The sequence below is a fragment of the Pseudomonas sp. GW821-FHT07B01 genome, assembly GCF_059419065.1.
Genome location: NZ_JBWKRA010000001.1, coordinates 112,930 through 342,532 on the forward strand (window position 1 = coordinate 112,930; position 229,603 = coordinate 342,532).

206 protein-coding genes and 1 riboswitch (2 of these 207 running past the window's edge) are annotated in these 229,603 nt (G+C 61.3%); of the genes, 82 read left to right on the plus strand and 124 right to left on the minus strand.

What is annotated here, in order from left to right:
- Nucleotides 1-384: the 5' portion of an MFS transporter gene (locus tag AC07S6_RS00570; RefSeq protein ID WP_495111491.1), read on the minus strand. 780 nt of this gene lie to the left of the window's left edge; 384 of the gene's 1,164 nt are visible here — the first part of the coding sequence; it begins with the start codon at nt 382-384; the stop codon falls past the left edge of the window.
- 76 nt (nt 385-460) lie between these two features.
- A complete protein-coding gene (gene aroC / locus AC07S6_RS00575) occupies nt 461-1,552 on the minus strand; it encodes a chorismate synthase (RefSeq protein WP_014719276.1) in 1,092 nt (363 codons plus the stop codon).
- A 143-nt stretch (nt 1,553-1,695) separates the two neighbouring features.
- Here aroC and AC07S6_RS00580 point away from each other — a divergent pair, with 143 nt between their 5' ends.
- Together AC07S6_RS00580 and AC07S6_RS00585 are read left to right on the plus strand one after the other, a co-directional pair.
- Nucleotides 1,696-2,658, plus strand: coding sequence for an alpha/beta hydrolase (locus AC07S6_RS00580; protein ID WP_019818577.1), 963 nt, complete (start codon nt 1,696-1,698; stop codon nt 2,656-2,658).
- Between the two features lie 99 nt (nt 2,659-2,757).
- Nucleotides 2,758-3,561, plus strand: coding sequence for a hypothetical protein (locus AC07S6_RS00585; protein ID WP_495111492.1), 804 nt, complete (start codon nt 2,758-2,760; stop codon nt 3,559-3,561).
- Between the two features lie 128 nt (nt 3,562-3,689).
- On the opposite strand, the gene prmB is transcribed toward AC07S6_RS00585, so the two are convergent.
- On the minus strand, nt 3,690-4,598 hold the full coding sequence (prmB, locus tag AC07S6_RS00590; protein ID WP_495111493.1) for a 50S ribosomal protein L3 N(5)-glutamine methyltransferase: 909 nt from the start codon (nt 4,596-4,598) through the stop codon (nt 3,690-3,692).
- A 239-nt stretch (nt 4,599-4,837) separates the two neighbouring features.
- Between prmB and AC07S6_RS00595 the strand changes: the two genes are divergently transcribed.
- From AC07S6_RS00595 to AC07S6_RS00615, 5 genes are all read left to right on the plus strand, one after another.
- Nucleotides 4,838-5,428: a cysteine hydrolase family protein gene (locus AC07S6_RS00595; protein WP_014719280.1), complete on the plus strand. Its 591-nt coding sequence runs from the start codon at nt 4,838-4,840 to the stop codon at nt 5,426-5,428.
- Nucleotides 5,429-5,564: 136 nt separating this feature from the next.
- A complete protein-coding gene (locus AC07S6_RS00600) occupies nt 5,565-5,885 on the plus strand; it encodes a hypothetical protein (RefSeq protein ID WP_014719281.1) in 321 nt (106 codons plus the stop codon).
- A 75-nt stretch (nt 5,886-5,960) separates the two neighbouring features.
- Nucleotides 5,961-6,518, plus strand: a complete 558-nt coding sequence (locus tag AC07S6_RS00605) for a Smr/MutS family protein (protein WP_003192796.1) — start codon at nt 5,961-5,963, stop codon at nt 6,516-6,518.
- 78 nt (nt 6,519-6,596) lie between these two features.
- Nucleotides 6,597-7,142, plus strand: coding sequence for a GTP cyclohydrolase I FolE (folE, locus tag AC07S6_RS00610; RefSeq protein WP_014719282.1), 546 nt, complete (start codon nt 6,597-6,599; stop codon nt 7,140-7,142).
- A 101-nt stretch (nt 7,143-7,243) separates the two neighbouring features.
- Complete coding sequence (locus AC07S6_RS00615) at nt 7,244-7,615, plus strand: glutathione S-transferase N-terminal domain-containing protein (RefSeq protein ID WP_495111494.1); 372 nt, start codon at nt 7,244-7,246, stop codon at nt 7,613-7,615.
- Nucleotides 7,616-7,730: 115 nt separating this feature from the next.
- On the opposite strand, the gene AC07S6_RS00620 is transcribed toward AC07S6_RS00615, so the two are convergent.
- The 3 genes from AC07S6_RS00620 to AC07S6_RS00630 are packed head-to-tail and all read right to left on the minus strand — an operon-like array spanning nt 7,731 to nt 10,667.
- The gene (locus AC07S6_RS00620) at nt 7,731-8,051 is read right to left on the minus strand and encodes an AtuA-related protein (RefSeq protein ID WP_495111495.1); all 321 of its coding nucleotides are present in this window, start codon (nt 8,049-8,051) and stop codon (nt 7,731-7,733) included.
- Nucleotides 8,048-9,373, minus strand: a complete 1,326-nt coding sequence (locus tag AC07S6_RS00625; protein WP_495111496.1) for an acyclic terpene utilization AtuA family protein — start codon at nt 9,371-9,373, stop codon at nt 8,048-8,050. The genes AC07S6_RS00620 and AC07S6_RS00625 overlap by 4 nt, the downstream gene beginning before the upstream one ends.
- A 1-nt stretch (nt 9,374) precedes the next feature.
- Nucleotides 9,375-10,667, minus strand: a complete 1,293-nt coding sequence (locus tag AC07S6_RS00630; RefSeq protein ID WP_495111497.1) for a CitMHS family transporter — start codon at nt 10,665-10,667, stop codon at nt 9,375-9,377.
- A 111-nt stretch (nt 10,668-10,778) separates the two neighbouring features.
- Between AC07S6_RS00630 and AC07S6_RS00635 the strand changes: the two genes are divergently transcribed.
- On the plus strand, nt 10,779-11,675 hold the full coding sequence (locus AC07S6_RS00635; RefSeq protein ID WP_014719286.1) for a LysR family transcriptional regulator: 897 nt from the start codon (nt 10,779-10,781) through the stop codon (nt 11,673-11,675).
- Between the two features lie 102 nt (nt 11,676-11,777).
- Here the strand turns inward: AC07S6_RS00635 and AC07S6_RS00640 are convergent, their stop codons facing one another.
- Nucleotides 11,778-12,380, minus strand: coding sequence for a glutathione S-transferase family protein (locus tag AC07S6_RS00640; protein ID WP_014719287.1), 603 nt, complete (start codon nt 12,378-12,380; stop codon nt 11,778-11,780).
- 292 nt (nt 12,381-12,672) lie between these two features.
- On the opposite strand from AC07S6_RS00640, the gene AC07S6_RS00645 reads away from it, so the two are divergent.
- Nucleotides 12,673-14,019, plus strand: a complete 1,347-nt coding sequence (locus tag AC07S6_RS00645; protein ID WP_495111498.1) for an NCS2 family permease — start codon at nt 12,673-12,675, stop codon at nt 14,017-14,019.
- A gap of 66 nt (nt 14,020-14,085) precedes the next feature.
- A complete protein-coding gene (locus tag AC07S6_RS00650; RefSeq protein ID WP_014719289.1) occupies nt 14,086-14,724 on the plus strand; it encodes a LysE family translocator in 639 nt (212 codons plus the stop codon).
- Here the strand turns inward: AC07S6_RS00650 and AC07S6_RS00655 are convergent.
- Nucleotides 14,708-19,993 carry a dermonecrotic toxin domain-containing protein gene (locus tag AC07S6_RS00655; protein ID WP_495111499.1) on the minus strand — a complete coding sequence of 1,762 codons (5,286 nt, stop codon included), beginning with the start codon at nt 19,991-19,993 and terminating at the stop codon, nt 14,708-14,710. The genes AC07S6_RS00650 and AC07S6_RS00655 overlap by 17 nt on opposite strands.
- 148 nt (nt 19,994-20,141) lie before the next feature.
- Nucleotides 20,142-20,495 (minus strand): hydroxyisourate hydrolase, encoded by a 354-nt coding sequence (gene uraH, locus AC07S6_RS00660; RefSeq protein ID WP_034126134.1) that lies wholly within the window; start codon nt 20,493-20,495, stop codon nt 20,142-20,144.
- A 148-nt stretch (nt 20,496-20,643) separates the two neighbouring features.
- On the opposite strand from uraH, the gene AC07S6_RS00665 reads away from it, so the two are divergent.
- From AC07S6_RS00665 to AC07S6_RS00705, 9 genes are all read left to right on the plus strand, one after another.
- A complete protein-coding gene (locus tag AC07S6_RS00665; RefSeq protein WP_495111500.1) occupies nt 20,644-20,940 on the plus strand; it encodes a hypothetical protein in 297 nt (98 codons plus the stop codon).
- Nucleotides 20,937-21,863 (plus strand): allantoinase PuuE, encoded by a 927-nt coding sequence (gene puuE, locus AC07S6_RS00670; RefSeq protein ID WP_495111501.1) that lies wholly within the window; start codon nt 20,937-20,939, stop codon nt 21,861-21,863. The genes AC07S6_RS00665 and puuE overlap by 4 nt, the downstream gene beginning before the upstream one ends.
- Complete coding sequence (gene uraD, locus AC07S6_RS00675) at nt 21,860-22,375, plus strand: 2-oxo-4-hydroxy-4-carboxy-5-ureidoimidazoline decarboxylase (protein WP_495111502.1); 516 nt, start codon at nt 21,860-21,862, stop codon at nt 22,373-22,375. Before puuE ends, uraD begins: the two co-directional genes overlap by 4 nt.
- A gap of 41 nt (nt 22,376-22,416) precedes the next feature.
- Complete coding sequence (gene alc / locus AC07S6_RS00680) at nt 22,417-23,412, plus strand: allantoicase (protein ID WP_017137848.1); 996 nt, start codon at nt 22,417-22,419, stop codon at nt 23,410-23,412.
- A 135-nt stretch (nt 23,413-23,547) separates the two neighbouring features.
- Nucleotides 23,548-24,051 carry an ureidoglycolate lyase gene (locus AC07S6_RS00685; protein WP_014719295.1) on the plus strand — a complete coding sequence of 168 codons (504 nt, stop codon included), beginning with the start codon at nt 23,548-23,550 and terminating at the stop codon, nt 24,049-24,051.
- A gap of 51 nt (nt 24,052-24,102) precedes the next feature.
- Nucleotides 24,103-25,386: a urate hydroxylase PuuD gene (locus tag AC07S6_RS00690; protein ID WP_003192825.1), complete on the plus strand. Its 1,284-nt coding sequence runs from the start codon at nt 24,103-24,105 to the stop codon at nt 25,384-25,386.
- Between the two features lie 195 nt (nt 25,387-25,581).
- Nucleotides 25,582-26,925 (plus strand): nucleobase:cation symporter-2 family protein, encoded by a 1,344-nt coding sequence (locus tag AC07S6_RS00695; protein WP_032896003.1) that lies wholly within the window; start codon nt 25,582-25,584, stop codon nt 26,923-26,925.
- A gap of 44 nt (nt 26,926-26,969) precedes the next feature.
- On the plus strand, nt 26,970-27,338 hold the full coding sequence (locus AC07S6_RS00700; RefSeq protein WP_125919870.1) for a hypothetical protein: 369 nt from the start codon (nt 26,970-26,972) through the stop codon (nt 27,336-27,338).
- Nucleotides 27,339-27,361: 23 nt separating this feature from the next.
- Entirely contained in the window at nt 27,362-28,147 is a 786-nt protein-coding gene (locus AC07S6_RS00705; protein WP_003192827.1) for an outer membrane protein OmpK, read from the plus strand.
- A gap of 108 nt (nt 28,148-28,255) precedes the next feature.
- Here the strand turns inward: AC07S6_RS00705 and AC07S6_RS00710 are convergent, their stop codons facing one another.
- Together AC07S6_RS00710 and AC07S6_RS00715 are read right to left on the minus strand one after the other, a co-directional pair.
- Complete coding sequence (locus AC07S6_RS00710) at nt 28,256-29,404, minus strand: patatin-like phospholipase family protein (protein WP_197884174.1); 1,149 nt, start codon at nt 29,402-29,404, stop codon at nt 28,256-28,258.
- A 31-nt stretch (nt 29,405-29,435) separates the two neighbouring features.
- Nucleotides 29,436-30,371 carry a lipid A biosynthesis lauroyl acyltransferase gene (locus tag AC07S6_RS00715; protein ID WP_495111503.1) on the minus strand — a complete coding sequence of 312 codons (936 nt, stop codon included), beginning with the start codon at nt 30,369-30,371 and terminating at the stop codon, nt 29,436-29,438.
- A 119-nt stretch (nt 30,372-30,490) separates the two neighbouring features.
- Here AC07S6_RS00715 and minC point away from each other — a divergent pair, with 119 nt between their 5' ends.
- The 8 genes from minC (at nt 30,491) to AC07S6_RS00755 (ending at nt 38,852) form a co-directional block, all read left to right on the plus strand.
- Nucleotides 30,491-31,228: a septum site-determining protein MinC gene (minC, locus tag AC07S6_RS00720; RefSeq protein WP_003192832.1), complete on the plus strand. Its 738-nt coding sequence runs from the start codon at nt 30,491-30,493 to the stop codon at nt 31,226-31,228.
- A 199-nt stretch (nt 31,229-31,427) separates the two neighbouring features.
- On the plus strand, nt 31,428-32,240 hold the full coding sequence (gene minD / locus AC07S6_RS00725) for a septum site-determining protein MinD (protein WP_003192835.1): 813 nt from the start codon (nt 31,428-31,430) through the stop codon (nt 32,238-32,240).
- Between the two features lie 3 nt (nt 32,241-32,243).
- Nucleotides 32,244-32,498 (plus strand): cell division topological specificity factor MinE, encoded by a 255-nt coding sequence (gene minE / locus AC07S6_RS00730; RefSeq protein ID WP_003175252.1) that lies wholly within the window; start codon nt 32,244-32,246, stop codon nt 32,496-32,498.
- Between the two features lie 264 nt (nt 32,499-32,762).
- Nucleotides 32,763-33,398 (plus strand): RluA family pseudouridine synthase, encoded by a 636-nt coding sequence (locus AC07S6_RS00735; RefSeq protein WP_003192838.1) that lies wholly within the window; start codon nt 32,763-32,765, stop codon nt 33,396-33,398.
- A 195-nt stretch (nt 33,399-33,593) separates the two neighbouring features.
- The gene (locus tag AC07S6_RS00740; protein ID WP_057976990.1) at nt 33,594-34,883 is read left to right on the plus strand and encodes a M18 family aminopeptidase; all 1,290 of its coding nucleotides are present in this window, start codon (nt 33,594-33,596) and stop codon (nt 34,881-34,883) included.
- Between the two features lie 200 nt (nt 34,884-35,083).
- The gene (locus AC07S6_RS00745) at nt 35,084-35,251 is read left to right on the plus strand and encodes a hypothetical protein (protein ID WP_014719301.1); all 168 of its coding nucleotides are present in this window, start codon (nt 35,084-35,086) and stop codon (nt 35,249-35,251) included.
- A 72-nt stretch (nt 35,252-35,323) separates the two neighbouring features.
- The gene (locus AC07S6_RS00750; protein WP_495111504.1) at nt 35,324-37,489 is read left to right on the plus strand and encodes a mechanosensitive ion channel family protein; all 2,166 of its coding nucleotides are present in this window, start codon (nt 35,324-35,326) and stop codon (nt 37,487-37,489) included.
- 16 nt (nt 37,490-37,505) lie between these two features.
- Nucleotides 37,506-38,852 (plus strand): amidohydrolase, encoded by a 1,347-nt coding sequence (locus AC07S6_RS00755; protein ID WP_105227541.1) that lies wholly within the window; start codon nt 37,506-37,508, stop codon nt 38,850-38,852.
- A 111-nt stretch (nt 38,853-38,963) separates the two neighbouring features.
- Here the strand turns inward: AC07S6_RS00755 and AC07S6_RS00760 are convergent, their stop codons facing one another.
- The 5 genes from AC07S6_RS00760 to AC07S6_RS00780 form a co-directional block, all read right to left on the minus strand.
- The gene (locus tag AC07S6_RS00760; protein ID WP_003192847.1) at nt 38,964-39,188 is read right to left on the minus strand and encodes an MbtH family protein; all 225 of its coding nucleotides are present in this window, start codon (nt 39,186-39,188) and stop codon (nt 38,964-38,966) included.
- A gap of 82 nt (nt 39,189-39,270) precedes the next feature.
- Nucleotides 39,271-40,671, minus strand: coding sequence for an aspartate aminotransferase family protein (locus tag AC07S6_RS00765; RefSeq protein ID WP_495111505.1), 1,401 nt, complete (start codon nt 40,669-40,671; stop codon nt 39,271-39,273).
- A gap of 260 nt (nt 40,672-40,931) precedes the next feature.
- On the minus strand, nt 40,932-41,705 hold the full coding sequence (locus tag AC07S6_RS00770; RefSeq protein ID WP_495111506.1) for an N-acetylmuramoyl-L-alanine amidase: 774 nt from the start codon (nt 41,703-41,705) through the stop codon (nt 40,932-40,934).
- A 123-nt stretch (nt 41,706-41,828) separates the two neighbouring features.
- Nucleotides 41,829-43,151 carry an ATP-binding protein gene (locus AC07S6_RS00775; protein ID WP_495111507.1) on the minus strand — a complete coding sequence of 441 codons (1,323 nt, stop codon included), beginning with the start codon at nt 43,149-43,151 and terminating at the stop codon, nt 41,829-41,831.
- Nucleotides 43,148-43,828 carry a response regulator gene (locus AC07S6_RS00780; RefSeq protein WP_014719307.1) on the minus strand — a complete coding sequence of 227 codons (681 nt, stop codon included), beginning with the start codon at nt 43,826-43,828 and terminating at the stop codon, nt 43,148-43,150. Before AC07S6_RS00780 ends, AC07S6_RS00775 begins: the two co-directional genes overlap by 4 nt.
- Before the next feature lie 175 nt (nt 43,829-44,003).
- On the opposite strand from AC07S6_RS00780, the gene dsbD reads away from it, so the two are divergent.
- The 3 genes from dsbD to dsbG are packed head-to-tail and all read left to right on the plus strand — an operon-like array spanning nt 44,004 to nt 47,313.
- The gene (dsbD, locus tag AC07S6_RS00785; RefSeq protein ID WP_034126123.1) at nt 44,004-45,731 is read left to right on the plus strand and encodes a protein-disulfide reductase DsbD; all 1,728 of its coding nucleotides are present in this window, start codon (nt 44,004-44,006) and stop codon (nt 45,729-45,731) included.
- The gene (locus AC07S6_RS00790; protein ID WP_038451026.1) at nt 45,731-46,576 is read left to right on the plus strand and encodes a TlpA disulfide reductase family protein; all 846 of its coding nucleotides are present in this window, start codon (nt 45,731-45,733) and stop codon (nt 46,574-46,576) included. The genes dsbD and AC07S6_RS00790 overlap by 1 nt, the downstream gene beginning before the upstream one ends.
- Nucleotides 46,552-47,313, plus strand: a complete 762-nt coding sequence (dsbG, locus tag AC07S6_RS00795) for a thiol:disulfide interchange protein DsbG (protein WP_020302229.1) — start codon at nt 46,552-46,554, stop codon at nt 47,311-47,313. Before AC07S6_RS00790 ends, dsbG begins: the two co-directional genes overlap by 25 nt.
- Before the next feature lie 764 nt (nt 47,314-48,077).
- On the opposite strand, the gene AC07S6_RS00800 is transcribed toward dsbG, so the two are convergent.
- Nucleotides 48,078-60,974: a non-ribosomal peptide synthetase gene (locus tag AC07S6_RS00800; RefSeq protein ID WP_495111508.1), complete on the minus strand. Its 12,897-nt coding sequence runs from the start codon at nt 60,972-60,974 to the stop codon at nt 48,078-48,080.
- Between the two features lie 51 nt (nt 60,975-61,025).
- Nucleotides 61,026-61,778, minus strand: coding sequence for a thioesterase II family protein (locus tag AC07S6_RS00805; RefSeq protein ID WP_020302031.1), 753 nt, complete (start codon nt 61,776-61,778; stop codon nt 61,026-61,028).
- A 301-nt stretch (nt 61,779-62,079) separates the two neighbouring features.
- Between AC07S6_RS00805 and AC07S6_RS00810 the strand changes: the two genes are divergently transcribed.
- The gene (locus AC07S6_RS00810; RefSeq protein ID WP_032904207.1) at nt 62,080-62,631 is read left to right on the plus strand and encodes an RNA polymerase factor sigma-70; all 552 of its coding nucleotides are present in this window, start codon (nt 62,080-62,082) and stop codon (nt 62,629-62,631) included.
- A gap of 541 nt (nt 62,632-63,172) precedes the next feature.
- Here the strand turns inward: AC07S6_RS00810 and AC07S6_RS00815 are convergent.
- Entirely contained in the window at nt 63,173-63,961 is a 789-nt protein-coding gene (locus AC07S6_RS00815; protein ID WP_054920425.1) for a substrate-binding periplasmic protein, read from the minus strand.
- Nucleotides 63,962-64,053: 92 nt separating this feature from the next.
- A complete protein-coding gene (locus AC07S6_RS00820; protein WP_034126813.1) occupies nt 64,054-64,677 on the minus strand; it encodes a TetR/AcrR family transcriptional regulator in 624 nt (207 codons plus the stop codon).
- A gap of 153 nt (nt 64,678-64,830) precedes the next feature.
- On the opposite strand from AC07S6_RS00820, the gene AC07S6_RS00825 reads away from it, so the two are divergent.
- From AC07S6_RS00825 to ppnP, 8 genes are all read left to right on the plus strand, one after another.
- A complete protein-coding gene (locus AC07S6_RS00825; RefSeq protein ID WP_495111509.1) occupies nt 64,831-66,609 on the plus strand; it encodes an acyclic terpene utilization AtuA family protein in 1,779 nt (592 codons plus the stop codon).
- Between the two features lie 12 nt (nt 66,610-66,621).
- Nucleotides 66,622-67,494, plus strand: coding sequence for an SDR family oxidoreductase (locus AC07S6_RS00830; RefSeq protein WP_073454665.1), 873 nt, complete (start codon nt 66,622-66,624; stop codon nt 67,492-67,494).
- Between the two features lie 4 nt (nt 67,495-67,498).
- Complete coding sequence (atuC, locus tag AC07S6_RS00835; RefSeq protein ID WP_495111510.1) at nt 67,499-69,112, plus strand: geranyl-CoA carboxylase subunit beta; 1,614 nt, start codon at nt 67,499-67,501, stop codon at nt 69,110-69,112.
- Between the two features lie 93 nt (nt 69,113-69,205).
- Entirely contained in the window at nt 69,206-70,363 is a 1,158-nt protein-coding gene (atuD, locus tag AC07S6_RS00840; RefSeq protein WP_034126809.1) for a citronellyl-CoA dehydrogenase, read from the plus strand.
- On the plus strand, nt 70,360-71,121 hold the full coding sequence (locus tag AC07S6_RS00845) for an enoyl-CoA hydratase/isomerase family protein (RefSeq protein WP_495111511.1): 762 nt from the start codon (nt 70,360-70,362) through the stop codon (nt 71,119-71,121). Before atuD ends, AC07S6_RS00845 begins: the two co-directional genes overlap by 4 nt.
- A 109-nt stretch (nt 71,122-71,230) precedes the next feature.
- A complete protein-coding gene (locus tag AC07S6_RS00850; protein ID WP_495111512.1) occupies nt 71,231-73,114 on the plus strand; it encodes an acetyl/propionyl/methylcrotonyl-CoA carboxylase subunit alpha in 1,884 nt (627 codons plus the stop codon).
- Nucleotides 73,115-73,188: 74 nt separating this feature from the next.
- Nucleotides 73,189-73,731: a 3'-5' exonuclease gene (locus tag AC07S6_RS00855; protein WP_019818536.1), complete on the plus strand. Its 543-nt coding sequence runs from the start codon at nt 73,189-73,191 to the stop codon at nt 73,729-73,731.
- Nucleotides 73,732-73,953: 222 nt separating this feature from the next.
- Nucleotides 73,954-74,238 carry a pyrimidine/purine nucleoside phosphorylase gene (ppnP, locus tag AC07S6_RS00860; protein ID WP_003226701.1) on the plus strand — a complete coding sequence of 95 codons (285 nt, stop codon included), beginning with the start codon at nt 73,954-73,956 and terminating at the stop codon, nt 74,236-74,238.
- Between the two features lie 47 nt (nt 74,239-74,285).
- Here ppnP and AC07S6_RS00865 read toward each other — a convergent pair whose 3' ends face one another.
- Nucleotides 74,286-75,092, minus strand: coding sequence for an MOSC domain-containing protein (locus AC07S6_RS00865; RefSeq protein ID WP_495111513.1), 807 nt, complete (start codon nt 75,090-75,092; stop codon nt 74,286-74,288).
- A gap of 38 nt (nt 75,093-75,130) precedes the next feature.
- Nucleotides 75,131-76,066 carry a chemotaxis protein CheV gene (locus AC07S6_RS00870; protein ID WP_034126805.1) on the minus strand — a complete coding sequence of 312 codons (936 nt, stop codon included), beginning with the start codon at nt 76,064-76,066 and terminating at the stop codon, nt 75,131-75,133.
- 547 nt (nt 76,067-76,613) lie between these two features.
- Between AC07S6_RS00870 and AC07S6_RS00875 the strand changes: the two genes are divergently transcribed.
- The 3 genes from AC07S6_RS00875 (at nt 76,614) to AC07S6_RS00885 (ending at nt 78,965) form a co-directional block, all read left to right on the plus strand.
- Nucleotides 76,614-77,057 (plus strand): hypothetical protein, encoded by a 444-nt coding sequence (locus AC07S6_RS00875; RefSeq protein WP_217536079.1) that lies wholly within the window; start codon nt 76,614-76,616, stop codon nt 77,055-77,057.
- 358 nt (nt 77,058-77,415) lie between these two features.
- On the plus strand, nt 77,416-78,309 hold the full coding sequence (locus AC07S6_RS00880; protein ID WP_495111597.1) for a sensor histidine kinase: 894 nt from the start codon (nt 77,416-77,418) through the stop codon (nt 78,307-78,309).
- Entirely contained in the window at nt 78,306-78,965 is a 660-nt protein-coding gene (locus tag AC07S6_RS00885; protein WP_054920408.1) for a response regulator transcription factor, read from the plus strand. Before AC07S6_RS00880 ends, AC07S6_RS00885 begins: the two co-directional genes overlap by 4 nt.
- Here the strand turns inward: AC07S6_RS00885 and yegS are convergent.
- The 51 genes from yegS to AC07S6_RS01140 form a co-directional block, all read right to left on the minus strand.
- Nucleotides 78,924-79,844, minus strand: a complete 921-nt coding sequence (gene yegS, locus AC07S6_RS00890) for a lipid kinase YegS (protein WP_495111514.1) — start codon at nt 79,842-79,844, stop codon at nt 78,924-78,926. The genes AC07S6_RS00885 and yegS overlap by 42 nt on opposite strands.
- Nucleotides 79,845-80,068: 224 nt before the next feature.
- A complete protein-coding gene (locus tag AC07S6_RS00895; RefSeq protein WP_014719330.1) occupies nt 80,069-80,461 on the minus strand; it encodes a DUF2802 domain-containing protein in 393 nt (130 codons plus the stop codon).
- Nucleotides 80,462-80,944 (minus strand): chemotaxis protein CheW, encoded by a 483-nt coding sequence (locus AC07S6_RS00900; protein ID WP_003192896.1) that lies wholly within the window; start codon nt 80,942-80,944, stop codon nt 80,462-80,464.
- Between the two features lie 79 nt (nt 80,945-81,023).
- Nucleotides 81,024-81,815: a CheW domain-containing protein gene (locus tag AC07S6_RS00905; RefSeq protein WP_032902451.1), complete on the minus strand. Its 792-nt coding sequence runs from the start codon at nt 81,813-81,815 to the stop codon at nt 81,024-81,026.
- Entirely contained in the window at nt 81,815-82,603 is a 789-nt protein-coding gene (locus AC07S6_RS00910) for a ParA family protein (protein ID WP_014719332.1), read from the minus strand. The genes AC07S6_RS00905 and AC07S6_RS00910 overlap by 1 nt, the downstream gene beginning before the upstream one ends.
- Nucleotides 82,604-82,654: 51 nt before the next feature.
- Nucleotides 82,655-83,542, minus strand: a complete 888-nt coding sequence (gene motD / locus AC07S6_RS00915; protein ID WP_014719333.1) for a flagellar motor protein MotD — start codon at nt 83,540-83,542, stop codon at nt 82,655-82,657.
- Between the two features lie 205 nt (nt 83,543-83,747).
- Nucleotides 83,748-84,488 (minus strand): flagellar motor protein, encoded by a 741-nt coding sequence (locus AC07S6_RS00920; RefSeq protein ID WP_003192902.1) that lies wholly within the window; start codon nt 84,486-84,488, stop codon nt 83,748-83,750.
- Nucleotides 84,488-85,618, minus strand: a complete 1,131-nt coding sequence (locus tag AC07S6_RS00925) for a protein-glutamate methylesterase/protein-glutamine glutaminase (RefSeq protein ID WP_495111515.1) — start codon at nt 85,616-85,618, stop codon at nt 84,488-84,490. Before AC07S6_RS00925 ends, AC07S6_RS00920 begins: the two co-directional genes overlap by 1 nt.
- Nucleotides 85,619-85,666: 48 nt before the next feature.
- Nucleotides 85,667-87,877: a chemotaxis protein CheA gene (locus AC07S6_RS00930; protein ID WP_060772682.1), complete on the minus strand. Its 2,211-nt coding sequence runs from the start codon at nt 87,875-87,877 to the stop codon at nt 85,667-85,669.
- 11 nt (nt 87,878-87,888) lie between these two features.
- Nucleotides 87,889-88,677 (minus strand): protein phosphatase CheZ, encoded by a 789-nt coding sequence (locus AC07S6_RS00935; protein WP_003192906.1) that lies wholly within the window; start codon nt 88,675-88,677, stop codon nt 87,889-87,891.
- Between the two features lie 18 nt (nt 88,678-88,695).
- The gene (locus tag AC07S6_RS00940; RefSeq protein ID WP_003192908.1) at nt 88,696-89,070 is read right to left on the minus strand and encodes a chemotaxis response regulator CheY; all 375 of its coding nucleotides are present in this window, start codon (nt 89,068-89,070) and stop codon (nt 88,696-88,698) included.
- A gap of 167 nt (nt 89,071-89,237) precedes the next feature.
- Nucleotides 89,238-89,978 carry an RNA polymerase sigma factor FliA gene (gene fliA, locus AC07S6_RS00945; RefSeq protein WP_003192909.1) on the minus strand — a complete coding sequence of 247 codons (741 nt, stop codon included), beginning with the start codon at nt 89,976-89,978 and terminating at the stop codon, nt 89,238-89,240.
- On the minus strand, nt 89,975-90,808 hold the full coding sequence (fleN, locus tag AC07S6_RS00950; RefSeq protein ID WP_003192912.1) for a flagellar synthesis regulator FleN: 834 nt from the start codon (nt 90,806-90,808) through the stop codon (nt 89,975-89,977). Before fleN ends, fliA begins: the two co-directional genes overlap by 4 nt.
- Nucleotides 90,809-90,913: 105 nt before the next feature.
- Entirely contained in the window at nt 90,914-92,230 is a 1,317-nt protein-coding gene (gene flhF, locus AC07S6_RS00955) for a flagellar biosynthesis GTPase FlhF (RefSeq protein ID WP_003192914.1), read from the minus strand.
- Between the two features lie 11 nt (nt 92,231-92,241).
- Nucleotides 92,242-94,356: a flagellar biosynthesis protein FlhA gene (gene flhA, locus AC07S6_RS00960; RefSeq protein WP_034126796.1), complete on the minus strand. Its 2,115-nt coding sequence runs from the start codon at nt 94,354-94,356 to the stop codon at nt 92,242-92,244.
- A 460-nt stretch (nt 94,357-94,816) separates the two neighbouring features.
- Nucleotides 94,817-95,020 carry a transcription antiterminator/RNA stability regulator CspE gene (gene cspE / locus AC07S6_RS00965; protein WP_060764477.1) on the minus strand — a complete coding sequence of 68 codons (204 nt, stop codon included), beginning with the start codon at nt 95,018-95,020 and terminating at the stop codon, nt 94,817-94,819.
- Nucleotides 95,021-95,802: 782 nt separating this feature from the next.
- The gene (flhB, locus tag AC07S6_RS00970) at nt 95,803-96,939 is read right to left on the minus strand and encodes a flagellar biosynthesis protein FlhB (RefSeq protein ID WP_054920172.1); all 1,137 of its coding nucleotides are present in this window, start codon (nt 96,937-96,939) and stop codon (nt 95,803-95,805) included.
- 3 nt (nt 96,940-96,942) lie between these two features.
- Entirely contained in the window at nt 96,943-97,728 is a 786-nt protein-coding gene (gene fliR, locus AC07S6_RS00975) for a flagellar biosynthetic protein FliR (protein WP_034126792.1), read from the minus strand.
- A 4-nt stretch (nt 97,729-97,732) separates the two neighbouring features.
- Entirely contained in the window at nt 97,733-98,002 is a 270-nt protein-coding gene (fliQ, locus tag AC07S6_RS00980) for a flagellar biosynthesis protein FliQ (RefSeq protein ID WP_003192936.1), read from the minus strand.
- Between the two features lie 4 nt (nt 98,003-98,006).
- Nucleotides 98,007-98,750: a flagellar type III secretion system pore protein FliP gene (gene fliP, locus AC07S6_RS00985; protein ID WP_003192937.1), complete on the minus strand. Its 744-nt coding sequence runs from the start codon at nt 98,748-98,750 to the stop codon at nt 98,007-98,009.
- Nucleotides 98,750-99,184 carry a flagellar biosynthetic protein FliO gene (gene fliO / locus AC07S6_RS00990; RefSeq protein WP_495111516.1) on the minus strand — a complete coding sequence of 145 codons (435 nt, stop codon included), beginning with the start codon at nt 99,182-99,184 and terminating at the stop codon, nt 98,750-98,752. The genes fliP and fliO overlap by 1 nt, the downstream gene beginning before the upstream one ends.
- A gap of 1 nt (nt 99,185) precedes the next feature.
- Nucleotides 99,186-99,653, minus strand: coding sequence for a flagellar motor switch protein FliN (fliN, locus tag AC07S6_RS00995; RefSeq protein ID WP_003192941.1), 468 nt, complete (start codon nt 99,651-99,653; stop codon nt 99,186-99,188).
- 43 nt (nt 99,654-99,696) lie between these two features.
- Nucleotides 99,697-100,665 carry a flagellar motor switch protein FliM gene (fliM, locus tag AC07S6_RS01000; protein WP_014719344.1) on the minus strand — a complete coding sequence of 323 codons (969 nt, stop codon included), beginning with the start codon at nt 100,663-100,665 and terminating at the stop codon, nt 99,697-99,699.
- Between the two features lie 9 nt (nt 100,666-100,674).
- Nucleotides 100,675-101,175 (minus strand): flagellar basal body-associated protein FliL, encoded by a 501-nt coding sequence (fliL, locus tag AC07S6_RS01005; RefSeq protein ID WP_019818373.1) that lies wholly within the window; start codon nt 101,173-101,175, stop codon nt 100,675-100,677.
- A 262-nt stretch (nt 101,176-101,437) separates the two neighbouring features.
- Nucleotides 101,438-102,742: a flagellar hook-length control protein FliK gene (locus tag AC07S6_RS01010; protein WP_495111517.1), complete on the minus strand. Its 1,305-nt coding sequence runs from the start codon at nt 102,740-102,742 to the stop codon at nt 101,438-101,440.
- A gap of 84 nt (nt 102,743-102,826) precedes the next feature.
- On the minus strand, nt 102,827-103,174 hold the full coding sequence (locus AC07S6_RS01015; protein WP_014719347.1) for an Hpt domain-containing protein: 348 nt from the start codon (nt 103,172-103,174) through the stop codon (nt 102,827-102,829).
- Nucleotides 103,175-103,204: 30 nt separating this feature from the next.
- Nucleotides 103,205-104,923 (minus strand): SpoIIE family protein phosphatase, encoded by a 1,719-nt coding sequence (locus AC07S6_RS01020; protein WP_495111518.1) that lies wholly within the window; start codon nt 104,921-104,923, stop codon nt 103,205-103,207.
- Nucleotides 104,920-105,225, minus strand: coding sequence for an STAS domain-containing protein (locus AC07S6_RS01025; RefSeq protein ID WP_072447517.1), 306 nt, complete (start codon nt 105,223-105,225; stop codon nt 104,920-104,922). Before AC07S6_RS01025 ends, AC07S6_RS01020 begins: the two co-directional genes overlap by 4 nt.
- 183 nt (nt 105,226-105,408) lie before the next feature.
- On the minus strand, nt 105,409-105,858 hold the full coding sequence (gene fliJ / locus AC07S6_RS01030; RefSeq protein WP_003192954.1) for a flagellar export protein FliJ: 450 nt from the start codon (nt 105,856-105,858) through the stop codon (nt 105,409-105,411).
- A gap of 3 nt (nt 105,859-105,861) precedes the next feature.
- Nucleotides 105,862-107,220: a flagellar protein export ATPase FliI gene (gene fliI, locus AC07S6_RS01035; protein WP_003192955.1), complete on the minus strand. Its 1,359-nt coding sequence runs from the start codon at nt 107,218-107,220 to the stop codon at nt 105,862-105,864.
- Nucleotides 107,210-107,974, minus strand: coding sequence for a flagellar assembly protein FliH (gene fliH / locus AC07S6_RS01040; protein ID WP_495111519.1), 765 nt, complete (start codon nt 107,972-107,974; stop codon nt 107,210-107,212). The genes fliI and fliH overlap by 11 nt, the downstream gene beginning before the upstream one ends.
- A 10-nt stretch (nt 107,975-107,984) precedes the next feature.
- A complete protein-coding gene (gene fliG / locus AC07S6_RS01045; protein WP_003192957.1) occupies nt 107,985-109,001 on the minus strand; it encodes a flagellar motor switch protein FliG in 1,017 nt (338 codons plus the stop codon).
- Nucleotides 108,994-110,769 carry a flagellar basal-body MS-ring/collar protein FliF gene (gene fliF, locus AC07S6_RS01050; RefSeq protein WP_014719351.1) on the minus strand — a complete coding sequence of 592 codons (1,776 nt, stop codon included), beginning with the start codon at nt 110,767-110,769 and terminating at the stop codon, nt 108,994-108,996. The genes fliG and fliF overlap by 8 nt, the downstream gene beginning before the upstream one ends.
- 16 nt (nt 110,770-110,785) lie before the next feature.
- Nucleotides 110,786-111,115 carry a flagellar hook-basal body complex protein FliE gene (gene fliE, locus AC07S6_RS01055; RefSeq protein WP_003192959.1) on the minus strand — a complete coding sequence of 110 codons (330 nt, stop codon included), beginning with the start codon at nt 111,113-111,115 and terminating at the stop codon, nt 110,786-110,788.
- A gap of 131 nt (nt 111,116-111,246) precedes the next feature.
- The gene (locus AC07S6_RS01060; RefSeq protein ID WP_495111520.1) at nt 111,247-112,623 is read right to left on the minus strand and encodes a sigma-54-dependent transcriptional regulator; all 1,377 of its coding nucleotides are present in this window, start codon (nt 112,621-112,623) and stop codon (nt 111,247-111,249) included.
- A 7-nt stretch (nt 112,624-112,630) separates the two neighbouring features.
- Nucleotides 112,631-113,842 (minus strand): sensor histidine kinase, encoded by a 1,212-nt coding sequence (locus AC07S6_RS01065; RefSeq protein WP_495111521.1) that lies wholly within the window; start codon nt 113,840-113,842, stop codon nt 112,631-112,633.
- 110 nt (nt 113,843-113,952) lie between these two features.
- Entirely contained in the window at nt 113,953-115,425 is a 1,473-nt protein-coding gene (locus tag AC07S6_RS01070) for a sigma-54 dependent transcriptional regulator (RefSeq protein WP_034126784.1), read from the minus strand.
- Between the two features lie 169 nt (nt 115,426-115,594).
- Nucleotides 115,595-115,891 carry a flagellar protein FliT gene (fliT, locus tag AC07S6_RS01075; protein WP_034126783.1) on the minus strand — a complete coding sequence of 99 codons (297 nt, stop codon included), beginning with the start codon at nt 115,889-115,891 and terminating at the stop codon, nt 115,595-115,597.
- A 25-nt stretch (nt 115,892-115,916) separates the two neighbouring features.
- On the minus strand, nt 115,917-116,321 hold the full coding sequence (gene fliS / locus AC07S6_RS01080) for a flagellar export chaperone FliS (protein ID WP_054898643.1): 405 nt from the start codon (nt 116,319-116,321) through the stop codon (nt 115,917-115,919).
- Nucleotides 116,322-116,460: 139 nt separating this feature from the next.
- Nucleotides 116,461-117,852, minus strand: a complete 1,392-nt coding sequence (fliD, locus tag AC07S6_RS01085) for a flagellar filament capping protein FliD (protein WP_054920181.1) — start codon at nt 117,850-117,852, stop codon at nt 116,461-116,463.
- 80 nt (nt 117,853-117,932) lie between these two features.
- Nucleotides 117,933-118,283 carry a flagellar protein FlaG gene (locus AC07S6_RS01090; RefSeq protein WP_054920183.1) on the minus strand — a complete coding sequence of 117 codons (351 nt, stop codon included), beginning with the start codon at nt 118,281-118,283 and terminating at the stop codon, nt 117,933-117,935.
- A 74-nt stretch (nt 118,284-118,357) separates the two neighbouring features.
- Complete coding sequence (locus AC07S6_RS01095; RefSeq protein ID WP_054920185.1) at nt 118,358-119,782, minus strand: flagellin N-terminal helical domain-containing protein; 1,425 nt, start codon at nt 119,780-119,782, stop codon at nt 118,358-118,360.
- A 262-nt stretch (nt 119,783-120,044) separates the two neighbouring features.
- Complete coding sequence (locus AC07S6_RS01100; protein WP_003192977.1) at nt 120,045-120,974, minus strand: ketoacyl-ACP synthase III; 930 nt, start codon at nt 120,972-120,974, stop codon at nt 120,045-120,047.
- 276 nt (nt 120,975-121,250) lie between these two features.
- Nucleotides 121,251-122,855 (minus strand): flagellar hook-associated protein 3, encoded by a 1,605-nt coding sequence (locus AC07S6_RS01105; RefSeq protein ID WP_057976938.1) that lies wholly within the window; start codon nt 122,853-122,855, stop codon nt 121,251-121,253.
- Between the two features lie 14 nt (nt 122,856-122,869).
- Nucleotides 122,870-124,915: a flagellar hook-associated protein FlgK gene (gene flgK / locus AC07S6_RS01110; RefSeq protein ID WP_034126776.1), complete on the minus strand. Its 2,046-nt coding sequence runs from the start codon at nt 124,913-124,915 to the stop codon at nt 122,870-122,872.
- A 10-nt stretch (nt 124,916-124,925) separates the two neighbouring features.
- Entirely contained in the window at nt 124,926-126,185 is a 1,260-nt protein-coding gene (gene flgJ, locus AC07S6_RS01115) for a flagellar assembly peptidoglycan hydrolase FlgJ (protein WP_038451059.1), read from the minus strand.
- A gap of 4 nt (nt 126,186-126,189) precedes the next feature.
- On the minus strand, nt 126,190-127,299 hold the full coding sequence (locus AC07S6_RS01120; RefSeq protein ID WP_161793221.1) for a flagellar basal body P-ring protein FlgI: 1,110 nt from the start codon (nt 127,297-127,299) through the stop codon (nt 126,190-126,192).
- 6 nt (nt 127,300-127,305) lie between these two features.
- Complete coding sequence (gene flgH / locus AC07S6_RS01125; RefSeq protein ID WP_197880654.1) at nt 127,306-128,001, minus strand: flagellar basal body L-ring protein FlgH; 696 nt, start codon at nt 127,999-128,001, stop codon at nt 127,306-127,308.
- A gap of 53 nt (nt 128,002-128,054) precedes the next feature.
- Complete coding sequence (gene flgG / locus AC07S6_RS01130; protein WP_003192986.1) at nt 128,055-128,840, minus strand: flagellar basal-body rod protein FlgG; 786 nt, start codon at nt 128,838-128,840, stop codon at nt 128,055-128,057.
- A gap of 62 nt (nt 128,841-128,902) precedes the next feature.
- Nucleotides 128,903-129,643, minus strand: coding sequence for a flagellar basal body rod protein FlgF (locus AC07S6_RS01135; RefSeq protein WP_003192988.1), 741 nt, complete (start codon nt 129,641-129,643; stop codon nt 128,903-128,905).
- Nucleotides 129,644-129,879: 236 nt separating this feature from the next.
- The gene (locus AC07S6_RS01140) at nt 129,880-131,442 is read right to left on the minus strand and encodes a sigma-54-dependent transcriptional regulator (RefSeq protein ID WP_089041942.1); all 1,563 of its coding nucleotides are present in this window, start codon (nt 131,440-131,442) and stop codon (nt 129,880-129,882) included.
- 257 nt (nt 131,443-131,699) lie between these two features.
- Here AC07S6_RS01140 and phhA point away from each other — a divergent pair, with 257 nt between their 5' ends.
- From phhA to AC07S6_RS01155, 3 genes are all read left to right on the plus strand, one after another.
- Complete coding sequence (phhA, locus tag AC07S6_RS01145) at nt 131,700-132,491, plus strand: phenylalanine 4-monooxygenase (RefSeq protein ID WP_014719366.1); 792 nt, start codon at nt 131,700-131,702, stop codon at nt 132,489-132,491.
- Between the two features lie 98 nt (nt 132,492-132,589).
- Complete coding sequence (locus AC07S6_RS01150) at nt 132,590-132,946, plus strand: 4a-hydroxytetrahydrobiopterin dehydratase (protein ID WP_003192995.1); 357 nt, start codon at nt 132,590-132,592, stop codon at nt 132,944-132,946.
- The gene (locus AC07S6_RS01155; protein ID WP_197880652.1) at nt 132,946-134,139 is read left to right on the plus strand and encodes an amino acid aminotransferase; all 1,194 of its coding nucleotides are present in this window, start codon (nt 132,946-132,948) and stop codon (nt 134,137-134,139) included. Before AC07S6_RS01150 ends, AC07S6_RS01155 begins: the two co-directional genes overlap by 1 nt.
- A gap of 506 nt (nt 134,140-134,645) precedes the next feature.
- On the opposite strand, the gene AC07S6_RS01160 is transcribed toward AC07S6_RS01155, so the two are convergent.
- Complete coding sequence (locus AC07S6_RS01160) at nt 134,646-135,455, minus strand: UDP-2,3-diacylglucosamine diphosphatase (RefSeq protein ID WP_014719368.1); 810 nt, start codon at nt 135,453-135,455, stop codon at nt 134,646-134,648.
- Between the two features lie 137 nt (nt 135,456-135,592).
- Between AC07S6_RS01160 and AC07S6_RS01165 the strand changes: the two genes are divergently transcribed.
- Together AC07S6_RS01165 and AC07S6_RS01170 are read left to right on the plus strand one after the other, a co-directional pair.
- Nucleotides 135,593-136,342 (plus strand): AraC family transcriptional regulator, encoded by a 750-nt coding sequence (locus tag AC07S6_RS01165; protein WP_103452155.1) that lies wholly within the window; start codon nt 135,593-135,595, stop codon nt 136,340-136,342.
- 100 nt (nt 136,343-136,442) lie between these two features.
- Complete coding sequence (locus AC07S6_RS01170) at nt 136,443-137,324, plus strand: DMT family transporter (protein WP_495111522.1); 882 nt, start codon at nt 136,443-136,445, stop codon at nt 137,322-137,324.
- A 2-nt stretch (nt 137,325-137,326) separates the two neighbouring features.
- Here AC07S6_RS01170 and AC07S6_RS01175 read toward each other — a convergent pair whose 3' ends face one another.
- Nucleotides 137,327-137,614: an Rdx family protein gene (locus AC07S6_RS01175; RefSeq protein ID WP_014719371.1), complete on the minus strand. Its 288-nt coding sequence runs from the start codon at nt 137,612-137,614 to the stop codon at nt 137,327-137,329.
- A gap of 83 nt (nt 137,615-137,697) precedes the next feature.
- On the opposite strand from AC07S6_RS01175, the gene AC07S6_RS01180 reads away from it, so the two are divergent.
- A complete protein-coding gene (locus tag AC07S6_RS01180; protein WP_034126768.1) occupies nt 137,698-139,887 on the plus strand; it encodes a patatin-like phospholipase family protein in 2,190 nt (729 codons plus the stop codon).
- Between the two features lie 120 nt (nt 139,888-140,007).
- On the opposite strand, the gene AC07S6_RS01185 is transcribed toward AC07S6_RS01180, so the two are convergent.
- Together AC07S6_RS01185 and recQ are read right to left on the minus strand one after the other, a co-directional pair.
- Nucleotides 140,008-140,442: a MarR family transcriptional regulator gene (locus AC07S6_RS01185; RefSeq protein WP_003193007.1), complete on the minus strand. Its 435-nt coding sequence runs from the start codon at nt 140,440-140,442 to the stop codon at nt 140,008-140,010.
- Between the two features lie 121 nt (nt 140,443-140,563).
- Nucleotides 140,564-142,693 carry a DNA helicase RecQ gene (gene recQ, locus AC07S6_RS01190; RefSeq protein WP_014719373.1) on the minus strand — a complete coding sequence of 710 codons (2,130 nt, stop codon included), beginning with the start codon at nt 142,691-142,693 and terminating at the stop codon, nt 140,564-140,566.
- A 276-nt stretch (nt 142,694-142,969) separates the two neighbouring features.
- Here recQ and AC07S6_RS01195 point away from each other — a divergent pair, with 276 nt between their 5' ends.
- From AC07S6_RS01195 to AC07S6_RS01205, 3 genes are all read left to right on the plus strand, one after another.
- Complete coding sequence (locus tag AC07S6_RS01195; protein WP_034128344.1) at nt 142,970-143,557, plus strand: UPF0149 family protein; 588 nt, start codon at nt 142,970-142,972, stop codon at nt 143,555-143,557.
- A gap of 20 nt (nt 143,558-143,577) precedes the next feature.
- Entirely contained in the window at nt 143,578-143,961 is a 384-nt protein-coding gene (locus AC07S6_RS01200) for a YbaN family protein (RefSeq protein ID WP_019818414.1), read from the plus strand.
- A 119-nt stretch (nt 143,962-144,080) separates the two neighbouring features.
- A complete protein-coding gene (locus AC07S6_RS01205; protein ID WP_495111523.1) occupies nt 144,081-147,551 on the plus strand; it encodes a hybrid sensor histidine kinase/response regulator in 3,471 nt (1,156 codons plus the stop codon).
- 48 nt (nt 147,552-147,599) lie between these two features.
- Here AC07S6_RS01205 and AC07S6_RS01210 read toward each other — a convergent pair whose 3' ends face one another.
- Entirely contained in the window at nt 147,600-148,964 is a 1,365-nt protein-coding gene (locus AC07S6_RS01210; RefSeq protein WP_170949807.1) for a DNA recombination protein RmuC, read from the minus strand.
- A 175-nt stretch (nt 148,965-149,139) separates the two neighbouring features.
- Nucleotides 149,140-149,463 (minus strand): SEL1-like repeat protein, encoded by a 324-nt coding sequence (locus AC07S6_RS01215; protein WP_014719377.1) that lies wholly within the window; start codon nt 149,461-149,463, stop codon nt 149,140-149,142.
- A gap of 457 nt (nt 149,464-149,920) precedes the next feature.
- Here AC07S6_RS01215 and AC07S6_RS01220 point away from each other — a divergent pair, with 457 nt between their 5' ends.
- The 4 genes from AC07S6_RS01220 (at nt 149,921) to AC07S6_RS01235 (ending at nt 153,078) form a co-directional block, all read left to right on the plus strand.
- Complete coding sequence (locus AC07S6_RS01220) at nt 149,921-150,226, plus strand: hypothetical protein (RefSeq protein ID WP_490614235.1); 306 nt, start codon at nt 149,921-149,923, stop codon at nt 150,224-150,226.
- A 443-nt stretch (nt 150,227-150,669) separates the two neighbouring features.
- On the plus strand, nt 150,670-150,894 hold the full coding sequence (locus tag AC07S6_RS01225; RefSeq protein ID WP_034128340.1) for a hypothetical protein: 225 nt from the start codon (nt 150,670-150,672) through the stop codon (nt 150,892-150,894).
- A 278-nt stretch (nt 150,895-151,172) separates the two neighbouring features.
- Nucleotides 151,173-151,655, plus strand: coding sequence for a hypothetical protein (locus tag AC07S6_RS01230; RefSeq protein ID WP_054899027.1), 483 nt, complete (start codon nt 151,173-151,175; stop codon nt 151,653-151,655).
- Nucleotides 151,656-151,800: 145 nt separating this feature from the next.
- A complete protein-coding gene (locus tag AC07S6_RS01235; protein ID WP_003193026.1) occupies nt 151,801-153,078 on the plus strand; it encodes an OmpP1/FadL family transporter in 1,278 nt (425 codons plus the stop codon).
- A gap of 64 nt (nt 153,079-153,142) precedes the next feature.
- Here the strand turns inward: AC07S6_RS01235 and AC07S6_RS01240 are convergent, their stop codons facing one another.
- The 13 genes from AC07S6_RS01240 to cobO form a co-directional block, all read right to left on the minus strand.
- The gene (locus AC07S6_RS01240) at nt 153,143-153,694 is read right to left on the minus strand and encodes a glutathione peroxidase (RefSeq protein WP_495111524.1); all 552 of its coding nucleotides are present in this window, start codon (nt 153,692-153,694) and stop codon (nt 153,143-153,145) included.
- A gap of 150 nt (nt 153,695-153,844) precedes the next feature.
- A complete protein-coding gene (locus AC07S6_RS01245) occupies nt 153,845-155,053 on the minus strand; it encodes an MFS transporter (protein WP_495111525.1) in 1,209 nt (402 codons plus the stop codon).
- A gap of 54 nt (nt 155,054-155,107) precedes the next feature.
- Nucleotides 155,108-155,512 (minus strand): MarR family winged helix-turn-helix transcriptional regulator, encoded by a 405-nt coding sequence (locus tag AC07S6_RS01250; RefSeq protein ID WP_003193031.1) that lies wholly within the window; start codon nt 155,510-155,512, stop codon nt 155,108-155,110.
- Nucleotides 155,513-155,554: 42 nt separating this feature from the next.
- A complete protein-coding gene (locus AC07S6_RS01255) occupies nt 155,555-156,283 on the minus strand; it encodes an adenosylcobinamide-GDP ribazoletransferase (RefSeq protein ID WP_495111526.1) in 729 nt (242 codons plus the stop codon).
- A gap of 2 nt (nt 156,284-156,285) precedes the next feature.
- Complete coding sequence (gene cobC / locus AC07S6_RS01260) at nt 156,286-156,861, minus strand: alpha-ribazole phosphatase family protein (RefSeq protein WP_495111527.1); 576 nt, start codon at nt 156,859-156,861, stop codon at nt 156,286-156,288.
- On the minus strand, nt 156,858-157,913 hold the full coding sequence (gene cobT / locus AC07S6_RS01265; protein WP_032903129.1) for a nicotinate-nucleotide--dimethylbenzimidazole phosphoribosyltransferase: 1,056 nt from the start codon (nt 157,911-157,913) through the stop codon (nt 156,858-156,860). The genes cobC and cobT overlap by 4 nt, the downstream gene beginning before the upstream one ends.
- Complete coding sequence (gene cobU, locus AC07S6_RS01270) at nt 157,910-158,431, minus strand: bifunctional adenosylcobinamide kinase/adenosylcobinamide-phosphate guanylyltransferase (protein WP_034128332.1); 522 nt, start codon at nt 158,429-158,431, stop codon at nt 157,910-157,912. The genes cobT and cobU overlap by 4 nt, the downstream gene beginning before the upstream one ends.
- Nucleotides 158,432-158,879: 448 nt before the next feature.
- Nucleotides 158,880-160,331, minus strand: a complete 1,452-nt coding sequence (locus tag AC07S6_RS01275; RefSeq protein ID WP_495111528.1) for a cobyric acid synthase CobQ — start codon at nt 160,329-160,331, stop codon at nt 158,880-158,882.
- Complete coding sequence (gene cobD / locus AC07S6_RS01280) at nt 160,328-161,317, minus strand: threonine-phosphate decarboxylase CobD (RefSeq protein WP_032903127.1); 990 nt, start codon at nt 161,315-161,317, stop codon at nt 160,328-160,330. The genes AC07S6_RS01275 and cobD overlap by 4 nt, the downstream gene beginning before the upstream one ends.
- A complete protein-coding gene (cbiB, locus tag AC07S6_RS01285; RefSeq protein WP_054899034.1) occupies nt 161,310-162,218 on the minus strand; it encodes an adenosylcobinamide-phosphate synthase CbiB in 909 nt (302 codons plus the stop codon). Before cbiB ends, cobD begins: the two co-directional genes overlap by 8 nt.
- Entirely contained in the window at nt 162,215-162,865 is a 651-nt protein-coding gene (gene bluB, locus AC07S6_RS01290) for a 5,6-dimethylbenzimidazole synthase (RefSeq protein ID WP_054899035.1), read from the minus strand. Before bluB ends, cbiB begins: the two co-directional genes overlap by 4 nt.
- Nucleotides 162,862-164,244 (minus strand): cobyrinic acid a,c-diamide synthase CobB, encoded by a 1,383-nt coding sequence (locus AC07S6_RS01295; RefSeq protein WP_495111529.1) that lies wholly within the window; start codon nt 164,242-164,244, stop codon nt 162,862-162,864. Before AC07S6_RS01295 ends, bluB begins: the two co-directional genes overlap by 4 nt.
- Nucleotides 164,241-164,852 carry a cob(I)yrinic acid a,c-diamide adenosyltransferase gene (gene cobO, locus AC07S6_RS01300; protein WP_005790169.1) on the minus strand — a complete coding sequence of 204 codons (612 nt, stop codon included), beginning with the start codon at nt 164,850-164,852 and terminating at the stop codon, nt 164,241-164,243. Before cobO ends, AC07S6_RS01295 begins: the two co-directional genes overlap by 4 nt.
- 79 nt (nt 164,853-164,931) lie before the next feature.
- A riboswitch (cobalamin riboswitch) is annotated at nt 164,932-165,178 on the minus strand.
- Between the two features lie 99 nt (nt 165,179-165,277).
- Here cobO and AC07S6_RS01305 point away from each other — a divergent pair.
- The gene (locus AC07S6_RS01305) at nt 165,278-166,591 is read left to right on the plus strand and encodes a PQQ-dependent sugar dehydrogenase (RefSeq protein ID WP_495111530.1); all 1,314 of its coding nucleotides are present in this window, start codon (nt 165,278-165,280) and stop codon (nt 166,589-166,591) included.
- 123 nt (nt 166,592-166,714) lie between these two features.
- Here AC07S6_RS01305 and AC07S6_RS01310 read toward each other — a convergent pair whose 3' ends face one another.
- The 5 genes from AC07S6_RS01310 to AC07S6_RS01330 form a co-directional block, all read right to left on the minus strand.
- On the minus strand, nt 166,715-167,254 hold the full coding sequence (locus AC07S6_RS01310) for a C40 family peptidase (protein WP_003193049.1): 540 nt from the start codon (nt 167,252-167,254) through the stop codon (nt 166,715-166,717).
- A 144-nt stretch (nt 167,255-167,398) separates the two neighbouring features.
- Nucleotides 167,399-168,028 carry a C40 family peptidase gene (locus AC07S6_RS01315; RefSeq protein ID WP_003193051.1) on the minus strand — a complete coding sequence of 210 codons (630 nt, stop codon included), beginning with the start codon at nt 168,026-168,028 and terminating at the stop codon, nt 167,399-167,401.
- Nucleotides 168,029-168,237: 209 nt separating this feature from the next.
- Complete coding sequence (gene hda, locus AC07S6_RS01320) at nt 168,238-168,942, minus strand: DnaA regulatory inactivator Hda (protein WP_014719395.1); 705 nt, start codon at nt 168,940-168,942, stop codon at nt 168,238-168,240.
- A 205-nt stretch (nt 168,943-169,147) separates the two neighbouring features.
- The gene (locus AC07S6_RS01325) at nt 169,148-170,221 is read right to left on the minus strand and encodes an AI-2E family transporter (protein WP_014719396.1); all 1,074 of its coding nucleotides are present in this window, start codon (nt 170,219-170,221) and stop codon (nt 169,148-169,150) included.
- A gap of 55 nt (nt 170,222-170,276) precedes the next feature.
- Nucleotides 170,277-171,317, minus strand: coding sequence for a DUF2066 domain-containing protein (locus AC07S6_RS01330; RefSeq protein WP_495111531.1), 1,041 nt, complete (start codon nt 171,315-171,317; stop codon nt 170,277-170,279).
- Nucleotides 171,318-171,658: 341 nt separating this feature from the next.
- On the opposite strand from AC07S6_RS01330, the gene purM reads away from it, so the two are divergent.
- The 7 genes from purM to AC07S6_RS01365 all read left to right on the plus strand — a co-directional run bounded on the left by purM (nt 171,659) and on the right by AC07S6_RS01365 (nt 180,002).
- The gene (gene purM / locus AC07S6_RS01335) at nt 171,659-172,717 is read left to right on the plus strand and encodes a phosphoribosylformylglycinamidine cyclo-ligase (RefSeq protein WP_014719398.1); all 1,059 of its coding nucleotides are present in this window, start codon (nt 171,659-171,661) and stop codon (nt 172,715-172,717) included.
- Nucleotides 172,717-173,367 carry a phosphoribosylglycinamide formyltransferase gene (gene purN, locus AC07S6_RS01340; protein ID WP_003193061.1) on the plus strand — a complete coding sequence of 217 codons (651 nt, stop codon included), beginning with the start codon at nt 172,717-172,719 and terminating at the stop codon, nt 173,365-173,367. The genes purM and purN overlap by 1 nt, the downstream gene beginning before the upstream one ends.
- Before the next feature lie 8 nt (nt 173,368-173,375).
- Complete coding sequence (locus tag AC07S6_RS01345; RefSeq protein ID WP_014719399.1) at nt 173,376-174,089, plus strand: DUF3108 domain-containing protein; 714 nt, start codon at nt 173,376-173,378, stop codon at nt 174,087-174,089.
- A gap of 277 nt (nt 174,090-174,366) precedes the next feature.
- Entirely contained in the window at nt 174,367-174,555 is a 189-nt protein-coding gene (locus AC07S6_RS01350; protein WP_003193064.1) for a hypothetical protein, read from the plus strand.
- Nucleotides 174,556-174,743: 188 nt separating this feature from the next.
- Nucleotides 174,744-176,669, plus strand: a complete 1,926-nt coding sequence (locus AC07S6_RS01355; RefSeq protein WP_495111532.1) for an IucA/IucC family protein — start codon at nt 174,744-174,746, stop codon at nt 176,667-176,669.
- Nucleotides 176,659-177,885 carry an MFS transporter gene (locus tag AC07S6_RS01360; protein WP_495111533.1) on the plus strand — a complete coding sequence of 409 codons (1,227 nt, stop codon included), beginning with the start codon at nt 176,659-176,661 and terminating at the stop codon, nt 177,883-177,885. Before AC07S6_RS01355 ends, AC07S6_RS01360 begins: the two co-directional genes overlap by 11 nt.
- Nucleotides 177,882-180,002 carry a TonB-dependent receptor gene (locus AC07S6_RS01365; protein WP_495111534.1) on the plus strand — a complete coding sequence of 707 codons (2,121 nt, stop codon included), beginning with the start codon at nt 177,882-177,884 and terminating at the stop codon, nt 180,000-180,002. Before AC07S6_RS01360 ends, AC07S6_RS01365 begins: the two co-directional genes overlap by 4 nt.
- Nucleotides 180,003-180,062: 60 nt before the next feature.
- Here AC07S6_RS01365 and AC07S6_RS01370 read toward each other — a convergent pair whose 3' ends face one another.
- The 7 genes from AC07S6_RS01370 to AC07S6_RS01400 form a co-directional block, all read right to left on the minus strand.
- Nucleotides 180,063-180,608 (minus strand): DUF2058 domain-containing protein, encoded by a 546-nt coding sequence (locus AC07S6_RS01370; RefSeq protein ID WP_014719402.1) that lies wholly within the window; start codon nt 180,606-180,608, stop codon nt 180,063-180,065.
- A gap of 25 nt (nt 180,609-180,633) precedes the next feature.
- Nucleotides 180,634-181,467: a nucleoside triphosphate pyrophosphohydrolase gene (gene mazG, locus AC07S6_RS01375; protein ID WP_003193074.1), complete on the minus strand. Its 834-nt coding sequence runs from the start codon at nt 181,465-181,467 to the stop codon at nt 180,634-180,636.
- A 154-nt stretch (nt 181,468-181,621) separates the two neighbouring features.
- Complete coding sequence (gene relA / locus AC07S6_RS01380) at nt 181,622-183,865, minus strand: GTP diphosphokinase (RefSeq protein WP_005790193.1); 2,244 nt, start codon at nt 183,863-183,865, stop codon at nt 181,622-181,624.
- A gap of 120 nt (nt 183,866-183,985) precedes the next feature.
- Complete coding sequence (gene rlmD / locus AC07S6_RS01385) at nt 183,986-185,338, minus strand: 23S rRNA (uracil(1939)-C(5))-methyltransferase RlmD (protein ID WP_495111535.1); 1,353 nt, start codon at nt 185,336-185,338, stop codon at nt 183,986-183,988.
- Nucleotides 185,338-186,240, minus strand: a complete 903-nt coding sequence (gene cysM / locus AC07S6_RS01390; RefSeq protein WP_003193080.1) for a cysteine synthase CysM — start codon at nt 186,238-186,240, stop codon at nt 185,338-185,340. The genes rlmD and cysM overlap by 1 nt, the downstream gene beginning before the upstream one ends.
- Before the next feature lie 105 nt (nt 186,241-186,345).
- Nucleotides 186,346-186,945: a tRNA-uridine aminocarboxypropyltransferase gene (locus AC07S6_RS01395; protein ID WP_089041938.1), complete on the minus strand. Its 600-nt coding sequence runs from the start codon at nt 186,943-186,945 to the stop codon at nt 186,346-186,348.
- Between the two features lie 7 nt (nt 186,946-186,952).
- Nucleotides 186,953-187,846 (minus strand): LysR family transcriptional regulator, encoded by an 894-nt coding sequence (locus tag AC07S6_RS01400; protein WP_034128316.1) that lies wholly within the window; start codon nt 187,844-187,846, stop codon nt 186,953-186,955.
- A gap of 182 nt (nt 187,847-188,028) precedes the next feature.
- Here AC07S6_RS01400 and speB point away from each other — a divergent pair, with 182 nt between their 5' ends.
- Complete coding sequence (gene speB, locus AC07S6_RS01405) at nt 188,029-188,979, plus strand: agmatinase (RefSeq protein WP_014719407.1); 951 nt, start codon at nt 188,029-188,031, stop codon at nt 188,977-188,979.
- 162 nt (nt 188,980-189,141) lie between these two features.
- On the plus strand, nt 189,142-190,524 hold the full coding sequence (locus AC07S6_RS01410) for a sodium:solute symporter family protein (protein ID WP_495111536.1): 1,383 nt from the start codon (nt 189,142-189,144) through the stop codon (nt 190,522-190,524).
- A gap of 177 nt (nt 190,525-190,701) precedes the next feature.
- Here the strand turns inward: AC07S6_RS01410 and AC07S6_RS01415 are convergent, their stop codons facing one another.
- Together AC07S6_RS01415 and ptrR are read right to left on the minus strand one after the other, a co-directional pair.
- On the minus strand, nt 190,702-190,824 hold the full coding sequence (locus AC07S6_RS01415; RefSeq protein WP_003193089.1) for a PA1414 family protein: 123 nt from the start codon (nt 190,822-190,824) through the stop codon (nt 190,702-190,704).
- A 142-nt stretch (nt 190,825-190,966) separates the two neighbouring features.
- A complete protein-coding gene (ptrR, locus tag AC07S6_RS01420; protein WP_495111537.1) occupies nt 190,967-191,860 on the minus strand; it encodes a putrescine utilization regulator PtrR in 894 nt (297 codons plus the stop codon).
- A 104-nt stretch (nt 191,861-191,964) separates the two neighbouring features.
- Here ptrR and AC07S6_RS01425 point away from each other — a divergent pair, with 104 nt between their 5' ends.
- Complete coding sequence (locus AC07S6_RS01425) at nt 191,965-193,143, plus strand: MFS transporter (protein WP_495111538.1); 1,179 nt, start codon at nt 191,965-191,967, stop codon at nt 193,141-193,143.
- Here the strand turns inward: AC07S6_RS01425 and AC07S6_RS01430 are convergent.
- Nucleotides 193,087-193,485, minus strand: coding sequence for a DUF2177 family protein (locus AC07S6_RS01430; RefSeq protein ID WP_080757723.1), 399 nt, complete (start codon nt 193,483-193,485; stop codon nt 193,087-193,089). The two genes, AC07S6_RS01425 and AC07S6_RS01430, sit on opposite strands and share 57 nt — an antisense overlap.
- A 159-nt stretch (nt 193,486-193,644) precedes the next feature.
- Entirely contained in the window at nt 193,645-194,481 is an 837-nt protein-coding gene (locus tag AC07S6_RS01435) for a CvfB family protein (protein ID WP_054897831.1), read from the minus strand.
- 323 nt (nt 194,482-194,804) lie between these two features.
- Here AC07S6_RS01435 and AC07S6_RS01440 point away from each other — a divergent pair, with 323 nt between their 5' ends.
- The 3 genes from AC07S6_RS01440 to AC07S6_RS01450 all read left to right on the plus strand — a co-directional run bounded on the left by AC07S6_RS01440 (nt 194,805) and on the right by AC07S6_RS01450 (nt 196,852).
- Nucleotides 194,805-194,984: a PFL_1563 family small protein gene (locus AC07S6_RS01440; protein ID WP_003193095.1), complete on the plus strand. Its 180-nt coding sequence runs from the start codon at nt 194,805-194,807 to the stop codon at nt 194,982-194,984.
- A gap of 212 nt (nt 194,985-195,196) precedes the next feature.
- Nucleotides 195,197-195,919, plus strand: coding sequence for a TorF family putative porin (locus tag AC07S6_RS01445; RefSeq protein ID WP_057976196.1), 723 nt, complete (start codon nt 195,197-195,199; stop codon nt 195,917-195,919).
- 66 nt (nt 195,920-195,985) lie between these two features.
- Nucleotides 195,986-196,852, plus strand: coding sequence for a DUF6279 family lipoprotein (locus tag AC07S6_RS01450; RefSeq protein ID WP_495111539.1), 867 nt, complete (start codon nt 195,986-195,988; stop codon nt 196,850-196,852).
- A gap of 13 nt (nt 196,853-196,865) precedes the next feature.
- Here the strand turns inward: AC07S6_RS01450 and AC07S6_RS01455 are convergent, their stop codons facing one another.
- The 3 genes from AC07S6_RS01455 to AC07S6_RS01465 all read right to left on the minus strand — a co-directional run bounded on the left by AC07S6_RS01455 (nt 196,866) and on the right by AC07S6_RS01465 (nt 199,934).
- A complete protein-coding gene (locus tag AC07S6_RS01455) occupies nt 196,866-197,693 on the minus strand; it encodes a copper resistance protein B (protein ID WP_495111540.1) in 828 nt (275 codons plus the stop codon).
- A 10-nt stretch (nt 197,694-197,703) separates the two neighbouring features.
- Nucleotides 197,704-199,419 carry a copper resistance system multicopper oxidase gene (locus AC07S6_RS01460; protein ID WP_495111541.1) on the minus strand — a complete coding sequence of 572 codons (1,716 nt, stop codon included), beginning with the start codon at nt 199,417-199,419 and terminating at the stop codon, nt 197,704-197,706.
- A gap of 125 nt (nt 199,420-199,544) precedes the next feature.
- Entirely contained in the window at nt 199,545-199,934 is a 390-nt protein-coding gene (locus AC07S6_RS01465) for a transcriptional regulator (RefSeq protein ID WP_495111542.1), read from the minus strand.
- 153 nt (nt 199,935-200,087) lie between these two features.
- Here AC07S6_RS01465 and AC07S6_RS01470 point away from each other — a divergent pair, with 153 nt between their 5' ends.
- The gene (locus AC07S6_RS01470) at nt 200,088-200,357 is read left to right on the plus strand and encodes a hypothetical protein (protein ID WP_034128302.1); all 270 of its coding nucleotides are present in this window, start codon (nt 200,088-200,090) and stop codon (nt 200,355-200,357) included.
- A gap of 106 nt (nt 200,358-200,463) precedes the next feature.
- Here AC07S6_RS01470 and AC07S6_RS01475 read toward each other — a convergent pair whose 3' ends face one another.
- The gene (locus AC07S6_RS01475) at nt 200,464-201,810 is read right to left on the minus strand and encodes a DEAD/DEAH box helicase (RefSeq protein ID WP_003193110.1); all 1,347 of its coding nucleotides are present in this window, start codon (nt 201,808-201,810) and stop codon (nt 200,464-200,466) included.
- A gap of 191 nt (nt 201,811-202,001) precedes the next feature.
- Here AC07S6_RS01475 and AC07S6_RS01480 point away from each other — a divergent pair, with 191 nt between their 5' ends.
- A complete protein-coding gene (locus tag AC07S6_RS01480; RefSeq protein ID WP_014719419.1) occupies nt 202,002-203,294 on the plus strand; it encodes a mechanosensitive ion channel family protein in 1,293 nt (430 codons plus the stop codon).
- A gap of 15 nt (nt 203,295-203,309) precedes the next feature.
- On the opposite strand, the gene AC07S6_RS01485 is transcribed toward AC07S6_RS01480, so the two are convergent.
- Complete coding sequence (locus tag AC07S6_RS01485; RefSeq protein WP_034128300.1) at nt 203,310-203,876, minus strand: TetR/AcrR family transcriptional regulator; 567 nt, start codon at nt 203,874-203,876, stop codon at nt 203,310-203,312.
- Nucleotides 203,877-204,001: 125 nt separating this feature from the next.
- Here AC07S6_RS01485 and AC07S6_RS01490 point away from each other — a divergent pair, with 125 nt between their 5' ends.
- Complete coding sequence (locus AC07S6_RS01490) at nt 204,002-204,790, plus strand: SDR family NAD(P)-dependent oxidoreductase (protein ID WP_054897836.1); 789 nt, start codon at nt 204,002-204,004, stop codon at nt 204,788-204,790.
- A 62-nt stretch (nt 204,791-204,852) separates the two neighbouring features.
- Entirely contained in the window at nt 204,853-205,881 is a 1,029-nt protein-coding gene (locus tag AC07S6_RS01495) for an NADP-dependent oxidoreductase (protein WP_495111543.1), read from the plus strand.
- Here AC07S6_RS01495 and AC07S6_RS01500 read toward each other — a convergent pair.
- The 3 genes from AC07S6_RS01500 to AC07S6_RS01510 all read right to left on the minus strand — a co-directional run bounded on the left by AC07S6_RS01500 (nt 205,838) and on the right by AC07S6_RS01510 (nt 207,975).
- Complete coding sequence (locus AC07S6_RS01500; RefSeq protein WP_034128297.1) at nt 205,838-206,707, minus strand: carboxylate/amino acid/amine transporter; 870 nt, start codon at nt 206,705-206,707, stop codon at nt 205,838-205,840. The genes AC07S6_RS01495 and AC07S6_RS01500 overlap by 44 nt on opposite strands.
- Nucleotides 206,708-206,909: 202 nt before the next feature.
- Nucleotides 206,910-207,509 (minus strand): FMN-dependent NADH-azoreductase, encoded by a 600-nt coding sequence (locus AC07S6_RS01505; protein WP_072433673.1) that lies wholly within the window; start codon nt 207,507-207,509, stop codon nt 206,910-206,912.
- A gap of 151 nt (nt 207,510-207,660) precedes the next feature.
- Nucleotides 207,661-207,975, minus strand: coding sequence for a 3-phosphoglycerate kinase (locus tag AC07S6_RS01510; protein WP_495111544.1), 315 nt, complete (start codon nt 207,973-207,975; stop codon nt 207,661-207,663).
- A gap of 49 nt (nt 207,976-208,024) precedes the next feature.
- On the opposite strand from AC07S6_RS01510, the gene AC07S6_RS01515 reads away from it, so the two are divergent.
- From AC07S6_RS01515 to aqpZ, 5 genes are all read left to right on the plus strand, one after another.
- Complete coding sequence (locus AC07S6_RS01515) at nt 208,025-208,948, plus strand: PA3225 family LysR-type transcriptional regulator (RefSeq protein WP_014719426.1); 924 nt, start codon at nt 208,025-208,027, stop codon at nt 208,946-208,948.
- 14 nt (nt 208,949-208,962) lie between these two features.
- Nucleotides 208,963-209,766, plus strand: a complete 804-nt coding sequence (locus AC07S6_RS01520; protein ID WP_495111545.1) for an alpha/beta fold hydrolase — start codon at nt 208,963-208,965, stop codon at nt 209,764-209,766.
- 3 nt (nt 209,767-209,769) lie between these two features.
- Nucleotides 209,770-210,333 carry a peptidylprolyl isomerase gene (locus AC07S6_RS01525; protein WP_495111546.1) on the plus strand — a complete coding sequence of 188 codons (564 nt, stop codon included), beginning with the start codon at nt 209,770-209,772 and terminating at the stop codon, nt 210,331-210,333.
- A gap of 82 nt (nt 210,334-210,415) precedes the next feature.
- Nucleotides 210,416-212,248, plus strand: coding sequence for an ABC transporter ATP-binding protein (locus AC07S6_RS01530; protein WP_054897840.1), 1,833 nt, complete (start codon nt 210,416-210,418; stop codon nt 212,246-212,248).
- 175 nt (nt 212,249-212,423) lie between these two features.
- The gene (gene aqpZ, locus AC07S6_RS01535; RefSeq protein ID WP_019820470.1) at nt 212,424-213,125 is read left to right on the plus strand and encodes an aquaporin Z; all 702 of its coding nucleotides are present in this window, start codon (nt 212,424-212,426) and stop codon (nt 213,123-213,125) included.
- Nucleotides 213,126-213,245: 120 nt separating this feature from the next.
- Here the strand turns inward: aqpZ and AC07S6_RS01540 are convergent, their stop codons facing one another.
- A complete protein-coding gene (locus tag AC07S6_RS01540; RefSeq protein ID WP_197883415.1) occupies nt 213,246-214,379 on the minus strand; it encodes a GNAT family N-acetyltransferase in 1,134 nt (377 codons plus the stop codon).
- Nucleotides 214,380-214,664: 285 nt separating this feature from the next.
- On the opposite strand from AC07S6_RS01540, the gene AC07S6_RS01545 reads away from it, so the two are divergent.
- Nucleotides 214,665-215,987: a putative porin gene (locus AC07S6_RS01545; RefSeq protein WP_003193136.1), complete on the plus strand. Its 1,323-nt coding sequence runs from the start codon at nt 214,665-214,667 to the stop codon at nt 215,985-215,987.
- Between the two features lie 131 nt (nt 215,988-216,118).
- On the opposite strand, the gene AC07S6_RS01550 is transcribed toward AC07S6_RS01545, so the two are convergent.
- The 5 genes from AC07S6_RS01550 to aceK all read right to left on the minus strand — a co-directional run bounded on the left by AC07S6_RS01550 (nt 216,119) and on the right by aceK (nt 224,294).
- Complete coding sequence (locus AC07S6_RS01550) at nt 216,119-216,352, minus strand: anti-sigma factor family protein (RefSeq protein WP_060764446.1); 234 nt, start codon at nt 216,350-216,352, stop codon at nt 216,119-216,121.
- Nucleotides 216,346-216,960, minus strand: coding sequence for an RNA polymerase sigma factor (locus AC07S6_RS01555; RefSeq protein WP_034128412.1), 615 nt, complete (start codon nt 216,958-216,960; stop codon nt 216,346-216,348). The genes AC07S6_RS01550 and AC07S6_RS01555 overlap by 7 nt, the downstream gene beginning before the upstream one ends.
- Before the next feature lie 145 nt (nt 216,961-217,105).
- Complete coding sequence (locus AC07S6_RS01560) at nt 217,106-218,227, minus strand: beta-ketoacyl-ACP synthase III (protein ID WP_034128411.1); 1,122 nt, start codon at nt 218,225-218,227, stop codon at nt 217,106-217,108.
- Between the two features lie 240 nt (nt 218,228-218,467).
- Complete coding sequence (gene hrpA / locus AC07S6_RS01565) at nt 218,468-222,379, minus strand: ATP-dependent RNA helicase HrpA (protein WP_495111547.1); 3,912 nt, start codon at nt 222,377-222,379, stop codon at nt 218,468-218,470.
- A 205-nt stretch (nt 222,380-222,584) separates the two neighbouring features.
- The gene (gene aceK, locus AC07S6_RS01570) at nt 222,585-224,294 is read right to left on the minus strand and encodes a bifunctional isocitrate dehydrogenase kinase/phosphatase (RefSeq protein WP_197883819.1); all 1,710 of its coding nucleotides are present in this window, start codon (nt 224,292-224,294) and stop codon (nt 222,585-222,587) included.
- A gap of 161 nt (nt 224,295-224,455) precedes the next feature.
- On the opposite strand from aceK, the gene AC07S6_RS01575 reads away from it, so the two are divergent.
- Nucleotides 224,456-225,340, plus strand: coding sequence for a DMT family transporter (locus AC07S6_RS01575; protein WP_495111548.1), 885 nt, complete (start codon nt 224,456-224,458; stop codon nt 225,338-225,340).
- 130 nt (nt 225,341-225,470) lie between these two features.
- On the opposite strand, the gene AC07S6_RS01580 is transcribed toward AC07S6_RS01575, so the two are convergent.
- Nucleotides 225,471-226,331 (minus strand): DMT family transporter, encoded by an 861-nt coding sequence (locus AC07S6_RS01580; protein ID WP_495111549.1) that lies wholly within the window; start codon nt 226,329-226,331, stop codon nt 225,471-225,473.
- A 419-nt stretch (nt 226,332-226,750) separates the two neighbouring features.
- On the opposite strand from AC07S6_RS01580, the gene AC07S6_RS01585 reads away from it, so the two are divergent.
- Together AC07S6_RS01585 and AC07S6_RS01590 are read left to right on the plus strand one after the other, a co-directional pair.
- Nucleotides 226,751-227,542, plus strand: a complete 792-nt coding sequence (locus AC07S6_RS01585) for a CPBP family intramembrane glutamic endopeptidase (protein WP_019820478.1) — start codon at nt 226,751-226,753, stop codon at nt 227,540-227,542.
- 216 nt (nt 227,543-227,758) lie between these two features.
- Complete coding sequence (locus AC07S6_RS01590) at nt 227,759-229,324, plus strand: methyl-accepting chemotaxis protein (RefSeq protein WP_014719440.1); 1,566 nt, start codon at nt 227,759-227,761, stop codon at nt 229,322-229,324.
- A 108-nt stretch (nt 229,325-229,432) separates the two neighbouring features.
- Here AC07S6_RS01590 and AC07S6_RS01595 read toward each other — a convergent pair whose 3' ends face one another.
- A protein-coding gene (locus AC07S6_RS01595; RefSeq protein ID WP_495111550.1) for an alpha/beta family hydrolase crosses the window boundary here: on the minus strand, nt 229,433-229,603 show its final stretch. 522 nt of this gene lie beyond the right edge of the window; only the last 171 of its 693 coding nucleotides appear in the window; its start codon lies off the right edge, out of view; it ends in the stop codon at nt 229,433-229,435.

Consider the following 229,603-nt stretch of genomic DNA (forward strand, 5'->3'; position numbering starts at 1 on the left):
CGAGGTTTGCTTGTGCAGGTGCGCCAGGGTGATGACCTCAAACTGCGGCAGCACCGCGTGCCAGAAGAACGCGTGCAGGGCCATGACCAGCGCCAGCCAGGCGTAGGTCTTGCTGACAAAAATCAGGCAGAAGCTGGCCAGGGTGCACACCGCGCCGAATCGCACAATGGCCAGGCGCCGGCCGGTGTAGTCGCCGATCCAGCCCCACAGGTTGGGGGCCACGCAGCGCATCAGCATGGGAATGGCCACCAGTTCGCCGATGCGCGCGCTGGAGAAACCGAGGTGATCGAAGTACAGCGCCAGGAACGGCGCTGTCGCCCCGAGCAGGGCGAAGTAGAACAGGTAGAAGCTGGAGAGGCGCCAGTATGGGAGCACGGGGGTCATTTTATTGGGGCTGCTTCGCAGCCCAGCGCGAGCAAGCTCGCTCGCCACAACAAGCTCGCTCGCTTGCCGGCGGCGATCACAGTTGGCCCAGTACCGGGGTACTCACGCGCACATCGGCATTCTGCCCGCGGTTGCGCAGCAGGTGGTCCATCAGCACGATGGCCATCATGGCTTCGGCAATCGGTGTGGCGCGGATGCCGACGCACGGGTCGTGGCGGCCCTTGGTGATCACGTCCACCGGGTTGCCGTGCACATCGATCGAACGGCCAGGCGTGGTAATGCTCGACGTGGCCTTGAGCGCCAGGTGCGCCACGATCGGCTGGCCGGAAGAAATACCGCCGAGGATGCCGCCCGCGTTGTTGCTGAGGAAACCTTCAGGGGTCATCTCATCGCGATGCTCGGTACCGCGCTGGGATACGCAGGCGAAGCCGGCGCCGATTTCCACGCCTTTCACCGCGTTGATGCTCATCAGCGCATGGGCCAGTTCGGCGTCGAGGCGATCAAAGATCGGCTCGCCCAGGCCCGGCTTCACGCCTTCGGCCACCACGGTGATCTTCGCGCCGACCGAGTCCTGGTCACGGCGCAACTGGTCCATGTAGGCTTCCAGTTCCGGCACCTTGTCCGGGTCGGGGCAGAAGAAGGCGTTGTCTTCGACGCTGTCCCAGGTCTTGAACGGGATTTCAATCGGCCCCAACTGGCTCATGTAGCCACGGATGACGATGCCCTGGGTGGCCAGGTATTTCTTGGCGATGGCGCCGGCGGCCACGCGCATGGCGGTTTCACGCGCCGAGCTGCGGCCACCGCCACGGTAGTCGCGCTCGCCGTATTTGTGGTGGTAGGTGTAGTCGGCATGGGCCGGGCGGAACAGGTCCTTGATCGCCGAGTAGTCCTTGGACTTCTGGTCGGTGTTGCGAATCAACAGGCCAATGGCGCAGCCGGTGGTGCGGCCCTCGAACACCCCGGAAAGGATTTCGACTTCGTCCGGCTCCTGGCGCTGGGTGGTGTGGCGGCTGGTGCCGGGCTTGCGGCGGTCGAGATCACGCTGCAGGTCGTCCAGGCTCAGCTCCAGGCCTGGCGGGCAGCCGTCGACAATGGCGACCAACGCCGGGCCATGGCTTTCGCCCGCGGTGGTGACAGTGAACAGCTTGCCGAAGGTATTGCCGGACATGCAGGGCGCTCCGTGAAATCAGTTGAATCAAGTCAACCGTAATAACTTAAGGCGGCCAGTATACGCAGGCTAACCGACTAGTTCATCCTCGAAACCTTACCGGTAGACGTTGGTCCAACCGGCACCTCTCCAATGATGGCGCTATGATGCTGCGAGTTCTGCTGTTCACCCTCACCCTGTTCACCGCCGTGGCCCAGGCCGCCTCCCCTGTCGTCTTGCAACGCCCGATCAGCCTGGACACCGGCAGCGGCCAACTCTTTGGCTCCCTGCTGTTGCCGCAATCGGATAAACCGGTGCCGGTGGTGCTGATCATCGCCGGCTCCGGCCCCACCGACCGTAACGGCAACAGCGCCGACGGCGCGCGCAATGACAGCCTCAAGCGCCTGGCCTGGGTACTGGCCCGGCATAACATCGCCAGCGTGCGCTACGACAAGCGCGGCGTGGCCGCAAGCCTGGCGGCCACGCCGGATGAACGCAACCTGACCCTGGAGGCGTATGTGGCCGACGCCGTGGCCTGGGGCAAGTTGCTCAAGGCCGACAAGCGCATGGGCCCGCTGATTGTGCTGGGCCACAGTGAGGGCGCGCTGGTCGCCGCCCTCGCCGCGCCGCAACTTGAACCGGCCGGGGTCATTTCCTTGTCTGGCAGCGCCCGCCCGGTGGACCAGGTGATCCGTCAGCAACTGGCCGATCACTTGCCCCCTGCCCTGTTGCTGCGCAGTAATGAAATACTCGATCACCTCAAGGCCGGCCAGGTGGACGCCGACGTGCCGCGCCCATTGGAGGGTATTTTCCGACCCAGCGTGCAGCCGTATCTGATCAGCCTGTTCCGCGCCGATCCGTCGGCCGCCTTTGCGCGCCTGGACATGCCGGCGCTGATTATCCAAGGCACCAACGATATCCAGGTTGGCGTAGGTGATGCCCGGCAACTGAAGCAGGCCAAGCCCGACGCGCAGTTGACGGTGATCGAAGGCATGAACCACGTGATGCGCATCGTGCCCAATAACGTGAAGCAGCAACTGGCCTCCTACAACGACCCGAAACTGCCGCTGGCTGCGGAGCTGGGCCAACGTATCGTCAGCTTTATCGAAGGACTTCAACCCCGTTAAGCGGCAATTGGCCTCCAGTCCTGGGAAAAACGGCCGATAAGTCCAGAGTCGACAGTAAAAAGACTGTCGGCTCGCAGGGCTTGGACAGGATCGCGCCGCATGACAACCACCGAAACAACACCCGAATCGACCGCCGAGACCCCGGCCGCAACCGACGCTGGCGCCGCAGCGGCCCTGCCGTGGGCCGACGTTCACGCCGAACATTTCAAGATGCTGCGCCTGGCCCCGCTGGCCACCGACCGCGCGACCGGCGCACGGCCGTTGCGCTTTGTGCAGTTCGGCTATGCCGAGCGCCATGATAAACACCACAGCCTGTTGCGCATGGTCATCCAGTTACCGGGCCAGCGAGTACGGCGCGAGCAGAACCACCTGGATATCTGGGTCGATCACGATAAACACCGCGTGCACTTCGGGCCCGGCAACAGCCTGGAAATCGAGCCGGCCAACCGCGGTATCGGGCGCTTCCTGGTGGCCCAAGGCGCCGCTTGGGCGAAGAAGAAGTGGTCCCACTACCGCGTCGACGGCGTGGACCTGGCCAACAAGGACGCCCTCAACGAAGCCACGCGCCTGCGCCGCGATCACTTCCTGCGTATCCAGGGTTTCGATGTGGCCTACGCCGATGTGCAGCACCTCAAGGGCAATGTGCAGCCCGGCAAGGTCAGCGACGTGCTGGACAGCTGGAACACCGAGAAAGTGCAGTTCGTGGAGATCCTGGAAGCCGCGCAAATGCTGCAACAGGCCGAGCAGAACCTGGCGGAGCAGGAAGTGAAGCTGCGCAAGGAAGAGGAGAAAGTCACCAAGTTCAAGCGTGAAGACAGCGGGCTGCGCTTTACCATCACTTGTCTGGTGGCGTTTACGGTGTTTCAGGCGGGGTTGTTGATCTGGATTGCCACACACCGCTGATAGATTGAAATGCAATCAAAATGTGGGAGCTGGCTTGCCTGCGATAGCGATGTATCAGTAGCACAAGTGCAAGCTGACCCACCCCTATCGCAGGCAAGCCAGCTCCCACATTGACCGAGTTTCTGCAGTTATATCCGGGCAGCGAAAACGGCCTGGTGTTGGCGGCACTGCTCAGCCGTCAACATAAACACCCCATGCCCACCGCGCTTGAAGTCCAGCCAGGCGAAATCCACTTCCGGGTACAGCGCCTCGACATGCACCTGGCTGTTGCCCACTTCGACAATCAGCAGGCCCTTCTCGGTGAGGTGGTCCGCCGCTTCAGCCAGCATCCGGCGTACCAGGTTCAGGCCGTCGTCGCCGCAGGCCAGGCCCAGTTCCGGTTCGTGCTGGTATTCATCGGGCATGTCGGCGAAATCTTCGGCATCCACGTAGGGCGGGTTCGACACGATGAGGTCGAAACGCTGGCCGGGTAGCCCGTCAAAACCATCGCCCTGCACGGTGTAGACCCGTTCGTCGACGCCATGGCGCTCGATATTCTGGTTCGCCACTTCCAGGGCTTCGAAGGACAAGTCTCCCAGCACCACTTCGGCCTCGGGGAACTCATAGGCGCAGGCGATGCCGATGCAGCCGGAGCCGGTGCACAGGTCAAGGATGCGTGCCGGCGGCTGGGCCAGCCAGGGTTCGAAGCGGTCTTCAATCAGCTCGCCTATGGGTGAACGCGGGATCAATACGCGCTCATCGACGATAAACGGCATGCCGCAAAACCAGGCCTCCTTCAACAGGTAGGCCGTTGGCACTCGCTCATGGATACGGCGATGCAGCAAGCGCTGCACGTGGGAGATTTCCTCTTCTTCCAGGTTGCAATCCAAATAGCTGTCGGCGATTTCCCACGGCAGGTGCAAGGCGCCCAGCACCAACTGCCGGGCTTCGTCCCAGGCATTGTCGGTGCCATGGCCAAAAAACAGGTCTTCCCCATGGAAACGGCTGACAGCCCAACGGATATGGTCGCGCAAGGTGCGCAGGCGGGAAGTGATCACGGGGGCAAGCTCCTGGAAAAAACGACTGGCGATTCTAACAGCCTTCACCTGTACCGACGATGTACGAAAACCTGGCGCCGTACGTCGGATTTCATCCAATCTGCCCGCATTGTGTTAAACAGGCCTGCCTCTTGACATGGCTGCACGCCAGCAACGGCGTACCTTACGATAGTAGCGATTCACAGAAGCGCTCAGCCAGTGGACAATGTCGCAAAAGCCCCACTCACAGGAGCCCCAGAATGTCCGTTCCAAAGACGATGTTTCAACTCAGCGGTCGCGGTTACGCAGCAGCCAACCTCAATCATGCGACCCTGGTGATCATCGACGCCCAGAAAGAATACCTCAGCGGCCCGCTCGCCCTTTCGGGCATGGACGCGGCGGTAGAGAACATCAAGCAGCTTGTGACCGCAGCGCGCAGCGCCGGGCGCCCGATTGTGCATGTGCGCCACCTGGGCACCGTGGGCGGCCTGTTTGACCCCCAGGGCGAGCGCGGCGAATTCATTCCGGGCCTTGAGCCTGAGGGTGACGAAACCATCATCGGCAAACTGCTGCCCAGCGCCTTCCATGGCACCGGCCTGGAAAAGCACCTGCAAGACCTCGGCTCCCTGGACCTGATCGTCTGCGGTTTCATGAGCCACTCCAGCGTCAGCACCACCGTGCGCGCGGCCAAGAACCTGGGCTTTCGCTGCACCCTGGTGGAAGACGCCTGCGCCACCCGCGACCTGCCCTACAAGGGCGGTATCCTGAGCGCCGAGCATGTGCAGCAAACCGAAATGGCCATCATGGCAGACAACTTCGCCACCCTGGCGCTGGCCAAAGACTTGATCTGATCCTGCTGGCGGTGAGCGGCGTGTTTATTGCTCCGCTCATCCGCAAAGCCCTTTCATTTGGCGCATTTACCTCTCCCCCCGGAACAACCTGTGTATCTTCCGGTCGAAGGGCCGATACCCTGGAGGAAAGGTCGGAATGAAGATATCCGATGGTTTTGATGCTCGTCGCTTGCGCCCCAAGGGCCCGAGCAATTGGCGTCTGCGCCTGGTAGCGTGCATGGCCGCGTTGCTGGCGATAGTAGGCTTGTTGTTGGCGGGCGCTGGTGGCGCCGGCCTGTTTGGGCATTCGCCCGCCCTGGGCGAACTGAATGCCAGCCCGGGCGGCTCGGCACTTCTGCTGGGGATCGGCTTGCTGGTGCTGTGGTTGGGCGTGTGGCTATGGCGTCGCAGCCGTCGGAAAATGCGCCAGCCGCTGTCGTTGAATATCGCCTCTCACCTGATGAAAAAGCACGACTGATGGCGCTTGGATAGCGTTTCCTGCGCCCTGGCCGCCGCGATTTAGGTAAACTGCCCGCCCTTCGCGGAGGCTGACATGCAAGACGACGATTTTTCCCTGTTCAAAAACGAGCTGCGCGGCGTCAAGCCGATCAAGCACGACCGCGCCGACACCGGCAAACCCAAGACTGACCGGGCGCAGATCGCCAAGCTGCGCCAGGCCGCGACCGTGCGCACCGATGCCACCACCGTGGATGGCCTGTCGGACCAGTTCGTGATCGACGTCGGCCCCGAAGATGAACTGATGTGGGCCCGCGACGGCGTGCAGGAAAGCCAGATGCGCAAGCTCAAGGCTGGCCAGATCCCGTTCGAAGGCAGCCTCGACCTGCACGGCATGACCGTGGAAAAAGCCCGGGAAACCCTCTGGGCCTTCCTGGCCGAAGCGACCAAATTCGAAATCCGCTGCGTGCGCGTCACCCACGGCAAGGCAGTGCGGTTGGACGGCAAGCGGCCGATGATCAAAAGCCACGTCAATACCTGGCTGCGCCAGCATGCCCAGGTGCTCGGCTTTACCTCCTGCCAGGCTCGTCACGGCGGTGCCGGCGCGGTGTATGTGATGCTCAAGCGCACCATGATGGAAGGGCGCGACGAGTAACAAGTGCCATCGTCAGGCTTGCAGCGATGTGTCCGCCACCGTAACCTTGCGCTTTGCGAAAATCCCACAGGTAGTTTCATGTCCCTGGAACAGAATTACACCGCGATCCTCGGCCAACTCGGCGAGGACGTGTCCCGCGAGGGCCTGCTCGACACGCCAAAGCGTGCCGCCAAGGCAATGCAGTACCTCTGCCGCGGTTATGAACAGACACTCGAAGAAGTCACCAACGGTGCCTTGTTCAGCTCTGACAACAGCGAAATGGTGCTGGTCAAGGACATCGAGCTGTACTCGTTGTGCGAGCATCACCTGCTGCCGTTTATCGGCAAAGCCCACGTGGCCTATATCCCGAGCGGCAAAGTGCTGGGCCTGTCGAAGGTCGCGCGTATTGTCGACATGTATGCGCGCCGCCTGCAGATCCAGGAAAACCTCAGCCGCCAGATCGCCGACGCCGTGTTGGAAGTCACAGGCGCCCTGGGCGTGGCCGTGGTGATCGAGGCCAAGCACATGTGCATGATGATGCGCGGTGTCGAGAAACAGAATTCGTCGATGATCACCTCGGTGATGCTGGGTGAGTTCCGCGAGAACGCGGCCACCCGCAGCGAATTTCTCAGCCTGATCAAGTAACCGGCCAGGCAGGAAAAAACCGGCGTTCATCGCCGGTTTTTTTTCGCCTGCAGAAATCAGGTAAGCTGCGCCCCCTCAGTCATGGGCAAGAGGTTTCAGCCATGTTCGTCAAAGCACTTCGAGTGGGCCTCGGCCACGTCATCATCGCGGGCGACTTTCTTACCCGCCCACGCAAAAAGCAACGCCCTGCCGAACAACAGGCCAAGGTCAATGCTATAGCCAAGGACCTGACCCTGTATCAGTTCCACGCCTGCCCGTTCTGCGTGAAGACCCGTCGCACCCTGCACCGCCTGAATGTGCCGGTGGCGCTCAAGGACGCGAAGAACAACGAGCAGGACCGCCAGACCCTGCTGGAGCAAGGCGGCAAGATCAAAGTGCCGTGCCTGCGCATCGAAGAGAACGGCCAGACCACCTGGATGTATGACTCCAAGGTCATCATTGACTACCTGGACAAGCGCTTCGCTGCGATCTGAAGCCCACGGCGGTCAATGTGGGGCTTGCCTGCGATGCGGGCACCGCGGTGCAGCAGATGTACCGAGGTGATGCAATCGCAGGCAAGCCAGCTCCCACATTTGCTCTGCTGTGTTCTTAATTCGGTGTTGTCAGGTCGAGATTCAACAGTGTCGAACCCAGGCACTTGCCGTGGGCGTCCAGGGCCAGCGAGCGGGTTACGCCGCCGCGCAGGATTCCCGGCAGGACGAAGTTCAGCGCCTGCACGTTCGGCAACTCATGACGCTGAACCGGTGCCGCATCGGGATCGCGTAAATCGGCAAAGAACTCGGCCACGCGCTCAGCCGTCAGCTGTTCACACAGCAACGGATAATCCTCGGCGCGATAGGCAATGATCGAGATGTTCGACGTGTCGCCCTTATCCCCGGTGCGGGAATGGGCCAGCCTGTGCAGTTTCATTCTTCAATCCTCGGTTTGACCGCTTCACGGGGCAACAGCAACGACGCCACCGCCACCACCTGACGCACGCTCTTGCTCGCCCCACCGCCGCCGGCCGGGCCGTTGGTGTAGAGGGTCTCCACTTCATTGCCGATCCGCACGGCGTCGCCGCGCTCGTCACACCGGGCAGCGACCCGAAGGCGCACTTCCCAAGGCTCGACGCTGCTGCGAGGGCCGTGCAATGAATCCATGCCGATCAACTCGGCACGCAGGTCCTGCATCTTTACGCCGATCAACGCAAGACGCTTGAGTACCACGTCCCGCGCCAACTGGGCCCGTGCGACAGCACCGGGGCCGCCGTAGGACATCTGCCCTTCACCGATCCAACCGTCCAGATAACCGACGCTGACCTTCAGCTGTTCAGGCCGGGCACGCCCGCTGGCTCCTTGGGCACGCACCCGGTCCACGCCCTCCTCGACAAACCCCACCAGGGAAAAGTCGGCCGTCACATCCGGGGTCAAGTAGGCTGCCGGGTCGTGAACTTCATAAATCAGTTGTTCGGCGCAGGTCGCGCGGCTGACCCGCCCACCCGAGCCTGCCACCTTGGTGATCACTGCATTGCCGTCGGCGTCGACCTCGGCCAGGGGAAAGCCCAGGCGTGCCAGATCCTCCACATCCTTGAAGCCTGGATCGGCGAAATAGCCGCCACTGACCTGCCCCGCGCACTCCAGCAAATGCCCCACCAACGTGCCCCGGCCCAGTCGCGGCCAATCATCGAAGGCCCAGCCGAACTCGAACATCTGCGGCGCCAGGAACAGCGAAGGGTCGGCCACGCGTCCGGTGATCACCACATCGGCGTCGGCGTGCAACGCGTTAAGAATGCCCTCCACACCCAAGTAGGCATTCGCGGAAATCAACCGCTCACCCAATGCGCCTACGGTCTGGCCGTTATCCAGCAACTGCTCGGCAGACAAGGTATGCAGCACGTCATCCCCGACCACCGCCACGACCTTGAGGCCCAGGCCCAGCTCGCCGGCAATGCGCCGCACTTCCCCGGCCGCCGCCAACGGGTTTGCCGCCCCCATGTTAGTGATCACGCGCAGGCGACGATGCCCCGCCCCCTGCCCTACAAAGGGCAAGACACGGCGCATGCGCTCAGCGAGCAGCGGGTCATAACCGCCCTGCGGGTCGCTGATGCGCGCCTGTTGCGCCAGGGCGATGGTGCGTTCGGCCAGGCATTCGAAGACCAGGTAATCCAGGTCGCCGTGTTCGGCCAGTTCCACCGCAGGTTCTATACGGTCGCCGGAGTAGCCGGCGCCGGAGCCGATGCGCAAGGTGTTCATCTCAAATCACTCCCAGGAGCAACGCCGTCAGGGTCATCAACACCGAGGCGGCAAACAGGAAAGGAATGGTGAAGCGCTGGTGATCGGCCAATTCGATCTTGCACAGCCCCACCAACAGGAAGGTCGCAGGCGTCAGCGGGCTGACCGGAAAACCGGTGGTGTGCACGCCCAGCAGCGAAGCCTGAGCGACTTGCAGCGGATCGACGCCCAGGGCCTTGCCGACTTCGGCGATCACCGGCATCACACCGAAATAGTAGGAATCGGGGTCAAACAACATGCTCAGGGGCATGGACAAAAAGCCCACGACGGCCGGGATCAACTTGCCGTGGCCCGCCGGGATCTGCGCCACCGCCACTTCGGCGATGGCCTTGAGCATGCCGGTGCCTTGCATGATGCCGGTAAATACCCCGGCGGCGAGCAGGATACTGGCCATGGTCAGGGCGGTTTTCGCATGGGCGTCGATGCGCGCACGCTGGGCGTCCACGTTGGGATAGTTGATGCACAACGCAACCACGGTGCCGAGCATGAACATCACCACCGGGTCGACCCAGCCGGCGATCATCACCACCATCACCAGCACGGTCAGCATCAGGTTGACCCAGAACAACCGTGGACGACGCAGCGTGATGTCGTCATCGCTGAGCACTCGTTGCGGCACCGACTCCACGCTGGAACCGGCGCCCAGGCCCAGGCGTTTTTCTTCGCGATGGCCCAGCCACCAGGCGCAGGCGAAGACAAAGATCAGCCCGACGATCTGCACCGGGATCAATGGTTGGAACAGGTCGGCCACCGGCACATGCAAGGCCGCCGACGAACGCAGCACCGGGCCGGTCCAGGGCAGGAAGTTGACCCCGGCGGCCATCGCACATACGCAGGCGAGGATGCGTTTATCAATGCCGAGGCGCGTATACAGCGGCAGCATCGCCGGCACCGTCACCAGAAAGGTCACCGCGCCAGAGCCGTCCAGGTGTACCAGCAACGCCAGGGTCGCAGTACCCACCACAATTCGTGTAGGACGCGTCCCGACCGTGCGCAGGATGCGATCAATGATGGGATCGAGCATGCCCGCGTCAGTCATGATCCCGAAAAACAGGATCGCGAACACAAACATGCCGACCACAGGGGCGACGTTCTTGATACCGGTAATGATGAAGGCGCTGGTTTGCAGGCCGAAGCCGCCGATCAGCGCAGCGATGATCGGCAAGGCGATCAAAGCCACCAGTGGCGAGAGGCGCCTGCTCATGACGGCAGCGAGCAGGCACAGGATGGTGATGACACCCAGGGTTGCGAGCATGGGTTACTCCAGGGCGGCCTGGTTGGCCGGTTATTGTTTTCCCTGGAGTATTGGAAGCGGGTTAGTCTTTGTAAATTGGAATATTCGGCCTAGCTCGTTCGGAAAAACAAAATGAAGAACTCGATCCAGCACATCCAGGCGTTCCTCGCGGTGGCCCGCACTGGCAGTTTCACCAAAGCGGCCAACGAGTTACACCTTTCGCCGTCGGCCCTCACCGTGCAGGTGCAACAACTGGAAGACTGGCTCGGCGTCGCCCTGCTCGACCGCAGCCCGCGCCACGTGAGCATTACCGCTGCGGGCCAGGAGGCGCGCGGGCCCATGGAAAAACTGCTGCTGGACCTGGACAACATCGTCACCGGCTCCCGCGACCTCGCCGCCTTGCGCCGCGGCGTGGTGACCATTGCCGCCCTGCCCTCAGTCTGCGCAGGCGCTCTGCCCCCGGCCTTGCGCCTGTTTCGCCAACGCTTCGCCGGCATCGAAGTGCGCCTGCATGACCTGGTGGCCCAGCGCATTCATGCAAAGGTTCGCAACGGCGAAGTGGATTTCGGCATCGGCGTGCGCGCTCGCCTGAGCCACGGGCTGGACTTCGTGCCGGTGCTCAATGATCGGCTGTGCGCATTTGTACCATCGGGCCATGCGCTCGCCCGCCATCGCCAACTGACTCTGGAACAATTGGCGGACCAGCCGATCATCCTGACCGGCCGCGACAGCAGTGTGCGCGAGCAAGTGGACACGCTGTTCGATGAGACACGACTGACGCTGAACGCCGGCATGGAGGCCAACTACATGTCGACCGTATTGGCCTTGGTGCGCCAGGGCCTGGGCATCAGTGTGTTGCCGGAGTCAGCGGCCGATAGCCTGGAAGGTTTGAAGCGGATCAGCATCGATCATCCCGGAGTGAATCGAGAGATCGGGTTGATCAGCCGTAGCGGGATGGGCTTGAGCCCGGCGGCGCAGCGCTGCTTTGAACTGCTCAACAAAGCACTGCCTGACACGCCGCCGCGCTGAATGTGGGAGCAAGCTTGCCTGCGATGCAGACACCTCGGTTCAGCCGGGGCACCAGGGTGACGCTATCGCAGGCAAGCCAGCTCCCACATTGGACCGAGGGAGTCAGTCGAGCATCGCCACGTACTTGGGATGACTGGCCACGCGCTGCAACCACGCCTGCACCGCCGGATACGGCGCCAGATCAAAGCCGCCTTCATGGGCCACATGGGTGTAGGCATACAACGCAATATCGGCAATGGAAAACTGCTCGCCCACTAAATAAGGCGTGGCTTGAAGCTGACGCTCCATCACTCTCAAGGCCTTGTAACCGCCTTTGTGGGTGGTCTTGTATTCTTCCAGCCGATCCTCGGGCATGTTCAGGTAGAACTGAATGAACCGCGCCACCGCAATGTAGGGCTCGTGGCTGTATTGCTCGAAGAATTGCCACTGCAGGACTTGCGTGCGCAGGCGCGGTTCGGTCGGCAGGAATTCGCTGCCATCGGCGAGGAAGTTGAGAATCGCGTTGGACTCCCACAGGCAGGTGCCATCTTCGAGCTCCAATACCGGGACCTTGCCATTGGGGTTCTTGGCCAGGAACTCAGGGGTCTGGGTATCGCCCTTGAGGATATCGATATCGATCCATTCATACGGGATGCCCAACAGATTGAGCATCAATTTGACCTTGTAGCAATTGCCCGACTTGTAATCGCCATAAACCTTGTACATGGGGCTCCCCTTTTTCGCCGCGCTGACCGAATGCTTGCGCCCACAAGGTGCGGGTATCGAAGGCTTGTTTCAAGGCGTCGTGCAGAATAAATCCCTTGGCCTGGGCCTTTCATCCCTTTTCGCCGAGATAATCGAAAACATTATTTGCTTTATTTGTATACAAAAGCATAATTCGCTTCGTGCGAGTTCCTGACCTTTTGGTCAACAAAACCCGCCAGTACCTCAAAGCGCTGTTGCCCACTCATGTGACCGGCGCTGGAAATAACAATAAAACGATTGAGGAGTACTCGCTGTGGATAGCCGCAAAACCGAAGCCCCTACGTTGGACCTGGCCACGCCGCAAGGCGGCTGGCTGGAACGCCTGTTCAAACTGCGCTTGCATGGCACCACAGTGAAGACCGAGCTGGTCGCCGGCCTCACCACCTTTATCACCATGGCCTACATCATTTTCGTCAACCCCAACATCATGGCCGATGCCGGTATCGATCACGGCGCGGCTTTCGTCGCCACCTGCATCGCCGCCGCGCTGGGCTGCCTGTTGATGGGCCTGTATGCCAACTGGCCAGTGGGCCTGGCGCCGGGCATGGGATTGAACGCGTTTTTCACCTACACCGTGGTCGGCACCATGGGTTACACCTGGGAAACCGCCCTCGGCGCGGTGTTTATTTCCGGCGTGCTGTTCATGATCCTGACGCTGTCGCGTATCCGCGAATGGCTGCTCAACAGTATTCCGGTCAGCCTGCGCCATGCCATGGGCGCCGGCGTGGGTTTGTTCCTGGGGGTGATCGGCCTGAAAACCGCCGGCATCATCGTCGACAGCCCGGCCACGCTGATCAAGCTCGGCTCCCTGCATGAGCCCGCGCCGTTGCTGGCGGCGGTGTGCTTCCTGCTGATCGCCATCCTCAGTTATCACCGCGTATTCGGCGCAATTCTCATCAGCATCATCGCCGTGACCCTGGCCGGCTGGGGCCTGGGCCTGGTGCACTACAACGGCATTCTCGCCGCCCCACCGAGCCTGGCACCGACCTGGATGGCCATGGACGTGATGGGTGTGTTCAATGTGAGCATGATCAGCGTGGTATTTGCCTTTCTTTTTGTACACATGTTCGACACTGCCGGTACACTGATGGGCGTTGCGCAACGCGCAGGACTTGTGAATGCCGATGGCAAGATCGACAACTTGTCTCGCGCATTGAAGGCTGACAGTGCGTCCAGCGTGTTCGGCGCCATGGTCGGTGTACCGCCGGTGACCAGCTATGTAGAAAGTGCCGCCGGTGTGGCTGCTGGCGGCCGTACGGGTTTGACCGCGGTGACCGTGGGCGTATTGTTCGTGGCGGCGATGTTTTTTGCGCCGCTGGCCGGCATGATTCCCGCCTACGCCACCGCGGGCGCGTTGATTTACGTTGCGATGCTGATGATGGCGAGCATGGCCCATATCAACTGGGATGAAGCCACCGACAGCATTCCGGCGATCGTCACCGCGATCATGATGCCGTTGACGTTTTCGGTCGCCGACGGAATCGCCCTGGGTTTTATCACTTACGTGGCGTTGAAAGCCGGCACCGGCAAGTACCGCGAGATTTCCATCAGCCTTTGGGTGCTGTGCGCGATCTTTATCGCCAAGTTCATCTTTCTGTAGTTCGGGAAGGGCTGAAAAACCGCCTCACCTTCGGGTGAGGCTTTTGCATGAAAGGGAGGAATGTAAATGACCTTGGAAACCTGGCTGCTGTTCAGCGGCGCTGCGCTGGTGGTGATCCTGATCCCCGGCCCGCTCTCATTGCTGATGATCAGCAACAGCCTTAACTATGGCCTGCGCCGCTCGTACCCGGCGTTTCTCGGTGGTGTGTTTGCCTCGATCTGCCTGTTGAGCGCCTCGGCCCTGGGCCTGGGCGCACTGTTACTGGCGTCCGAACAACTGTTCAGCGCGCTCAAAATTGTCGGCGCACTCTACCTGTTCTACCTGGCGTGGCAGAGCTGGCAGCAATCGCGCCTGCCCAATGCAGGCGCTGAAGTTCCGCACGCTGCGCCAGTACCACGCTTTCGTGCATTGTTTGGCCGGGCTTTTGTACTGGGCGCCAGCAACCCCAAGGACATCCTGTTTTTCGCTGCCTTCCTGCCGCAATTTCTCAGCAGCCAGCAACCGTTCCTGCCGCAGTTGCTGGTCATGATCGTCACCTGGACGCTGCTCGATCTGCTGTGCAAGTTGGCTTACGGCTTGGGCGCCCACGGCGCTGCGCGCTATTTGCGCAGCGGCTCGGGCCAGAGCTGGTTCAATCGGATCAGTGCCGCACTGTTTGGTGGCGCCGCAGCAGCGGCACTCGTCAACGCTAGGGGGCCAATTTGACGAAGTAGACGCTGGGGTTCAGATTGCCCTTCGTCGCCCATTGGATACCCGCCACGATCCGCACCAAGCGCTGTTCTTGCAGCGCGCTGTCGACCGCTTTCAATAGAAGAGAGTCGGGGTGTAATTTAATTGCGAACCGAATCCACTTGTCCGTCAGCTTGGTTCTCAATGTCATTCGCCCCGTCTCAAGCCATTGATAGGCGACATAGTAAATTTTGTTCGAATGGCGATGCGTCACAACTGATTCGTGGCTGAACTCTCCAGCGGTTGTCCCCTGCCGCCGCACAGACAAATCCTGGACGGCGAAGCCCTGCTGTTCCAGCACGGCTCTGACGGCAGAGCGCTCTGCCTCGAGCCGCTGCGTCCTGACCGGTGTGACGCCAAATTGAAGGCGCGGATCCAACGGGTGAGGCGGCGTGAAGTCAACACGCGTGAAGCCTGGCGCCTTGCCATCGTAACCGACGTACACCATCTCTTTGCGCCGCTCATTGGGCCGCAACATCTGCAGCAAATCATCCGTCTGGCCAACACGCCCATTTACCGCAAGCAACCACTTGTCGAGCGTTGCGCGAATATTCAGTAAATGACTGGCCGTTGCCAGTTGTGGCGGCCCCGACAACTCAATCAGCCTGGCGACTGCCAGCGCTTGGCTTGTATTTGTCAAGGCGGGAAAAGCACTGCCCACATAGCGCTCCAGTGGCCTGTCGAACAGCGGCGCATGCAGCTGCCACTCGCCCGCCGAAGTGCGTGATACCGGAATGGGCTGATCGTTGATTGCCGTACTTGTCCAGCGCTCAATATCAGTGCGAGCCAATGAAACCTGCTGCGTATCCCTGGTAATAAACGCAATGTCGGTCAATGGCGCCTGATCCCCCGTGTCCAGTAGCCTGTAATATCCGATTCCCGATCCAGCGCTCGGTGTGTCATACCTCGCGCCGATATAGATGGCATTGTAGAAGGCTCCTTGAGGAGTCGATTGCACACGTAAAACGCCAGGTATCGTTGAGTCCGACAGCTCAATGGCCTGGGCTCGAATACGCCAATCGAACCAGTGGGTGGCGGCCGTTGAGGACTGGACAATGGTGCTTTGTGTAGCAGAACGCACAGTCGGTGGGAACCAATCCCGTAGCGCCTCTACTTCTACGCGCCAGGGGTTGAGCACCCCCGAGCTGGGCCCCGGTTGAGGGTCGCCCGAGCCCAACAAGCGTTCACCGGGCTGATCGATGTGCAAGATCAACTCGTCTTGGCCCGGCTGCCGGGTATTTTTGAGTCGAAATACCTGTTCGTTTTCGCGCTGGTAAATCGGGTAATGGTGCGTATCGTCTGCCAGAAACAGCTCACCCTTTTTGACATGGATCCCCTTTTTGCCCGGGCCTTTCAGCGCCACGGCGTCGTCAGCAATCGCCTTGATTTTGAACCGGTCGAACACCTTGAGCTGAGTTACAACGGGCACCTTCACGCGCGCAAGGCTACCGCGCACGGTCATGCGCATGCGGTGTATGCGTGCCAGTAAAGCCCTCGGCGCAGGACGCGTCACCTTGGCCACAGCACTGCCGCGCCCCTTGGGCCCCGGTATAAAGTTTGTCAGCAGGTCAGCCGCCATAAACGCACTCATAAAACCCACGTCAACGGCATCATGAGGGTCCCCATAGCGATGAAAGCGCCGCGCCACAAGCAGCAACTCGTAGGCATCATTGAACATCCCGAATAACGGAGAGAAAAAAGCGATCAACCGGCGCCTGCGTGTCTCGCCCTGCTCGCCCAGGCGACGGGTGCGATACTCATCCAGCGCTTTGCCGGAATGGCTGGCTGCCTGGGTCTGACGTTTCAACTCCAGCACCGGGGCGTCGTAAAGCAATGCCTGGGCATCACTGTGGGACGTGGGGACAATTGCCAGCCAAGCCTCAGGTTCACTGGCAATCTGCTCAAGGATTACCTGCTCAACCTCATCCGGCAGCACCGTCGGCTCCAAGTGCTTGATACCGAAGGAGCGAACAAACTCAACCGCTTGCCATATCCCTTTGACCATGGCAAACGCAGGTATAGCGTCCAGGCAACTGACGGCAGCACCGAGCCTATCGACCCTGACCGGGTGATGGGTAATTGCCTGAAATGCCCAGCCGGGTGCGATCTGCCTCGCCAGCATCTGGGTGTTTTCAGGCCGTGCGCCAAGGCGGTTCAATGCATCCTGGGCTTGTTGCAAACTGCAGTACTCGGTGAGAACCAACGCGGGCGAAGCATTCGGCCAATAGATCACGCAATGCCCCGACCGCAGGTTTCGCACGATCACCAGGCCCGCGATATAGCGGTCATGCTGCATCGTGTGGCCCACTAAATGAAGCACATGCAGTTGCAGCTCATGTTGGTTTTTCAACAAGTCTTGCGGCGTTCGTGCCGCCATCGCCGTGGTGAAGATACTTTGCGCGGTTGCCGTCAAGCCTTGTTGCGTGGCCAACAACAGATGTTGCTCAGTGCCGGCAAGCAACGTCCGGTTCAGTAACTCGGGAATGCGCCCTTTGCTGAGCGTGTGGAGGGTATCGCCAGGCGGGTAAAAAACCTGGTTGATCAACGCGTCGTACTGACCGCCGACATCCAGCGAGGAAATCGTACGGATCAAGTAAGCGGCATTCAGTTGATTTTTCCATTCAGGTTGCAAATAGCGGGCGCGATTGAATCGCCACTGCGTCCAGGGCGCCAGTGGGTCCAGGTTATGCTGCGCCAGTTGTAGCAGGCTGTAGGTGGTGCGCTTCAGGGTCGGGGTAAGTTTTATGGCGCGGTCGCCAATGGCACAACCGCTTGTCCATCCACAATAACTGCCTTGAACATCATCGGGCATATCAATGAAGGGCTGGTCGATATCAAACTGCGCAGGTATGCCGTCCAACCGCAAGCGATCAATCAGGGCACGGCGTGCGAAGGTTTCCAGACCGGGCAACTGGTCTTCAAGCCTTGTCTTGAATGCAAAAGTACTGCTCAGGTAAAAGCGCTGCGATCGCCTGAACTTCTTACGCTGGTAACGGGATGCGTGCTCCAGCCAAGCTGGCAGTTTCTTCGCTTGCAGTGCGGTTTTGCGCAACAACTCGACATTGGCCTGGGCGCGGCTCTGGGCGTCACTGACAGGTGCCTTGAGCTGCTCTTGCAGTTCTGCCAGCAGCAGGGCGCGGCTTATCTGCGCATCTTTCACGCCGTTGAATATGCGCGTGATGTCTTCTGTGCTGTTGTGCAGGCGCTGATAGCACCCAAGCAATGTCTTGATCGCAGCCAGTGCGGGCTTGCCATTAATCGGTACGTAGCGCACAGCCAGCGTTCCACGCGCCGCGTGTGAGCGCAAGTCGTTACGCTTGTCGTGCTCGACATAGTCCCACAGCGCGCTGCGGTCCCAACTCTCAAGGCTCGCTTTGATACTTCGGGTCAGGGCGTCCAGTCCGGAAAACCCCTGCACCCCACCTTCCGCTCCGAAACCGCACAGGACTACCGCATGCTGGCGCCGCGGCACCCGTACCGCCGCCGCCGTAGTCACCACCCACATGTTATGGAGCGGATAGAAGGCATCCGGGTCATTGCCAATCGCAATTGACAGCACTCGGGTTTGACTGTCAGGACGTTTTGACGGCAAAGGCTGATCGAGCACTTCGATGATCAGGTCCCGATGCGCGGTGCTTATCAACTTGAGTCGATGCTGCAATTGCACCTCACAGCGTAGCGCCTCAGTCTGGGCGTCAAGAAACAACGTGCCGCGCCTGAGCGTATCCTTTCCACCAGGGCGCTCAGCCCAAAATGCCACCTCGAACAGCCGTTGCTGGGCATCCTGCACCCACCTGTCCATCGTTTGGGCATGGGCGTTGAGCTGGGATACCAGCGATACAAATGCCTGGTATGCGGGCGTATCGTTACTCAAATCATCGGGATCGAGCAACGCAACCAGCCCTTTTTCGTAGCGTTTGATCCGGTGTTCTACGGTGTATTCGGCCAAGCCTGGCGCAGTGCTGCCAAAGATTATTTCGGCGTGTCGTCGTTGCTGGTCCCATTTGAGCAACTGCTCTCGAAGCGGGCCAAGTCGGGCCCCGCCGATCAATTGCTGCCGGTTACGCTCTACTCGTGCGAGAACAACTGCTGACTCCAGAGGCTGTGACGTTCCGGCGGGAAACACATGGGCGTGGTTGCTTTTTACCGTACACGCCAATTCATTGGCCCATTGCCCTTCCAACAACGCCTGCGCGCTCGACGCCAGCGCATCCTCCATAAGCTCCACGCCTCGAGAGACAGTGGATACCGAGGAGAACGTTGCAGGTGGATGCAACACAGAGCGACGACTTAATGGCAAACATTGCCAGAGCTCGTGTAGACGAGACCTGCCCAGCGCCTGCACGCCGCACGCCAGGGCGACGAAAGACGGGTACTCGTAAAAATTGCGAGCCACACCCGGTAAATAGACAACATGAGGCACATCATCGGGATCGCCCTCACGATAGAAATGCAACGCGCCCGCGATAGCCACCGCAGGGTTACCCGGCCACATCAACGGGCCTACTCGCACATCGGCCCACTGTCCGCCCGCACGCAGGCGTGCTTCAGCGGTTGGTGCATCGATCACGGCCTGAACCATGGCCAATCCAGCCCGTGATAGCTCGTTCAGTTGCCTGGCAATAAAGGCCCGGTCAGCAAAAAGCGCCTGGTGCAGCTCGATCCAACGCTCCCGGCGTGTGAGCCAGGAGCCGTACTCCAGCGCGTCCCAATATTGATTGGCTGCGCGACCCAACCGCTCAAACAACCCCAACGCGATAACCCGCCGCAGCGCTTCCAGCGGTGTATAGGGCAACCGACGGTCAGGCGCGCCCTTGACGCTGAGGAGGGTGTATTGATTGATATTGAAAGGCACCGAAGGGCGGACCAGCAGCAACAACGCACGATCAGTCAAGGTGTCGACTTTCTGCGGTAAACGCGGTGGCATGGGTTCGGTGAAGAGCAGACTGTCCGGGTCAATCTCGAACGCCTTCTGCAACTGGGCGCGGATCACCTTCAAGATCCTGGGTGAGCGCCCTATCAGGCGTGTGAGCGCCCGTGTCGACTCGCGGCATCTCGCGTCGGCCAGCCCGATCTGATTGATCAGGCGGCTGGGATGGGGATAGGCGTTGATCCGTTCTCGCAACGGAGTGCGTAGGGCCTGTAAATCGGCATCGACGAAAAAGGGCGGCGCGTCCTCCTCAAGGGTGTCGTCAGGATCACTGGTGGGCGCTGTAACGCCGAGCTGATCAGGGGGCAAGGTCATGGTGTTTTCTTCTCTATGCACTGAGGAAAAACCAGCCTAGGGCCCATCAATGAGCAAGAGGGGCTAGATAGTTGAGCGAAAAAAAGCCCGCAGTGTGCGCGGGCGAAACCAACGAAGAGCATTTGGGGGTATGAAGCGAGGTGACGACTCAGCTACCGCGATAGGTGGAATAGCTGTAAGGCGAAATCAACAGGGGTACATGGTAATGCTCTTGCTCGGCGCTGATGCCAAAGCGTAGCACCACCACATCCAGGAAAGCCGGTTCCGGCAGTTGCACGCCACGGGCGCGGTAGTAATCGCCCGCGTTGAATTGCAGCTGGTAGACACCGCTGCGGTAATCGTCGCCTTGCAACAGCGGCGCATCGCAGCGGCCGTCGCTGTTGGTGGTGGCGGTAGCGACCAGCTCAAGCTGCGCACCTTCGACGCGGTACAGCTCAACCTTGATTGCGCTGCCGGGGCAACCGTGCGCGGCGTCCAAAACGTGTGTGGTCAAACGTCCCATGGCTTTTATGCGCCTCCCGAAGTCAGTCATAGAGAAAACCGCACTCTTTCAGGGCAGTGAAAAAGCCGGCGATGACTGATTAAGACACTTTTTATAAAAATTGTACACAATAAATTCCACAGCCTTCCAATCCCCTGTAGGAGCGAGCTTGCTCGCGAAAAACGTCAACGATGACGCGGGCTTCCAGGATGAAAAGTGGCGCCCTCAGGTTATTCGCGAGCAAGCTCGCTCCTACAGTGGGCTTTTTGATCTTAACCTGACCATTCAGGCAAGTTTCTTGCAGAGACCCGTAGAGAGCCCGTTCAGAAAAAATGCAGAAATGCAGGCTTACAAAGTTCGCGATAAGTTGTATACAATCACTCATCGCTGTGACGCCACTCAGTCATTCCACTGCCCGGACGCCACACACACCTGCTACCACGAACAAGAAGGAAGACTGCAGTGAGCGCTGACTACCCACGCGACCTGATCGGTTACGGCAGTAACCCTCCTCACCCCCACTGGCCGGGCAAGGCACGCATTGCGCTGTCGTTCGTACTCAACTACGAAGAAGGCGGCGAGCGCAATATCCTGCATGGCGACAAAGAGTCCGAAGCCTTCCTTTCGGAAATGGTCTCGGCCCAACCGCTGCAAGGCGAGCGCAACATGAGCATGGAGTCGCTGTATGAGTACGGCAGCCGTGCCGGTGTGTGGCGCATCCTCAAGTTGTTCAAAGAGTTCGACATCCCGCTGACCATCTTCGCCGTGGCCATGGCCGCCCAGCGGCATCCGGACGTGATCCGCGCCATGGTCGCCGCCGGCCACGAGATTTGCAGCCACGGCTACCGCTGGATCGACTACCAGTACATGGACGAGGCTCAGGAGCGCGAGCACATGCTCGAAGCCATTCGCATCCTCACCGAACTCACCGGTGAACGCCCACTGGGCTGGTACACCGGCCGCACCGGCCCCAACACCCGTCGCCTGGTGATGGAGGAAGGTGGCTTTCTGTACGACTGCGACACCTACGACGACGACCTGCCCTACTGGGAACCCAACACCCCCAACGGCAAGCCGCACCTGGTGATCCCCTATACCCTGGACACCAACGACATGCGCTTCACCCAGGTGCAGGGCTTCAACAAGGGCGACGACTTTTTCGAATACCTCAAGGACGCCTTCGACGTGCTGTATGCCGAAGGTGCCGAAGCGCCAAAGATGCTGTCCATCGGCCTGCATTGCCGCCTGATCGGCCGCCCGGCACGCCTGGCCTCGCTCAAGCGCTTCATTGAATACGCCAAAGGCCATGACCAGGTGTGGTTCACCCGCCGCGTGGACATCGCCCGTCACTGGCACCAAACCCACCCTTTCCCGGGAGCGGCGAAATGACTGCGTTCCAGACCCTGCAACCTTCGACCTTGAGCCGCGACGCCTTCGTCCAGGCCTTTGCCGATATCTACGAACACTCGCCATGGGTGGCCGAAAAGGCCTTCGACCTGGGCCAGGACGCGTCGATCGACCAGATCGAAACCCTGCACCAGCGCATGAGCGATATCCTGTTGAGTGCTGATCACGCCTCGCAAATGGCGCTGATCAATGCTCACCCGGACCTGGCCGGAAAAGCTGCCGTCCAGGGCCAACTGACCCAAGCCAGCACCGATGAACAAGCGGGCGCGGGTATTCACCAATGCACGGCCGAAGAGTTTTCTCGCTTCACCGAGCTGAATGAGGCCTACAAAGCCAAGTTCAAGTTTCCCTTCATCATGGCGGTAAAAGGCAGCAACCGGCATCAGATCCTCGCCGCGTTCGAAACGCGCATCCACAATTCGGCAGACACCGAGTTCAAGTGCGCGCTGGACGAGATCAACAAGATCGCGTTGTTCCGTTTACTGACCCTCTAGCAGTCCATCCCCAGCCACTCTATCTAAGGCAGACAAGAAGAATGAAAGCTTACGCCGTACCTTTCGAAAAGTTCGTCAACCTGGCCGACGCCCGCCTGGGCACCAAGATCATCTCGGTGACCGATGACTGGTTCGCTGACGCCAACCGCCTGTTCCAGCCGACCCCGGCCGTGTGGAAGGAGGGCGTTTTCGATGACAACGGCAAGTGGATGGACGGCTGGGAGTCACGCCGCAAGCGCTTCGAAGGCTACGACAGTGCGGTGATCCGCCTGGGCGTGCCGGGTTCGATCAAAGGCGTGGACATCGACACTTCATTCTTCACCGGCAACTTCCCGCCGTCGGCTTCCCTGGAAGCCTGCTTCCTGGCCTCGGGCGAGCCGGATGCCAACACCCAGTGGGTGGAAGTGCTGTCAGCCGTCGAGCTGCAAGGCAACAGCCACCACTACCACGAGATCAACAACGACCAGGCGTTCAGCCACCTGCGCTTCAACATCTACCCGGATGGCGGCGTGGCCCGTCTGCGTGTGTACGGCGTGCCGTTCCGCGACTGGTCTTCGGTGGGCGACAACGAACAGGTCGACCTGGCTGCCGCGCTCAATGGCGGTCGTGCCCTGGCCTGTTCCGACGAACACTTCGGCCGCATGAGCAACATCCTCAACCCGGGCCGCGGCATCAACATGGGCGATGGCTGGGAAACCGCACGTCGTCGCACGCCAGGCAATGACTGGGTGATCGTCGCCCTGGGCCACCCGGGCGAGATCGAGAAAATCGTGGTCGACACCCTGCACTTCAAGGGCAACTACCCGGATACCTGCTCGATCCAGGGCGCTTTCGTGAAAGGCGGCACCGACAGCCAGATCGAAACCCAGTCGCTGTTCTGGCGCGAACTGCTGCCGGCGCAGAAGCTGGAAATGCACGCCGAACACACCTTCGCCGAGCAGATCAAGGCGCTGGGGCCGATTACCCACATCCGCCTGAATGTGTTCCCGGATGGTGGTGTGAGTCGCCTGCGCGTCCTGGGCAAGGTCGCCAAATAACACCCGATCGTCCCCACGCTCTGCGTGGGGATGCACCCCGTGACGCTCCGCGTCACACAGCGGACGCAGAGCGTCCAGGGCAGCGTTCCCACGCAGAGCGTGGGAACGATCTATAGACAAGACAAGAAGACAGCCATGCGCACACTGATGATCGAACCCCTGACCAAAGAAGCCTTCGCCCCTTTCGGAGACGTTATCGAAACCGATGGCAGCGATCACTTCATGATCAACAACGGGTCGACCATGCGCTTTCACAAACTGGCCACGGTCGACACCGCGAAGCCGGAAGACCACGCCATCATCAGCATCTTCCGCGCCGACGCGCAGGACATGCCGCTGACCGTGTGCATGCTGGAGAGACATCCGCTGGGCAGCCAGGCTTTCATTCCGCTGCTCGGCAACCCCTTTCTGATCGTGGTCGCGCCACTTGGCGATGAACCTGTATCGGGCTTGGTCCGCGCCTTCGTCACCAACGGCAGGCAGGGCATTAATTACCATCGCGGCGTCTGGCACCACCCGGTGCTGACGATCGAAAAGCGGGATGACTTCCTGGTGGTTGATCGCAGTGGCACAGGCAATAACTGCGATGAGCATTTTTTCAAAGAGGATGAGCGGTTGATCCTCGCCCCCCACCAATAAGAGAAGGTCTGATCACCCGACAACAAGGGTGACAGGCGAGAGGTAAAGACTGTGGAAGCACATCTGTTGGAATGGCTGAACCTGAGCGTGCGCTGGGTTCACATGATCACTGGCGTCGCCTGGATCGGCGCTTCTTTCTACTTCGTCTGGCTGGAAAACAACCTTAATCGCGTCAACCCCAAGAACGGCCTGGCCGGTGACTTGTGGGCGATCCACGGTGGCGGTATCTACCACCTGGAAAAATACAAACTGGCCCCGCCGACCATGCCGGACAACCTGCACTGGTTCAAATGGGAAGCCTATTTCACCTGGATGTCGGGCGTCGCGCTGCTGTGCGTGGTGTTCTACCTCAACCCGACGCTGTACCTGCTCGCCCCCGGCAGCAGCCTCAGCGGCACCGAAGGCGTGTTGCTGGGCATCGGCTCACTGTTCGCCGGCTGGTTCATCTACTCCTTCCTCTGCGACTCGGCCCTGGGCAAACGCCCTGCCCTGCTCGGCTTGATCCTGTTCGTGCTGTTGATTGCGGCGGCTTACGGCTTCAGCAAGGTGTTCAGCGGCCGCGGTGCCTACCTGCACGTGGGTGCCGTGATCGGCACGATCATGGTAGGTAACGTGTTCCGTATCATCATGCCGGCCCAACGCGCGCTGGTGGCGGCCATCGCCGAGAATCGCACGCCCGACCCGGCGCTGCCGGCCAAAGGTCTGCTGCGCTCACGCCACAACAACTACTTCACCTTGCCGGTGCTGTTCATCATGATCAGCAACCACTTCCCGAGCACCTATGGCAGCCAATACAACTGGCTGATCCTGGCCGGTATCGCGGTGGCAGCAGTGTTGGTGCGCCATTATTTCAACACCCGGCATGACAGCCAGAAGTATGCGTGGACCTTGCCCGTAGGCGCCTTGGCGATGATCAGCCTGGCCTACGTGACCGGGCCCAAGCCGGCTGAACCGATTGCCAAGGCACCGGCTGCCATCGAGTACCAACCCCTGCCAGAAACCGCACTGGGCGGTGGCTTGAAACCGGCCGCGCCTGCCGCACCCGCCGCTGAACCGGCACCGGCCCAGGCCACCACGGACTTCGGCCAGGTGCACCACGTGATCGAGCAACGCTGCACCGTGTGCCATTCGGCCAAGCCCACCAGCCCGCTGTTCAGTACGGCACCGGCTGGGGTGATGTTCGACACACCGGCACAGATCCAGCAGCAGGCGGCGCGGATTCAAGCGCAGGCCGTGGCCAGCCAGATCATGCCGCTGGGCAACATTACCCAGATGACCCAGCAGGAAAGAGACCTGATCGGCACCTGGATCAACCAGGGGGCCCGCACCAACTGACGGTTTCACATCGTTCCCATGTGGGAGCTGGCTTGCCTGCGATAGCGGCAGATCACCAACATTTTCGGTGACTGACACACCGCCATCGCAGGCAAGCCAGCTCCCACAAGGGAGATCAGTGATGGTTTGAAGATTAAGTTTCATCCGGCAATTGAATGCCAAACAACACAAAAATAAAAAGATTCGAGGTGTTGCATGTCCCAGTTAGAAACGCAGACTCCTGCCGCGCCCGCCATGGTGCGGCTGCCCCTCTTGCAACTGATCCTGGTAGGCCTGCAACACGTCTTGCTGATGTACGGCGGTGCTGTCGCCGTGCCCCTGATCATTGGCCAGGCCGCCGGCTTGAGCCGTGAAGAAATCGCCTTTCTGATCAACGCCGACCTGCTGGTGGCCGGTATCGCCACCATGGTGCAGTCGTTCGGCATCGGCCCCATGGGCATCCGCATGCCGGTGATGATGGGCGCCAGTTTTGCCGCCGTGGGCAGCATGGTCGCCATGGCCGGCATGCCCGGCATCGGTTTGCAGGGCATCTTCGGCGCGACCATCGCCGCCGGGTTCTTCGGCATGCTCATCGCACCGTTCATGTCCAAGGTGGTGCGCTTTTTCCCGCCGCTGGTGACCGGCACGGTGATCACCGCCATCGGCCTTTCGCTGTTTCCCGTGGCGGTGAACTGGGCCGGCGGGGGCAGCGCCGCCGCCACGTTTGGCTCGCCGGTCTACCTGGCGATTGCCGCCCTGGTACTGGCCACGATCCTGCTGATCAACCGCTTCATGCGCGGCTTCTGGGTGAACATCTCGGTGCTGATCGGCATGGGCCTGGGTTACGCCCTGTGTGGTGTGATCGGCATGGTCGACCTCAGTGGCCTGGCCCAGGCGCCGTGGGTGCAGGTGGTGACGCCGTTGCACTTTGGCATGCCCAAGTTCGAGTTGGCACCGATCCTGTCGATGTGCCTGGTGGTGGTGATCATTTTTGTCGAGTCCACCGGCATGTTCCTCGCCCTGGGCAAGATCACCGGCCAGGAGGTCACGCCGAAGATGCTGCGACGCGGCCTGTTGTGTGATGCCGGCGCGTCGTTCTTTGCCGGCTTCTTCAACACCTTTACCCACTCCTCCTTCGCGCAGAATATCGGCCTGGTGCAGATGACCGGCGTGCGCTGCCGCTCGGTCACGCTCATGGCCGGCGCGTTCTTGATCGTACTCAGCCTGCTGCCCAAGGCAGCCTATCTGGTGGCGTCGATTCCACCCGCAGTGCTGGGCGGTGCGGCGATTGCGATGTTCGGCATGGTGGCAGCAACCGGGATCAAGATTCTGCAGGAAGCCGACATCGCCGACCGCCGTAACCAGTTGCTGGTGGCGGTGAGCATCGGCATGGGCCTGATCCCCGTGGTACGCCCGGAGTTCTTCGCACAGCTGCCGTTGTGGATGAGCCCGATTACTCACAGCGGCATCGCCATGGCCACACTCAGCGCGCTGTCGCTGAACATCCTGTTCAACATTCTCGGCGGCGCTGAGCGCCCCGAAGTCGCGCATACGCATTGATTCCTTTGTTAGTACAAAAATAACAACAAACAGGGAACCCCCACATGCACAACCTTGACATGGGGCCGGCCACACGCCGCGCCCCATTCTTGCCCCTCGCGCTCTGTTACAGCGCACTTGAGCCCAGGCCTGGGAGCCAGTATTCTCCGCGCCCGCTCGAATCGACTCAAAAAAAAACAGCGAATGTAAAAGCTGACCTCAAGGCCAACTTATCCCGGCCTGATGTTTGCTGCCAAAGTGCACAAAAGTCCCCTGAATTCGACTGCATCCGTTGCAGCCGACGGGGATTTTTTGGCTTTTTCAGCACCTTGGCGCAGCTCTTGCTAAAAGCATCAAAGCTGACCGAACAGACGATTTTTGCAGCGAACCAAAAGGCGCCACACCAGAGCGCCTGCGTAGAAGAAAAACCATAAAATTTTAACTCGGGAGCAACCGAATGAAACCTATGTTCAAAGGCCTGATGCTGGCTGGATCACTGTTGGCCGGTGGCCAGGCCGTCGCCGGTGACTTGTTGCAGTGGCAAAACAACAGCTTGACTTATCTGTGGGGCAAGAGCTTTACCGTCAACCCGCAGATCCAGCAAACCGTCACCTTCGAACATGCCGACGCATGGAAGTACGGCGACAACTTCTTCTTCCTCGACCGTATCTTTTACAACGGCAAGGAAGACGGCAATGTCGGCCCGAATACTTACTACGGCGAGTTCAGCCCGCGTTTGTCGTTCGGCAAGATCCTGGACAAGGACCTGTCGTTCGGCCCGATCAAGGACGTGCTGCTGGCCTTCACCTATGAGTTCGGCGAGGGCGATAACGAGTCCTACCTGCTGGGTCCGGCGTTCGACTTGAACATCCCCGGTTTCGACTACTTCCAGTTGAACTTCTACCAGCGCCAGACCGAGGGCAATCGCCCGGGTGACGGCGTGTGGCAGATCACTCCGGTCTGGTCGTACACCATTCCCGTGGGTAATTCCGACGTGCTGATCGACGGTTTCATGGACTGGGTGGTGGATAACGACAAGAACGCCCGCGGCACTTATCACGCCAACCTGCACTTCAACCCGCAGGTCAAATACGACTTGGGCAAGGCGCTGCATTGGGGCGACAAGCAGTTGTATGTGGGTTTTGAATACGACTACTGGAAGAACAAGTACGGGATTGAAGACAGCGGCGCCTTCAAGACAACCCAGGACACAGCAAGCTTCCTGGTCAAATACCACTTCTAAAGGTTGATCGCGGTTCCCTGTGGGAGCTGGCTTGCCTGCGATCGCGATGTGTCTGTGCCAGCAGTGTTGGCTGGCATACCGCTATCGCAGGCAAGCCAGCTCCCACATTCAGTTCGGCGTCAGGCCCAGGAAACGGGTGATTTCTTCGCGCTTGGCCAGCGCATCCTTGCGCCCCAGTTCGATCAACTCGCTGCAATACCCCGCCTCGAACAACAGATAGCTCAACACTCCTGCCCCGCTGGTCTTGGTTGCCCCAGGCCCCCGTAAAAACACACGCAACGCCGCCGGCAACTCCTGGCGATGTCGTGCGGCGATCTCATCGATGGGCTGGCTGGGGGCAATCACCAGCACCTCTACCGGCGCCAGGCCCTGCACCGCCGCATCCGCAGGCACGACGCGGCTGAACTGGTTCAAGCGCTCCAGCAGTTCGATATCGCTTTCCAGGCTGTCAATGAAGGTGCTGTTGAGCATGTGCCCGCCGATTTGCGCCAGGGTCGGTTGCTGGCCGGTGTAGGTGCGTTGCGTCGAGGCTTCATTGCCCCTTGGGTTGCCGCTCACACCGACGACCAATACGCGGCTGGCCCCCAGGTGCAAGGCCGGGCTGATGGGCGCGGACTGCCGCACTGCGCCATCGCCGAAGTACTCTTCGTCAAGTTTGATCGGAGCGAACAACAGCGGAATTGCGGAGCTTGCCAACAGGTGCTCTACCGTCAGTTGGGTCGGTACCCCAATGCGCCGATGACGCAGCCAGGCATCGATGGTGCCGCCGCCCTGATAGAAGGTCACCGCTTGCCCGGACTCATAGCCAAACGCCGTCACCGCCACCGCCTGCAAGTGCTTGCGGCGGATAGCCTCGTCGATGCCGTCCAGGTTCAAGCGCGCTTGCAGCAAGTCACGCAGGGGAGAGCTATTGAGCAACGCCACCGGCACCTGGGCACCCAGGCCCAACAGGCTGTGGATCAGGAAGCGACTGGCCTGGCGTATCACCCCCGGCCAATCGCTGCGCAGCACCTGATGGCTGCGAAAGCCCTGCCAGAACGCTGTCAGCCGTTGGACAGCCGCGCAGAAGTCACTGGCCCCACTGGCCAGGCTCACCGCATTGATGGCGCCGGCGGAGGTGCCGACGATCACCGGAAAAGGATTCGGTGCCCCTGGCGGCAGCAATTCGGCAATCGCCGCCAGCACCCCCACCTGATAAGCCGCTCGCGCCCCGCCGCCGGAAAGAATCAAGCCTGTGACCGGTTCGGCTGGGCGCATTGCGTCACTCCATGATGAGAAGGGGTTGGGATTATCGACGGCGCTTTTCGTACAGCTTGGGCTCACCCGGCGGCCGACTCTTGAAGCGGCGATGGGTCCACAGGTATTGCTCGGGGCATTCGCGCACCGAGGCTTCGACCCACTGGTTGATGCGCAGGCAGTCGATCTCGTCGGTTTCACCCGGGAAGTCGGTCAGCGGCGCATGGATCACCAGGCGGTAACCGCTGCCGTCAGCCAGGCGCTCCTGGGTAAACGGCACCACCAGCGCCTTGCCCAGGCGTGCGAACTTGCTGGTAGCGGTGACGGTGGCCGCCTGGATACCGAACAGCGGCACGAAGATGCTTTGCTTGGCGCCGTAGTCCTGGTCGGGCGCGTACCAGATGGCCCGGCCGGCGCGCAGCAGCTTGAGCATGCCGCGCACGTCGTCGCGCTCCACGGCCAGGGAATCGAGGTTATGGCGTTCACGGCCACGGCGCTGAATAAAGTCGAACAGCGGGTTACCGTGTTCGCGGTACATGCCGTCAATGGTGTGCTTCTGCCCCAGCAGCGCCGCGCCGATTTCCAGGGTGGTGAAGTGCAGCGCCATGAGGATCACGCCCTTGCCGTCCAACTGCGCCTGCGTGAGGTGCTCCAGCCCTTCGACATGGGCCAGGCGCGCCAGGCGCGGCTTGGGCCACCACCAGCTCATGGCCATTTCAAAGAAGGCGATGCCGGTGGAAGCGAAGTTTTCCTTGAGCAGGCGTTTGCGTTCCTTGACGGATTTTTCCGGGAAGCACAGCTCTAGGTTGCGCGCCGCGATACGGCGACGATCACCTGCCACGCGGTACATGCCCGCGCCCAGCAGGCGACCAATGGTCAACAATGCCCGGTACGGCAACTGGGTGACCAGCCACAGCAGGCCGAGCCCCAGCCATAGCAGCCAAAAACGCGGGTGAAGAAATACAGCTCGAAAACGCGGGCGATCCATTACAGATTCCGGTAAAGACAAGGGCCGCGCATTCTACAACGGTTCGACTCGGCTTGCGGCGGGTGAGTGTTCTCGTTATAAGTCTCGACACTTTTCGTGACAAGCCGCTTTCGCCGACCATGAGCCAAACCGAACCGCTAGACCAAGATCCCGTGTTCCAGCTAAAAGGCAGCATGCTCGCCATTACCGTGCTGGAACTGGCCCGCAATGACCTCGACGCCCTGGACCGCCAACTGGCCGCCAAGGTCGCCCTGGCGCCGAACTTCTTCAACAACGCCCCGCTGGTGCTGGCGCTGGACAAGCTGCCGGCTGGCCAGGGCGTGATTGATTTGCCCGGCCTGATGCGCGTATGCCGTTCCCATGGCCTGCGCACACTGGCGATTCGCGCCAGCCGCATCGAAGACATTGCCGCCGCCATCGCCATTGAACTGCCAGTACTGCCACCGTCCGGCGCCCGCGAGCGTGCGCTGGAGCCATTGGTCGGCGAAGAAAAGAAAAAACCGGAAAAACCACCGGAGCCTGCGATCAGGCCTACAAAGATCATCACCTCGCCGGTACGCGGCGGGCAGCAGATTTACGCCCAGGGCGGCGACCTTGTGGTGGTCTCCTCGGTCAGCCCGGGGGCGGAACTTCTTGCCGATGGCAACATCCATGTATACGGCCCGATGCGCGGACGCGCCCTGGCCGGCATCAAGGGTGATACCAAGGCACGTATTTTTTGCCAGCAGTTGACCGCCGAGCTGGTTTCTATCGCGGGTCAGTACAAGGTTTCCGAAGATTTGCGCCGCGATCCACTGTGGGGCGCTTCGGTACAGGTCAACCTGTCGGGCGATGTGTTGAACATCATCCGTCTTTAACGGATACTGCCGCATTTTCCAAGCATCTCTAGACTCTGATAGCAAAGCGAAACCGGCAAGACTTGTGTAGGACTTTTTGGAAGTTGGTGTTTCCCCATGGAAACCCCGTCTTTTTCCTGCAAAGGCTGTCCGCCTGCGGCGAGTTCCAAGAGATGTTTTTCAGGGACCGAAAGTCCTTTTTCCTTAGGGGTGAAACACCTTGGCCAAGATTCTCGTGGTTACATCCGGCAAGGGTGGTGTGGGTAAGACCACCACCAGCGCCGCTATCGGTACCGGCCTCGCTCTGCGCGGCCACAAGACAGTCATCGTCGACTTCGACGTCGGTCTGCGTAACCTTGACCTGATCATGGGCTGCGAGCGTCGCGTGGTGTATGACTTCGTCAACGTGGTGAACGGCGAAGCCAACCTGCAACAGGCCCTGATCAAGGACAAGCGCCTTGAGAACCTGTACGTGCTGGCTGCCAGCCAGACCCGTGACAAAGACGCGCTGACCAAAGAGGGCGTCGGCAAAGTGCTCGCCGAGCTCAAGGAAACCTTCGAATACGTGGTCTGCGATTCCCCGGCTGGTATCGAAACCGGTGCTCACCTGGCGATGTACTTCGCCGACGAAGCCATCGTGGTGACCAACCCGGAAGTCTCCTCGGTACGTGACTCGGACCGCATGCTCGGCCTGTTGGCCAGCAAGTCCAAGCGCGCCGAAGAAGGCCAGGACCCGATCAAGGAGCACCTGCTGCTCACCCGCTACAACCCGGAGCGCGTCAACAACGGCGAAATGCTGGGTGTTGAAGACGTGAAGGAAATCCTCGCCGTGACCCTGCTGGGCGTGATTCCGGAATCCCAGGCCGTCCTGAAGGCATCCAACCAGGGCGTACCGGTGATTCTCGACGACCAGAGCGACGCCGGCCAGGCGTACAGCGATGCCGTGGATCGCTTGCTGGGCAAGACCGTGGAACACCGCTTCCTCGATGTCAAGAAGAAGGGATTCTTCGAGCGTATCTTTGGAGGCAACTAAACAATGAAATTTCTCGACTTCTTTCGCGCCAACAAAAAGCCAAGTACCGCGTCGGTAGCGAAAGAGCGTCTACAGATCATCGTGGCGCACGAACGCGGCCAACGCAGCACGCCGGATTACCTGCCAGCCTTGCAGAAGGAACTGGTCGAGGTGATCCGCAAGTACGTCAATATCGGCAACGATGACGTGCATGTCGCCCTGGAAAATGACGGCAGCTGCTCGATTCTGGAACTCAATATCACCCTGCCCGATCGTTGATCGAACGGGCGGTCGCCACGGCGGCTCCGCTACCTGGCCCCTGTACTGCTGTAGGAGCGAGCTTGTGTGGCGAGGGAGCTTGCTCCCGCTGGGCTGCGAAGCGGCCCCAGACTGAACGATCGAGTTACATCAGTTGCAACTCGTTGAGCGGTTTGGGAGTGCTACGCACTCCAGCGGGAGCAAGCTCCCTCGCCACACAAGCTCGCTCCTACGGGAGGGGGCAGTCAGTGGAGCCGCCGTTGGCGTTTGTTACGAGACTGTTTAATGCCGCTGTCCAATATCCACATCCTGCATCAGGACGACGCTGTCCTGGTGGTGAACAAGCCGACCCTGCTGCTCTCGGTGCCTGGTCGCGCCGACGACAACAAGGACTGCCTGATCACTCGCCTGCAGGAAAACGGCTACCCCGAAGCCCGCATCGTCCATCGCCTGGACTGGGAAACGTCGGGGATCATCCTGCTGGCCCGGGACGCCGACACCCACCGCGAACTGTCCCGCCAGTTTCACGACCGCGAGACCGAAAAGGCCTACACCGCCCTGGCCTGGGGCCAACCGGCACTGGACAGCGGCAGCATCGACCTGCCCCTGCGCTACGACCCGCCGACCAAGCCCCGCCACGTTGTCGACCATGAGTTCGGCAAACATGCACTGACCTTCTGGAAAGTGCTGGAGCGTTGCGGCGACTGGTGCCGCGTAGAGCTGACACCCATCACCGGGCGCTCGCACCAGTTGCGCGTGCATATGTTGTCCATCGGGCATCCGTTGCTGGGCGATGGTCTGTACGCCCATGAACAAGCCCTGGCCGCCTGGCCGCGCCTGTGCCTGCATGCAAGCATGCTCAGCTTCACCCATCCGCAAAGCGGCGAGCGCCTGCGCTTCGAGTGCCCTGCGCCTTTTTGAAGGGCTGATGCGGTCAAATGTGGGAGCTGGCTTGCCTGCGATATCGGCGTGCCAGCCAATACATCTGGCACAGAAAGACCGCTATCGCAGGCAAGCCAGCTCCCACAGGGTTTGATGTGGTTCTCAGCCATGCACGCTCACTCCAAATATCTGGCCAATACGGTAAACTCTCGCCACTGCTGTCTGGAGCTATTTATGCGCGAAGCGTTGAATCAAGGCCTGATCGACTTCCTCAAGGCCTCCCCTACTCCTTTTCATGCCACTGCCGCCCTGGCCCAGCGCCTGGAAGCCGCCGGCTACCAGCGTCTCGACGAGCGCGACACCTGGGCCACCGAGGCCAACGGTCGCTACTACGTGACCCGCAACGATTCCTCGATCATCGCCTTCAAGCTCGGCCGCCAATCGCCGCTGCAGGACGGTATCCGCATGGTCGGCGCCCACACCGACAGCCCATGCCTGCGGGTCAAGCCCCAGCCGGAGCTGCAACGCCACGGCTTCTGGCAACTGGGTGTGGAAGTCTACGGCGGCGCGCTGCTGGCGCCCTGGTTCGACCGCGACCTGTCCCTCGCCGGGCGTGTTACCTTCCGCCGCGATGGCAAGGTCGAGAGCCAACTGATCGACTTCAAGCTGCCGATCGCTATCATTCCCAACCTGGCCATTCACCTCAACCGTGAAGCCAACCAGGGCTGGGCAATCAATGCCCAGACCGAGCTGCCGCCGATCCTTGCGCAGTTTGCCGGTGACGAGCGCGTGGATTTTCGCGCCGTGCTCACCGAACAGTTGGCTCGCGAGCATGGGTTGAATGCCGATGTGGTACTCGACTACGAGCTGAGCTTCTACGACACCCAAAGTGCCGCCGTGATCGGCCTCAATGGCGACTTCATTGCCGGTGCGCGCCTGGACAACCTGCTGTCGTGCTACGCCGGTTTGCAAGCCTTGCTCACCAGCGACACCGATGAAACCTGCGTGCTGGTGTGCAACGACCACGAAGAAGTCGGCTCCTGCTCGGCCTGCGGTGCCGATGGCCCGATGCTGGAACAGACCCTGCGTCGCCTGCTGCCCGAAGGTGAAGAATTCGTACGCACCATTCAGAAATCCCTGCTGGTGTCGGCAGACAACGCCCACGGCGTGCACCCAAACTACGCCGACAAACACGACGCCAACCACGGCCCGAAACTCAATGCCGGCCCGGTGATCAAGGTCAACAGCAACCAGCGCTACGCCACCAACAGCGAAACCGCCGGGTTCTTCCGCCACCTGTGCATGGCCCAGGAAGTGCCGGTGCAAAGCTTCGTGGTGCGCAGCGACATGGGCTGTGGTTCGACCATCGGCCCCATCACTGCCAGCCACCTGGGCGTGCGCACCGTGGACATCGGCTTGCCGACCTTTGCCATGCACTCGATCCGCGAGCTGTGCGGCAGCCATGACCTGGCGCATCTGGTCAAGGTGCTGGGGGCGTTCTACGCCAGTCGCGATTTACCCTGAGACCGAGGCGCGCCCATCGCGGGCAAGCCCGCTCCCACATTTGATCTGTGAATGCATTTCAGTGTGGGAGCGGGCTTGCCCGCGATGGGTTTCCAAACAGATATAAGGCTATCTGACTCACATCAACTGCACTTCTGCCAATCCGGCCTAGACTTGTCAGAACTTCCAGTCCGACAAGGCCGCCCCTCGCCATGATCTCAATGTCCTCATTCCACGCCATGCTGATCCCCATCCTGATCGGCATGATCATGCTCGCGGTCGGCTTCAACTTTCGCGACAAGCCTCTGGGCGTGTTTGGCATGTGGATCGGCATGCTGTTGATCCTCGGCACCGTGCTCTACAAGATCCTCGCCAAACTGGCGCAGTGACAAATGCGCTCGCATTGGGCATAGCGGCCTCGTACACTCGGTCAATTCGTCGTTTTCAAGGTTGACCGCCTCGTGCTTTCCCGTCTGTTTGCCCTGCCCTGCTACCTGCTGATCGCCCTGCTCACGCTGCTGCCAGTGATGCCCGCCCAAGCCGTGGGCTTGCCCGGGATGCTGGGCGGCTCCAGCAAGACCCAACCCCAGGCGGAAGTGCCCCTGGGGCAGTCGCTGGACGAAGTGATCAAAACCCTGGAAAACGACCAGCAACGCACCCAGTTGCTCAGCGACCTGAAGAAACTGCGCGCCGCCACGCAAAAGGCCCAGCCCGCCGCCGAACTCGGGGTACTCGGGTTGATCGGCAGTACGCTGTCGGGCTTTGAGCAGCAGTTTTCCGGCGCCGACAGCCCGCTGGGGCGCTGGTCCAATGAAGTCGACCTGGCCAAGGATGAACTGGCCGCCCTGATGTTGCCGGCCAGCGAATGGCTGCCGATCATCTTCGGTTTTGCCGTGATCCTGGCCGTATGGAGCCTGCTGGCCGCTGCGCTGATCTGGCTCAGTCACCGAGTGCGCGAGCGCTTCGGCCTGCCCGAAGAGCTGCCGCAGCACCCGCGCACCTGGGACATGCTGCGCTTTGCCCTGCGCAAGCTGGGCCCCTGGTTGATCGCGCTGGTGATCACGGTGTACCTGAGCTACGCCCTGCCTTCCTCCCTGGGCAAATCCCTGGCCATGGTGCTGGCCTATGCCTTGGTGGTCGGCACCTGTTTCTCGGCAATCTGCGTGATTGCCTTCTCCGTACTCGACGGCCCGCACCGCCACCGCGCCTTGTATATCCTGCGCCACCAGGCGTTCCGTCCGCTGTGGTGGATCGGCAGTTTTGCCGCCTTCGGTGAAGCCTTGAGCGACCCGCGCCTGGTTGCCGCGCTCGGCCAGCATCTGGCCCACACCGCCGCGACCGTGGCCAATGTAATGGCGGCGTTGTCCACCGGGGTGTTTATCCTGCGTTTCCGCCGACCCATTGCGCACCTGATCCGCAACCAGCCGCTGTCGCGCCGACTGACCCGCCGCGCCCTCACCGATACTCTGTCGATCATCGGCACCTTCTGGTACATCCCGGCTCTTCTGCTGGTGGGCATCTCACTGTTCGCCACCTTCCTGTCGGCCGGCGACACCAGCACCGCCCTGCGCCAGTCGCTGCTGTGCACGGTGTTGCTGGTGTTGTGCATGGTGATCAACGGCCTGGTGCGCCGCCACGCCCTCAAGCCGCACCGCGGGCACAAGCGCCATGCACTGTATTCCGAACGCCTCAAAGGCTTTGTCTACACCCTGGTGCACCTGGTGGTGTGGCTGGTATTCATCGAACTGGGGCTGCGGGTCTGGGGCCTGTCGATGATTCGCTTTACCGAAGGTGAAGGCCATGAAATAGCCGTGAAGCTGTTCGGCCTCGGTGGGACCTTGTTGTTCGCCTGGCTGATCTGGATCCTCAGCGACACCGCGATTCACCACGCCCTGACCCGCTCGCGCAAAGGCCTGGCCAACGCGCGTGCGCAAACCATGATGCCGCTGATCCGCAACGTGCTGTTCGTGACCATCTTCATCATCGCCGCCATCGTGGCCTTGGCGAACATGGGTATGAACGTCACGCCCCTGCTGGCCGGTGCGGGCGTGATCGGTATCGCCATCGGCTTTGGTGCGCAATCGCTGGTAGCCGACTTGATCACCGGCTTGTTCATCATCATCGAAGACTCCCTGGCCATCGACGACTACGTGGACGTCGGCGGCCACCTCGGTACCGTAGAGGGCCTGACCATCCGTACCGTGCGCCTGCGCGATATCGACGGCATCGTGCACACCATCCCGTTCAGCGAAATCAAGAGCATCAAGAACTACTCCCGCGAGTTCGGCTACGCCATCTTCCGGGTGGCGATCCCTTACAACATGGAAATCGACGACGCGATCAAACTGATGCGCGAGGTCGGCCATGCCATGCGCAACGACCCGCTGCAACGCCGCAATATCTGGTCGCCGCTGGAGATCCAGGGCGTGGAAAGCTTCGAGTCCGGCAGCGCGATCCTGCGCGCACGCTTCAAGACCGCGCCGATCAAGCAGTGGGAAGTGTCGCGGGCATTCAATCTGTCGCTCAAGCGGCACCTGGATGAAGCCGGGCTGGACCTGGCGACACCGCGCTTGAGCGTGCAGGTGCAGACTGCCGGCAGCGTGCAGGAGAAAGATCCACAACAATAAGCAAGGAGAGGTTGGTATGCGAATGAACGGTCTGACACACCAATGGGTTTTGGGTCTGCTCGGCGCGGTCGCGAGCAGTGCAGTGATCGCCGCCAGCAGCGGCCAGGACAGTGCCCGGGAAACCATTGCTGCCCAGGCAAAAATCCTCGAACCCAGCCTGTTGGAAACCCGCCGCGATATCCACGCCCATCCGGAACTGGGCAATACCGAAACCCGCACCGCCGAGTTGGTCGCCAAACAGTTGCGCGAACTCGGCCTTGAGGTGAAGACCGGGGTGGCCCGCACTGGCGTCGTCGCCATCTTGAAAGGCGCCCTGCCCGGCCCGACCGTGGCCCTGCGCGCCGACATGGATGCGCTGCCGGTCAAGGAAGTGGCCGACCTGCCCTTCGCCTCCAAAGCCAAGGGCACCTACCTGGGCAAAGAAGTCGACGTGATGCACGCCTGCGGCCACGACGCCCATACCGCTATCCTGCTGAGCACTGCGAAGATTCTCACCGGGATGCGCGAGCGCCTGCCCGGCACCGTGGTGTTTTATTTCCAACCGGCCGAAGAAGGCCCCAGCGACTTTATCCCCGACGGCAAGAACACCTGGGGTGCGAAGATGATGGTGCAGGAAGGCGTGATGAAAGCGCCCAAGCCCGATGCGGTATTTGGCCTGCATGTGTGGGCCGGTGTGCCTGCCGGGCAAATCGCCTACCGCCCGGGCCCAACCCTGGCCAGCTCCGATGACCTGCGCATCAGGATCCTCGGCAAACAGACCCACGCCGGCCGCCCCTGGGACGGTATCGACCCGATCACCGTTGGCGCGCAAACCATTGTCGGCCTGCAGACCGTGGTCAGCCGCCGTACCGATATTTCGTCATTCCCCTCTGTGGTGAGCATCGGCACCATCAACGGTGGCACCCGCTATAACATCATCCCCGAGTCGGTGGACATGAGCGGCACCATTCGCTCCTACGACTACGGTATCCGCCAGAAGCTGCATGCAGACGTGCGTCAAACCGTAGAGAAAATCGCCGAAAGCGGTGGCGCCAAGGCCGAAGTGACGATCATCGAGAAGTACGACCCCACCATCAACAACCCGGCGCTCACCGAGAAAATGCTGCCGAGCCTGCGCTGGGCGGCTCAGGATGATGTGGTGCAAGGCCCGTTGGTGGGTGGCGCCGAAGACTTCTCGTTCTATGCCAAGGAGGCGCCGGGGCTGTTTGTCTTCCTGGGGGTGACCCCAAGGGATCAGGACATGAGCAAGGCGGCGCCGAATCACAACCCAGGGTTCTTTGTGGATGAGTCGGCGTTGGTGGTGGGCGTGAGGACGCTGGCGTCGTTGGCGACGGATTACCTCTATACCCACACATCACTGTAATGCTTGATGTGGAGGGGGCTTGCCCCCGACAGCTGTGTGTCAGCTAAACATTGGCTGGCTGATACACCGCAATCGGGGGCAAGCCCCCTCCCACATTTGAACCCAGGTGAATCAGTTGGCGAGGGCCGCGCCATCCATTTTCTGGCGCAGGCTCAACGGCCGCATGTCGGTCCACACTTCCTCGATATACGCCAGGCATTCCTTCTTCATGCCACTCTTGCCCACGGTGCGCCAGCCTTCCGGCACGGCCTTGTAGTCGGGCCAGATCGAATACTGTTCTTCATGGTTGACCACTACCTGAAAGAGGATGTCGTCGCGGTCAAATACTGAGGTCATTGCTGTTCTCCGTCGCTCAAAGGCTGGCTGCGCACCACGCGCAGCACTGATATCTGTAGAAACGTACCAAGGGCCTGGAAAATTACAGGCTGGCCACGGCCGCCGCCAAGGCGCGCCCGAAAATCTCAGCCACCTGGTCGACTTCGCGAGCGGTGATCACCAGCGGTGGCAGGAAACGCACCACACTGCCATGGCGCCCGCCCAGTTCCAGGATCAGCCCGCGCTTGAGGCATTCGCGCTGCACCAGCGGCGCCAACTGGCGATGCACCGGTGGGTGGCCCTGACTATCAGGCGTACCAGTCGGGTCTACCAGCTCCACCCCCAGCATCAGCCCACGCCCACGGATATCCCCCAGGTGCGGGAAGTCGCGCTGCAGGATGCGCAGGTGTTCGTCCAGGCGCTCGCCCATGGTCGCCGCATGGCCTGCCAGGTCGTGATCCTTGAGGTAGCGCATCACCGCCGAGCCCGCCGCCATCGCCATCTGGTTGCCGCGGAACGTCCCGGCATGGGCGCCCGGCAGCCAGGTGTCGAGCCAGTCGCGATACACCACCACCGCCAACGGCAGGCTGCCGCCAATCGCCTTGGACATGACCACCACGTCCGGAATGATGCCGGCGTGTTCGAAGGCAAACATTTTGCCGGTACGCCCAAAACCGCTCTGGATCTCATCGACGATTAGCGCCACCCCCGCTTGCGCGGTGATACGGCGCAGGCCACGCAGCCAGTCGAGGTCCGCCGGGATTACGCCGCCCTCACCCTGGACCACTTCGACAATCACCGCCGCTGGCAACAGCACGCCGGCTTCCGGGTCGTTGAGCAGGTTTTCCAGATAATGCAGATTGACCCGCACACCTTCGGCGCCACCCAGCCCAAACGGGCAACGGTAGTCATACGGGAATGGCAGGAATTGCACGCCATTGCCGAGCAAGGCGCCCAAGGGTTTCTTTGGCCCCAGGCTGCCCATCAAACTCAGCGCGCCCTGGCTCATGCCGTGATAGCCGCCCTGGAACGACAGCACGGTGCTGCGCCCGGTAGCAGTGCGCACCAGCTTCAACGCGGCTTCCACCGCATCAGTGCCGGTGGGGCCGCAGAACTGGATTTTCGCTTCTCGCGCCAGTTCCGACGGGAGCAAACCGAACAGGTCCTGCACGAATTGATCCTTGACCGGCGTAGTCAGGTCCAGAGTATGCAGGGGCAGTTCGTCGCTCAGCACTTGCTGGATGGCCTGGATCACCACCGGGTGGTTATGCCCCAGCGCCAGGGTTCCGGCACCGGCCAGGCAATCGATGAACCGGCGCCCCTCGACGTCCTCCACGTAAATGCCCTTGGCGCGTTTTAGTGCCAGGGGGATGCGCCGTGGGTAGCTGCGGGCGTTGGATTCCTGCTGGCGCTGGCGGGCCAGCAGCGGGCTTTCGTCAAACTGATAGAGCGTTTCCGCGGCCTGCACCGGGGCGTCTTCGATACGGCTGGTAGCGACTGACATCTCTGGATCCCTCAATACGCTGATGATCGTGACCAAACTGCCGATCCGTTGGCGTCTGGCCCAAGGGCATGCGCACGGATTTCCTGTTGTGGAGACGCTTCAGGTGCACTGGGATTTAGGAGGTTGGTCGGATATTTACCGATTGTGGGGAGATTAAAATGTGGGAGCGGGCTTGCTCGCGAAGGCAGTGTGTCAGTCGCTGCATCTGTTACTGCACTACCACTTTCGCAGGCAAGCCAGCTCCCACATTTGAACAGCGCTCAGCTCCGAAGCCCGCGGTATTTTTCATTCAGCGCATAAAGAATCGCGCACGTCTCTGCATCCAGGAATCCACAATAATCCCGTGGCCGAAAGTGCATCTGGAACGCCCGGGTGCGCTGTTCAAAGGCCCGGCGATTCTGCGCCGGCTTATACCCATAACGCTGAAACGCCCGCTCCACTTCGACCTCCGGCGGCAAGCCGAGACAAAAGCGGCGCTGGTACATTGCCCGGCTCGATTCATCAAACCAAGCCCCGATGCCGACCTCATGCAGCACACGCCAGGGCAACCGAGGCCCAGGGTCGCTCTTGCGCCAGTAGGCTACGTCCGAATGCCCGAGCCAGTCAGTGGGGCCCACCTGCGGATAGCGCTCCAGCAGGTCGCGAAGCAATTCAATCAGTAGGTCAATCTGTGCCGGTGCGTACTCCGGAAAGGTAAAGACTCCCGCTTCATCCCGCGCCAGGTTAACGATTTCAATGCCCACCGAGCGGCTGTTGAGATCGGCCTTCCCCGCCCAATAGCTCACGCCTGCGTGCCAGGCGCGCTGGTCCTCGCCCACCAGGCGAAACACCCGCAGCTCTTCATAACCTGCAGCGCGGTAGCTGGGTTCAGCGGGATCGGGCAGCAGATAGTGAGCGCTGACGCCATCTTGGGTGAGGGTGCGTAGCGATGAAGAAAAGGGCGCGGCGGTGTAGTGCACAATCACCTGTTGCACGGATTCGCCGCGGCGGTCGTTGAAATCCCTGGCTGGGAAACTGGTGTCGATCACCAACATAAGAACAGTCCTTTTCAATTCAGGCCGACTCATTCGGCCCGTTCAAGCGCAAAAAAATTACCGCCATCCTGAAGGCTTGAGCCTCAGGCGGGCGGTAATTATTTGCCACGTGAATAGGACTGCTCAGCGCCGCAACGGCATGCCCAGATCGACCCGCATACCATCGGGCTGGCTGTCGAAGTGCAACGAGCAGGAACAGCGCTGCACGATCGCCTGGACAATCGCCAGGCCCAGGCCACAGCCTTCGCTGCTGCCATTGCGCCAGAAGCGTTGGGTGAGGTATTGCAGGTCTTCGTTGGAGATCTGCTGGCCATGGTCACGCACGCGGAACACCACGTTATCCGGGGTAGAAAACACCTGCAGTTCCACGCGGGTATCGGCGGGGGTATGGCGCAGGGCGTTGTCCAGCAGGTTACGCAAGGCCGCGACGGCAAGACCCACAGGCATTGCCACTGGAACAGGGGAAAGATCCGGCGTCAGGATCAGATCAATGCGTGAATTGTCACCGGCGTTGGCATCCTGGATCGCCAACCGGGCGACTTCCTCGGCACTGGACTGCAGGCCATCGTCAAACGACAGGCTGCCCTCCACCCGCGCCAGCAACAACAGTTGCTCCAGGGTGCGATGCAAGCGATCGGCGCCCTCCTCGGCGTGCGCCAGGGACTGGTCGCGGGCCGCGCCCTCGGTCATGCGTGCGACTTGCAGGTGGGTCTTGATCGCGGTCAATGGGCTGCGCAGTTCATGGGCGGCGTCACCGGTCAGGCGACGTTCGCGCTCGATGGTCTTGGCGATGCGCTGCAGCAGTTGGTTCTGGGTGTCGAGCAACGGCTTGAGTTCACTGGGCAGAGGGTGAATCTGCAGAGGCTCGAGGGAGTCGACACTGCGCCGCATCAGGGCATCCCGCATACGGTTGAGCGGCACCAGGCTCTGGCCAATGCCCAGCCACAGCAGGCACAGGCAGCCCAGCAATGCCACGCCGACCGGCACCGACGCCGCCAGCAGGATCGACAGGTTGAGGGCTTCACGCTCCACCTGGCGGTCGGCGGTGGTGATCAGCAAGTCGCCACGGGACAAGGTAAAACTGCGCCAGCCCACGCCGTCGATGATCTGGTCGCGAAAGCCGCTGCGGCGCGACTCCAACCCTTCCTCCGGCGTGGTATGGCTGCGCGCCAGGATCTCGCCACGCAAGGAGCTGACCTGGCAAGCCATGCCACCCGGCACATTCAGTTGTTCGGTGCGCAAATGCGCGCCCCCGCTGACGCTGGCCAGGCCCGGCATCTGCTCGGTGAGCCCGGCCACCATGCGCGCAGAAGCCACCAGGCGCTGGTCGAGGGAAAACATCATCTGGTTGCGCAAGTCGTTGAGCATCCAGGCGGCCGCCAGCACCCAGATCAGTACAAAAGCGGCGCCCAGCTTGAACGTCAGGCGCAGACGCAAGCTCTTCACGGCGTGTTTTCTCCGCCATCAGCCGTGCCGAGGCGATAGCCCAGCCCCCTGACGGTTTCGACGATGCCATTGCCCAACTTGCGCCGCAGGTGGTGGATATGCACGTTGAGGGCGTTGCTTTCCAGTTCGTCGCTGAAGCCGTAGACGCTGTCCTTGAGCTGTTCGCTGGACAGTACGCGGCCCTTGTTGTGCAACAGCGCCTGCAACAACGCCTGTTCACGCCGGGACAGATCCACCGGCTGGCCGCCGAGGAAGGTCTCGCGGCTGCTGGGGTCGTAGGCCAGGCGGCCATGTTCGATCAGGTTGACGCTGCGCCCCGCCACCCGGCGCAACAGGGTTTGCAGGCGAGCGGCGAGTTCACGCAAGTCGAAGGGCTTGAGCAGGTAATCGTCGGCGCCGGCTTGCAGGCCGTCGACGCGGTTGGTCACCGAGTCCCGCGCGGTGAGGATCAGCACCGGAATGTCCAACCCCTGGCTGCGCTGTTGTTGCAGCAGCTTGAGGCCGTCTTCGTCGGGCAGGCCAAGGTCGAGCACCATGATGTCGAAGGCCGCGGCCTTGAGCATCGCCCGCGCCGCCGAGGCCGTGGCCACGCGCTCCACGGTAAAGCCCTGGGCGGTCAGGCCGGCCACGATGCCACTGGCGATCAGTTCGTCGTCTTCACAGACCAGTACGTGCATGGTTAACCCTTCATGAAAGATGGCGCGATTAGAAAAGCCACGGATTAAGCGCGCATTATGCCGCTAAAGTTCGCAACACCGGACAATCCCTACGCTCTAGAATAGCGGCGGTTAATCATCGGTTAATCAACGCCACACATTGTGTGCCTCACTTGCATCGAACTAAGGCTTGACCATGCGGCATCTGTTTACCTTTCTGCTGGTGTTGTTCGCGGGATTCGCCCAGGCAGCGCCGGGCAGCCCCTTCGAAACCAAACCCGACTTCCTCCCGGTAGGCAAAGCCTTCGCCTTTACCTCCGAACGTCTTGAGAGCGGCGAAACCCAGCTGTTTTGGCAGATTGCCGACGGTTATTACCTGTACCAGCAACGCATGAAGTTCGACGGCCTGGCCGAAAAACCCGTGCTGCCCGAGGGTGAAGCCCATAGCGACGAGTTCTTTGGCGAGCAGCAAGTCTATCGCCAGGGCCTGGAAGTGAAGATCCCCGCCGGCACCACCGGCCAGGTCAAGCTCGGCTGGCAGGGCTGCGCCGATGCGGGCCTGTGCTATCCGCCGCAGTCGATCACCGTGGACCTGGGCGGCAACCCGGCCGTCGCCGCGACCGCGCAAGCCCAGGACCAAAGCCTGGCCAGCGGCCTGCAGCAGCGCAGCCTGGGGTGGAGCCTGCTGGTGTTCTTCGGCCTGGGCCTGCTGTTGGCGTTTGCGCCCTGCTCGTTGCCGATGCTGCCGATCCTCGCCGGCCTGGTGGTGGGCAGTGGCGCCAGCCCGCGCCGTGGCTTTGCCCTGGCCGGCAGTTACGTGGTGTGCATGGCGCTGGTGTATGCCGCCCTGGGGGTGATGGCCGCGTTGCTCGGCGCCAACCTGGCGGCGTTGCTGCAAACCCCGTGGATCCTTGGCAGCTTTGCCGCGTTGTTCGTGCTGCTCGCCCTGCCGATGTTCGGCTTCTTTGAGCTGCAACTGCCCGCCTTCCTGCGCGACCGCCTCGATAACGTCAGCCGCCAGCAAAGCGGTGGCAGCCTGGTGGGTGCCGGTGTGCTCGGCGCATTGTCCGGCCTGCTGGTGGGGCCGTGCATGACCGCGCCCCTGGCCGGCGCCCTGTTGTATATCGCTCAAAGCGGCAATGCGCTGCACGGAGGCCTGATCCTGTTCGCCATGGGCATCGGTATCGGCATCCCGCTGTTGCTGCTGGTGACTGTGGGCAACCGCTTCCTGCCCAAGCCGGGCACCTGGATGAACGTGCTCAAGGGCATCTTCGGCTTCCTGTTCCTGGGCACCGCGGTGCTGATGATTCGCCCGGTGGTCGGCGACAGCCTGTGGATCGGCCTGTGGGGCGCCTTGGCGCTGGTGATGGCGTACTGTGGCTGGGCGCTGGCCCGTGAGTCCGGCCTGGCGGCCAAGGTATTCGGCGCTGGTTCCCTGGTGCTGGGTCTGTGGGGCGCGGTGCTGGTGGTGGGGGCGGCCGGTGGCAGCGATGAGCTGTGGCAACCCTTGAAGGTCTACAGCGGCTCAAAGGTCGCCGGTGCACCGAGCGCCCACGATGCCTTCACCACGATCAACGACCCGGCCGTGCTGCAAAGCCAGCTCGACAGCGCCAAGGCCCAGGGCCAATGGGTGCTGCTGGACTACTACGCCGACTGGTGCGTGTCGTGCAAGATCATGGAGAAACAGGTGTTCGGCAAACCCGAGGTGATGGACGCGCTCAAAGACGTGCGCCTGTTACGCCTGGACGTCACCGCCGACAACGCGGCCAGCCGCGAGCTGCTGGGCCGCTACAAAGTGCCAGGGCCACCGAGCTTCGTGTGGATCGGCCCGGACGGTGAAGAACGCCGCGCCCAACGCATCACCGGCGAAGTAGACGCCGCTGCCTTCCTGCAACGCTGGACCCAGACGCGGGACGCTCTCTGATGCTGACCCTCACCATCGGCACCTTCGCCATCGCCCTGAATCACCTGCTGCTGATCAGCGCGCTGATTCTCGCCACCCTGGTGGGCTGGCGCGTGGCCAAGCGCGGCGGCGAAAACCCGGAGTCGGTGCTGTTCAGCCTGTTTCTGCTGGGCCTGCTCGCCGCCCGCGTCAGCTTTGTGCTGATGTACTGGAGTTATTACAGCAACGACTGGGTGGAGATGGTCGACCTGCGTGACGGCGGCTTTCTCGCCTGGCCCGGGATCATCGCGCTGATTCTCGGCGCGCTGGTCTACGGCTGGCGTCGCCCTGCCCTGCGCAAGCCGCTCAGCGCCGGGGTGATCACCGGCCTGGTGTTCTGGGGCATGACCAGCCTGTCCCTGAGTCTGTACGAAAAAGGCACGCGCCTGCCGGATATCACCCTGCGCAATGCCAATGGCGAGGTGGTGCAACTGGCGGATTATCAAGGCGGCCCGTTGGTGATCAACCTCTGGGCCACCTGGTGCCCGCCGTGCCGACGCGAAATGCCGGTGCTGGAAAACGCCCAGCGCATGCGCCCCGATGTGACCTTCCTGTTCGTCAACCAGGCCGAAAGCATGCAAAGCGTCAGCACTTACCTGGCCACCCAAGGCCTGAACCTCGACAACGTGCTGTTCGACGCCAGCGGCCGCCTCGGCCAGGCTGTGGGTTCCATGGCGCTGCCGACCACGTTGTTCTACCAAGCCGATGGGCGCCTGATCAACAGCCACTTGGGCGAACTCTCCGAAGCCAGCCTGGCCCGTGCCATGGAACCCTTCGACAACACCACGACAAGGAAACCGACATGCCTCGCCTCCGCCACCTGCTGACCCTGCTGCCTTTGACGCTAGCCGCTACGCTGGCCCAGGCCGAAGACCTGCCGGCGCCGATCAAACAGATCGAAGCCAAAGGTGCCAAGATCATCGGCAAATTCGATGCCCCCAGCGGCCTCACCGGCTACGCCGCCCAGTACCAGAACCGTGGCATGGCCCTGTACCTGACCGCCGACGGCAAGCACGTGATCGCGGGCAACCTGTACGACGCCCAAGGCAATGACCTGAGCACCGCGCCCCTGGAAAAACTGGTGTACGCGCCGATGGCCAAGGAAGTCTGGGCCAAGATGGAAAACAGCAGCTGGATCCAGGACGGCGATAAAAACGCCCCGCGCACCGTCTACCTGTTCAGCGACCCCAACTGCCCGTACTGCAACATGTTCTGGGAACAGGCCCGCCCGTGGGTGAAGGCCGGCAAGGTGCAGTTGCGCCACATCATGGTCGGCATCATCCGCGAAGACAGCCCAGGCAAATCCGCCGCCCTGCTCGCCGCCAAAGACCCGCAAAAAGCCCTGCAAGAACACGAAGCCGCCGGCAAGGGCAGCAAGCTCAAGGCGCTGGAAAAGATCCCGGCCGAGGTCGAGGCCAAGCTTGATGCCAATATGAAGCTGATGGATGAACTGGAGTTGTCGGCGACGCCGGCGATCTTCTATCTGGATGACAAGGGTGGGTTGCAGCAGCAGCAAGGGGCGCCTTCGCCGGATAAGTTAGTGAAAATTCTCGGGCCAAAATAAGCGCCGCCCTCGCGGGCGCCATCGCAGGCAAGCCAGCTCCCACATTTGAATGTATTCACAACTCAAAATGTAGGAACTGGCTTACCTGCGATGAGCATAGGTATCTACACAACTTCGGCACGACGCTAAATCTGTGGCGAGGGAGCTTGCTCCCGTGACGGCCTGGCAGCCGACACAGATATAACTGATGCCCCGCGATCCAATGTGCGAGCTGGCTTGCCTGCGATGAGCATAGGTATCTACACAACTTTGTGGGTTGTAACAGCAGACGGTAACCACGATGCGAAGCGAGTCGCTCTTGATCTGCTTTTGATCTTGATCTCAGGCGCCCCGTTAAACCACGCTGGCCGAACGCAGGCTTGAATTCGTGGGTAACCCGGCAGGACGCCGGGTTAGCCGCCCCGCGCCATGGATGGCGCGTGGCGGCGGCCCACGGATTCAAGCCTGTGTTCGGGCACACCGAGCCTAAGCGAGGTGCCGAGTGGTGGGGCAAGAGCGTTTTGCTTACTTTTGCGCTTTTCAAAAGTGAGCCGCTGTAAAAGCGGAACCCTAAGTGGCCGTTACCGCAGGAATGGATATGTACTCGGTATAACTGCGTCGGCTGTCAGGCCGCCATCGCAGGCAAGCCAGCTCCCACATTTGGATCGCGGTGCACCAGCTCGATCAGCGTCGGCTGCCAGGCCGTCACGGGAGCAAGCTCCCTCGCCACAGGTCCAGCTGTGTAGATGCCTATGCTGCAATGAGGCCCTGACAGACAACGAAGATCAAAGCCCCTCCAACTCCGCCATCAAATCGCTCAACCGATCCACCTTCTCGGCACTGACCTCATTGCCCGCCACCCCCTCGATATACTCGGCCAACTCCGCCACGGTGCTGCACTCGAACATCGCCCGCAACGGCACATCGCGCTGCAGTGTCTTCTGCACCCGCGAGGCAATCTGCGTGGCCAGCAGCGAGTGCCCGCCCAGTTCGAAGAAGTTGTCCTGCACCCCGACCCGCTCGACCTTCAGCACCTCGGCCCAGATACCCGCCAACGTAGTTTCCAGTTCAGTGCGCGGCGCCACATAGTCCTGATTGTGCAACTGGCCGATCTCCAGGGCCGGCAGGGCCTTGCGGTCGAGCTTGCCGTTGGCATTCAGGGGCAGGCGGTCAAGCCATAGCCAATGCAGTGGCACCATGTATTCCGGCAGTTCGGTACGCAGGCGTTGCTTGACGCGCTCCAGCTGTTCACTCGGTTCCAGCGTGGCATCGGCGGCCACCAGGTAGCCGACCAGATGTTTGCCATTGGCCCCCTCTTGCACACCCACCGCCGCGTCGCGCACGAGGGGTTGTTCATGCAGGCGCGCTTCGATTTCACCCAGTTCGATGCGGTAGCCGCGAATCTTCACCTGGTGGTCGATACGCCCGACATACTCCAGCACCCCATCGCTGCGACGCCTTGCCAGGTCGCCGGTACGGTAGAGGCGCTCACCAGGCGCGCCAAAGGGATTGGGTACAAACACCTGGGAGGTGCGCAGCGGATCGCTGACATAGCCACGACCGACACCGGTGCCGGCGACGCACAACTCGCCCACCGCCCCTTGAGGCACCAACTCCAAAGCGCCGTCCAGCAGGTACAAGCGGTTGTTGTCGGTCGGCGTACCAATCGGCAGGTAAGTGCCACGGGTCGACGCCAGATCGACGCGGAAGAAGGCCACATCATCGGAGCATTCCGCCGGGCCGTAGGCATTCACCAGGCCAATTTGCGGGTAACGCAGCAGCCACTGATGGGCCAACTCCGGCGGCATGGCCTCCCCGGTCGGCAACATCCAGCGCAGGCCCTCGAGGCTGATACGCTCCTGGGCCAGCATGCCCTGGATCAGCGACGGCACACTCTCCAGCACGGTGATGCCCTGTGCTTGAACGTGGGCCAGCAACCCTTGCGGATCATGGGCGATGGTATTGGGCACAATGTCCACACGCGCGCCAAACAGCGGCGCGGCGAGGAACTGCCACACAGAAATATCGAAGCTTTGCGACGCGGTCTGGGCGATCACATCGGCATCGCTCAGGTTCAGGTACGGTACCTTGCTCAATTGGTTATTGAGCATGCCGCGCTGTTCCACCATCACACCCTTGGGCAAGCCGGTGGAGCCTGAGGTGTAGATCACGTAAGCAAGGTTGTCCGGGCCACTGTAGACACCTGGGTTTTCACCACGGGCGGGAATTTCCTCCCACACCAGCAACTGGCAATCGACACCTTCGAGCAGCTCGATGGCCTGTTCACGGCACGCCTCGGTGCACACCAGCAACGGCGTGCGGCTCAGGTCGATGATGCGGCTCAGGCGCTGGCCCGGCAGGCCCGGGTCCAACGGCAGGTAGCCGGCGCCGGCCTTGAAGCTGCCGATGATCATACCGAGCAAATCCAGCCCACGTTCAGCCAACAACGCCACCGGTTGGTCCAGGCCGACACCCGCCGCAATCAGCGCGTGGCCGAGGCCATTGCTGCGGCGATTCAGATCCTCGTAGCTCCATTGCTGGTCAAGACAACTGGCGGCGATACGCTGCGGATGCTGCGCGACCTGCTCCTCGAACAACTCGATATAGCTGCGTTCCAGCGGGTAGGCATGTGCGCTCTGGTTACAGCCTTCCACGAGGAATTCACGTTCCTGCTCACCCATCAGCGCCAGCTCGTCCATGTCACCATGGAAGCCCTGCACCAGCGCCAGCAACAGGCGCTTGAACTCAGCGAGCATGTCTTGCACGGTGCTTTCGTCGAAATAACGCTGGTCGTAGGACAGGTGCAAACCGAGGTCATCGCCGGGGTAGCACACCGCCGTCAGCGGGAAGTTGGTGTGGGTACGGCCAGAATCCGAGGTGGCGTTCAGGCTTTGTGCACGGTCCAGCACCGAGACTTCCACTGGCGCGTTCTCAAACACAAACAGGCTGTCGAACAGCGGCTGGCCCTTGGGCAATTCGCTGTGTTCCTGGATCGTCACCAACGGCAGGTATTCGTACTCGCGCAGTTGCATATTGCTGTCGAGCAAGGCGCTCAACCACTGGCGCACGCTGCAGCGCTGGCCGTCCTCGGGCAGTTTTACCCGCAACGCGATGCTGTTGATAAACAGGCCGACAGTGCGTTGCATCTCGGGCATGTCCACCGGGCGACCAGCCACGGTGACGCCGAACAGCACATCGCGATCACCACTCAAACGCCGCAGCACCAGGGCCCACGCCGCCTGGGCGAAGGTGTTGACGGTAAGCTGATGCGCCTGGGCCAGTTCGCGCAGTTGCGCACCATCGCGGGCATCCAGGCGGGTGTAGCAGTCGCCCACCATCATGCCGCCGCTGCCACCAGCGTGTTCGCGCAGGAACGGGCGGTCGCTCGGGATCGGCGTGGCGCGCTCGAAGCCTTGCAAGTTTTGCTGCCACCACTGGCGCGCTTCGTTGAGGTTCTGGCGTTGCAGCCAGGCAATGTAGTCGCGGTAGCGCGGCGGCGCGGCCAGTTGCGCATCGCGGCCTTCGCCCAGGGCTGTGTAGATATCGAAGAAGTCATTCATCAGCAGCGAACGGCACCAGGCATCGATCAGGATGTGGTGGTTGCTCATCATGAACCAGTAGCGCGCCTCGCCCACGCGAATCAGGCGCAAGTGGAAAGGCGCCTGGTTGAGCAGGTCAAAACCGGCTTCGCGCTCGGCCTTGAGCAAGGCTTGCAGACGCGGCTCCTGCTCATCCTGCGGGTCGGCGCTCCAGTCCAGGTACTCGATCGGCGTACTGCCGGGCTTGTGGATCACTTGCAGCATGTCTTCGCCGACGTTCCAGCAGAACGAGGCGCGCAAGGCTTCGTGGCGGGCGATCACCGCTTGCCAGGCCTGGGCAAAACGCTCCGGGTCCAGGGCGCTGTTGATGCGGTAGCGGTCCTGCATGTAATACAGGCCGGTGCCGGGCTCCAGCAGGGTGTGCAGCAGCAAGCCTTCCTGCATCGGGGTCAGCGGGTAGACGTCTTCGATGGCGCTGGCCGGGACCGGCAAGGCGTCCAGTTGCACCTGGGTCAGGCGCGCCAGGGGGAAGTCGGACGGCGTGAGGCCACCGGCATCGTCCTGCAGGCAATGGGCGATAAGGCTGTGCAATTCGCCCAGGTAGGCCTCGGCCAGATCGCGAATCACCTGCTGATCATGCCGCTCACGGCTGAACGTCCAGCGTAGCACCAGCTCGCCGCCGTAGACCTGGCTGTCGATGCTCAGTTCGTTGGGCAACGGCGCATCCGGGTCATGGGCCTGACCGGCGGATTCCTCCAGCGGATGGAACAGCGCGTCAGCGCCAAAGCTCTGGTCGAACTGACCCAGGTAGTTGAAGGTGACCTGCGCGCTCGGCAATGCGGCCATGCTCTGCTTGCACAGGTCTTCGGCCAGGTAACGCAGTACGCCATAGCCCAAGCCTTTATGGGGCACGCCGCGCAGTTGCTCCTTGATCGCCTTGATCGAGTCGCCCTGCTCGGCCTGCGGCGTCAGACGCAACGGATAGGCACTGGTGAACCAGCCCACGCTGCGGGTCAGGTCGATGTCATCGAACAAGGTTTCGCGGCCATGGCCTTCCAGTTGGATCAGTGCCGAGGCCTGCCCGCTCCAGCGGCACAGTACGCGGGCCAGGGCGGTCAGCAACAGGTCGTTGACCTGGGTGCGATAGGCACTCGGAGCCTGTTGCAGCAACTGCCGGGTGCGCTCGGCATCCAGGCGCACGCTGACCGTTTCGGCATCGCAGTTTCGCAATGTTCCTTGTGGGCGCTGCACCGGCAAGGCCAGGGCGGGGCCAGCCAATTGCGCTTGCCACAGGCTCAACTCTTCGCGCAAGGACTCACTGTGGGCATAGGCTTGCAAGCGCGCAGCCCAATCGCGCAGCGCGCTGGTTTTGGCCGGCAGGCTGACGGACTGGCCGTCACTGAGTTGGCGATAAACGTTTTGCAGGTCTTCCAGCAGGACGCGCCACGACACGCCGTCCACCACCAGGTGATGGATGGCGATCAGCAAGCGCTGCTGACCTTGCGGCCCGTCCACCAGCAAGGCGCGCAGCAGCGGCCCCTGTGCCAGGTCGAGGCTGCGCTGGGTGTCGGTGAACAACGCCGTGCACGCCTGCATGTCGCGCACCTGCGCCTGCAGCAGCACGCCGCCTTCCGGCACGCCCATATGTTCGGCATGCCATTGCGCATCGCGCGGGGTAAAGCTCAAGCGCAGCGCGTCGTGGTGTTCCAGCACCGCCAGCAGCGCTTGCTCCAGGCGATGGGCATCGAGCAGTTGCAGTGGCTTGAGCACCAATGCCTGGTTCCAGTGCTGGCGCGCCGGGATGTCGGTGTCGAAGAACCAGTGCTGGATCGGCGTGAGGCCCGAGGGGCCGGTCAGCAATCCTTGCTCGGCGATAATGAGCTCCGAGCGAGTCGCCACGGCAGCCAGGCTCTGTACGGTCTGGTGCTGGAACAGGTCACGGGGGCTGAAATGAATCCCGGCCTGGCGCGCCCGGCTCACCACCTGGATCGACAGGATCGAGTCGCCGCCCAGTTCAAAGAAGTTATCGTCGAGGCCGACTTGCTCCACGTTCAGCACCGCGCACCAGATGGCGGCCAGGCTGTGTTCCAGCTCGCTGCGCGGCGCGACGTAGGCTTGGCGATTGGCCTCTGGGTCCGGCTCAGGCAAGGCACGGCGGTCGAGCTTGCCGTTGGCGGTCAGCGGCATGCTCTGCAGCACGATCAGATGCGCGGGCACCATGTAGTCCGGCAGTTGCGCCTTGAGGTGCGCCTTCAACGCGTCGCGCAAAGCGGCGTGCTCGGCATCGCTGACCAGGTACGCCACCAATTGCTTGCCGCTCGGCGCATCCAGTGCCAGCACCACCGCTTCGCGCACAGCGTCATGTTCGAGCAAGCGCGTTTCGATTTCGCCCAGTTCGATGCGAAAACCGCGGATCTTCACCTGATGATCGATGCGCCCCAGGTACTCCACCAGGCCATCGGCGCGTTGGCGTACCAGGTCGCCGGTGCGGTACAGGCGCCCGCCCTTGCCAGCAAACGGGTCTGCGACAAAACGCTCCGCCGTCATCCCCGGCCGCTGGTGATAACCCTGGGCCAGGCCGGCACCACCGATGTACAGCTCACCGCTGGCGCCCTGGGGCACCAGCGCCAGGTCGGCGTCGAGAATGTAAGCCACGCGCTCGCCGACGATGCTGCCGATCGGCACACTGCCAGCGCCCTCCTCCAACTGCTCGGGCGCCAGGCTGGCCAGGGGCATCACCACGGTTTCGGTGGGGCCGTAGGCGTTGAAGAACAGCTGGGGCGTGAACGCTGCGCGGATGCGTTGCAGGTGTTCGCCGGTCAAGGCTTCGCCACCGGTGATGCACATGCGCACCGGCAGCGTCTGTTGCTGGGTCGCCAGCCACTGCGCCAACTGGCTGCCGTAGCTCGGGGTGAAACCGAGCACATTGATGCGATGGGTACGGATCAGCGCGCAGATTTCTTCGGCATCCCACTGGCCCTGGGCGCGCAATACCACCCGCGCCCCGCACAGCAGCGGCACCAGCAAACGCTCGGTGGCAGCATCGAAGTTGATCGAGTAAAAGTGCAGCTCGCAGTCATCCGGGCGCATATCAAAGCGCTCGATCACCGCCTGGCAATGCATGGCGATCTCACCGTGGGACACCACCACGCCTTTGGGCTTGCCCGTGGAACCCGAGGTGTAGATGAGGTACGCCTGGTGTTGCGCCAGACTCACGAACGGCAGCGCTTCGGCGGGGTAATTCGCCAGCACCGGCGAGTCATCCTCCAGGCACCAGCACGCCACCGTCGCCGGCAATTCACCCAGGGCTTCGAACAGGGCCGCATCACTGAGCAGCAGGCCGATGCCACTGTCTTCGATCATGTAATGCAGGCGGTCCAGCGGGTATTCGGGGTCCAGCGGCACATAGGCACCGCCGGCCTTGAGGATCGCCAGCAAACCGACGACCATTTCCAGCGAACGCGGCAGCGCCAGGCCCACGCGCACCTGCGGGCCCACGCCACGCTCGCGTAGCATCCAGGCCAGGCGGTTAGCGCGCTCATCCAGTTGCGCATACGAGAGGGTCACACCGGCAAAGGTCAGCGCCGGGGCATCCGGCCGCTGGCTGGCCTGCTGGCTGAACAGTTGATGGATGCACTGGTCGAGGCGATGCTCGCCCTTCTCCACCCCCAGGCTGTCTTGCAAGGCGCGTTGTTCATCTGCGCTCAGCAACGGCAATTCGCTCAGGCGCTGGCCAGGATCGGCGACCAACGCTTCAAGCAAGTTGCGCCAATGCTCGGCCATACGCGCAATACGCGGCTCGTCGAACAGGTCGGTGCTGTAGGTCAGGCAGCAACCCAGGCGATGGTCGAGGTCGGTGACTTCCAGGTTGAGGTCGAACTTGGTCGCCCGCGCATCGTTGGCCAGGTACTCCACGGTCATGCCAGCCAGTTGGCGGCTTTGCTGGAATTCCCAGCGCTGCACGTTGCACATCACCTGGAACAACGGGTTGTACGCCGCGCTGCGCGGCGGTTGCAGGGCGTCCACTAGATGGTCGAACGGCAGGTCCTGGTGGGACTGGCCCTCGATCACGGTATGGCGCACCTGCTCGAACAGCTCGCTGACCCGCATCTGCCCAGTGAGCTGGCAACGCAGCACCTGGGTATTGAGGAACGCGCCAATCAAGCCTTCGCTTTCCGGACGGATACGGTTGGCCACTGGCGCGCCGATGCGCAGGTCGGTCTGGCCGCTGTAGCGGTAGAGCAACACCGCCAGGGTCGCGGTCATGGTCATGAACAGCGTGAGGCCGTGCTGGGCGTTGAAGGCTCGCACGCGGGCGGCCAGCTCATCGCTCAAATCAAACCGGTACAGCTCGCCCCGATGGCTTTGCACCGGTGGCCGCGGACGGTCGCCGGGCAATTCCAGCAACGGGTGTTCGTTGCCCAGTTGGGCGGTCCAGTAGTCCAGCTGACGCTGGCGCTCACCGGCTTCCATCCACTGGCGTTGCCATACGCTGTAGTCGAGGTACTGCACCGGCAACGCTGGCAGCGGTGAGTCGCGCTCGTCGATAAAGGCTTCGTACAAGGCGCTGAGTTCACGGGCAAAGATGTCCATGGCCCAGCCTTCGGTGACGATATGGTGCAGGGTCAGCACCAGGTAATGTTCCTGCTCGCCGGCCTTGACCAGGCAGGCGCGCAAAAGCGGCCCGGTTTCCAGGTTGAACGGCGTGTGCGCCTCGACATCGGCCAGTTGCTGCAAACGCTGCTGGCGCTGCGGCTCATTCAGCGCGGAGAAATCCTGCCAGTCCATGCGCACATTGGTTTGCGCCGAGACCTTTTGACAGGCCACACCATCGACACTTGGGAAAGTGGTGCGCAGGGTTTCGTGACGCATGATCAAGGCCTGCAAGGCGGCCTCGAAACGCCCCACATCCAGCACGCCGCGCAGGCGCGCCATGCCGCCGACGTTGTAGGCCGGGCTGTCCGGTTCCATCTGCCAGAGGAACCACATGCGCTGCTGGGAATAGGACAAAGGGACCGGCTGGCTGCGGTCGACTTTGGCGATGGCAGTCTGTTGGTTGCGCTGGCCCGCCGCCTGGATCAGCCCGACCTGCTGGGCAAAATCGCCCAGCTCGCTGGCTTCGAACAGCGTGCGCAGGGGCAGTTCGACGTCGCAGGCCTGGCGGGTGCGGGAGATGATTTGCGTGGCCAGCAACGAGTGCCCGCCGAGTGCGAAAAAGTCATCGCGCAGGCCGATGCGTGGCAGGCCAAGCACCTCGCGCCAGATCGCGGCGATTTGCAGCTGCAAAGGTGTGTGCGGTTCGACGTGTTCGCGGGTTTGCCATACCGGCTCTGGCAAGGCACGCCGGTCGAGCTTGCCGCTGGGGCTCAGGGGCATGGCGTCCAGGCGCATCAGCAGCGCGGGCACCATGTACTCCGGCAACTCGGCAGCCAGGGCGGCTTTGACCCTTTGTTCATCCAGTTCGGTGTCGGCGGTGTAGTAGCCGATCAACTGTGCATCACGCACCAGCACCACGGCCTGGGCAATGCCTACCTGGGCCAGCAGGCGCGCTTCTATTTCTTCCGGCTCCACCCGGAACCCCCGCAGTTTGACCTGCTGATCGAGGCGTCCGAGGTATTCAAGCACGCCATCGGCGTTCCAGAGCGCACGGTCACCGGTGCGATACAAGCGGGCGCCCGCCGCGCCCAGCGGGTCGGCGACAAAACGTTCGGCTGTCAGCCCGGCACGGCCCAGGTAACCCCGCGCCAGGCCGATACCGCCGATGCACAGTTCGCCCGGCACACCGGCCGGCAAAGGGTTGAGCTGCTCGTCCAGTACGCGGCAGATCACATTGCCCAACGGCCGGCCAATCGGCGAGCGCTCGCCATCCGAGGCGGCGCACTGCCAGTGGGTGACGTTGATCGCGGTTTCGGTCGGGCCATAGCGGTTGTGCAATTGCACCGCTGGCAAGCGCGCCAGTACGCGGTTACGCAGCTCGGCGGGCAAGGCTTCGCCGCCGGAGAACAGGCGACGCAGGCTGGTGCATTCGGCCACCAGCGGCTCGTCGATAAACAGCTGCAACAGCGGCGGCACGAAGTGCAGCGTGGTCACCCCCTGTTCCTGCACAAGCTGCGCGATGCGGTGCGGGTCGCGATGTTCGCCCGGCCCGGCCAATACCAGGCGGCAGCCGGCAATCAATGGCCAGAAGCATTCCCACACTGACACGTCGAAACTGATCGGCGCCTTTTGCATCAGCACATCGGTTTCGTTCAGTTGATAGGTGGCCTGCATCCACTGCAAACGCTCGGCCAGGGCGCCGTGGGTGTTGCCCACGCCTTTGGGTTGGCCGGTGGAACCGGAGGTGTAGATCACGTAGGCGAGGTTATCGCCGTGCAAGTGCAAGCCTGGCGCCTGGGTCGGCCAGCTGTCGAGGTGCAGGCTGTCCATGGCAATCACGCTCACGCCTTCGGCGCTAGGCAGTTGGGGCAGCAACGCGGTCTGGGTGAGCAGCAGTTGCACGCCGCTGTCGTTGAGCATGTAGGCCAGGCGTTCGGCGGGGTAATCCGGGTCCAGCGGCACGTAGGCGCCACCGGCCTTGATGATGGCGAGCAGGCCGATCAGCAGTTGCGGCGAACGCTCGGCGGCGATAGCCACGCACACGTCCGGGCCGACGCCTTTGTCGCGCAGGTAATGGGCCAGGCGGTTGGCCTGGGTGTGCAGTTGGGCGAAGGTCAGGCTGCCGTCCTGCCAGACCAATGCGGTGGCGTCCGACGTTGGTTGGTTGAGCAGCTCGGGCAGCCAGTGCCGGGCCGGCGCGCAGGGGGCTTCGCTCCAGGGTTGCTGTTCGTCAGCCTGCATCAACGGCAGATCACCGATGGCGTGTTGTGGTTGCGCGCACACAGCGTGAAGTAGATGGATGAAGTGCTCGGCCAGACGCTGGATGGTCGCGCAATCGAACAGCTCGTCGGCGTAGTCGAACGACAGGCTCAAGCGCCCATTGCGATCTTCTTCGCTGTGCAGTTGCAGGTCGAACTTGGCTTCGCGGCTGTGCCAGGGCAACTCATCGGCCAGCAGGCCCGGCAGGCGGCGCAAGGCACTGAGGTCGCGCTGCTGGTGGTTGAACATGACCTGGAACAGGCCCTGCTCGCGGGCCTGGGGGAAGGCTTCCAGCAGTTGTTCGAAGGGCAGGTCCTGATGCGCCTGGGCGGCCAATGTGGTCTCGCGGGTGGCGGCCAACAACTGATTGAACGGCAGGCGCCCGTCCAGTTCGGCGCGCAGCACCAGGGTGTTGATAAAGAAGCCGATCAGGCCCTGGGTTTCATGGCGTGGGCGGTTGGCATTGGGCACGCCGATACGGATATCGCGCTGGCCACTGTAGCGATAGAGCAAGGTCTGGAACGTCGCCAGCAGCAGCATGAACGGTGTTGAGTCATGGGCCTGGGCGGTCTGGCGGATCGCCGCACTGAGGCGCGCATCCAGGCGCTGGCGATGGCGCGAGGCGCTGTGCCGATGCTGGGCGGCACGCGGGTGATCGGTGGCCAGGTTCAGGGCCGGGTGCTCGTCACCCAACTGCGCTTTCCAATACGTCAGCTGTCGCTGGCCCTCGCCTTCGGCCAGCCATTGGCGCTGCCAGCTGCCGTAGTCGGCGTATTGCAAGGCCAGCGGCGGCAACTCCAGGGACTGGCCTTGGGCGGCAGCGGCGTACAGGCGCGAGAACTCGTCGATCAGGATATTCAGCGACCAACCGTCGGCAATGATGTGGTGCAAGGTCACCAGCAATTGGTGCTCTTCGTCGTCCAGGCGCACCAGGGTGACCCGCAGCAACGGGCCTGTTTCCAGGTCGAACGGGCTGCGCGCCTGGTCTTCGCGAACCTCTTGCGCACGGGCTTCGCGCTCGGTGTTGGGCAGGTCGCTGAGGTCGATGATCGACAGTTCGACATCCGCCGTAGCCTCGACACGCTGAAACGCCTGGCCGTCGCGCTCGTAGAAGCGCGTGCGCAGGGCTTCGTGACGCTGGATCAGTTGCTGGAAGCTCTGGCGCAGTGCGTCTTCATCCAGCTCGCCGCGCAGGTGCAAGGCGCCTGGAATGGTGTAGGCGCTGCTGTGAGGGTCCAATTGCCAGGTGATCCACAGGCGGTTCTGTGCCAGGGATTGGGGCAAGTCTTCTTGACGTGACAGCACGTGGATTGCGCCTTGGGCAACACCGCCATCCTGTTGCAGCTGCGCGACGGCCGTGGCGAAGGCGGCGAGGGTCGGCGCTTCGAACAACAGGCGCAGGTTCAGCTCCAGCCCCAGGCTTTCGCGCAGGCGGGCGACCACTTGGGTCGCGGTGATGGAGTTGCCCCCCAGCAGGAAAAAGTGATCGTCGCCCGCCACATGAGCCAGTTGCAGTTGTTCGCACCAGATCGCCGCGATCTGCTGTTGCAGGTCCGATTCCAGCGCCACTTCGCTCGCCTGCCCCGGCTGCCCGGGGAACTGCGCGTAGCTGTCGAGGCTGCCATCGGCATGCCGAATCGCACAGGCGGCACGCTGCACTTTGCCGCTGGAGGTCTTCGGCAAAGCGCCTGGGTTGAGCAGCACCACCACGCTCGGGGCTTGCTGGCAGGCCTCGGCCACGGTTTGGCGGATCGCCTTGATCAGCGCTTCGGGCGGCAGGATTTTCTGCACGCTGCGGCTGATTTCCGCGGCGATGCCGATGCCTTCCAGGCCCTGGTCATTGACCGCAAACGCGGCGACCCGGCCCTTGCGCACCACTTCCACTTCGCGCTCGATGGTCTGTTCGATGTCCTGGGGGTAGAGGTTATGGCCGCGCACGATCAGCAGGTCTTTCAGGCGCCCGGTGATGTACACCTCACCGTCGCGGATAAAACCCAGGTCACCGGTGCGCAACCAGGTGCGGCCAGCGTGCTGGACGAAGGTCTTGGCGCTGGCTTGCGGGTTGCGCCAGTAGCCGTGGGCGATGCTCGGGCCCGTGGCCCAGAGTTCGCCGACGCACTGGTCGGGCAGCTCGGTGAGGGTGTGCGGGTCGGCGATCAGCACGGCGTGGTCCGGCTGGCTGGTGCCGCAACTCATGATCGCAGGGCCCTGCCCCGGTTCGGCACGGTTGGCGGCCAGCGCCTGTTCGTCCAGGCGCAGGGCGGGAATGCCACGGCCACGGGTACCGCCGGCGACAAACAGGGTGGCTTCGGCCAGGCCGTAGGAGGCGAAGAAATTATTCGGGGTGAAACCACAGGCCGCGAATTTTTCCGCGAAGCGTTCCAAGGTGTCGAGGCGGATCGGTTCGGAACCCGAATAGGCCACGCGCCAGCGGCTCAAATCCAGGCGCTCCAGGGCCGACTCACTGACCCGTTCGCTGCACAGGCGGTAGGCGAAGTCCGGGCCACCGCTGATGGTACCGCCGTATTCGCTGATCGCCTCCAGCCAGCGCAAAGGTCGGCCAAGGAAGTAGGCCGGCGACATCAACACGCAGGGCACGCCGCTGAAGATCGGTTGCAGCAGGCCGCCGATCAGGCCCATGTCGTGGTACAGCGGCAACCAGCTGACGATCACGTCATCGGGGTTGAGGTCGATGCCAAAACCACGGCGGATCAGCACTTCGTTGGCCACCAGGTTGCCGTGGCTGACTTGCACGCCCTTGGGCAATGCGGTGGAGCCGGAGGTGTATTGCAGGAACGCGATGTCGTCCGCCTTGAGGTCGGGCTCGACCCACTGGTCGGCCTGCTGCGCCTCCAGGGTGTCGACGCTCAACACCTTGGGCGCGTTTTCAATCTGCGCCAGGCCCTCGCTGAGGCTGGCAATGGTCAACAGCAGCCGCGGCTCGGCATCGCTGATGATCGACAGCAGGCGCTCCTGGTGATGACGGCGCGTGGATTCCGGTGGATACGCCGGCACCGCGATCACCCCGGCGTACAGACAACCAAAGAACGCCGCCACATAGTCCGGGCCACTCGGGAACAGCAACACCGCACGCTCGCCCAGGCCAGCGTTGGCTTGCAAGGCAGCGGCGATGGTGCGGGCGCGTTGGTCGAGGTCGCGATAACTGAGCACCACACTGTGCTCGGCGCTCTCGGCGAGGAAGCGCAACGCCACCTGGTCCGGCGTCTGCGCAGCACGCTGTTGAAGGGACTGGACCAGGGTGCGGGGGAGTTCGAAGGCGTCCATCATGGGGTTCCTGCCTGAAATCGGCTTACGGGAAATTCGGGAAGTCGGTGGGGTTCAGCCGGCGACGAGCTGCCGCGCCGCGCCAATGCGCCAGCGCGCCAAGTGCTCGTCGGCATAGCGACGCACGCAGCGCAGCACGGCGCTTTCGTGCTGCACGAGGAAGAAGTGATGGCCGTCAAACATGTCCAGGGAAAACCCACTGGCGGCGTCGAGTTGCCAGTCGAGCAACTGGTCGGCACGCACGCTGTCTTGCTTGCCACCGAACACATGGATCGGCAGCGCCAGGGGCTGGCGCTCGCCATAGGTGAAACTGCCGCACAGCAGAAAATCGGCGCGCAGGATCGGCAACATCAGTTGCATCAGCTCGGGGTTGGCCAAGGCTTCTTCGGCGGTACCCTGCAATTCGCGCAGGCGGGCAATCAGTTGGGCATCGGTCTTTTCGACGGCGTACTCGCTCACATCACGACGCGCCGGGCCCGCCGTGCCGGACGCGAACAACGCCAGGGGCGCGGGCAGATTGCGCGCGTTCAGAGCGTGAGCCAATTCAAACGCCAACAGCCCGCCAAGGCTGTGGCCGAACAAGGCATAGGGGCCATCGAGATCACGGCTGATTTCTTCAGCAAGCTGCGCGGCCAAGGCCTTGATATCGCGCTGCAAGGGCTCGTCCATGCGCATGCCGCGTCCCGGCAATTCCAGCGGGCACACTTGCAGCCAGTCCGGCAGGACCCGGCGCCAGCGAGCGTAGACCGAGGCGCTGGCGCCTGAGTGGGGCAGGCAAAACAGGCGCAGCCGCAGGGACGTACTCATCCCGCGAGGACTCCGAACTGAAACACGCTGAATGCACGATAAAAACCCATCTGGTCCTCCTGCGGGTGCTGATCCTTGGCCGTTGTACTAACGAACCTGTCACCCATGAGAACGGACGGAGCCTTCAAATAATTAGTCGCCGGGGGCGAGCGAGACGTGGTTCACACCTTTGCCCAAGGCATAAGATTAGTTCGTCTTCTCATTTGACAATCATTATCATTAAGCATAATTTGTTGCCCGATATGTAGGAGGCCTCAGCAGGGATGCCCTCCCCTAACCTATTCGCAGCAAGGTGATTTCCATGACGGAACAAGTATCCACAGGCAGGTGCGATTCACCCCTTCTCCAGGCGTTCGTCGACAATCGACTGATTTTGGTGAAGATCGCGGCCCGTATCACCGGGTGCCGCTCCCGCGCCGAAGACGTGGTGCAGGACGCCTACTTCCGGCTGCAGTCGGCGCCGACCATCACCTCATCGTTCAAGGCCCAACTGAGTTATCTGTTTCAGATCGTGCGCAACCTGGCGATCGATCATTACCGCAAGCAGGCCCTGGAGCTCAAATACTCCGGGACCGAGGAGGAAGGCTTGAATGTGGTTATTCACGGCGCTTCACCGGAAACCTCGCACATCAATTTCAACACCCTGGAAAACATCGCCGACGCCCTGACGCAACTGCCCCAGCGCACCCGCTACGCGTTCGAGATGTACCGCTTGCATGGCGTGCCGCAAAAAGACATCGCCAAGGAGCTTGGGGTGTCGCCGACGCTGGTGAACTTCATGATTCGCGACGCGCTGGTGCATTGCCGCAAGGTGTCGGGCAGTCATAGCGATACGTTTGCGCGGCGGGTTTAATGCAGCGCCGACATATGTGAGTAAGGGCTCCACGGAAACTACGATGCGAAGCGAGCCGCTCTTGATCTTGATCTGCTTGTGATCTTGATCTGGCTTTTGATCTTGATCTTAGGCGCCCCGTCAAACCACGCTGGCCGGAATTCGACAGGGATTTGGGGGGTAAACCGGCAGGGATGCCGGTTTAGCCGCCCCGCGCCATGGATGGCGCGTGGCGGCGGCCCCCCAAATCACTGGCGGATTACGGGCACACCGAGCCTAAGCGAGGTGCCGAGTGGTGGGGCAAGAGCGTTTTGCTTACTTTTGCGCTTTTCAAAAGTGAGCCGCTGTAAAAGCGGAACCCTAAGTGGCCGTTACCGCAGGAATGGATATGTACACGGTCCAACTGTGTTGACTGTCAGGCCGCCACCGCAGGCAAGCCTGGTTCCACATTTTGACTGTGGGGTGTCAGGTAGATAGGTGTCGGCTTTCAGGCCGTCATCGCAGTCAAGCCAGCTCCCACAGTTGATCCCACTGAGCCCGAAGGATTTTACTTACTAAGACCTCAGGGCACCGGCGTCACATCAATACGATACGGCTCAAAAATCTTCAGCATCTGGCCACTGTCGCGCAGACGCTTGAGCAGTTCGGCAAACGCCGGACCAGTGATCGGTGCCTTGGGCCGCAACAACGCATAGTGGTGATACACCTGGTCAATACGCTCCGACACCAAAAACTGCCCCGCCATGTCTGCGTTGCGCACCATGAAATCACTCAGGTACGAGCGGGTAACCAGCGCAATATCTGCACGCCCACGAGCAACCATCAGCAGATTACTGTCATGGGAGTAGGTCAACGTCGCGTTGAAACGCTCGGCCATGTTCTTGGGATCGGGATTGAAGTCAGCAAAGGCATAGTGATACCCGCTGAATACCGCCAGGCGCTTGCCGGTGAGGTCGGCAAAATAACTCTGGTCGCGACCGGGCTGACGCTGAGCGACAAAAATCTCCGCATCTTCCAGCCCCATATCAACACTGGTATGGGCAATATTCTGCCAACCCCAGGACGGGTTTTCGAAGATCGCCATGTCGACCCGGCCTTGCTCGAAGTCACGAAAACGCCGAGGGATCGAGGTAGGCACCACCACAAACTGGTAATCGGTTTGCGCAGCGTTCAACGCCTCGACCAATTGCGGCAGCAACCCGGTGTCGGCGCCTTGTTCAGGGCGTACGGTGTAGGGCGGAAAATGCGCCGCGCCGATTCTCACCAACTGCGCGGCACCAGCCTGCGTCCACGCGGCGGTGCCCAGTGCCCATAAAGTAAGTCCTGCAGCCAGCCGCCATGGCGAAAACATCGAGGCACACACCGTTGAAGAGTTCAATGCCGATAAGCTAGGCGTTTTTACTGGGGGAGACAACTTTCGCCAGCAAATTAATAACTTGCGCCTCAGTCCGACTTCAGCACCATCAACAAGGCCTCTTCGGCCAACTCCTCAAGGGTCAGGCTGCCTTGGGCACGAAACCAGGTGGTGGTCCAGGATAAGGCCCCGGTGAGGAAGCGCCGGGTAATAAACACATCGCCCCGGATGTAGCCAGCGGCCTTGGCCTCGCCCAGTACCTGCAACCAGATCTGCTCATACACGTCACGCAGGGCCAGCACGTGCGCCTGGCCTTCGGCCGACAGCGAGCGCCATTCGTAGACCAGCACCGCCATGGCCTCGCCACTGCCGCCCATGATCGACTGCAACTCGCAGCGGATCAGCGCCAGCACGCGTTCGCGCACCGTGCTCGCCTCCTCCAGTGAAGCGCGCATCATCGCGGTGTTGTAATGGATGGTTTCCTCCATCACCGCACGCAATATCTCATCCTTGCTCTTGAAGTGATGAAAGATGCTGCCGGACTGGATGCCCACGGCGCTGGCCAGATCTCGCACGGTGGTGCGCTCGAAACCCTTGTTGCGAAACAGATGAGCTGCGGTTTGCAGCAACTTGCCGCGGGCGCTCTCGGGGTCGGTCAATTGGCCACCATCGACCATGGTGCGCATCACCCCCAGGGCTTTGTGCTCATCCATGCTGCTCTCCTTCACGTCTACTGTCGTCTTGGCCGGCAATTTAGGCCGTGACTGCCACCCAAGCAAGCGCTTGGGTAAAACTTGTGACTGGAGTTTACAAACCAAGCGCTTGCTTGGTAGTCTCGGCACCAGCCCTTGGAGGAAGGATTTCTCATGAGCAAGACGGTACGTATCGGCTGCGCCAGCGCCTTCTGGGGCGACACCTGCACCGCCGCCGCCCAATTGGTGCAGGGCGGTGCCTTGGATTACCTGGTGTTCGATTACCTGGCGGAAGTCACCATGTCGATCCTCGCCGGTGCCCGCCTGAAAGACCCCAAGGCCGGTTACGCCACGGATTTTGTCGAGGTGCTGACACCCCTGCTGGCGGATATCCAGCGCCAGGGCATCCGGGTGATCAGCAATGCCGGTGGTATCAACCCCCAAGCCTGCGCCGCCGCCCTGCAAGCGGCCTGCGATAACGCCCACATCCCGCTGAAAATCGCCGTGTTGCTCGGCGATGACCTGCACCCTCAACTCAAACAGCTGCCACCTGTCACCGACCTGTACAACGGCGCCCCACTGCCGCCTCTGTGCGTGTCCGCCAACGCCTACCTCGGCGCACCGGGCATTGCCCAGGCTCTGGGGCTCGGCGCTGATATTGTCATCACCGGCCGGGTGGTCGACAGCGCAGTGGTCAGCGCGGCACTGGTGCATGAATTCAATTGGTCATGGCAGGACTACGATCACCTGGCCCAGGCCGCCCTGGCCGGGCATATCATCGAATGCGGCGCCCAATGCACCGGCGGAAACTTCACCGACTGGCGTGACGTGCCCGACTACGAACACATCGGCTTCCCTATCGTCGAAGTCAGCGCCGACGGCCAGTTCACCGTCAACAAGGTCGAAGGCAGCGGGGGGCTGATCAGCGAACTCAGCGTGGCCGAACAACTGCTGTATGAAATCGGTGACCCGCGCGCCTATGTGCTGCCGGACGTGATCTGCGATTTCAGCCAGGTCAAACTGCAGCAACAAGGCAAACACGCGGTGCGCCTGCACGGCGCCAAGGGCCTGCCACCCACCGACCAGTACAAGGTCAGCGCCACCTACCCCGATGGCTTTCGCTGCACCGCCAGTTGCCTGCTCGCTGGCATCGACGCGGTGGCCAAGGCCGAGCGGGTCAGCCAGGCGCTCATCAACAAGACTTCGGAGCTGTTCAGCCAGCGCGGCTGGGCGCCCTACACCGACGTCAACATCGAACTGCTCGGCAGCGAAGCCACCTACGGCGCCCACGCCCGGCGTGCGGATTGCCGCGAAGTGGTGGTGAAGCTGGCGGTGCGGCATCCGAACAAGCAGGCGCTGGTACTGTTCGCTCGCGAGATCGCCCAGGCGGCCACCGGCATGGCACCGGGGCTGACCGGCATTGTGGGCGGGCGGCCGACGGTGTATCCGCTGATTCGGCTGTTTTCGTTCCTGGTCGACAAATCACGGTGTAGCGTCGCCATCGAGTACCAAGGCCAACGTCATGCCGTCGAGCTGCCCGCCTCCGCGCCTCTGCTCACGCCGGCTGTGCCCATCGAGCCGGCCAAGCCGGAGGGCCGTGCCGATGCCAGTGTGCCGCTGGTGAAACTCGCCGTGGCGCGCTCAGGTGACAAGGGCAACCACAGCAATATCGGCGTGATCGCTCGCCACCCTGACTACCTGCCGTGGATCGCCGAAGCCCTGACCCCGGAGGTAATCGTCGACTGGATGGACCACGTGCTCGACCCGATCCATGGCCGCGTCGAACGCTGGTATTTGCCCGGCAGCCACAGCCTGAATTTCCTGCTGGAGAATGCCCTGGGCGGCGGCGGTATCGCCAGCCTGCGCATCGACCCGCAAGGCAAAGCCTTCGCTCAGCAACTGCTGGAAATCCCCATCGCCGTGCCGCAACACATTGCCGACCAACTCACCTAAAGGACCGTCGCCGTGGCCTTCGACTCGATCTTCAAAGCCGACCTGTTCAAGGGGCAAACCGTGATTGTCACCGGAGGCGGCAGTGGCATTGGCCGCTGCACCGCCCATGAGCTGGCGGCCCTTGGTGCCTGCGTGATCCTGGTGGGGCGCAAGCCAGAAAAACTGCAGAAGGTCGCGGCGGAAATTGCTGAAGATGGCGGCGTCGCCCATTGGCATGCCTGTGACATTCGTGAGGAAGAGGCGGTGAAAGCGCTGGTCACGCAGATTCTGCACGACCACGGCCCCATCCATGGCCTGGTGAATAACGCGGGCGGCCAATACCCGTCGCCACTGGCGGCGATCAATCAGAAGGGCTTTGAAACCGTACTGCGCACCAACCTGGTGGGCGGTTTCCTGATGGCGCGGGAAGTGTTCAACCAGTCGATGAGCAAGCACGGTGGCGCGATCGTCAACATGCTCGCCGACATGTGGGGCGGCATGCCCGGCATGGGCCACTCCGGCGCGGCGCGCTCCGGCATGGACAACTTCACCAAGACCGCCGCGTTTGAGTGGGGCTATGCCGGGGTGCGCGTCAACGCCGTGGCGCCTGGCTGGATTGCCTCCAGCGGCATGGACACCTACGAAGGCGCGTTCAAGGCGGTGATTCCCACCCTGCGTGAGCATGTACCGCTCAAGCGCATCGGCACCGAGTCGGAAGTCAGCGCGGCCATCGTCTTTTTGCTCAGCCCGGCTGCGGCCTTTATCAGCGGTAGCACCCTGCGCATCGACGGCGCCGCCAGCCTGGGCAGCCGCGCATGGCCGCTGCACAAGGCGCAGGCGCCGAGCGAGCCGTTCAACGGGTTCCACCGCGCCTACCTGCCGGATGTGCTCAAGGCGGAGCAATAACGCCATGCCAACCATTGAAACCCTGATCGACCCCAACAGCCTAGCGTTCGCGCAGAACCGCGAAGCCATGCTGGCGTCCATCGCCCAGCTACGCCAACTGGAACACACTCTGCTGGCCAAGGCCCAGGAAGCCAAGCCCAAGTTCGACAAGCGCGGCCAATTGCTGCCCCGTGAGCGCCTCAACCTGCTGCTGGACCCCGGCGCGCCGTTCCTGGAGCTGGCCAGCCTGGCCGGCTACAAACTCCACGACGACAAGGACGGCAGCGCCGCCGGTGGCGGGCTGATCGCTGGTATCGGCTATGTCAGCGGCGTGCGCATGCTGGTGGTGGCCAACAACAGCGCGATCAAAGGCGGCACCATTTCCCCCTCCGGGCTGAAAAAATCCCTGCGCCTGCAACAGATCGCCATGGAGAACAAACTGCCAGTGGTGACCCTTGCCGAAAGCGGCGGCGCCAACCTCAACTACGCCGCCGAGATTTTCGTCGAAGGCGCGCGCAGCTTTGCCAACCAGGCCCGCATGTCCGCCATGGGCTTGCCGCAGATCACCGTGGTGCACGGCTCGGCCACGGCCGGTGGTGCGTATCAGCCGGGCTTGTCGGATTACGTGGTGGTGGTGCGCGGCAAGGCCAAGCTGTTCCTCGCCGGGCCACCGTTGCTCAAGGCCGCCACCGGCGAAGTCGCCACCGATGAAGAACTGGGGGGTGCGCAGATGCACGCGCAAACCGCCGGCACCGCTGAGTACCTGGCCCAAGACGATGCCGACGGCGTGCGCATCGTGCGTGAAATTGTGGGCCTGCTGCCCTGGAATGATCGCTTGCCGCACGCGCCACAACGCGCTTATCGCGAACCGCTGTATCCGATTGAAGAGCTGTTGGGGCTGATCCCCGATGACCCGAAAAAACCCTACGACGTGCGCGAGATCCTGGCGCGCCTGGCTGACGGTTCCAACCTGCTGGAATTCAAAGGCGAGTTCGACCCCCACACCGTCTGTGCCCATCTGCATATCCAGGGGCGCGCCGTGGGAGTGATCGGCAATAACGGCCCCATCACGCCGAAGGGCGCGAGCAAGGCCGCGCAGTTTATCCAGCTGTGCGACCAAAGCCGCACGCCGCTGCTGTTTTTGCACAACACCACCGGCTTCATGGTGGGCACCGAGTCGGAACAGCAAGGGGTGATCAAGCACGGCGCGAAGATGATCCAGGCTGTGGCCAATGCCCGCGTGCCTAAACTCACCATCGTGGTCGGGGGTTCCTACGGTGCCGGCAACTACGCCATGTGCGGCCGCGGCCTGGACCCGCGCTTTATCTTCGCCTGGCCCAACAGCCGTACTGCGGTGATGGGCGGCGCACAGGCCGGTAAGGTGCTGCGCATTGTCACCGAGGCCAAGCAACTCAAGGACGGCCTGGTGCCCGACCCCAAGGTGCTCGACATGCTCGAACAGGCCACCGCGCAGAAGCTCGACAGCCAGTCCACCGCCCTCTACGGCAGCGCCAACCTGTGGGACGACGGGCTGATTGATCCACGGGACACCCGCACCTTGCTCGGATTTTTGCTGGATATCTGTCACGAAGCCGAACTGCGGCAACTGCAACCGAACACCTTCGGCGTGGCGCGCTGATCATTCCCACGCTCCACGTGGGTGATCGTTCCCACGCTCCGCGTGGGAATGCAAACCAGGACGCTCCGCGTCCCAACAGGGAGAACAATAAAAATGATCTTCACCCAGGAACACCAGGAACTGCGCCGCACCGTGCGCGCCTTCGTCGACCGCGAGATCAACCCGTACGTGGATGAATGGGAAAAAGCCGGGCGCTTTCCCATTCACGAGATCTTCCGCAAAGCCGGCGACCTCGGCCTGCTGGGCATCTCCAAACCGGAAAAATTCGGCGGCATGGGCCTGGACTACAGCTACTCCATTGTCGCCGCCGAAGAGTTCGGCACCATCCGCTGCGGCGGCATCCCCATGTCCATCGGCGTGCAGACCGATATGTGCACCCCGGCCCTGGCGCGCTTCGGCTCCGATGAACTGCGCGAAGAGTTCCTGCGCCCGGCCATCAGCGGCGAACAGGTGGGCTGCATCGGCGTCTCGGAAACCGCCGCCGGCTCCGACGTGGCCGGGCTCAAGACCCATGCGCGCAAGGACGGCGACGACTACGTGATCAATGGCAGCAAGATGTGGATCACCAATTCGCCCAGCGCTGACTTCATCTGCCTGCTGGCCAACACCTCGGACGACAAGCCGCACATCAACAAATCCCTGATCATGGTGCCGATGAACAGCCCCGGCATCAGCGTCAGCCCGCCGTTGGAAAAACTCGGCATGCACAGCTCCGAGACCGCCCAGGTGTTTTTCGACGGCGTGCGCGTACCGCAACGCAACCGCATCGGCCACGAAGGCGCGGGCTTCATGATGCAGATGTTGCAGTTCCAGGAGGAACGCCTGTTTGGCGCGGCCAATATGATCAAGGGCCTGGAGTACTGCATCGACAGCACCATCGAATACTGCAAGGAGCGCCAGACCTTCGGCAAGGCGTTGATCGACAACCAGGTGATCCACTTTCGCCTGGCGGAACTGGCCACCGAAATCGAATGCCTGCGCGCCTTGGTCTACCAGGCCACCGAGCAGTACATCAAGGGCCAGGATGTCACGCGGCTGGCCTCCATGGCCAAGCTCAAGGCCGGGCGCCTGGGCCGTGAGGTCAGCGACAGTTGCCTGCAATATTGGGGCGGCATGGGCTTCATGTGGGACAACCCGGTGGCCCGCGCCTATCGCGACGTGCGCCTGGTGTCGATTGGCGGCGGTGCCGACGAAATCATGCTGGGCATCATCTGCAAACTGATGGGCACCCTGCCCGGTAAAAAGCCATGAACACCTTGCTGCTAGAAGCCCACAACGGCGTGCTGCATATCACCCTCAACCGGCCCGAATGCCGCAATGCAATGAGCCTTGAAATGGTCAATGAGCTGCGTGCGGTACTGGCGCAGTTGGACAGCCAGGTGCGCGCCGTGGTGATCAGCGGCGCGGGCGGGCATTTTTGCGCGGGGGCCGATGTGAAGGATCTGGTCGGCGCGGGGGATCAACTGCAAGCGTTGAACCGCGTGTTTGGGACCTTGCTGCAAGAGGTGGAGGCGCTGGCGCAGGTGGTGATCGTGGTGCTGCAAGGCGCGGTGCTGGGCGGTGGGTTCGGGCTGGCGTGCGTGAGTGATATTGCGATTGCACAGGGCCAGGCGCAATTCGGCTTGCCGGAAACCCGCCTGGGCTTGTTGCCGGCGCAGATTGCGCCCTTTGTGGTCAAGCGTATTGGCCTTACCCACACGCGGCGCCTGGCGCTGACAGCGGCGCGGTTTGATGGGGTGGAGGCTGGGCGGCTGGGAGTGGTGCATTTTGTCGAGCACGACTCCCAGGCATTGGCGCAGCGGGTGGATGAGGTATTGGGGCAGGTGTTGCAGTGTGCGCCGGGGGCGAACGCACGGACTAAAGCGCTGTTGCTGGCCAGTGTGGATGAGCCCCTTGAGACCGTGCTGGATCGCGGGGCGCAGTGGTTTGCCGAGGCGGTGAGGAGTGAAGAAGGGGTTGAGGGGACGCAGGCGTTTGTGCAGAAGCGAAAACCGAGTTGGTCTCGATGACGCCATCGCAGGCAAGCCAGCTCCCACAGGGGAACACATTTCAAATGTGGGAGCTGGCTTGCCTGCGAAGAGGCCCCAACACACGCCACATCCACCAAGGGATAACCCAATGCCCGCATTCACCAAGATCCTGATCGCCAACCGCGGCGAAATCGCCTGCCGCATCCAGCGCACTGCCCAGGCCCTCGGCTACCGCACCGTGGCCGTGTACAGCGACGCCGATACCGATGCCCTGCACGTGCAGATGGCCGACGAAGCCGTACACATCGGCCCGGCGCCCGTCCACCAGTCCTACCTGAACACAGAGGCCATCCTCGCCGCCGCCCAACTGACCGGCGCCGACGCCATTCACCCCGGCTACGGCTTCCTCTCGGAAAACCCCGACTTCGCCCGCGCCTGCCTGCAGGCCACGCTCACCTTCATCGGCCCCAGCGCCGAAGCGATCGAACTGATGGGCAGCAAACGCCTGTCCAAACTCGCCATGCTCGACGCCGGCGTACCTTGCATCGCCGGCTACCAAGGCAGTGCCCAGGACGATGCCACCCTGCAACAGGAAGCCGAACGCATCGGCTTCCCACTGATGATCAAGGCCAGCGCCGGTGGCGGTGGGCGTGGCATGCGCCTGGTGCATCAGCGCGAACAGCTGCTGGAGCAACTGCGCACCGCACGCTCGGAAGCCATGAATGCGTTCGGCAGCGACGAGCTGATCCTCGAACAGGCGCTGATCGACCCGCGCCACGTGGAAGTGCAACTGTTCGGCGACAGCCATGGCAACCTCATCTACCTCGGCGAGCGCGACTGTTCGATCCAGCGCCGCCATCAGAAAGTCATCGAAGAAGCGCCCTGCCCCGTGATGACGCCCGAACTGCGCCAGGCCATGGGCGAAGCCGCGCTCAAGGCCGGGCGGGCGGTGAACTATGTGGGTGCCGGCACCGTGGAGTTTCTGCTCGACCGCAACGGCCTGTTTTATTTCCTGGAAATGAACACGCGCCTGCAAGTCGAACACCCTGTCACCGAGATGATTACCGGCCTCGACCTGGTGGACTGGCAGTTGCAGATCGCCGCCGGCCAACCGCTGCCACTCACCCAATCACAGGTGACCCTGACCGGCCACGCCATGGAAGTACGCCTGTACGCCGAAGACCCGGCCCAGGGCTTCCTGCCGCAAACCGGTGACGTGTTGCGTTGGGAACCAGCCCCCGGCGTACGCATCGATCATGGGTTGCTTGAGGGCCAAACCGTCAGCCCGTTCTACGACCCGATGTTGGGCAAGATCATCGCCCACGGCGCCAGCCGCGAAGAAGCCCGGCGAAAACTGCTGCGGGCCGTGGAAGACAGCGTATTGCTGGGCGTGGCGACCAACCAGCGTTTGCTCATCGACCTGCTCAAGCACCCGGACTTTATCAATGGTGACTTCAGCACGGGCTTGATCGCCGAACACTTCAGCGTCATCCCACAGCAGACGGCGACCGCTGAACAGCTCAAGCTGGCCGCCGCGCTGTTTTATCAACACAGCGCCAACCAGCACACCCAAACACTTGCGCGCTGGCGCAATACGGCGAGTGTCCCCGTAACGTACCGCCTGGAGGTCAACGGCCAACTCCACAGTGTCAGCGTTGACGACCTGCAACTCACCACCGACGGCCGCCACGCCAGCCTGGTCATCAAGGGGGTCCGCCGCCGCATCGCTTATCACCTGGACGGCAACCGGCTATGGCTACCAGGGCTGACTGTCACAGACCGCACCCAGCAAGTCGCCAGCCGCCAGGCCGACGCCAGCAGCGGCACGGTCCAGGCGCCCATGGACGGCGCCATCGTCGATATACGGGTGTGCGTCGGTGAGACCGTCAGCAAAGGCCAACTGTTGCTGGTGCTCGAAGCGATGAAAATGGAGCACCCGTTGAAGGCCGGCATCGATGGCACCGTCAAGGAGATGCGCGTCATGACGGGCGATCAGGTGCGCAACCGTCAGGTTTTGCTCGAGATCGAATAACGCCCCTAGGCGGAACTACAGGGCCGGGCTACGCTCTATCCCCATCAGGAAGGGACGAGTACGGGAACCTGCACATGCCTCATTGGCTGATTATTGACCTTGAAGCCACAACGGATGACGGCGGCTGGCCCGTGACGGAGATGGAAGTCATCGAGATCGGTGCCAGCCTGGTCAACCGCCAGGGCCGCGAACTGGACCACTTCCAGCGCTTTGTGCGGCCCTTGCGCCGGCCATTGCTGACGCCCTTTTGCCGCAAACTCACCCATATCACCCAGGCCAATATCGACATGGCCGCGCCGATCACCGAGGTGTGGCCGCTGTTCGAGCGCTGGCTGGGCCAACATCAGCCACGCCTGGAAGGCTGGGCCAGTTGGGGTGACTATGATCGCGTGCAGCTTGAGCTGGAGTGGCAGCGCCATGGCCTCGCCAGCGCCTTGGGCGACACCCCGCATGTGAACCTCAAGCAACGCTTTGCCAAGGCCCGGCGCCTGGACAAGCCGCTGGGGCTCAATGGTGCGCTGCAATTGGCAGGAATGCAGTTCAATGGCCAGCAGCATCGCGCACTGGAGGATGCACGCAACACCGCGCGCCTGCTGCCACTGATATTGCCGGTCTAGGCAGCGTCCACAGCCTTGGGCATACTGGCCAGCCATTTTCCTTTGTTGCTACCCACCTGCACCAACGAAATCCTGTGGCGAGCAAGCTTGCTTGCGCTGGGGTGCGAAGCGCCCCCAAAAAACGGGGACTGCTACGCAGTCAACGGGAGCAAGCTCCCTCGCCACAGAAGCCCGCGCCTGCAGTGATGAGCGTAAGCATCCATCTTTTCCGAGGATTCACCCATGTTCAAAGTCAACGAGTACTTCGACGGCACCGTCAAGTCGATCGCTTTCGGCACCGCAGAAGGGCCGGCGACCATCGGCGTGATGGCTCCGGGTGAATACGAATTCGGCACCGCCCAACGTGAAATCATGCACGTTGTCTCCGGCGCCCTGACTGTGAAGCTGCCCGACAGCAGCGACTGGGAAACCTTCGCCGCCGGCAGCCAGTTCAACGTACCGGCCAACAGCAAGTTCCAGTTGAAGGTTGCGGTGGACACCGCCTACCTGTGTGAATACCGCGGCTAAGCGGTACCCGGCACACAAAAAGCCCGTCTCCCACGAGACGGGCTTTTTTATTCCAGCACCGTTACCGGCATGCCGACTTCCAGGCGCCCGATGCCATCGTTGACCAGGTTCTGGCCGAACATCGCGCCCTTTTCGGTCTTGCGGTAGGTTTCCAGCGTCGCGAAAGGCTCGCGGTCGGGGCTGCGCTCACCGGTCTGGGGGTCGACGGTAGTGAGGATGCACCGCGAGCACGGCTTGACCACCCGAAACTCCACGTCGCCGATGCGTAAGCGCTTCCAGCCGTCTTCGGCGAAAGCCTCGCCGCCCTCGATGACCAGGTTGGGACGAAAACGCAGCATCTGCATCGGGCGGCCGATCTTTTCACACAAATCGTCGAGGGAGCCCTGGCCGATCAACAGCAACGGATAGCCGTCAGCGAAGCCGACCTTGTCGTCATCCTTGCCATAACCGGCTTCGGTGGTGCGCGCACGTTCCAGGGGCAGTTGCACCAGGCGCGTCGGCTTGCCAATGAACGCGCTGACCCAGGCGGCGGCCTCATCGCCAGCATCCGGCACGCGCAGAGTGTCACGCCAAATGGTCACACCGCGCAGTTCGCTGGCGCTGCCCGGCAATGCCACATCCAGCGGCGCGTAGCCCGGCGAGCTCAGGGTCAGGCCCCCGCTGCTGTTCCATAACGCCGAGAGCTGGCTCATCTTCGCCACGGCCCGCTGCGTCAGGAACCGCCCGCTGGCTTCATCCACCAGCATCCAGCGTCGATCCCCGTCCAACCCGAGTTTATCCAGCCCAATCTGCTGCAAAGTTTCGGCCTTGCCGGACTTCAAGGGGTAACGGTACAACGCGCTGAGACGCAGCATGGGCCTGCCTTCCTAGGAAACAAAGTGTCATCCTAAAGTCAGGCGGGCATTTCGTCCAACATCAGTCGCTGGCGCACCACGTCCACCAGCTTGTCCGGCTGGAATTTGGAGAGGAAATTGTCGCAGCCGACCTTCTTGACCATCGAATCATTGAAGCTGCCCGACAGCGAGGTGTGCATCACCACGTACAGACCGCGCAGGCGTGGGTCGTTGCGGATCTCGGTGGTGAGGCGGTAGCCATCCATCTCGGGCATTTCGGCGTCGGTAAAGATCATCAGCAGTTTGTCGGTCATCACCTGGCCGCTGTCGGCCCAAGCCTTGAGCATGTTCAGTGCCTTGAGACCGTCGCTGGCGACGTGCATCTTCACGCCCAACTGGCCCAGGGTGTCACGCAACTGCGACAACGCCACGTTGGAATCATCCACCAGCAGCACTTCGCGGCCACGGGCACGCTCCAGCACCGGGTCTTCAAGTTTGTCCCGGGAGACCTTGGCGTTGTAGGGCACGATCTCGGCGAGGACTTTTTCCACGTCGATGATTTCCACCAGTTGCTCATCGACCTTGCTGATGGCGGTGAGGTAGTGCTGGCGACCGGCGCTGGTCGGCGGCGGCAGGATGGCTTCCCAGTTCATGTTGACGATGCGGTCGACACCGCCCACCAGGAACGCCTGCACCGAGCGATTATATTCGGTGACGATAATGGTGCTGTTGGGGCCCGGCACCAAAGGACGCATACCGATGGCCTGGGACAGGTCGATCACCGGCAGGGTCTGGCCACGCAGGTTGACCACCCCACACACGAACGGGTGGCGCTGGGGCATCAGGGTCAGCTTGGGCAACTGCAGCACTTCCTGCACTTTGAACACGTTGATCGCGAACAACTGCCGTCCGAAGAGGCGGAACATGAGAATTTCCAGGCGATTCTCACCCACCAATTGCGTGCGTTGATCTACCGTGTCGAGAATGCCGGCCATTAAAAGCTCCTGGTGTACACGCCGCAGGCGCGTGAAAGGGTATGCAGCTGTATAAGCAGGTTATCGGCGGCAAGCGCCGGACCTTGACCCCAATAAAATGCCATGTAAATCCATTGATGTCACACTGACATCATGCTTTACTGCTTGGGCCCTTGATGCTCTTTCAAGCCGCCTTGCGCGACAGCCCAATTGACGTGCAGTTCCACCACATAGGGGATTCCCCTATACGCAATCAGGCCCAACCTGATATTCGCGATATCTAATAGCCATTAATGTGACGCCATTCTCATTGCATGAATGGAGTCAGGCTTTTGTTTGCCCACCCAAGCCCTTGGTCTACGGGCCTTTCAGGCACTCACGTATCGGCAACTGAAGTTGCGTCATCCCGCCTAACAGCGGCTAAAGGCGGCATTCGTGAGTTTTTCAATAAACGTCCTACTGAATTATCGGAAGCAACCTACACGCCCCAGTCGTATTTCAGCGCTAGTTTTAAGCCATTCACCCGGTGCGACATCTCATCACCCGACCTTAAGTTGTGGAGACTTGCATGATGAATAGCGCGAACGAATGGCAAACCGCGCTTCCCGAGTTTTTGCTGGAAGCCGAAATGCTGCTGGCCAAGTCCGAGGAATGCCTGAACCACCTGCATTTGATCCGCAATGACAGCGACGCCATCGACTGCATGAAAACCAGCCTGGCCAAACTGGCAGAAAAAGCCGATGGCCTGGCCTTGCAGGCGATCAGCGAGTTCTCCCGGCATATTCAATACCTGATCGCCAATGCCGTGAGCCCGGTGCAACTGCATGACCAAGCCCTGGATGCGTTGCACGACTGCCTGAGGTTACTGGCTTGGCAACTGGAGCTGATTGACATCCGTACCGGGGAACTGGGCCTGGATGACAGTGAGCAAACTTCGCTGATTGCCACGGTGACCTCGCAGATTCCGCAAAAAGACTACAGCCATGACCAGCGTCTACAGCAGAGGTCTTAAAGCCCGGAAAGGTCGTATTTAATACCCCTGTTATCTAAAAGCGACCGTTTAAGGCAAAGATGAAACACTTCTAGAGGCTGAAGAAATATCAATTAGCCAGCACCTTGAAAATTGTACAAATCAGTCTAACTAATACAACTCAAGAGCGCTGTCCTGACGGTCAGGGCATTGATGTGGTTAATATATCGACCGAGGAATATGCCAGGCGACCAACGGTAATAGTGGTGGTACCATGCCTCGCTCGAAATGAAGCAACTTCATTATGGATAACCACGAACCGGCACCGCACTCTCGACAGAGCCTAGTCAACCGCCGTGACCGGTCTTCGCGCAGTGAACCCTCATTGGCTCCATCCGCTATGTACGCCAGCCTCAAGTCACTCATCGCAAGGTTCGTGTCCCGCCGCCATGCGCGCCCCCTCATCCTTGCCCTGTGCCTGTGCTCACTGCTGGTCAGCCTGTGGGTTTACCTGCAAGGCACACCGCTGCCGTTAGTGATTGTGTTGCTCAACCTGGTTACGCTGGCAGTGGTCGCCCTGCACCAGTGGCGCTCGCGCAAAGCCATCAAGTTCCAGCCCCAGGAACTGGCCGACCGCCTGCTGCAAGTCCAGGAAAACGAACGCCACCGCCTCAGCCGCGAGCTGCACGATGACATCGGCCAATTGCTGACCGCCGCCAAGTTGCAAAGCGAATGGTTGCAGCGTCGACTGCCCCAAGACCTGCAAATTCATTGCTCGGTGCTCTGCAACACGCTCAATGAAACCCTGGCCAAGGTGCGCGACGTGTCCGCCATTCTCAACCCTCGCCAACTGGCAAGCCTGGGGCTGGAAGCCAGCCTGCGCGCGCACCTGCTCAAGACCCTGGAAAACACCCAGGTGTGCTGGAGCCTGGAGTGCCAGCAACGGCTCACCGGCATCCCCGAAGAAATGGCCGTGGCGGCCTTTCGCGTCACTCAGGAAGCGGTCACCAACATGCTGCGCCATGCGAAGGCACACAACCTGCTGGTGCGCCTGCAACGCTTGCCGGAAGGGCTGTCCCTGACGATATGCGATGACGGCCAGGGCTTCGCACCTGCCGCCGACCCCGGCAAGGAAGGCCAACGGGGCATGGCCGGCATGTGCGAACGGGCCCACCAGTTGGGCGGCACCGTGTCCGTCAGCAGCCAGCCGGGCAACGGCACACGCATCCACGCACTTTTCCCCTGGGCCCCCCGCGCCCTCGAACGGGCCAGTGCCCATAAGGTTCTCCGGTGACCTGCAATCTGCTCCTGGTCGATGACCATGCCTTGATCCGCGCCGGCGTGCGCGCGCTGATCCTGGATATCCCCGGCTACGCCGTCGTTGGCGAGGCCAGCGATGGCGCGCAACTGCTTGAGAAATTCTGCGCCCTGCAGCCCGACATTGTGCTGCTGGACCTGTCGATGAAACACACCGGGGGCCTGGATGCCTTGCAGCAACTCAAGCGCGCCTACCCCAAGTGCAAAGTGCTGATCCTGTCGATGCACACCGATCCCGAGATGATCATGCGCGCCCTTGAGTCTGGCGCCCACGGCTACCTGCTCAAGGACACCACCGCCAACGAGCTGGAACATGCCCTGCTGGCCCTGCGTAACAACGAACGCTACCTGAGCCCCGCCATCGCCCACACAGTGATCAACCAGGCGCTGATCCGTAGCCAGGCCCCCAGTGCGCCTGTCGCCCACAGCCACAGCCTGACGGCGCGGCAACTGGAAATCCTGCGCTTGATCGTGCGCGGCAAATCCACCCGGGAAATTGCCCACGGCCTGGGCCTGAGCATCAAGACCGTCGAAGCCCACCGCTCGCAGATCATGAAGCGCTTGCAGATTTTTGACGTGGCGGGCCTGGTGTTATTTGCCGTGCGTGAGCAGATCATCAGCCTGGACGACTAACGGCGAACCCAGCGGCAGGTGCACGCGCAGGGCCTTGGGCAGCGCCTCGAAGTGCAGGTCGTCGCCTTCCAGCGGCTCGCCGTCGAGGTTGATGTACAAGCCTTGTGCGACCTTGATCTTCACCCACGGCAAGCGTGCGCGCACGAACATGGTGTCCAGGCCCCAGCCGTTATTCATCAACTCACGCAACGTGCCCACCACTTCCTGGGGCGCCGGCAGGATGCTGACATCCAACAGCCCGTCATCAGCCAATGCACCGGGGCACAGCACATGCCCGCCACCGGCCTGGCGACCGTTACCGATCCCCAGCGCGAGCAACTCGCCTTTCCAATGGAAATCCGGGCCTTCCAATTCACCGTAGGCGGCTTTCAATTCACTGAAGCGGGTTAAACCGGTAAACAGGTACGCGGCACCGCCCAGGACCTTCTTCAGGTCTTCGGACGTGTTGGCCGTGACCTGGCTGCCAAAACCACCGGTGGCCATGTTCAGGAAGATTTGCCCACCGACCTGGCCCAGGTCAATCGCCTTGGACGGCACGTCCAGCAAAGCCAGGGCGCCAGCCGGCTCCAACGGCACGCCGGCGGCCTTGGCGAAATCATTGGCGGTACCCAGGGGCATCAGCACCAGGCTGGCGTCGGTGTTGGCATGGGCCATGGCTTCGGCCACATCGCGCAAGGTGCCGTCGCCACCGCCGGCAATGATATGGGTGTACCCCTCAGCCAGCGCTTCATTGACCAGTCGCCGGGCATCGCCGCCCTCCCAGGTCACCCGCACGGCCAGCTCCCCACCCTGCTCACGCCGGGCCAGCACGGCAGCGCGCACATCCTCATTGAGGGCTTGTTTGCCGTGGAGGATCAACAGGGCTTTGGGGGCGGTCATTTGGGAGAATCTCCTGGGTCAAGGTGCTTGAAGGATGTTGACCTTTGGGGAACAGGAAAAGTCTGTGGCTGGAGAAAATTGATTGAGGTATGCAGATCAAAATGTGGGCTGTCAGGCAGATAGATGTCGGCTGGCAGGCCGTCATCGCAGGCAAGCCAGCTCCCACAGTTGGATCGTTGGGCGCAAGGTAGAGAAGCGTCGGCTGCCAGGCCGCTATCGAGGAATCAGCCCTTGTGCAACTTGCTCATCAACTGCGCCTCAGCCTGGGTCAGCCCGCACGACTGGGTCAACTCATCCACCGTCGCCCCCATGCCAACCAGCTTGGCCGCCTGGGCAAACGACAGGTTCGACGGATCACGCTGCTCCAATTGCACCAACCTGTCCGGCAACGGCGCAAGAATCGCACGCAGTTCATGCACCTCATCCCCCACCCGCACCGCACTTTGCTGGTAATGATCAACGCGCTTGACCAGTTCCAGAATGCGCCGGTCACGCACCGCATCGCGCTCGGCCTGTTGCAAGGCCAACTCCCGCTGCTGGCGCACATAGCGCAGCACAAACGCCAAGGTCCCGGCCCACAACAGGGCCAGGACAATCACCGCTGCCTCAAGGAACAATCAGATGCTCTCCAGTTCCGACCACTCTTCTTCGCTCATCATCTTGTCCAGCTCAACCAGAATCAGCAGTTCGCCGTTCTTGTTGCACACGCCCTGGATGAACTTGGCCGACTCTTCGTTACCGACGTTCGGTGCGGTTTCCACTTCCGATTGGCGCAGGTAAACCACCTCGGCCACGCTGTCGACCAGGATGCCGACCACTTGCTTGTCGGCCTCGATGATCACGATACGGGTGTTGTCGCTGACTTCAACCGTGTCCAGGCCGAACCGCTGGCGGGTGTCGATCACCGTCACCACATTGCCGCGCAGGTTGATGATGCCCAGCACGTAGCTTGGCGCGCCTGGAACCGGGGCGATCTCGGTGTAGCGCAGCACTTCCTGCACGCGCATCACGTTAATGCCGTATGTTTCGTTGTCCAGCTTGAAGGTCACCCATTGCAGGATCGGATCATCCAAACCTTGTGCGGACGCTGACTTGTTCATTCATCTGACCCCTTCAAATGCCGCTATCGACGGCGTGTGTGCACGTAGGCCGCGCAACCGCACGGCCCTTATTGTTCAATCAACTGCGTTTGTTCTGTGGCATTGCCTTCACCGCACCGCTGGCGATCAACTCGGCCAGTTCGGCGACATCCAGCAACGCGCACATGTGTTCAATCACCGTGCCCGCCAGCCACGGCCGCTGGCCGCGGTGGCTGCGCCATTTGATTTCATTGGGGTCCAGGCGCAACGAGCGGCTGACTTGATGCACCGCCAGCCCCCACTCGTAGCCCTGCACCGAGATCACGTATTGCAGGCCCTGGCGAAAATCATCGCGGTAGCGGTCGGGCATCACCCAGCGCGCCGTATCCAGCACCTTGAGGTTGCCGGCCTGGCTGGGCAGGATGCCGAGGAACCACTCCGGCTGCCCGAACAGCGGCGTCAGCTCCTGGCCTTCCAGGGAATAGATCGAGCCCAGGCACACCAGCGGCACCGCCAGGGTCAACCCGGCGACGTCGAACAGCAGGCACTCGAACGGCTCGGCAGCCCACGAGGGGCGACCGTCGCCCGTCACCGGTGGCGGCGTGATGCTGGGCGGCAAGTGCACGTCCACCAGCGGTTCAACCACCGGGGGCGCCACCACTGCCGGGGCGCTCGGCACCACCACGGGCGCCTCCACCCCCTGCGCATCCCGTGCCTGCTCTTCCATCACCGCCTGCTGGAATTCATCCAGCGGGCTTTCGGGTTCGACAGCAGGCTCAAGTACCAGAATCGGTTCTGGCAGTTCCTCAGCCGTCGCATCCTGCAGCAAGGCATCCAGGTAGGATTCCAGTGCCAGTTGCGGGCGGGTCTTGAATTCGACAGGACGGTTCATCACGCCACCTGCGCCACAAGTTGTTGCGACAGCAGGTGCTTGAGCAACGCACGGTAGGCCAGCACGCCACGGCTCTTGCCGTCGAACTGCGACGGTGTGAGCCCGGCACGGCTGGCGTCACGCAGGCGCGTGTCCACCGGGATGTAACCGTTCCAGATAGTGTCCGGGTAGGCATCGCGCAATACGCGCAAGGTGCCGAGGGACGCCTGGGTGCGACGGTCGAACAAGGTCGGCACGATGCTGAACGGCAGCGCCTGCTTGCGCGAACGGTTGATCATCGCCAGGGTGCTGACCATACGCTCCAGGCCCTTGACCGCCAGGTGCTCGGTCTGCACCGGGATCACCAATTGCTGGCTGGCCGCCAACGCGTTGACCATCAGCACGCCGAGCAACGGCGGGCTGTCAATGATCGCGTAATCGAAGTCCTGCCACAGCTGCGCCAGGGTCTTGGCGATCACCAGGCCCAGGCCGCTCTGGCCTGGCGACTGGCGCTCCAGCGTGGCCAGGGCGGTGCTCGACGGCAGCAGGGAAATACTTTCGTTGCTGGTGGGCAACAGCAGTTGCCCAGGCAGATCCGCCGGCACGCTGCCCTTGTGCAAAAACAAGTCATAGCAGCTGTGTTCCAGCGCATCCGGGTCGTAGCCGAAATAGCTGGTCATGGAACCATGGGGGTCCAGGTCGACCACGACCACACGCTTGCCCGCTTCGGCCAGCAAGCCGGCCAAGGCGATGGAAGTGGTGGTCTTGCCGACCCCACCCTTTTGATTGGCAACTGCCCAGACTCTCATTCGGTTGGTTCCTCCCGGCGGGCACAGGCGCGACCGAGACATTGCATACGGTTATTGAGCCAGCGACGGAGAATTGACGTTACTCGGTCGGACCGGCGGTTTGACAACGGGCGGTGCAGTTTGTGTGCCAGCACGCTTCAACGCCGCATCCGGGGTGGCATTGGCGGTACCGGTACCGGTCAGGCTGCGACGCACATCCAGGTTGCGCGAGACCACCAGCACCACCCGGCGGTTACGGGCACGGCCTTCGACCGTGGCGTTATTGGCCACCGGCTGGAATTCACCATAGCCCACCGACGCCAGGCGCTGGGGGTTCACGCCCTGCATGGCCAACATGCGCACGATGCTCGATGCGCGGGCCGAGGACAGTTCCCAGTTGGTCGGGTACTGCGCAGTGCTGATGGGGAAATTGTCGGTGAAGCCTTCCACGTGGATAGGGTTTTCAAACGGTTTGAGGATCGCCGCCACCTTGTCGATGATCGTGAACGCCTGGTCACTGGGCAACGCATCGGCACTGGCGAACAACAGACTGGAGTTCAGCTCGATCTCCACCCACAACTCATTGCCGCGCACGGTCATCTGGTTGGAGCTGATCAGGTCGCCAAAGGCGGCACTGATATCGTCGGCGATGCTTTTGAGCGGGTCGCTGGTGCCTTGGATGCCGGCGGCGGTTTCATCACTGTCATTGACCAGGGGCTTGGCCGGGGTCACGGTCTTGGGCCGCTCTTCGCCGATAGGGATCGGCTTGAGCGACCGCTCGGCATCGTTGAACACGCCCACCAGCGCCTGGGAAATGATCTTGTACTTGCCTTCGTTGATCGACGAGATCGAGTACATCACCACAAAAAACGCGAACAGCAAGGTGATGAAGTCCGCGTAGGACACCAGCCAACGCTCGTGGTTGACGTGTTCTTCAGGCTCGCGACGGCGACGGCTCACAGGCAAATACCTCCCTGACCGCTATTGGCCGCTTTACTGTGGCGAGCGAGCTTGCTCGCGCTGGGGCGCGAAGCGGCCCCCATCCAGGCAACGCATTTGTTCAGACAGATTGCTGTGCCTGGTTTTGGGGCTGCTTCGCAGCCCAGCGCGAGCAAGCTCGCTCGCCACATAAAGCTCACTGGCCACAGGTCAATGCGCATACCCATCAATCCATGAAGCCCTGAAGCTTCAATTCGATGGAGCGCGGGTTTTCGCCCTCGGCAATCGACAGGATGCCTTCGAGCAACATTTCGCGATAACGCGACTGGCGCATGGCAATCGACTTGAGCTTGCTGGCCACCGGCAGCAACACCAGGTTGGCACTGGCCACGCCGTAGATGGTCGCGACAAATGCCACGGCAATGCCGCTGCCCAGTTGCGAAGGGTCGGCCAGGTTGCCCATCACGTGGATCAGGCCCATCACCGCGCCGATGATGCCAATGGTCGGCGCATAGCCGCCCATGCTTTCAAAGACTTTGGCCGCATTGATGTCACGGCTTTCCTGGGTGTAGAAATCCACTTCGAGGATGCTGCGGATCGCTTCCGGTTCGGCGCCATCGACCAACAGTTGCAGGCCTTTGCGCGCGTAGCTGTCAGGCTCGGCATCGGCCACGCCTTCCAGGCCCAGCAGGCCTTCCTTGCGGGCGGTGAGGCTCCAATTGACCACACGGTCGATACCGCCTGCCAGGTCGACCCGTGGCGGAAAAATGATCCACACCAGAATCTGCATGGCACGCTTGAATGAGCTCAGGGGCGACTGCAACAACGCCGCGCCCACGGTGCCACCGATCACGATCAGCGCTGCCGGGCCGTTGGCCAAGGCGCCGAGGTGGCCGCCTTCCAGGTAGTTGCCACCAATGATGGCGACAAACGCCATGGTGATGCCGATCAGGCTCAACACATCCATCAGAGGCAGGCCTCCACCAGGTGCTTGCCGATGTCGTCCAGGCTGTAGACCGCATCGGCCAGGTCAGCCTTGACGATGGCCATGGGCATGCCATAGATCACGCAACTGGCTTCATCCTGGGCCCAGATGGCGCTACCGCCCTGTTTGAGCAGGCGCGCACCTTCACGGCCATCGGCGCCCATACCGGTGAGCACCACCGCCAGAACTTTGTCGCCATAGGACTTGGCCGCCGAACCGAAGGTGATGTCCACACACGGCTTGTAGTTCAGGCGCTCATCGCCCGGTAGGATTTTGATCGCGCCACGCCCGTCCACCATCATCTGCTTGCCGCCCGGCGCCAGCAGTGCCAGGCCAGGACGCAGAACGTCGCCATCCTCGGCTTCCTTGACGGTGATACGGCACAGCTTGTCCAGGCGCTCGGCGAAGGCTTTGGTGAACGCCGCCGGCATGTGTTGCACCAGCACAATCGGCGCCGGGAAGTTGGCCGGCAGTTGAGTCAATACCCGCTGCAAGGCCACCGGGCCGCCGGTAGAGGTGCCGATGGCGACCAGCTTGTAAGCCTTGCGCTTGGGCGCGGGCGAATGCGCACTCGACGCTGCGGCGGCACGTACCGGCGCGACCGCAGGCCGGGCCACGGGCGCAGGCGCCGGGCGCGCAAACGACGAGGTCGGCGCCGCTGCTACGGGCGCAGGCGTGGCAGCTGGCGCGGGCGTGCTGAACAAGCTGCGACGGTTACTGCGGGAAATGCTGTGCACCTTCTCGCACAGCATCTGCTTGACCTTGTCAGGGTTGCGCGAGATGTCTTCGAAATTCTTCGGCAAAAAGTCCACCGCGCCGGCATCCAAAGCGTCGAGGGTCACCCGCGCGCCTTCGTGAGTCAGCGAGGAAAACATCAATACCGGTGTAGGGCAGCGTTGCATGATGTGGCGCACGGCCGTGATGCCATCCATCATCGGCATCTCGTAGTCCATGGTGATCACGTCCGGCTTCAAGGCAATGGCTTGATCGATCGCCTCTTTGCCGTTGGTGGCCGTGCCGACCACCTGGATCGTTGGATCAGCGGAAAGAATTTCCGAGACGCGGCGGCGGAAGAAACCCGAATCGTCCACCACCAGGACCTTGACTGCCATAAACACTCCGTTAGGCGGGGCGGGCATGACCGCCCTGCCCCACCAAAATCAAATACGCCGTGCGGCGTAACGCTTGAGCATGCTCGGAACATCGAGAATCAGTGCGATGCGACCGTCACCGGTAATGGTTGCGCCCGACATGCCTGGGGTTCCCTGCAGCATCTTGCCCAAAGGCTTGATCACCACTTCTTCCTGGCCCACCAGTTGGTCGACCACAAAGCCGATGCGCTGGGTGCCCACGGACAGAATCACCACATGGCCTTCGCGCTGTTCTTCATGGGCGGCCGAGGCCACCAGCCAACGCTTGAGGTAGAACAGCGGCAACGCCTTGTCACGCACGATCACCACTTCCTGGCCGTCCACCACGTTGGTGCGCGACAGGTCGAGGTGGAAGATCTCGTTGACGTTGACCAGCGGGAAGGCGAACGCCTGGTTGCCCAGCATCACCATCAGGGTCGGCATGATCGCCAGGGTCAACGGCACCTTGATGACGATCTTGGAGCCCTGGCCCTTGGTCGAGTAGATATTGATCGAGCCGTTGAGCTGGCTGATCTTGGTCTTCACCACGTCCATGCCCACGCCACGCCCGGACACGTCGGAGATCTCGGTCTTGGTCGAAAACCCCGGGGCAAAGATCAGGTTGTAGCACTCGGTATCGGTGAGGCGGTCGGCGGCGTCCTTGTCCATCACGCCGCGCTTGACCGCGATATTGCGCAAGATGGTCGGGTCCATGCCTTTGCCGTCATCGGTGATCGACAGCAGGATGTGGTCGCCCTCTTGCTCCGCCGCCAAAATCACTTTGCCGTTGCGGGACTTGCCGGCGGCTTCGCGTTCTTCCGGGGTTTCTACACCATGGTCGACCGCGTTGCGCACCAAGTGGACCAGCGGGTCGGCCAGGGCCTCGACGAGGTTTTTGTCGAGGTCGGTTTCTTCGCCCACCAGCTCCAGGTTGATTTCTTTCTTGAGCTGGCGCGCCAGGTCGCGAACCAGGCGCGGGAAACGGCCGAAGACTTTCTTGATCGGCTGCATCCGCGTTTTCATCACCGCGGTTTGCAGGTCGGCGGTGACCACGTCGAGGTTCGACACGGCCTTCTGCATGGCTTCGTCGCCACTGTTCAGGCCCAGGCGCACCAGGCGGTTACGCACCAGCACCAGTTCGCCCACCATGTTCATGATGTCGTCCAGGCGCGCGGTATCCACGCGCACGGTGGTTTCGGCTTCGCTGGCGGGTTTTTCCGCAGCAGCCGGCGCGGCTGCACGCGCAGGGGCCGGGGCGGCAGCAGGTGCTGGCTTGGCAGCCGGCGCAGGTTTGGCAGCAACCGGTGCCGCAGTGGCAGCGGCTGGCGCTGTAACCTGGGCGGCAGCGGCCGGGGCCACTTCGCTGAACTTGCCTTTGCCGTGCAACTCGTCGAGCAGGGCTTCGAATTCGTGATCGGAGATCAACCCGTCACCGGCCGGTGCGGTACTGGCCGCTGGCGCAGCGGCGGCGGCAGTCGCCGCCACCTCGGGCAGGGCTTCGGCCACAAAAGTGCCTTTGCCATGCAGTTGGTCGAGCAGTGCCTCGAACTCGTCGTCGGTGATGTCGGTGCTGGCGTTGGCAGCGGGTGCTTCTGGCGCAGCGGCAGGCGGGGCCACGGCATCTGCTGCGAACTGGCCTTTGCCGTGCAACTGGTCGAGCAACGACTCGAATTCGGCGTCGGTAATGTCTTCACTGCTCGGCGTCGCGGCAGGCTGCACCGGCGCTTCAGCCTCGGCCTTGACCGCGCTGAGGGAGTTGAGCAGTTGTTCGAACTCGCTGTCGGTCACGTCCGGCTCGGCTTGCGCCACCGGTTCCGGTGCGGCCTCGACCACCGGCGCAGCCGCGGTGTCGGCAGGTTCGGCCAGGCGCGCCAGGGCGGCCAGCAGTTCCGGGGTGGCAGCGGTGATCGGTGCACGTTCACGCACCTGGCTGAACATGCCGTTGACCGCATCCAGTGCTTCGAGAATCACGTCCATCAATTCCGAGTCGACGTGACGCTCACCCTTGCGCAGGATGTCGAAGACGTTCTCGGCGATGTGGCAGCACTCCACCAGCTCATGGAGCTGGAGGAAGCCGGCGCCCCCTTTTACAGTGTGAAAACCGCGAAAAATTGCATTGAGCAGGTTCGCATCATCCGGTCGGCTTTCCAGCTCGACCAGTTGTTCGGACAGTTGCTCTAGAATTTCGCCGGCCTCTACAAGGAAATCCTGAAGGATTTCTTCATCGGCGCCGAAGCTCATGTGGGTGCTCCTTAGAAGCCTAAACTGGATAACAGGTCATCTACGTCATCCTGACCTGACACAACGTCTTCACGTTTATCGGCATGAATCTGCGGACCTTCACCCTTGGCGAGATGTTTTTGTGGATCTTTTTCCGAGAGGATCGCTTCGCGGTCATGTTCGATGCCGGCAAAACGATCGACCTGGCCGGCCATCAGCACCAATTTGAGCAAGTTGCTTTCCACTTCGGTGACCAACTGAGTCACGCGCTTGATCACCTGGCCGGTGAGGTCCTGGTAATCCTGGGCCAGCAGGATGTCGTTGAGGTTGCTGGCCACCGTGCGGTTTTCCTGTTCGCTGCGCGACAAGAACCCGTCGACGCGACGCGCCAATTCACGAAACTCTTCAGCGCCGACTTCGCGGCGCATGAAGCGGCCCCAGTCCTGGCTCAAGGCCTGGGCTTCGGTGGCCATGCCGTTGACCAGGGGCGTGGCGTTTTCCACCAGGTCCATGGTGCGGTTGGCCGCTGCCTCGGTCAGCCTGACCACATAGGACAGGCGCTCAGTGGCATCAGTGATCTGGGAAATTTCTTCGGCCTGGGGCATGCGCGGGTCAATCTGGAAATTGACGATCGCACTGTGCAGCTCGCGTGTGAGCTTGCCCACTTCCTGGTACAGGCCGCGGTCACGGGTCTGGTTAAGCTCATGGATCAACTGCACCGCATCGGCGAACTGGCCTTTTTCCAGGCTGTCGACCAACTGGTGAGCATGTTTTTTCAGGGTCGACTCAAAGTCGCCCTGTGACGTTTCGTTATGCTCCATAGCTCCCCCGCGATGGCATTAGCCGTGGATGCGTTCGAAGATTTTCTCGATCTTCTCTTTCAAGGCCAGTGCCGTGAATGGCTTGACCACGTAACCGTTGACCCCGGCCTGGGCGGCTTCGATGATCTGTTCGCGCTTGGCTTCGGCGGTCACCATCAGCACAGGCAGGCTGCGCAGTTTTTCATCGGCGCGCACATGGCGCAGCAGGTCGATACCGGTCATGCCCGGCATGTTCCAGTCGGTCACCAGAAAGTCGATGCTCCCGCTGTTGAGAATCGGAATGGCCGTCAGGCCGTCATCCGCCTCGACCGTGTTGGTGAACCCAAGGTCACGCAACAGGTTTTTAATGATCCGCCGCATCGTTGAGAAGTCATCAACGATGAGGATTTTCATGTTCTTGTCCAATTCGACCTCCAAGCAGTCTTAAACGCGCCCAGCACCTGGACGCGCCATTTCAATCAACAGGCGTTACACAAAAAGGACTGCCCAGGGCACCACGGCACATAGCCGCGAAACCTTGCGATCTCACGGCAGCGTCTGCAGTGCCCCCACACTGCCTGTCAGCGCGCGCGCCACTCGGCCAATCGGCCCCGCAAGCGGGCTGCGCACTGGCTATGCAACTGGCTGACACGCGATTCGCTGACCCCCAGGACCTCACCGATTTCCTTGAGGTTCAGCTCTTCGTCGTAGTACAGCGCCAGCACCAGCCGCTCACGCTCTGGCAAATTGGCGATTGCATCGGCCAACGCGCCCTGGAAACGTTCATCTTCCAGGTCGCGCGACGGCTCCGTATGCGCGCTCGCGCCGTCCTCGTGCAGCCCTTCGTGTTCGCCGTCCTGTAAAAGGTCGTCGAAACTGAACAGGCGGCTGCCCAAGGTATCGTTCAAAATCCCGTAGTAATCGTCGAGACTCAATTGGAGTTCGGCCGCAACTTCATGATCTTTAGCGTCACGGCCGGTTTTTGCTTCAATTGCACGAATTGCATCGCTGACCATGCGCGTATTGCGGTGTACCGAACGCGGCGCCCAATCGCCTTTACGCACTTCATCGAGCATCGCGCCACGGATACGGATACCCGCATACGTTTCGAAACTGGCACCCTTGCTGGCGTCGTATTTGGTCGAGACTTCAAGCAGGCCGATCATGCCGGCCTGGATCAAGTCTTCGACCTGCACACTCGCAGGCAGGCGCGCCAACAGGTGATAGGCAATGCGCTTGACCAACGGCGCATAGCGCTCGATCAATTCGCCCTGGCTGTCACGTGCCGACTTTTTGTAAAGGTTGTAGCCGCTGGATGTCATAGCACCGGTCCTGCGCTCGTCTGATGCACCAAACGCTCGACGAAAAACTCCAGATGCCCCCGCGGGTTGGCGGGCAACGGCCAGGTATCGACCTTCTGGGCAATGGCCTTGAACGCCAGTGCGCATTTCGAACGAGGGAACGCTTCGTAGACCGCACGCTGCTTTTGCACGGCCTTGCGCACACACTCGTCATAGGGAACTGCGCCGACGTATTGTAAGGCCACATCGAGGAAGCGATCCGTGACCTTGGTCAACTTGGCGAACAGGTTGCGCCCTTCCTGCGGGCTCTGGGCCATGTTGGCCAACACGCGAAAGCGGTTCATGCCGTAGTCACGGTTAAGCAGCTTGATCAGCGCATAGGCGTCGGTGATGGAGGTGGGTTCGTCGCACACCACCAACAGCACTTCCTGCGCTGCGCGCACAAAGCTGACCACCGACTCGCCGATCCCGGCGGCGGTGTCGATCACCAGCACGTCGAGGTTGTCGCCGATGTCGCTGAACGCCTGGATCAGCCCGGCATGCTGCGCGGGGCTCAGGTGCACCATGCTCTGGGTGCCCGAGGCCGCCGGCACGATGCGAATGCCTCCGGGGCCCTGGAGCAGCACGTCGCGCAGCTCACAACGGCCTTCGATCACATCGGCCAGGGTATGTTTGGGTGTCAGCCCCAGCAGAACGTCCACGTTCGCCAAGCCCAGGTCAGCATCCAGCAGCATGACGCGACGGCCAAGCTCTGCCAGGGCCAGGGACAAATTCACTGACACGTTAGTTTTCCCGACGCCACCTTTGCCGCCGGTCACCGCGATCACCTGTACGGGATGCATGCTGCCCATTTTATTTCTTTACCTTGTCTTGCTTAGACGCAGGCTACATGGCTTGGCCGCGTGAATCGCTTGCAGACCATCGATGTAGGTACATTTCACGGTGTTCATCCTGCCTCAACCCACCCGTTTAGCCGGGTGGTGGTAAAGGTCGGCGAACATATCGGCCATCGCTTCCTCGCTAGGCTCGTCTTGCATTTGCACACTCACGGCACGGCTGACCAACTGATGACGGCGCGGCAGATGCAGATCATCCGGGATCCGCGGCCCGTCGGTGAGGTAGGCAACCGGTAATTCATGGCTGATGGCCAGGCTCAACACCTCGCCCAGGCTCGCGGTTTCATCGAGCTTGGTGAGGATGCAACCGGCCAGGCCGCAACGCTTGTAACTGTGATAAGCAGCGGTAAGAACCTGTTTCTGGCTGGTGGTTGCAAGCACCAGGTAATTTTTTGACTTGATGCCTCGCCCGGCCAGGCTTTCGAGCTGCATACGCAGCGCCGGATCACTGGCTTGCAGGCCGGCGGTATCGATCAGCACCACGCGCTTGCGCAGCAACGGGTCGAGGGCATTGGCCAGGGACTGGCCCGGGTCGACATGGGTTACCGGCACGTTGAGGATGCGGCCCAGGGTCTTGAGCTGCTCCTGAGCGCCGATACGGTAACTGTCCATGCTCACCAGGGCGATATTCTGCGCGCCGTATTTAAGCACGTAACGGGCCGCAAGCTTTGCCAGGGTGGTGGTCTTGCCCATGCCGGCGGGGCCGACCATGGCGATTACACCGCCCTCTTCCAGGGGTTCGATTTCCGGCGTGGCAATCATGCGCGCCAAGTGCGCCAGCAGCATGCGCCAGGCCTGGCGCGGCTCTTCGACTTCAGCGGTCAAGGCCAGCAGGTCGCGGGACAACGGGCCGGACAGGCCGATGCGTTGCAGGCGACGCCAGAGGTTGGCTTGCTGCGGCTTGCTGCCTTGCAGTTGGGTCCAGGCCAGCGAGCCGAGCTGCACTTCGAGCAATTCACGCAGGCCGTTGAGTTCAAAACGCATCGAGTCAATCACGCGCTGGTCAACTGCGGCAGCCGGGGCAGGCGCTGCAGGACGCGGCGGTTCGACAAAGGTGGGTTCAACCAGCGGCTCGGCGGCGGTCAGCGGCAGGCCGGCAAACAGCTGGCGATTGGTGCTGGCATCGCTGTCGCCACGCATGCTCAGTTCAGCCTGGGCCGACACAATGCGCGAGGCGGTCTTGCGCAGCTCGTCTTCGAGCTCCATGTTCGGCACGCGCGGGGCCAGCGCCTGGGGCGTGTAATCCAGGGCAGCCGTCAGCTCGACACCGCCGGCAATCCGACGGTTACCGATAATCGCGGCATCGGCGCCCAGCTCATCACGGACCAGTTTCATGGCCTGACGCATATCGGCGGCGAAAAAACGCTTAACTTGCATAACCCACTACCTCAGCCATTGGGCCCAACTGTCGCGACAATAGTCACTTGCTTATTGTCAGGAATTTCCTGGTAAGCCAACACGTGCAAATTCGGTACGGCCAGGCGTCCGAACCGCGACAACATCGCGCGAACCGGGCCGGCCACCAGCAGGATCACCGGGTTGCCCTGCATTTCCTGGCGCTGTGCGGCGTCGATCAACGAACGCTGCAGCTTTTCAGCCATGCTTGGCTCCAGTAAAACGCCCTCTTCCTGGCCTTGCCCTGCCTTCTGAATACTATTGAGCAATATTTGTTCCAACCTGGGCTCCAGGGTGATCACAGGCAGCTCGGACTCAGTCCCTACAATGCTTTGCACGATTGCGCGGGACACGCCGACACGCACCGCCGCCACCAGAGCGGCAGTATCTTGACTCTTGGCGGCATTGTTGGCGATGGCCTCGGCAATGCTGCGAATGTCGCGCACGGGCACCTGTTCGGCCAACAGCGCTTGCAACACCTTGAGCAACTGCGACAGTGACAGCACGCCCGGCACCAGTTCTTCGGCCAGTTTTGGCGACGATTTGGCCAGCAAGCCCATCAATTGCTGGACTTCCTCGTGGCCGATCAACTCGTGGGAGTGCTTGTAGAGAATCTGGTTAAGGTGCGTGGCGACCACGGTGCTGGCATCCACTACGGTGTAACCGAGGGACTGCGCCTGGCTACGCTGGCTGACTTCGATCCACACCGCTTCCAGGCCGAAAGCCGGATCTTTGGCGGTGATGCCGTTGAGGGTACCGAACACTTGGCCGGGGTTGATCGCCAGTTCGCGGTCCGGGTAGATCTCGGCTTCGGCCAGAATTACCCCCATCAGGGTCAGGCGATAAGCGCTGGGGGCCAGGTCGAGGTTGTCACGGATATGCACCGTGGGCATCAAGAAACCCAGGTCCTGGGACAGCTTCTTGCGCACACCCTTGATCCGCGCCAGCAGTTGCCCACCCTGGTTGCGGTCGACCAGCGGGATCAGGCGGTAACCGACTTCCAGGCCGATCATGTCGATGGGCGTGACGTCGTCCCAGCCCAACTCCTTGGTTTCCTGGGCGCGGGCCGGGGATGGCAGCAGCTCCTGCTGACGGGCGATTTCCTGTTGGGCCTGGACCTTGACCTGGTTCTGCTTTTTCCAGAACAGGTACGCCGCACCACCCGCCAAGGCCGCCATGCTCAGGAACGAGAAGTGCGGCATGCCCGGCACAATGCCCATGATCGCCATGATGCCCGCCGCCACGGCCAGGGCCTTGGGCGAAGCGAACATCTGCCGACTGATCTGCTTGCCCATATCTTCGGAGCCCGAAGCACGGGTAACCATGATGGCCGCCGCTGTGGATAACAACAGTGATGGCAATTGCGCCACTAAACCGTCACCGATGGTCAGCAAGGCATACACCTTGCCGGCATCGCCGAATGTCATGCCGTGCTGAAACATACCGACGGCCACGCCGCCGATCAGGTTGATGAACAGAATCAACAGGCCGGCGATGGCGTCGCCGCGCACAAACTTGCTGGCACCGTCCATGGAGCCGTAGAACTCGGCTTCCTGGGCGACTTCCGCCCGACGGGCCTTGGCTTGGCCCTGGTCGATCAGGCCGGCGTTGAGGTCGGCGTCGATGGCCATCTGCTTGCCGGGCATGGCGTCGAGGGTAAACCGCGCGCTCACCTCGGAAATCCGCCCGGCGCCCTTGGTCACCACCACGAAGTTGATGATCATCAGGATCGCGAACACCACGATACCGACCACGTAGTTACCGCCGATCACCACCTCGCCGAACGCCTGGATCACCTTACCGGCAGCGGCATGGCCGTCCTGGCCGTGAAGCATCACCACCCGCGTGGAAGCGACGTTCAATGCCAGACGTAGCAAGGTCGCCACCAGCAGAATCGTCGGGAACACCGCGAAATCCAGCGGCCGCAAGGCGTACACGCACACCAGCAAGACCACGACAGACAGGGCAATGTTGAAAGTGAAGAACACATCGAGCAGAAACGGCGGCATCGGCAACATCATCATTGCCAGCATCACCAGCAACAACAACGGCACACCCAGATTGCCCCGCGACAGGTCAGTCAGGGTGCCACGGGCCGTGTTGAGCATTTGAGAGCGATCTACCACCGGTATTCCTCGGGTCCTTGAAGCAAAGTTTTGACGCTGGAGGGCGACTTGGAGGCGGGGTTGCAAGAAGCCTTCCAACTTTGCTTTTGGGGCGATTTTCGGGTGGTAACCGATTCAAGTGTGGGAGCTGGCTTGCCTGCGATGCGGTGTGTCAGGCGCACGACTTGAGCACTCTACAAGGGTGACGCAGAGCGTCACGCGATGCGTTCCTCACGCGGGAGCGTGGGAACGATCAAGAGGCTTGATACCTGAGGCTAGAACAATAACGCGGTTCCCTCGATCATTCCCACGCTCTGCGTGGGAATGCCGCCTGGGACGCTCCGCGTCCCGAGCCAGGCGCACGACTTGAGCACTCTGCAAGGGTGACGCAGAGCGTCACGCGATGCGTTCCCACGCGGGAGCGTGGGAACGATCAAGCCAGCACCCACATGTGATCCAGTTTTTAAACTGGCCTCACATTCTCAGCCTGGGGGCCCTTTGGTCCTTGCGTGATGTCAAATTCTACTTTTTGGTTTTCAGCCAGGGTTTTTAGCCCCTGCGACTGGATTGCCGAGTAATGGACGAAAACGTCATCCCCCCCATCCTCCGGGGCAATAAAACCAAACCCCTTCTCCTCGTTAAACCATTTCACAGTACCCGCTGCCATTGCCGCTCTCCTTACACTTACTCAGAACCCAACCCACCCCGGTGATGCACCCTGACGGGCAACGCATAGATGCCCTTGGGCCGATGGACCATTTGAAACCTCAGTTGCTTACCCACCGACAGCGCTGTGCAACGCCAATCCTTGCGATTGATAAATACCTCTTCTGCCTCGTCATCCAATTCGATCAGCCAATCGCCCCTGACCCAGTCATAGGATTTGACAGTTCCTGTAGCCACCTTCAATCCCGCTCTCCCTGCATCTCGTTTACTACATACGCGCAGTGTTTGGTTCAGTCATAGAACAACGGGAAACATCCTTTGGCTACTGTCAAAGTTGACAGGTAGACGCGAGCTGCCGATGGGTGGTAGCGGTGGAACAGCAGAAGATTCATGCATCCGAGGGTTTCTTGCGCTTGCGGGGTTTTCGCGGTTCGGGAGGGGTGGGTGGAACGTTACCGTGTTGAGCGCCTGTCGACTGAACGGCAACCTCGTTGCCATCGCGATCCCGGGCAATAAAGCCGATGCCTTTGACCGCATCAAACCACCTGACCGTACCCCTATCCATCTCCGCCTCCCGAGTCGTGCAGAGCTGCACGTCTCATCGCTGTATCAAACAGTGAAGGCGGCGTAATGGCTACTGTCAAAGTTGACAGGTAAACGGCACACCACTGTAGGAGCGAGCTTGCTCGCGGAGATGGGTAACGATAACGCGGGGAGCCAGGATGAACGCGACGACGGTGAGTTTTTCGCGAGCAAGCTCGCTCCTACAGTGAGCAGCAGCGTTCAGGAATCGCGACGCAGGTCCGGCGGGATCGGCAAATCCTTGAGCGGATCAGGCCGCTTGCCCTTGCCGGCGCGGTATTGACGGATTTGGTAAACGTAGGCCAGTACCTGTGCAACGGCCAGGTACAAGCCGGCGGGGATTTCCTGGTCCAGATCGGTGGAGTAGAAAATCGAGCGCGCCAATGCTGGCGACTCCAATAACAGAATGTCGTTGGCCACCGCGATTTCGCGGATTTTCAACGCGGTAAAATCACTGCCCTTGGCCAGCAGCATCGGTGCGCCGCCCTTCTCCGGGTCGTACTTAAGCGCTACGGCGTAGTGAGTCGGGTTGGTGATGACCACATCGGCGTCGGGCACCGAGGCCATCATCTTGCGCTGGGACATTTCCCGCTGCAGTTGGCGGATGCGTTGCTTGACCTCGGGGCGGCCTTCCTGGTCCTTGTGCTCGTCGCGCACTTCCTGCTTGGTCATCAGCAGTTTCTTGTGGCTTTCCCACAACTGGATCGGCGCATCCACGGCGGCGATGAGGATCAGCCCGGCCGCCATCCACAGCGCACTCCAGCCCACCACTTGCACGCTGTGGATGATCGCTGATTCCAGCGGCTCATGGGCAATGCGCAGCAAATCGTCGATATCGGACGACAACACCGCCAGCGCCACGAACAGAATCAGGAAAAACTTGGCCAGGGCCTTGAGCAATTCCACCAGGGCCTTGGCGGAAAACATGCGCTTGAGCCCCGCCCCCGGGTTCATGCGGCTGAACTTGGGCGCCATGCTGCCCGCGGCAAACAGCCAACCGCCGAGGGCCACCGGGCCGATCAGCGCGGCCAGCAACAAGGTGATCAGGATCGGCTGCACCGCCAGCAGCGCGATTTTGCCCGAATGCAGCAGGTACTGGCCCATGGCATCGGGGTTGAGCAACACTTCGCGCGGCAAGCTGAAGTTGTGCTTCATCATCTCCAGCAGGTCCAGCGCCAGGCCACCGCCGTAGATCAGCAAGGCGCCTGCACCGGCGATCATGGTGGCGAAGGTGTTGAGCTCTTTGGAGCGCGCGATCTCGCCCTTTTCCCTGGAGTCCTTTTTACGTTTCTCCGTGGGGTCTTCTGTTTTGTCCTGACCACTCTCGCTCTCGGCCATGGCTCAGCGCGCCCGTGCCAGGTCACGTAAGAACTGCAAGGCATCGGTGGCCAGCGGTTGATACTGATTGAGAATGTCAGCCAGGCCGACCCAGAAAATCCCCATACCCAACACCAGGGTCAGCGGAAAACCAATCGAGAAGATATTCAGTTGCGGCGCCGCACGGGTCATCACGCCGAAAGCGATATTGACCACCAGCAGCGCAGTGATCGCCGGCAGCACCAGCAACAGCGAAGCCCCCAGCACCCAGCCGAGGCGCCCCACCAGCTCCCAGAAATGGTTGACCACCAACCCCGAGCCCACCGGCAAGGTGGTGAAGCTTTCGGTCAAGACTTCGAACGCCACCAGATGACCGTTCATGGCAAGAAACAGCAAGGTCACCAGCATGGTCAGGAACTGCCCGATCACCGCCGCCGACACGCCGTTGGTGGGGTCGACCATGGACGCGAAACCCATGCCCATCTGGATCGAGATGATTTGCCCGGCGATCACAAACGCCTGGAAGAACAGCATGAGGGAAAACCCCAGCATGGCGCCGATCAGAATCTGTTCGGCAATCAGCAGCAAGGCGCTCAGGTCGAGAGCGTTCACCGGCGGCATCGGCGGCAAGCCAGGCACGATCACCACAGTGATCGCCACCGCGAAATACAGGCGCACACGACGCGGTACCAGGGTGGTGCCGAACACCGGCATGGCCATCAACATCGCCGTGACGCGAAACAGCGGCAGGATGAACGAGGCCACCCAGGTACTGATCTGGGTGTCGGTCAAGGCCAGCAACGATTGCATCGGCTCAGCCGATCAACTGCGGAATACTGCCGTACAACTGCAGGATGTATTCCATGAAGGTTTGCACCAGCCACGGGCCGGCAACGATCAATGTCACCAGCATCACCAGCAGTCGCGGCAGGAAGCTCAGGGTCTGTTCGTTGATCTGGGTGGCGGCCTGGAACATCGCCACCAGCAGGCCCACCAACAGGCTCGGCACCACCAGCACGGCGACCATCAGGGTGGTCAGCCACAGCGCTTCGCGGAACAGGTCGACGGCGACTTCTGGCGTCATAGCGCTATACCCCTCCGAAACTGCCGGCCAGGGTGCCAATAATCAGCGCCCAACCGTCCACCAGCACAAACAGCATGATCTTGAACGGCAACGAGATGATCAGCGGCGACAGCATCATCATACCCATGGCCATCAACACGCTCGCTACCACCAAGTCGATGATCAGGAACGGGATGAAGATCATGAAACCGATCTGGAACGCGGTCTTCAATTCGGAGGTGACGAACGCGGGTACCAGGATGGTCAGCGGCGCCTGGTCCGGGGTGGCGATGTCGGTGCGCTTGGACAGGCGCATGAACAGCTCAAGGTCGCTGGAGCGGGTTTGCGACAGCATGAAGTCCTTGATCGGGCCCTGAGCCTTGTCGATAGCATCCTGGGCTGTGAGCTTTTCCGCCAGATAAGGTTGCAGGGCTTGCTGGTTCACCTTGTCGAACACCGGCGCCATGATGAACAGCGTCAAAAACAGCGCCATGCCGGTGAGGATCTGGTTCGATGGCGTCTGTTGCAGGCCCAGGGCCTGGCGCAGGATCGAGAAGACGATGATGATCCGCGTAAAGCTGGTCATCAGCATGACGAACGCCGGGATAAAACTCAGCGCCGTCATGATCAGCAGGATCTGCAGGCTGACCGAATATTCCTGCGCGCCCGCCGCGTTGGTGCCCAAAGTGATCGCCGGGATCGACAACGGGTCGGCGCCCAGGGCCATCGGCGCGGCCAGCAACAGCATGAGCGTCAACAAAACGCGCATTACTTTTTATCCTTCTGATCCTTGCCCAGCAACTCCATCAGGCGCTGGGCGAATTCTGGCGTGGCGGCTTCGGTCTTGACCGCGTCCACCGGGGTCTTGAGTACATGCAGCGGGGTGATGCGGCCGGGGGTGATGCCGAGCAGGATCTGCTCTTCGCCCACCTGCACCAGCACCAGCCGATCACGCGGACCGAGGGCGCGCGAGCCCACCAGCTCGATTACTTGGCCGTTGCCCGGGCCGATGCGCTGCACGCGGCGCATCAGCCAGGCCAGCACAAAAATCAGGCCGATCACCAGCAACAGGCCCAGCACCAGCTGCGTCAGTTGCCCGCCGACGCTGCCGACCGCCGGGGCCGCAGCCGTCTGCGCAACCGGCTCCACCGCCAGGGCGCTCAATGGCAGCGCCAGCAACAGTCCCGCCATCGAGTACTTCATCTCAGCGCAACTTCTTGATGCGTTCGCTCGGGCTGATCACGTCGGTCAGGCGGATGCCGAACTTCTCGTTGACCACCACCACCTCGCCATGGGCAATCAGGGTGCCGTTGACCAGCACGTCCAATGGCTCGCCGGCCAGGCGGTCCAGTTCGATCACCGAGCCCTGGTTGAGCTGCAAGAGGTTGCGGATGTTGATTTCGGTGCTGCCCACTTCCATGGAAATCGACACCGGGATGTCGAGGATCACATCCAGGTTCGGGCCATCGAGGCTCACCGGGTCGTTGTTCTTCGGCACGCTGCCGAATTCTTCCATGGCCAGGCGGTTGCCGGCCGGCGCGGTGGCGGCGTCGGCGGCCAGCAGCGCGTCGATGTCGTCCTGGCCAACATCGCCGGTTTCTTCCAGGGCCGCAGCCCACTCGTCAGCCAGGGCCTGGTCTTCGGCGGAAGTGTTTTCGTGTTCGGTAGCCATTACATGTCCTCGGCGCAGCAAACAATCATGAATTGGGGTTGAATCAGCGGCGGTTGATCGGCTCAACCACTTGCAGCGCCAGGTTGCCCTTGTGGGAACCGAGCTTGACCTTGAACGACGGCACGCCGTTGGCGCGCATGATCAACTCTTCCGGCAAGTCGACGGGGATGATGTCCCCAGGCGCCATGTGCAAAATATCCCGCAGGCGCAACTGACGGCGGGCCACGGTGGCGCTCAGCGGCACGTCGACGTCCAGCAGGTCTTCGCGCAGGGCCTTGACCCAGCGTTCGTCCTGATCGTCGAGGTCGGACTGGAAGCCGGCGTCGAGCATTTCGCGCACCGGTTCGATCATCGAGTAAGGCATGGTCACGTGCAGGTCGCCGCCACCGCCATCGAGTTCGATGTGGAAGGTCGACACCACAATGGCCTCGCTCGGCCCGACGATGTTGGCCATGGCCGGGTTCACTTCCGAGTTGATGTACTCGAAATTGACTTCCATGATCGCCTGCCAGGCTTCCTTCAAGTCGATGAAGGCCTGCTCCAGCACCATGCGTACCACCCGCAGTTCGGTGGGGGTGAATTCACGCCCTTCGATCTTGGCGTGACGGCCGTCGCCACCGAAGAAGTTGTCCACCAGCTTGAACACCAGCTTGGCGTCGAGGATGAACAGCGCAGTGCCGCGCAACGGCTTGATCTTGACCAGGTTGAGGCTGGTGGGCACGTACAGCGAGTGCACGTATTCACCGAACTTCATCACCTGCACGCCGCCCACGGCCACGTCCGCCGAGCGGCGCAGCATGTTGAACATGCTGATGCGGGTGTAGCGGGCAAAGCGTTCGTTGATCATCTCCAGGGTCGGCATGCGTCCCCGCACGATGCGATCCTGGCTGGTCAGGTCATAACTTTTGACGCTGCCGGGTTCGGCAGCCATTTCGGTCTGTACCAGACCATCGTCCACGCCATGCAACAGCGCATCGATTTCATCCTGGGACAGCAGGTCTTGCACGGCCATGTCGTGATCCTACTGCAATACGAAGTTAGTGAAGAGCGCCTGCTCGACCACGACTTTGCCGAGTTCTTTCTGGGCCACTTCCTGCACGCTGGCAGTGACCTTCTGGCGCAACATTTCCTGGCCGACTGGCGTGGCCAGGCTGTCGAAGCTCTGCCCGGAGAACAGCATCACCAGGTTGTTGCGGATCACCGGCATATGCACCTTGAGGGCATCGAGGTCCGCCTGGTTGCGCGCCAGCAAGGTGATGCTCACCTGCAGGTAGCGTTGACGACCATTCTGGTTGTAGTTGGCGACAAAGGCCGGAAGCATCTGCTCGAAGATTGCCGGTTGCTTGACGTTCGTGGCAGTTTCGGCGGTGGGCGCCGGTTTACTCGCACTGCTGTGCATGATGTACCAGGTGCCGCCCACCGAGGCACCGATCGCCAGGAGCAGGCCCAGCACAATCAACAGGATCAGCTTGAGCTTGCCTTTGCCTGCGGGGGGAGTTGCTGCGTCGTCGCTCTTCGCCATGCCAATAATCCGTCACTATTCGGGGATTCGTAGATCTATGGCAAGGCAAGAGCAAGTGTTATGCCAGAGTTGTCTGGCAGGCGCAGGAAGATGATCGTTCCCACGCTCTGCGTGGGAATGCATCCTGTGACGCTACGCGTCACCGTGCGCAACGGTCGAAAACATCGCCGACTTCGGGACGCGGAGCGTCCGGGGTGGCATTCCCACGCAGAGCGTGGGAACGATCAGCCAGCTCCCACATTGACCGGGTTTGAGCAGGAAGTCAGGCGTAGTAGTCGACGGCGCTGGAGCCGATCACGCTCTGGCTCACGGGCGCTGCCACTTCGGCCACATCCACAGGGCCACCGGCGTCGCCGCTGTCAGCGCGCCTGCCGCTGCTACTGACGCCTCGCGCCTGGCTCTGCTGTTGCTGCTGGTCCTGGCCCCGCGACTGGTCGGAGACATTCACATCCACCTGCCCCATGCCCTGCTGGGCAAACATCTCGCGCAAACGGCCAGACTGGCTTTCCAGCGCTTCACGCACCACCGCATGGCCGCTCATGAAGTTGACCTGGGCCTGCTGGTCCGCCGTCATGTTGACCTTGATGTCCAGGCGCCCCAGCTCAGCGGGCTGCAACTGGATCTCGGCCGACTTGAGGTTGGCGCTGGACAGGTACATTACGCGGTTGACCACCTCCTCGGTCCAGCCGCTCTGGTGCATGGCCAGGGGCGCATTGGGGACGGGCGGCAAGGCATTCGCGGTTTTCGGCGTGGCCGCCTGGGTCAGCGCAGCCAGGCGGTTGGCGAAGTCATCCACACGGGTGTCGCTGCTGGCGTTCTTGAGGTCCTTGAGGCCGTCATCGATCAGCGCGCCGAAGGCCTTGTCGCCTCCCTGGTCGGTGCTGTCCTTGGTGGCTTGCTGGTCGACCATGTTGGCCAGGCCGGCGGCAAAGCTCTGCGCGGCGGTCGGCTGGTCCTGAGTGGTGGGCGCGGCTTTCTGCGGCGCCTGGCTGCTGGCCGAGACATGACCGCCCTGCTCCATCGCCAGGCGCACGGCCGGCATCGAATCCAGCGGGTCGGCCTCAGGGTCGAAGGTTGGCTGCTTGGGCTCCTCGGTTACCGCGATGAGCGGCTGGGCGTTGTCATCTGCGGCCGTGACGGCAGGCGCTTGTACCGGTACGGGGACCGCCACAGGCGTCACGGTGGCAACCAGCGCCGGGTCGGCAACCGGTTGCAACGCCAGGGACGGGTCGGCAGGTTGCTCACCCTCAGTGTCAGCGCTGTCGTCGCTTTTGGCCGGCTTGGCAGGCAAGGGATTGCCGCTATCGGCAACCGCTGGCGCGCTGGCGGCAGGTTTATCGTCGCCGGCGGCCGGTTTGGCGCTGGGATCAGAAGCCTTGTCGCGCACCGGTTTGGCTGGCGCGTCGTCGCTCTTGGCCTGCGGCTTGGCAGCTTGCTTGGCAAACACTTGAGCGAAGCCAGCGCCCTTGTCCCGCGGAGCCGCAGGCGCTACCGCAGGCGTGGCGGCAGGCGCTTGAGGCTTGGCCGCAGCGGCAGCCTGAAGAAGCGAATTGGGGGCGACTGGCATAAGTAAGGGTCTCCACTGCATGGGGTCGGGGATGCAGTCTATGGAGGTGGAGCAAGAGTCGGGCCAAGTCAGGCCGATAAAATATCAAACCCCAGAAAACCGCTCCCGCTCATGCTCATAAAGCGGCCGAACCAGCGCAAACTCACGATCAATCTGATCCACCAACGCCCCCAAGTCGGAAGCAGACTTGAAGGACTCGGTCTCCAACCGCTCACACAACGTTGCCAACCGCAGCGCCCCCAAGTTGCCACTGCTGCCCTTGAAGCTGTGTGCGATGCGCCCCAACGTCTTGGCGTCGTCCCGCGCCTTGCGCAGCGCTTGCACGCGCTCTTCAGAGTCATGCAGAAAGGTGTCCAGCAGCGTGGGGTATTCGCTTTCCATGACTTCCTGCAAACCCGACAACACCTCGGGGTCCATATGAATCTCAGCCACTTGCTCGCTCCTTGATCAAGAATCGGCGGATTATGCCAGAGCCGCCCAACAAAACTCCACGCAGACAGTGCGCCCGCCATCGGACCAGCCTACAGCGCTGCTCAGTTGACGCACCAGGCTCAGGCCCCGACCAGACAGACGGTCGATGTCCACGGGGCGCGCCAGCTCTTGCTCCACATCAAAACCCTGCCCGCTGTCTTCGAGGCGCAAGGTCAGTTTGCCGCCCTTGTCGGTGGGTACCACCTGCACATGCACGCGCACGTAACCGCTGTCCAACTGCGCCAGGCGCTCATGGCGCTGGCGATAATACTGCGCAAACCCCTGGGCATCGCGCTTGAGCCGTGAGTCCAGGCCCAGCACGCCATGCTCCAGCGCGTTGGAATACAACTCGGCCATCACGCTGTAAAGCGCCCCGCTCTGCGCACGCAGGCCATGGATCTCCAACAGCAGTTGCAGCAGGTACGGCAACGGGTTGTAGGTCCTGAGCGTCTGGGCGCGAAATTCGAAACTCACCGACCAATCCAGCGGGCACGACTGGCCGCTGTCGGCATACATCGGCTCGGCCGCCCGCAATGGCTGGCCCGCCTGCAACGTGATCTCGACCATGCTGACGTCATCGCGCGCCTGGCCGCGAAAGGCCGCCAGGGCCTGCTCGATGTCCTCGAACAGGCGGTCGGGCTCGCGGTTGGCGGCGAACACCTGATGCAAGCGCTCGGCGCCGAACAGTTGATCGTTGGCGTCAGCGGTGTCGAGCACGCCGTCGGAAAGCAAAAACACCCGGTCGCCCAACGCCATGGGCCAGACCTCGGTGCTGTCATCGAACGCCTCTGCCGACAACACCCCCAGGGGCAGGTGCCGCGACATCAATGGCGTGCGCCTGCCCGTGGCGACTTCATGCACATAGCCTTCGGGCATGCCGCCGTTCCACACCTCCACTGCCCGCCGCTGGGCGCTCAGGCACAGCAAGGTGGCGCAGCAGAACATGTCCACCGGCAGGATGCGCTTGAGCTTGGCGTTCATTTCCCGCAGGGTCTGCGTGAGGCCGTAGCCCTTGGCGGTCATGCCGTAGAACACTTCGGCCAGGGGCATGGCGCCGATGGCGGCCGGCAAGCCATGGCCGGTGAAATCACCCAGCAACACATGCATGTCACCCGATGGCGTGTAAGCCGCCAGCAACAAGTCGCCATTGAACAACGCATAAGGCGATTGCAGATAGCGGATATTCGGCGCGGCGTTGATGCAACCGGAATGGGCGACCTTGTCGAACACCGCCTTGGCCGCCCGCTGTTCATGCAGCAGGTGTTCGTGGTGCCTGGCGATCAGGTCACGCTGTTGCAAAACCGTGGCTTGCAGGCGGCGCAGGCGGTCCATGGCGTTGATCTTCGCTGCCAGGATCAAGGGGTTATAGGGCTTGGGCAGAAAGTCATCGCCGCCGGCGTCCAGGCACTGGGCCAGGGCTTCGCTTTCGCGCAGCGACGTGAGGAAGATGATCGGCACCAGCGCCTCCCCCGCCAGTTGCTTGATCTGCCGTGCGGCTTCGAAGCCGTCCATCACCGGCATCAGCGCGTCCATCAACACCAGTTGCGGGCGCTCACGGGCAAACACCTCAATCGCTTCGGCGCCGTTGCTGACAGTCAGCACCTGGTGGCCCTGACGGCGGATGATGCTCGCCAGCAACAGGCGGTCGGCGGCGCTGTCTTCGGCGATCAGGATGGTCAGCGCCTCCAGGACAGGGGCCAGGGCGCTCAATTGATATCGAACAGTTTGTCGAAGTTGGAGATGGCGAGGATCTTGCGCACGTCGTTGCTGCTGTTGATCACACTGACTTCGGCGTCATCACCTCCAGCATGATCCCGTAGCAACAGCAGCATGCCGAGGGCTGAACTGTCCATGTAGGTGGCATCCTTGAGGTCGACGATATAGGTCTCGGGCACCTTGTAGAAACGCTCGTAGGCTTCCCGAAACGCCTGGTGGCTGCCGAAATCGAACCGGCCCTTGATTGCGATCGTCAACTTCTTCCCGTCCAGGGATACTTCTGACTCGACTGACATATGACTGCTTCCTTGTCGTTGCACTAGACACAAGGTGTAGCAGTTGAAGAGCATCTGAGCAACACAGTGAATCAACTGTGGGAGCTGGCTTGCCTGCGGTGGCGGCGTGTCAGCCACTGAATCTTTAACTGAACCACCGCTTTCGCAGGCAAGCCAGCTCCCACACTGGATTTGTGGTGCCGGTTAGAACTGTTCTGGGCGGGGAAGGCGTTGGGACAATTCATCGAGCAGTTTTTGCTCGCGCTTGTCTTCGATGGCTCGCGCTTCGTCGATGTAGCGCTGCACCAGTTTGCGCAGCCCCTCGACCCGGGCAAACGCCTGTTGCCAGGCCTCGCGCGCTTTGTCGAGGTTGGCCTCGTGCCAGGCCAGGCTCTGGCGTTGCTGACCAACGGCGGTTTCAAGCTGATTGAGAAAGCCCTGGTACCCCATCAGCCACTGGCCGGATACACCCTGGCTGCCGCGCTCGATCCACTGTTGCTGGTACTCGCCCCGAAAGCGCTCCAGGTCGCCCAGCTTGCTTTGGGCCAGGCGCACCTGGCCCTGGAAGTAACCCAGGCGCTGCACGGCGGCTTTCTCGGCCTTTTCGGCCATGTCCACCACCGGAGCCAGGCGGGCGGCGCGGCTGTTGGCCATGGCTTAGCCGCCCGGCGCCGGGGCGAAGATGGACTGCAAGTGCGACTGGCTCTCGCCCATGGTGATCTTGTCGTTGAGCCCCTGGCGCAGGTAGGTCACCAGTTGCGGCTGCAAGGCGATGGCCAGGTCGGTGTCGCGGTCACCACCGGCCACATAGGCGCCGACGCTGATCAGGTCACGGCTTTGCTGGTAACGCGACCACAACTGTTTGAACTGCTGGGCACGGGCCATATGCTCCGGCGTGACCACCGCCGGCATCACCCGGCTGATGGACGCTTCGATATCGATGGCCGGATAGTGCCCTTCTTCGGCCAGGCGGCGCGACAGCACGATGTGGCCGTCGAGCACACCTCGCGCCGAGTCGGCAATCGGGTCCTGTTGGTCGTCGCCTTCGGACAACACGGTGTAGAACGCGGTGATCGAGCCACCGCCGGCTTCGGCATTACCGGCACGCTCCACCAGCTTGGGCAGCTTGGCGAACACCGATGGCGGGTAACCCTTGGTCGCGGGCGGTTCACCGATGGCCAGGGCGATTTCGCGCTGGGCCTGGGCGAAACGCGTGAGCGAGTCCATCAGCAACAGGACGTTCTTGCCCTTGTCGCGAAAATATTCGGCGATGCGCGTGCAGTACATCGCCGCACGCAGGCGCATCAGCGGTGCATCGTCTGCCGGAGAAGCGACGACAACGGAACGCTTGAGCCCTTCTTCACCGAGGCTGTGCTCGATGAACTCCTTCACTTCACGGCCCCGCTCGCCGATCAGCCCCACCACGATGATGTCGGCCTCGGTAAAGCGCGTCATCATGCCCAGCAACACCGACTTACCCACGCCAGTACCGGCGAACAGGCCCAGGCGCTGGCCGCGACCGACCGTCAATAAACCGTTGATGCTGCGAATACCCACGTCCAGTGGCACGCTGATGGGGTTGCGCTTGAGCGGATTGATGGTGGGGCCGTCCATCGGCACCCAGTCTTCGGCCTTCATGCCGCCCTTGCCGTCCAGCGCACGGCCGGCCCCGTCGAGTACGCGGCCCAGCATGCTCATGCCCATGGGCAGGCGGCCAGTGTCGGCCAGCGGCACCACGCGGGCGCCGGGGGCAATGCCGGCGAGGCTGCCGACCGGCATCAGAAAAATCTTGCTGCCCGAAAAGCCCATCACCTCGGCTTCGACCTGCACCGGGTGGTAGCTGTCGTCGTTGATCACCAGGCAGCGGCTGCCCATGGCGGCGCGCAGGCCCTCGGCTTCGAGGGTCAGGCCGACCATGCGCAACAGGCGCCCTTCGAGGATTGGCTGGCCGGGCAATTCGGTGGCCTCGGCGTAGCTGCCCAGGCGCTTGGCGAAGCTGGTGCGATCAAGGCGCATCGGTGGCGTCCAGGTCAACGCTCAGGTCCGGCTCGGCGGGGTGCAGGGCTTGTTCATGCAGTTGATCGAACAACTTGGCCATGATCTGGCTGATGCGGGTTTCCACCGTTGCATCGATGCGGCTGTGCTCGGTTTCGACACGGCAACCACCTGGCTGCAACGAAGCGTCTTCGACGATGCGCCAGGTTTCTTCATGGCGCTCGCGCAGGGCTTTGACCTGTTCGAAATCCTGGGGGTTGATGTACAGCCGCACATTGCCGACGCCCAGGGGCAGCAGCTTGAGGGCTTCGCGCATCACGCCTTCGATCTGGCTGGAATCGAGCACCAGTTCGCGCTGGATCACTTGGTGCGCGATGTGCTGCACCAGGCCAACCATGGATTTTTCCAGCTGCGAGTCCTGTTCGGCGATAGGGTCGAACAGGTTGCCCATCAAGCGCTCCAGGCTACCCAGCTTGGTGGCCAGCGCCGCCTCGGCTTCCTGGCGAACCTTGAGGGTGGTGCTGCGAAAACCGTCTTTTTCCCCCGCCGCGAAGCCTTCGTTGTAGGCCTCCTGACGAATGGTTTCCAGCTCTTCGAGGGTCAGTGGCTGGACTTCATCCAGTGGCACTTCTTCCATCTCTGCCGGAGGTTCTTCAACCGGTTCAGGCTCGGGCTCCGGCACATGGGGGTCGAAACTGGGCAGCGACCAGATGTCGAAACCACCGACATCCCGCGCGCGAATCAGATCGCTGGGCGCCTCATCTTTATTCGACATGCAAGGCGCCTTAGATCATTTCTTCGCCGCCCTTCCCGCCGAGAACGATTTCTCCGGCTTCGGCCATACGGCGGGCAATGGTGAGGATTTCCTTCTGGGCGGTTTCCACGTCGCTGACGCGCACCGGGCCCTTGGCTTCCAGGTCGTCGCGCAACAGCTCCGAGGCGCGCTTGGACATGTTCTTGAAGATCTTTTCTTTGACGTTTTCGTCCGAGCCCTTGAGCGCCAGCACCAGCACGTCCGAGGACACTTCGCGCAGCAGCGCCTGGATGCCACGGTCGTCGACATCGGCCAGGTTGTTGAACACGAACATCAGGTCTTCGATCTGGCCGGACAGGGTGTCGTCGATCTCGCGGATCGAGTCCATCAACTGGCCTTCAACCGAGCTGTCGAGGAAGTTCATGATGTCGGCTGCGCGCTTGATGCCACCCAGGGTGGTGCGCGAGGCGTTGGAATTGCCGGAGAACTGCTTCTCCAGAATGGTGTTGAGTTCTTTGAGCGCCGCCGGTTGCACAGTGTTCAGCGATGACACACGCAGGATAATGTCCAGGCGCACTTTATGGTCGAAGTGCCCGAGCACTTCACCGGCCTGGTCCGGGTCGAGATAGGCCACCACGATCGCCTGGATCTGCGGGTGCTCATAGCGGATCACGTCGGCCACTGCCCGCGGTTCCATCCACTTGAGGCTGTCCAGGCCGCTGGTGTTGCCACCCAGCAGGATGCGGTCGATCAGGCCGTTGGCCTTGTCTTCGCCCAGGGCCGAGGTGAGCATCTTGCGAATGTAGCTGTCGGAGCCGACGCCCAGGCTGGTCTGGTCGCCGACGATCTCGACGAACTCGCTCATCACCTGCTCGACTTGCTCGCGGTGCACATTGCGCATCTGCGCCATGGCCACGCCGACACGCTGGACCTCTTTGGGGCCCATGTGGCGCAGCACTTGGGCAGCGTCGGTTTCACCCAGGGACAGCAGCAACACAGCGGCTTTGTCGACCCGGGACAGCTTGGCCACAGCGGCTCGATCATTCATCAGCGTTAATCCACTCTTTCACGACCTGAGCCACACGGCCCGGGTCTTCTGCCACCAGACTCTTGATTGCGTTCAACTGAGCGTCATAGCCTTCGCTCGGGCTTGGCAACAGGATGCTTTGCGGGCCGCCAAGGCTGACGCGGTCGTTGGCCAGTTCGCCGTCCAGGCCGCCCATGCCACCCAACTCGACGTCGCCACCGGCCAGTGCCAGTTGCTTCTTGCCGCCACCGGTGATGTTGTTGAGCACCGGGCGCAGTACACCAAACACCAGCACCAGGATGAACAACACGCCCAGCACTTGTTTGACGATGTCCCAGAACCACGGCTGGGTGTAGAACGCAGGGTCAGCGATCACTTCACCGCGCTCGGCGGAGAACGGCATGTTGATCACGCTGACGCTGTCGCCACGGCTGGCGTCGAAGCCAACGGCGTCCTGCACCAGGCGGGTGAAACGGGCCAGTTCGTCAGCCGTCCAGGGTGCACGGGTCACCGCGCCGTCCGCAGGGTTGACCTTGACCTGGTCATCGACCACCACCGACACCGACAGGCGATTGATCTTGCCCTGTTGCTGCTTGGTGTGGCTGATGGAACGGTCCAGTTCGAAGTTCTTGGTGGACTGGTTACGCTTGTCCGCAGGGTACGGCGCAAGCATCGGCTGGCCGGTGGCCGGGTCCATGATCTGCTGGCCGTTGGCGTCCAGCAATGGCTGGCCAGGCTGGATCGCGCCCGCCGTGGCGGCAGCGCCACCGGTGGTCTGCGGTGCCGAGGCCGGCGCGGGTGGCTGGTTGCTCAGGGCGCCCGGCACACCTTGGGGGCCATTGCTGGCGGTGCGTTGTTCGCTGGTGGACTGCTCGCTGCGCAGGGCCGGCTGGTCCGGGTTGAACTGCTCGGAGGTGGACTCGACGGCGCTGAAATCCACATCGGCGGAGACTTCAGCCTTGTAGCGGTCGTTGCCCAGTACCGGTTGCAGGATATTGTGCACGCGCTGGGTGAGCATGCTTTCCATGCGGCGACTGTAGTCGAACTGCTTGCCGGCCTGGGTCAGCGCGGAGTTTTCGGCCATGTCGGACAGCAGGTTGCCCTTCTGGTCCACCACGGTGATTTGCGATTTGCTCAATTCGGGAACACTGGTGGCCACCAGGTTGACGATCGCCAGTACCTGGCCAGGCTCCAGGGAGCGGCCGGCGAAAAGTTCGACCAAGACCGAGGCGCTGGGCTTGCGTTCGTCACGCACGAACACCGAGCTTTTCGGAATCGCCAGGTGCACACGGGCGGCCTTGACGTTATTGAGGCTGGAAATGGTGCGCGCCAGTTCGCCTTCCAGGCCACGGCGATAGCGGGTGGCTTCCATGAACTGGCTGGTGCCCAGGCCCTGGTCTTTGTCGAGAATTTCAAAACCGATATTGCTGTCGGACGGCGCCACGCCAGCGGCGGCCAGTTTCATCCGCGCGCGAGCCACGTCATCGGCCTTGACCAGCAAGGCGCCGGAGTTGGGCTCCACGGTGTAGGCGATGTCGGCGGCGGCGAGGGTTTCCATGATCTGCTTGGAATCCATGCCCGACAGGCTGCCGTACAGGGGGCGGTAATCGGGTTGCTGCGACCACAGCACCACGGCAAAACCAATCGCCACGCTGGCGGCCAGGCCCACCATCAGGCCCACCTGACGCAGCATGGTCATTTCCGAGAGGTTTTCCAGGAACGACAGGCCAAACAACGGCGGTTTGCCGTCGGCCTTGGCGGGGAGGTTGTCGGAGACTGCTTCAGCCATGACTTAAATCTCGTCCTTAAACCGGCATCTGCATGATGTCTTGATACGCCTGAACCAGCTTGTTACGCACTTGGGTCAACGCTTGGAAGGACACACTGGCCTTTTGCGAGGCGACCATCACATCGGTGAGGTCCACGCCGCTTTTACCGATCTCGAAGGCCGTCGCCAGCTGGCTGGACGCCTGCTGGGTATCACTGACTTTATTGATTGCCTGACCGAGCATGTCGGCAAAATTGCTTTGGCCCAATTCCGGCGCTGGCGCGACGGATTTCGGTTGAGCCATGGCGTCCATTTGCATGGCGCGCATATCCAACATCAACCGATTGAACTCAATACCCTGGCTCATGACCTTCTCTCTCCGACGACCCGCAATTTTTTGACACTACGCAGCGGTTACTAGGGGTGGTAGCAACAAGGGTGCCAGCTCTGTGACAACTCGTAAGAAAAGGCGACAAAGCTTGTCGAACTTGTTACCGGTCATGTGGCGAAAAGATACGCTTCCACATCCATACCGGCGTCGCGCATCTGCGCCAGCTTGTAGCGCAAGGTGCGCGGGCTGATGCCCAGGCGCTCGGCCGCTTCTTTGCGACGGCCGCGCTCGGCGCGCAGGGTGTCGATGATCATCTGAAATTCACGGCGGCGCAGGTCATCGCCCAGGGCACCGGCTGATTCAGCCTCGACGACCACTGGAGCCGGGGCCAGGCTCGGCAACGGCGCAGCGCCATTGCCCATGGCCAGGCAGAAATCCTGGGGCTGGATCAAGCCGCCCTGCTGCAAAATCAGCGCACGCTGTATGGCATTATCCAACTCGCGCACGTTGCCCGGCCATGGGTAATTGACCAGGCACGCCTGGGCCTCGGGCGACAACCGCGCCTGGGCATGCTTCATTTTTTTGACGTGGTTGTTCAGTAGGCGCTCGGCCAAGGGGATGATATCCGCCGGGCGCTCACGCAATGGGCGCCAGGCCAGCGGGAACACCGACAACCGGTAGAAGAGGTCTTCACGGAAGCGCCCCGCCGCCACTTCGCCCGCCAGGTCGCGGTTGGTGGTGGCAACCACGCGGATATCCAGCTGGATCGGCTTGCGTGCGCCCACGCGCTCCACTTCACGCTCCTGCAACACACGCAGCAACTTGGCTTGCAGGCCCAGGGGCATTTCCGAGATTTCGTCGAGCAGAATGGTGCCGCCATCGGCTTGTTCGAACTTGCCGGCCTGGGCCGCGATGGCGCCGGTGAACGAGCCCTTTTCATGGCCAAACAAGGTGGCTTCCAGCATGTTGTCGGGGATCGCCGCGCAGTTGATCGCAATGAACGGTTGTTTGGCACGGCCCGATTGCTGGTGGATATAACGCGCGAGCACTTCTTTGCCGGTGCCGGACTCGCCGGAAATCAGCACAGTGGAATCACTGCGCGCCACCCGCGCCGCCAGTTCCAGCAATTGCGCGCTGGCCGGCTCAAAGGCAATCGGGCCATCGCCGTCGGCTGCGGGCATTACGCCCAGGGCATGCCGGGCGACCAGTTCGATCAAAGCCTTGGGCTCGAACGGCTTGACCAGGTAATCCGCCGCGCCCTGACGCATGGCATCCACCGCCCGCTCCACCGCGCCATGGGCGGTCATCAGCAGCACCGGCAGCTGCGGCTGGCGCACCCGCAGCAGGCCGAGCAATTGGTGGCCGTCCATGCCGGGCATGTTGACGTCGCTGACCACCAGGCTGAAGGTTTCCTGCTCGACCGCCTCCAAGGCTTCCTCGGCAGAGCCGACCGCACGGTAGTCATGGCCCGCCAACAGCAGCGTGTCAGCCAATGCTTCACGCAGGGCGCGATCGTCTTCCACCAATAAAACCTTGATAGCCATCATCCTCTTACTCCGCGCTTGCCGCGCTGGAAAACAGCGGCAAGGTCATCAATGCACAGGTGCCACGCCCCAGGCGGGAACGCAGCTGCAATTGTCCCTGATGGGCACGGGCCACTGCCTTGACCACGGTCAGGCCCAGGCCAGTGCCGTTGGTCTTGGTGGTAAAAAACGGCTCGCCCAGGCGCTGCAGCACCTGCGGGGCGATACCGCTGCCGCTGTCGCTGACGCACAGGCGCAGGGTTTGTCCGCGGCTATACAGGTGCACTTTCAGGCGCGCCCCGGGGCCACTGGCCTGGGTGGCGTTTTCGATCAGGTTGAGCAGCGCACCCACCAGGGTGTCGCGGTTGCACAGCAATTCGCCCTGGTGGCTGTCGCACTGCCAGCGCAGGTTGGCCTCCTGCACATGGGTCGCCGCTGCCGCTTGCAGGGACTGCATCAAGCCGGCAGGGGTAACGCGATCGGTCAGCGGCAATTCGCCGCGGGCAAACACCAGCATGTCACGCACCTGGTGCTCCAACTCATGCAGGCGCTCCTTGAGGCGCCCGGCAAAGCGTTGGTGGGTGGCCGCCGGTAATTGCTCGTCAGTCAAATGGCTGGCGTAGATCAATGCCGCCGACAACGGCGTACGAATCTGATGCGCCAAGGAAGCGACCATCCGCCCCAGGGACGACAGCCGCTCATGGCGCGCCAGTTGATCTTGCAGGTGCCGGGTTTCTGTCAGGTCATTGAGTAGCACAAGCTGGCCCGGCTCGGCGTCCAGGGAACGGGTCGCGATAGACAGCCGACGCCCGTCCTTGAGGGAGACTTCGTGGCCGTCGTCTTCACGGGGGGCAAAACAGCGGGTGATGACTTCACGCCACAGCTCGCCTTCCAGCGGCAGGCCGAGCAGATCACAAGCTGCCGGGTTGGCTTCGCGCACGCGGCCCTGGTCATCGATGACGATTACGCCACCGGGCAACAGGTCCAGCAGGTTTTGCAGGCGGTTGGCCAGGCGTTCTTTCTCGGCCAGCTCTTGCATGCGCTGGGCGCTGACCACCGCCAGTTCGCCTTTAAGCTCGGAAACCCGGGCCTCAAGCAGACTGTAGGAGTCGGTCAGCTGGCTCGACATCTGGTTGAACTGCGAGAACGCGTGCTCCAGGCCCTCGCGGGTCGGCGGCTCTACAGGCGAAACCAGCCCCTGGATGGCAGGGGCCGAAGATAGTTGGGCGGCGTGGGGCATGATGCTCTCTCGCTTGGCTGACCGTCAGTTAAACGGAACGTTGCGAGGGCTGTAGCAATACCCGTGCCGAAAAAAAACTACCTATAAATCAGGTAGTTGAAAAACAGGCGTCAATCATCCGCCTGTTCATCACCTTCTTTGCGGCTCATACCGTACTTGCGCATCTTCTCCACCAGGGTGGTGCGACGGATACGCAGGCGCTCGGCGGCCCGGGCGACGATGCCGTTGGCATCATCCAGCGCCTGTTGGATCAGGCCTTGTTCCAGGTTGCCGAGGTAGTCCTTGAGATCCAGGCCTTCGGGCGGCAACATCGCGCTAGCGCCGAAGTCTGGAGTATGGCCGTTGATTGCCACGCGCTCTTCCATGTCGCTGCGCAGGCTGTCCATCTGCTCGTCCTCGTCGTCGACGTAGCGGAATTTCTTCGGCAACTCGACCACGCCGATCACCCCGTACGGATGCATGATCGCCATGCGCTCCACCAGGTTGGCCAGCTCGCGGACGTTGCCCGGCCAGCCGTGGCGGCACAGGGACATGATTGCCGCGGAGTTGAAACGAATGGAGCCGCGCTTCTCGTGCTCCATGCGCGAGATCAGTTCGTTCATCAGCAACGGGATGTCTTCCACGCGCTCGCGCAGCGGGGCCATCTCGATGGGGAATACGTTAAGGCGGTAGTACAGGTCTTCGCGGAAACTGCCAACCTCGATCATGCTTTCGAGGTTCTTGTGGGTGGCGGCAATGATGCGCACGTCCACGCTCTGGGTCTTGTTGCTGCCCACGCGCTCGAAGGTGCGTTCCTGCAATACGCGCAGCAGCTTGACCTGCATCGGCAACGGCATGTCGCCGATTTCGTCGAGGAACAGGGTGCCGCCATTGGCCAGCTCAAAGCGCCCGGCACGGCTGGTGATCGCCCCGGTAAAGGCGCCCTTCTCGTGGCCGAACAATTCGCTTTCCAGCAGCTCTGCCGGGATCGCCCCGCAGTTGACCGGCACAAAGGGCCCGTCGCGGCGCTTGGAGTGATAGTGCAGGTTGCGCGCGACCACTTCCTTGCCGGTGCCCGACTCGCCAAGGATCAGCACGCTGGCGTCGGTGTCGGCCACTTGCTGCATCATCTGGCGCACGTGCTGGATGGCGCGGCTGGTGCCGACGAGGCTGCGGAACAGGTTGGGTTCACGGTGACGGCCGCGCTCCCGGGCCTGGTCGTACATTTCGCGATAGACCTGGGCACGGTGCAGGGAATCGAGCAATTTGCTGTAGCTGGGCGGCATTTCCAGGTTGGATAGCACGCGGCGGCGCTGGTCTTCCGGCAGGTCCACGGAAGAAATATCGCCCATTAGCAACACCGGAAGGAACTCATCCCAGGTAGACAGTGTCTTTAACAGGCCCAGAACTGCGCCAGGAGCGTTTACCGTCCCGATCAATACGCAAATGACTTCACGGCTCGACGACAACGAGCTGACCGCCTGCTGCCAATCGTGGCTGCCGCAGGGTAAATTTTCTTCACCGAGAAAATTTAAAATCACCGCTAAATCGCGGCGGCGGACGCTATCGTCATCGATCAGCAGAATTTTGGTTTCACGCCACATGCAATAGCAACTTCCCTAGTAAAACTTCCTGCCCCGGAATGAGGGCAATCTAGACGTCTGTAAGATTTCTTACCTTCTAGACGTCTGAAATCTGAAAACAGCACTAGTTAAGTCAAAAATGCTGGCATAGTCAAATATATGACGCACCGTTCGGATTAACTGCGCCCGTTCAACCGAACAGATGGTAAACCTTTGACGCATTTTTCGCTTGGTTGATCTGCGACATCTCTTCGAAAATCGCCTGGCGCTCGCCGGTCGTCACCTCAAGCAACTGCTGGTAAACCGCCAACAGGCTTTCCAGCTTTCCACGCAGCGCATCCTCATCCACCGGCGCTTCGCTCAGCACCTGATCGATCACACTGCGGCAGCCCAGGTCGAGCTCGCTGATGGCATCCCAGTTGCGCGCGGCAAGCGCGTCGACCAGGGCTTCACGGGTTTCATCAATGCGTTGCAGTGCGTGGCTCATGACGAGTTCCTCAAGGCCCGTGGCCTTATTCTGCTGCGCCTTGTGGCGCGCCGATAGCATCCCAGCCTTCTTTTACGGTAATCATCAATCGAGCGACTTCGTCGATGATCTCGGCGTCGTTTTGCTGGTTAGCCTCCATCAACCGATTGGTCATGTAGACATAAAGGCTTTCCAACTGCTGAACATAAGCCGGGTTATCACTCTTTTCAGCATCCAGGCCATCGCGCAGCCCGATAACGATGTCGATGGCCTTGCCGAGCATCAAACCCTTCTGTGCGATGTCACCACGCGCCAGGGCGCCCTTGGCCTGGGACATGCGATCCAGGCCACCTTCCATCAGCATCTGCACCAGGCGATGCGGGCTGGCTTCGGAGATCTGCGCGTGGGAATTGACCTTCTGGTATTGGCGAAGGGCTCGCATGGGGTTCATGTTTCTACCTCGTGACAGGCGACAGCGAAAAGGATTCTAGTAACCAATATGTCGACTGGGCCGCAAAAAGCTTTAACACCGGTCGTCTTTCGGTACGAAAAGGCCAGGCAGGTTGCCTGGCCTTTTGCGTGAGTGGCGATCAGTTATTGGTTTTAGGGTTGTTCAAGGCATTGAGCGTGGTCATGACGCTGGTGCTTTGCTGGCGCAGTTGGGCAACCAGGGTGTCCATGGCGTTGTATTTGGCGGAGAGGCTGTTGGTCAGCAGTTCCATGCGCTCGTTCAGGGTTTCCTGCTGCTTTGCGATGTCCTTGAGGCTATCGGTCAACGACGTAGAACGCGTAGCCAGAACCCCGGTAGAGGCCTTGGCAAAGTCATCCGTTGCACTTTTCATGCGCGCCAACATGCCGTCTTTGCCGCTGAACATACTGTTGATATCGGCTGCATTAGTCTTGACGGCAGCGTCCCACTTTTTGTCATCGATTGTCAGCAAGCCGGTAGTAGAGCTTGTGCTCACGCCGAATTGAGCCAACGACTTGAAAGTGCCGGTCCCCGAAAGCGTGTTGAACTCATTCCGGATCGCCGCCTGCAGCGAACGCATGGTCGAGTCACCGGTCAATGCCGCAGCCGTCGTGCTGCCGTCAAGATTCTTGGTGACCTTGGTTTCGGCGTTCATTGCGGTGATCAAGGCGTTGTAGGTATCAATGAAGCCTTTGACTCCGGACTTGAGCGCCGTGTTGTTGGTACTGACGGTGATCAGCGTAGCGTTTTTATCGCCAGAGGTGCCCGTCTTGTAAGTCGAAGGCGCCACCAACTTGATGTTCACACCACTGAGCGCTCCCTCAATACTGTTGGTCTTGGACACAGACGCAACACCATCAATGCTGTACAGCGCATCCTTGGGCACATCGACGACCGTTGAACCCACATCCAAGCCGGAGGTGCCAGAAAGCGTAAGGTCGGAACCGGTCCCCATGGTGGTAGAGGTCAGGATCAATCGGGAACCATTGGAGTCGGTCTGGATGTTGGCACTGAGCCCGGAAGTACCAAACTGGGTATTGATCGAATCCCGCACCTGCTGCAAGGTCGCGCCAGCTGGAACATTGACGCTGTAATCCTTGCCCGATTGAGAGATGGTCAAGGTGGTCGGCTTATCCGTAGCGTTCACCACGGCGGAAGTGCCGCCGGAGAAGTTCTTGGTGGACAACTTGGAAGCCTGGGCCAACTGGTCGACGATCAGCCGAAAACTACCGTTGGAAGCCGTATTACTGGCGGTCATGGTCGCCGTCTTCTCATCCGACGACGAGCCCGTCAGCCCAGTGAAACTGCTGTCTTTGGACATGGTGTCCAAGGCACCACGGAATGCATCCAACGCAGCTTGAATCTTGCCGATCGAAGACAGCGTGGTGGTCGCCTTCTGGGACGCGGTATTGATCTGCGTCTGCTTGGGCACCTTTTCGGCGTCCACCAAGGACTTCACGATCGCTTGCGTATCGATGTTCGAACCGATACCACTTACCGTTGAACCCGCCATCATCTATCTCCTGTTCGGTGGCTGCCGTTATCTTGACTTATTGCGCCTCAAGACCTGACAGCAACAAATTTCATGCCAGCTCACACCTTGTCGTCAAACAACACGTTGCTTGCGCTGGAAAGGTTTTGTGCCAGCTTCAACGCCGTTTCCGACGGAATCTGACGGATCACTTCACCACTGTCGGTGGCAATGACCTTGACCACGACCCGGTGGGTCGAATCGTCAATGGAAAAATCCAGGCTGCGCTGGGCAGCCTGGACGAATTCGCGAATGTCGGTTACTGCTTTTTCCAGTTCCGCGCGCTCAGGCTCTTTGCCGGTTGCCGCCACTTCCTGGGCCTTGCTGCTGCTTTGATCGGCGGTCACCTTGGGAGGCGCGCCTTGGGGGGCAACCGGCGGATAAGACTGGTTCAGCTTTACACTCATGTCCATGTCCAATCTCCTCTAAACCGAAAAAACGGAAGGGCACGTAAACGCGCCCTTCCGTTAGTTACCAAGCGCGCTGATTACTGAAGCAGTTTCAGTACAGCGGATGGCAGCTGGTTAGCCTGCGACAGGATCGCGGTGGAAGCCGACTGCAGGGTTTGTTGCTTGGTCAGTTCGGCGGTTTCGGAAGCGAAGTCGACGTCCTGAACGGTGGAACGTGCAGCGGTGGAGTTCTTCTGAATGTTCTGCAGGTTGTCTGCAGTAGTAGTCAGACGGTTCTGGGTAGCACCCAGGCCCGAACGAACGCCGTCGATGGTGCCGATGGCTTTGTCGATTACTGCCAGGGCGTTTTGGGCGTTGGTAGCGTCGGTCACGTCGGTGTTAGCGATGGTGGTTTTAGTCGACGAAACGGTTGCACCCGCGAACAAGTCCGAAACACCAGTAGCAGCGTCGCTCAGGGAGTAGCCCTTAGCCGAATCAAGAGAAACCTGACCGGTCACAACGATTGCAGCAGCACCCAGAGCGGCTGGGGTGGCGAATGCGCCAGCACCGTCTTTTGCGCCAACCTTGATGTTCGCCTGGGCGTTGGTATCAGCACCCGAGAACGACAGGTTTTCGCCGGAATCCGACTTAACCGACAGGGTTTTGTTGGCTTCGTCGTAGTTAACGCTGATGCCCAGTTTGGCAGCGTTGGACTTCAGTTGGTCAGCAAGGCCGGCCAGGTCGGTTACACCGACGAAATCGACAGCAGTACCGCTACCTACAGCCAGCTTGAAGTTCGACGGAGTTGCAGCGCCTACTTCCAGCTTGACTTCAGTGCTGGCGGTAGCGGTCAGGCCACCGATCGAACCGTTCAGGCCCGCAGCGATGTCTTTAGCCGATGCGCCTGCACCGTAAGTGACGGTTTTGCTTTGGCCGTTGCCGGTAACAGTGATGTCGCCGCCAGCCAGGCCAGTTGCGCTAGGCGCGATGGCCTTGGTTTTGATCTGCTGCGAACCAATGTTGTTAGCCGCAACGTTTTCCAGGCTCAGGTTGATAGTTTCGTTGGCGTTGGCGCCAACCTGGATAGCCTTGGTACCGTACGAACCGTCCAGCAGCTTCTGGCCACCGAAAGTAGTGGTTTGCGAGATACGGGTCAGTTCCGAAGTCAGGGCCTGGTATTCGTCGTTGTTCGACTTACGGTCGTCGGCGCTCAGGGAGCCGGTAGCCGAGGACAGGGCCAGGGTACGCATTTTTTGCAGGATGTCGGTCGAAGCCTGCATCGCGCCTTCAGCGGTCTGAGCGATGGAGATGCCGTCGTTCACGTTTTTTACAGCTTGGCCCAGGCCGTTGATTTGGCTGGTCAGGCGGTTAGCGATCTGCAGGCCGGCAGCGTCGTCTTTAGCGCTGTTGATACGCAGGCCGGAAGACAGGCGCTGCATGGAAGTGGCCAGGGCGCCGCCAGCTTTGTTCAGGTTGCCCTGAGTCGTGATGGAAGCAATGTTGGTGTTTACTGTTAAAGCCATGACGAAATCCTCGTTGGATGGATACTGCGGCTTCCGGCCCTGGCAACCGCCGGGTGTGGCCTGAGAACCTACGTAATAGTTATCGTCGTGGTAGCCGGTTGCTTGAGGGTTTTTTTGATTTTTTTTACTAGCCCTGTGCCAGCCCTTGTATTTCAACGGCTTACGCAGGCATAAAACCTCGGTTTCATTGGCTTTTCTGGCGCCAATAAAAAACGCCGATGATCATTCGATCATCGGCGTTTTTCATGAAGCCGCTAAAGCATCACGGACGATAGAGAATCGCCGAGCCCCACGACAGCCCCACACCAAAGCCGCTGATTGCCACGCGCTTCCAGGTGGCGTCCATCACGTGCTTTTCCAGCAGCAACGGAATGCTCGATGACACGGTATTGCCGGTCTCGACCATGTCCTTGATGAACTTGTCCACCGGCGCTTCTTCAAAGCGGCGCGCCACGGCGTCAACGATGGCCGCGCTCCCCTGGTGGATGCAGAACGCATCAATGTCATCTGCCTTGAGGTCCGACTCATTGAGCAGCTCGTGCAAGTGTGCCGGCACCTTGAGCAAGGCGAAGTTGAACACCTGGCGGCCGTTCATGAAGAACACACCATCGCTGACCTTCAAGTGCGGCGCGCCGGAACCGTCGGTACCGAACTTGGATTTGCCCAGCAACCACGGCGCGTCCTCGCCCATCCAGGTGGCGGTGGCAGCATCGCCGAACAGCATGGTGGTGTTGCGATCTTCCGGGTCGACGATCTTGGAGTACGGGTCGGCAGTGATCAGCAGGCCGTTTTTCAGGCCGGCGGCTTCCATGAAGCCTTTCATCGCGTAGATGCCGTACACGTAGCCGGAGCAGCCCAGGGAGATATCGAAAGCTGCAACGTGAGTCGGCAGGCCCAATTTGTCCTGGACGATGGCGGCGGTGTGGGGCAAGCCCTCTTCATCGCCGTTCTGGGTGACGACGATCAGCGCGTCGATGGACTCGCGCTTCAAATCCGGGTTGTTGGCAAACAATGCATTGACTGCTTCGACGCACAGGTCGGAAGTCTCCTGTGCAGCTTCCTTGCGCGGCAGGAACGCCGAACCGATCTTGCCGATGATGAACTCTTCATCCTTGGCGAATTTGGCACCCTGGGCGTAGTTATCGATCCCGTCTGCCGGCACGTAACTGGCGATGCTTTTTATGCCAATCATTGTGGCTTCCCAATACTAAATAGCTGGAGAACACCCCTCGGACTACGCCGGGAGTGCTGACAATAAAGGGGATAACCCCATGAAAATCTCGCTGAAAGCCGCCCGATAAAGGCCCTGTGACGACTTATCCTTTTCACACGATACAGTGAAGATGCGCTTTATGACTCACAGGTCACTCAATTTTGCGCGCTTTGTGCAAAAACCGGCAACATTTCCAGGCCAGAAACGACAACGGCCTCCCCTGTCGCCAGGGGAGGCCGTTGTTCATTGCGACGATTACATGCGGCTGAACAGGTTCAGCTGGGAGATTTTAACGAACGCCAGTTGCGAGGCCTGCAACATGGTTTGCTGCAACGTGAGGTTGATCGCGGCTTCGCCCATGTCAATGTTCGCCAGATCGCTCATGGTGCTTTTGTTTGCAGTGCCGATACTGATGTTCTCCGCCGACTGGATATCCAGTGCCGCTTCGCGGGCCCCGATGGAACCGCGCACGTTGTCGACCTGGGCCCGTGAATTGGCAAAATTACTGATGGAAGCGTCGAGCGCATCCTTGAGCTTGACCATCGCCGCCGGGTTGCCGTCGGCCGGTTGCTCAAGCGCCTTGCGCAGTTGGCTCAGGGTATCCAGCGCGTTCTGGGTCTTGGCAGTGCTTGCAGCGACCGCAAACTGATCGCCGGCTTGAGGTGTGCCGCTGACATCAAAGGTCACGCCTGCTGCCGTCACGGTCGTACCGCCACCGGTGTCGCCGGTGGCGATCGCTTTGCTGTCGGCACTGTAGGGCTGGGCATAGACTTCATACGCCGTGCCACTGGTGAACTTGATCACCGCCCCGCTGTTAGCCGGGAACGTACTGGCATAGGTGGCCGGGTTGCTCACCTGCGCATTCGTCAGCTGCGCAGTGGAGGCATTACTGGGCGTGCGCGAAACACTGAAGGTGTCGGGCTTGGCGGCCAGGCTGAACGAACGGTCCTTGACCAGCGCATCGGCGTCCGGCCCCGTCGCCATATCCTTGAGATCCACCGCAATATCAAAATTCACGCCGCGCAGGCTCACGGTGGAGCCGCCTTCCTTGGTGGAGTCAAAGGTGCCGTTGCCAGGGATTTCCGACGTGACGTCATTGCCGTTCTTGTCGGAGACCTTGTACTGGGTGCTGCTGGTAAAGGTCAGCTTGTAAGGCTCGCCATCGGCGAATTTATTCGTGTAGTCCGAGCCTGAAGTCACCAGGCCGGCCGACACTGAGACTTTATGATCATTGGGCACTGGCGCCGTTGCCGGCGGCACGATAGCAGGTGCGATCCAGGTCGCCTGGGTGCGGCCCGAGTTAACGGCACCATCCATGATGCTCTTGCCGGTGTCACCGGCACTGACTCTCAGGGAATCGGAAACCTGCAGGCTCAGCGGCGTTTCATCACCCTGATAGGTGTAGGTGCCGTCGCTGTTACGGCTGTAGGGCGGCGTCGAGGTCTTGGAGCCGGAAAACAGATAGTTGCCCGAGGAATCCTTGCTGTTAAGCAAGCCCAGCACCTGGTCTTCAAGCGCACCGATCTGGCCGGCAATCGACTTGCGGTCGGCATCGCTGCGCGAGCCGCCCGCTTCAATGGCCAAGGTACTGGCCGCCTGCAGTGCCTCGTTGATTGCACCCAATACGCTTTCCTCGTTGGTCAACGAGTTCTTCAAACTGGTGATATTGCCGTTGAACTGCCCGAGCATGTCCTTCTGCTGTTGCAGCAACAACAACCTCGCCGCCGCCACCGGGTCATCCGCTGCGGTCTGCACGCGCACACCGGAACTGGCCTGCTCCTGGGCCTTCACCACGCTGGAATAGTTGTCCGTGTACTTGGCGGCACTGGTTTCAAAATACTGTGCAGTGGAAATACGCATCGTCCCAGACTCCCTTAAAGACTATTGATCAGCGTGCTGAAGGTTTCTTGCGCAGCCTTGATGATCTGCGACGAGGCGGTGTAGTACTGCTGGAATTTGATCATGTCGCCCGCCTCTTCATCGAGGTTGACCTGGGACACGGAGTTGCGCGCATCCTGGTTGGCTTTGAGCAAGGCGCCCGTGGCCGTGGTGTCGGTATTGGCCGACGCGGCCTTGGCCCCGACGGTCGACACCAGGCGACTGTTGGCCGCCACCAGGCTCACTCCGCCGCCACTGCCATCGGACAGGCCGACGGTGGCTTTGGTCTGCAGGTCGAGCAACGCCTGGGCGTTACGGTTATCCGACTTGCCCGAGGCGTTGAAGGAAAACGTGGTGCTGTCGCCAGCGGCGGGCGACCCGGCGACCGTGGTATCGAACTTGAAGCTTTTGGCCGGCACCAGCAGCGTGCCGTTGGCATCCCGCATCGGTACATCGACCGTGATTTTGTTGCCTTGGCCCGGCACGATGGTGCCGGTGCCAATCGGGTTGCCCTGGGCATCGTTGAGCGTGTAGCCCTGGGTGCCGTCGGCGGCCGGCTTGCCGAATACCATCTTCACTGGCATCGAGTGCTCAATGCCGGTACGCAATTGCGCGGTATCGGCGCCACCATGAATATCGATAGGCAGGGTCAGGGTCGGCGGTGTAAAAGTGCCGGTACCCTGGTTGGTCTTGCTGCCCTCGCCCAGCAATGGCCCGGCGAACGCGATTTTATTGGCGTCCGTCAAAGTCGTGCCGATGTTGGTGGCACCGCTGGCGGTAGGGCTGACTTTGAAACTATCGCCCGCCGCCATCGGCCCCTTGCCATCCAACGCCAGGGTGAACCCATCGATCACCGGCGGTGGCGCGGTATTGGTGTCGAACGCGCCCATGGCCTTGCCGTCGGAACGCACCACCGTGTAGTTGTTGCCGCTGGTAAAGGTCACTTTGTAGTCGTAGGTCGACAGCTTGCTGGTGTCCGCAATGGTCACATTCAAATTGCCGGAGCCCGTGCTGTTGCCCAGCGCGCCCTGACTGCGCTGAGCAATGGCCGCCGCGCTGTTGATGTCCTTGAACAGCGATGAGCCGAAGTCACCGTTCAAGTCCAGGCCCTGCCCCAGTTGGCTGTTGATGGTATCGGCTGTCGCCAGGGCAATACGCCCCAAGTCATTGATGGCCGGCATCAGGGCATCACTGCGATAACGCAACAGGCCGCCGATGCTGCCCCCACTGAGCACGTTGCCCAGATCGATCGCCGTACCGCCGCCAGCATTGAGCGCAATGGTGTACTGGCTTGGGTCGCTAGCGCTCGGCACTGCCGAGAGGGTGTTGGACCGGTCGCCCAATACCAGGGACTGGCCCGTGCCGGTGCTGACGCTGAACACACCATTCTGTTCACTGGTGGTCACACCCACCAGTTCATTGAGCGAGCGCACCGCCTCGTTACGGGCGTCCAGCAGGTTGGCCGGGGCGCTGTTGCTTGAGCCCTGGGCCTGGGTGATCTGCTTGTTGAGCGAAGCAATCGAGGAGGTCAACTGGTTGACCTGGTCACTCATGGTGCTCAACTGGCCATTGATCGACTCTTTCTGTTGAGTCAATTGGCTGGAGATGGCGTTGAAACGGTTACTCAGGGTCTGGGCGCTGGTCAGCAGCACTTGCCGAGCAGACACGTCGCTGGGGTTGGCCGCGGAGGTCTGCACAGCGGCAAAAAACGCGCTGAGCACCGAAGACATGCCGGTTGTCTTGTCCGACAAAGTCTTGTCGATGGCGCTGGCCTGGCTGGAATAAGCCTTGGCATCGTTATTGAGCGCCGTGCTGTTCTGGTAGGCCGCATCCAGGAACTCGTTATAGACCCGACGCACATCCGCCAGCGTGGTACCGCTGCCAATGTACACACCGCCGTAGGGGTTGTTGGCACTCGCATTCTGCGTGGTCTGCTGGCGCGAATAACCCGAGGTGTTGGCGTTGGCGATGTTATTACTCAAGACCGACAACGATCCTTGAGCGGCATTGAGCCCTGACATCCCGATACTGAGCAAACTCATGGTTCAGACCTTATAAATGTGTGGTTGCGCCAGCGGCAGCGTAGTTCTGGTAACTGTTCATGTTTTTTGCGATCTGCGAAATCTTGCTGGCGTAATCCGGGTCGGTTGCATAACCGGCTTTTTGCAACTCGCGTACAAACTGTTCCGGGTTGTCGGCTGATTTCACAACTTCTTTATAGCGATCATGGCTTTGCAGCAGGGTCACGAGGTCGTGGAAGCTGTCCTGGTAGGAGCTGTAGGAACGGAATTGCGCCGTTTCCTTGACCATCGCCCCATCGCGAAACTCGCTGGTGATCGCCCGGGCCTGACCGCCCTGCCAGCTCTGCCCGGCCTTGATGCCGAACAGGTTGTGGCTGCTGCTGCCGTCTTCGGCACGCATGACTGATTTGCCCCAACCGGTTTCCAGTGCCGCCTGGGCCACCAGGTATTTGGGGTCGATACCAATCCGTGCGGCAGCGGCCTTGGCCATCGGCAACATGGTGGCGACAAATTCATCCTGAGAGCTGAAGGCTTTCTTGGCCGGCGCCAGCGGTGGCTGGGCAATGGCGCGGCCATACACCTGCATGCGCCCGCTCGGCACGGCAAAGCTACGTGCACTGCTGTTGATGACCGTGTCGTCGGCAGCGCTGTTACGCAGGGGCGCGGCTTTGGCTTCGACCGGAGCGTTCGGCACGATGCCCGCCAGCAGGCGGTCGGCCAGCTTGCTGGGCAAGGCGATACGGCGCTGGTTCATCAGTTCCATGTCGTTGGCATGGGTGCTGGCGCCCTCAGGCACGGCCACACGATACGCCCACAAAGGCCGCTGGCCATTGGAGCGGCCCAACGGGCCTTCGGCCTGGGTACCGGCGGCAATCTCGGTCGGCACATCGACTTTCTTCACCGGCGCGTCCGCCGCCGGGCCTTGCAAGGTGGCGGCCTGGGCCTCCACCGGCTTGTTCTTCTGCATCTGGCGCATCAGCACATCGGCCAGGCCGATACCGCCACCTTCGCGGGACATCGACACTGCCAGTTGCTGGTCGTACATTTCCTGGTACTGCTTGGCGGCCGGGGTGTTCAGCGGGTTGTCCTTGCCCAGGGCCTCGGTGGCCGAACGCATGGACTTGAGCATCTCGTTCAAAAACAGCGACTCGAATTCCTGCGCCACTTTGCGCAGGTTGCCTTCGCTGTTTTTGTCGTCACCGACCTTGAGCTGGTTAAGCCGGTTCAGGTCGGAGTAAGACCCCGAGTCCGCCGTGCTGCTGATGCCGCTCTTGCGCATATCCATGGCCATGGCCTCAGATCACGATCAGGTCGGCTTGCAACGCGCCGGCCTGCTTCAAAGCTTCGAGGATCGCCATCAAGTCGCCGGGCGCAGCGCCCACCTGGTTCACCGCACGGACAATCTCGTCCAGGGTGGTGCCGGGGCCGAACTTGAACATCGGCTTGGCTTCTTGCTGGGCATTGACCCGCGAGCGCGGGACCACGGCAGTCTGGCCACCGGACAACGGCCCAGGCTGGCTGACGATCGGGTCTTCGGTGATGGTCACCGTCAGGCTGCCGTGGGTTACCGCCGCTGGCGAGACCTTGACGTTCTGGCCGATCACGATGGTGCCGGTGCGCGAGTTGATGATGACTTTGGCCACGGCCTGGCCGGGGTCCACCTCAAGGTTTTCCAGGATCGACAGGTAGTCCACACGCTGGCTTGGGTCCAGAGGCGCAGTGACGCGAACCGAGCCGCCGTCGATGGCCTGGGCCACGCCAGGGCCGAGCATGTCGTTGATCTTGTCGACCACGCGCTTGGCGGTGGTGAAGTCGGAGCGGTTGAGGTTCAGGGTCAGGCTGTTGCCCTGGTTGAAACCACTCGGCACGGTGCGTTCAACCGTGGCGCCACCGGGGATACGCCCGGCCGACGGCACGTTGACGGTGATCTTCGAGCCGTCGCGGCCTTCGGCGTCAAAACCGCCGACCACCAAGTTGCCCTGGGCAATGGCGTAGACGTTGCCGTCGATACCTTTGAGCGGCGTCATCAGCAAGGTGCCACCGCGCAGGCTCTTGGAGTTACCCATGGACGACACGGTGATGTCCACCACCTGCCCCGGCTTGGCAAACGCGGGCAGATCGGCGCTGATTGACACCGCTGCGACGTTCTTCAACTGCACGTTGCCCGAGCCTGGCGGTACCTTGATGCCAAACTGCGAGAGCATGTTGTTGAAGGTTTGCAGGGTGAACGGCGTCTGGGTGGTCTGGTCACCCGTGCCGTTAAGCCCCACGACCAGGCCATAACCGATCAACTGGTTGGAGCGCACGCCGGAAATACTGGCGATGTCCTTCAGGCGCTCGGCCTGGGCCACAGCACTCAAGGCCAGCAAAAGCGCCATCGCCATCAGCTGTTTGAACTTCAAAATGGCCACCTAGAAAGGGAACAGCGGGCTGAGGAAGAAGCGGTCGAACCATCCCGGCTGGCTCGCATCGGCAAACGAACCGGTGCCCGAGTAGGTAATGCGTGCATCGGCAATGCGCGTCGACGGCACGGTGTTATCGGTGGAGATGTCATCGGCGCGGACCATGCCGGCGATGCGCACCAGCTCGTCGCCGGTGTTGAGGGTCATCCACTTTTCACCGCGCACGGCAATGATGCCGTTGGGCAATACATCGGCGACGGTCACGGTGATCGAACCGGTCAGGCTGTTGCCCTGCCCGGCCGCGCTCTTGCCGTTGGTGGCGCGGTCGCCGCTGTAGCCGGCGTCCAGGCTCAGGTCACCACCGCCCAGCGGGTTGTTGGTGTTCAGGCCGCCGCCGAACAGCGAGGTCAGGCCGATGCTGGTCTTGCTGTTCTTGCCGATCTGCGAGTTGGCGTTCTTGCTGGCCTGGGTCTTCTCGTTCAGGGTGATGGTGATGATGTCACCGACCCGGAACGCCTTGCGGTCGCTGTACAGGTTCTGCTCGAAACCGGCCTGGTAGATCGAGCCATTGTTGGCCGCCGCCGGCAACGGTGTGCGTGGCAACACCGGCGCGTAGTACGGGTCATTGGGCTTTGGCGTGGGGGCGACACAGCCCGCAAGCAAGGCGATCCCACTCAGTGCCAACACACAAACATAGCGATTCATGACCCTAACCTCACGGTGTTGCAGGCACCCTCAAGGGCGCCCCATAGACTTGATTACAGATTCTGCGTAACGAACGAAAGCATCTGGTCGGCGGTGGAAATCACCTTGGAGTTCATCTCGTAGGCGCGCTGGGTGGTGATCATGTTGACCATCTCCTCAACGGTGCTGACGTTGGAGGTTTCCAGGGTGCTTTGCAGCGTGGTGCCGAAGCCGTTCAAGCCAGGGGTGCCGATTTGCGGCGCGCCACTGGAGGCGGTTTCCAGGAACAGGTTGTTGCCCATCGCCTGCAGGCCGGCCGGGTTGATGAAGTCGGCGGTTTGCAGGTTGCCGATCACCTGGGACGCTGGGTTGCCAGCGACGGTGATGGACACGGTGCCGTCGTTGCCGACGGTGAAGGTCTTGGCGTCGGGCGGCACCACGACAGCAGGCTCCAGGGCGAAACCGTTGGCGGTCACGATCTGGCCGTTGGAGTCCAGGTGGAAGGTGCCGTCACGGGTGTAAGAAGTGGTGCCATCCGGTTGCAGCACTTGAAAAAAGCCCCGGCCGTTGATCGCCATGTCCAGGGGCTGGCCGGTTTGCTGCAGGTTGCCGGCGCTGAAGTTTTTCTGGGTGCCGACGATCTGCACACCGGTACCCAGTTGCAGGCCCGACGGCAGTTCGCTGTCCTGGGTCGATTGGGCGCCCGGTTGCTTCTTGATCTGATAGAGCAAGTCCTGGAACTCGGCGCGGTCACGTTTGAAGCCCGTGGTCGACACGTTTGCCAGGTTGTTGGAAATGGTCGTCAGGTTGGTGTCCTGGGCGGACAGGCCTGTCTTGGCAACCCATAGAGCCGGAAGCATGCTGTTCTCCTTCGTGCGCCGGATGGTTGGCGCTGCGTTGCAAATTAGTTAATGGGCTTGGATCAGCTCATCTGCATGACGCGCGTCATGGCCTGGTCGTCTTCTTTAGCGCTGTTCATCATCTTGATATGCAGCTCGAACTGCTTGGCCAGCGCCAACACTGCGGTCATTTCTTCCACGGCATTGACGTTGCTCGCCTGCAGGAAACCCGAGGTCAGCCGCACGTTCGCGTCGGCCTGGGCCGGCTGGCCATCCTTGGTGTGAATGGTGCCGTCCAGGCCCTTGGTCATGTTCTTGAGGTCAGGCTGGACCATCTTGATACGGTCCACTTCCGCCATTACTCGCGGGCCTTCGCCCATGGCACGGATGCTGATGGTGCCGTCCGAACCGACTTCGATTTTCTGCTGGGGCGGCACGGCGATCGGGCCACCGTTGCCCATGATCGGCATACCGTTGCCGGCCCGCAGCACGCCCAGGGCATCCACGTTCATGCTGGCGCTGCGCACGTAGGCTTCGCCGCCATCGGGGGTCTGCACCGCCATCCAGCCGTCGCCGCTGACGGCTACGTCCAAGTCGCGGCCGGTTTCGATCATCGCGCCCGGTGAAAAGTCGGTAGCCGGACGTTCGGTCATGGCAAACGCCCGCGCCGGAAAGCTGTCACCGAACACCGGCATCGAACGCGCCTGTTCCAGGTCGCGCTGGAAGCCGTTGGTGGAAATGTTCGCCAGATTGTTGGCATGGGCCTTCTGCGCCAGTGCATTCTGGCTGGCGCCGGTCATTGCCACATAAAGGTACTTGTCCACGCTCTATCCTCTTTCTGACGGACGCTTGCCGCCCACCGCTGTACTGAGGAGGCTTAAGCAATTTGCGAACCAACTTTTTAAAAGAGGCGCAAATCCAGGCGGGGCAGGGGTTTCGTGGAGTAGCTGAAAGAAGTGAAGGGAGAAACAGTCGAAAAAACGGCGGACTACTGCCGCCTGCGGCAAACACCGGCCTGGAAAACGACAAAGATCAAATGTGAGAGCGTTGAATCAGCGAACTATTTATCGGCCTTGAGCACTTCGTAATCACGCAGTTTGTTGGCAATGGTGGTGTGCGACACCCCCAGGCGCTTGCCCAACTGGCGACTGCTCGGGTGTTCGGCGTACAGGCTTTCCAACACCGCCTTTTCAAAGCGCCCGACGATATCCTCCAGGCTCCCCTCCAGGGAAAAATCGCCCAGCGGCTGACGCACGCCATAATCCGGCAAGCGAATATGCTCAACCTTGACCGTGCCGCCTTCGCACAACGACACCGCTTGGAACAGCACGTTTTCCAGCTGCCGCACGTTGCCCGGCCAGTGGTAGTGGCTGAGCTTGTCCATAGCGGCGGGGGCCAACTTGGGCAGAGGGCAACCGATCTGCCGGCTGGCCTGGTCGAGAAAGTGCTCGACCAACGGCGCAAGGCCATCCAGGCATTCGCGCAACGGAGGGATATGCAACGACAGCACATTCAGCCGGTGATAAAGGTCCTGACGAAACTCACCCCGGGCGCAGAGTTCCGACAAATCTACCTGGGTCGCGCAGATCACCCGCACGTCCAGGTACACCTCTTCATCACTGCCCACCCGGCGAAAACAACCGTCCTGCAGAAAGCGCAGCAGCTTGACCTGCAAGCGCGCGCTCATTTCTCCCACGCCATCCAGAAACAAGGTACCGCCCGCCGTCAGCTCAAGCAGGCCCAACTTGCCTTCGGCCCGCGCCCCTTCAAATGCGCCGGGGCCATAGCCAAACAGTTCAGTCTCGGCCATCGACTCGGGCAACCCCGCGCAGTTGAGCGCCATCAACGGCGACTGCCCGCGCGGGCTGGCCAAGTGGCAGGCCCGGGCCAACAGCTCCTTGCCGGTGCCGGTTTCGCCTTCTATTAATAGTGGCGCATCCAGCGGCGCCATGCGTCGCGCTTCACGTACCACTGCGGCCATGACCTTGGAGCTCTGGAAGATGCTGTCGAAACCGCGCAGCTCTTGCTTGCGCACGTTATAGATACGCTCACCGACCCGGTCGGCACGGTGCAGGGTGAGCACGGCGCCGGCCATGGCTTCACTGTCATCGTGCTCGGAGGATTGCAGGGGCGCGATGTCCGCCAGAAATACGTCGCCCTTGACCTTGACCCGCAGGCCATTGATTCGCGATTTGCTGGCGCGCACCAGTTCCGGCAGGTCGAAATCCTCGGCGTAACGCGACAGGGGAATCCCGGGCACTTCATCTACCCGTACGCCAAGCAACTGCGCCGCCGCACGGTTGGCAGCCACGATGGAGCCGCCCATATCAATGGACAGCACCGGGAATTCCAGGGCACCGAGCAACGCATTGAGCTCCATATGCCGCCGTTCGCTGGGCATCAGCCCTACCCGCTTGACCCCGAACACCCCGGCAATCGCCTCGAACTGCGGGCGCAACGCCTGGAATTGCATGTTCACCAGGTTGGGGCAGAACAGGTAGATGGCATTGCCGTGCTCGCCGCCGACTTCGCCCTTGGCGACGTTGACGCCGTACTCCACCAGCAGGTTGAGGATGTCCCGCAGGATGCCGATGCGGTTTTGGCAGTGCACTTTGATACGCATGGAAAGACTCGAAAAGGGAGTAGGCGCCGCGGCTTTTTGTCGCTAGGCGCAGATAGTCGTCAAGATTATGTGACAGTACGGCAGCTATTCCCAGCCCATAGCTGCGAGAAGCGAGCCCATCGTAACGAATTCTTTACGAATATCGGTAATTTTTCCTACATGCATTCGCTAAAGGCTGATGGAATCCTGCGCCTATCCGGTTATCAATAGAGGCATCCCAGGACATAACAAGAACGAATGCCTAGCAGGAGAGCCGTATGAAGCAGACGCAGTACGTGGCCCGCGAGCCCGATGCGCAAGGTTTTATCCACTACCCGCCAGAAGAACACGCGGTGTGGAATACCCTGATCACTCGTCAGCTGAAGGTGATTGAGGGCCGCGCCTGCCAGGAATATCTGGACGGCATCGACAAGCTCGGCCTGCCCCTGGACCGCATCCCCCAACTGGGCGAGATCAACAAGGTGCTGGCCGACACCACCGGTTGGCAAGTCGCCCGCGTGCCGGCGCTGATTCCCTTCCAGACCTTCTTTGAATTGCTGGCCAGCAAGCAGTTTCCGGTGGCGACTTTTATTCGCACCCGTGAAGAATTGGACTACCTGCAAGAGCCGGATATTTTTCACGAGATCTTTGGCCACTGCCCGCTCCTGACCAACCCCTGGTTCGCTGAATTCACCCACACCTACGGCAAGCTCGGCCTGGCGGCCACCAAGGAGCAACGGGTATACCTGGCGCGCCTGTACTGGATGACCATCGAGTTCGGCCTGGTGGACACGCCGCAGGGCCGGCGTATCTACGGTGGCGGCATTTTGTCATCGCCTAAAGAAAGTGTGTATTGCCTGTCGGACGAGCCCGAGCACCAGGCCTTCGACCCGCTGGAAGCGATGCGCACCCCCTATCGCATCGACATCCTGCAACCGCTGTACTTCGTCTTGCCCGAGCTCAAGCGCCTGTTCGACGTGGCGCAGGAAGACATCATGGGCATGGTCGAGCGCGGCATGCAGTTGGGTCTGCACGCACCGAAATTTCCGCCCAAACCCAAAGCCGCGTGAACCTCACGTTTTAAGGCCAGGTGAGTCTGTTCCCTGGCCCCGCGTTGCTTTAGGGTAACGCCACTGACCTTCAATCATTCGAATTCAGGACACCTTCCATGACCACCTTGAACCAAGCCCACTGCGAAGCCTGCCGCGCCGATGCCCCGCAAGTCAGCGATGAAGAACTGCCGGTGCTGATCAAGCAGATCCCTGACTGGAACATCGAAGTGCGCGATGGGGTGATGCAGTTGGAAAAGGTTTTCCTGTTCAAGAACTTCAAATTCGCCCTGGCCTTCACCAACGCCATGGGTGAAATCTCCGAAGCCGAAGGCCATCACCCAGGCCTGCTCACCGAGTGGGGCAAAGTCACCGTGACCTGGTGGAGCCACTCCATCAAGGGTCTGCACCGCAACGATTTCATCATGGCCGCGCGCACCGACGAAGTGGCCAAGACTGCCGAGGGCCGCAAGTAATGCATTTCGATGCCATCGACCGCGTGCCCGGCGACCCGATCCTCGGGCTGATGGACCTGTATACCCAGGACGCCAACCCGAACAAGTTCGACCTGGGCGTAGGTGTCTATAAGGACGACCAAGGCCTCACGCCGATTCCTCACTCGGTGAAGCTGGCGGAACAGCGCCTGGTCGACACTCAAGTGACCAAAACCTATATCGGTGGCCATGGCGATGCAGTCTTCGGCAGCCTGATCAGCCAACTGGTGCTCGGCGCCGACTCGGCCTTGCTGCGTGACCGCCGCGCTGGCGCCACGCAAACCCCAGGCGGCACCGGCGCCCTGCGCTTGAGTGCCGACTTTATCGCCCACAGCCTGCCGGGCCGTGGCGTGTGGCTGAGCAACCCGACCTGGCCGATCCACGAAACCATTTTTGCCAAGGCCGGGCTCAAGGTCAGCCATTACCCTTACGTGGGCAGCGACAACCGCCTGGATGTGACGGCGATGCTGGCAACCCTGTCCAGCGTGCCCAAGGGCGACGTGGTATTGCTGCACGCGTGCTGCCATAACCCGACCGGCTTTGACCTGTCCCAAGATGACTGGCGCCAGGTCTTGCAGATCGTGCGTGAACGCCAGTTGCTGCCGCTGATCGACTTCGCCTACCAGGGCTTTGGCGATGGCCTGGAGCAGGACGCCTGGGCGGTACGCCTGTTTGCCACCGAGCTGCCGGAAGTGCTGATTACCAGCTCCTGCTCGAAGAACTTCGGCCTGTATCGCGACCGCGTGGGTGCATTGATCGTCTGTGCGGCGGATGCCGAAAAGCTCACCGATGTACGCAGCCAACTGGCGAATATCGCTCGCAACCTGTGGTCGACACCGCCGGATCACGGTGCCGCCGTGGTGGCGACCATCCTCGGTGATGCACAGTTGAAAAAGCAGTGGAGCGAGGAAGTCGAGGCCATGCGTTCGCGGATCGCCCATCTGCGCGCAGGATTGGTGGAAGCGCTTGCGCCCCATGGCCTGGCCGAGAAATTCGCACATATCGGCGCGCAGCGTGGGATGTTTTCCTATACCGGCTTGAGTGCCGAGCAGGTCAAGCAACTGCGCGAAAAGCACAGTGTGTATATGGTCAGTTCGGGGCGGGCTAACGTGGCCGGTGTTGATGCAACGCGCTTGACGTTGCTGGCTCAAGCCATTGCTGACGTCTCCAACTGAAGAAACGGGACTCGATGTGAAAGCTGGCTTGCCTGCGATGGCTACAGATATCTACACAACGCGGTAGCGATCAACGGTAACCACGATGCGAAGCGAGCCGCTTTTGATCTGCTCTTGATCTAAGGCGCCCCGTCAAACCACGCTGGCCGGAATTCGACAGGGTTTAGCCGCCCCGCGCCATGGATGGCGTGTGGCGGCGCCCCCCCAAATCACTGGCGGATTACGGGCGCACCGAGCCTAGGCGAGGTGCCGAGTGGTGGGGCAAGAGCCCTTTTGGTTACTTGTGGCTGGGCCGGCGTTCCGGGCTCTTTTCCAAAAGTGACCCGCTGTCAGAGAGGAACCCTAAGTGGCCTTTACCGAAGCAATGGATATGTACACAATCCAGCTGTGTTGACTGTCAGGCCCTCTTCGCAGGCAAGCCAGCTCCCACATTTGGATCGTGGGGTGTCAGGTAGATCAGCGTCGGCTGTCAGGCCGTCACGGGAGCAAGCTCCCTCGCCACAGGTTCAGCCAGCGACCATTTCGGCCTTTAGCAGTGCCTCTTTGGCCTGCGCATCCGCCAACCGATACAACTCGATATGCCCATCCCAGTGCTCGATCAAGGCCGTGCACGACTCCACCCAATCCCCGCAGTTGAGGTAATCCACCTCGCCCACCTTGCGAATCTCGGCATGGTGAATATGCCCGCACACCACCCCGTGCAATTCCCGCTTGGTCACCTCGTGGGCAATCGCCTCTTCGAAATCGCTGATAAAACTCACTGCCGTCTTGACCTTGTGTTTCAGGTACGCCGACAGCGACCAATAACCGTAGCCATACCGCGCACGCCAGTGGTTCAGCCAGCGGTTCAGCGTCAGGGTGAATTCGTAGGCCGAGTCGCCGAGGAAGGCGAGCCAGCGGTGATAGCGCGTGATCACATCAAACTGGTCGCCATGAATCACCAGCAAGTGGCGGCCATCGGCGGTGACGTGTACAGCCTCATCGACTAATTGGATATTGCCCAGGATCAGCTTGGAATAGCGACGCAGGAACTCGTCATGGTTGCCGGTGACATAGATGACCTCGGTGCCACGCTTGGCCATGGTCAGCAGGCGCCGGATTACGTTGGTATGGGCTTGAGGCCAATACATGCCGCCGCGCAGTTTCCAACCGTCGATGATGTCACCGACCAAGTAGACCTTGTCGGCGTGGTAGCCCTTGAGAAAGTGCGACAGGTGTTCGGCCTGGCAATCCCGAGTGCCCAGATGCACGTCGGAAATCCACAGGGTTCGCACCCGTTGCTTGCGGCTGGGCTTGGTGAACTCGGCACGGGTCATGGGCATCCCTCGACGCTGTTTTGGCGAGCTTGCGCCTTGGCGATTAATAGCCAATGACAAGCGTGCGTCAGTCTGATGACAGCGCCCGCGGCCCGCCAAGCGTTGTAGACTGACGGCTTGCCGCCCTGGAGACCGCGATGAGCCCGACCCTCACGCTACGCCACTACCTCGAAGCGCCCATTGCCCACAGCCATGACCATGCGCAGTTGGTGTTCGGCCTGTCCGGGCACCTGGACCTGGAAGTCGATGGCCGTGGCAGCCAGGTGCGCGAAAGCAGCGTGATGGTGCTGCCCTTCTCCACCCATCATGCCTGCATCAGCCGCGATGGCAGCCGCTGCCTGGTGCTGGATGTGCCGACTGAGCACTGGGTGGTGCAATCCTTGGGCGAACATGCCGACGCCAGCCGCCGCTTGCTCGACCAACCCGCGCGCCTCGCGTTGGATGCCCGGCAACACCAGTTGGTGCAGTGGCTGGCACAGAGCCCGGTGCACGACCCACTGATCGTCCAGCAAGGCGCCGTGTTGTTACTGGCCAGCCTCAACCACCCTCAGGCCCAACCGCTGCCTGGCCGGCGTCTGCCTTATGCCGCGTTCAATAGCCATATCGAGCGCCATGCGGCGCGTCCGCTCCAGGTGGCCGACCTGGCACGGATTGCCGATTTGTCCGTGCCGCGCCTGCATGCGCGGTTTATGGCGGAGTGCGGGCAAACGCCGATGGACTATCTACGCAGTCGTCGCTTGCACATGGCGCTTAGGCTTTTACGCGAAACCTCCCTGCCCATCGGCGAGATTGCCGAGCGCGTCGGCTACGCCTCGCAAAGTGCATTTTGCGCGGCCATGCTTCGGGCGTTTGGCGCCTCGCCCGGGGCGTTGCGTCGGGCGGGCTAGCAAGAGTCTTGCGCTAAAAATCACCCGACCCGCGACAGACGCCCATTCTCCAACCCTCTAGACTGCGAGGCTGTCACCCCCTGTTGAATCAAGGATCGCAATGACTCCCCGCTCAGCCCTTGGCGCCCTGCATATCGGCGCTTTGATGTTTGGCCTCACTGGCGTATTCGGCAAGCTGGCGGCGGCCTCCCCTGCCATCATCGTATTTGGCCGGGCGGCGTTTGCCGTGCTGGCGCTGGCGGTGTTTGCGCGCTTTGCCAGCAATGCTCCCTGGAAAAAACTGGAGATGCGTGACTGGCGCCGGCTGCTGGTCAGCGGCGTGTTGTTGGCTGCCCATTGGGTGACGTTCTTTATCGCCGTCAAAGTCGCCGGCGTGGCCGTGGCGACCCTGGGGTTCACCGCGTTTCCGGCCTTTACGGTGATCCTTGAGGGGCTGATTTTCCGCGAGCGCATTCGGGCCAATGAAGTGCTGCTGGTCGCCCTTGTTACCGTTGGCCTGGTGCTGGTCACCCCCGATTTCGACCTCGCCAGCCAAGCCACCGGCGGGCTGCTCTGGGGGATCGCCTCGGGCCTGTTGTTCTCGTTGTTGTCGCTGAATAATCGCGCCAGTTCCGGGCGCATTCCTGCGGTACAGGCCGCGCTGTGCCAGAACGTCGTGGTCGCCGCGCTCCTGCTGCCCGTGGCCGCGCCGGGGCTGGCGGATGTGCGTGGGATAGATTGGCTGTGGATCGGGCTGTTGGGGGTGTTTTGTACCGGCCTCGCCCACAGCCTGTTTGTCGCCAGCCTTGCCGTAATCAAGGCGCGCACCGCTTCGGTGGTGTTTGCGATGGAACCGGTCTACGGCATCACCGTGGCCTGGCTGTTGTTTGCCGAAACCCCGACCCTGCGCATGCTGCTGGGCGGCGCCTTGATCATCGTCGCCATCGTGCTCTCCGGCCTGATGGGCAGCGCCAGCCAGGCCAAGCAACCGGCGCCGGCCTGACTTCAGACGGTACGGTCGTTATGCCCGAGGTCGCGCTGGGGGTCGATCTGGTCGCGCACTCGTTGCTTGAGCACCTTGGCCTCGGGAAAACCGCCATCGGCCTTGCGCTCCCAAATCTGCACGCCATCGCAGGTAATGCGAAAGGCCCCGCCGGTGGCCGGTTCCAGTGCCACGCGCCCCAAGTCATCGGCAAAGGTGCTGAGTAGCTCCTGGGCCAGCCACGCGGCGCGCAGCAACCACTGGCACTGGGTGCAATAGGTGATCACAATCTCGGGTTTGCATGCAGACATCATTAAGCGGCTCCTGGCGTAACAGGCTCAGCGAATCGGGTGGCTATAATAGCGGCCTTTGTCGCCCAGCCACGAGATTGATGATGCGCCGCCTGCTGTCTTGCCTGTTCCTGTGCCTTGTCCCCCTACTTGCCGACGCGGTAGAAGCCCCCCGCCCGAAAATCGGTCTGGTGCTGTCCGGCGGGGCTGCCCGTGGCCTGGCGCATATCGGTGTGCTCAAGGCGCTTGAAGAGCAAGGTATTCATATCGATGCGATTGCCGGCACCAGCATGGGCGCGGTGATTGGCGGGTTGTACGCGTCAGGCTACAAGATCGACGAGCTGGAGAAGTTGGCGCTGGGTATCGACTGGCAGCAGGCCCTGTCCGACGCGCCACCACGTGAAGACGTACCGTTTCGGCGCAAACAGGATGACCGGGATTTCCTGGTCAAACAAAAACTCAGTTTCCGCGACGATGGCAGCCTCGGCCTGCCGCTGGGCGTGATCCAGGGCCAGAACCTGGCGCTGCTGCTGGAGAGCATGTTCGCCCACAGCAGCAACACGCGTAACTTCGACAAGCTGCCGATCCCATTCCGCGCCGTGGCCACCGACATCACCACCGGCGAAAAAGTGGTGTTCAGCAAAGGCCATCTGCCTCAGGTGATACGCGCCAGCATGTCGATTCCCGCGGTGTTCGCCCCGGTGGAGCTGGATGGCCGCCTGCTGGTAGATGGCGGCATGACCGACAATATCCCGCTGGACGTGGCGCGGGAGATGGGCGTCGATATCGCCATCGTGGTCGACATCGGCACCCCGCTGCGCTCGCGCAAACAACTGGCCACCGTGGTGGACGTGCTCAACCAGTCCATCACCCTGATGACCCGGCGCAACTCCGAAGAGCAGCTCAAGGCCCTGAACCCCAAGGATGTGTTGATCCAACCACCGCTGGCCGCTTATGGCGTCACCGACTTTGGCCGCGCCAAGGACATGATCGACGCTGGCTACCGCGCCACCCGTGCCCTCGACGTACGCCTGGCACACCTGCGCCCTGCCGAACCCATCGACGCCGACCTGGTAGCCGCGCGTACGCCGGGCGAACGCACCCCGGTGATCACCGCGATCCAGGTGGAGAACGACTCCAAGGTCAGCGATGACGTCATCCGCTACTACATTCGCCAGGGCCTGGGAGAACCTTTGAATCTGGGCCGCCTGCAATCGGACATGGGCACCCTGTACGGCCTGGATTACTTCGAGCAGGTGCAATACCGCGTGGTAAAAAAAGGCCAGGACAACACCCTGGTGATCAGCGCACGCGGCAAGCGCAGCGGCACCGACTACCTGCGCCTGGGCTTGAACCTGTCGGACGACATGCGCGGCGACAGCGCCTTCAACCTCGGCGCCAGTTACCGTGTGAACGGCATCAACCGCCTCGGCGCGGAATGGCTCACACGGGTGCAAATTGGTGATCGGCAGGAGCTCTACAGCGAGTTCTACCAACCCATGGACACCGGCTCACGCTACTTTGTGGCCCCCTACATCAGGGCCGAGGCACAGAATGTCGAGCTGATCCTGGACAACGACCCCATCTCCGAATACCGCCTGGAACGCTATGGTTTTGGTTTGAATGTCGGCCGGCAGATCGGCAACAGCGGCGAGATCCGCTTTGGCGTGGGGGAAGCCTGGGGCAAGGCGGACGTGCGCATTGGTGACCGCGACCTGCCGAGCGTGAGCTTCAGCGAAGGCTTCTATGAACTCAAATATTCCTTCGACTCCCTGGACAATGTGTACTTCCCCCACAGCGGCGAAGACATCGGCCTGGCCTTTCGCGAGTTCGAACCCGGTTTGGGCTCCGACCAGCGCTACCGCCAGTGGGAATTCAAGCTGGACAAGGCCATGAGCCACGGGCCGGACACCTTGATACTGGGCGGTCGTTACGGTCGCACACTGGATAATTCGGATGTGGTGATTTCCAGCTTCCTGCTGGGGGGCGCACGGCAATTGTCGGGCTTCCGCCAGGATGCGATTTCGGGGCAGAACATCAGCCTCATGCGCGCGGTGTACTTCCGCAGGCTCACCCCACGCTCTTACCTGCCGCTGGACTTCCCGTTGTACCTGGGTGCATCCCTGGAACGGGGCCGGGCGTGGAACAACGATAACGAGTTCGACAGCGGCTATATCAACGCCGCGAGTATTTTCCTGGGGTTTGATACACCACTGGGGCCGCTGAATTTCAGCTATGGGTTCAATGATGATAATCAGAAGGCGGTGTACTTGAACCTGGGCCAGACGTTCTAAGAAGCCGAACACGAAACCCAATGTGGGAGCTGGCTTGCCTGCGATAGCGGTGCGTCAGTCAGCTAATCACTTGACTGAATGTCCGTCATCACAGGCAAGCCTGCTCTCACATTATTTAGATCAGGACTTTTCCAGGTTCGCCAGGATGTGCTCATGCACCCGCATGCACACCCGCAGGTCTTCTTCATTCACGCCCACGAACAATTCATGGCGCAACGCCGTGGCAATGGTTTCGATCTGGTCGATCAACGGTTGGGCGGTGTCGCACAGCAGGATACGTTTGGCACGACGGTCTTCTACTACGGCCTGGCGTTGCACCAGGCCCTGGCCCTCGAGGCTGTCGAGCAGACGAGCCAGGGTGGGCCCTTCCACGCCGACACTTTGGGCCAATTCACGCTGGGTGGGTGCTTCGACAAAACGGGCCAGGTGCAGCAGCACCAACCAGCGCGCCTGGGACAAGCCCAGCCCCGCCAGCCGGCGATCCAGTTCGGCGCGCCAACCTCGGGACATTTGCGCCAACTGCATGCCAAAACGGTGTTGATCGGTTAACGGCATAAAAAACTCATGTTTAAGACTGAAAATAAAGTATGGCTAATTATTAGTCAGCTAAGCATGAGCCCTGTCAGTAGGCAAGGCCCGCTATGTACTGATTCGTTACATTGTCGTAATTGGCACACTAAATTTCGAATTCCGACTGCAAAGCAGCACGCACGCAGTACAAAACGCCTTCCGGAACACGCCCGGTAAACAACGGCGCAATTTCGGTGACAGCTGGCAATTCGCCTTCTCCATCGAGAAACGCGTCCTGGATTTCACCGAGCAAATCCTCAGGTAAATCAAGGGCCTGCTCCAGGGACAATTGCTGCTTGCCGATGGCTTCGGCGAGCAAGGTGTACACGTTTTTTTCCGAGCATTGCAGTTGGCCTGCGATCTGGATCGGGGTCATGCCGGCACGGGCCAGGCTGATCAGTTCGTGGCGAATATCGGCGATTTCCTTCGGCGCTTCGGCCTGGCCGCCGAGCACTTCCAGGAAGGCCTGGCCGTAGCGTTCCAGTTTACGCGCGCCCACACCGCTGACCCGGGCCATCTCGGCCATGGTGGTGGGCTGCTCACGAAGCATCTCCAGCAAGGTGGAGTCGGGGAAGATAACGTAGGGTGGCACGCTGTGCTCCTGCGCCAGTTTGCGCCGCAGGGTGCGCAAGGCTTCCCACTGTTCGCGTTCTTCACCCCGCACCAGTTGGCTGGCCTGGCTAGTACTGCTGCTTTTGGCGGTGGTCTGCGGCTTGAGGTCACGGCGCAGTTCCAGGCTCACTTCGCCCTTGAGCAACGGCCGGCAACTGTCATTCAGGCGCAGCCCGCCGTAGCCTTCGATATCGATGTCGACCAGCCCACGGGCAACCATCTGGCGAAACAGCGAACGCCACTCACCTTCGGCGCGAGCTTTACCGACACCGTACACCGAAAGTTTCTCGTGGCCGAAGCTGCGGATTTTTTCGTTGTCCTTGCCCAGCAGCACATCCACCAGATGGCCCACGCCATAACGCTGGCCGGTGCGATAGATCGTCGACAACGCCTGGCGCGCCGGTTCGGTGGCGTCCCAGGTTTGCACGCCGTCGATGCAGTTATCGCAGTGGCCGCAGGGCTCAGGCATGTCTTCGTCAAAATACGCCAGCAGGGTCTGGCGGCGGCAGCGGGTCTCTTCGCACAACGAAAGCATGGCATCGAGCTTGTGCTGTTCCAGGCGTTTGTGGCGCTCGTCGCCCTCGGAGTTCTGCAGCATCTGCTTGAGCATCACCACGTCTTGCAGGCCGTAGACCATCCAGGCATCCGCCGGCAGGCCATCGCGGCCGGCACGCCCGGTTTCCTGGTAATAGGCCTCAAGGGACTTGGGCAGGTCCATGTGCGCCACGAAACGCACGTTGGATTTGTCGATGCCCATGCCAAAGGCGATGGTTGCCACCATGATCAGGCCTTCCTCGTTCAGGAAGCGTTTCTGGTGCGCTGATCGCGTTTCATTGGGCAGGCCGGCATGGTAAGGCAGTGCCGGGTAGCCTTGTTCACAGAGGAACGCCGCGACCTCGTCGACTTTCTTGCGCGAAAGGCAATACACGATGCCCGCGTCACTGCGCCGCTCGGACAGGAACGCCAGCAACTGCTTGCGCGGCTGCTCCTTGGGCACGATGCGGTAGAAAATATTGGGCCGGTCAAAACTCGACAGGAAGCGCTCGGCGTTCTGCAAATGCAGGCGCTCGACGATCTCTTCGCGGGTGCGCTTGTCGGCGGTAGCGGTAAGCGCGATACGCGGCACATCGGGAAACAGTTCTGCCAATTGGCCAAGCTGCAGGTATTCGCGGCGGAAATCGTGGCCCCATTGCGACACACAGTGGGCTTCGTCGATGGCGAACAGAGCGATCTCAAGGCTCTGCAAAAAAGCCAGCATGCGTGGCTGCACCAGGCGCTCCGGCGCAAGGTAAAGCATTTTCACCTCGCCACGTTTGATGCGTGCAGCAAGGTCGCGCTGCTGCTCGGCGCTGAGGGTGGAGTTCAACGACGCGGCGGCGACACCGAGTTCTTCAAGGGTGGCGACCTGGTCGTCCATCAACGCAATCAGCGGCGACACCACCACGGCCAGGCCATTGCGCAACAGCGCCGGCACCTGGAAGCACAGCGACTTGCCGCCACCGGTAGGCATCAGCACCAGGGCATCGCCGCCACTGGCCACGCGCTCAATGATCGCACCCTGGCGGCCACGAAAACTGTCGTAGCCGAAGATGTCCTTGAGGACGCGTTGAGCCTGCTCGAGCATGTAAAACTCCAAAATGGTGCCGAAATCCCTCAATACAGGCTGGCCGAAAATATCCGCGCTCACGAAAAATAATCCGTAAGCGAAGTTTTCCCGGATTGGCGCTGGGCCTGCAGGGGCATCACAAAACGCGGCAGTATACCCGAGCGTTATCCACCAAAGGGCGCGACTGACGAATAGACGCACCAGGCTAAAACCGGGCAAATATGCCGTGCGGCTGGCCTGGGCGCTCAAGAAAGCCTAGAATTCAGCATCGTTTATTCCCAAGGTAGCCCTTCAATGTCCTTCGCTGAGCAACTAACCCGCCTGCAAGCCTTCCTCGACGCCGATGAGCTGCATGACGAGGCGCTGGACTACGTGGCCGCCCACGGCTACCTGACCGCCCTGTCGATCTGCTCCGACCCCGTCCCGGACCGTGAATGGATCGACGCGCTGTTCGCTGAAGAGCCTCATTACAGCGACGCCGCCCATCGCGAAGAAATCGAATCCACCCTGATCGCCCTCAAGGCCCACATCGCGCGCCAACTGGCCTCCGACGAAGAGTTCGAGCTGCCGTGCGAGCTGGATCTGGGCGACGATCCCGATGACTCCGACCTGCGCGGCTGGTGCATCGGTTTCATGGAAGGCGTATTCCTGCGCGAAGCCGCCTGGTTCGAAACCGCCGAAGAAGAAGTCAGCGAAATGCTGCTGCCGATCATGGTCGGTTCGGGCCTGTTCGAAGAGGAAGCAGAGTTCTCCGACATCGCCGCCGACGCCAACCTGATGGACGACATGATCGTGCAGATCCCGGAAGCCCTGACCGCGCTGTACCTGCTGTGCAACGCGCCTGACGAAAAACCGGCGATCCTCAAGCCACGTCACCACTGAGTCGCTTGCCCGTGGAACCCATGGGCAACCGTCCACTGCTCCTGCGCTATGCGCTGCTGGCCATCGGCTGGCTAAGCGTAGCGCTGGGAGTCATCGGTATTTTCCTGCCGGTACTGCCGACCACACCCTTCCTGCTACTCGCCGCCGCCTGCTTCGCTCGCAGCTCCCCGCGCTTCTACCACTGGCTGGTGGAACACCCGCGCCTGGGGCCCTGGGTGCGCGATTACCTCGACGGCAATGGCATCCCGCTCAAAGGCAAGGTCTACGCCATCGGCTTGATGTGGCTGAGCATCTCGATTTCCTGCTACCTGGTGCCACTGCCATGGGCACGGGGCTTTATGCTGACCAGTGCGGTGCTGGTGACGATCTACATCCTGCGCCAGAAAACCCTGCCGCCACGCTGAGCGCCGCCTGCGACATTCGATCCCACACGACCTTGGTCGACACTGACTAACACCAGGCATCATGCGAGACTGTCCAACCGGGCCTGGAATGCCCGGGTGTTCTTATGCTCGGAGTTACCATGACGCTGTCCAGCGGGCTGATCGCCGTCGTTGCCCTGGCCTATATGGCCACTATGTTTGCCATCGCCTTTTACGGTGACCGCCGCCATGCGCCGCTGCCGCCGCGCGTGCGTGCCTGGGTGTATAGCCTGTCGCTGGCGGTGTACTGCACCAGTTGGACCTTCTTCGGCGCCGTAGGCCAAGCGGCGGAACAACTGTGGGCATTCTTGCCGATCTACCTGGGACCTGTGCTGTTGCTGGTGCTGGCACCCTGGGTGCTGCAAAAGATGATCCTGATCAGCAAGCAGGAAAACATCACCTCAATCGCCGACTTTATCGCCGCCCGCTACGGCAAATCCCAGTCCCTGGCGGTGGTGGTGGCGTTGATCTGCCTGGTCGGCGTGCTGCCCTATATCGCGCTGCAGCTCAAAGGCATCGTGCTGGGCGTGAACCTGCTGATCGGCGCCGGCCCCGACACCACCGGCACCCGCGCCCAGGACACGGCCTTGATTGTGTCGCTGGTATTGGCGCTGTTTACCATCGTGTTCGGCACACGCAACCTCGACGCCACCGAACACCACCGCGGCATGGTGCTGGCGATTGCCTTTGAGTCGCTGGTCAAGCTGTTCGCTTTTCTCGCCGTCGGTGCGTTTGTCACCTACGGCTTGTACGACGGCTTCGACGATCTGTTCAGCCAGGCCATGCTCGCCCCGCGCCTTGAGGAATACTGGAAAGAGACCATCAACTGGCCTTCGATGGTGGTACAGACCGGCGTCGCCATGATGGCGATCATCTGCCTGCCCCGACAATTTCATGTGACGGTGGTGGAGAACATCGACCCCCAGGATTTGCGCCTGGCCAAGTGGGTGTTCCCGGCTTATTTGATCCTCGCGGCACTGTTTGTGGTGCCCATCGCCCTGGGCGGCAAGATGCTGTTGCCCAGCTCGGTGCTGCCGGACTCCTATGTGATCAGCCTGCCAATGGCCGAGGCCCATCCTGCCCTCGCCGTGCTGGCATTCATTGGCGGTGCATCGGCGGCCACTGGCATGGTCATCGTAGCGAGCATCGCCTTGTCGACCATGGTTTCCAACGACATGCTGCTGCCCTGGCTGTTGCGCCGATCCAGCGCCGAGCGGCCATTCGAAGTCTTCCGTCACTGGATGCTGTCGGTTCGCCGGGTGAGCATTGTGATCATCCTGCTGCTGGCGTACGTGAGCTACCGCTTGCTGGGCTCCACCGCCAGCCTGGCGACCATCGGCCAGATCGCTTTTGCCGCTGTGACCCAACTGGCCCCGGCGATGCTCGGCGCCCTCTATTGGAAGCAGGCCAACCGGCGTGGGGTGTTTGCCGGTTTGGCCGCCGGTACTTTCCTGTGGTTCTACACGCTGGTCTTGCCAGTGACGGCGAAAAGTCTGGGCTGGTCGCTCAGCCTTTTCCCCGGCCTGACCTGGATGCACTCCCACCCGTTCGGGCTGTCGGTCACCTCGCTGACCTTGGGCACCGTGTTCTCCCTGGCAGGTAACTTCACCCTCTTCGTGTGGGTGTCGATGCTGTCGCGCACACGGGTTTCCGAGCACTGGCAGGCAGGCCGTTTTATCGGCCAGGAAATCAGCCAGCGTGCGAGTGCGCGCTCCATGCTGTCGGTGCAGATCAGCGACCTGCTCAGCCTGGCGGCACGCTTCGTCGGGGAAGAACGGGCCCAGCAGAGTTTTATTCGCTTCGCCTATCGCCAAGGCAAAGGCTTCAACCCCAACCAGAATGCCGATAACGATTGGATCGCCCACACCGAACGCTTGCTGGCCGGCGTACTCGGGGCCTCCTCGACGCGGGCGGTGGTGAAAGCGGCAATTGAAGGGCGGGAAATGCAGCTGGAGGACGTGGTCCGTATCGCAGACGAAGCCTCGGAAGTGCTGCAGTTCAACCGCGCTCTGTTGCAAGGTGCCATTGAGAACATCACCCAGGGCATCAGCGTGGTGGACCAGTCGCTCAAGCTGGTGGCCTGGAACCGGCGCTACCTGGAACTGTTCAACTACCCGGACGGCTTGATCAGCGTCGGCCGGCCGATTGCAGACATCATTCGATACAACGCCGAGCGCGGCCTGTGTGGCCCTGGTGAAGCGCAGGTGCACGTGGCGCGTCGCCTGCACTGGATGCGCCAGGGGCGTGCGCACACCTCCGAGCGCCTGTTCCCCAACGGCCGGGTGATCGAGTTGATCGGCAACCCGATGCCCGGCGGCGGGTTTGTCATGAGCTTCACCGACATCACCGCGTTCCGCGAAGCCGAACAAGCGCTGACCGAGGCCAACGAGAGCCTGGAGCAGCGGGTGACCGAGCGCACCCATGAACTGTCGCAACTGAACGTGGCCCTCACCGACGCCAAGGGCGTGGCCGAATCCGCCAGCCAGTCGAAGACGCGGTTCCTGGCGGCCGTGAGCCATGACCTGATGCAACCGCTGAACGCTGCGCGGTTGTTTTCCGCCGCCCTCTCGCACCAGACCGATGGCCTGTCCGGCGAGGCACGGCAGTTGGTGCAGCATCTGGATAGCTCACTGCGCTCGGCCGAAGACCTGATCAGCGATTTGCTGGACATTTCGCGCCTGGAAAACGGCAAGATCAACCCACAACGCCAGCCCTTTGTTCTCAACGAGCTGTTCGACACCCTGGGAGCAGAATTCAAGGCGCTGGCCCAGGAGCAACACTTGCGCTTCCGCTGGCGCGGCAGCCGTTTGCGAGTGGACAGCGACATCAAGCTGCTGCGGCGGATTTTGCAGAACTTTCTGACCAATGCATTCCGTTATGCCGACGGCCCGGTGCTGCTGGGCGTACGTCGTCGCAAGGGCGAACTCTGCCTGGAGGTCTGGGATCGCGGGCCTGGTATTGCGCCCGATAAACAAAAGGTGATCTTCGAAGAGTTCAAGCGCCTGGACAGTCACCAGACCCGTGCCGAAAAGGGCCTGGGGCTGGGCCTGGCGATTGCCGACGGCCTGTGCCGCGTGCTGGGCCATCGCCTGAGCGTGCGCTCCTGGCCGGGCAAAGGCAGCGTCTTCAGCGTGTGCGTGCCGCTGGCCCGTAACCAGACCAGCGTGCAACCCAAGGCGCCCGCAGAAACCGGCCTGCCCTTGAGTGGCGCACGCGTGCTGTGTGTGGATAACGAAGACAGCATCCTGATCGGCATGCGCAGCCTGCTCACGCGCTGGGGCTGTGAAGTCTGGACGGCCGCCAACCAGGCCGAATGCGCGGCATTGCTGGCCGAGGGCATCCGCCCGCAACTGGCGTTGGTGGATTACCACCTGGACCACGGCGAAACCGGTACCGAGTTGATGGGCTGGCTGCGTGCGCAACTGGCCGAGCCGATTCCCGGCGTAGTGATCAGTGCCGATGGGCGACCGGAGATGGTTGCCGAGGTGCATGGGGCGGGGTTGGATTACTTGGCCAAGCCGGTGAAGCCGGCGGCGTTGCGGGCGCTGTTGAGCAGACATCTGCCCCTGTAACGGGGCTGTATTCGAGCTATTTGTGGGAGCAATTTAGACCCCTATTTATTATTCCGGGAGATGCGCCACGCCATCCGAATCGGTCATCGCCCGCTCCAGCAGATCCGCCGGCAAGCTCTTGCTGGCGCGGGCGCCGAGCAACCTTAGTTGCTCGGTACGGCTGACCAGGTTCCCACGCCCATCCGTCAGCTTGTTGCGCGCCGCGCTGTAGGCCTTGTCCAACTGTTGCAGCCGGTTACCCACTTCGTCCAGGTCCTGGATAAACAGCACGAACTTGTCATACAGCCAACCGGCACGCTCGGCAATTTCCCGTGCGTTCTGGCTCTGGCGCTCCTGCTTCCACAGGCTGTCGATCACGCGCAGGGTGGCGAGCAAGGTCGTGGGGCTGACGATTACGATATGGCGGTCGAAGGCTTCCTGGAACAGGTTGGGCTCGGCCTGCAATGCCGCAGAAAAGGCAGCCTCGATCGGTACGAACAGCAGGACGAAATCAAGGCTGTGCAAACCCTCCAGGCGCTTGTAGTCCTTGCCGGCCAAGCCTTTGACATGATTACGCAGGGACAGCACGTGTTGCTTCAACGCGGCCTGGCCAATCACCTCGTCATCCGCCGCCACGTACTGTTGATAGGCGGTCAAGCTGACCTTGGAGTCGACCACCACCTGCTTGTCGCCCGGCAACATGATCAGCACATCGGGCTGGAAACGCTCGCCATCCGGGCCTTTGAGGCTGACCTGGGTCTGGTACTCACGGCCCTTCTCCAGGCCCGCGTGCTCCAGCACTCGCTCAAGAATCAGCTCACCCCAGTTGCCTTGGGTTTTCTGGCCCTTGAGGGCGCGGGTCAAATTAGTGGCTTCGTCCGACAGACGCAGGTTCAATTGCTGCAGGCGCTCAAGCTCTTTGGCGAGGGAAAAGCGCTCACGGGCTTCGTTCTGATAGCTTTCTTCGACACGCTTCTCGAAGGACTGGATACGTTCCTTGAGCGGGTCCAGAAGTTGGCCCAGGCGCTCCTGACTGGTTTCGGCGAAGCGTTGCTCACGCTCGTCGAAGATCTTGCCGGCCAGCTCGGCAAATTGCGCACGCAGTTCGTCTCGTGAGCCTTGCAGGTCGGTGAGGCGTTGCTGATGACTCTCTTGCTGCTCGCGCAATTCGGCGCTCAGGGCAGCGGCCAAGGCGTCGAGGCGACGCAGTTCGGTTTCCTTGGCGCTACGGTCGAGGTTCCAGGCGTGCGCGGCATCGCGGGCGTTATCGCGGTCGATCTGCAACAGCTCGACTTCACGGCGCAGCGCCGCCAGGTCGGCTTGTTTGGCGGCATTGGCCTGGCCGAGGTCACTGATCTCATCGCGACTGGCGTCCAGTTGGGCGGCGAGCCCCTCCTGGGCCAGTTGCGCGGTTGCCAGGCGTTCTTCCAGCAGTTCCCAACCGGTGGTGCGTGCGGTCAGGCGCCGCTGGAGTTGCCAGCACAGCGCCAGTAGCGGCACGGCTGCGCCCACAAGACCCAAGGCGATACTGGTCCAGTCAAACACCATAGCCATTTCTGCCATCACCGAAAAAGATCAAGGGTAACCAAGCCTAAGGCCGGAGGACAGCTCAGTCTTCGACCTGCCCCAGTTCGCGCTGGGCGCGACGGTCGCCGGCGCGAGCAGCCGAACGCAACAAATCGTGGCCGATGCGCCGGTCACGGGCATTTCCGCACTCGCGGCACATCAGTTGGCCAAGACGGCTCTGAGCGGCCACCACGCCTTCGCGGGCGGGCTGCTTGAGCAAGCGTCCGGCGAGATGCTTGATATTGTTGCTCTGCCCCAGGCGCGGGCTGTCGAGCAGCCACAAAGCAACCTTCAAGGAAAAACGCTTGGGCGCGGTAACAGTTTGGGGCGTGTCGGTAACAGAAGGTGATACTGAGCGAAACTTCATAAAGCACTGTGGGGCAGAACGGAAGGCGCGCCACTCTACTCTTTTTTTCGTACAGGTAAAGCTGAAAAAACCGTGCACGCCCGTCCTAGAGCAAGCGCTCGGGACAATCCACAGAAGCTGTGGATAACTCAGTGGACAACCCCCCTTGAACAGGCGCAAAGCCCCATGGAACGGGGGCCGCGGTCAAACTGACGATTTTTTCACCAATAAAAAAAAGCGAGATTTTTCATTGACTTAAATTTTGATTACAGGCAAATGGGCGCACTTGCACACCTGTGGCAGCAGGGTTACACCCTTGACCACAAATGTGCACAAGTCCCGATCGGCTGGTTATATCGTCGGCGTTTTTTGATTCAACACCGGTTAAACATGTTACTAAGCGCGCAAACCCGAGGGCTTTTCAAATCTGCCTCGGCTCGCCACACTGCGCCACCGCCAATGCAAACCAGTAGGGCCGATGAAAGGAATTCTGTTATTCGCCGGGCTGCTACTGGCCATCTGCGCGATCTCCCTGGGAATCAATACCGCGCTCCCCTCTCCGGACGGCGCACTGTTCGCCATTGCTATCTTGCTGTCAGCAGCCTTTACCGCCGTGGTCCTGTGCATCGAACTCAGTGACGGAAAGATCAATGACATGCGCGAAGTGATCCACATGATCGAGACCGGCCAGTCCTTGCGATTGACGCTCGCCGCCTATGGGCTGGGCTGCGCCCTGGCCGCGTCCGTGACCGTACTGGTCTATCGCGAGTTGCTCGGCGGCTGATCGAAGTTTTTTTGCAATCGGCCTTCCCTTCCCTGTTTCAATCCGTTACTATCCGCGGCGTTAGTACCAAGCTGAAAGTCAATTCTGGTCGAATACATCCCCTGAACCACATGGGATCGGCCACCTCGATGGTTTCCAGGTATTCCTTGCGACGACACTGCCTTTGAACAAGCAAAGGGTGGCGCGAAGTTCCAATACTCTGACCGAACCAACCTGCAAATTGATCAGGATCTCCACCCTGGGCCCAGAACCTTTGCCCTTGTTGTGTTGCCTGCCCTCCTAAGTACCTACCTGCCAGCCCAAGCGCGCCAAATTTAATTGCGCTTCAAACTGGCTGCTTTGTTCCAGTCGGGTTCTTCGTTTGATCAATGGTGATCAGCGTTACTGGAACGTTTTAACGTTGCACGGTTCTTATCCGTGTCATTTGTAGGAACACCAATAATATGAACGCTCAAATCCACACTCAGGATGCCATTCGCGCCCTCACCAACGCTTTTGCCCCAATGAACTGCCTGATCATGGCTGCTCGCAAAGGCTGCTTCAGCTTTACCCTGGTCAACGAACACGGCATCGCTCGTCACAGCGAACGCCTGTACCCCGATCAATACTCCAGCGCAGAACCGCTGCAGGCCGTGATCGATCGTACCCGTCAGGCACTGACCGCCTGATCGACCCGCGTCGCTGAAACCTCAAAAACCCTGTTTGAACAACAGGGTTTTTTATTGCCTGGAATTTGGCCTTGAGTCCGTGGCGCTAAGTACAAATCGATATAAACGTTATAACCGATTGCAGAAGATGTTTTAAAAACAGTCCTTTACATCAGGAATATGACACTACACTTCAAGTCAAGCGGCATCATCCGCTTACGACGGGCCTGAGATCCGATTCATTGCTGCCAAGCTCCCCTTCTCAGGCTCGTCCACTCTTTGCAAGGACTGAGGCTCGTATGGGTATTGCCGCCAGTGAATTGTGTCGTTATGTGATCCGGCCGACGCTGATGTACCTCGGCCGTCACAGCTCGACAGCCGAATCCCTGCTGCTGGGCATTGCCGCCAGCCAGTCAGAACTGGGCTCGGCGCTGCATGACCGCCGCGGCCATGGCCTCTACAGCATCACCGAACCACGCCACCGCGCCCTCTGGGATGACTACCTGGCCCTGGACCCGGAGCGCGCCAGCCTGGTGCGCGGGCTGGCCAGCCAACATGCGTTCCTCAGCGCGCCTCAGTTGGAGTTGACCGTGAACCTGCGCTACGCCACGGCCATCGCCTGGTTGCTGGTGGAACAACAACGCCCCGCCCTTCCCGCACCCGGCGATGTGCTGGCCATGGCGCGTATCTGGAAAGAAATATTCCATCCACAAGGCCGCCTGCGAGATTTCACCCAAGCGTGGCAAACCTGTGTAAGCCCCATGAAACAGGCAGCTTGCTGACCGGGCAAATTGCAAGATTCGGCAAAAAACGGCAATTTTGGTCGGATTGTCCTACAAAACTGCTCTATCTCCTGCATTACAGCCTATAGCGCGATGTGAAATTTATTGATACTTTCCGCAGCGGTGATCACACGGAGTTCTAATAATGAAAAAAGTAATGCTCAAGACCACACTTAGCCTCGCCGTTGCCATGGCATCCTCCCAATTGTTCGCCAGCGGCTTTGCCCTCAACGAACAGAGCGTCAGCGGGATGGGTACCGGTTTCGCAGGTCGCTCTTCTTCTGCCGATGATGCGAGCACTGTGTTCGGTAACCCTGCCGGTATGGCACGCCTGGAAGGCCAACAGATCACCGGTGGCGTTGCAGCCATTGATGCCTCCACCGATATCAGCAATGTCAGCGGCCGCTCCGCTGGCAGCAACAAAGGCGATATGGTGCCTTTCACTGCCGTGCCTTTCGGTTTCTACACCAATAAGCTCAACGACCAGTGGGCTGTCGGCTTCGGCGTCTATGCGCCGTTCGGCCTGGTAACCGACTACGAAAGCGGCTTCCAGGGCCGTGGCTTTGGCAGCAAGAGCGAAGTGAAAGTCATCACCTTGCAACCGACCGTCAGCTACGCCTTCAACGACCGCGTTTCCGTGGGTTTTGGCCCGACCATCAACCGCATCGCCGGCACCCTGGAATCGGACCTGACGCTGAACCCTCGCGCGCCAGACACCAATATCAAGATCAAGGGTGACGACACCGCGCTGGGCTTCAACATCGGCGTACTGGTCCAAGCCACCGATACCACCCGTGTCGGCCTGACCTACCACTCCAAGGTCAGCTACAAGCTGGACGGCCACACCGAAGTCACCGCACCGACCGCGACCTCGCCGTTCCTGCGCAGCAACCGCTATGACGCCTCGCTGAAAATCGACACACCTGAGTCCTACGACCTGTCCGTCACTCAAGACCTGACCGACGCGTGGAAACTCTATGCCGGTGCAACCTGGACACGCTGGAGCCGCCTCAAAGACATCACCGTCAAGAACGAAGGCGTCAGCGGCGCTACTGGCGGCGCGCTTGCCCCAGGCCTGGTCAGCACAATCAAGGAAGACCAGAACTGGCACGACACCTGGGCCTACGCCGTGGGTACTTCGTACCAGCTCACCAAGCAAGTGGTACTGCGTACCGGCCTGACATTCGACCAGTCGCCTACCAACAACACGGATCGCTCACCGCGCATCCCGACCGGCGACCGTACTATCTTCAGCCTGGGCCTGGGTTACCAGGTCATGGATAACATGACCATCGACCTGGCCTACTCCTACCTGAAGGAAGAGGACGTCAAGATCTCGCGCTCCAACCAATTGGCCAGCTACAACGCCAAGTATGAAAACAGCGCCAACGGTTTCGGCTTGGGCATGACCTACAAGTTCTAACCGCAGTCGTATAAAAAAGCCCCGCTCTCCTGTGAAGGAGGCGGGGCTTTTGTTTGGCTGGCGGTCAGGGTTTGGAAGCCAATGCCTGTTCCACCGCCTTGATCAGCTCCGGACTGTCCGGCTTGGTCAGGCTGGAAAAACTGGCAACCAGATTGCCCTGGCGATCCACCACATACTTGTAGAAATTCCACTTGGGCGCGGCGTCGGCCTGCTGCGCAAGCACCTTGAACAGATGCACCGCATCCGAACCTTTGACCTTCTGCGGCTCGGTCATGGTGAAGGTCACGCCATAGTTCACGTAGCAGACCTTGGCGGTTTCTTCCCCGGTCTTGGCTTCCTGTTTGAAGTCATCGGACGGCACGCCGATCACTTCCAGACCTTCGCCCTTGTAGCGCTGATACAACGCTTCCAGGCCCTTGAATTGCGGGGCAAAGCCGCAGAAGCTCGCCGTGTTGACGATCACCAAGGGTTTGCCAGCGAATTGCTGGCACAGATCGATGGATTCCTTGGCCCGCAGCTTGGGCAACTGGCCCTCCAGCAACGGTGGGCAACTGGTGGCCATCGCCACGCTACCAATAGCCATCAGGACGGGTACAGCGAGCCAGCGCATCTGCATGTCAAAAGTCCTTGAGTCAGTTCAGACCCACAACTTAGCAGATCGCCATGCCCAGTTGCATCAACGCCAGGCCGCCCCGTTGCCAACCCCACCAGGCCAGCAGCAATAACACCAGCCCCACAGCCAACAGCATAAGACGCGCTGTCATGCTCATGCCGCCTCCATCTGCGCCTGAATGCGCGCCACCGGCCGCTCACGCACCGGCCAATTCAGCGCGGCGGCGAGCAGGCTGAGTAAAATTGCCACCTGCCAGATCAAATCGTAGCTGCCGGTTCGATCATAGACCACCCCGCCCAGCCATCCGCCGAGGAACGAGCCAAGCTGGTGGAACAGGAACACAATCCCGCCGAGCATCGAGAGGTTGCGCACCCCAAACAGGGTCGCGACGGTGCCATTGGTCAGCGGCACCGTGGACAACCACAAAAAGCCCATCGCCATGCCAAACAGATACGCCGTGACTTCGGTGACCGGCGCCCACAGGAACCACACAATCACTACCGCCCGCAACAGATACAAGCCGGTGAGCAGACGCGGCTTGGACATGCGGCCACCGAGCCAACCCGCCGTGTAGGTGCCAAATACGTTGAACAGGCCAATCAAGGCCAGCACCGTGGTGCCCACCGTGGCCGGCAGGTGCTGGTCGACCAGGTACGCCGGCAAATGCACACCGATAAACACTACTTGGAAACCGCACACAAAAAAGCCGAAGGACAGCAGCCAGAAGCCGGAGTGGGAGCAGGCCTCTTTCAGCGCTTCACCCAGGGTTTGCTGGCCCACCGTGACCGCCAGCGGCCGGTCCTTGAGCATGGCGACCAGCGGCAGGATCAACGCCACCATCAAGCCCAACGCCAGCAACGCTGCGGACCAGCCCAGCCAACCAATCAAGCCGAGGGTGCCGGGCACCATGGCGAACTGGCCGAACGAGCCAGCGGCGCTGGCAATGCCCATGGCCATGCTGCGTTTTTCCGGCGCAACGGCGCGGCCAACCACGCCGAGAATCACCGAGAACGAGGTGCCGGACAGGCCAATGCCAATCAGCAAACCTGCGCTCAACGACAGTGACCACGCGGAGTCGGACATGCCCATCAGCACCAGGCCGACGGCGTACAACACCCCGCCGACAAACACCGCCTTGGTCGCGCCGAAACGGTCGGCCAAGGCCCCGGTAAATGGCTGCGCCAAGCCCCAGATCAGATTCTGCAAGGCGATGGCAAAGGCAAAGGTTTCACGCCCCCAACCGAATTCGCTGCTCATCGGCGCCAGGAACAGACCAAAGCCATGCCGTACGCCCAAGGACAACGCCAGGATCAGCGCACTCCCTAAAAGGACCCAACCACTGGTGCGCCACATCGAGGTCATTTCTTATTCTCCGTTCGCGGGTATATACCCGCTTGTAGTCGAACAAACCGCCGTTCAGGCGAGTTCATCCAGCAAGGCCAACAACATTTCGCGCTTTTCGGCGCCGAGCTTATCAATCAGTTTCTGTTGCGCTGCTTCCCACGCCGGCAACGCAGCGGCGAGCCGTTCATGGCCGGCGTCAGTCAACACCACCAGGCGGTTGCGCAAATCGTCACCCTCGACCAACTGCACCAGCCCCTCACCTTCCAGGACGCGCAGGTTGCGCCCCAGGGTGCTGCGATCCAGGCCCATGGCGTCCGCCAGGCTGGAAATGCTCGGCTGGTCGAGACGCTGCAGGTTGCACAACAGAGAATACTGGGCAACGTTGATCCCGAAGCCGTCGAGAGCGCCGTCGTAGTGCCTGCTGACGCCACGGGCAGCGCGTCGCAGGTTGGTGCATAAACATTGGGAGGCAAGCATAGAGCGTGTATATACCCGGAGTTAATCAATTGCAAGAAAGCGTTACAGCGCCAGCCCGACCAGTACCGCGACTTCAAGCAGCTCCAGCAGTGCGCCAGCAGTGTCGCCGGTGGTACCGCCCAGACGCTTGACCATCAACTGGCGCAGCCACACGAAACACAGTGCCGCCAGCAACACCGCGATGCCGCCGCTGAAACCACCGATCAGGATGCAGGCCAACCCGCTGAGGATCAGCACCTGTTGGCCGACAATTCGCGGCAGATGATCTGACAGTGCCTGGCCCAATCCGCCCGCCCGCACATAGCGCGTGGTGAGAAACAGCGCCAGCATCGAAGCGCGTCCGATCAAGGGCGCCAGGATCAACGCGGCGCCATTGCGTTGTTCGATCAACGCCACCAACGCGCTGAACTTGAGCAGCAGCACCAGCCCCAGGGTGACCACCGCAATCGGGCCGCTGCGCGGGTCTTTCATGATGCTGAGGGTGCGCTCGCGGTCGCCAAAACCACCCAGCCAGGCATCGGCGCTGTCGGCCAGGCCGTCCAGGTGCAGGCCACCGCTGAGCAACACCCAGGCTGTGAGCAGCAACGCGGCGTGCAACAGCAACGGGGCGCCCTGCAACACCTGATTGAGGCCCCACAACAGCACGCCGAACAGCAACCCAACCAGCGGATAAAACAACAACGAACGGCCCAGCTCTTGAGGTTGCGGCATGCCCGGCAAGCGAATGGGCAGGCTGCTGAGAAATTGCAGGGCGATCCAGAACGGCAGCATCGTCAGAGTCCTTCCTTCAACACGCCATCGGCTTCAACCTGCAGGCCGAACAAGGCACCGTGGCCAACTTCAACATTCAGCAGTTGCTCACGGGGCAACCCTCGCGCCTGAGCCAGCAGCAGGCGCATTACACCGCCATGGCTGATCAACAGCACGCGCTGGCCAGCATAGGCCTGATGCAGCCGCCTGACAGCGCCAAGCACGCGCGCGGAAAACTGGATGACCGGCTCGCCTTCCGGCGGCGTGAATTCATAGGGGTTGGCCCAGAACAAGCCCAGCCCTTGGGCATCGGTGTCCATCAACGCGGCCGCACTCTGCCCTTCCCACGCGCCGAAGTGCAGCTCTTGCAGATCGGCCTCCAGAGTCACCGGCACATCGAGCTGTGCCCCCAACTCCTGGGCGAACAGAGCGCAGCGTTGCAGCGGTGAGCTGATCAGCCGATCCCACGGCCCCTGCCCCACCACTGCGTCGCGCATCTGCCGCCAGCCGTTGGCGGTCAGCGCATCGTCCAGGCTGCCACGCAGGCCTCCGCCCAGTTCGGTTTCGCCGTGACGCAGCAGGTCCAGGCGCAAGGTCATGCGGGGCGGTCCGCCACGGCGGCTTCGGCGAAGGTCGCCATCTGCCCGTGCAGCGCACACGCCAGGCGCAACAAAGGCACCGCCAACGCCGCGCCGCTGCCTTCGCCCAGGCGCAGGCCCAGTTCCAGCAACGGTTGCGCATCGAGGCTGTGCAGCACATGGCGATGGCCCGGCTCGGCACCCCGATGGCCGAACACCAACCATTCGCGGCACGCCGGGTTCAAGCGCACCGCCACCAGCGCGGCCACGCTGCAGATGAACCCATCCACCAGCACCACGATGCCTTCCTGGGCGCAGGCCAGGTAGGCGCCAACCAAGGCAGCAATTTCAAAACCGCCGAGATTGAACAGGGTTTGCAACGCATCGCTGCGCTGACCGGCGTGCAACCCCAGGGCGCGCTCGATGACCGCGACCTTGTGGCTGACCCCTGCGGCATTCAAACCGGTGCCAGGGCCTGTGAGGTCAGTGACCTGGCAATCCAGCAATGCGCAGGCCAAGGCACTGGCGGCAGTGGTATTGCCGATGCCCATCTCACCGCCGATAAAGAGTTGCGCGCCGCTTTCCAGGGCACGGCGTGCGCTGTCTCGTCCAGCTTGCAAGGCCAACTGCCCTTGGGCTTGGGTCATCGCCGGGCCATGCACGAAATTAGCCGTGCCCGCACCGATATTCAGGTGACGAACGCCGGGCAAATCCAGGGACGGCGTGACCGTGCCGAGGTCAATCACCTCCAATTGCGCTTGCAGTTGCCGCGCCAACACGCTGATCGCCGCGCCACCGGTGACGAAGTTTTGCAGCATCTGCCCGGTGACCTCTTGGGGAAATGCCGACACGCCTTCAGCGACCACACCGTGATCGCCGGCAAAAATCGCGATCCACAGGTGATCTACCGTCGGTTTGACCTGGCCCTGCAAACCCGCCAGCCGCACCGCCAGGGCCTCCAACTGGCCGAGGGAACCGGCGGGCTTGGTCAACTGCTGCTGACGCGCCAGCGCCTGTTCGTGGGTCGTGGTATCCACCGCCTTGCAGGGGTTGAGCCACCAGGAATCGGTCATAACGCAGTACCTTTCAAAGTCAGGGGCAGGCCGGCAACCGTCAGCACAACGCGCTGACATTGCTCGGCCAAGGCTTGATGCAGCCAACCGGCTTCATCCACATAACGGCGAGTCAATTCGCCCAGCGGCACGACACCCAGACCGGTCTCGTTGCTGACAAAAATGATTTCCCCCGGCAGCGAAGCCAGGGTTTGCAACAGTTGATCACGCTCGCACGCAAGGCGCGCCGGGTCTTCGAGCATCAGAAGATTGGTGAGCCATAAGGTCAGGCAATCCACCAGCAGGCAGCGATCAGTGGCGGCGTTTTCCTGTAGCACACGCGCTAGGTCGATGGGCTCTTCAACCAGGCCCCAATGGTCGGGACGACGCTGGCGGTGCAAAGTGACACGCTCGTTCATCTCACCGTCGAGCGGCTGGCTGGTGGCGATATAAATGACGGCAAGCCCGCTCTCTGCGGCAAGCTTTTCGGCCAGGCGGCTCTTGCCCGAACGGGCGCCGCCGAGGATCAATTGATACATGCAAAGGCCCCTGGCAAACGATGTGGCGAGGGAGCTTGCTCCCGTGACGGCCTGACAGCCGACGCTGATCCAGCTGACGCACCGCGACCCAAATGTGGGAGCTGGCTTGCCTGCGAAGACGGCCTGACAGTCAACACAGTTGGACCGTGTACATATCCATTTCTGCGGTAACGGCCACTTAGGGTTCCGCTTTTACAGCGGCTCACTTTTGAAAAGCGCAAAAGTAAGCAAAACGCTCTTGCCCCACCACTCGGCACCTCGCCCAGGCTCGGTGTGCCCGTAATCCGCCAGTGATTTGGGGGGCCGCCTAAGATCAAGATCAAAAGCAGGTCAAGATCAAGGGCGGCTCGCTTCGCATCGTGGTTACCGTTGAGCACTACAGCGTCGTGTAGATACACATGGCTATCGCAGGCAAGCCAGCTCCCACAGTTGGATGGTGTGAACACCGTCAGATCCCACATAGCTTGCGCAACAAATCGGTGTCCAAGTGGTGCTCCACCAAGTCCGCCAACCGCTCGATATCGCGCTCGCGCAAGCCGTGATAATCCACCTCTTGCACATCCTGCAACCCGGCCCAACGCAGCAACGCGCTGCACGCAGCCGGGGTCTCGAATAGGCCGTGCAGGTAGGTGCCTAGAATTTGCCCATCAGGGCTCTGCGCGCCATCGCTGCGGCCATCGTCCAGCAGGACCGCAGCGCTTGCCAAGGCAGCGCCGCAAGTCACCCCCGCATGGATTTCATAACCGCTGACGTCGGCATCTTCCAATACCAGACGTCCACGCACATTGCGCAGTTGTTTCTCTTGTTCCAGGGTGGTGCTGAACGCCAGCAACCCAAGGCCGGCACTGGAGCCCGCGAGCCCTTCCAGACCCAGCGGGTCATGGACCTGCTCGCCGAGCATCTGCAAGCCGCCGCAGATCCCCAGTACCTTGCCGCCATAACGCAGATGCCGCGCCACGGCGGTGTCCCAGCCATTGGCACGCAGATAGGCCAGGTCACTGCGCACGCTTTTCGAGCCCGGCAGGATGATCAGGTCAGCGGCAGGTATCGCCTGGCCCGGCCCGACGAACTGCAAGTCCACCTGGGGGTGCAAGCGCAGCGGGTCGAAGTCGGTATGGTTGCTGATGCGCGGCAGCACCGGCACCACCACCTTGAGCACCTGGGCGGCCTTGTCGATCTGGCGCTGGTCGATGCCGTCTTCCGCCTCCAGGTGCAGGTCCATCACGTAGGGCAGCACGCCGACGACCGGTTTGCCGGTGCGCGCTTCGAGCCAGTCCAGCCCTGGTTGCAGCAACGCGATATCGCCGCGAAAACGGTTGATGATGAAGCCCTTGACCCGCGCCTGCTCACTGGGCGACAGCAGTTCCAGGGTGCCGACCAGATGGGCGAACACGCCGCCGCGATTGATGTCTGCGATCAACAGCACCGGGCAGTCCACCGCCTCGGCGAAGCCCATGTTGGCAATGTCATTGGCGCGCAGGTTGATCTCGGCCGGTGAGCCCGCGCCTTCGACCATCACCACCGGGTATGCCTGGCTCAAACGCGTGTGGGAGGCCAGCACCGCTTGCATCGCAATGGCTTTGTAGTCGTGATAGGCCACGGCATTCATGCTGGTGACCGCACGGCCATGGATGATCACTTGGGAGCCGGTGTCGCTGTTGGGCTTGAGCAATACCGGGTTCATGTCGGTATGGGGCGCCAGGTTGGCAGCCTGGGCCTGCACCGCCTGGGCGCGGCCGATCTCGCCGCCTTCGGCGGTCACCGCGCTGTTGAGCGCCATGTTCTGCGGCTTGAACGGCGCCACCGCGACGCCCTGGCGTACCAGCCAGCGACACAGCGCAGTCACCAGGGTGCTTTTACCGGCGTCGGAGGTGGTGCCCTGCACCATCAACGTGGTCATGTGGCGTCCTTGTAGGCGGCCAGGGCTTCATCAAGGCGCAGCCAGTCGGCGTCGGTGTCGGGCAGGCCCAAGCGCACGCTGCTGTTGTGCACGAACAGGCGCAGCAGGATGCCGCGTTGGGCCATGAATTCGTACAGCCGTTCAGCGTGGGGGGTAATCAACCACTGGAACAATGCGCAGCCGCCGTGCGGTTGAAGCCCACGGCGCTCAAGCAACTCGAACAGACGCTGGCCGGCTGCGATGCAACGACTGCGCTGGCGCGCATGCCCGTCGGTGTCGCGCAGGCACACTTGGCCCAACACCCGCGTCGGCCCACTGACGGCCCAGGGCCCGACCTGTTCGGCCAACAGCTTGAGCAACTTGCGCTCGGCCAGCACAAAGCCCAGGCGCACGCCGGCCAGGCCGAAGAACTTGCCGAATGAGCGCAGTACGATCAAGCCGACCTGATCGGCATGGCTGGCCAGGCTCAAGTCCGGGGTCACGTCAATGAACGCCTCGTCCACCACCAGCCAGCCACCGCGCTGGGCCAGCCGCGCATGCCAGTCCAGCAGGCGTTGCGGGCTCAGGCTCAAGCCGGTGGGGTTGTTGGGGTTGACCACGACCAACACGTCGAGGCTGTCGAGAAAGAAGTCGACTTCCTGCTCCTGCACTTCACGCACCACATAACCGGCACGGCGCCAGGCTTCGGCGTGCTCGGCGTAACAGGGCGAAAGCACGCCGACCTTACCGGACCGACGCAGGCGCGGCAGCAGTTGAATCGCTGCCTGGGAGCCCGGCACCGGCAGCAACGGGCCGGCGCCGTAATACTCGCTGGCAGCCTTCTCCAAGCCGTCATCGGTTTCCGGCAAGCGCGCCCAGGCACGCAAGGGAATCTCGGGGATCGGCCACGGCCAGGGCGCCAGGCCGCTGGACAGGTCAAGCCAATCCGCTTCGGCAATGCCGTACTCAATCGCGGCCTTACGCAGCCGACCACCATGTTCAAGCATAGATTTGCGCCCCCACGCACAGGACCAGCAACCACAGCCATACGCCGCGCTGCACCAGTTGCCAGCCGCGATCAATGGAATCGGCGTCGGCCGGCGGGCCTTCGCCCAATGGCGGGCGCTGATGCACCTCGCCGTGATAAATCGCCGCGCCGCCCAGTTCCACACCCAAGGCACCGGCCCCCGCCGCCATCACCGGGCCGGCGTTGGGGCTGTCCCAAGTCGGGCCCTGGGTGCGCCAGCATTTGAGCGCCAGGCGGGTTTTACCCAATAGCGCGTAGGTTAAAGCCACCAGGCGCGCAGGAATATAGTTGAGCACATCATCGATCCTGGCGGCTGCCCAACCGAAGCGCTCAAAGCGCTCATTGCGATAGCCCCACATGGCGTCCAGGGTGTTGCTCAGACGATAGAGCACCACGCCCGGCACACCGGCCACCACAAACCAGAACAACGCGGCGAATACCGCATCGCTGCCGTTCTCCAGCACCGATTCGGTGGCTGCGCGGGCCACTTCAGTACGGTCCAGTTCACTGGTCTGACGGCTGACCAGGTAACTCACACGTGTACGCGCCTCGTCCAGGTCATCACGGCGCAGAGCCTGGGCCACTGGCATCACGTGCTCGCCCAGGCTGCGCATGCCCAAGGCGCAGTACAGCGCCAGGATCTCCAGCAGCCAGCCGATATAAGGCGCCCACGACAACGCCGTGGCCAGCAGGGTCAGCGGCACCACCGCGATAAACCACGCAGTCACACCATGGCTGCGCCAGCCACGCCCGCCAGTATTGAAACGTTGTTCGATACGCCCGGCGAAATTGCCGAACGCCACCAGCGGATGCCAGCGCCTGGGCTCACCCAGCAGCGCATCCAGCGCGACCGCAGCGACACACAGCAAGGCCACACTCATTGACTCACTCCCCACTTGTTTTCATACAGCATGTCACTGAGCGGTCGCGGCTCGGCCCAGCCCTCGAGCTGCAACATCGGTGCCGGGTAAAACTCTGCCACCGGACCCAGGCACAACACTGCCAGGGGCTTTGCACCGGGTGGCAAACCCAGCAACTCGGCCAGGGCCTGGGGGTCGAACAGCGAAACCCAGCCCATGCCCAACCCTTCCACGCGCGCCGCCAGCCACAGGTTCTGGATGGCGCAGGAGAGCGAGGCCATGTCCATTTCCGGCAAGGTGCGGCGCCCGAAAATGTGGCGCTCACGATCGTCCATCAAGGCGGCGACCAGTACCTCGGCGCAGTCGTTGATGCCTTCAACCTTGAGCTTCATGAACGCATCGGAGCGCTCGCCCAATGCCTCGGCAGTGCGCACGCGCTCTTCCTCTACCAACTGTTGAATCTGGCTGCGCAACGAGCGGTCGCTGATGCGGATAAAACGCCACGGCTGCATCAGGCCGACGCTGGGCGCCTGGTGCGCGGCGTGGAGCAGGCGTTGCAGCAGTTCAGGCGCGACGCTGCCACCGCGGAAGTGGCGCATGTCGCGGCGTTCGGCGATGGCGCGATAGACGGCCTCTCGATCGGCTTGGGGGAAAGCGTTGTCAGTCATGGCCTCATCGGGGGCAAGCCCCCTCCCACATTTGGAATGCATTCCCCTGTGGGACCTGGCTTGCCTGCGATAGCTGTCTCAAGGTCTGGCGCGAACAACGCGGCCACCGCGCCAGGATTCGACGGAAAATAAAAGTGCACATAGGAGGCGGTCAAACGACCCTGTCGGTAAACCGCTTCGGCACCGCGCCCGCCGTTAGGGCTAAGTCCACGGGCAATCGGCGCCCATTCGGTACTGGTCAGAGAATGATGATAGGTATGCCCACGCAAGGTCCCCTCCGGCAGCTCGACACTTTGCAGCGCCAGGGCCGCGAGTTTCTTCTGCATCACCGCATCGCCTTGCAACAAGCCAACCAGTTCGGCGCGTGTACCGCCCACATCGGTCAAGGAGTCGAGCAGATAGAGCATGCCGCCACATTCAGCGAGCAGTGGCTTGCCAGCGGCGTGATGAGCACGAATTGCGCCCAGCATCGAGGTATTGGCCGACAATGCCTGGTGGTGCAGTTCCGGATACCCGCCGGGCAGATAGAGGCTGTCAGCTTGAGGCAATTGGCGATCATGGATCGGTGAGAAGAACTTCAGCTCCGCGCCCATTGCCCGCAACAGATCCAGGCTGGCGCCGTAGGTAAAGGCAAAGGCTTCGTCACGGGCCACGGCAATCCGCACACCGGCCAGCAAGGGTTCGGTTTCGATCACGTGCGGCGCGGCAAAGGTCACCGGCGGCGGCAGGGCCACTTCGCAACTGCTGCCCAACGCCTGGGCGGCGGCATCCAGGCGTATATCAAGGTCATTCAGTTCGCTGGCTTGCACCAGGCCCAGGTGGCGGCTGGGCAGTTCGATGCCGGTCTCACGGGATAACGCGCCGTACCAACGCAAGCCCTCAGTGAGGCTGCCTTCAAGCAATTGCGCATGACGCAGGGTGCCGACGCGGTTGGCCAGCACGCCGGCGAATGGCAGGTCGGGCTGATAGCGCGCCAGCCCCAGGGCCAGGGCGCCGAACGTCTGGGCCATAGCCGTGCCATCAATCACGCCCAGCACCGGTACACCGAAGTGCCGCGCCAGGTCAGCGCTGGAAGGCGTGCCGTCGAACAGGCCCATCACGCCTTCGATGAGGATCAGGTCAGCCTCCCCCGCCGCCTCCCAGAGCAGGCGGCGGCTTTCCTGCTCGCCCACCATCCACATGTCCAACTGGTACACCGGCGCGCCACTGGCACGCTCGTGGATCATCGGGTCGAGAAAGTCCGGCCCGCATTTGAACACGCGCACCTTGCGCCCCAGGTTGCGGTGCAAACGGGCCAACGCGGCGGTGACCGTGGTTTTGCCCTGGCCGGACGCCGGAGCGGCGATCAATACGGCCGGGCAATGACGGGGCTGATTCAAAGTTCGACGCCTTTCTGTGCCTTGATACCGGCCTGGAACGCGTGCTTGAGCATGCCCATTTCGGTGACGGTGTCGCCCATTTCGATCAGCTCAGGCTTGGCGCCACGGCCGGTGACCACCACATGCTGCATGGGCGGGCGGGCTTGCAGGTCGCTGAGTACCTGGTCCAGGTCAAGGTAACCGTGCTTGAGGGCGATGTTCAGTTCATCCAGCACCACCAAGCCGATGGAAGGGTCATTCAACATGGCCCGGGACACTGCCCAAGCCGCTTCGGCAGCGGCGATATCGCGCTGGCGATCCTGGGTTTCCCAGGTGAAACCTTCGCCCATCACGTGAAAGCGCACCTGCTCGGGGAAGCGGCGGAAAAACAATTCTTCGCCGGTGCTGTTACGCCCCTTGATGAACTGCACCACACCGCATTGCATGCCATGCCCCATGGCCCGGGCCAACATGCCGAACGCCGAACTGCTCTTGCCTTTGCCGTTGCCGGTCAGCACCAGCAGCAGGCCGCACTCGTTGGGGGAATTGGCGATGCGCTCGTCAATCACGGCTTTTTTGCGCAGCATGCGCGCCAGGTGGCGTTCGTCGCGGTCGGGGGAATCAGTCATGGCAGCTCTCCGTTGGGGCTGGACAAAAACGGCGGGCAGGAAAAAGAAAAAACAGACAGCCAAGCATCGCCCACCGTGATGCTGTTGGATGATCCAGGCCGGTCTCCGGGCTCATGAGTGGCGCTTTTGATAGCAAGCAGCCGAGGGTGCGCCTTCCCATATCGCACGCGATACAGTGGCAAACAGCACCGTCTTGACTCATTTACCGTTGCGGGGGCAGCGCCGGAATCGCGGCGGCACTGTGTACAAGTGCGCTCACTCACCGGCTTCCCTGTTTCACTCTGTCGACGCGCGCGCCACAGAGCACCTGGAACAAGCCGCGAAGGTTAGTGGGTTGGGGGTGGAGCGTCAATTAAAGCTGGCCTTGTACTTGAACCATCTGCCGTTCGTGCTTCTCTACCCCTACAGGTATCAAGGAGAAAACCATGCCTAAAACCCGACTCGCCCTACTGATCATGTTCGCCGGTAGCCTCGCTGCGTGCGGCGAAAGCTCAACCCTGCAGGTCGCCGACGGCACCGGGCCCTCGCCCCGGCTGCCGGAACCGAACAAGACGCTGATCCCCACTGTCAATATCGCCCCGGCCATCGGCTGGCCCGAAGGCGCCAAGCCAATCGCGGCCGCAGGCACCCAAGTGGCCGCATTCGCCGAAGGCCTGGACCACCCGCGCTGGCTCTACGTGCTGCCCAACGGCGACGTGCTGGTGGCCGAGACCAATGCACCGCCCAAGCCGGACGATGCCAAAGGCGTGCGCGGCTGGGTGATGGAAAAAGTCATGGACCGCGCTGGCGCCGGCGTGCCGAGCCCGAACCGCATTACCTTGCTGCGCGATGCCGACCATGATGGCGTGGCAGAAACTCGCACGGTGTTCCTGGAAAACCTCAACTCGCCGTTTGGCATGGCCCTGGTGGGCAACGACTTATATGTGGCCGATTCGGATAAGTTGCTGCGCTTCCCCTATCAGCCAGGTGAAACCGCGATCACCTCCCCAGGCACCAAGGTGGTGGATTTACCCGGTGGCCCCTTGAACCACCACTGGACCAAAAATGTGGTGGCCAGCCAGGACGGCAGCAAGCTGTACGTGAGCGTCGGCTCCAACAGCAACGTCGGCGAAAACGGCCTGGAAGCCGAACAGGGCCGCGCCGCCATTTGGGAAGTCGACCGCGCCAGCGGCCAACACCGCATTTTTGCCTCCGGCCTGCGCAACCCCAACGGCATGGCGTGGGAGCCACAGAGCGGCAAGCTGTGGACGGCAGTCAACGAGCGCGATGAAATCGGCAGTGACCTGGTGCCGGATTACATCACCTCGGTCAAGGATGGCGGCTTCTACGGCTGGCCTTTCAGTTATTACGGCCAGCATGTGGATGTGCGTGTCACCCCGCAGAACCTGGACATGGTCGCCAAGGCCATCGCTCCCGACTATGCGGTAGGCCCTCATACTGCGTCGCTGGGGCTGACCTTCGCCGAGGGCAGCAAACTGCCCGCTCCCTTCAGTAATGGCGCATTTATCGGCCAGCATGGTTCCTGGAACCGCAAGCCGCACAGTGGCTACAAGGTGATTTTCGTTCCCTTCGAAGGGGGCCAGCCGAAAGGGCAACCGGTGGATGTGCTGACGGGGTTTCTTGATAGCAATGAGAAAGCCATGGGCCGGCCGGTCGGCGTGGTGATAGATCAGCAGGGGGATTTGCTGGTGGCCGATGATGTGGGCAATAAGGTTTGGCGGGTGTCGGCTGTTAAGTAAATAACCACATACCAATGTGGGAGCGGGCTTGCCCGCGATTACGGTGGCCCAGCCAACTAAGCCGTTGACTGACACACTGCATTCGCGGGCAAGCCCGCTCCCACATTTTGGAGTTTTATTGATTCAGGGATTACGCGCCAGATTTCCTGGCAACACGCGTTTGGCACTCAGGTAGGCATTCTGCCAATACGCTTTGGATAGCGTATCCAGCTTCACCGTACCGCCGGTTTGAGGCGCGTGTACGAAGCGGCCCTCCCCCACATAGATGCCCGCATGGCTGACCCGCGAACCACCACCGGTAGCGAAGAACAGCAGGTCGCCGGTTTGCAGGTTTTGTTCGCTGACGTCCTGGGCACGCATCACGATCAATTCACGGGTGGTGCGCGGCAATGAGATGCCGGCAGCGTCGCGGAATACAAAGCCGATCAGGCCACTGCAATCAAACCCCGAGTCCGGTGTGTTGCCGCCCCAGCGGTAAGGTGTGCCGACCAGGCCCAGCGCACGAAAGAGCACGTCTTCGGCAGCAGGCGAGAAATTCTGGGTGGCATAGTTGAACACCGGCTTAGGCTTGACCGCGACAGGCGCGGGCGGCGGTGTACGACTGGCGCAGGCGCTGAGCAGCGCGGCGCAAACAATAAGCATCAGGCGGGCCGAGGTCGACATGTGCAGAACAATCCTGGTCTGGATGCGGCTTTCGCTGCCGAACGTTGAAAACCAGAACGCGCAAGCAAAGCTCGCGCGAACGGATGACAACAATGTCCAGGGATTCTAGCGCTTACACGTCAAACTTCAAGTATCACTTTAACTTTACTTACTAGCGGTAACCGTAGTCGGAGCCATGGCGAGTGCACGCTTGGCTTCGATGAAGGTTTTGCTCCAGTAGCTGTCACCCAGGTTATCGACCCGAACACCACCACTGCGGCGGCTGCTGGAGTGAATAAACTGGTTATCGCCCAGGTAGATACCGGCGTGGCTGACACGACCGCGACCACTGGTACTAAAGAAAAGCAGATCACCGGGCTTGAGGTTGTTGCGTGCGACCAACGGTGCATTCACGTTGATCATCTCGCGTGTAGAGCGCGGCAGATTCATGCCGGCTTCTTCACGAAACAGGTAGCCAATGAACCCACTGCAATCAAAACCGGCTTCAGAGGTGCCGCCGAAACGGTAACGGGTACCGATCAAGGACATGCCGCGCTCAAGGATACTGTCGGCCAGAAGAGGCAGTTGGTAAGGCTTGCTGTCAGAGAACTCGGCGAGTTCTTTTTCGGTTGCCACCTCTTCTTCATAAACAGAAGCAGACTGTGCAGCAACGAACTTTGCCTGATTTTGAACCTGTGGTTTTTGCTGTTCTGCCACCTGCTGAGGGTGGGAGGCGCAACCGAACAACAGGGTAACGAGTGCGAGAGGCACGAGGGGTGCGAAGCGATTTAGCATGGGCACGACCGTGGCTGATGTGTAAAGAAGCCGAGACTATGCCCTCTATCACATCGATTTGCAAATTCAATCGCGATCTATGTGACTTATCGTTTCGACTATGCCATCTAAGCCGTGATTCCATTTTTCGGTTCAGTTGCGTAGCCCCTCGGGCTCAAACGCAGGTTTTCTGACGCCTTGAAAATGCCGACACACGGGAAATCAAGGCCTTACCAGCCCAAAGTTTCTTTCAGGAAAGGGATCGTCAATTTTCTTTGCGCCTGCAAGGAAGCCTGGTCGAGTTGCTCAAGCAAATCGAACAGCGCGCTCATGCTGCGGGTGCCACGGGTGAGGATAAAGTGCCCGACTTCGTCGGTCAGGTGCAGGCCACGACGGGAAGCGCGCAGTTGCAACGCACGCAGCTTGTCCTCATCGGATAACGGGCGCATCTGGAAGATCAACGCCAGGGTCAGGCGCGACTTGAGGTCAGCCAGCTTCACCGGCAGTTCACGCGGCGAGGTGGACGCAGCGATCAGCAAGCGCCGGCCGCTATCGCGCAAGCGGTTGAACAGATGAAACAGCGCCTCTTCCCACTCCGGCTTGCCGGCCACTGCCTGCAGGTCGTCGAGACACACCAGTTCATATTGCTCAAGGTTATCGAAGATGCCGATCCCGCGGTCCATCAACTCGGCCAAGGGCAGGTAGACCGCCGGCTCGCCCGTCTGCTCGAAACGCAGGCACGCGGCCTGCAGCAGGTGGGTACGCCCCACGCCATGCTTGCCCCACAGATAGATCAGGCTTTCAGTCCACCCGGCGTCGGCTTCGCAAAGCCGCTCCACATAGCCGAGTGCAGCGGCATTGGCGCCTGGGTAGTAGTTGATAAAGGTAGCGTCATCACGCAGACGCACACCTAGGGGCAGCTGAATCGGTTTCATGCTGACTGAACGGCTCCCATCGAACCGTTAGTGGCCTCTATGTAAAGTTTGCAAAGTTTATACCCGTGACGCCGGGCGCACAATGCAGCAGACCACAAGCAAAATCAAAGGTTTGCGTTAACCCGGCGGTTTTACGCAGTTTGTTTGACGCACCCCGGCGCCAGAATCAACAAACCCGGCCAGGGCCGGGTTTGTGACACCGCGATTACAACTCGGGCTCATCCACCCCGGTATACACGTCCGAATCCTTGTACAGGTCGTGCACATGGCGTACCAGCACCATGATCACCGCCGCCACCGGCAGCGCCAACAGGATGCCGGTAAAGCCGAACAGCTCGCCACCCGCCAAAATCGCAAAGATCACTGCCACCGGGTGCAGGCCGATTCGATCGCCCACCAGCAGTGGCGTCAGCACCATGCCTTCCAAGGCCTGGCCCACCATGAACACTGCGACAATCCCCAGCATCGGGTACAGGTCGCCGCCAAACTGGAACAGCCCGGCCACCAGCGCCGCACCGATGCCGATCACAAAGCCCATGTAGGGCACGATGGCCGCCAGGCCCGCGATCAAGCCGATCAACAGCCCCAACTCCAGGCCGATCGCCATCAGGCCAGCAGCGTAAATCACCCCCAGGGCCAGCATCACCAGCAACTGGCCACGCACGAACGCACCCAATACCTCATGACACTCCGCTGCCAGGGAAACAACACGCTCTTCGCGGTCACGAGGCAGCAGACTGCGGATCTTGGCCATCATGATGTCCCAGTCTCGCAGCAGGTAGAACGCCACCACCGGGATCAGCACCAGGTTGGTCAACCAGCCGATCAGCGCCAGGCTCGACGCAGTCGCCTGGCTGAGCACCACCGTGACGATATCGGTGGTCTTGTCCATGTGCTCGCTGATGGCCGCCTTGACCTTGTCGAACTTCCAGAAGCCATCCGCCAGCCCGAACTTGGACTGGGCCCACGGCATCGCCGTGTGCTGCAACCAGTCGAGCATCTGCGGCGCCAGCTCATAGAGGCGAAACAACTGCTTGGCCAACATCGGCACCAATATCAACACCAGCGCCGTGATGATCAACGTGAACAGCGCAAACACCGTGATCACGCCCCAGGTGCGCGACATGCCGACTTTTTCCAGGCGATCCACCACGGGATCGAACAGATAGGCGAGCAGTAGCGCCACCAGGAACGGCGTCAGGATCGAATGCAGCAAGAACACAAAACCGCACAGCAGGACAATCCCGCCAAGCCACACCCAACGACGCGTATCCGCCATAAACCACTCCATCTGTTTATTACGCCCTTCTTCTATATAGAAGGAGGAACACTATTTACCAACGAAAACGCAATTGCGCCTGGGGCTCAGGTGCAACAGCCGGTTGCGTGCCATCGATCACGGCTGGCTGGGCCGGGGCTTCGCCAGCAGGAATTTCCTGCAGCTTGGCCAGGCTCAATTGGGTGCGCAGTTGTTCGGCGCTGCCATTGACGCGATACACAATCCGGTTGCCATCCACCCACTGCGGCTGGCCGCCAAAGGGCTCCAGCAAACGACCCAGGGCGGCGTAGCGCTCAAGGTTCATGCCTTGTACCTCAAGCAGTTGCTCAGTGCTCACGCCCGGCTTGACCGCAAAGCGTGGCGCCAGCTTTTGGCTGACCGCCAGCAATACCGCATCGGCGAGCGCGGCAGTGTCAGCGCCTTGGGCGGTGCCCTCCTCAGCCTCGTCGCCCAGCCACAGGCGCCATTTGGCCTGCCATTGACTGCCTTCCTGGCGCGCATGCACCGCCAGCAAAGCATCGGCACCGTAACGCTCGGAGGCTGCGCGCAAAGGCGTGGCGTCCGGGCTTTCAAGGTTCGGCGCGGTGGCGACTACCTGTTCATCCAGGTCTCCCAGCGGCAAGCGCAGCGGCAGACCCCGGTGTTGCGCGGCCCGGCGCAGGGCCTGGGCAACGGCCTGGCCATCGCCGACCAGGCTGCTGCCTTCAGTTGAATCGTTCAGCCACCAACCCAGGATCGATGGCCGGTTGCTGCCCCAGATCGACAGGCCCGCATCCCGCAAGGCGCGGTCGGTGCTGACCGGGTCGAAGTCCACTTGCAGGCTTTCTGGCGGGCCGGCGTCGTAGCCGTACTGGCTGATGATTTGTTGCGGGTCTTTGCGGATCGCTGCCAGGCCCGGGCCATCGGCGGCCTTGGCGTCGCCGGTCAGGCGGATCACCAGGGTCTGCACGGCACGCTGGGTGGCTTGGTCGCGCTCTTGGGGCGACTGGCTGCTGACTGGTTCAAGTACTTGATAGAGGCCATTGAGGGTTTCGGCATGACTCGCCAGGCTGACCAACGACAAGCAGCCTACAAAGAAGAATTTACACAGACGCATGGAAGATTCCCGAACGACAAATTTAGCGGTTGGAACAGACCGCGTGATCTCGGTTTGGCAAGGCTGTGACACAGCGACCGGTAAAACATTCACAGGGTCCCGGTAAGTTTTCATACTGTCATAACGCTAGCGAGCTCAAGGCTATACCTTAATACGCACGATTACCGGCCCGATTTGCATTTTTTTGAACTCATATGCCCTGCCCGTCGGCCCGAGGATGGCCGCTGCCCCTCAAGCCTGATAAAATCGCGCGCCTTCGCAGACCGTCAACGGCAGGGCCCTTTCCAAAAGCCCCCGCCCGCCCGGTCGTTACCCAGAAATCCCCCCTAAAGGCCTGGATCATGAGCAAGCAACCCTCCCTGAGCTACAAGGACGCCGGTGTAGACATCGACGCCGGTGAAGCATTGGTCGAACGCATCAAGAGCGTCGCCAAGCGCACTGCGCGCCCTGAAGTCATGGGTGGCCTGGGCGGTTTTGGCGCCCTCTGCGAAATCCCGGCCGGCTACAAGCAGCCTGTACTGGTGTCCGGCACCGACGGCGTAGGCACCAAGCTGCGCCTGGCCCTGAACCTGAACAAGCACGACAGCATTGGCATCGACCTGGTCGCCATGTGCGTCAACGACCTGGTGGTGTGCGGCGCCGAGCCGCTGTTCTTTCTCGACTACTACGCCACCGGCAAGCTCAATGTCGAGACCGCGACCCAGGTCGTAACCGGCATCGGTGCTGGCTGCGAGTTGTCGGGTTGCTCCCTGGTCGGCGGTGAAACCGCTGAAATGCCAGGCATGTACGAAGGCGAAGACTACGACCTGGCCGGCTTCTGTGTCGGTGTGGTGGAAAAAGCCGAGATCATCGACGGCTCCAAAGTAGCTGCTGGTGACGCCCTGCTCGCCCTGCCATCGTCCGGCCCGCACTCCAACGGCTACTCGCTGATCCGCAAGATCATCGAAGTGTCCGGCGCCGACATCGAGAACATCCAGCTCGACGGCAAGCCACTGACCGACCTGCTGATGGCGCCGACCCGCATCTACGTCAAGCCACTGCTCAAGCTGATCAAGGACACCGGCGCCGTCAAGGCCATGGCCCACATTACCGGTGGCGGCCTGCTGGACAACATCCCACGCGTACTGCCAAAAGGTGCCCAGGCGATTGTCGACGTGGCCAGCTGGCAGCGCCCGGCAGTCTTCGATTGGTTGCAGGAAAAAGGCAACGTCAACGAAACCGAAATGCACCGCGTGCTGAACTGCGGCGTAGGCATGGTGATCTGCGTCGCGCAGGAACACGTTGAAACCGCGTTGAACGTGCTGCGTGAAGCCGGCGAACAACCTTGGGTCATTGGCCAGATCGCCACTGCTGCCGAAGGCGCAGCCCAGGTTGAACTGAAGAACCTCAAGGCTCACTGATGCCCCAGACCTGTGATGTCGTGGTGCTGCTTTCCGGCACCGGCAGTAACTTGCAGGCCCTGATCGACAGCACGCGCACCGGCGACAGCCCGGTGCGCATCGCTGCGGTGATTTCCAACCGCAGCGACGCCTACGGTCTGCAACGCGCCCGTGACGCGGGTATCGATACTCGCTCCCTGGATCATAAGGCGTTCGACGGTCGCGAGGCCTTCGACAGCGCCTTGATCGAACTGATCGACGCCTTCAACCCCAAACTCGTGGTCCTTGCCGGTTTCATGCGCATCCTCAGCGCAGATTTCGTCCGGCACTACGAAGGGCGCCTGCTCAATATCCACCCTTCCCTGCTGCCCAAGTACAAAGGCATGCACACCCACCAGCGCGCCCTCGACGCCGGCGACAGTGAGCATGGCTGCAGCGTGCACTTTGTGACCGAGGAACTCGATGGCGGGCCTCTGGTCGTACAGGCAGTGGTTCCGGTAGAGTCAGGCGACTCGGCGCAGACGCTTGCGCAACGGGTTCATACCCAGGAACACAGGATTTACCCGCTGGCTGTTCGCTGGTTTGCCGAAGGACGGTTGATTCTTGGCGACCAGGGTGCATTATTGGACGGCCAGTTACTCGCGGCCAGCGGCCACTTGATTCGAACCTAGGAGATTTTATGCGTCGCGCCCTGCTTTTCGCTTTTGCGCTGTTCGCTTTGCCTGCCGTACAAGCGGCAGACCTTCACCCCTTCTCCGTCAGCTACACCGCCGACTGGAAACAACTGCCCATGAGCGGTTCGGCTGAACGCAGCCTGAGCAAGAATGGCGACGGTACCTGGACCTTGAATTTCAAGGCCTCGATGATGATTGCCAGCCTGACCGAAACCAGTGTGATCCTGTTCGACAAGGACACCCTGCAACCCAAGAGCTACAGCTTCGAACGCGGCGGCCTGGGCAAGGCGAAGAAGATCAACCTGGACTTCGACCAGAGCGCCAAGAAAGTCACCGGCTTTGAAAACAAAGACCCGGTCAATGTCACGCTCGAAAGCGGCATGCTCGACAAGTCCACCTACCAGCTTGCCCTGCAACGCGATGTTGCCGCGGGCAAGAAGAGCATGAGCTACCGCGTGGTTGAAGGTACAGATACCGATACCTACGACTTCCGCGTGATCGGCTCGGAAAAGGTCCAGACCAAGGTCGGTTCGATCGACGCGATCAAGGTCGAGCGCGTGCGCGACCCGTCGCAGAGCAAGCGCATCACACAGATGTGGTTTGCCAAGGACCAGGGCGGCATTCTGGTTGCCTTGCGTCAGGTCGAGACTGACGGCAAGGAATACAACATCATGCTGCAGGATGGCACCGTTGACGGTAAGGCCGTCAAAGGTAGCTGATTGCTGATGCACCGAAAAAGAGCCTCGCTGAATGCGGGGCTTTTTTTTGCCTGCGATAGCGGTGCCGAGGTCAACCTAGCCAACCTTAACATGAAACTTTTGTCATAAAGCCGCTGCGATGGCGACGCAATGCCTTGGTTTACAAGGCCTGCAGCATTGTTGCGTTCCCCGCAATGAATTATTGCGCGCAAAATCAGTTTACTTAGCAAGCTAACAAATCATATAACAGAGGCCTGCGACGACTTGCCGCAGATCAACCAGAGATTGGAGCAAGCAGATGACTGTAAAAGTAACTGAACGCGACGATGAGCATATGTCCCATGAAGCAGTAGGCCATGGGATTCACATCTGGGATGTCCATCAGCAAGACGTATTGGTCGGCATGTTCCACAACGAGAGCGACGCCCACAATTATAAAAACGAGCTCGAAACTCTCGAACTGCAACGCCAGGCAAAAAGCTCCTGAAGCTCTGAAATCATGTTGACGCCCGGCCCACGCAGCCGGGCCGTCTACATCAAAAACCGCGCCATTCGAGCGCGGTTTTTTTGTCAAAGATTCGGTATAAATTAATGTAACAAAAGTACACACAAATAATGATTCTCGATATCATTCGTGCGCCTTTCATTCAGGCTGACGATCAGGGAATCAATTTGATGCACGGAAATAGCAGGAAGCCAGAAAACGCGTTACTGGAACGCTGGAGCGAAGCACTTGCCACTGCGCAATTTCAGACCAGCCACGTCACCCTCGAAGCCCTGATCAATACGCTGGCACCTGCCGCCGAACGTAGCTTCCAACGCCTGATCCAAGCATTGTTTCGTGAAAGCCTGCTGGACCCCAGCACTCTCCTTTATGACGAACATGGGCATTGCTCGCTGACACTGGCTTGCCAGGCCCGATTGCGTTTCGAACATTTGCACCCTGGCCGCATGGCAAGCTGGGACCTGCGTGGCGAAGTCATCCTGTTGCGCGAAGGCCAGCCCGAACAGAAAATCCAGTTCCCATCACAGTTGTTGACGTTGCTTAACGCCAGCCTTGAGTCGCCTGCCGACCGGGAAGTGCTCAACCGCCTCAACGTCGAGATCGACGACAGCTTCATCAACGACACCTTGTGCCTGGCCTTCCATGAGCAATGGACGCTCAAGCTGCATGCATCCCTGGGCCCGGAGCATCAAGACAATCTGCTGAGTCATCTCAAAAACAGCCCGAGCGTTATCAACCCGACTTCCGTGCTTGAACAGTGGGGAACACTGGGTCACCCATGGCATCCCAATTACAAGACCAAGCTGGGCCTGAATACCGAGCAAGTCATCGACTATTCGCCAGAGTTCGAAGCACGCTTCCCGGTGCTGCTGTGCGCGCTGCATCGCCAATTTGCCCATGTCGAAAAGTTGGCCGGTACCGCCGATTACTGGCAGTGGTGGAGCGAGCACTTCCCGCAAGCGGCACAGCAATTGACCGCAGTCCTGCAAGCACAGGGCCTTCAGGCAGGCGATTATCTGCCATTGCCCGCCCACCCCTGGCAGGCACGCCAGGAACTGCCCCAACTGTTCGCCAACGAAATCGGCGACAAACTGCTGGTGCTGACCGATATCGTCGCGTTTACCGCCCACCCCACCATGTCATTCAGAACCGTGTTGCCTGAAGGGCGTTGCGATGCGCCTATGGTCAAACTGCCCGTGTCGCTGCGACTGACCAGCGTGCAGCGCACCGTCTCACCGCGCTCAGCACGCATGGGCCCACGGATCAGCCATTTGCTGCTGGCCATCCTGGAGCGCGAGCCTGCGATTCAGAAAATCCTCAGCATCGTTCCCGAGCGTATCGGTGTGCATTTCAAGCCACAGCCGGCCAATGACGAGCACTCCCGCCACCTGGCGGTGCTCTATCGCGACAATCCCCATAGCCAGCTCCAGCCCGGGGAAATGGCCGTGCCGGTGGGCAGCCTGTTTGCCATTGATCAACACGGCCAGCCGCTGCTGCGCCAATGGGTGCGCCTGAGCCAAGGCAAGGATGACGCGGCGGCCATGCTCGCCTTCTTCCATGAGTACGCGGCGATCAGTGTGCCGGCGCTGCTGGGCATGTATTTGCGCTACGGCGTTGCATTCGAGGCCCATCAGCAGAACTCCTTTATGGTCATGGCCGCAGACGGGCAATTGAGCCGCCTGCTGTTACGCGATTTCGGCGATATCCGTATCGACCGCAAAACCTTGCACGCCCACGGCCTGGACATTGAACTGCACGACCCGAAGATGACGCTGTACGACGACGCAGGTTTCGTAAGGGACAAGCTGCTGCACACCGTATTCATGTGCCATCTGGGCGAGCTCATCCTGCTTGCCGCGCGCCACTTCGACATCCCCCAGACGCTGCTCTGGAATGAACTGTCGGCTCAGGTCAGCCAGTGTTTTGACGACCTGCGCTCGCAGGTTGATCCGCCGCGCTGGGCCACCGAGCGCGAAGCACTGCTGGAGCACGCGTGGCCGGCCAAGTCGTTCATGCGCATGCGTCTGCTGGAGAGTCATGCCGATATCGTCGGGCGCCTGCCCAACCCGTTGAGCGCGGCCGCCAATGCCGACTAACAACACAGCGCTGCGGCTGCTGGTGGTGATTCAGTTGGTGTCGATGGGGGCGATGGAAATGAGCGGCCCGTTCTGGCCGCTGCAAATCCAGAAGCTGTTGGGCGCCGCCAATGCTCAGTACACCGGCCTGCTGTCTTCTCTGGTGTATGCCGGGCCGATGATGGCAGCGATGATCCTCACGCCCATGTGGGGGAAGCTGGGCGACCGTACCGGCCATAAGCCCATGATCATCCGCGCGTTGCTGGCACTGGCGGTGTGTCAGGCGCTGGCTGCGATAACGCCTGATCCGTGGTGGCTGGTGGTCATCCGCGTGGTGCAAGGTGCGTTGGCCGGCTTCATTGCAGCTGCCCAAGCCTACGCACTGGCCTGCTGCGGCGACGGCGGACGGGGGCACATTCTTGCCAGGCTGCAATCAGCCACTGCCGTAGGCTCCCTGGCCGGACCGGTATTGGGCGGCTGGCTGATGGACATATCCGGTTTCGCATTGCTGTGCTACAGCGCCACCGTCGTCTGCCTGTTGTGCGCGATAATCAGCGCGTTTTTACCCAGCGACTCACCACGATCCAGACCTGCCCGCCCATCGAAGCCTGTCGCACTGCCCAAAGGCTGGCTTGGCGCGATGTTGGGGATCATCGTATTGATCCAGGCAGCCAGGATGATGCCGCAACCGTTTTACGCTCTATATGTTGCCGAGGTTTTGCAGGCGCCCGCGTGGCTGATCGGCGCCAGCTATGGCGCCAGCGCCTTGACCCTGGCACTGTCTGCGCCGTTATGGGGCCGCCTGTTCGATCGACATCAGCCAGCACATACGCTGCGCATCATCGAATGGGTCACCTGGGCCTGCGCCCTCACGCTGGCCTGCACGGCGCTGGCCAGTGAATGGTTGGGGTTCATCGCCAGCCGGTTGCTGTGGGGCGTGTGGCAGGGAGCTTTGCTGCCCGTGGCCTACACGCTGATCGCCAATACCGTCGCGTCCAGCCAGCAGGGTTTTGCCCTGGGCATGGGTAACAGCGCCGCCAAAGCAGGTGCGCTGTGCGGCGCCTTGATAGGCGGTATCGGCATGGGGTGGGTGGGCCTGGCGCACAGCTTCTGGCTGGTCGCACTGACCTATGCATTGGCCGCCGTGAGTATCCGCGCGATCCGTTCATACACGCGAGCGCCTGAGACACCCGATTTTTCTGTCAATACTTCTAATAACTCTGAGACAAACCCATGAATAAATCGCAATTGGCCGTTCTGCTGCCGCTTCTCGGCTCGATGAGTGCGCCCGCCTGGGCCGATCAGACAGAACAGACACAGGCAGCCCCGACCAGCCTGCAATTACAGGCAACAGTCGTATCGGCCACGCGCAGCGAAACCAGCATTGCGCAGATTCCAGGCTCAGTGCAGGTGATCAATGAAGCGCAAATCCGCCAGCAGACCGGAGCAGGACGTCGGGTTGCAGATATCCTCGGCCAACTGGTGCCTGGCATTGCCCCTTCCAGCGGCGGCATGAGCAACTTCGGCCAGACGCTTCGCGGGCGTAATACCCTGATCCTGATCGATGGGGTTTCACAAAACGCCACGCGCGATAACTTCCGCCAGCTCAACAGCGTGGCACCGGAAAGCATCGAGCGTATCGAAGTGATCTCCGGTGCCAGCAGTGTCTACGGCGCAGGCGCATCGGGCGGCATCATCAACATCATCACCAAACGCAACCAAGGTGAAGACCTGGCGTTCAGCAGCAAGATCGGCATGACCGCCGGTAACAACCTCAGCCACAAGGGGTTCGCTTATCAGGCGTTCCAAAGCGCCACCGGGCGCAAGGGCCCGGTGGACTGGTACCTCTCGGGCAACACCGTGCAGCGCAACGATCAGTTCGACGGTAATGGCAAGCGCATTCCCCAGGACACGTCCCAGGGCAGCAACATGGACACCGATACCTACGACCTGCAAGGTCGCTTCGGCTATGAGCTTGATGACGACAAGAAAATCAGCCTGTCGCTGCAAGACTACAAGGACGAACAAGACACCCGCTACACCAAGAACCCCCGCATCACCAGCAACGCAGTCGCCGTAAAAGGCCTGGACCTGGGCGACCAACCCTACACCCACAACCAGGCGGTCAACCTCAACTACGCCGACAAGGATTTCTACGGCCAGGGCCTGCAGATCGAAAGCTACTGGCGGCGGGCCGACGCCCTGTTCTTTCCAGACCTGTCCCGAGGCCGGGCAGGCGTGTCAGATAACAACAGCGTGCAGGACGTCTACGGCCTGCGTGCGGCGATCGAGACCCAGATGCCGGACATCGGCCCGGCAACGGGCAACCTGGTATGGGGCGCGGACTACGACCATGAAACCTCACGCCAGCGTGGCGACCAATACCGGGTCAATGGCCTGACCTACACGAAAACCGGTACCACGTTCGAACTGGGTCCAGATATCGAGACCACCACCAAAGCCATTTTTGGCCAGCTCTCCTACGACATCGACAGCTGGACCTTGCGCGGTGGCGTACGTCGCGAATGGATTGAGAGTAAAGTCTCCGACAGCATCGCGTATGGCGAAATCGTCCAGACCGGCAACCGCGCGACACTGCCCGGTGGCACGCTTAAATACGATGACACGCTGTATAACCTCGGTGCGGTGTACCACCTGACCGACAACCAGGATGTGTTCGTCAACTTCAGCCAGGGCTTTTCCCTACCGGATATCCAGCGCTTCCTGCGTGACGTGAACAGCAAATACGATATCCAGGACCTCAATGCCCAGGCCTTGAAAGTCGATAGCTACGAGCTGGGCTGGCGTGGCGACTGGGACAAGTGGCAGGCCAGTGTCACCGCGTACGAAAACACCTCGGATGTCACGCAGTTCTATGATGCCAATGATCGTGTGCTGCGCCTGATCAATCAGAAAGAGCGCGTGCGTGGCGTCGAAACCGGCCTGACCTATAACATCAGCGACCAATGGTCCGTCGGCGGTACTTACGCTTACGCCAAAGGCGAGACCCAGCAGAACGGCAAGTGGATCGACCTGCCTGCCACCCGCATCTCCCCCGCCAAGACCACAGCCTTTGTCGGCTATGAGCGTGACGACTACAGCCTGCGCTTGCAGGGTATGCGCCTGGCCAATTATGACGCGGCGGCCAAAGACAACAACGGCCGCGATATCCAGGGCTACACCCTGGTCGACCTGCTGGGCTCGGTAAAGCTACCGGTAGGCCGCCTCGAAGGTGCGGTGTACAACCTCACCAACCGCAACTACCAGAACATGTTCGCCCAGGCCAACGCCCGCGCACCGTACCCGAATGCCGAAGGTCGTACCTTCAGCCTGAGTTACGCAGTGGATTGGTAACAGGCTGCACGCTTAAAACACAAACCCCGCCGTTTGGCGGGGTTTGTCGTTTCTAGCGGCTTACCACATCAGATCATCAGGGATCTGGTAAGCGGCGTATGGATCGTCCTCATCCGGCACCTGGCTTTCGGTGAGGATGTTGAGCTGCACGATACGCTCTGGAGCACGCTCCTGGATTTTGAGCGCCGCTTCGCGCGGGATCACCTCGTAGCCCCCACCGTGGTGCACGATCGCCAGAGAGCCGTTGCTCAGCTTGTTGCGCATCAGCGTGTTGACCGACAGGCGCTTGACCTTCTTGTCATCGACGAAGTTGTAGTAGTCCTCGGTGGTCAGCTTGGGCAGGCGCGAGGTCTCGATCAGTTGCTTGACCTGGGCGGTACGCGCCTTGGCCTCGGCTTTTTCCTGCTGCTGACGGTTCAGCTCCTGGTCACGCTTGACCTTCTCGGCGTGTGCCTCAGCGGCCAGGCGCGCCTGGGTATCATCGACTTCGGCCTGGCCCTTGTGGACCAGGCGCTGCTGTTTCTGTTTCTCTTTGCCGACCTGCTTGGCCTGCTTTTGGTTGACCAGACCTGCTTTGAGCAACTGGTCGCGAAGGGAAAGGCTCATGGTGCTTACTCACTTAGGCAACTGCTCAACCGCAGCTGGACACATTCTTTTCCTGGCGTTTGGCTTCGCCCCACAGGGCGTCCAACTCTTCGAGGGTGCAATCTTCTATGGGTTGGTGCGTATCGCGCAATGCCTGTTCGATAAATCGGAAACGTCGTTCGAACTTGGCATTGGCACCGCGCAAGGCGGTTTCCGGGTCGACCTTGAGGTGACGGGCCAGGTTGACCGCGGCAAACAGCAGGTCGCCGACTTCATCGGCGATGGCTGCCGAGTCGTTATCGGCCATGGCTTCGAGCACTTCGTCCAACTCTTCGCGCACGTTATCCACCACCGGCAACGCGGACGGCCAGTCGAAACCGACCTGGCTGGCGCGCTTTTGCAATTTGGCCGCACGGGATAACGACGGTAAGGCGGTGGGCACATCATCGAGCAGGGAGAGTTGCTCGGGAGCGTCGGACTTTTCTGCGCGCTCCTCAGCTTTGATCTGCTCCCAGCGTTCCTTGACCTGTTCTTCGCTCAACTGCGGGATATCCAGCGGTGCGTACAGGTCGCCGGTTGGGAACACGTGAGGATGCCGGCGAATCAACTTACGGGTGATGCTGTCGATCACGCCGGCAAACTCGAAGCGCCCTTCTTCCCGCGCCAGTTGGCTGTAATACACCACTTGGAACAGCAGGTCGCCCAACTCACCTTGCAGGTGATCGAAATCGCCGCGCTCGATGGCGTCGGCCACTTCATAGGCCTCCTCCAGCGTGTGCGGGACGATGGTCGCGTAGGTTTGCTTGATGTCCCACGGGCAGCCGTATTGCGGGTCGCGCAGACGGCTCATCAGGTGCAGCAGGTCTTCGAGTGAATACATCGTATCTCTTTCCGCTGAAAATCCAATGTGGGAGCTGGCTTGCCTGCGATGCTCGCGACTCGGTGCTTCAGTTAAACCGAGGTGATGCTATCGCAGGCAAGCCAGCTCCCACATGAAGCAGCTAACACAATTCAGTTCGCGCCCATCCAGCTATTCATGGGGTGCGGTTGCGCCGGGTTTCGATGATGTTCGGCAACTGGGAAATCCGCCCCAGCAACCGTCCCAGTGCGTCCAACCCCGGAATCTCGATGGTCAGGGACATCAACGCAGTGTTGTCTTCCTTGTTCGAACGGGTGTTGACCGCCAGCACGTTGATCCGCTCGTTGAGCAGCACTTGCGAGACGTCACGCAGCAAGCCGGAACGGTCGTAGGCACGGATGATAATGTCCACCGGATACGTGAGCACCGGCACCGGGCCCCAACTGACCTGGATGATCCGCTCCGGTTCGCGCCCGCCCAGCTGCAGCACCGAGGCGCAGTCCTGGCGGTGAATGCTCACGCCACGGCCCTGGGTGATGTAGCCGACAATGGCGTCGCCCGGCAACGGCTGGCAGCAGCCGGCCATTTGCGTCATCAGGTTGCCCACGCCCTGGATCTGGATATCGCCACGCTTGCCCGGCTTGTAGCCAGTGGCTTTGCGCGGGATCAGCTCCAGCTGTTCGTTGCCGCGCTCAGGCTCGACCAGTTGCTGGGCCAGGTTGACCAGTTGCGCCAGGCGCAGGTCGCCCGCGCCGAGGGCGGCAAACATGTCTTCGGCGATCTTCATGTTGGCCTTTTCGGCCAGCTTGTCGAAGTCCACCTGAGGCAGGCCCAGGCGCGCCAGTTCGCGTTCAAGCAAGGTTTTGCCGGCGGCGACGTTCTGGTCACGCGCCTGCAGCTTGAACCAGTGGACGATCTTCGCCCGCGCCCGCGAAGTGGTGATGTAACCCAGGTTCGGGTTCAGCCAGTCGCGGCTCGGCGTACCGTGCTTGCTGGTGATGATCTCGACCTGTTCACCGGTTTGCAGGCTGTAGTTGAGCGGCACGATGCGCCCGTTGATCTTGGCGCCGCGGCAGTTATGCCCGATTTCGGTATGCACGCGGTAGGCGAAGTCCAGCGGCGTGGCGCCCTTGGGCAAGTCGATGGCGTGGCCGTCAGGCGTGAAGATATAGACCCGGTCCGGCTCGATATCCACCCGCAGTTGTTCGGCCAGGCCGCCGATGTCGCCGAGTTCTTCGTGCCATTCCAGCACTTGGCGCAGCCAGGAGATCTTCTCTTCGTACTGGTTGGACCCGGCCTTGACGTCGGTGCCCTTGTAGCGCCAGTGCGCGCACACCCCCAGCTCGGCCTCTTCGTGCATGGCGTGGGTGCGGATCTGCACTTCCAGCACCTTGCCTTCAGGGCCGATCACGGCAGTGTGCAGCGAGCGGTAGCCGTTTTCCTTGGGGTTGGCGATATAGTCGTCAAATTCCTTGGGAATGTGCCGCCACAGGGTGTGGACGATACCCAGCGCGGTATAGCAGTCGCGCATTTCCGGCACCAGCACGCGCACCGCACGCACGTCGTAGATCTGGCTGAAGGCCAGGCCCTTGCGCTGCATTTTGCGCCAGATGGAATAGATGTGCTTGGCGCGGCCGCTGATGTCCGCGTCCACGCCGGTGGCCTGCAGCTCCGAACGCAACTGGCCCATCACGTCGCTGATAAAGCGCTCGCGGTCCAGGCGCCGCTCATGCAGCAGCGTGGCGATCTGTTTGTACTGGTCAGGTTCCAGGTAGCGGAAGGACAAATCCTCCAGCTCCCACTTGATATGGCCGATGCCCAGGCGATGGGCCAGCGGCGCGTAGATGTCGAAGACTTCGCGGGCCACACGGTTGCGCTTTTCATCATCGGCGGTCTTCACCGCACGGATCGCGCAAGTACGCTCGGCCAGCTTGATCAGGGCGACGCGCACATCGTCGACCATCGCTACCAGCATTTTGCGCAGGTTTTCTACCTGGCCCTGGGTGCCCAGCACCATGGACTGACGCGGGCTGAGGCTGGCACTGATGGCGGCCATGCGCAGCACGCCGTCGATCAGCTTGGCCACCACCGAACCGAAACGCTGGCCAACGGTGGCCAACGGAATATGCCCTTCGCGTACGCCGCGATAGAGCACGGCGGCGATCAGCGAATCCTGGTCCAGCTTGAGATCGGCCAGGATCTCGGCGATTTCCAGGCCAGTGCGAAAACTTGAAGTGCCTTCGGCCCACAGGTTCTTGGCCGCATTGTCTTGCTGTTCAGACTCACGAGCGAACTCGCAGGCTGCTTTCAAGGCTTCACGGTCCAGTGCCGGGTCGACACTGACGGCATGATCCAGCCATGCCTCGAGATTGATACTGCCGTCGGTGTTGATCGGCTGGTGTGCTCTCACCTGTACCATCTTGCTTACCTTCCCTACGACGCACCTTCGATGCGCCAAAATCATCGCCGACTTTACTGCGAGCTCCGTGGCAGTGTTCAGGCCCTGGAGAACGCAGGCCAGTCGGATTAAACGGGCATCCTAGCCCGCTTCAAATAACGCCATGGCCTCGACATGCGCGGTCTGCGGAAACATGTCGAGGATCCCGGCACGCTTTAGCCGGTAGCCTTGCTTGACCAACTCAACCGTGTCCCGCGCCAGCGTGGCTGGGTTGCAGGACACATACACCAGGCGCTTGGCCCCCAAGGCGGCAAGTTTGCGCACAACCTCCAGGGCACCATCGCGGGGTGGGTCCAAGAGTACCGCAGAAAAGCCCTGTTTGGCCCATTCTGCGTCGGTCAAAGGCTGGGACAAATCGGCCTGAAAAAACTGTGCGTTATGCAAATGGTTGCTGACGGCATTGAGGGCCGCACGGTCCACCATGGCCTGTACGCCCTCCACCGCCACCACTTCGCGTACGTGGCGAGCCAGTGGCAGGGCAAAGTTGCCCAGGCCGCAAAACAGGTCCAGTACCCGTTCGTCGGCTTGTGGCGCCAGCCATTGCAGCGCTTGGGCGACCATCGCCTGATTGACCCCGGCGTTGACCTGCACAAAGTCGCCCGGACGGTACGCCAGCTCCAGATCCCACGCCTCCAAACGGAAGCCCAGGGCCTGACCCGGCTCGACGGGCTCCGGCTGCCCTTCCCCGTGCAGCCACAATTGGGCGTCATGGAAGGTGCAGAATTCCTTGAGGATCTGCAGGTCAGTCTCGGACAACGGCGCCATATGCCGCAGCAACACGGCGATGGACGAGCCGCTGAACAACTCGACATGCCCCAACCCCTGCGGTTTGCTCAAGCGACGCAGCATCGTTGGCAAACGCTGCATGATCGGTTGCAAGGCCTGTACCAGCACCGGGCAATCATCGATAGCGACGATGTCCTGACTGGCCACGGCGCGAAAACCCACTTCGAGTTGCTTCGCCTTGGCGTCCCAACGCACGGCTACGCGGGCGCGGCGCCGATAACCGAACTCCGGCCCGCTCAACGGCGCGGCCCACTCTTGCGGTTCGACACCTGCCACCCGCGACAGTTGCTCGGCGAGCATGCGCTGTTTCAGGGCAAGTTGCTGGTCGTGAGGCAGATGCTGCACGCTGCAGCCGCCACAGCGGCCAACATGAGCGCAGGGCGCAGGGCGCCGCAGCTCACTCGCCTGGAACACCCGCTCGGTGCGCGCCTCGACCACTTTGCCATGGGCGCCCAACACCCGTGCTTCCACCTCTTCGCCGGCCAACGCACCATTCACAAACCAGGTGCGGCCTTCAAAGAACGCGATGCCCCGGCCGTCATTGGCCAGGCGCTCGATGGTCAGGCGCTGTTTCTTGCCCACAGGTATCTGTGGGGCCCGGCTGCCGCCCGTCGGCTGAAAGCGCAGGCCTCTCTCGTGCTTGGCCATCAGTTGGGTTCGTCGAAAATGCCGGTCGACAGGTAACGGTCGCCTCGGTCACAGATGATCGCGACGATCACCGCGTTTTCCACTTCTTTGGACAAGCGCAACATACCGGCCACGGCGCCACCGGAGGACACGCCGCAGAAGATGCCTTCTTCACGGGCCAGGCGGCGCGTGGTGTCTTCGGCTTCGCGCTGGGCCATGTCGATGATGCGGTCTACCCGCGTGGCGTTGTAGATCTTCGGCAAATACTCTTCGGGCCAACGGCGAATACCCGGGATGGCCGCGCCTTCCATCGGTTGCAGGCCGACGATCTGAATCGCTGGGTTCTGCTCCTTGAGGTAGCGCGAGTTGCCCATGATGGTACCGGTGGTGCCCATGGAGCTGACGAAGTGGGTGATGGTGCCCTGGGTCTGGCGCCAGATCTCCGGGCCGGTGCTGGTGTAGTGCGCCTCGGGGTTGTCGCCGTTGGCGAACTGATCGAGCACCACGCCACGGCCTTCGGCGGCCATGCGCTCGGCAAGATCGCGGGCGCCTTCCATGCCTTCTTCCTGAGTCACCAGGATCAGCTGGGCGCCATAGGCGGTCATCGCCGCCTTGCGCTCGGCGCTGCCGTTGTCGGGCATGATCAGCACCATCTTGTAACCCTTGATCGCTGCGGCCATGGCCAGGGCGATCCCGGTGTTACCGGAGGTGGCTTCGATCAGGGTGTCGCCGGGTTTGATCTGCCCACGCAACTCGGCGCGGGCGATCATCGACAGTGCCGGGCGGTCTTTGACGGAGCCGGCCGGGTTGTTGCCCTCAAGTTTGAGCAACAGGGTATTGCTGGTTTCACCCGCCATGCGTTGCAAGCGGACCAGGGGCGTGTTGCCGACACAATCGGCGATTGTTGGGTACTGCAAGGTCATGGCGTATTCGCAATCCAGACTGCGGGGCGCACATCATACCGGGAAAGGCCGGCGGGCCATATCACGCAAAGTGTGGTGCTTATGGCTTAAAGGCATAAGCTGGGGTTATGTCGGGTCGCCATGGTTGCGCTGGAATACTTCATCGCCCATCGCAGCAATCTGCCCTTCGATCAGCGCTTCAAAAGGTTTGAGCAGTGGCTCAAACGACGTCGGCGCTTCCAATACCTGCAACGCTTGCGTAATCGCTTCGACCGTTGACAAAGCACCAGGCCCCGGCGCCTTGCGCAAGCGATAGCGGGAAACGCCGCCTTCAGCCAATGTCACCCGGGGCAATGCCGCCAGCAAAGGGTTGAGGTGCAGCAGTTTGCGCGCCTTGCGCCAGGTGCCATCGGGAACCACCAACAGCAGTGGCTGATCGTCAGGTGCGTAGGCGTGCAGCGGCTCGGCATCATCCGCCGGAAACAACAGGCGTGGCCGATAGCCAGGCGGGTTCAATAGCGTCGCCAGGTCATCAAACACCTCCCCCACCACCAACTGCGCGTTGTTCAGGCCCAACGCCGCCAACCGTGCAGTATTGAGCGCATGGCCGACCTCGCTCGGGTGCTGCAACACCAACACACGAGTGCGGCTGTCAAGGTGGGGGATCAGCGCACACAGGCAGTGCGTGGTCGGGCGCAGGCAGCGCGGGCAATGGGGTCGGGACATGGTGTTTTCAGGCCTGGTTGAGCTGGGTCTTGAGCAAATCGCGGAAGGTCTGGATCAGTGGCTCGCGGCTGCGGCCACGGCGCATGATCAGCGAAAACGGCGCCTGGTAGCCGAAGGTCGCCGGCAGCAAAACGCGCAGGTCGCCCTTGTCAGCCCAGGCCTGGGCGTAGTGTTCGGGCAGGTAGCCAATATAAGCGCCCGACAGCACCAGAATCAGTTGCGCCTCCATACTTTCCACCGTGGCAGCGCTGTGCTTGAAGCCGTGGCGCGCCAGCTCGGCCTGGCTCCAGTAACCTCGTCCGACCATGCGTTGCTGGGTGATCACTTGTTCCGGGATGCGCCGCTCGTTGAACAATGGGTGCCGGGTGCTGCAATACAACCAGTGCTGTTCGCGGTACAGCGGCATGTAGACCAGCCCGCTCATGCGGTTGGAGAACGCACCGATGGCCAGGTCCAGGCGATTGTCCTGGACCCCCAGTTGCAATTCGTAGGGGCTCATCACCGACAGGTGCAAATGCACTGCCGGGTGCTCCAGGCTGTAGGCGCCAATCACTTCGGCGAACGGCAAGGCCTTGTCGCTGACGGTGGAGTCGAGCACCCCGAGCTTGAGGGTGCCGCGCAATTCGCCTTTCAACGCAGCGGCGTATTGCTCGAAACCTTCGAGTTCGCCCAACAGGCGCAGGGTCTCCTGATGAAACAGCTCGCCCTTGCTGGTCAGGCTGAAGCCGCCACGGCCACGATGGCACAGCACCAGGCCCAAGGCTGACTCGAGTTGGCTCATGTAGGTGCTGATGGCCGACGTCGACAGGTTGAGCTCGTGCTGGGCGTTGGCAAACCCTTGGTGGCGCACGACGCTGACGAAGATGCGCAGGAGTTTCAGGTCGGGCAAGGCGTTGGCCATGGGGGCTCCAGGGGGGGGCACACTAAATTGTGGGAGCTGACTTGCCTGCTCCCACATTTGAATGGAGTTTACCCCAGGCTTTAGTTCAGAAAAATCTGAACTAAGTATTTGCCTCTGCCGATTCTTCCTAAGCCAGGCTTTTCGCAGAATCGGCCATCAATAAACAACGATGAGGCAATCCCGTGGACAAGATTTTCCACCAACCACTGGGCGGCAACGAAATGCCGCGCTTCGCCGGCATCGCCACCATGATGCGTCTTCCCCACCTGCAAACCGCCAAGGGCCTGGACGCCGCCTTCGTCGGCGTGCCTCTGGATATCGGCACCTCGCTGCGCGCCGGTACGCGCTTCGGCCCACGGGAAATCCGTGCCGAGTCGGTGATGATCCGCCCCTATAACATGGCCACCGGCGCTGCCCCCTTCGACTCATTGTCGGTGGCCGATATCGGCGACGTGGCGATCAATACCTTTAACCTGCTCGACGCGGTGCGCATCATCGAAGAAGCCTACGACGAGATCCTCGAGCACAACGTCATCCCCCTGACCCTGGGTGGCGACCACACCATCACCCTGCCGATCCTGCGGGCGATCCACAAAAAACATGGCAAGGTCGGGCTGGTGCACATTGATGCCCACGCCGACGTCAACGACCATATGTTCGGCGAAAAAATTGCCCACGGCACCACCTTCCGCCGCGCCGTGGAAGAGGGCTTGCTCGATTGCGACCGCGTGGTGCAGATCGGCCTGCGCGCCCAGGGGTATACCGCCGAAGACTTCAACTGGAGCCGCAAGCAAGGCTTCCGTGTGGTCCAGGCCGAAGAATGCTGGCATCACTCCCTCGCGCCGCTGATGGCCGAAGTGCGGGAAAAAGTCGGCGGCGGCCCGGTGTACCTGAGCTTTGACATCGACGGCATCGACCCCGCCTGGGCGCCCGGCACCGGCACCCCTGAAATCGGCGGGCTGACCACCATTCAGGCCATCGAAATCATCCGTGGCTGCCAGGGCCTCGATCTGATTGGTTGCGACCTGGTAGAAGTTTCGCCGCCTTACGACACCACCGGCAATACCTCGTTGCTGGGCGCCAACTTGCTGTACGAGATGCTCTGCGTACTGCCTGGCGTCGCGCATCGCTGATAAGGCGAACGCGCTGAGAACAATAAAAACCGCGTCTTCACACTCACAACCAAGGGGGTCGCACAGATCCCCGACAACGATGTACCTGACTTTCGCTCGCGTGTTTACCGAGCCAGCTGCCGCCTGATCGCCCATAAAAAATATAATCGGAGAACCGCCGTCATGGCTTTGGATTTATTCGTCGTACTCATCTACGCCGCCGGCATGCTGGTGCTCGGCTACTACGGCATGCGTCGCGCCAAAACCCACGAAGACTACCTGGTCGCCGGCCGTAACCTCGGCCCGTCACTGTACATGGGCACCATGGCCGCTACGGTGCTGGGCGGTGCCTCCACCGTCGGTACCGTGCGCCTGGGGTATGTGCATGGTATTTCGGGTTTCTGGCTGTGCGCCGCGCTCGGCGCGGGCATCATTGCCCTGAACCTGTTCCTGGCCAAGCCGCTGTTGAAGCTGAAAATCTTCACCGTCACCCAGGTCCTGGAAAAACGCTACAACCCCATGGCCCGCCAGGCCAGCGCGGTGATCATGCTGGCCTACGCGCTGATGATCGGCGTGACCTCGATCCTGGCCATCGGCACCGTGCTGCAAGTGCTGTTTGACCTGCCGTTCTGGATGTCGGTACTGGTGGGCGGCGGCGTGGTGGTGGTGTATTCGACCATCGGTGGCATGTGGTCGCTGACCCTCACTGATATTGTGCAATTCGTGATCAAGACCATCGGCCTGATGTTCATCCTGTTGCCGATCTGCCTGTACCGCGTCGGTGGCTGGGATGAACTGGTGGCCAAACTGCCGGCGTCGAACTTCAGCTTCACCGCTATCGGCTGGGACACGATCATCACCTACTTCATGATCTACTTCTTTGGCATCCTGATCGGCCAGGATATCTGGCAACGGGTCTTCACCGCCCGTGACGAAAAGGTCGCCCAGTACGCAGGCACTTTCGCCGGCTTCTATTGCATCCTGTACGGCCTGGCCTGTGCGCTGATCGGCATGGCTGCCCATGTGCTGATCCCGGACCTGGACAACGTCAACAATGCCTTCGCCGCGATCGTCAAAGCCTCGCTGCCGGACGGCATTCGCGGCCTGGTCATCGCCGCCGCGCTGGCCGCCATGATGTCCACCGCCAGCGCCGGCCTGCTCGCCGCCTCCACTGTGTTAACCGAAGACTTGTTGCCTCGCCTGCGCGGCGGCAAGGCGTCGAGCCTGCGTATCAACCGCCTGTTCACCCTGTTGACCGGCATTGCCGTGCTGGGCATCGCGTTGGTGGTGAACGATGTGATCAGCGCCCTGACACTGGCCTATAACCTGTTGGTGGGCGGTATGTTGGTGCCCTTGATCGGCGCGATCTTCTGGAAGCGCGCGACCACCTCGGGCGCAATCACGTCCATGAGCCTGGGCTTTGTGACCGCGCTGGTATTCATGTTCAAGGATGGGCTGGATGCAAACACGCCGATCTACTACAGCCTGGCAGTGGCGCTGGTGAGCTTTGTACTGGTGAGTTTGCTGTCGCGTCGGCCGGCCAAGGTGGCGGCTGCGGTGGTTTGAGCTATAACAGGGACGAGGATATTTTCTTCAGCGGGCGCGACGTCGGAGGTCGCGCCCGTTTTTTTCGCCTAGTGCAATACAACTGTGGGAGCGGGCTTGCTCGCGAAAGCGGTGTGTCATTCAACCTTTCCGTTGGCTGATACACCGCTTTCGCGAGCAAGCCCGCTCCCACATTCTTTAGCGGCGACGGGGCCGACGTTGCTCGTCATCCGTGCGAATCGGCACCGGTTGCAGCGGAGGCTCGATCAAGCCCAACGCAACGCCAAGGTCGTGGAGCCAGTTTTGGATTTTCTCTTTCATGATTGCCCCCTTTGAGGGTAGTGCTGGCCGGCGTGAGTTCTGTCGCCGTTTCCTACAGTGATAGTAGCCCTAAGTCCTAGGTAATGCTTGAAGGAAACCACAACGAACTATTACTGAATTGATCCGAATCCTGACGGATCGTTCAAGCAATCGCGCGAGTGTCTTGCACGCACAGTGGGTTGCCGTCTTGCTGCAGGTCGATCCATGCATTGAGGTTAGCGCCGAGCATACCCTTTCGCCACACTAGCCAGGTGGTCGCAGTGGCAAAAGGCCCGGTCAGCGGATGAACGGACACGCTGTCCTTGCCGGGAAGGCTTGCGAGCATGGATTCAGACATCAACGCCACGCCGGAACCTGCGATCACGCAAGCGAGCATGCCTTGGTAGGACTCGATCTCGATCGCCCGCCCCATCGCCACTCGCTCATGGGAAAACCAGGTTTCCAGGCGCGTGCGGTAGGCGCAACTGCGCCGGAACGTGAACACCGCACGGCCCGCCACATCCTGGGGGCCACGCACCGGCGGATGATCGGCCTCGCAAATCAGCACCAGGCGCTCTTCGCACAGCGGTACGCCATCCAGGGTGGCGATGGTCAGCGGGCCGTCGACGAAGGCTGCATCCAGGCGCCCGGTAATCAGCCCTTCCAGCAACTCCCCACTGGGTGCCGACTGCACCTGAAGGTTCACCATGGGGTAAGTCTTGTGATAGCGCGCCAGCAGCTTCGGCAAATGAACCGCGGCGGTGCTGTACATGCTGCCCAATACGAAATCACCAGCCGGTTGCCCGCCTTGTACGGCGCCGTGGGCTTCATCGTGCAGCGCCAGCAGGCGGGTGCTGTAGTCCAGTAGTACCTTGCCTGCCGGAGAAAGCTGCAAACGCTGGCGCTCGCGCACGAACAGGTCGACACCCAATTGCTCTTCCATTTGTTTAAGCCGGGTCGACAGGTTGGACGGCACGCGGTGCAGGCGCTCGGCGGCACGGGTAATGGAGCCCTCTTCCGCCACAGCCTGGAAAATGCGCAATTGACTGAACTCCATTACTTTCTCCAAAACTGAACAAGTTACTCACTATTATTCAATTTTACAGAAAGTCAATCCGTCTTAGCCTGCAAGGCATTCGCTTCTTTGCAGGAAACCTGAACATGTCCCCGCTGATTCGTTTACTCGCCAGCTCCGTCGCCCTGATGATGGCCATGGGCATTGGCCGCTTCGCCCTGACTCCGCAAATGCCGCATTTGCTCAGTGAAGGCCAGATCGGCCTGACCGGCGCCGGCCTGCTCGCTGCCGCCAATTACCTGGGTTATTTCGTCGGCGCGGTGGACTCGATCTTTGCCCGTAGCCATCAGCATGTGCGCGGGCGCCTCTACGGCGGGTTGTGGCTGTGCGTATTGCTGACCTTGGCGTCCTATTGGGCTAACGGGTTCTGGCCGCACTTGTTGCTGCGCTTTGGCATCGGGGTCGCCAGTGCCTGGGCCCTGGTGATGATTACCAGCCTGAGCCAGCCACTGGCGATTGCCGCCGGCCGCCCGCGCCTGGGTGCGCTGGTGTTTGCCGGGCCGGGGTTGGGGATTGTGCTGACGGGGCTGCTGGCGCTGGTGTCGAACCTATTAGGGCAAAGCTCTGCCGCGCTGTGGTTGATCTACGGGACGGTGGCGCTGGTGATGCTGCTGGCGATCCTGCCGTTTTTACCCAAGCCGGCCGTCACTGTTACCCAGGTCTCCAGCGCGGGGAGCAACGGCAGCATCGCGCACCTGTGCTGGATTTATTTCCTGTACGGCCTGGGCTACATCATCCCGGCGACTTTTCTGTCGCAGATGGCCAGCGCTCAATTCAACGGGGCCTGGCAGGCCGATCTGTTCTGGCCCTGCTTTGGCCTGGCGGCCGCGCTGGGAGTGGGGGTGGCCAGCCTGCGCCGCAAGCACCCGAACACCACCCGTCGCTGGCTGATGGCGACTTTATGGCTGCAAGCGGCCGGGGTATTTGCCTGCCTGCTGGGCAATGGCTGGGGCTTGGCGCTGGGCGTGTTGCTGTGCGGTGCGCCATTTTTGGCCTGCATGCAGTTGGTGATGGCGCGATTAAGGGAGGTCGCACCCCATGGCTACCAACGCAGCACGGGGCTGCTGACCGCCAGCTTCGCCGTCGGCCAATTGAGCGGGCCACTATTGGCGTCGGTCAGCAGCCACCTCAGTGGCGGCCTGCAACCGGCGTTGGTCGCTGCCGGTACCGGGTTGTTATTAGCAGGTTCAATACTGATCAACCGCCCTCTACCGCCACAGCCGATTTGCACACAAATGGCCAACAGTGCAGCAAATGGCGGTTAGGCACGTGCCCCACGCCATGTCCATCAGCGCCAACCCAGCGGACCAGCCTTGAAGCGTGGCCCAGTTGCTCAGGTCATAGGTGCCGTAGGCCACCAGGCCAAGCAAGGCGCCCAAACGCGCAGCGCGCTGCCAACTGGCGCTGGGCAAGATAACCAGCACCACGCAACCGAGGACATACAGGAGATAGAACAATACCGCAGGCAACAGGCGTGGCTGATCAAGCATCAGCGCGCCAAGCAGGGATTTGTAGGTGGGCCCCATGAGCACGCCGAGCCAAAGGCCGTCGAGGACCAGGAAGGCGAGCAAGGTACCGAGGTAGGCATACAACGACTTTCTGGACATGAGCAAGCCCTACTGTGAAGGCAAGCTTGTTGTGGCGAGCAAGCTTGCTTGCGTTGGGGTGCGAAGCGCCCCCAAAAAAGCTTGCGACTGCTACGCAGTCGAGCGGGAGCAAGCTCCCTCGCCACAACAAGCTCGCTCCTACAGGAGAGCGAAGCGTACTCAGCTTAGTTCAATGCGATCCGCATGAATCACGATCTGGCCCTGCTTGTAGAGCGCACCAATGGCCTTCTTGAAGTTGCCCTTGCTCACGCCGAACAAGTTACTGATCACCGCCGGGTCGCTTTTGTCGCTGACCGGCAGGCTGCCATTGTTGTCGCGCAACTTGGCGAGGATCTTCGAGTTCAGGCTGGAGGCCGCTTCCTGGCCCACCGGCTGCAGGCTCAGGCTGATGTTGCCATCGGCGCGGATCTCTTTGATAAAGCCCTTCTCTTCCTTGCCCGGGCGCAGGAACTTGAACACTTCGTTCTTGTGGATCAAGCCCCAGTGCTTGTTGTTGATGATCGCCTTGAAGCCCATGTCAGTGGCTTCGGCCACCAGCAGGTCGACTTCCTGGCCCACCTGATAGTTCGCCGGCGTCTTGTCCAGGTAACGGTCAAGGCGAGCGGTGGCGGTGATGCGCTTGGTGTGCTTGTCGAGGTAGACGTGCACCACGCAATATTCACCCGCGGTCATCTGGCGTTTTTCTTCCGAATAAGGCAGCAGCAGATCCTTGGGCAAACCCCAATCAAGGAACACGCCAATGCTGTTGACTTCCACAACTTTCAAACTGGCGAATTCACCGACTTGAACTTTGGGCTTTTCGGTGGTGGCGATAAGTTTGTCATCGCTGTCCAGATAAATGAAAACGTTGAGCCAGTCTTCATCTTCACTGGGAATATCTTTAGGGATATACCGATTAGGCAAGAGGATTTCGCCATCTTGCGCACCATCGAGGTACAAACCAAAGTTAGTGTGCTTGACCACTTGCAAGCTGTTGTAGCGCCCGACTAAAGCCATTTCCAATACCCTCATTGCGTGGGCGGCATTCTACCCGAGTTGTGCCCTGCACGCGCACGCGCCTGAAAAATCGCGGCTGGCATGGCGTTCCAGTGGCATCGCCCCACTCGTCTGATCGTTCGGTTCACTTTGAGCAGGCCATCAGCGTGTCCAAAGGCGTTGGGTTTCCAGCTAAAACAGTAAGTTAGCGCTTTATTTCAGCGCTGAACTTCGGCTATTTCCAGCCGCGAGCACTTATTCTCGAGGGATATTTGCCAAGCAATTGTCAAGTATTTCCTGTACGATAGCTGGCCAAGTTAATTTTCTACAGGTTAGTGGCCGCCATGCGTGTAAAAGCATCCAACAGCAAAGCAAAGCCAGCTCCCGCCGTTGAAACCAGCGAATCGATCAACAGCCAGATTGCTGCGTTCCTCAAGTCCGGCGGCGAAATCCAGCAAATTGCCAAGGGCGTGAGCGGCCAGACTTTCGGCCCGTCCAAGCAGATCAGCCTGGGCAAGAAGTAATAGTCATACCCGCGCACTGCATCTGGTCCCTAAGCGTCTTGCCTTCGAGGCGCTAGGACTAGAGTTGCCACCCCCTCCCGACACCCTCAATACGCAGCTAATCGACGAACGGGCCTCAATGCCTGGCATTCGCCGGTATCCTTGCACACGTCTAGCACGGGCATCTGCCTGAATCTTTCCGTTACTGCTCCTCGCTTTTCATGGAGTGAAGCATGCTTAAACGCTGTATTTTCGTGGTCAGCATCCTGGTCGCCAGCCCTTTGGCCGAAGCGCATATCTTCCAGCGCGAATTGGGTGACTTCGACCTGAAATTAGGTACAACCCCCAGCCGCACCATGGCCCAGGGCCTGGTCAAGCCGACCGCCCCTGGCAGCGACTCGTTCCACGGAGGCCTGGACCTTACCCACGACAGCGGCCTGTATTTCGGCCAGTTTTCCCCGAACATGGGCCTGTCGTCGGCCAATAACCTTGAAGTCGACTCCTACATGGGCTTCAAGCGTCCGTTCGACCAGACCCTGGGCTATGAAGTCGGCTTGATCCACTACAGCTACCCCAAGCTCAGCCCCCTCGACAGCCAGGAGTTCTACGGCGGGCTGAACCTGTTGGGCAACCGCTTTGGCGTGTCTTTCAGCAACGACCCCGACCGCCAGGACAGCACCCTGTTTGCAGACCTGGGCGGCACCCAGCCTTTCGGCATCGGCGTCAGCATGAAATACACCACCCATCAACTGGGCACACCGGTCTCGGTAGAGAACGGCGCCATCAGCAGTTTCAGCGATTGGTCGGTACAGTTTTCCCGGGCCTGGAAAGGCATTGACCTGGACCTGATCTACAGCGGCTCCAGCCTCAGCGGCAGTGACTGCTCGGCCTACTCCGGACACAACTCGCAATGTGATGGGCTGTTGACCTTGAAGGCCGCGCGGTCGTTTTATTGATGGGCTGAACTGTCGCACCCCGCGCAGGTTCACATGCATTAACGCCCTCCATGCAAGGACCTGCCCATGTTGCGCCGGCTCAAATTCCTGATGGTACTGCTGACTCTGAGCCTGGTGCTCGCCGGCTGCAATCGCGTGGGCCTGGCCTACCGTAACCTCGACGTGATCATCCCCTGGACCCTCAACGACTACCTGGACATGAATGCCGGGCAAAAGAGCTGGTTCAACGACACCCTCAAGGAACACCTGGCCTGGCACTGCACCACGCAATTGCCTGGCTACCTGGACTGGCTCGACCGCCTGCAGCAGATGGTCGACAGTAACCAGGTCACCGACGCCGCATTGCAAACCCGTACTGTCGAAGCCAAACAGGCAATTGCCGAGATTGCTCGGGAAATCACGCCCTCAGCTGTGCAATTGCTGCAAGGCCTGGACGATCAGCAGGTCAAGGACATGAGCGATGCTCTGGCCAAGGACCTGCGCAAACGCCAGGACGAATACCTCAAGCCACCACTGGCTCAACAAATCAAGGAACGCGCCGAGCGTATGAGCAAGCGCCTAGACGCCTGGGTCGGCCCGTTGAGCCCAGGCCAGCAAAACCGCGTCACGGCCTGGTCGGCCGAGTTGGGCGCGCAAAACCAAGCGTGGATCGGCAACCGCGCCCATTGGCAGGCGCAATTTATCGAGGCGCTGCAACAACGCCACAATGCCGATTTCCCGCAGAAAATCCAGCAACTGCTGGTGGATCGCGAAAGCCTGTGGACCCCGCAATACCGCGCCGCCTACGCACAGACCGAAGCCGCCGCGCGCAGTTTGCTCGTGGACGTGATGGCCCAAAGCTCCCCAGCGCAGCGCCTGAAACTCACCCAGAAAATCGACAAGGTCCGCAGCGACTTCCAGGCGCTTAAATGCCTGAAAAGCGCACAGTCTTGATGGATGCTTGCGGTCAGAACCATAGGCGCACGCCAACCACCCAGTGCAGTTGGTTAACGTCTTCGCCTTCGTCCCGTGCGTATTGCGCGGTCTGGCCATAAGTGCGGTTCCAGCTGAGCCCGACATAAGGCGCAAACTCGCGGCGAACTTCGTAGCGCAAACGCAAGCCCAGCTCACTTTCCGCCAAGCCCGAACCAACGCCGCGTTGCGGATCGTTCTGCGCATAAAAGTTGAGTTCGGCGGTCGGCTGCAGGATCAGGCGATTGGTGAGCAGAATGTCGTAGTCACCCTCAAGACGTGCGGCGGTATGCCCCGATTCGCCGACAAACAACGTGGCTTCGGCCTCGAAGTTGTAGAGCGCCATGCCTTGTAGGCCAAAGGCCGCCCAGCTCTGGCTGGCACCGGGCTTGAAGTCCTGGCGCACGCCGCCGACCACATCCCACCACGGGCTGATTGCGCGCCCCCATAGCGCTTGGGCTTCGGCGCTTTCAGTGCGGCCGGCGCTGCGTTCGCCTTCACTGCGTAGCCACAACCGGTCGATGTCACCGCCGACCCAACCCTTGATGTCCCAACTCTGCGCGTTGCCGTCGCCGCCCTGCCATTCCAACTGGTGGACCAGCAGCATCGAGTTGACGCCGCTGTCATGTACCTGATGCCCTCCCGGCGCGTTGTAGACCGCTGCGCGGTCTGCGTCGGTCAGCGCCGGAATCGGCGTACGGCTTTGCGTCAACGCTGGCGTCGCCGGGCTCATGCCCTGAAATTCATCCTCGGCCGCCAACGCCCATGGGGCGAACCCCAGCGTGGCGAACGCGATGCAAAGGGACGAGACGCAACGGTTCATGCTCGCTTCCTTATTCATGCACGCGCACCTCACGGAACATGCCCATTTCCATGTGGTACAGCAGGTGGCAGTGATAGGCCCAGCGCCCCAGGGCATCGGCGGTGACGCGGTAACTGCGACGGGAGCCCGGTGGCATGTCGATGGTGTGTTTGCGCACCAGGAACTGGCCGTTTTCGTCCTCCAGGTCGCTCCATAAGCCATGCAGGTGAATCGGGTGGGCCATCATGGTGTCGTTGACCAGCACCACCCGCACGCGCTCGCCATAAGTCAGTTGCAAGGGCTCGGCATCGGAAAACTTCACGCCGTTGAACGACCAGGCGAACTTTTCCATATGCCCGGTGAGATGCAATTCGACGGTGCGCGAGGGGGCGCGGCCATCGGGGTCTTCAAAGGTACTGCGCAGGTCGGCATAGGTGAGCACCCGGCGGCCATTGTTGCGCAGGCCGATTCCAGGGTCGTCCAGCTTGGGCACCGGGTTCATCGCCTGCATGTCTACCAGCGGGTTGTTCTGCTCGCTGGCGGGGTGTTTCTGCATCGCCATCGCGCCCATGGCACTGTGATCCATGCCTTCCATGCCCGGCATATCGGCCATCGCGCCGTGGTCCATGCCGCCCATGCCCATGTCCTCCATGGTCAGCCACGGGCGCGGATCAAGCAGTGGAACTGAGGCGGTCGCTCCCATCTGCCGGGCGAGGGTGCCACGGGCATAGCCTGTGCGGTCCATGGACTGAGCAAACAGGGTGTAAGCCTCTGCCACAGGCTCGACCAGCACATCGTAGGTTTCCGCCACGGCGATACGGAACTCGTCGACACTTACAGGCTTTACCGGCTGACCATCCGCGGCGATGACGGTCATCTTCAACCCTGGAATGCGCACATCAAAATAGGTCATCGCCGAGCCATTGATAAAACGCAGGCGAATCGTTTCCCCCGCCTTGAACACTCCGGTCCAGTTCTGCCCAGGCGGCTGGCCGTTGAGCAAGTAGGTGTAGGTCTCGCCGCTGACGTCCGCAAGGTCGGTGGGGTTCATGTTCATTTGCGCCCACATCAGCCGGTCGGCAGCCGTGGCCGACCAGCCCTGCTTGCCCACATCCCGGATAAAATCGCCCAGGGTGGGTTTGTGCAGGTTGTAGTAATCGGACTGCTTCTTGAGAGTTTTCATCAGGGCGACGGGGTCTTCGTCGGTCCAGTCCGACAGCATCACCACGTAATCGCGCTGGTAGATATACGGCTCGGGTTCCTTGGGGTCGATGACCAGCGGGCCATACACGCCCTGCTGTTCCTGAAGCCCTGAATGGCTGTGATACCAGTAAGTGCCGTGCTGTTTGACCTTGAACTGGTAGACGTAAAGGCCGCCCGGTTCGATGCCCTTGAAGCTCAGGCCGGGCACGCCGTCCATGGTCGATGGCAGCAGGATGCCGTGCCAGTGGATCGAGGTGGGCTCGCCAAGGCGGTTTTTCACGCGCAGGGTCACGGTGTCGCCCTCCCGCCAGCGTAACAGCGGGCCTGGCAGGCTGTCGTTGACGGTCAACGCGGTGCGAGCACGGCCGGTCAGGTTGACGGGAGTCTGGTCAATAAACAGGTCAAATTCGCTGCCGGCGAGTACCGTAGGCTGGCCGGCGCTGGCCAGCGCCCACACCGGCGGGCGCCAAAGCCCGAGCCCGCCCAGCAGGCCGCCCGCGGCCAAGCCTTTGACGAATGTGCGTCTGGAGGTTGTGGAGTGCATGCCGATTCAAGTCCGCGAGTTGAATGGCAGCAGATTAGGCGTCGCTGGCTGTCAGCAACCTTAGCGGCAGATTACCGATTCGACAGGTTCACCCGGCTCCCTCGGGGCGCCGGGGCATAAGAAGATCAGGCGATCTGCGCTTTGGAGGCCACTTCAGCGAACGTTGCCGGATCAAGCGCGTCCTCCTGCTCATCCAACACCTGACGCGGATGATCATTGCCCGGAATCGAACTGTCGATCAGCGCCAGCAATTGCGCCCCCAGCGCCGTCAGGATGAAGTTCTCGCCATTGCCGCCCTCTTCCTCAGGCCGAGACTCAATAAAGCCACGCTTGAACAGCAGCGCCTCGTAATCGGCAGCGGTCCTCTTGAGTGCGTCCAGGTTGCCAGTGTCCTCGCCGGCCGTCGCCTTCTCGGCCGCTTCTTGTTCGGCGTATTTGCGCGGGGCAAAGCTGCCCTCGCCGTTCTGCACTTCATGCAGCAGACGTTCGATCAGATCCCAATTGTAAGTTGTCATCCTGATTCCTCCTGCAGGCCGATGGAGTTAGCCCGTCTTAGGGAGTGACACGTTCCGGCACGGGCCGTTCAACCAAACGGACGGGCGTCATTTCTCTGAACTTTCCCTAGGTTCGCCGCCTCAACTGCACATCACTGCCAAGGAAGTCCGACCATGAAAACCTTGATGAAGCTGACCCTCGCCGCCACGCTGTTGAGCACCCTGCCCGCCTGGGCCTGCACGCCTGAGGAGGCCACGGCCAAGCGCGAGGAGCTGGCCAAGGAAGTGACCAAGCTCACCGAGCAGAACCCGAACAAGGCCAAGGAGATGAATGACGAGTTGCAGAAGATGGACCTGGATACTGAAAGCGCCAAGTTTCCCGACAAGTGCCAGTTGATCGATGCGCGGCTCAAGGAGCTCAGAGAGGCTGCGGGGAAGCATTGAGCACAACGCGACGCAGAGCGTCTCTGGAGGCATTCCCACGCGGAGCGTAGGAACGATCATGGCGAAAAAAAACCGGACATCGTCCGGTTTTTTTAGGCCCGCCTGCTTATTCGGCAGCCGGTGCTTCTGGCTTGCGGCGCTTGAGCGGCGCCATGCCGTCCTTGCTGACGAGCGACAGGTTGTCGGTCTTCGGCCGGTTGGCGATCTTGCGCTTGGTCGGCGACTTGGCGCCGGTTTTCTTCTTGTCGCCCTTGGCGTCGGTCTTCTTCTTCTTCACGCCAACGGCCTTGCCCGACGCCTTGACCTTCTTCGGCCCGGTGTACGTGCCTTTGACTTCCTTGATGGTGCGGCGCTCGAACGACTGCTTCAGGTAGCGTTCGATGCTCGACATCAGGTTCCAGTCGCCGTGGCAGATCAGCGAGATAGCCAGGCCATCGTTGCCGGCCCGTCCGGTACGGCCGATACGGTGCACGTATTCGTCGCCGCTGCGGGGCATGTCGAAGTTGATCACCAGGTCCAGGCCGTCCACGTCGAGGCCGCGTGCGGCAACATCGGTGGCCACCAGGATCTTCACGCCGCCCGCCTTAAGACGGTCGATGGCCAGCTTGCGATCCTTCTGGTCTTTCTCGCCGTGCAGTACGAACGCCTTGTATTCCTGCGCAACCAGGCGCCCGTAGATACGGTCGGCGGCGGCACGGGTGTTGGTGAACACGATGGCCTTCTGGTAGGTCTCGTTGGCCAGCAACCAGTTCAGGATCTGTTCTTTATGCACGTTATGGTCAGCGGTAACGATCTGCTGACGCGTGGTGGCGTTCAGGTCGCTGACGTTGTTGACCTGCAAGTGCTCAGGGTTGTTCAGCACCTTGGCGACCATATCGCGCAGGGTCGAACCACCGGTGGTGGCGGAGAACAGCATGGTCTGCTGGCGGTTGACGCACTCGCCGACCAGACGTTGCACATCATCGGCAAAGCCCATGTCGAGCATGCGGTCGGCTTCGTCGAGCACCAGCACTTCGACTTCCTTGAGATCAAGGTTGCCAGCGTTGAGTTGCTCGATCATGCGCCCTGGGGTGCCGATCAGGATGTCCGGCACCTTGCGCAGCATCGCGGCCTGGACCTTGAAGTCTTCGCCACCGGTGATGATGCCGGACTTGATGAAGGTGAACTGCGAAAAGCGTTCGACTTCCTTCAGGGTTTGCTGGGCCAGCTCGCGGGTCGGCAGCAGGATCAGGGTCTTGATGCTGACGCGCACCTTGGCCGGGCCGATCAGGCGGTTAAGTACCGGCAGGACGAAAGCGGCGGTCTTGCCGCTGCCGGTTTGCGCCGTCACCCGCAGGTCACGCCCTTGCAGCGCGAGCGGGATGGCCGCTGCTTGCACAGGCGTAGGCTCGACAAATTTAAGCTCGGCCACGGCTTTAAGCAGGCGTTCGTGCAGGGCGAATTGGGAAAACACGGGTGCTACCTCGAAGAAATACAAATATCAGCTGCATAGGTTACCGGTTTCGGGCGCCCAAACCGAGTTTCTTTACGCGAACGGGGCTAATCAGCTGCTTTTTTGTCAGCGATTTTGTCCAGAGCGTCAACTTTGTTGCACTTAAATGCTCTAATCGCCCCGTGTTGTCTTACAGAAGAATCGGTTCACGCATGGATATCAAACAGCTCTGGCTCAACGTCCAAGACCTTTGGGGCGCCCTAGATGAACACCCGGTCCTGCATTCCAGCCTCGGTTTGCTGGTGTTGCTGGTGGTGGCATTGGTGGTGGGACGGGTCGCCCGTTACCTCATCCTGCACGCGGTCAAATTGCTCGGCCGGCAGCCGGCCCTGCACTGGCTGAACGACCTGCGGCATAACAAAGTCTTCCATCGCCTGGCGCAGATGACGCCATCGCTGGTGGTCCAGTTCGGCCTGTACCTGGTGCCGGACCTGAGCAAGACCGCCATTCTGTTTATCGGCAACGTCGCCCTGGCGATCAGCATCCTGTTCATGGTTTTGGCCATGAGTGCCCTGCTCAACGCGCTGCTGGATATCTACGCACGCACCGAACACGCACGCACCCGCTCGATCAAAGGCTATGTGCAACTGGCGAAAATGGTGCTGTTCGTGTTCGGCGCGATCATCATCGTCGCCACCCTGATCGACCGCTCGCCGCTGTTGCTGCTCTCCGGCCTGGGTGCGATGTCGGCGGTGATTCTGTTGGTGTACAAGGACACCCTGCTGTCGTTCGTCGCCAGTGTGCAATTGACCAGCAACGACATGCTGCGCGTCGGTGACTGGATCGAAATGCCTCAGGTCGGCGCCGATGGCGATGTGGTGGATATCACCCTGCACACGGTGAAGGTGCAGAACTTCGACAAGACCATCGTCTCCATCCCCACCTGGCGCCTGATGTCCGAGTCGTTCAAAAACTGGCGTGGCATGCAGGCCTCCGGTGGGCGCCGTATCAAGCGCAGCCTGTACATCGACGCCAGCGGCGTACGCTTCCTGAACGATGAGGAAGAAGTGCGCATGACCCAGGTGCACTTGCTCAGCGGCTATATCAGCCGCAAGCAGGCCGAACTCAAGGCCTGGAACGAGGCTCAGGGCCACAGCGCGCAACTGTCGGCCAACCGTCGGCGCATGACCAACCTCGGCACCTTCCGCGCCTACGCCCTGGCGTACCTGCAAAGCCACCCGGACATCCAGCCCAACATGACTTGCATGGTGCGCCAGATGCAAACCACCGCCCAGGGCGTGCCGCTGGAGATCTACTGCTTTACCCGCACCACGGCGTGGGGCGATTACGAGCGGATCCAGGGCGATATCTTCGATTATCTATTGGCAGTGTTGCCGGAGTTCGGGCTGAGCCTGTATCAGCAGCCGAGCGGCAACGACCTGCGCGCCGGCGTGCTGCCGGCGTTGGCCGGAGCCACGCAGGTACCCGTCGCCGAAACGGCATGAGTGATGCAAACGGGATTACGGCAGTGACGCCGTAATCTCCTTGCGGCAAACCTCAAGCACTTCATCGGCCAGTGCGGAATCATCCGGGCACGCCCGCGACAACATGATTGCGCCGATGGCATGGGCCATGCTGTCGAGCATTTTCGCGCGCACGCCTTCTTGTGGCGTCTCATGAGCTGCGTTGTACTTTGCTTCCAGGGCCTGCAGGGTATTTTCCAAACCGTCGGCAAAGGTCGCCTTCAGCGTGTCCGATTGACGGGCGGCATCGGCACACAACGCCGCCAATGTGCATCCGCCGCCGCGATGGTCGCGGTGCTGCCTGGACAGGTAAACCTCGAAAAACTGCTCCACCTCCATCTCCGCGCTGTCGGCCAGTGACTGCGCCAGACTGTTAGCGGCTGCTTCCGCCATCAAGTCCGCCTTGGAACCGAAGTGCTTGTAAAAGCCGCCTTGGGTAAAACCGGCCGCAGCCATCAACTCGGCCACGCCCACCCCATCGAAACCCCGCTCGCGGAACAGCTCCGAAGCTGTCGCGACGATATGGGCCCGATTGCTCTGTGACTGCGCCTTGGTGATCTTCATGTCTGTGGTCCTGACAGCGTGCGAGATAGGCATATTACTATGATGTCGATCATAATCAAAACCGTTGACAGCTTTGATTATGATCGACATCATAAAACCTCCTCGCACTCACAGAGCATCACACCATGAGTACTTCCAACACCGTTCTGATCACTGGCGCTTCGACCGGCATTGGCGCCGCCTACGCCGAACGCTTTGCCGCACGCGGCCACGACCTCGTACTGGTCGCCCGTGACATCACGCGCCTGGAAGCGCTCGCCGCCAGGTTGCGTGAGCACCACGCCGTCAGCGTTGATATCCTCCCCGCCGACTTGACCCAGACCGCTGACCTGGCAGCAGTTGAAGCGCGCCTGCGTGATGACGCCAGCATTGGCACCCTGGTCAACAATGCCGGCGCCGCGCAGTCCGGCGGTTTTATCGAGCAGTCCACCGACAGCGTCGCGCAGTTGGTCGCCCTCAACACCACTGCACTGGTGCGCCTGGCCAGTGCTATCGCCCCGCGCCTGGCGGCAGCGGGCAACGGCGCTATCATCAACATCGGCTCGGTAGTGGGCCTGGCCCCGGAATTTGGCATGACGGTGTACGGCGCGACCAAGGCGTTCGTGTTGTTCCTGTCCCAGGGCATGAGCCTGGAGCTGGCGCCCAAAGGCGTGTACGTGCAAGCCGTGCTGCCCGCCGCCACGCGTACCGAGATCTGGGAGCGTGCGGGCATCGATATCAACACCCTCACCGACGTGATGGAAGTGGGTGATCTGGTGGACGCAGCCCTGGTGGGGTTCGATCGCCGCGAGCCGGTGACCATTCCGCCGTTGCAGGACGGCGCCCGTTGGGACGCGTTGCAGGCTGCGCGGCAAGGCTTGCTGGCACAGATCAAGCAGTCCCAGGTTGCCGAGCGTTACCTGGCCAACGCCTGAACAACCGGTAGCAGGCGTGCTGCGCGCCTGCCCCTTCTCACCGAAGCAACGAGCGTTGAACCATGAAGGCATTTTCCATCGAACGGTACGGCAAACAGCCCGGCCGCCTCACCGAGGCCCCCGCGCCTGTTGTGGGTGAGCATGACGTGCTGGTTCAGGTGCGGGCCAGCAGCGTCAATGTGCTGGATGCAAAGATCGCCAAGGGCGAATTCAAACTGATCCTGCCCTATGCGATGCCGTTGACACTCGGCAATGACCTGGCCGGCGTGGTGCTCAGCGTCGGCGCGGCGGTACGACGCTTCAAGCCGGGGGACGAAGTCTACGCCCGCCCGCCCCAGCAGCGTATCGGCACCTTCGCTGAGTTGATTGCCGTGCACGAAGACGCACTGGCGCGCAAACCCGACAACATCACCATGGAGCAAGCCGCGGCCCTGCCCCTGGTCGCGCTCACGGCGTGGCAGGTGCTGGTGGAAACCGCGAAGCTGAAGAAAGGCCAGAAAGTGTTCATTCATGCGGGCTCAGGCGGAGTGGGCAGTATCGCCATTCAGCTGGCCAAGCATTTGGGCGCTTTTGTCGCCACCACCACCAGCACCGCCAATGTCGAGTGGGTCAAGGCGTTGGGCGCGGATGTAGTGATCGACTACAAACAGCAAGCCTTCGAGGCCGTGCTGCGGGATTACGATGTGGTGCTGAACAGCCTGGGCCCAGATGCGCTGGCCAAGTCACTGAAGATTCTCAAGCCCGGCGGTCAGCTCATCTCCATCTCCGGGCCGCCGACACCCGCCTTCGCCCGCGCCCAGAACCTGCCCTGGTTATTGGGCCTGGTCATGGGTGTGTTGAGCAGCGGTATCCGCAGGAAAGCACGCAAGCAAGGCGTGAGCTATGAGTTTGTCTTCATGCGTGCCAGTGGCGCACAACTGGATGAAATCACCGCGCTGGTCGAGTCCGGCAGTATCCGGCTGGTTATCGACCGTACCTTTCCGTTCGAATTCACAGCGGCGGCCCTGGACTATGTCGAACAAGGCCGCGCCAAAGGCAAGGTGGTGATCACGATGGGGACGATACCGCCCGACGCACACCCAGCCGGCTGATCCACACCGCCCCCAGAATCACCAGACCGCCCAGGGCCAAACGGCCCAGCGGTTCGTGCTGGTTCCAGATCAGCAGGTTCAGCAGCAACCCCACCGGCACATGCAGGTTGTTCATCACCGCCAGGGTGCCGCCATTGACCAGGCAGGCGCCCTTGTTCCACCAGTACATGCCCAGCGCAGTGCTGACCAACCCGAGGAACACCAGCACACCCCATTGCAGCGGCGCTTGCGGCAGGAAGTCAGCCTTGCCGAACAGCAGGAACGCCGGCAACACCACCAACAAGGCGCCCAGGTAGAAATAACCGAAACGCCGGAAGTGCGGCTGGTCACTGGGATAACGCGCCACCAGGTGCTTGTACATGACTTGCCCGGCGGCGTAGGTGAAATTGGCCAATTGCAGCAGCAAGAACCCCATCAGGAAATGCGGGGTGATCTGATCGAAACGAATCACCGCCGCCCCCCCCACCGCCACCAGGGCCGCCACCAGTGCCCAGGGATTGAAGCGACGATTAAGCGCGTCCTCGATCAGGGTCACATGCAACGGTGTGAGGATGGTGAACAGCAGCACTTCCGGCACCGTCAGCACACGAAAGCTCAGGTACAGGCATACGTAGGTCACGCCGAACTGCAATGCACCGATCACCAACATGCCGCGCATGAACGCGGGCTCCACCGAGCGCCAGCGCGTCAGCGGAATAAAGATCAGCCCGGCCAGCACCACGCGCACCAGCACCGCAAAGTAACTGTCGACGTGACCGGCGAGGTATTCGCCAATCAAGCTGAAGGAAAATGCCTGAATCAGGGTGACAACCAGTAGATAGCCCATGCGCGCCTCGTTTCGAATGGGCGCGACATTAAAGCTTTTTGGTTTTTGAAGAAACTCGGCGCAAAAAAAACCCGACCTCGCTAAAGCGGCAGTCGGGCGGGAGCACTCAGGAGCAAAAGTGCAAAGGGAGGTTCGATACGCGTACTTGAAGGGTTTGCGTGGGGCTATATAAGCAGCACGGGATTATCTGACGATTAACGCCTCAGGCCACCTGGGCCAGTTGCGCCTTGGCATGATTGAGGCCCTTCTCCTGGAAGTCGCCGCCCAGGTTGACGCCTTCGGCGTGAATGAAGGTAACGTCATGAATGCCGATAAATGCCATGACCTGGCGCAGGTACGGTTCCTGGTGATCCGAGGTGGCGCCGGTGTGGATACCACCGCGTGCGGTAAGCACAATAGCGCGCTTGCCGGTCAACAGACCCTGGGGCCCGGTGGCGGTGTATTTAAAGGTCACACCCGCCCGCAACACGTGATCCAGCCAGGCTTTAAGGGTGCTCGGAATGGCGAAGTTGTACATCGGCGCGGCCATCACCAACACGTCGGCGGCCAGCAGTTCGTCAGTCAACTCGTTGGAGCGGTCCAGGGACACCTGTTCGTCGTCGTTACGCTGCTCCGCCGGTTTCATCCAGCCGCCCAGCAGGTTGGCATCCAGATGGGGTACCGGATTGAGCGCTACGTCGCGCACGGTGATGCGGTCTGCCGGATGGGCGACTTGCCATTGGCTGATGAACTGTTGGGTGAGCTGGCGGGAAATGGAATCCTGCTGGCGCGCACTGCTTTCGATGATCAGAACATTGGACATGGCTTCGTAGGCTCCATCGGTAATTGCTGTAAGTCGATGGAGAGAAGGTTAACCAGGGCCTATTCGATAAAAAAGCGCAAAAAACTGCTACAACCCATCTAGAAATTTGTTTATAAGCGGAGTATTCCTGTGAGCACGCTCCGCTGTTGCTTTATTTTGGCGCGCAGTCCAAGGCAATACGCATCTTGATGATGGAGCGATTGAACTTGACCGTGGTGTTGGTGCTTTTACCGGCCGGCACCGTCACGGTGCGACGGCGTGGCGATTCCGGGCCGTTGGTGAAGGTGGCCGAACACACAGCATCCCGGGTGCCGTAGTTGCTTAGCTGAATCGAACTGATGTCTGCGTCCACGTCGGACGCAGTGTAATCAATGCTCACGCCGTTGATCTTTTTTGTCACGTCAATGGGGTACGCAAACGCACTCATCGGCAGCAGCGCCAGCAACACACAACACAATTTTCTCATTCGGCAGTCTCCAATAAGGACCGCCAGCTTAGGACAAGAGGAGCTCATCTTGAAAGCGCCCCGCGTTACCCTCGATCAATGGCGCACCTTGCAAGCCGTGGTCGACCATGGCGGCTTCGCCCAGGCCGCCGAAGCGCTACACCGTTCGCAATCTTCAGTGAGCTACACCGTGGCGCGCATGCAGGACCAACTCGGCGTCCCGCTGCTGCGCATTGATGGGCGCAAGGCGGTGCTGACCGAGGCCGGTGAAGTGCTGCTGCGCCGATCCCGCCAACTGGTGAAAAACGCCAGCCAGCTGGAGGACCTCGCTCATCATATGGAACAGGGCTGGGAAGCCGAAGTGCGCTTGGTGGTGGACGCCGCCTACCCCAGCGCACGTCTCGTTCGCGCGCTGACCGCCTTTATGCCGCAAAGCCGTGGCTGCCGGGTGCGCCTGCGCGAAGAAGTACTGTCCGGCGTCGAAGAGTTGCTGCTCGACGGCATGGCGGACCTGGCCATTTGCGGGTTTATCATCCCGGGCTACCTGGGCACGGAAATGAGCGATGTGGAGTTCGTCGCCGTGGCCCACCCCGATCACTCGCTGCATCGCCTCAACCGTGAGCTGAGTTTCCACGACCTGGAGAGCCAGATGCAGGTGGTGATCCGTGACTCCGGCCGCCAGCAACCGCGCGACGTCGGCTGGCTCGGCGCCGAACAGCGCTGGACCGTCGGCAGCCTCGCTACCGCGGCCACCTTCGTCGCCAGCGGCCTGGGCTTTGCCTGGCTGCCCCGGCACATGATCGAGCGCGAACTCAAGGAGGGCGTGCTCAAGCAGCTTCCCCTGGAAAAAGGTGGCAGTCGCAACCCGACGTTTTACCTGTACTCCAACAAAGACAAACCCTTGGGGCCCGCCACGCAGATCCTCGTGGAATTGCTGCGCACCTTTGACACCGCTCCCCTGGACGCGCCCTTTGCCGCCCCCCAACAAGCCTGAAACGGAGTTCATCCATGGCCTGGTTCGACCATGAAGGCTGCAGCCTGCATTACGAAGAATATGGCCATGGCAACCCCCTGATCCTGATCCACGGCCTGGGCTCCAGCAGCCAGGATTGGGAACTGCAAGTACCGGTACTCGCCCGACACTACCACCTGATCGTGGTTGACGTGCGCGGTCATGGTCGCTCGGCCAAACCCCGGGAGCGCTACAGCATCAAGGGGTTTACCTTCGACCTGATCGCGCTGATCGAACACCTCGACCTGCCAGCGGCCCACGTGGTGGGTTTATCCATGGGCGGCATGATCGCCTTCCAACTGGCGGTGGATGAACCCCTGCGGGTCAAAAGCCTGTGCATCGTCAACAGCGCGCCTGAGGTCAAGGTGCGCAGTGCCGACGACTATTGGCAGTGGGCCAAACGCTGGACCCTGGCCCGCGTGCTCAGCCTGGGCACCATCGGCAAGGCCTTGGGCGATCGGCTGTTCCCAAAACCTGAGCAGGCCGACCTGCGCCGCAAGATGGCCGAACGCTGGGCAAGCAACGACAAACGTGCTTATCTCGCCAGCTTCGACGCCATCGTGGGCTGGGGCGTGCAGGAACAACTGTCGAGAATTGCCTGTCCAACCCTGGTCATCAGCGCCGACCATGACTACACCCCCGTGGCGCAGAAAGAAATCTATGTAAAACTGCTGCCCGATGCGCGGCTGGTGGTCATCGAAGATTCCCGCCATGCCACGCCCTTGGATCAACCCGAGGTCTTTAACGCGACCTTGCTCGAGTTTCTAAAGACCGTCGAAACCACTACCCAGGATCACTGACCCATGCTGAAAAAAATCGCCTTCTTTGCCGGTTCCGCCCTGTTCGCTGCCAACCTGATGGCGGCCGAGCCGGCCAAGGCGCCACACGTGTTGCTCGACACCACCAACGGCCAGATTGAAATCGAACTGGACCCGGTCAAGGCGCCGCTCAGCACCAAGAACTTCCTGGCCTATGTCGACAAGGGCTTCTACACCAACACGATCTTTCACCGCGTGATCCCCGGCTTCATGGTTCAGGGCGGCGGGTTCACCCAGCAAATGTCACAAAAGCCGACCGAAGCACCGATCAAGAACGAAGCCAGCAATGGCCTGCATAACGTGCGTGGCACCTTGTCCATGGCTCGCACCAATGACCCGAACTCGGCCACCAGCCAATTCTTCATCAACGTGGCCGACAATGCCTTCCTCGACCCGGGCCGCGATGCCGGTTATGCCGTGTTCGCCAAAGTGGTCAAGGGCATGGACGTGGTCGACATCATCGTCAACTCCCAGACCACCACCAAGCAAGGCATGCAGAACGTGCCTATCGATCCTGTGATCATCAAGTCGGCCAAGCGCATCGACTGAGGTCCGCAGGCAGCTTTGCACGGTGCCCGCATGGCACCGTGCACCTTTGAAAGGAGAGCCCGCACGGCGGGCGTCAAACCTAATGCTCTATCGTCGTTTTGAACAACTGATCGATATTTTCCGCGACGCCCCCAGCGCGGCCCCTCCCGAAAAAGTCCTGCCCTTCTATCTCTATTACCTGCGCCAGGTGTGGCCGTGCTTCGCCGCACTGCTGGTGGTGGGGCTGGTCGGCGCCCTGATCGAAGTTGCGTTGTTCAGCTACCTGAGCCGCATCATCGACCTGGCCCAGGGCACACCACCGGCGAATTTTTTCCAGATCCACAGCGCCGAGCTGATCTGGATGGCCGTGGTCGCCTTGTTGTTGCGCCCGCTTTTCAACGGCCTGCATGACTTGCTGGTGCACCAGACCATCAACCCTGGCATGACCAGCCTGATTCGCTGGCAGAACCACAGCTACGTGCTCAAGCAGAGCCTGAATTTCTTTCAAAACGATTTCGCCGGGCGCATCGCCCAGCGGATCATGCAAACCGGCAACTCCTTGCGTGACTCGGCGGTGGCGACCGCGGAGGCTATCTGGCACGTGTCGATCTACGCCATCAGTGCCCTGGTATTGTTTGCCGAAGCCGACTGGCGGCTGATGATTCCGCTGATCACCTGGATCGTTTGCTACAGCCTGGCCCTGCGTTACTTCGTACCTCGGGTGAAAGAACGCTCGGTGATTTCCTCCGAGGCGCGCTCCAAACTGATGGGCCGAATCGTCGACGGCTACACCAATATCACCACTTTGAAGCTGTTCGCCCATACGCAGAACGAACAGGAATACGCCAAGCAAGCGATCATCGAGCAGACCGAAAAAACCCAACTGGCCGCCCGCGTGCTCACCAGCATGGACACCGTGATCTGTATTCTGAACGGCCTGCTGATCGTCACCACCACCGGCCTGGCCCTGTGGCTGTGGACCCAGTCGCTGATTTCCGTGGGCGCGATTGCCCTGGCCACCGGCCTGGTGATCCGCATCGTCAACATGTCCGGCTGGATCATGTGGGTGGTCAACGGCATTTTCGAAAACATCGGTATCGTGCAGGACGGCCTGAAGACCATCGCCCAGCCACTGGCCGTTATCGATCGTGAAAACGCTCCGCGCCTGACGGTGCCCCACGGCCAGGTACGCTTTGAGCAAGTGGACTTCCACTACGGCAAGAAGAGCGGAATCATTGGCGGCCTCAACCTTGAGATCAAGGCCGGGGAAAAGATCGGCTTGATCGGCCCATCCGGCGCGGGCAAGTCGACGCTGGTCAACCTGCTGCTGCGCCTGTACGACCTGCAGGGCGGGCGCATCCTCATCGACGGCCAGGACATCGCCGAAGTGGCCCAGGAAAGCCTGCGCGCGCAGATCGGCATGATCACCCAAGACACCTCGTTGCTGCACCGCTCGATCCGCGACAACCTGCTGTATGGCAAGCCCGACGCAACTGACGAAGAACTCTGGGCGGCGGTGCACAAGGCCCGCGCCGATGAGTTCATCCCGCTGCTGTCGGATTCCGAGGGCCGCACCGGGCTGGATGCCCATGTGGGTGAACGCGGGGTGAAACTCTCCGGCGGGCAACGCCAGCGTATCGCTATCGCTCGCGTGCTGCTCAAGGACGCGCCGATCCTGATCATGGACGAAGCCACCTCCGCGCTGGACTCGGAAGTAGAAGCGGCGATCCAGGAGAGCCTGGAAACCTTGATGCAGGGCAAGACGGTGATCGCAATTGCACACCGGTTGTCGACCATCGCACGAATGGACCGCCTGGTGGTGCTAGAAAAAGGCCAGATTGCCGAAAGCGGCAGCCATTCAGAGTTGTTGGCATACGGCGGGCTTTATTCGCGGTTATGGCAGCATCAGACCGGGGGTTTTGTCGGCATAGACTGATTTCGCTGGGTAAAGCCCCGCTCAATTCCGAACAATTCTGACAGCTTTCTCTATCTGGCTGGTCTTGCGACACAATCCTGCTGTACTGCAATCAGGCCCCAGGAGGGCCCTGATTTAAGGCGGCAGGGAAGCCACACAGACCGTTAATCAGATAGAGCAATCTAAGGAAGTGTGCATGTCACTGTTCAAACGTTCCGTAACGGAAGGACTGGGTACGTTTTGGCTGGTGTTGGGTGGCTGCGGGAGTGCGGTGTTGGCCGCAGCGTTCCCCAACGTTGGCATCGGCCTGCTCGGGGTGTCCCTGGCTTTTGGGCTCACGGTGCTGACCATGGCATTTGCCATCGGGCATATCAGCGGCTGTCACCTTAACCCGGCCGTCTCGGTGGGGTTGGTGGTCGGCGGCAGATTCCCGGCCAGGGAGTTGCCGGCCTACATCGTGTCGCAAGTGATCGGTGGCGCCATCGCCGCCGCTCTGCTGTACTTCATCGCCAGCGGCAAACCCGGGTTCGAACTGGCCTCCGGGCTGGCAAGCAATGGTTATGGCGAGCATTCACCCGGTGGTTATTCAATGGCGGCAGGCTTTGTCTGTGAGCTGGTGATGACGGCGATGTTCGTGCTGATCATCCTTGGCGCCACCGACCGTCGAGCCCCGGCAGGCTTCGCGCCCATCGCCATTGGCCTGGGGCTGACGCTGATCCACCTGATCTCCATCCCGGTGACCAACACCTCGGTCAACCCGGCCCGCAGCACAGGGCCGGCGTTGATTGTAGGCGGCTGGGCGCTGCAGCAATTGTGGCTGTTCTGGCTCGCGCCCATCCTCGGCGCGGTGATCGGCGGCATTACGTACCGATGGTTGGGTGCAGAAAAAACAGCTTGACCCAATCCCTGTAGGAGCGAGCTTGCTCGCGAAAAACGCCAACGATGACGCAGTGCTTACAGCTGTAAACCCGCGTCGTCTGCACGTTCTTCGCGAGCAAGCTCGCTCCTACAGGGTGTTTCACGTGCCGTCAGAGTGCCGATAAGGCAGGGCCGCCCTCGCCTCTTCGGCATACGCCAGAACCCCCACCCGTTCGCGCTCAAGAAAATCTTCCACAGCGTTCTTCAACCCCGGGTGGCGCAGGTAGTGCCATGACCGCGTAATCACCGGCTCAAACCCGCGAATCAATTTGTGCTCCCCCTGGGCACCCGCATCGAAGCGTTGCAGGCCGTGGGCGATGGCGTAGTCCATGCCTTGGTAGAAACAGGTCTCGAAATGCAGGCGGTCGAATTCCGCCAGGCAACCCCAGTAGCGGCCGTAAAAGCTGTCGCCACCGATCAGGCTGAAGGCCATCGCCACCGGGCGCGTGCCTTGTTTGGCCAAGACTACGCGTATGGCTGTGGGCATGCGCTCAGCCAACAGGCTGAAAAATACGCGGGTCAGGTAGGGCGATTGCCGACGCACCGCGTAGGTGTTGGCGTAGCAGGCGTAAACAAAATCCCACTGGGATTCGCTCAGCTCATGGCCTTGCAACCACTCGAACTCGATACCCTGCCCTGCCACTTGTTCGCGCTCTTTGCGCATCTGTTTGCGCTTGCGTGAACTCAGAGCGTCGAGGAAATCCTGGAAGTCGCGGTAACCACGGTTCTGCCAATGAAACTGACAACCCAGGCGTTGCAGCCAGCCGGGGTGTTGGGCCATGGCTTCATCGGCGAGGGCATCGGTAAAGTTGATATGGGCGCTCGACAGGCCCTCGATCTCCAGATACCCCGGCAGGCTGTTGAGCAATTCGAAAGCATCTGCAGCACTGGCAGCCAATACCCGCGGCCCACCGACCGGGCTGAACGGCACGGCAGTCAGCAACTTGGGGTAATAGTCGATGCCGGCGCGCTCGCAAGCGTCGGCCCAGCCGTGATCGAACACGTACTCGCCATAAGAATGCCATTTGCGATAACCCGGCAATGCCGCCATCAGCCGGTCGCCTTCCCAGTGCAGCAAGTGCTCCGTCTGCCAGCCCGAATGCGGGCCGACGCTGGCGCTGTCTTCCAGCGCACTGAGAAACCCATGCTGCATAAACGGCTGGGCCTGTGGCATCAGGGCATCCCACGTGTGCGCAGCGATATCGGACAGACTGTCCAGGCGTTGCAGCGGCATCGGCATCCTCATTGTTTCTTGGCATGAAAACCTGGGGAGTATCGCTGATCACAGCCGCGCACACATCCTCAAAACACGCGGACAGACGTCAAAACCCTTAGTTCCGTTGCGTAACGATTTGTCATCTAGATGAAATCACTTAGCCACTACTCCGTCATAAACGGTCGCGATACTGACGCCAGTTTTTAGAGCGTCCGGGTCTACCGGGCGACATTTTTTCCGTCCGTCATGGGTCGGTTGTGTCCTGGAGGGTGTTGCCCTCCCTCCTCACTTTCGGAGATTGATATGCGTCTTGCTTCCACTAAAACTGCGGCGGTCCTGTGTGGCGGCCTGCTGCTGGCACTGAGCGTTCCGGCCAGCGCTGCAGTCGACGCTAAATTGCTCGACATGCTCAAGGCCAACGGCCAGATCACCGCGGCGCAGTACACCGAACTGCAAATGGAACTGGCCAGGGATCAGAAAGAGCAGCAGATCGCACGCCAGGCTCAACAAGAGACCAACGAGCAGATCGCGGCCACTGCGAAAAAAACCAACGAGCTGAGCAGCTTCGACCAGAAATTGGCTTGGGCAGCCAAGACCCAGTTCAAGGGTGACGTGCGCTTCCGCCAGGAAACCATCAAGATCGACGGCGAGCCCAACAACGGTGGGCGTGACAAAGACCGTCAACGCATTCGTGCCCGCCTGGGTGCCTACACCGAAATCAACCCGCAGGTGGACACCGGTATCCGTATCGCCACCGGCGGCGGCGATGATGCACGCTCTACCAACCAGGACCAGGATGGTTACTTCGATAAAAAGTCGATCTGGCTGGACCTCGGCTACATCGACTACCACCCGGACCAGATCAAGAACCTGCACGTGATCGGCGGCAAGATGCTGCAGCCGTGGGTGAACATGGGCGATGTGATCTGGGATAGCGACATCAACCCTGAAGGCCTGGCCGTCACCTACAAATACCCACTGGGTAGCAGCGCTGAGCTGTTCGGTAGCCTGGGTAACTACAACCTCAAGGACAACGTGGACGGTGACGGCGTGCAATTTCGCCATGACCTGCGCCTGACGTCCGGCCAGTTGGGCACGCGGTTCTCGGTCACCGACAACCTGAAAATGACCTTGGGCGGCAGCATCTACGCCTACAAGAATGACGAAGACAGCCGCTGCACAACCACCACCACGCCTTGCGCATTGGCGGTCAACGGCAACTCGGCCAACAATGAATTCCGCTTGTACGAAGGCTTTGCGCAAGCAGACATCGGTGGCCTGGCCGTGCCGCTGTCGTTCTACGGCCAGTACGTGAAAAACAACGATGCGGTGACCGACCAGGACACCGCCTGGTTGCTGGGTGCCAAGTCCAAGGTGTTCGGTTTGAACCTGGACTACAACTACCGCGACGTTCAACGTAACGCCGTCGTAGGCGCCTTCACCGATTCGGACTTCGCCAACGGCACCACCGGCTCGCGCGGTCACAAGATGAAAGTCAGCTATGACATCGACAAGAACTTCGCCATCGGCGCCACCTACTTCCTGACCAAGGCTGACTTCGCCAGCCGGACCCAGCGGGATGCCGATACCAACACCTTGCAGCTGGATGCTGAAGCCAAGTTCTAACGCTTAACTGTAGGAGCGAGCTTGCTGTGGCGAGCAAGCTTGCTTGCGCTGGGGTGCGAAGCGCCCCCAAAAGCCTGCGACTGCTGCGCAGTCGAGCGGGAGCAAGCTCCCTCGCCACAGCAAGCTCGCTCCTACATATCCTTACGCCGCTCGGCGGCCAGTTGTTCGGCCAGCGCATCAACCCCCTCCACCGGCTCCTGCGGCATACGCTTGAGCGTTGCCTGCATCAGGCGCATCTGACGGATAAAGCGCCGGCAGTTCGGACAAAACATCAAGTGATGACGCACCAGCAGACGCTCCCGAAAGGTCAATTGCCCATCGAGATAGTCACTGGAACGCGCTACTTGTTCTTTACAGGTCAACATTCGCCCGTTTCCTCAAAATGCTCCACCGTGGCGAAGACTTTAAGCCGCGCTCGATGCAACAGCACACGGACGTTGGAGAGTGAAAGGGTCAGAAGATTACAGATTTCTTCCAGTTCCAGGCCCTGGCGTTCACGCAGGACCAGCACACTGCTTTGCAATTCGGACAAACTCAGAATCGTATGCTCCAGGCATTTGCGCAGTTCATCTTCGGTCAGCAGCGCTTCCGGGGTGTCCTGGTGCCAAGCGTAAGGGGCGACAGCCCAATGGCCATCATCCGGGCTGAAGCGTTCATCGCCAATGGTGCCGTGGGGTGAGGGCAAATCGTCGAGAAGGACTTCCCGACGATTTTGTTTGTAACGGCTCTTTGCGGAGTTGGCAGTGATCGTCAATAACCATGTCTTGAGGCTCGATCGCCCTTCGAACTTGGCCAGGTTGCGCACCACCGAGAGCCAGGCATCTTGCACCACCTCATCGGCATGGCGCTGGCCGACGATGGCATACGCCACTGCCCGCATCGCACTCTGGTAAGTGTTGACCAAATCCTTATAAGCCCGCTGCTCACCCTTGAGCAGGCGTTCAAGCAGGTGCGCATCGTCCGCTGCTGCCATCGATTACCTCAATATTGCCGTGGAAATACGCTCAATGTGGGAGCTGGCTTGCCTGCGATCCAGACAACTCGGTGATTCAGGCACACCGAGCCGATGCCTTCGCAGGCAAGCCAGCTCCCACAGTTGATCGCGTCCGGCCACACACTCAGCGTTTGCGCAGGATCACACTGCCAATCGAATACCCGGCGCCAAAGGAGCTGAGTACGGCAACCGCGCCCTTGGGCAGGTCATCCTGATAAGTGTGAAACGCAATCACCGAGCCGGCCGAGCTGGTATTGGCGTAAGTATCGAGGATCACCGGCGCTTCTTCCACCGATGCCTCGCGCCCCAGCAATTTTTTCACGATCAAGTGATTCATGCTCAGGTTGGCCTGGTGCAGCCAGAAACGCTTCACATCAGTCACACTCAGCTGGTTTTCTGCCAAGTGCTCGCCGATCAATTCGGCCACCATCGGGCAAACATCGCGGAATACCTTGCGGCCTTCCTGCACGAACAGCTTGTCGGGGGCGCCGATGCCCTCTTCCGCCGTGCGGTTGAGAAAGCCGAAGTTGTTGCGAATGTTGTTGGAAAACTTGGTCAGCAGCTTGGTGCTCACCACATCGAACTGATGTTCGGACGTCGCCAGGTCAGCACGTTCCAGGATCACCGCCGTGGCGGCATCACCGAAGATAAAATGGCTGTCACGGTCACGAAAGTTCAGGTGGCCGGTGCAGACTTCCGGGTTGACCATCAGGATCGCCCGGGCCTGGCCCAACTGGATGCTGTTGGCCGCGTTCTGGATGCCGAAGGTGGCCGAGGAACACGCCACGTTCATGTCGAAGCCGAAACCCTGGATACCCAAGGCTTCCTGGACTTCAATGGCGATCGCCGGGTAGGCACGTTGCAGGTTGGAGCAGGCGACAATCACGCCATCAATGTCGGCGGCGGTCTTGCCGGCGCGCTGCAGGGCTTGTTCGGCGGCACCGATGGCCATCTGGCAAAGCACCGACCATTCGTCGTTGCTGCGCTCGGGCAGGCGCGGCGCCATGCGCTGCGGATCGAGGATGCCGTCTTTGTCCATCACAAAACGGCTCTTGATGCCGGATGCCTTTTCGATGAATGCCGCGCTCGACTCGGTCAGCGCCTGCACCTCGCCACGTTCGATCGCGGCGGCGTTGTCGGCGTTGAACTGTTGGACGTAGGCATTGAAAGACTGCACCAGCTCTTCGTTGGAGATGCTGTTGGCCGGGGTGTACAGGCCGGTGCCGCTGATGACGACGTTATGCACGGTCGTTCCTCTAAATCTGTCAGGCAGAAGATATTGGTACCGTCGTACCAAACTGTAAGTCGTTTGATTCCGTCCAGCAGGCATCAAACTGGCAACGCTTTATCTAATCTTGTAACCGCGAAGTTTGCCACAACGCCGGTGATTTGGCGCCATATGCCAGACAAACATCCAATTGTGGGAGAGGTTTGTCCTCATACCTGTAGGAGCGAGCTTGCTCGCTCCTACAGTTGGGGAAGCGCTTCAGGGCTCTACCTGACTCCACTGCTTGCTCAAGCGCTTATCGGAAATCGGCACTTTGGTACCCAACTGCTGGGCAAACAGCGACACCCGGTACTCCTCCAGCCACCAGCGATATAGCTCCAACTGCGGGTCGCGCTTGCCTTCCTGGGTGTGTTTGTTCAGGCGGTTCTGGTACTGCGCCCACAGGCCGCCCAATTCGCTGCTCCACACGCGGTCCTTTTGCACCTGGCTCGGCAGTTTTTCCAGGCGCAGTTCGATGGCCTTGAGGAAACGCGGCAGTTCCTTGAACCACTGGGCCGGGGTTTCCCGCACAAAACCTGGATACACCAGGTTGCTCAGTTGCTGCTTGATATCGTTCAAGGCCACGGCCTGGGCCAGGTCGATCTTGCCTTTGAAGCGTTTTTGCAGGCCGTGCCAGAGTTTCAGCACTTCCAGGGTCAGGCGCGCGAGGCGTTCGGCGTGCTCAGTCCAACTGCCGCGCTTGCGTTCAGCCAAGGCTGCCAGGCCAGCGCCATCGCGTGGCAGGCTGGCTTCGCCTTCAAGTACACAGGTATCGAGGCTGGCCAGCAGGATGTCTTCCACCAGCGCGTCGATTCGCCCCAGTTCGCGGTACATCAAGCCCAGTTCGGTCAGGCCCGGCAATTTGCCGCGCAGGAATTTCGCCGGCTCCGCCAATTGCTGCATCAGCAGGCGCTGCAAGGCGCGACGGTGCTGGAACTCGGCTTCGGCAGCGGTGGAGAAGCGCCCCTCCTTGACCGTGCCGTTCTCTTCCACCAGTGCCGGATACACCGTCATCGACAGGCCGGCAATGTTCTGCTGGGTTTTTTCCGCCACCGTCGCAAACACCTTGGCCTCTACCGGCTGCTGGCTTTTCGCGGTTTGCGGCACGGCCAAGGCCGCCTGGCTGGCTTCGGCGAACCGTGCGGTGAGCTCGGCCAAGTCACGGCCTTCGCCGAGGAATTTGCCCTGGCCGTCGACCACTTCCAGGTTCATCTTCAGGTGGTTTTCCACCTGTTGCGCCGCTTCGGCCCACGCCTCATCGCTGACCCGCGCACCGGTCATGCGCAGCAATTCACGCCCCAGCGCCTGGGGCAGAGAGCCCTGGCCGAATTCGATACGTTGCAGCGCAGCCTTGACGAAGTCCGGCACCGGCACGAAGTTTTTGCGCAGCGCCTTGGGCAAGTTGCGCACCAGAGCGATGCACTTGGCTTCGATCAACCCCGGCACCAGCCACTCCAGGCGCTCGGCTGGCAACGCCGGCAACAACGGCGCCGGCACCCGCAGGGTCACGCCGTCACGGGGGTGGTTGGGTTCGAAGTGGTAACTCAAGGCCAGGGCCAGGTCGCCCAGGTGCAAGGTGTCCGGGTAATGCGCGGCGGTGACTTCACTGGCCTCGCGGGCCAGTACGTCTTCTTCACGCATGATCAGCAGTTGCGGGTCTTTCTGGCTGTTGACCTTGTACCAACTGTCAAAGGTGGCGGTCTGGTGAATCTCTGCGGGCAGGCGCGCATCGTAGAAGGCGTACAGGGTTTCTTCGTCGGCCAGGATGTCGCGACGGCGGGCCTTGGCTTCCAGCTCGTCGAGTTGCTCCAGCAGTTTCTGGTTGGCCGTCAGGCACTTGGCACGGGACTGAATCTCGCCGCGCACCAGGCCTTCACGGATAAACAACTCACGGGACACCACCGGGTCAATCGGCCCGTAATGCACCGGCCGGCGCCCGACCACGATCAGCCCGAACAGGGTGATCTGCTCAAAGGCCACCACCTGGCCACGCTTCTTCTCCCAATGGGGTTCGAAGTGGTTCTTCTTGATCAGATGCCCGGCCAGCGGCTCGATCCAGTCGGCGTCGATTTTCGCCACCATGCGTGCATAGAGCTTGGTGGTTTCCACCAGTTCAGCGGTCATCAGCCATTGCGGGCGCTTCTTGCCGATGCCAGAAGACGGGTGAATCCAGAAGCGACGCTGGCGCGCCCCGAGGTAATCGCCGTCTTCGGTCTTCTGGCCAATCTGGCTGAGCAGGCCGGACAGTACCGCCTTGTGCAATTTTGGGAAGTCTGCTGGTTCTTTATTGATGCTCAACTGCATGTCGCGGCAGATGAGGCTCAACTGGCGATGGGAGTCGCGCCACTCGCGCAGGCGCAAGTAGTTGAGGAAGTTTTTGCGGCACCAGTTGCGCAACGGGCTGGCGGTCAGTTCCTGGCGCTGCTCCTCGAAACCGCGCCACAGGTTGACCAGCCCGGCGAAGTCCGAATCCGGGTCTTTCCACTGTGCGTGGGCCTGGTCGGCCGCTTGTTGACGCTCCGGTGGGCGCTCGCGCGGGTCCTGGATCGACATGGCGCTGGCGACGATCAACACTTCCTGCAAACTGCCCAGCCTGGCCGCTTCCAGCAACATGCGGCCCATGCGCGGGTCCACCGGCAAGCGGGCAAGCTGGCGGCCCAACGGCGTGAGCTGGCTGTTGCGGTCGACCGCCGAGAGTTCTTGCAGCAGGTTGAAACCGTCGCTGATGGCTTTGCCATCCGGCGGTTCGATAAACGGGAAATCGGTGATCTCGCCCAGGCGCAGGTGCAGCATCTGCAAGATCACGGCAGCGAGGTTGGTGCGCAGGATCTCCGGGTCGGTAAATTCCGGGCGCCCGATAAAATCTTCTTCGCTGTACAAGCGCACGCAAATACCCGGTTCAACCCGGCCGCAACGGCCTTTACGCTGGTTGGCGCTGGCCTGGGAAATCGCCTCGATCGGCAGGCGCTGCACCTTGGCGCGGTAGCTGTAGCGGCTGATGCGTGCCGTGCCGCTGTCGATCACATAGCGAATGCCCGGCACCGTCAGCGAGGTTTCCGCAACGTTGGTCGCCAGTACCACGCGCCGGCCTGGGTGGGACTGGAAAATGCGCTGTTGCTCGGCCGGTGACAGCCGTGCGTACAACGGCAAAATCTCGGTGTGCTTGAGCTGGGCCTTGCGCAGCATGTCGGCCGCATCACGAATCTCGCGCTCGCCGGGCAGGAACACCAACACGTCGCCAGGACTGCGCCGTTCGCTGCGCTCATAGGCGGCGATTTCATCAAGGGTGGCAAGGATCGCCTGGTCGACGGTCAGGTCGTCCTCGACGCGGTTGCCCTCCTCGTCCTGTTCCAGGGTGAGTGGGCGATACCAGGTGTCCACCGGGAAGGTACGGCCCGACACCTCGACAATCGGCGCATCGTCGAAGTGCTTGGAAAAGCGCTCCAGGTCGATGGTGGCCGAAGTGATGATGACTTTCAGGTCGGGGCGGCGCGGCAACAGGGTCTTGAGGTAGCCAAGCAGGAAGTCGATGTTCAGGCTGCGTTCGTGGGCTTCGTCGACGATGATCGTGTCGTAGCGCTCGAGGTAGCGGTCGTTCTGGGTTTCGGCCAGTAGGATGCCGTCGGTCATCAGCTTGATCAGGGTGTTGGAGTCACTCTGGTCTTCGAAGCGCACTTGGTAACCGACCAGCGCACCCAATGGCGTGGCCAGCTCTTCAGCGACACGGCTGGCGACACTGCGCGCTGCGATCCGGCGTGGCTGGGTGTGGCCGATCAGACCGTACTGGCCGCGACCGATTTCCAGGCAGATTTTCGGCAACTGCGTGGTTTTACCCGAGCCGGTCTCGCCAGCAATGATCAGCACCTGGTGTTTGTTCAGTGCGTCTTTGATCTCATCGCGCTTGGCAGCAATCGGCAGGCTGTCGTCGTAGCGAATCACCGGCAGGCTGGCGCGCCGCGCCGTGACCTGGGCGCACGATGCCTGCATGCGCGCCACCCACTGCGCCAGCTTCTCCTCATCGGGCTTCTTGCGCAGCTCAAGCAACTGCCGGCGCAAGCGGTGGCGGTCAGCGAGCATGGCGTGATCGAGGGCTTTGAGCAGTTGGTCGAGGGTGGGTGCTTGGTCTGTCATCAGCTATTTCGACGGTCATCTATTTATGCACGGCCGGCAAGTGTGGCAGAAAAGCAGCCCATCTGGCAGGCAGTTGAGCTTCAACGGGTGTAAACCGAACCAAAATGTGGGAGCGGGCTTGCTCGCGAAAGCGGTGTGTCAGTCACAGATGTATCAACTGAACCACCGTATTCGCGAGCAAGCCCGCTCCCACAGGGGCAATAGGTTATAGCGGGTCTTTGCGGCGGTAGGGGAATACGTCGATCACCTTGCCGGCACGAATCGCGTCTTGCAGGCCTTTCCAGTAATCAGCGTTGTACAGTTCGCCATGCAGCTCATCGAACAACCGGCGCTGCCCGGCGTCGGCAAACAGGAACGGCGGGAACTCTTCGGGGAACACATCCAGCGGACCGATGGAATACCAGGGCTCGGAGGCCATTTCATCCTCGGGGGTGCGCGGCGCGGGGATATGGCGGAAGTTGGCTTCGGTGAGAAAGCAGATTTCGTCGTAGTCGTAGAACACCACGCGGCCGTGGCGGGTGACGCCAAAGTTTTTCAGCAGCATGTCGCCGGGGAAGATATTCGCTGCCGCCAGTTGCTTGATCGCCAGGCCGTAATCCTCCAATGCTTCGCGCACCTGGGCGGGGTTGGCGTTGTCGAGGTAGAGGTTGAGCGGGGTCATGCGTCGCTCGGTCCAGCAGTGGCGGATGAGCACGGTGTCGCCCTCCACTTCGACGGTACCGGCGGCGACTTCCAGCAGCTCGGCCAGGCACTCGGGCTCGAACTTGCTCAAGGGGAAGCGGAAGTCGGCGAACTCCTGGGTGTCGGCCATGCGCCCTACCCGGTCGACGCTTTTCACCAGGCGGTACTTTTCGATCACCGTGGCGCGGTTGACGTTTTTCGACGGCGAGAAGCGGTCCTTGATGATCTTGAACACCGTATTGAAACCCGGCAGCGTGAACACGCTCATGACCATGCCGCGCACGCCGGGGGCCATGATGAACTGGTCATCGGTGGTGGCCAGGTGGTTGATCAGCGCGCGGTAGAACTCGGATTTGCCGTGCTTGTAGAAACCGATGGAGGTGTACAACTCGGCAATGTGCTTGCCCGGCAGGATGCGCTTGAGAAAGCCAATGAATTCCGCTGGCACGGGCACGTCGACCATGAAATAGGAACGGGTGAACGAGAAGATGATCGACACGTCGGCTTCGTCGGTGATCAACGCATCGATCTGGATGCCACGCCCTTCGCGGTGCAGCAGCGGAATCACCAGCGGCCATTGTTCGTCGCGGGTGTAGATACGCCCCACGAGGTAGGCGCCTTTGTTGCGGTACAGCACTGAGGAAAACAACTCGACCTTGAGGTCCGGGTCCTTGCACACCCAATCCGGCAGGTTTTCCCGCAACTGGGCTTCGAGGCGGCGCAGGTCGGCGGGCAGGTCGGCGTAGGGCTCGCTGAAGCTGTAGTCAGAGAAGACCTGCGCCAGCATGTCCGCTATTTTACCGGCCGGCGTGTAGATACGGGTTTGCGCCGCCCGCGCCCGGCGCAGGCTAGGCCGGGTGGTATGGATGAACATGCAGCCGTCACTGATCAGGTCATGGCTGAACAGGCCGCAGAAGATCGAGTTGTACCAGGTCTCCGACAGCTCATCGTCAAAGCGCAGGTCGATCAGGTCGATATAGGCGCTTTTTACCAGGGGCCACTGGCCGATGTCCTGCAACGGCGCAGGGTCAAAACTGGCGCACAGGCGGGTCGTGACCTCAGCGACTTTCTCTTCATAGAGGTTGATGCGCGCGGCCGACGCCGCCTGCCCCTGCTGCCACTGGGCCTTCTCGAAGCGCTCACGGGCACCATCGGTGATCTGGCGGAAATGCTCACGGTAATCGTCGAAACCGTCGAGGATCATCCGGGCGATAGCGAGGGCGGACTGCGACATGCGGGAAACCTCGAACGGGTATCTGGAAGCCCAGAGCTTAGCCAGTGAACCGAGGCAGGAGAAGAATGATTTTGCGCAGGGGTGAACTGACTGCAATTAGCCATTGTGCCGACCTGCCCGCTGGGCAACACTTCTGCGCCCGATTGGCGTAGGAGTTTTCCGTGAGACCTGTTGACACCCTGTATCTGCTGGGGCTGGCTGCCATCTGGGGCGCGAGTTTCCTGTTTATGCGCATCATCGCGCCGGAAATCGGCACGGTGCCCACCGCGTTTTTCCGCGTGTCGATTGCCGCCGCGGGTTTATTGGTGATCCTGGCGATGATGCGCGTGAGCTGGGATTTCCAAGGCAAGTTCAAGACGGTCCTGCTGCTGGGGGTTATCAACTCGGGGATTCCCGCGACTATGTACTCGGTGGCGGCGCAGGTACTGCCGGCGGGTTATTCGGCGATTTTCAACGCCACCACGCCGCTGATGGGTGTGCTGATCGGCGGGTTGTTTTTCAGCGAACGCCTGACGCCGTCAAAAATAGCGGGTGTGGCCTTGGGTCTGCTTGGTGTTGCCGTGCTCACCCGCGCGGGGCCGGTGGCATTTGATCTGGAACTGTTAATGGGCGCATTGGCGTGCCTGCTGGCGACCACCTGCTATGGCTTCGCCGGTTTCCTGGCGCGACGCTGGCTGGATCAGCGCGGCGGGTTGGACAGTCGTCTCTCTGCCTTGGGCAGTATGCTGGGTGCTACGTTGTTTTTGCTGCCGTTCTTCGCCTTCAGCGCCATCACCCAGCCACCGGCGAATTGGGGCGGCTGGCAGGTGTGGGTGTCGCTGCTGGGATTGGGGCTGGTATGTACGGCGTTCGCCTACATCCTGTACTTCCGCCTGCTGTCATCCATCGGCCCGGTCAAGTCAATGACCGTGACCTTCATGATTCCGCCGTTCGGCGTGTTGTGGGGGGCGTTGTTGTTGGATGAGCCGCTGTCCATGGCTCATCTGTATGGTGGTGTATTGATTGCCGGGGCGTTGTGGTTGGTGTTGCGCCCGCAAAAACTGTAGGAGCGCCCCTGTGGCGAGGGAGCTTGCTCCCGCTCGACTGCGTAGCAGTCGCAAGCTCCTGGGGGCGCTTCGCACCCCAGCGCAAGCAAGCTTGCTCGCCACAGCTAGCTCGCTCCTACAGGGGTGGTTTCTAGCTCTTACGGAACACGAAGACCAAGCCGACGATGATCAACGCCATTCCCAGCACGCTCAACAGCGCCAGGCGGTTACCGAAGATCAGGTAGTCCATCACCGCGGTCACCGCCGGCACCAGATAGAACAAACTGGTGACATTCACCAGGTTGCCGCGGGCAATCAGCCGATACAGCAACAGCGTCGCCAGCACGGACACCACCAGCCCCATCCACAGTACCGGCAGGTAAAAACGTGCACTGTGTTCAAAGTGGAACGGCTGGAACGGCACGAACACCGCGCACAGTAGCAACCCGGCCAGGTATTGCAGTGGCAGCGTGCCCAAGGGGTTGTCGGTGATGCGCTTTTGCATGATAGAGCCAAACGTCATGCTCGCCAGCGCCAGCAGCCCGAACACCATCCCGGCCAGGGACATGCCCGCCAACCCGATGCCCTGGTACACCACCATGATCAAGCCCGCCAACCCCAACCCCAGGCCGAACAGCCGGCGCCAGGAGCGTTGGCGCTCCATCAGCACCACGGTGAGGATCGGCTGCACACCCATGATGGTCGCCATCACCCCAGGGGTGACGTTGAGGTCCAGGGCCAGCAGATAGAAAATCTGGTAGGCCCCCAGCAAGACCAGGCCCGTCGCCGCCGCATACAGCAGCGGCTTGCCGGGACGTGGCAGCTTCAACTTGAGGATGGGTCCCAACACCACCAACCCCATCAGGGCGATGGCAAACCGGATCAACAGAAAGGCAAAGGGCGAAGCATGGGCCAGGCCCAACTTGGAGAAGATCGCCCCGCTGCTCCACAGCAAGACAAACACGCTCGTCGAGGCCGCCGCGGCCACGGATTGTTTCGAAAGCACAGACATGGTTACCACCTGTTATCAGGCAAAAAAGCCGACTCAGTAAAAAACTGAATTTCAGTAGGTTTTTTCAGGCGGGCAGGGGCAACAGCGAATCGCTGATCAGCCCGAAATGCCAACACCCGGCGGTGATACGACTGCGTACACCGGCGTGCTACTGACAGGTGGGGGGTAGTGACTGATCTGCGCAGGCTGCTTGGCGCCGCACGGCACGACCACAGCGTTGACCGCTGAATCGACTACCGCTATGCGCTGGGAAGCTGGCATGTGCTGATCTTTTTGAAGGGATAAAGACGCGACGACTATAACCAGCCGCAAACATACTTTGCAATCCTTTCCCCCTTGCCTTGTACGTGGAGGCGTTTTCATGCCCTAGAACCTGGCCGCTCGCTATAATGCCGCCCGGATTTTTCGAAGGATTTCACATGATTGCTTTGCCCTGGCTGTACCTCACCCTACTTTCCATTGGCTATGTCGTGGCTTTGATCTACGGCCAACTGGGCGTACTGGCGGCGGTCTCCATCGCACTGTTGCTGGTGGCCGGGTACGCCGTGCGCCAGCAACGCAACCCTTGGGCACGCTACTTGGGCCACGGCTTGTTTATCGTCCTGGCCCTGGGCCTGGCGATGCACTGGCTGCCGGGTTTCTATAACGGCCGCGGTATTGCGCCCCAGCGTTTTACTCCGGACTCAGTGCCCTTCTCGATGTACCTGAACCAGGACAAACCCCTGATCGGCTTCTGGCTGTTGCTGGCCTGCCCGTGGATTGTGGCGCGGCGCTCATTGCGCCTGTCGATCTGCGTCACAGCCATGGCCCTGACTCTGGCCGCCATCGCCGCCTTGGGTGGCGCGGCCCTGCTGGGGATGATCAGTTGGGCGCCCAAGTGGCCGGACGAGGCGTGGCTGTGGGTGTTGAATAACCTGCTGCTGGTGACATTGGTCGAAGAAGCGCTGTTTCGCGGGTATATCCAGGGCGGCCTGAGCCAGCGCTTCAAACACCTGCCCTATGGCGAAAACCTCGCGCTGCTGCTGGCCTCGCTGTTATTTGGCCTGGTGCATTTTGCTGCGGGTTGGCAGTGGATGCTGCTGGCGGGTATTGCCGGCGTGGGTTACGGCTTGGCCTATCGCTTTGGTGGCTTGGGCGCGGCGATTGCCACGCATTTTGGCTTGAATCTGCTGCACTTCGGCCTCTTCACCTACCCGATGCTCGCCGGCTAAGCCTACCTTCCTGTCGGAACGAGCGGTCGTGGCGAGGGAGCTTGCTCCCGCTGGGCTGCGAAGCGGCCCCAAAAAACGTGCGGGCGCTACGCACCCGAGCGGGAACAAGCTCCCTCGCCACAGTCAGCCCAGCGTTCGCAGGATTGTTGCAAAAATAAGTTAAATAAATGCCCCGCATGGCCGATACCCCCTGAAAGCCTTGCGGATTGAACAATCATGCGTAATAACCAACCCGTTACCCAGCGCGAACGTACCTTCCCCGCTCAGCAACGGTTGATCTCCACCACAGATGCCAAGGGTGTGATTACCTACTGCAACGACGCCTTCGTCGAAATCAGTGGGTTCACCCGCGAAGAACTGGTGCGCGCGCCACACAACCTGGTGCGTCACCCGGATGTGCCGCCGGCCGTGTTCGCGCATATGTGGTCCACGCTCAAACAAGGCTTGCCATGGATGGGCATTGTCAAGAATCGCTGCAAGACCGGTGACCACTATTGGGTTAACGCCTATGTGACGCCGGTCTTCGACGGTAACCAGGTGATCGGCTACGAATCGGTGCGCATCAAGCCCACCGCCGAGCAGATCCGCCGGGCCGAGGCGCTCTATCAACGCATCAACCAAGGCAAGTCGGCCGTCCCCCAACGGGACAAGTGGCTGCCGGTGTTGCAGGACTGGCTGCCGTTTATCCTGGTCAGCCAGTTAAGCTTCATGATCGGCGCCACCCTCACCTCCCAATGGGGCTTCGCCCTGGCAGCGGCGCTGTCGGTGCCGTTGGGCCTGCTGGGCTTGAGCTGGCAACAGCGCGGTCTCAAGCGTTTGCTGCGCCTGGCCGAACAGACCACGTCCGACCCGTTGATCGCGCAGATGTACACCGACAGCCGTGGCGCACAAGCGCGCCTGGAAATGTCGATCCTCAGCCAGGAAGCGCGTCTGAAGACCTGTCTTACCCGCCTGCAGGACACCGCCGAGCACCTCAACGACCAGGCCGCGCAATCCAACACCCTGGCGCACAACAGCTCCAGCGGCCTGGAACGCCAGCGCGTGGAAACCGAACAGGTGGCCACTGCGGTAAACCAGATGGCGGCGACCACCCAAGAAGTGGCCAGCCACGTGCAGCGCACCGCCGACGCCACCCAGGAAGCCAACCGCCTGACCGGCCGCGGCCGCGATATCGCCGGGGAAACCCGCGAGGCGATTCAGCGACTTTCGGCCGCCGTTGGCGAGACCGGCGTGACCGTCACTCAACTGGCCAAGGACAGCGATGAAATCGGCGGCGTGGTCGATGTGATCAAAGGCATCGCCGACCAGACCAACCTGCTAGCGCTCAATGCCGCTATCGAAGCCGCGCGTGCCGGTGAGATGGGCCGTGGATTTGCGGTGGTCGCCGATGAAGTGCGCCAACTGGCGCAGCGTACGGCCGAATCCACCGGGCAGATCCACACCCTGATTGCCAAGCTGCAACACACGGCGGCCGCCGCCGTGCAGACCATGGACGCCGGGCACCGTCAGGCTGAAGAAGGTGTAGCGCGGGTGATGGAAGCGGACCAGGCCTTGGTGGGTATCAGTGAGGCGGTGGCCAATATCACCGACATGACCACTCAGATCGCAGCCGCAACCGAGGAGCAAAGTGCGGTGGCCGAGGAGATCAGCCGCAACATCAGCACCATTGCACTGTTGGCGGACCAGACCTCGGAGCAGGCGATGAACTCGGCGCAACTGAGTGAAGAGTTGACGCATACCGCCAATACCCAGTATTCGCTGGTGGAGCGTTTTAACCGATAGACCACTGTGGCGAGGGAGCTTGCTCCCGCTGGAGTGCGAAGCGCTCCCAAGACTTTTGGGGCCGCTGCGCAGCCCAGCGGGAGCAAGCTCCCTCGCCACAGGTTTCATTCAAGACTCAGCAAAAAAACTCGACACCTGCACCGCCGCCGCGTCCAGATGCTGCTCATGGGTAAATCCCGACGCCTTCAACGGCTTCAAATCATGATCCCCCGCCACCAGCCACATCAGCTCGATGTTCGGCGACAAGTCATACCCCTCAACCGCCGCTCGATTGCCTAG

What these genes read in the sequence shown, in the direction of transcription:
- aroC (WP_014719276.1), bottom strand. Translation starts at nt 1,552, where the DNA reads ATGTCCGGCAATACCTTCGGCAAGCTGTTCACTGTCACCACCGCGGGC.
- AC07S6_RS00580 (WP_019818577.1), top strand. Translation starts at nt 1,696, where the DNA reads ATGATGCTGCGAGTTCTGCTGTTCACCCTCACCCTGTTCACCGCCGTG.
- AC07S6_RS00585 (WP_495111492.1), top strand. Translation starts at nt 2,758, where the DNA reads ATGACAACCACCGAAACAACACCCGAATCGACCGCCGAGACCCCGGCC.
- AC07S6_RS00595 (WP_014719280.1), top strand. Translation starts at nt 4,838, where the DNA reads ATGTCCGTTCCAAAGACGATGTTTCAACTCAGCGGTCGCGGTTACGCA.
- AC07S6_RS00600 (WP_014719281.1), top strand. Translation starts at nt 5,565, where the DNA reads ATGAAGATATCCGATGGTTTTGATGCTCGTCGCTTGCGCCCCAAGGGC.
- AC07S6_RS00605 (WP_003192796.1), top strand. Translation starts at nt 5,961, where the DNA reads ATGCAAGACGACGATTTTTCCCTGTTCAAAAACGAGCTGCGCGGCGTC.
- folE (WP_014719282.1), top strand. Translation starts at nt 6,597, where the DNA reads ATGTCCCTGGAACAGAATTACACCGCGATCCTCGGCCAACTCGGCGAG.
- AC07S6_RS00615 (WP_495111494.1), top strand. Translation starts at nt 7,244, where the DNA reads ATGTTCGTCAAAGCACTTCGAGTGGGCCTCGGCCACGTCATCATCGCG.
- AC07S6_RS00620 (WP_495111495.1), bottom strand. Translation starts at nt 8,051, where the DNA reads ATGAAACTGCACAGGCTGGCCCATTCCCGCACCGGGGATAAGGGCGAC.
- AC07S6_RS00625 (WP_495111496.1), bottom strand. Translation starts at nt 9,373, where the DNA reads ATGAACACCTTGCGCATCGGCTCCGGCGCCGGCTACTCCGGCGACCGT.
- AC07S6_RS00630 (WP_495111497.1), bottom strand. Translation starts at nt 10,667, where the DNA reads ATGCTCGCAACCCTGGGTGTCATCACCATCCTGTGCCTGCTCGCTGCC.
- AC07S6_RS00635 (WP_014719286.1), top strand. Translation starts at nt 10,779, where the DNA reads ATGAAGAACTCGATCCAGCACATCCAGGCGTTCCTCGCGGTGGCCCGC.
- AC07S6_RS00640 (WP_014719287.1), bottom strand. Translation starts at nt 12,380, where the DNA reads ATGTACAAGGTTTATGGCGATTACAAGTCGGGCAATTGCTACAAGGTC.
- AC07S6_RS00650 (WP_014719289.1), top strand. Translation starts at nt 14,086, where the DNA reads ATGACCTTGGAAACCTGGCTGCTGTTCAGCGGCGCTGCGCTGGTGGTG.
- AC07S6_RS00655 (WP_495111499.1), bottom strand. Translation starts at nt 19,993, where the DNA reads ATGACCTTGCCCCCTGATCAGCTCGGCGTTACAGCGCCCACCAGTGAT.
- uraH (WP_034126134.1), bottom strand. Translation starts at nt 20,495, where the DNA reads ATGGGACGTTTGACCACACACGTTTTGGACGCCGCGCACGGTTGCCCC.
- uraD (WP_495111502.1), top strand. Translation starts at nt 21,860, where the DNA reads ATGACTGCGTTCCAGACCCTGCAACCTTCGACCTTGAGCCGCGACGCC.
- alc (WP_017137848.1), top strand. Translation starts at nt 22,417, where the DNA reads ATGAAAGCTTACGCCGTACCTTTCGAAAAGTTCGTCAACCTGGCCGAC.
- AC07S6_RS00685 (WP_014719295.1), top strand. Translation starts at nt 23,548, where the DNA reads ATGCGCACACTGATGATCGAACCCCTGACCAAAGAAGCCTTCGCCCCT.
- AC07S6_RS00695 (WP_032896003.1), top strand. Translation starts at nt 25,582, where the DNA reads ATGTCCCAGTTAGAAACGCAGACTCCTGCCGCGCCCGCCATGGTGCGG.
- AC07S6_RS00700 (WP_125919870.1), top strand. Translation starts at nt 26,970, where the DNA reads ATGCACAACCTTGACATGGGGCCGGCCACACGCCGCGCCCCATTCTTG.
- AC07S6_RS00705 (WP_003192827.1), top strand. Translation starts at nt 27,362, where the DNA reads ATGAAACCTATGTTCAAAGGCCTGATGCTGGCTGGATCACTGTTGGCC.
- AC07S6_RS00710 (WP_197884174.1), bottom strand. Translation starts at nt 29,404, where the DNA reads ATGCGCCCAGCCGAACCGGTCACAGGCTTGATTCTTTCCGGCGGCGGG.
- AC07S6_RS00715 (WP_495111503.1), bottom strand. Translation starts at nt 30,371, where the DNA reads ATGGATCGCCCGCGTTTTCGAGCTGTATTTCTTCACCCGCGTTTTTGG.
- minC (WP_003192832.1), top strand. Translation starts at nt 30,491, where the DNA reads ATGAGCCAAACCGAACCGCTAGACCAAGATCCCGTGTTCCAGCTAAAA.
- minE (WP_003175252.1), top strand. Translation starts at nt 32,244, where the DNA reads ATGAAATTTCTCGACTTCTTTCGCGCCAACAAAAAGCCAAGTACCGCG.
- AC07S6_RS00735 (WP_003192838.1), top strand. Translation starts at nt 32,763, where the DNA reads ATGCCGCTGTCCAATATCCACATCCTGCATCAGGACGACGCTGTCCTG.
- AC07S6_RS00740 (WP_057976990.1), top strand. Translation starts at nt 33,594, where the DNA reads ATGCGCGAAGCGTTGAATCAAGGCCTGATCGACTTCCTCAAGGCCTCC.
- AC07S6_RS00745 (WP_014719301.1), top strand. Translation starts at nt 35,084, where the DNA reads ATGTCCTCATTCCACGCCATGCTGATCCCCATCCTGATCGGCATGATC.
- AC07S6_RS00755 (WP_105227541.1), top strand. Translation starts at nt 37,506, where the DNA reads ATGCGAATGAACGGTCTGACACACCAATGGGTTTTGGGTCTGCTCGGC.
- AC07S6_RS00760 (WP_003192847.1), bottom strand. Translation starts at nt 39,188, where the DNA reads ATGACCTCAGTATTTGACCGCGACGACATCCTCTTTCAGGTAGTGGTC.
- AC07S6_RS00765 (WP_495111505.1), bottom strand. Translation starts at nt 40,671, where the DNA reads ATGTCAGTCGCTACCAGCCGTATCGAAGACGCCCCGGTGCAGGCCGCG.
- AC07S6_RS00770 (WP_495111506.1), bottom strand. Translation starts at nt 41,705, where the DNA reads ATGTTGGTGATCGACACCAGTTTCCCAGCCAGGGATTTCAACGACCGC.
- AC07S6_RS00780 (WP_014719307.1), bottom strand. Translation starts at nt 43,828, where the DNA reads ATGCACGTACTGGTCTGTGAAGACGACGAACTGATCGCCAGTGGCATC.
- dsbD (WP_034126123.1), top strand. Translation starts at nt 44,004, where the DNA reads ATGCGGCATCTGTTTACCTTTCTGCTGGTGTTGTTCGCGGGATTCGCC.
- AC07S6_RS00790 (WP_038451026.1), top strand. Translation starts at nt 45,731, where the DNA reads ATGCTGACCCTCACCATCGGCACCTTCGCCATCGCCCTGAATCACCTG.
- dsbG (WP_020302229.1), top strand. Translation starts at nt 46,552, where the DNA reads ATGCCTCGCCTCCGCCACCTGCTGACCCTGCTGCCTTTGACGCTAGCC.
- AC07S6_RS00800 (WP_495111508.1), bottom strand. Translation starts at nt 60,974, where the DNA reads ATGATGGACGCCTTCGAACTCCCCCGCACCCTGGTCCAGTCCCTTCAA.
- AC07S6_RS00805 (WP_020302031.1), bottom strand. Translation starts at nt 61,778, where the DNA reads ATGAGTACGTCCCTGCGGCTGCGCCTGTTTTGCCTGCCCCACTCAGGC.
- AC07S6_RS00810 (WP_032904207.1), top strand. Translation starts at nt 62,080, where the DNA reads ATGACGGAACAAGTATCCACAGGCAGGTGCGATTCACCCCTTCTCCAG.
- AC07S6_RS00815 (WP_054920425.1), bottom strand. Translation starts at nt 63,961, where the DNA reads ATGTTTTCGCCATGGCGGCTGGCTGCAGGACTTACTTTATGGGCACTG.
- AC07S6_RS00820 (WP_034126813.1), bottom strand. Translation starts at nt 64,677, where the DNA reads ATGGATGAGCACAAAGCCCTGGGGGTGATGCGCACCATGGTCGATGGT.
- AC07S6_RS00825 (WP_495111509.1), top strand. Translation starts at nt 64,831, where the DNA reads ATGAGCAAGACGGTACGTATCGGCTGCGCCAGCGCCTTCTGGGGCGAC.
- atuC (WP_495111510.1), top strand. Translation starts at nt 67,499, where the DNA reads ATGCCAACCATTGAAACCCTGATCGACCCCAACAGCCTAGCGTTCGCG.
- atuD (WP_034126809.1), top strand. Translation starts at nt 69,206, where the DNA reads ATGATCTTCACCCAGGAACACCAGGAACTGCGCCGCACCGTGCGCGCC.
- AC07S6_RS00845 (WP_495111511.1), top strand. Translation starts at nt 70,360, where the DNA reads ATGAACACCTTGCTGCTAGAAGCCCACAACGGCGTGCTGCATATCACC.
- AC07S6_RS00850 (WP_495111512.1), top strand. Translation starts at nt 71,231, where the DNA reads ATGCCCGCATTCACCAAGATCCTGATCGCCAACCGCGGCGAAATCGCC.
- AC07S6_RS00855 (WP_019818536.1), top strand. Translation starts at nt 73,189, where the DNA reads ATGCCTCATTGGCTGATTATTGACCTTGAAGCCACAACGGATGACGGC.
- ppnP (WP_003226701.1), top strand. Translation starts at nt 73,954, where the DNA reads ATGTTCAAAGTCAACGAGTACTTCGACGGCACCGTCAAGTCGATCGCT.
- AC07S6_RS00865 (WP_495111513.1), bottom strand. Translation starts at nt 75,092, where the DNA reads ATGCTGCGTCTCAGCGCGTTGTACCGTTACCCCTTGAAGTCCGGCAAG.
- AC07S6_RS00870 (WP_034126805.1), bottom strand. Translation starts at nt 76,066, where the DNA reads ATGGCCGGCATTCTCGACACGGTAGATCAACGCACGCAATTGGTGGGT.
- AC07S6_RS00875 (WP_217536079.1), top strand. Translation starts at nt 76,614, where the DNA reads ATGATGAATAGCGCGAACGAATGGCAAACCGCGCTTCCCGAGTTTTTG.
- AC07S6_RS00880 (WP_495111597.1), top strand. Translation starts at nt 77,416, where the DNA reads ATGTACGCCAGCCTCAAGTCACTCATCGCAAGGTTCGTGTCCCGCCGC.
- yegS (WP_495111514.1), bottom strand. Translation starts at nt 79,844, where the DNA reads ATGACCGCCCCCAAAGCCCTGTTGATCCTCCACGGCAAACAAGCCCTC.
- AC07S6_RS00900 (WP_003192896.1), bottom strand. Translation starts at nt 80,944, where the DNA reads ATGAACAAGTCAGCGTCCGCACAAGGTTTGGATGATCCGATCCTGCAA.
- AC07S6_RS00905 (WP_032902451.1), bottom strand. Translation starts at nt 81,815, where the DNA reads ATGAACCGTCCTGTCGAATTCAAGACCCGCCCGCAACTGGCACTGGAA.
- AC07S6_RS00910 (WP_014719332.1), bottom strand. Translation starts at nt 82,603, where the DNA reads ATGAGAGTCTGGGCAGTTGCCAATCAAAAGGGTGGGGTCGGCAAGACC.
- AC07S6_RS00920 (WP_003192902.1), bottom strand. Translation starts at nt 84,488, where the DNA reads ATGGATGTGTTGAGCCTGATCGGCATCACCATGGCGTTTGTCGCCATC.
- AC07S6_RS00925 (WP_495111515.1), bottom strand. Translation starts at nt 85,618, where the DNA reads ATGGCAGTCAAGGTCCTGGTGGTGGACGATTCGGGTTTCTTCCGCCGC.
- AC07S6_RS00930 (WP_060772682.1), bottom strand. Translation starts at nt 87,877, where the DNA reads ATGAGCTTCGGCGCCGATGAAGAAATCCTTCAGGATTTCCTTGTAGAG.
- AC07S6_RS00935 (WP_003192906.1), bottom strand. Translation starts at nt 88,677, where the DNA reads ATGGAGCATAACGAAACGTCACAGGGCGACTTTGAGTCGACCCTGAAA.
- AC07S6_RS00940 (WP_003192908.1), bottom strand. Translation starts at nt 89,070, where the DNA reads ATGAAAATCCTCATCGTTGATGACTTCTCAACGATGCGGCGGATCATT.
- fliA (WP_003192909.1), bottom strand. Translation starts at nt 89,978, where the DNA reads ATGACATCCAGCGGCTACAACCTTTACAAAAAGTCGGCACGTGACAGC.
- fleN (WP_003192912.1), bottom strand. Translation starts at nt 90,808, where the DNA reads ATGGGCAGCATGCATCCCGTACAGGTGATCGCGGTGACCGGCGGCAAA.
- flhF (WP_003192914.1), bottom strand. Translation starts at nt 92,230, where the DNA reads ATGCAAGTTAAGCGTTTTTTCGCCGCCGATATGCGTCAGGCCATGAAA.
- flhA (WP_034126796.1), bottom strand. Translation starts at nt 94,356, where the DNA reads ATGCTCAACACGGCCCGTGGCACCCTGACTGACCTGTCGCGGGGCAAT.
- cspE (WP_060764477.1), bottom strand. Translation starts at nt 95,020, where the DNA reads ATGGCAGCGGGTACTGTGAAATGGTTTAACGAGGAGAAGGGGTTTGGT.
- flhB (WP_054920172.1), bottom strand. Translation starts at nt 96,939, where the DNA reads ATGGCCGAGAGCGAGAGTGGTCAGGACAAAACAGAAGACCCCACGGAG.
- fliR (WP_034126792.1), bottom strand. Translation starts at nt 97,728, where the DNA reads ATGCAATCGTTGCTGGCCTTGACCGACACCCAGATCAGTACCTGGGTG.
- fliQ (WP_003192936.1), bottom strand. Translation starts at nt 98,002, where the DNA reads ATGACGCCAGAAGTCGCCGTCGACCTGTTCCGCGAAGCGCTGTGGCTG.
- fliP (WP_003192937.1), bottom strand. Translation starts at nt 98,750, where the DNA reads ATGCGCGTTTTGTTGACGCTCATGCTGTTGCTGGCCGCGCCGATGGCC.
- fliO (WP_495111516.1), bottom strand. Translation starts at nt 99,184, where the DNA reads ATGAAGTACTCGATGGCGGGACTGTTGCTGGCGCTGCCATTGAGCGCC.
- fliN (WP_003192941.1), bottom strand. Translation starts at nt 99,653, where the DNA reads ATGGCTACCGAACACGAAAACACTTCCGCCGAAGACCAGGCCCTGGCT.
- fliM (WP_014719344.1), bottom strand. Translation starts at nt 100,665, where the DNA reads ATGGCCGTGCAAGACCTGCTGTCCCAGGATGAAATCGATGCGCTGTTG.
- fliL (WP_019818373.1), bottom strand. Translation starts at nt 101,175, where the DNA reads ATGGCGAAGAGCGACGACGCAGCAACTCCCCCCGCAGGCAAAGGCAAG.
- AC07S6_RS01010 (WP_495111517.1), bottom strand. Translation starts at nt 102,742, where the DNA reads ATGCCAGTCGCCCCCAATTCGCTTCTTCAGGCTGCCGCTGCGGCCAAG.
- AC07S6_RS01025 (WP_072447517.1), bottom strand. Translation starts at nt 105,225, where the DNA reads ATGTCAGTCGAGTCAGAAGTATCCCTGGACGGGAAGAAGTTGACGATC.
- fliJ (WP_003192954.1), bottom strand. Translation starts at nt 105,858, where the DNA reads ATGGCCAACAGCCGCGCCGCCCGCCTGGCTCCGGTGGTGGACATGGCC.
- fliI (WP_003192955.1), bottom strand. Translation starts at nt 107,220, where the DNA reads ATGCGCCTTGATCGCACCAGCTTCGCCAAGCGCCTGGGCAGCTACGCC.
- fliH (WP_495111519.1), bottom strand. Translation starts at nt 107,974, where the DNA reads ATGTCGAATAAAGATGAGGCGCCCAGCGATCTGATTCGCGCGCGGGAT.
- fliG (WP_003192957.1), bottom strand. Translation starts at nt 109,001, where the DNA reads ATGAATGATCGAGCCGCTGTGGCCAAGCTGTCCCGGGTCGACAAAGCC.
- fliF (WP_014719351.1), bottom strand. Translation starts at nt 110,769, where the DNA reads ATGGCTGAAGCAGTCTCCGACAACCTCCCCGCCAAGGCCGACGGCAAA.
- fliE (WP_003192959.1), bottom strand. Translation starts at nt 111,115, where the DNA reads ATGAGCCAGGGTATTGAGTTCAATCGGTTGATGTTGGATATGCGCGCC.
- AC07S6_RS01060 (WP_495111520.1), bottom strand. Translation starts at nt 112,623, where the DNA reads ATGGCTATCAAGGTTTTATTGGTGGAAGACGATCGCGCCCTGCGTGAA.
- AC07S6_RS01065 (WP_495111521.1), bottom strand. Translation starts at nt 113,842, where the DNA reads ATGCCCCACGCCGCCCAACTATCTTCGGCCCCTGCCATCCAGGGGCTG.
- AC07S6_RS01070 (WP_034126784.1), bottom strand. Translation starts at nt 115,425, where the DNA reads ATGTGGCGTGAAACCAAAATTCTGCTGATCGATGACGATAGCGTCCGC.
- fliT (WP_034126783.1), bottom strand. Translation starts at nt 115,891, where the DNA reads ATGAGCCACGCACTGCAACGCATTGATGAAACCCGTGAAGCCCTGGTC.
- fliS (WP_054898643.1), bottom strand. Translation starts at nt 116,321, where the DNA reads ATGAACCCCATGCGAGCCCTTCGCCAATACCAGAAGGTCAATTCCCAC.
- fliD (WP_054920181.1), bottom strand. Translation starts at nt 117,852, where the DNA reads ATGGCGGGTTCAACGGTAAGTGGTATCGGTTCGAACATCGATACGCAA.
- AC07S6_RS01090 (WP_054920183.1), bottom strand. Translation starts at nt 118,283, where the DNA reads ATGGACATGAGTGTAAAGCTGAACCAGTCTTATCCGCCGGTTGCCCCC.
- AC07S6_RS01095 (WP_054920185.1), bottom strand. Translation starts at nt 119,782, where the DNA reads ATGGCTTTAACAGTAAACACCAACATTGCTTCCATCACGACTCAGGGC.
- AC07S6_RS01100 (WP_003192977.1), bottom strand. Translation starts at nt 120,974, where the DNA reads ATGATTGGCATAAAAAGCATCGCCAGTTACGTGCCGGCAGACGGGATC.
- AC07S6_RS01105 (WP_057976938.1), bottom strand. Translation starts at nt 122,855, where the DNA reads ATGCGTATTTCCACTGCACAGTATTTTGAAACCAGTGCCGCCAAGTAC.
- flgK (WP_034126776.1), bottom strand. Translation starts at nt 124,915, where the DNA reads ATGAGTTTGCTCAGTATCGGGATGTCAGGGCTCAATGCCGCTCAAGGA.
- flgJ (WP_038451059.1), bottom strand. Translation starts at nt 126,185, where the DNA reads ATGGCCATGGATATGCGCAAGAGCGGCATCAGCAGCACGGCGGACTCG.
- flgH (WP_197880654.1), bottom strand. Translation starts at nt 128,001, where the DNA reads ATGAATCGCTATGTTTGTGTGTTGGCACTGAGTGGGATCGCCTTGCTT.
- flgG (WP_003192986.1), bottom strand. Translation starts at nt 128,840, where the DNA reads ATGCTTCCGGCTCTATGGGTTGCCAAGACAGGCCTGTCCGCCCAGGAC.
- AC07S6_RS01140 (WP_089041942.1), bottom strand. Translation starts at nt 131,442, where the DNA reads ATGCGTATCAAAGTGCACTGCCAAAACCGCATCGGCATCCTGCGGGAC.
- phhA (WP_014719366.1), top strand. Translation starts at nt 131,700, where the DNA reads ATGAAGCAGACGCAGTACGTGGCCCGCGAGCCCGATGCGCAAGGTTTT.
- AC07S6_RS01150 (WP_003192995.1), top strand. Translation starts at nt 132,590, where the DNA reads ATGACCACCTTGAACCAAGCCCACTGCGAAGCCTGCCGCGCCGATGCC.
- AC07S6_RS01155 (WP_197880652.1), top strand. Translation starts at nt 132,946, where the DNA reads ATGCATTTCGATGCCATCGACCGCGTGCCCGGCGACCCGATCCTCGGG.
- AC07S6_RS01160 (WP_014719368.1), bottom strand. Translation starts at nt 135,455, where the DNA reads ATGACCCGTGCCGAGTTCACCAAGCCCAGCCGCAAGCAACGGGTGCGA.
- AC07S6_RS01165 (WP_103452155.1), top strand. Translation starts at nt 135,593, where the DNA reads ATGAGCCCGACCCTCACGCTACGCCACTACCTCGAAGCGCCCATTGCC.
- AC07S6_RS01170 (WP_495111522.1), top strand. Translation starts at nt 136,443, where the DNA reads ATGACTCCCCGCTCAGCCCTTGGCGCCCTGCATATCGGCGCTTTGATG.
- AC07S6_RS01175 (WP_014719371.1), bottom strand. Translation starts at nt 137,614, where the DNA reads ATGTCTGCATGCAAACCCGAGATTGTGATCACCTATTGCACCCAGTGC.
- AC07S6_RS01180 (WP_034126768.1), top strand. Translation starts at nt 137,698, where the DNA reads ATGCGCCGCCTGCTGTCTTGCCTGTTCCTGTGCCTTGTCCCCCTACTT.
- AC07S6_RS01185 (WP_003193007.1), bottom strand. Translation starts at nt 140,442, where the DNA reads ATGCCGTTAACCGATCAACACCGTTTTGGCATGCAGTTGGCGCAAATG.
- recQ (WP_014719373.1), bottom strand. Translation starts at nt 142,693, where the DNA reads ATGCTCGAGCAGGCTCAACGCGTCCTCAAGGACATCTTCGGCTACGAC.
- AC07S6_RS01195 (WP_034128344.1), top strand. Translation starts at nt 142,970, where the DNA reads ATGTCCTTCGCTGAGCAACTAACCCGCCTGCAAGCCTTCCTCGACGCC.
- AC07S6_RS01200 (WP_019818414.1), top strand. Translation starts at nt 143,578, where the DNA reads ATGGGCAACCGTCCACTGCTCCTGCGCTATGCGCTGCTGGCCATCGGC.
- AC07S6_RS01205 (WP_495111523.1), top strand. Translation starts at nt 144,081, where the DNA reads ATGACGCTGTCCAGCGGGCTGATCGCCGTCGTTGCCCTGGCCTATATG.
- AC07S6_RS01215 (WP_014719377.1), bottom strand. Translation starts at nt 149,463, where the DNA reads ATGAAGTTTCGCTCAGTATCACCTTCTGTTACCGACACGCCCCAAACT.
- AC07S6_RS01220 (WP_490614235.1), top strand. Translation starts at nt 149,921, where the DNA reads ATGAAAGGAATTCTGTTATTCGCCGGGCTGCTACTGGCCATCTGCGCG.
- AC07S6_RS01225 (WP_034128340.1), top strand. Translation starts at nt 150,670, where the DNA reads ATGAACGCTCAAATCCACACTCAGGATGCCATTCGCGCCCTCACCAAC.
- AC07S6_RS01230 (WP_054899027.1), top strand. Translation starts at nt 151,173, where the DNA reads ATGGGTATTGCCGCCAGTGAATTGTGTCGTTATGTGATCCGGCCGACG.
- AC07S6_RS01235 (WP_003193026.1), top strand. Translation starts at nt 151,801, where the DNA reads ATGAAAAAAGTAATGCTCAAGACCACACTTAGCCTCGCCGTTGCCATG.
- AC07S6_RS01240 (WP_495111524.1), bottom strand. Translation starts at nt 153,694, where the DNA reads ATGCAGATGCGCTGGCTCGCTGTACCCGTCCTGATGGCTATTGGTAGC.
- AC07S6_RS01245 (WP_495111525.1), bottom strand. Translation starts at nt 155,053, where the DNA reads ATGACCTCGATGTGGCGCACCAGTGGTTGGGTCCTTTTAGGGAGTGCG.
- AC07S6_RS01250 (WP_003193031.1), bottom strand. Translation starts at nt 155,512, where the DNA reads ATGCTTGCCTCCCAATGTTTATGCACCAACCTGCGACGCGCTGCCCGT.
- AC07S6_RS01255 (WP_495111526.1), bottom strand. Translation starts at nt 156,283, where the DNA reads ATGCTGCCGTTCTGGATCGCCCTGCAATTTCTCAGCAGCCTGCCCATT.
- cobC (WP_495111527.1), bottom strand. Translation starts at nt 156,861, where the DNA reads ATGACCTTGCGCCTGGACCTGCTGCGTCACGGCGAAACCGAACTGGGC.
- cobT (WP_032903129.1), bottom strand. Translation starts at nt 157,913, where the DNA reads ATGACCGATTCCTGGTGGCTCAACCCCTGCAAGGCGGTGGATACCACG.
- cobU (WP_034128332.1), bottom strand. Translation starts at nt 158,431, where the DNA reads ATGTATCAATTGATCCTCGGCGGCGCCCGTTCGGGCAAGAGCCGCCTG.
- AC07S6_RS01275 (WP_495111528.1), bottom strand. Translation starts at nt 160,331, where the DNA reads ATGACCACGTTGATGGTGCAGGGCACCACCTCCGACGCCGGTAAAAGC.
- cobD (WP_032903127.1), bottom strand. Translation starts at nt 161,317, where the DNA reads ATGCTTGAACATGGTGGTCGGCTGCGTAAGGCCGCGATTGAGTACGGC.
- cbiB (WP_054899034.1), bottom strand. Translation starts at nt 162,218, where the DNA reads ATGAGTGTGGCCTTGCTGTGTGTCGCTGCGGTCGCGCTGGATGCGCTG.
- bluB (WP_054899035.1), bottom strand. Translation starts at nt 162,865, where the DNA reads ATGACTGACAACGCTTTCCCCCAAGCCGATCGAGAGGCCGTCTATCGC.
- cobO (WP_005790169.1), bottom strand. Translation starts at nt 164,852, where the DNA reads ATGACTGATTCCCCCGACCGCGACGAACGCCACCTGGCGCGCATGCTG.
- AC07S6_RS01305 (WP_495111530.1), top strand. Translation starts at nt 165,278, where the DNA reads ATGCCTAAAACCCGACTCGCCCTACTGATCATGTTCGCCGGTAGCCTC.
- AC07S6_RS01310 (WP_003193049.1), bottom strand. Translation starts at nt 167,254, where the DNA reads ATGTCGACCTCGGCCCGCCTGATGCTTATTGTTTGCGCCGCGCTGCTC.
- AC07S6_RS01315 (WP_003193051.1), bottom strand. Translation starts at nt 168,028, where the DNA reads ATGCTAAATCGCTTCGCACCCCTCGTGCCTCTCGCACTCGTTACCCTG.
- hda (WP_014719395.1), bottom strand. Translation starts at nt 168,942, where the DNA reads ATGAAACCGATTCAGCTGCCCCTAGGTGTGCGTCTGCGTGATGACGCT.
- AC07S6_RS01325 (WP_014719396.1), bottom strand. Translation starts at nt 170,221, where the DNA reads ATGGCGGATACGCGTCGTTGGGTGTGGCTTGGCGGGATTGTCCTGCTG.
- AC07S6_RS01330 (WP_495111531.1), bottom strand. Translation starts at nt 171,317, where the DNA reads ATGCGTCTGTGTAAATTCTTCTTTGTAGGCTGCTTGTCGTTGGTCAGC.
- purM (WP_014719398.1), top strand. Translation starts at nt 171,659, where the DNA reads ATGAGCAAGCAACCCTCCCTGAGCTACAAGGACGCCGGTGTAGACATC.
- purN (WP_003193061.1), top strand. Translation starts at nt 172,717, where the DNA reads ATGCCCCAGACCTGTGATGTCGTGGTGCTGCTTTCCGGCACCGGCAGT.
- AC07S6_RS01345 (WP_014719399.1), top strand. Translation starts at nt 173,376, where the DNA reads ATGCGTCGCGCCCTGCTTTTCGCTTTTGCGCTGTTCGCTTTGCCTGCC.
- AC07S6_RS01350 (WP_003193064.1), top strand. Translation starts at nt 174,367, where the DNA reads ATGACTGTAAAAGTAACTGAACGCGACGATGAGCATATGTCCCATGAA.
- AC07S6_RS01355 (WP_495111532.1), top strand. Translation starts at nt 174,744, where the DNA reads ATGCACGGAAATAGCAGGAAGCCAGAAAACGCGTTACTGGAACGCTGG.
- AC07S6_RS01360 (WP_495111533.1), top strand. Translation starts at nt 176,659, where the DNA reads ATGCCGACTAACAACACAGCGCTGCGGCTGCTGGTGGTGATTCAGTTG.
- AC07S6_RS01365 (WP_495111534.1), top strand. Translation starts at nt 177,882, where the DNA reads ATGAATAAATCGCAATTGGCCGTTCTGCTGCCGCTTCTCGGCTCGATG.
- AC07S6_RS01370 (WP_014719402.1), bottom strand. Translation starts at nt 180,608, where the DNA reads ATGAGCCTTTCCCTTCGCGACCAGTTGCTCAAAGCAGGTCTGGTCAAC.
- mazG (WP_003193074.1), bottom strand. Translation starts at nt 181,467, where the DNA reads ATGTATTCACTCGAAGACCTGCTGCACCTGATGAGCCGTCTGCGCGAC.
- relA (WP_005790193.1), bottom strand. Translation starts at nt 183,865, where the DNA reads ATGGTACAGGTGAGAGCACACCAGCCGATCAACACCGACGGCAGTATC.
- rlmD (WP_495111535.1), bottom strand. Translation starts at nt 185,338, where the DNA reads ATGGCCAAGCACGAGAGAGGCCTGCGCTTTCAGCCGACGGGCGGCAGC.
- cysM (WP_003193080.1), bottom strand. Translation starts at nt 186,240, where the DNA reads ATGACCTTGCAGTACCCAACAATCGCCGATTGTGTCGGCAACACGCCC.
- AC07S6_RS01395 (WP_089041938.1), bottom strand. Translation starts at nt 186,945, where the DNA reads ATGTCCCGACCCCATTGCCCGCGCTGCCTGCGCCCGACCACGCACTGC.
- AC07S6_RS01400 (WP_034128316.1), bottom strand. Translation starts at nt 187,846, where the DNA reads ATGGCCAACGCCTTGCCCGACCTGAAACTCCTGCGCATCTTCGTCAGC.
- AC07S6_RS01410 (WP_495111536.1), top strand. Translation starts at nt 189,142, where the DNA reads ATGGCTTTGGATTTATTCGTCGTACTCATCTACGCCGCCGGCATGCTG.
- AC07S6_RS01415 (WP_003193089.1), bottom strand. Translation starts at nt 190,824, where the DNA reads ATGAAAGAGAAAATCCAAAACTGGCTCCACGACCTTGGCGTTGCGTTG.
- ptrR (WP_495111537.1), bottom strand. Translation starts at nt 191,860, where the DNA reads ATGGAGTTCAGTCAATTGCGCATTTTCCAGGCTGTGGCGGAAGAGGGC.
- AC07S6_RS01425 (WP_495111538.1), top strand. Translation starts at nt 191,965, where the DNA reads ATGTCCCCGCTGATTCGTTTACTCGCCAGCTCCGTCGCCCTGATGATG.
- AC07S6_RS01430 (WP_080757723.1), bottom strand. Translation starts at nt 193,485, where the DNA reads ATGTCCAGAAAGTCGTTGTATGCCTACCTCGGTACCTTGCTCGCCTTC.
- AC07S6_RS01435 (WP_054897831.1), bottom strand. Translation starts at nt 194,481, where the DNA reads ATGGCTTTAGTCGGGCGCTACAACAGCTTGCAAGTGGTCAAGCACACT.
- AC07S6_RS01440 (WP_003193095.1), top strand. Translation starts at nt 194,805, where the DNA reads ATGCGTGTAAAAGCATCCAACAGCAAAGCAAAGCCAGCTCCCGCCGTT.
- AC07S6_RS01445 (WP_057976196.1), top strand. Translation starts at nt 195,197, where the DNA reads ATGCTTAAACGCTGTATTTTCGTGGTCAGCATCCTGGTCGCCAGCCCT.
- AC07S6_RS01450 (WP_495111539.1), top strand. Translation starts at nt 195,986, where the DNA reads ATGTTGCGCCGGCTCAAATTCCTGATGGTACTGCTGACTCTGAGCCTG.
- AC07S6_RS01455 (WP_495111540.1), bottom strand. Translation starts at nt 197,693, where the DNA reads ATGAACCGTTGCGTCTCGTCCCTTTGCATCGCGTTCGCCACGCTGGGG.
- AC07S6_RS01460 (WP_495111541.1), bottom strand. Translation starts at nt 199,419, where the DNA reads ATGCACTCCACAACCTCCAGACGCACATTCGTCAAAGGCTTGGCCGCG.
- AC07S6_RS01465 (WP_495111542.1), bottom strand. Translation starts at nt 199,934, where the DNA reads ATGACAACTTACAATTGGGATCTGATCGAACGTCTGCTGCATGAAGTG.
- AC07S6_RS01470 (WP_034128302.1), top strand. Translation starts at nt 200,088, where the DNA reads ATGAAAACCTTGATGAAGCTGACCCTCGCCGCCACGCTGTTGAGCACC.
- AC07S6_RS01480 (WP_014719419.1), top strand. Translation starts at nt 202,002, where the DNA reads ATGGATATCAAACAGCTCTGGCTCAACGTCCAAGACCTTTGGGGCGCC.
- AC07S6_RS01485 (WP_034128300.1), bottom strand. Translation starts at nt 203,876, where the DNA reads ATGAAGATCACCAAGGCGCAGTCACAGAGCAATCGGGCCCATATCGTC.
- AC07S6_RS01490 (WP_054897836.1), top strand. Translation starts at nt 204,002, where the DNA reads ATGAGTACTTCCAACACCGTTCTGATCACTGGCGCTTCGACCGGCATT.
- AC07S6_RS01495 (WP_495111543.1), top strand. Translation starts at nt 204,853, where the DNA reads ATGAAGGCATTTTCCATCGAACGGTACGGCAAACAGCCCGGCCGCCTC.
- AC07S6_RS01500 (WP_034128297.1), bottom strand. Translation starts at nt 206,707, where the DNA reads ATGGGCTATCTACTGGTTGTCACCCTGATTCAGGCATTTTCCTTCAGC.
- AC07S6_RS01505 (WP_072433673.1), bottom strand. Translation starts at nt 207,509, where the DNA reads ATGTCCAATGTTCTGATCATCGAAAGCAGTGCGCGCCAGCAGGATTCC.
- AC07S6_RS01510 (WP_495111544.1), bottom strand. Translation starts at nt 207,975, where the DNA reads ATGAGAAAATTGTGTTGTGTGTTGCTGGCGCTGCTGCCGATGAGTGCG.
- AC07S6_RS01520 (WP_495111545.1), top strand. Translation starts at nt 208,963, where the DNA reads ATGGCCTGGTTCGACCATGAAGGCTGCAGCCTGCATTACGAAGAATAT.
- AC07S6_RS01525 (WP_495111546.1), top strand. Translation starts at nt 209,770, where the DNA reads ATGCTGAAAAAAATCGCCTTCTTTGCCGGTTCCGCCCTGTTCGCTGCC.
- AC07S6_RS01530 (WP_054897840.1), top strand. Translation starts at nt 210,416, where the DNA reads ATGCTCTATCGTCGTTTTGAACAACTGATCGATATTTTCCGCGACGCC.
- aqpZ (WP_019820470.1), top strand. Translation starts at nt 212,424, where the DNA reads ATGTCACTGTTCAAACGTTCCGTAACGGAAGGACTGGGTACGTTTTGG.
- AC07S6_RS01540 (WP_197883415.1), bottom strand. Translation starts at nt 214,379, where the DNA reads ATGCCGCTGCAACGCCTGGACAGTCTGTCCGATATCGCTGCGCACACG.
- AC07S6_RS01545 (WP_003193136.1), top strand. Translation starts at nt 214,665, where the DNA reads ATGCGTCTTGCTTCCACTAAAACTGCGGCGGTCCTGTGTGGCGGCCTG.
- AC07S6_RS01550 (WP_060764446.1), bottom strand. Translation starts at nt 216,352, where the DNA reads ATGTTGACCTGTAAAGAACAAGTAGCGCGTTCCAGTGACTATCTCGAT.
- AC07S6_RS01555 (WP_034128412.1), bottom strand. Translation starts at nt 216,960, where the DNA reads ATGGCAGCAGCGGACGATGCGCACCTGCTTGAACGCCTGCTCAAGGGT.
- hrpA (WP_495111547.1), bottom strand. Translation starts at nt 222,379, where the DNA reads ATGACAGACCAAGCACCCACCCTCGACCAACTGCTCAAAGCCCTCGAT.
- aceK (WP_197883819.1), bottom strand. Translation starts at nt 224,294, where the DNA reads ATGTCGCAGTCCGCCCTCGCTATCGCCCGGATGATCCTCGACGGTTTC.
- AC07S6_RS01580 (WP_495111549.1), bottom strand. Translation starts at nt 226,331, where the DNA reads ATGTCTGTGCTTTCGAAACAATCCGTGGCCGCGGCGGCCTCGACGAGC.
- AC07S6_RS01585 (WP_019820478.1), top strand. Translation starts at nt 226,751, where the DNA reads ATGATTGCTTTGCCCTGGCTGTACCTCACCCTACTTTCCATTGGCTAT.
- AC07S6_RS01590 (WP_014719440.1), top strand. Translation starts at nt 227,759, where the DNA reads ATGCGTAATAACCAACCCGTTACCCAGCGCGAACGTACCTTCCCCGCT.